The organism is Paenibacillus sp. PCH8 (assembly GCF_002968835.1).
Lineage (GTDB): Bacteria > Bacillota > Bacilli > Paenibacillales > Paenibacillaceae > Paenibacillus.
Genome location: NZ_PKQK01000007.1, coordinates 57,672 through 228,769 on the forward strand (window position 1 = coordinate 57,672; position 171,098 = coordinate 228,769).

Annotated in this window: 159 protein-coding genes, 3 tRNA genes, 1 other RNA gene, 9 pseudogenes and 1 other annotated feature (1 of these 173 only partly in view); of the genes and pseudogenes, 21 read left to right on the plus strand and 151 right to left on the minus strand. The window is 46.1% G+C overall.

Annotated elements, in window-relative coordinates; all coding sequences use genetic code 11:
- Window positions 1-278: the 5' portion of a hypothetical protein gene (locus tag C0Q44_RS27000; protein ID WP_146113521.1), read on the minus strand. The gene continues 136 nt to the left of window position 1, outside the view; 278 of the gene's 414 nt are visible here — the first part of the coding sequence; it begins with the start codon at window positions 276-278; its stop codon lies off the left edge, out of view.
- Between the two features lie 275 nt (window positions 279-553).
- Here C0Q44_RS27000 and C0Q44_RS27005 point away from each other — a divergent pair, with 275 nt between their 5' ends.
- Window positions 554-1,078 carry a type 1 glutamine amidotransferase domain-containing protein gene (locus tag C0Q44_RS27005; RefSeq protein ID WP_105410253.1) on the plus strand — a complete coding sequence of 175 codons (525 nt, stop codon included), beginning with the start codon at window positions 554-556 and terminating at the stop codon, window positions 1,076-1,078.
- Window positions 1,079-1,204: 126 nt separating this feature from the next.
- On the opposite strand, the gene ptsP is transcribed toward C0Q44_RS27005, so the two are convergent.
- The 5 genes and pseudogenes from ptsP to aroA all read right to left on the minus strand — a co-directional run bounded on the left by ptsP (window position 1,205) and on the right by aroA (window position 6,828).
- Complete coding sequence (gene ptsP / locus C0Q44_RS27010; RefSeq protein WP_105410254.1) at window positions 1,205-2,965, minus strand: phosphoenolpyruvate--protein phosphotransferase; 1,761 nt, start codon at window positions 2,963-2,965, stop codon at window positions 1,205-1,207.
- A complete protein-coding gene (locus C0Q44_RS31940; RefSeq protein ID WP_374955162.1) occupies window positions 2,962-3,933 on the minus strand; it encodes a glucose PTS transporter subunit IIA in 972 nt (323 codons plus the stop codon). Before C0Q44_RS31940 ends, ptsP begins: the two co-directional genes overlap by 4 nt.
- Window positions 3,934-3,984: 51 nt before the next feature.
- Window positions 3,985-4,841, minus strand: a pseudogene (locus C0Q44_RS31945) (PTS transporter subunit EIIC); the annotation flags it as partial.
- Between the two features lie 196 nt (window positions 4,842-5,037).
- Window positions 5,038-5,472 (minus strand): CoA-binding protein, encoded by a 435-nt coding sequence (locus C0Q44_RS27020; protein WP_105410255.1) that lies wholly within the window; start codon window positions 5,470-5,472, stop codon window positions 5,038-5,040.
- A 60-nt stretch (window positions 5,473-5,532) separates the two neighbouring features.
- Entirely contained in the window at window positions 5,533-6,828 is a 1,296-nt protein-coding gene (gene aroA, locus C0Q44_RS27025; protein ID WP_105410256.1) for a 3-phosphoshikimate 1-carboxyvinyltransferase, read from the minus strand.
- A 120-nt stretch (window positions 6,829-6,948) separates the two neighbouring features.
- On the opposite strand from aroA, the gene C0Q44_RS27030 reads away from it, so the two are divergent.
- Window positions 6,949-7,254 (plus strand): rhodanese-like domain-containing protein, encoded by a 306-nt coding sequence (locus C0Q44_RS27030; RefSeq protein WP_105410257.1) that lies wholly within the window; start codon window positions 6,949-6,951, stop codon window positions 7,252-7,254.
- 156 nt (window positions 7,255-7,410) lie between these two features.
- Here C0Q44_RS27030 and C0Q44_RS27035 read toward each other — a convergent pair whose 3' ends face one another.
- From C0Q44_RS27035 to C0Q44_RS27045, 3 genes are all read right to left on the minus strand, one after another.
- Complete coding sequence (locus tag C0Q44_RS27035) at window positions 7,411-7,920, minus strand: shikimate kinase (RefSeq protein ID WP_258166584.1); 510 nt, start codon at window positions 7,918-7,920, stop codon at window positions 7,411-7,413.
- Window positions 7,921-8,459: 539 nt separating this feature from the next.
- Window positions 8,460-9,869, minus strand: coding sequence for an NADP-dependent phosphogluconate dehydrogenase (gndA, locus tag C0Q44_RS27040; protein WP_105410258.1), 1,410 nt, complete (start codon window positions 9,867-9,869; stop codon window positions 8,460-8,462).
- Window positions 9,870-10,177: 308 nt separating this feature from the next.
- Complete coding sequence (locus tag C0Q44_RS27045) at window positions 10,178-10,777, minus strand: hypothetical protein (RefSeq protein WP_105410259.1); 600 nt, start codon at window positions 10,775-10,777, stop codon at window positions 10,178-10,180.
- A 216-nt stretch (window positions 10,778-10,993) separates the two neighbouring features.
- On the opposite strand from C0Q44_RS27045, the pseudogene C0Q44_RS27050 reads away from it, so the two are divergent.
- A pseudogene (locus tag C0Q44_RS27050) lies at window positions 10,994-11,191 on the plus strand (DUF1054 family protein); the annotation flags it as partial.
- Window positions 11,192-11,247: 56 nt separating this feature from the next.
- On the opposite strand, the gene C0Q44_RS31630 reads toward C0Q44_RS27050, so the two are convergent.
- Both C0Q44_RS31630 and C0Q44_RS31635 read right to left on the minus strand, forming a co-directional pair.
- Entirely contained in the window at window positions 11,248-11,661 is a 414-nt protein-coding gene (locus C0Q44_RS31630; RefSeq protein WP_308737474.1) for an MFS transporter, read from the minus strand.
- Window positions 11,658-12,503, minus strand: coding sequence for an MFS transporter (locus tag C0Q44_RS31635; RefSeq protein ID WP_308737475.1), 846 nt, complete (start codon window positions 12,501-12,503; stop codon window positions 11,658-11,660). Before C0Q44_RS31635 ends, C0Q44_RS31630 begins: the two co-directional genes overlap by 4 nt.
- Window positions 12,504-12,710: 207 nt before the next feature.
- Between C0Q44_RS31635 and C0Q44_RS27060 the strand changes: the two genes are divergently transcribed.
- Window positions 12,711-14,186, plus strand: a complete 1,476-nt coding sequence (locus C0Q44_RS27060; RefSeq protein ID WP_105410260.1) for an aminotransferase class I/II-fold pyridoxal phosphate-dependent enzyme — start codon at window positions 12,711-12,713, stop codon at window positions 14,184-14,186.
- A 207-nt stretch (window positions 14,187-14,393) separates the two neighbouring features.
- On the opposite strand, the gene C0Q44_RS27065 is transcribed toward C0Q44_RS27060, so the two are convergent.
- The 10 genes from C0Q44_RS27065 to C0Q44_RS27115 form a co-directional block, all read right to left on the minus strand.
- Window positions 14,394-14,711 (minus strand): DUF1292 domain-containing protein, encoded by a 318-nt coding sequence (locus C0Q44_RS27065; RefSeq protein ID WP_105410261.1) that lies wholly within the window; start codon window positions 14,709-14,711, stop codon window positions 14,394-14,396.
- 98 nt (window positions 14,712-14,809) lie between these two features.
- On the minus strand, window positions 14,810-15,364 hold the full coding sequence (locus C0Q44_RS27070; protein ID WP_105410386.1) for a stalk domain-containing protein: 555 nt from the start codon (window positions 15,362-15,364) through the stop codon (window positions 14,810-14,812).
- Window positions 15,365-15,563: 199 nt separating this feature from the next.
- Window positions 15,564-15,764, minus strand: coding sequence for a hypothetical protein (locus tag C0Q44_RS27075; protein ID WP_105410262.1), 201 nt, complete (start codon window positions 15,762-15,764; stop codon window positions 15,564-15,566).
- A gap of 74 nt (window positions 15,765-15,838) precedes the next feature.
- On the minus strand, window positions 15,839-16,018 hold the full coding sequence (locus tag C0Q44_RS27080; protein WP_105410263.1) for a hypothetical protein: 180 nt from the start codon (window positions 16,016-16,018) through the stop codon (window positions 15,839-15,841).
- Window positions 16,019-16,262: 244 nt separating this feature from the next.
- Window positions 16,263-16,682: an organic hydroperoxide resistance protein gene (locus tag C0Q44_RS27085; RefSeq protein ID WP_105410264.1), complete on the minus strand. Its 420-nt coding sequence runs from the start codon at window positions 16,680-16,682 to the stop codon at window positions 16,263-16,265.
- A gap of 319 nt (window positions 16,683-17,001) precedes the next feature.
- Window positions 17,002-17,688: a hypothetical protein gene (locus tag C0Q44_RS27090; RefSeq protein ID WP_105410265.1), complete on the minus strand. Its 687-nt coding sequence runs from the start codon at window positions 17,686-17,688 to the stop codon at window positions 17,002-17,004.
- Between the two features lie 2 nt (window positions 17,689-17,690).
- On the minus strand, window positions 17,691-17,924 hold the full coding sequence (locus C0Q44_RS27095) for a hypothetical protein (protein WP_105410266.1): 234 nt from the start codon (window positions 17,922-17,924) through the stop codon (window positions 17,691-17,693).
- Window positions 17,885-18,559, minus strand: coding sequence for a glycoside hydrolase family protein (locus C0Q44_RS27100; protein WP_146113523.1), 675 nt, complete (start codon window positions 18,557-18,559; stop codon window positions 17,885-17,887). The genes C0Q44_RS27095 and C0Q44_RS27100 overlap by 40 nt, the downstream gene beginning before the upstream one ends.
- Before the next feature lie 114 nt (window positions 18,560-18,673).
- Window positions 18,674-18,946 carry a hypothetical protein gene (locus tag C0Q44_RS27110; protein WP_105410269.1) on the minus strand — a complete coding sequence of 91 codons (273 nt, stop codon included), beginning with the start codon at window positions 18,944-18,946 and terminating at the stop codon, window positions 18,674-18,676.
- Between the two features lie 303 nt (window positions 18,947-19,249).
- A tRNA-Val gene (locus tag C0Q44_RS27115) sits at window positions 19,250-19,322 on the minus strand.
- Between the two features lie 143 nt (window positions 19,323-19,465).
- On the opposite strand from C0Q44_RS27115, the gene C0Q44_RS27120 reads away from it, so the two are divergent.
- The 3 genes from C0Q44_RS27120 (at window position 19,466) to C0Q44_RS27130 (ending at window position 20,754) form a co-directional block, all read left to right on the plus strand.
- A complete protein-coding gene (locus tag C0Q44_RS27120; protein WP_105410270.1) occupies window positions 19,466-19,723 on the plus strand; it encodes a hypothetical protein in 258 nt (85 codons plus the stop codon).
- 238 nt (window positions 19,724-19,961) lie between these two features.
- The gene (locus tag C0Q44_RS27125; protein ID WP_105410387.1) at window positions 19,962-20,405 is read left to right on the plus strand and encodes a GNAT family N-acetyltransferase; all 444 of its coding nucleotides are present in this window, start codon (window positions 19,962-19,964) and stop codon (window positions 20,403-20,405) included.
- Between the two features lie 112 nt (window positions 20,406-20,517).
- Window positions 20,518-20,754 carry a DUF3892 domain-containing protein gene (locus C0Q44_RS27130; RefSeq protein WP_105410271.1) on the plus strand — a complete coding sequence of 79 codons (237 nt, stop codon included), beginning with the start codon at window positions 20,518-20,520 and terminating at the stop codon, window positions 20,752-20,754.
- 292 nt (window positions 20,755-21,046) lie between these two features.
- On the opposite strand, the gene C0Q44_RS27135 is transcribed toward C0Q44_RS27130, so the two are convergent.
- From C0Q44_RS27135 to C0Q44_RS27150, 4 genes are all read right to left on the minus strand, one after another.
- Complete coding sequence (locus tag C0Q44_RS27135) at window positions 21,047-21,328, minus strand: helix-turn-helix domain-containing protein (RefSeq protein WP_105410272.1); 282 nt, start codon at window positions 21,326-21,328, stop codon at window positions 21,047-21,049.
- Entirely contained in the window at window positions 21,312-21,533 is a 222-nt protein-coding gene (locus C0Q44_RS27140) for a hypothetical protein (protein WP_017687387.1), read from the minus strand. The genes C0Q44_RS27135 and C0Q44_RS27140 overlap by 17 nt, the downstream gene beginning before the upstream one ends.
- A gap of 195 nt (window positions 21,534-21,728) precedes the next feature.
- Window positions 21,729-22,055 carry a DUF3889 domain-containing protein gene (locus tag C0Q44_RS27145; RefSeq protein WP_105410273.1) on the minus strand — a complete coding sequence of 109 codons (327 nt, stop codon included), beginning with the start codon at window positions 22,053-22,055 and terminating at the stop codon, window positions 21,729-21,731.
- A gap of 56 nt (window positions 22,056-22,111) precedes the next feature.
- A complete protein-coding gene (locus tag C0Q44_RS27150; RefSeq protein WP_105410274.1) occupies window positions 22,112-22,420 on the minus strand; it encodes a hypothetical protein in 309 nt (102 codons plus the stop codon).
- A gap of 201 nt (window positions 22,421-22,621) precedes the next feature.
- Between C0Q44_RS27150 and C0Q44_RS27155 the strand changes: the two genes are divergently transcribed.
- Window positions 22,622-23,524: a manganese catalase family protein gene (locus C0Q44_RS27155; protein ID WP_105410275.1), complete on the plus strand. Its 903-nt coding sequence runs from the start codon at window positions 22,622-22,624 to the stop codon at window positions 23,522-23,524.
- A gap of 192 nt (window positions 23,525-23,716) precedes the next feature.
- On the opposite strand, the gene C0Q44_RS27160 is transcribed toward C0Q44_RS27155, so the two are convergent.
- From C0Q44_RS27160 to C0Q44_RS27220, 13 genes are all read right to left on the minus strand, one after another.
- Window positions 23,717-24,475: an RCC1 domain-containing protein gene (locus tag C0Q44_RS27160; protein ID WP_105410276.1), complete on the minus strand. Its 759-nt coding sequence runs from the start codon at window positions 24,473-24,475 to the stop codon at window positions 23,717-23,719.
- Between the two features lie 85 nt (window positions 24,476-24,560).
- A complete protein-coding gene (locus C0Q44_RS27165; RefSeq protein ID WP_105410277.1) occupies window positions 24,561-25,058 on the minus strand; it encodes an RCC1 domain-containing protein in 498 nt (165 codons plus the stop codon).
- Between the two features lie 2 nt (window positions 25,059-25,060).
- On the minus strand, window positions 25,061-25,252 hold the full coding sequence (locus C0Q44_RS27170; protein WP_105410278.1) for a hypothetical protein: 192 nt from the start codon (window positions 25,250-25,252) through the stop codon (window positions 25,061-25,063).
- A 216-nt stretch (window positions 25,253-25,468) separates the two neighbouring features.
- Window positions 25,469-25,816, minus strand: a complete 348-nt coding sequence (locus C0Q44_RS27175; protein WP_105410279.1) for a DUF7674 family protein — start codon at window positions 25,814-25,816, stop codon at window positions 25,469-25,471.
- Between the two features lie 16 nt (window positions 25,817-25,832).
- Entirely contained in the window at window positions 25,833-32,255 is a 6,423-nt protein-coding gene (locus tag C0Q44_RS27180; RefSeq protein ID WP_105410280.1) for a polymorphic toxin-type HINT domain-containing protein, read from the minus strand.
- Window positions 32,256-32,345: 90 nt separating this feature from the next.
- Entirely contained in the window at window positions 32,346-33,566 is a 1,221-nt protein-coding gene (locus tag C0Q44_RS27185; protein WP_105410388.1) for a dockerin type I domain-containing protein, read from the minus strand.
- A 688-nt stretch (window positions 33,567-34,254) separates the two neighbouring features.
- Window positions 34,255-34,527, minus strand: a complete 273-nt coding sequence (locus tag C0Q44_RS27190) for a DUF5071 domain-containing protein (RefSeq protein WP_105410281.1) — start codon at window positions 34,525-34,527, stop codon at window positions 34,255-34,257.
- Between the two features lie 44 nt (window positions 34,528-34,571).
- Window positions 34,572-35,141, minus strand: coding sequence for a DUF3221 domain-containing protein (locus C0Q44_RS27195; protein WP_105410282.1), 570 nt, complete (start codon window positions 35,139-35,141; stop codon window positions 34,572-34,574).
- A 126-nt stretch (window positions 35,142-35,267) separates the two neighbouring features.
- Window positions 35,268-35,582 (minus strand): hypothetical protein, encoded by a 315-nt coding sequence (locus C0Q44_RS27200; RefSeq protein ID WP_105410283.1) that lies wholly within the window; start codon window positions 35,580-35,582, stop codon window positions 35,268-35,270.
- Between the two features lie 250 nt (window positions 35,583-35,832).
- Window positions 35,833-37,548, minus strand: coding sequence for an ABC transporter ATP-binding protein (locus C0Q44_RS27205; protein ID WP_105410284.1), 1,716 nt, complete (start codon window positions 37,546-37,548; stop codon window positions 35,833-35,835).
- 44 nt (window positions 37,549-37,592) lie between these two features.
- A complete protein-coding gene (locus C0Q44_RS27210) occupies window positions 37,593-38,624 on the minus strand; it encodes a FecCD family ABC transporter permease (protein ID WP_105410285.1) in 1,032 nt (343 codons plus the stop codon).
- A gap of 2 nt (window positions 38,625-38,626) precedes the next feature.
- Window positions 38,627-39,682 carry a FecCD family ABC transporter permease gene (locus tag C0Q44_RS27215; protein WP_105410286.1) on the minus strand — a complete coding sequence of 352 codons (1,056 nt, stop codon included), beginning with the start codon at window positions 39,680-39,682 and terminating at the stop codon, window positions 38,627-38,629.
- A gap of 262 nt (window positions 39,683-39,944) precedes the next feature.
- Window positions 39,945-40,682, minus strand: a complete 738-nt coding sequence (locus tag C0Q44_RS27220; RefSeq protein WP_105410287.1) for a glycerophosphodiester phosphodiesterase — start codon at window positions 40,680-40,682, stop codon at window positions 39,945-39,947.
- 235 nt (window positions 40,683-40,917) lie between these two features.
- On the opposite strand from C0Q44_RS27220, the gene C0Q44_RS27225 reads away from it, so the two are divergent.
- Window positions 40,918-41,184 (plus strand): hypothetical protein, encoded by a 267-nt coding sequence (locus tag C0Q44_RS27225; RefSeq protein ID WP_105410288.1) that lies wholly within the window; start codon window positions 40,918-40,920, stop codon window positions 41,182-41,184.
- 219 nt (window positions 41,185-41,403) lie between these two features.
- On the opposite strand, the gene C0Q44_RS30535 is transcribed toward C0Q44_RS27225, so the two are convergent.
- From C0Q44_RS30535 to C0Q44_RS27245, 5 genes are all read right to left on the minus strand, one after another.
- A complete protein-coding gene (locus C0Q44_RS30535; protein ID WP_219845203.1) occupies window positions 41,404-41,532 on the minus strand; it encodes a sporulation protein YjcZ in 129 nt (42 codons plus the stop codon).
- Between the two features lie 119 nt (window positions 41,533-41,651).
- Window positions 41,652-42,236 (minus strand): LOG family protein, encoded by a 585-nt coding sequence (locus C0Q44_RS27230; protein WP_105410289.1) that lies wholly within the window; start codon window positions 42,234-42,236, stop codon window positions 41,652-41,654.
- Between the two features lie 230 nt (window positions 42,237-42,466).
- A complete protein-coding gene (locus tag C0Q44_RS27235; protein ID WP_105410290.1) occupies window positions 42,467-42,886 on the minus strand; it encodes a hypothetical protein in 420 nt (139 codons plus the stop codon).
- A 20-nt stretch (window positions 42,887-42,906) separates the two neighbouring features.
- A complete protein-coding gene (gene ung / locus C0Q44_RS27240) occupies window positions 42,907-43,575 on the minus strand; it encodes a uracil-DNA glycosylase (protein WP_105410291.1) in 669 nt (222 codons plus the stop codon).
- A 236-nt stretch (window positions 43,576-43,811) separates the two neighbouring features.
- Window positions 43,812-45,038 (minus strand): MalY/PatB family protein, encoded by a 1,227-nt coding sequence (locus tag C0Q44_RS27245; protein ID WP_105410292.1) that lies wholly within the window; start codon window positions 45,036-45,038, stop codon window positions 43,812-43,814.
- Between the two features lie 252 nt (window positions 45,039-45,290).
- Between C0Q44_RS27245 and C0Q44_RS27250 the strand changes: the two genes are divergently transcribed.
- Window positions 45,291-45,998, plus strand: a complete 708-nt coding sequence (locus C0Q44_RS27250) for a helix-turn-helix domain-containing protein (RefSeq protein WP_105410293.1) — start codon at window positions 45,291-45,293, stop codon at window positions 45,996-45,998.
- A 208-nt stretch (window positions 45,999-46,206) separates the two neighbouring features.
- On the opposite strand, the gene C0Q44_RS27255 is transcribed toward C0Q44_RS27250, so the two are convergent.
- The 3 genes from C0Q44_RS27255 to C0Q44_RS27265 all read right to left on the minus strand — a co-directional run bounded on the left by C0Q44_RS27255 (window position 46,207) and on the right by C0Q44_RS27265 (window position 50,368).
- Entirely contained in the window at window positions 46,207-49,128 is a 2,922-nt protein-coding gene (locus tag C0Q44_RS27255; protein ID WP_105410294.1) for an insulinase family protein, read from the minus strand.
- Between the two features lie 278 nt (window positions 49,129-49,406).
- Window positions 49,407-49,492: transfer RNA gene (locus C0Q44_RS27260), tRNA-Leu, on the minus strand.
- Between the two features lie 426 nt (window positions 49,493-49,918).
- Window positions 49,919-50,368, minus strand: a complete 450-nt coding sequence (locus C0Q44_RS27265) for a general stress protein (RefSeq protein ID WP_105410295.1) — start codon at window positions 50,366-50,368, stop codon at window positions 49,919-49,921.
- A gap of 207 nt (window positions 50,369-50,575) precedes the next feature.
- Here C0Q44_RS27265 and C0Q44_RS27270 point away from each other — a divergent pair, with 207 nt between their 5' ends.
- Complete coding sequence (locus C0Q44_RS27270; RefSeq protein WP_105410296.1) at window positions 50,576-50,800, plus strand: hypothetical protein; 225 nt, start codon at window positions 50,576-50,578, stop codon at window positions 50,798-50,800.
- Window positions 50,801-50,914: 114 nt separating this feature from the next.
- Here C0Q44_RS27270 and C0Q44_RS27275 read toward each other — a convergent pair whose 3' ends face one another.
- The 3 genes from C0Q44_RS27275 to C0Q44_RS27280 form a co-directional block, all read right to left on the minus strand.
- Window positions 50,915-51,283 carry a NucA/NucB deoxyribonuclease domain-containing protein gene (locus C0Q44_RS27275; RefSeq protein WP_181151191.1) on the minus strand — a complete coding sequence of 123 codons (369 nt, stop codon included), beginning with the start codon at window positions 51,281-51,283 and terminating at the stop codon, window positions 50,915-50,917.
- Window positions 51,235-51,396 (minus strand): hypothetical protein, encoded by a 162-nt coding sequence (locus C0Q44_RS30420; protein WP_181151192.1) that lies wholly within the window; start codon window positions 51,394-51,396, stop codon window positions 51,235-51,237. The genes C0Q44_RS27275 and C0Q44_RS30420 overlap by 49 nt, the downstream gene beginning before the upstream one ends.
- Before the next feature lie 102 nt (window positions 51,397-51,498).
- Entirely contained in the window at window positions 51,499-52,650 is a 1,152-nt protein-coding gene (locus C0Q44_RS27280) for a sensor histidine kinase (RefSeq protein WP_105410297.1), read from the minus strand.
- Window positions 52,651-52,924: 274 nt separating this feature from the next.
- Here C0Q44_RS27280 and C0Q44_RS31950 point away from each other — a divergent pair, with 274 nt between their 5' ends.
- Window positions 52,925-53,113, plus strand: a complete 189-nt coding sequence (locus C0Q44_RS31950) for a DUF6199 family natural product biosynthesis protein (RefSeq protein ID WP_105410298.1) — start codon at window positions 52,925-52,927, stop codon at window positions 53,111-53,113.
- A gap of 142 nt (window positions 53,114-53,255) precedes the next feature.
- Entirely contained in the window at window positions 53,256-54,482 is a 1,227-nt protein-coding gene (locus C0Q44_RS27290) for an MFS transporter (RefSeq protein WP_105410299.1), read from the plus strand.
- A 110-nt stretch (window positions 54,483-54,592) separates the two neighbouring features.
- On the opposite strand, the gene C0Q44_RS27295 is transcribed toward C0Q44_RS27290, so the two are convergent.
- The 27 genes and pseudogenes from C0Q44_RS27295 to lspA all read right to left on the minus strand — a co-directional run bounded on the left by C0Q44_RS27295 (window position 54,593) and on the right by lspA (window position 83,152).
- Window positions 54,593-54,922, minus strand: a complete 330-nt coding sequence (locus tag C0Q44_RS27295; protein WP_105410300.1) for a DUF1904 family protein — start codon at window positions 54,920-54,922, stop codon at window positions 54,593-54,595.
- 158 nt (window positions 54,923-55,080) lie between these two features.
- Window positions 55,081-55,194, minus strand: coding sequence for a YjcZ family sporulation protein (locus C0Q44_RS27300; RefSeq protein ID WP_105410301.1), 114 nt, complete (start codon window positions 55,192-55,194; stop codon window positions 55,081-55,083).
- Window positions 55,195-55,456: 262 nt separating this feature from the next.
- Window positions 55,457-56,272, minus strand: a complete 816-nt coding sequence (locus tag C0Q44_RS27305; protein ID WP_181151193.1) for an alpha/beta fold hydrolase — start codon at window positions 56,270-56,272, stop codon at window positions 55,457-55,459.
- Between the two features lie 130 nt (window positions 56,273-56,402).
- Window positions 56,403-57,953 (minus strand): hypothetical protein, encoded by a 1,551-nt coding sequence (locus C0Q44_RS27310; protein ID WP_105410389.1) that lies wholly within the window; start codon window positions 57,951-57,953, stop codon window positions 56,403-56,405.
- A gap of 209 nt (window positions 57,954-58,162) precedes the next feature.
- Complete coding sequence (locus tag C0Q44_RS27315; protein WP_105410303.1) at window positions 58,163-58,588, minus strand: hypothetical protein; 426 nt, start codon at window positions 58,586-58,588, stop codon at window positions 58,163-58,165.
- A 232-nt stretch (window positions 58,589-58,820) separates the two neighbouring features.
- Window positions 58,821-58,894 (minus strand) — tRNA-Ile (locus C0Q44_RS27320).
- 198 nt (window positions 58,895-59,092) lie between these two features.
- On the minus strand, window positions 59,093-59,266 hold the full coding sequence (locus C0Q44_RS30425; RefSeq protein ID WP_181151199.1) for a hypothetical protein: 174 nt from the start codon (window positions 59,264-59,266) through the stop codon (window positions 59,093-59,095).
- A gap of 123 nt (window positions 59,267-59,389) precedes the next feature.
- Window positions 59,390-60,841, minus strand: a complete 1,452-nt coding sequence (locus C0Q44_RS27330) for an ABC transporter substrate-binding protein (protein ID WP_105410304.1) — start codon at window positions 60,839-60,841, stop codon at window positions 59,390-59,392.
- Between the two features lie 22 nt (window positions 60,842-60,863).
- Window positions 60,864-61,727, minus strand: coding sequence for an ABC transporter ATP-binding protein (locus tag C0Q44_RS27335; protein ID WP_105410305.1), 864 nt, complete (start codon window positions 61,725-61,727; stop codon window positions 60,864-60,866).
- 2 nt (window positions 61,728-61,729) lie between these two features.
- A pseudogene (locus tag C0Q44_RS27340) lies at window positions 61,730-64,644 on the minus strand (ABC transporter permease).
- Window positions 64,644-65,759, minus strand: coding sequence for an efflux RND transporter periplasmic adaptor subunit (locus C0Q44_RS27345; RefSeq protein WP_105410306.1), 1,116 nt, complete (start codon window positions 65,757-65,759; stop codon window positions 64,644-64,646). The pseudogene C0Q44_RS27340 and the gene C0Q44_RS27345 overlap by 1 nt, the downstream one beginning before the upstream one ends.
- Window positions 65,722-66,645 carry an ABC transporter ATP-binding protein gene (locus tag C0Q44_RS27350; protein ID WP_258166586.1) on the minus strand — a complete coding sequence of 308 codons (924 nt, stop codon included), beginning with the start codon at window positions 66,643-66,645 and terminating at the stop codon, window positions 65,722-65,724. Before C0Q44_RS27350 ends, C0Q44_RS27345 begins: the two co-directional genes overlap by 38 nt.
- Before the next feature lie 291 nt (window positions 66,646-66,936).
- Window positions 66,937-67,578, minus strand: a complete 642-nt coding sequence (pyrE, locus tag C0Q44_RS27355) for an orotate phosphoribosyltransferase (RefSeq protein WP_105410308.1) — start codon at window positions 67,576-67,578, stop codon at window positions 66,937-66,939.
- Entirely contained in the window at window positions 67,575-68,315 is a 741-nt protein-coding gene (gene pyrF / locus C0Q44_RS27360) for an orotidine-5'-phosphate decarboxylase (protein ID WP_105410309.1), read from the minus strand. The genes pyrE and pyrF overlap by 4 nt, the downstream gene beginning before the upstream one ends.
- A 102-nt stretch (window positions 68,316-68,417) precedes the next feature.
- Window positions 68,418-71,636 (minus strand): carbamoyl-phosphate synthase large subunit, encoded by a 3,219-nt coding sequence (gene carB / locus C0Q44_RS27365; protein WP_105410310.1) that lies wholly within the window; start codon window positions 71,634-71,636, stop codon window positions 68,418-68,420.
- 1 nt (window position 71,637) lies between these two features.
- Complete coding sequence (gene carA / locus C0Q44_RS27370; protein ID WP_105410311.1) at window positions 71,638-72,780, minus strand: glutamine-hydrolyzing carbamoyl-phosphate synthase small subunit; 1,143 nt, start codon at window positions 72,778-72,780, stop codon at window positions 71,638-71,640.
- A gap of 404 nt (window positions 72,781-73,184) precedes the next feature.
- A complete protein-coding gene (locus tag C0Q44_RS27375; RefSeq protein ID WP_105410312.1) occupies window positions 73,185-74,489 on the minus strand; it encodes a dihydroorotase in 1,305 nt (434 codons plus the stop codon).
- 125 nt (window positions 74,490-74,614) lie between these two features.
- Window positions 74,615-75,526 carry an aspartate carbamoyltransferase catalytic subunit gene (locus C0Q44_RS27380; RefSeq protein ID WP_105410390.1) on the minus strand — a complete coding sequence of 304 codons (912 nt, stop codon included), beginning with the start codon at window positions 75,524-75,526 and terminating at the stop codon, window positions 74,615-74,617.
- Window positions 75,471-76,088 carry a bifunctional pyr operon transcriptional regulator/uracil phosphoribosyltransferase PyrR gene (gene pyrR / locus C0Q44_RS27385; protein ID WP_258166587.1) on the minus strand — a complete coding sequence of 206 codons (618 nt, stop codon included), beginning with the start codon at window positions 76,086-76,088 and terminating at the stop codon, window positions 75,471-75,473. The genes C0Q44_RS27380 and pyrR overlap by 56 nt, the downstream gene beginning before the upstream one ends.
- 522 nt (window positions 76,089-76,610) lie before the next feature.
- Entirely contained in the window at window positions 76,611-77,930 is a 1,320-nt protein-coding gene (locus C0Q44_RS27390) for a DUF6080 domain-containing protein (protein ID WP_105410313.1), read from the minus strand.
- Window positions 77,931-77,961: 31 nt separating this feature from the next.
- Entirely contained in the window at window positions 77,962-78,282 is a 321-nt protein-coding gene (locus C0Q44_RS27395; RefSeq protein ID WP_258166588.1) for an EamA family transporter, read from the minus strand.
- Window positions 78,269-78,559: an EamA family transporter gene (locus C0Q44_RS27400; protein ID WP_374955163.1), complete on the minus strand. Its 291-nt coding sequence runs from the start codon at window positions 78,557-78,559 to the stop codon at window positions 78,269-78,271. The genes C0Q44_RS27395 and C0Q44_RS27400 overlap by 14 nt, the downstream gene beginning before the upstream one ends.
- A gap of 26 nt (window positions 78,560-78,585) precedes the next feature.
- A complete protein-coding gene (locus C0Q44_RS27405; protein WP_105410315.1) occupies window positions 78,586-79,218 on the minus strand; it encodes an HAD family hydrolase in 633 nt (210 codons plus the stop codon).
- A gap of 21 nt (window positions 79,219-79,239) precedes the next feature.
- Window positions 79,240-80,130, minus strand: coding sequence for a decaprenyl-phosphate phosphoribosyltransferase (locus C0Q44_RS27410; protein ID WP_105410392.1), 891 nt, complete (start codon window positions 80,128-80,130; stop codon window positions 79,240-79,242).
- Window positions 80,131-80,339: 209 nt separating this feature from the next.
- Window positions 80,340-81,593, minus strand: coding sequence for an LL-diaminopimelate aminotransferase (locus C0Q44_RS27415; protein WP_105410316.1), 1,254 nt, complete (start codon window positions 81,591-81,593; stop codon window positions 80,340-80,342).
- 109 nt (window positions 81,594-81,702) lie between these two features.
- A complete protein-coding gene (locus C0Q44_RS27420; protein WP_374955161.1) occupies window positions 81,703-82,665 on the minus strand; it encodes an RluA family pseudouridine synthase in 963 nt (320 codons plus the stop codon).
- Window positions 82,658-83,152 carry a signal peptidase II gene (gene lspA / locus C0Q44_RS27425; protein ID WP_105410393.1) on the minus strand — a complete coding sequence of 165 codons (495 nt, stop codon included), beginning with the start codon at window positions 83,150-83,152 and terminating at the stop codon, window positions 82,658-82,660. Before lspA ends, C0Q44_RS27420 begins: the two co-directional genes overlap by 8 nt.
- Window positions 83,153-83,370: 218 nt before the next feature.
- On the opposite strand from lspA, the gene C0Q44_RS27430 reads away from it, so the two are divergent.
- Window positions 83,371-84,108 (plus strand): TraR/DksA C4-type zinc finger protein, encoded by a 738-nt coding sequence (locus C0Q44_RS27430; protein WP_105410318.1) that lies wholly within the window; start codon window positions 83,371-83,373, stop codon window positions 84,106-84,108.
- Between the two features lie 39 nt (window positions 84,109-84,147).
- Here C0Q44_RS27430 and C0Q44_RS27435 read toward each other — a convergent pair whose 3' ends face one another.
- The 37 genes and pseudogenes from C0Q44_RS27435 to C0Q44_RS27615 form a co-directional block, all read right to left on the minus strand.
- Window positions 84,148-84,507 (minus strand): DUF5665 domain-containing protein, encoded by a 360-nt coding sequence (locus C0Q44_RS27435; RefSeq protein WP_105410319.1) that lies wholly within the window; start codon window positions 84,505-84,507, stop codon window positions 84,148-84,150.
- A 163-nt stretch (window positions 84,508-84,670) separates the two neighbouring features.
- Window positions 84,671-87,769 (minus strand): isoleucine--tRNA ligase, encoded by a 3,099-nt coding sequence (gene ileS, locus C0Q44_RS27440; RefSeq protein WP_105410320.1) that lies wholly within the window; start codon window positions 87,767-87,769, stop codon window positions 84,671-84,673.
- A 345-nt stretch (window positions 87,770-88,114) separates the two neighbouring features.
- Window positions 88,115-88,407, minus strand: a binding site (T-box leader).
- Window positions 88,408-88,464: 57 nt separating this feature from the next.
- A complete protein-coding gene (locus C0Q44_RS27445) occupies window positions 88,465-88,974 on the minus strand; it encodes a DivIVA domain-containing protein (protein WP_105410321.1) in 510 nt (169 codons plus the stop codon).
- A gap of 242 nt (window positions 88,975-89,216) precedes the next feature.
- Window positions 89,217-89,999: a YlmH family RNA-binding protein gene (locus tag C0Q44_RS27450; protein ID WP_105410322.1), complete on the minus strand. Its 783-nt coding sequence runs from the start codon at window positions 89,997-89,999 to the stop codon at window positions 89,217-89,219.
- 18 nt (window positions 90,000-90,017) lie between these two features.
- Window positions 90,018-90,284 (minus strand): YggT family protein, encoded by a 267-nt coding sequence (locus tag C0Q44_RS27455; RefSeq protein ID WP_105410323.1) that lies wholly within the window; start codon window positions 90,282-90,284, stop codon window positions 90,018-90,020.
- Between the two features lie 7 nt (window positions 90,285-90,291).
- Window positions 90,292-90,759: a cell division protein SepF gene (locus C0Q44_RS27460; RefSeq protein ID WP_105410324.1), complete on the minus strand. Its 468-nt coding sequence runs from the start codon at window positions 90,757-90,759 to the stop codon at window positions 90,292-90,294.
- Window positions 90,750-91,451, minus strand: coding sequence for a YggS family pyridoxal phosphate-dependent enzyme (locus tag C0Q44_RS27465; protein ID WP_105410325.1), 702 nt, complete (start codon window positions 91,449-91,451; stop codon window positions 90,750-90,752). The genes C0Q44_RS27460 and C0Q44_RS27465 overlap by 10 nt, the downstream gene beginning before the upstream one ends.
- A 6-nt stretch (window positions 91,452-91,457) precedes the next feature.
- On the minus strand, window positions 91,458-92,357 hold the full coding sequence (pgeF, locus tag C0Q44_RS27470; RefSeq protein ID WP_105410326.1) for a peptidoglycan editing factor PgeF: 900 nt from the start codon (window positions 92,355-92,357) through the stop codon (window positions 91,458-91,460).
- A gap of 51 nt (window positions 92,358-92,408) precedes the next feature.
- Entirely contained in the window at window positions 92,409-92,801 is a 393-nt protein-coding gene (locus C0Q44_RS27475; RefSeq protein ID WP_181151194.1) for a YlmC/YmxH family sporulation protein, read from the minus strand.
- Window positions 92,802-93,022: 221 nt separating this feature from the next.
- A pseudogene (gene sigG, locus C0Q44_RS27480) lies at window positions 93,023-93,804 on the minus strand (RNA polymerase sporulation sigma factor SigG).
- A gap of 111 nt (window positions 93,805-93,915) precedes the next feature.
- On the minus strand, window positions 93,916-94,638 hold the full coding sequence (gene sigE / locus C0Q44_RS27485) for an RNA polymerase sporulation sigma factor SigE (RefSeq protein WP_105410327.1): 723 nt from the start codon (window positions 94,636-94,638) through the stop codon (window positions 93,916-93,918).
- Window positions 94,639-94,649: 11 nt separating this feature from the next.
- On the minus strand, window positions 94,650-95,630 hold the full coding sequence (spoIIGA, locus tag C0Q44_RS27490) for a sigma-E processing peptidase SpoIIGA (protein ID WP_105410328.1): 981 nt from the start codon (window positions 95,628-95,630) through the stop codon (window positions 94,650-94,652).
- 252 nt (window positions 95,631-95,882) lie between these two features.
- Window positions 95,883-96,995 carry a cell division protein FtsZ gene (ftsZ, locus tag C0Q44_RS27495; RefSeq protein ID WP_105410329.1) on the minus strand — a complete coding sequence of 371 codons (1,113 nt, stop codon included), beginning with the start codon at window positions 96,993-96,995 and terminating at the stop codon, window positions 95,883-95,885.
- A gap of 150 nt (window positions 96,996-97,145) precedes the next feature.
- The gene (gene ftsA, locus C0Q44_RS27500) at window positions 97,146-98,423 is read right to left on the minus strand and encodes a cell division protein FtsA (protein ID WP_105410330.1); all 1,278 of its coding nucleotides are present in this window, start codon (window positions 98,421-98,423) and stop codon (window positions 97,146-97,148) included.
- 293 nt (window positions 98,424-98,716) lie between these two features.
- Window positions 98,717-99,484, minus strand: coding sequence for a cell division protein FtsQ/DivIB (locus C0Q44_RS27505; protein WP_105410331.1), 768 nt, complete (start codon window positions 99,482-99,484; stop codon window positions 98,717-98,719).
- Window positions 99,485-99,541: 57 nt separating this feature from the next.
- Window positions 99,542-100,825 (minus strand): UDP-N-acetylglucosamine 1-carboxyvinyltransferase, encoded by a 1,284-nt coding sequence (gene murA, locus C0Q44_RS27510; RefSeq protein ID WP_105410332.1) that lies wholly within the window; start codon window positions 100,823-100,825, stop codon window positions 99,542-99,544.
- Between the two features lie 17 nt (window positions 100,826-100,842).
- On the minus strand, window positions 100,843-101,748 hold the full coding sequence (murB, locus tag C0Q44_RS27515; RefSeq protein WP_105410333.1) for a UDP-N-acetylmuramate dehydrogenase: 906 nt from the start codon (window positions 101,746-101,748) through the stop codon (window positions 100,843-100,845).
- Window positions 101,749-101,897: 149 nt separating this feature from the next.
- A complete protein-coding gene (murG, locus tag C0Q44_RS27520) occupies window positions 101,898-103,007 on the minus strand; it encodes an undecaprenyldiphospho-muramoylpentapeptide beta-N-acetylglucosaminyltransferase (RefSeq protein WP_105410334.1) in 1,110 nt (369 codons plus the stop codon).
- A gap of 7 nt (window positions 103,008-103,014) precedes the next feature.
- Complete coding sequence (gene spoVE, locus C0Q44_RS27525; protein ID WP_105410335.1) at window positions 103,015-104,112, minus strand: stage V sporulation protein E; 1,098 nt, start codon at window positions 104,110-104,112, stop codon at window positions 103,015-103,017.
- A gap of 48 nt (window positions 104,113-104,160) precedes the next feature.
- Window positions 104,161-105,582 carry a UDP-N-acetylmuramoyl-L-alanine--D-glutamate ligase gene (gene murD / locus C0Q44_RS27530; RefSeq protein ID WP_105410336.1) on the minus strand — a complete coding sequence of 474 codons (1,422 nt, stop codon included), beginning with the start codon at window positions 105,580-105,582 and terminating at the stop codon, window positions 104,161-104,163.
- A gap of 3 nt (window positions 105,583-105,585) precedes the next feature.
- Window positions 105,586-106,554, minus strand: a complete 969-nt coding sequence (gene mraY / locus C0Q44_RS27535) for a phospho-N-acetylmuramoyl-pentapeptide-transferase (RefSeq protein WP_105410337.1) — start codon at window positions 106,552-106,554, stop codon at window positions 105,586-105,588.
- Window positions 106,555-106,566: 12 nt separating this feature from the next.
- Window positions 106,567-107,979 (minus strand): UDP-N-acetylmuramoyl-tripeptide--D-alanyl-D-alanine ligase, encoded by a 1,413-nt coding sequence (locus C0Q44_RS27540; RefSeq protein ID WP_105410395.1) that lies wholly within the window; start codon window positions 107,977-107,979, stop codon window positions 106,567-106,569.
- A complete protein-coding gene (locus C0Q44_RS27545) occupies window positions 107,979-109,466 on the minus strand; it encodes a UDP-N-acetylmuramoyl-L-alanyl-D-glutamate--2,6-diaminopimelate ligase (protein ID WP_105410396.1) in 1,488 nt (495 codons plus the stop codon). Before C0Q44_RS27545 ends, C0Q44_RS27540 begins: the two co-directional genes overlap by 1 nt.
- A 139-nt stretch (window positions 109,467-109,605) precedes the next feature.
- Window positions 109,606-111,558, minus strand: a complete 1,953-nt coding sequence (locus tag C0Q44_RS27550; RefSeq protein WP_105410338.1) for a stage V sporulation protein D — start codon at window positions 111,556-111,558, stop codon at window positions 109,606-109,608.
- 94 nt (window positions 111,559-111,652) lie between these two features.
- Window positions 111,653-113,985 (minus strand): annotated as a pseudogene (locus tag C0Q44_RS27555) (penicillin-binding transpeptidase domain-containing protein).
- A 12-nt stretch (window positions 113,986-113,997) separates the two neighbouring features.
- Window positions 113,998-114,429, minus strand: a complete 432-nt coding sequence (locus C0Q44_RS27560) for a hypothetical protein (protein ID WP_105410339.1) — start codon at window positions 114,427-114,429, stop codon at window positions 113,998-114,000.
- 8 nt (window positions 114,430-114,437) lie between these two features.
- Complete coding sequence (rsmH, locus tag C0Q44_RS27565) at window positions 114,438-115,406, minus strand: 16S rRNA (cytosine(1402)-N(4))-methyltransferase RsmH (protein ID WP_105410340.1); 969 nt, start codon at window positions 115,404-115,406, stop codon at window positions 114,438-114,440.
- A gap of 18 nt (window positions 115,407-115,424) precedes the next feature.
- Window positions 115,425-115,862, minus strand: coding sequence for a division/cell wall cluster transcriptional repressor MraZ (gene mraZ, locus C0Q44_RS27570; protein ID WP_017687291.1), 438 nt, complete (start codon window positions 115,860-115,862; stop codon window positions 115,425-115,427).
- A gap of 272 nt (window positions 115,863-116,134) precedes the next feature.
- Window positions 116,135-117,400 carry an adenosylhomocysteinase gene (locus tag C0Q44_RS27575; RefSeq protein ID WP_105410341.1) on the minus strand — a complete coding sequence of 422 codons (1,266 nt, stop codon included), beginning with the start codon at window positions 117,398-117,400 and terminating at the stop codon, window positions 116,135-116,137.
- 47 nt (window positions 117,401-117,447) lie between these two features.
- Window positions 117,448-119,079, minus strand: a complete 1,632-nt coding sequence (gene bshC, locus C0Q44_RS27580; RefSeq protein ID WP_105410342.1) for a bacillithiol biosynthesis cysteine-adding enzyme BshC — start codon at window positions 119,077-119,079, stop codon at window positions 117,448-117,450.
- Between the two features lie 157 nt (window positions 119,080-119,236).
- Complete coding sequence (locus tag C0Q44_RS31640; RefSeq protein WP_105410343.1) at window positions 119,237-121,006, minus strand: ABC transporter ATP-binding protein; 1,770 nt, start codon at window positions 121,004-121,006, stop codon at window positions 119,237-119,239.
- A 17-nt stretch (window positions 121,007-121,023) separates the two neighbouring features.
- Window positions 121,024-121,905 carry an ABC transporter permease gene (locus tag C0Q44_RS27590; protein ID WP_374955164.1) on the minus strand — a complete coding sequence of 294 codons (882 nt, stop codon included), beginning with the start codon at window positions 121,903-121,905 and terminating at the stop codon, window positions 121,024-121,026.
- Window positions 121,906-121,952: 47 nt separating this feature from the next.
- Window positions 121,953-122,885 carry an ABC transporter permease gene (locus C0Q44_RS27595; RefSeq protein WP_105410345.1) on the minus strand — a complete coding sequence of 311 codons (933 nt, stop codon included), beginning with the start codon at window positions 122,883-122,885 and terminating at the stop codon, window positions 121,953-121,955.
- Window positions 122,886-123,075: 190 nt separating this feature from the next.
- Window positions 123,076-124,773: a peptide ABC transporter substrate-binding protein gene (locus tag C0Q44_RS27600; RefSeq protein ID WP_105410346.1), complete on the minus strand. Its 1,698-nt coding sequence runs from the start codon at window positions 124,771-124,773 to the stop codon at window positions 123,076-123,078.
- A gap of 153 nt (window positions 124,774-124,926) precedes the next feature.
- Window positions 124,927-125,301, minus strand: coding sequence for a DUF3397 domain-containing protein (locus C0Q44_RS27605; RefSeq protein ID WP_105410347.1), 375 nt, complete (start codon window positions 125,299-125,301; stop codon window positions 124,927-124,929).
- Window positions 125,302-125,318: 17 nt separating this feature from the next.
- On the minus strand, window positions 125,319-126,260 hold the full coding sequence (locus tag C0Q44_RS27610) for a ketopantoate reductase family protein (protein ID WP_258166589.1): 942 nt from the start codon (window positions 126,258-126,260) through the stop codon (window positions 125,319-125,321).
- Between the two features lie 148 nt (window positions 126,261-126,408).
- A complete protein-coding gene (locus C0Q44_RS27615) occupies window positions 126,409-127,059 on the minus strand; it encodes an RsfA family transcriptional regulator (RefSeq protein WP_105410348.1) in 651 nt (216 codons plus the stop codon).
- 314 nt (window positions 127,060-127,373) lie between these two features.
- Between C0Q44_RS27615 and C0Q44_RS27620 the strand changes: the two genes are divergently transcribed.
- On the plus strand, window positions 127,374-127,610 hold the full coding sequence (locus tag C0Q44_RS27620; RefSeq protein WP_105410349.1) for a DUF2626 family protein: 237 nt from the start codon (window positions 127,374-127,376) through the stop codon (window positions 127,608-127,610).
- Window positions 127,611-127,796: 186 nt separating this feature from the next.
- On the plus strand, window positions 127,797-128,876 hold the full coding sequence (locus C0Q44_RS27625; RefSeq protein ID WP_105410350.1) for a hypothetical protein: 1,080 nt from the start codon (window positions 127,797-127,799) through the stop codon (window positions 128,874-128,876).
- Window positions 128,877-128,878: 2 nt separating this feature from the next.
- Here the strand turns inward: C0Q44_RS27625 and C0Q44_RS27630 are convergent, their stop codons facing one another.
- Window positions 128,879-130,147 carry an ABC transporter substrate-binding protein gene (locus C0Q44_RS27630; RefSeq protein ID WP_105410351.1) on the minus strand — a complete coding sequence of 423 codons (1,269 nt, stop codon included), beginning with the start codon at window positions 130,145-130,147 and terminating at the stop codon, window positions 128,879-128,881.
- Window positions 130,148-130,370: 223 nt separating this feature from the next.
- Window positions 130,371-131,705, minus strand: a complete 1,335-nt coding sequence (locus C0Q44_RS27635; protein ID WP_105410352.1) for a PhoH family protein — start codon at window positions 131,703-131,705, stop codon at window positions 130,371-130,373.
- A gap of 220 nt (window positions 131,706-131,925) precedes the next feature.
- Here C0Q44_RS27635 and C0Q44_RS27640 point away from each other — a divergent pair, with 220 nt between their 5' ends.
- Window positions 131,926-132,582, plus strand: coding sequence for a YhcN/YlaJ family sporulation lipoprotein (locus C0Q44_RS27640; RefSeq protein WP_105410353.1), 657 nt, complete (start codon window positions 131,926-131,928; stop codon window positions 132,580-132,582).
- Window positions 132,583-132,589: 7 nt separating this feature from the next.
- On the opposite strand, the gene C0Q44_RS27645 is transcribed toward C0Q44_RS27640, so the two are convergent.
- From C0Q44_RS27645 to C0Q44_RS27670, 7 genes are all read right to left on the minus strand, one after another.
- On the minus strand, window positions 132,590-133,042 hold the full coding sequence (locus tag C0Q44_RS27645) for a pyridoxamine 5'-phosphate oxidase family protein (RefSeq protein ID WP_105410354.1): 453 nt from the start codon (window positions 133,040-133,042) through the stop codon (window positions 132,590-132,592).
- A 98-nt stretch (window positions 133,043-133,140) separates the two neighbouring features.
- Window positions 133,141-134,202, minus strand: a complete 1,062-nt coding sequence (locus C0Q44_RS27650; RefSeq protein WP_105410355.1) for an LCP family protein — start codon at window positions 134,200-134,202, stop codon at window positions 133,141-133,143.
- A 91-nt stretch (window positions 134,203-134,293) separates the two neighbouring features.
- Window positions 134,294-134,590 (minus strand): YlaH-like family protein, encoded by a 297-nt coding sequence (locus C0Q44_RS27655; protein WP_047843765.1) that lies wholly within the window; start codon window positions 134,588-134,590, stop codon window positions 134,294-134,296.
- Window positions 134,591-134,892: 302 nt separating this feature from the next.
- Window positions 134,893-136,737, minus strand: coding sequence for a translational GTPase TypA (typA, locus tag C0Q44_RS27660; RefSeq protein ID WP_105410356.1), 1,845 nt, complete (start codon window positions 136,735-136,737; stop codon window positions 134,893-134,895).
- A 176-nt stretch (window positions 136,738-136,913) separates the two neighbouring features.
- Entirely contained in the window at window positions 136,914-137,156 is a 243-nt protein-coding gene (locus tag C0Q44_RS31645; RefSeq protein ID WP_308737476.1) for a hypothetical protein, read from the minus strand.
- Window positions 137,156-137,407, minus strand: coding sequence for a hypothetical protein (locus C0Q44_RS31650; RefSeq protein ID WP_308737477.1), 252 nt, complete (start codon window positions 137,405-137,407; stop codon window positions 137,156-137,158). The genes C0Q44_RS31645 and C0Q44_RS31650 overlap by 1 nt, the downstream gene beginning before the upstream one ends.
- A gap of 296 nt (window positions 137,408-137,703) precedes the next feature.
- Window positions 137,704-138,363 carry a TerC family protein gene (locus C0Q44_RS27670; protein WP_105410357.1) on the minus strand — a complete coding sequence of 220 codons (660 nt, stop codon included), beginning with the start codon at window positions 138,361-138,363 and terminating at the stop codon, window positions 137,704-137,706.
- Window positions 138,364-138,449: 86 nt separating this feature from the next.
- Between C0Q44_RS27670 and C0Q44_RS27675 the strand changes: the two genes are divergently transcribed.
- A complete protein-coding gene (locus C0Q44_RS27675) occupies window positions 138,450-139,151 on the plus strand; it encodes a TerC family protein (protein ID WP_105410358.1) in 702 nt (233 codons plus the stop codon).
- A 120-nt stretch (window positions 139,152-139,271) separates the two neighbouring features.
- On the opposite strand, the gene thiI is transcribed toward C0Q44_RS27675, so the two are convergent.
- The 5 genes from thiI to C0Q44_RS27700 form a co-directional block, all read right to left on the minus strand.
- Window positions 139,272-140,513, minus strand: coding sequence for a tRNA uracil 4-sulfurtransferase ThiI (gene thiI / locus C0Q44_RS27680; protein WP_105410359.1), 1,242 nt, complete (start codon window positions 140,511-140,513; stop codon window positions 139,272-139,274).
- 7 nt (window positions 140,514-140,520) lie between these two features.
- A complete protein-coding gene (locus tag C0Q44_RS27685; RefSeq protein ID WP_105410360.1) occupies window positions 140,521-141,669 on the minus strand; it encodes a cysteine desulfurase family protein in 1,149 nt (382 codons plus the stop codon).
- Window positions 141,670-141,839: 170 nt separating this feature from the next.
- Window positions 141,840-142,589, minus strand: a complete 750-nt coding sequence (locus tag C0Q44_RS27690; RefSeq protein WP_105410361.1) for a lytic transglycosylase domain-containing protein — start codon at window positions 142,587-142,589, stop codon at window positions 141,840-141,842.
- A 194-nt stretch (window positions 142,590-142,783) separates the two neighbouring features.
- Window positions 142,784-143,206: an MFS transporter gene (locus tag C0Q44_RS27695; protein ID WP_105410362.1), complete on the minus strand. Its 423-nt coding sequence runs from the start codon at window positions 143,204-143,206 to the stop codon at window positions 142,784-142,786.
- A gap of 35 nt (window positions 143,207-143,241) precedes the next feature.
- The gene (locus C0Q44_RS27700; RefSeq protein WP_105410363.1) at window positions 143,242-143,460 is read right to left on the minus strand and encodes a DUF1540 domain-containing protein; all 219 of its coding nucleotides are present in this window, start codon (window positions 143,458-143,460) and stop codon (window positions 143,242-143,244) included.
- On the opposite strand from C0Q44_RS27700, the gene C0Q44_RS30430 reads away from it, so the two are divergent.
- A complete protein-coding gene (locus C0Q44_RS30430) occupies window positions 143,372-143,626 on the plus strand; it encodes a hypothetical protein (RefSeq protein WP_181151200.1) in 255 nt (84 codons plus the stop codon). The genes C0Q44_RS27700 and C0Q44_RS30430 overlap by 89 nt on opposite strands.
- Here C0Q44_RS30430 and C0Q44_RS27705 read toward each other — a convergent pair whose 3' ends face one another.
- A complete protein-coding gene (locus C0Q44_RS27705; protein WP_105410364.1) occupies window positions 143,627-144,133 on the minus strand; it encodes a YpuI family protein in 507 nt (168 codons plus the stop codon).
- A 289-nt stretch (window positions 144,134-144,422) separates the two neighbouring features.
- On the opposite strand from C0Q44_RS27705, the gene C0Q44_RS27710 reads away from it, so the two are divergent.
- Complete coding sequence (locus C0Q44_RS27710; protein WP_105410365.1) at window positions 144,423-146,297, plus strand: S8 family peptidase; 1,875 nt, start codon at window positions 144,423-144,425, stop codon at window positions 146,295-146,297.
- A 93-nt stretch (window positions 146,298-146,390) separates the two neighbouring features.
- Here the strand turns inward: C0Q44_RS27710 and C0Q44_RS27715 are convergent, their stop codons facing one another.
- Window positions 146,391-146,654 carry a hypothetical protein gene (locus C0Q44_RS27715; protein ID WP_105410366.1) on the minus strand — a complete coding sequence of 88 codons (264 nt, stop codon included), beginning with the start codon at window positions 146,652-146,654 and terminating at the stop codon, window positions 146,391-146,393.
- 86 nt (window positions 146,655-146,740) lie between these two features.
- Complete coding sequence (gene pdxR, locus C0Q44_RS27720) at window positions 146,741-148,261, minus strand: MocR-like pyridoxine biosynthesis transcription factor PdxR (RefSeq protein ID WP_105410367.1); 1,521 nt, start codon at window positions 148,259-148,261, stop codon at window positions 146,741-146,743.
- 108 nt (window positions 148,262-148,369) lie between these two features.
- On the opposite strand from pdxR, the gene C0Q44_RS27725 reads away from it, so the two are divergent.
- Window positions 148,370-149,599: an aminotransferase-like domain-containing protein gene (locus tag C0Q44_RS27725; protein WP_105410368.1), complete on the plus strand. Its 1,230-nt coding sequence runs from the start codon at window positions 148,370-148,372 to the stop codon at window positions 149,597-149,599.
- 261 nt (window positions 149,600-149,860) lie between these two features.
- Here the strand turns inward: C0Q44_RS27725 and rnpB are convergent.
- From rnpB to C0Q44_RS27830, 21 genes and pseudogenes are all read right to left on the minus strand, one after another.
- An RNA gene (gene rnpB, locus C0Q44_RS27730) (RNase P RNA component class A) lies at window positions 149,861-150,270 on the minus strand.
- An 84-nt stretch (window positions 150,271-150,354) separates the two neighbouring features.
- Window positions 150,355-151,470: a Nif3-like dinuclear metal center hexameric protein gene (locus C0Q44_RS27735; protein ID WP_105410369.1), complete on the minus strand. Its 1,116-nt coding sequence runs from the start codon at window positions 151,468-151,470 to the stop codon at window positions 150,355-150,357.
- A complete protein-coding gene (locus C0Q44_RS27740; protein WP_105410370.1) occupies window positions 151,446-152,204 on the minus strand; it encodes a tRNA (adenine(22)-N(1))-methyltransferase in 759 nt (252 codons plus the stop codon). The genes C0Q44_RS27735 and C0Q44_RS27740 overlap by 25 nt, the downstream gene beginning before the upstream one ends.
- A 185-nt stretch (window positions 152,205-152,389) precedes the next feature.
- A complete protein-coding gene (gene rpoD / locus C0Q44_RS27745; protein ID WP_105410371.1) occupies window positions 152,390-153,529 on the minus strand; it encodes an RNA polymerase sigma factor RpoD in 1,140 nt (379 codons plus the stop codon).
- A gap of 43 nt (window positions 153,530-153,572) precedes the next feature.
- A pseudogene (dnaG, locus tag C0Q44_RS27750) lies at window positions 153,573-155,434 on the minus strand (DNA primase); the annotation flags it as partial.
- Between the two features lie 4 nt (window positions 155,435-155,438).
- Window positions 155,439-155,926 (minus strand): annotated as a pseudogene (locus tag C0Q44_RS27755) (YaiI/YqxD family protein).
- A gap of 208 nt (window positions 155,927-156,134) precedes the next feature.
- Complete coding sequence (glyS, locus tag C0Q44_RS27760) at window positions 156,135-158,210, minus strand: glycine--tRNA ligase subunit beta (RefSeq protein WP_105410372.1); 2,076 nt, start codon at window positions 158,208-158,210, stop codon at window positions 156,135-156,137.
- Entirely contained in the window at window positions 158,203-159,090 is an 888-nt protein-coding gene (glyQ, locus tag C0Q44_RS27765) for a glycine--tRNA ligase subunit alpha (protein ID WP_105410398.1), read from the minus strand. Before glyQ ends, glyS begins: the two co-directional genes overlap by 8 nt.
- A gap of 411 nt (window positions 159,091-159,501) precedes the next feature.
- Window positions 159,502-160,254, minus strand: coding sequence for a DNA repair protein RecO (recO, locus tag C0Q44_RS27770; RefSeq protein ID WP_105410373.1), 753 nt, complete (start codon window positions 160,252-160,254; stop codon window positions 159,502-159,504).
- A 33-nt stretch (window positions 160,255-160,287) separates the two neighbouring features.
- Window positions 160,288-160,428: a YqzL family protein gene (locus C0Q44_RS27775; RefSeq protein WP_017687249.1), complete on the minus strand. Its 141-nt coding sequence runs from the start codon at window positions 160,426-160,428 to the stop codon at window positions 160,288-160,290.
- Between the two features lie 104 nt (window positions 160,429-160,532).
- Window positions 160,533-161,432, minus strand: coding sequence for a GTPase Era (era, locus tag C0Q44_RS27780; RefSeq protein WP_105410374.1), 900 nt, complete (start codon window positions 161,430-161,432; stop codon window positions 160,533-160,535).
- A gap of 39 nt (window positions 161,433-161,471) precedes the next feature.
- Entirely contained in the window at window positions 161,472-161,885 is a 414-nt protein-coding gene (locus tag C0Q44_RS27785) for a cytidine deaminase (protein WP_105410375.1), read from the minus strand.
- A 245-nt stretch (window positions 161,886-162,130) separates the two neighbouring features.
- Window positions 162,131-162,502, minus strand: a complete 372-nt coding sequence (locus C0Q44_RS27790) for a diacylglycerol kinase family protein (RefSeq protein ID WP_105410376.1) — start codon at window positions 162,500-162,502, stop codon at window positions 162,131-162,133.
- On the minus strand, window positions 162,502-162,999 hold the full coding sequence (gene ybeY / locus C0Q44_RS27795; RefSeq protein ID WP_105410377.1) for an rRNA maturation RNase YbeY: 498 nt from the start codon (window positions 162,997-162,999) through the stop codon (window positions 162,502-162,504). Before ybeY ends, C0Q44_RS27790 begins: the two co-directional genes overlap by 1 nt.
- A 34-nt stretch (window positions 163,000-163,033) precedes the next feature.
- Complete coding sequence (locus C0Q44_RS27800; protein WP_105410378.1) at window positions 163,034-165,283, minus strand: HD family phosphohydrolase; 2,250 nt, start codon at window positions 165,281-165,283, stop codon at window positions 163,034-163,036.
- Window positions 165,284-165,299: 16 nt separating this feature from the next.
- Window positions 165,300-166,271, minus strand: coding sequence for a PhoH family protein (locus tag C0Q44_RS27805; protein WP_105410379.1), 972 nt, complete (start codon window positions 166,269-166,271; stop codon window positions 165,300-165,302).
- Between the two features lie 6 nt (window positions 166,272-166,277).
- Window positions 166,278-167,470, minus strand: a pseudogene (yqfD, locus tag C0Q44_RS27810) (sporulation protein YqfD).
- Window positions 167,467-167,760: a sporulation protein YqfC gene (gene yqfC / locus C0Q44_RS27815; protein ID WP_062835500.1), complete on the minus strand. Its 294-nt coding sequence runs from the start codon at window positions 167,758-167,760 to the stop codon at window positions 167,467-167,469. Before yqfC ends, yqfD begins: the two are co-directional and overlap by 4 nt.
- Before the next feature lie 179 nt (window positions 167,761-167,939).
- A complete protein-coding gene (locus C0Q44_RS27820) occupies window positions 167,940-168,539 on the minus strand; it encodes a hypothetical protein (protein ID WP_105410380.1) in 600 nt (199 codons plus the stop codon).
- Between the two features lie 13 nt (window positions 168,540-168,552).
- Window positions 168,553-169,563, minus strand: coding sequence for a flotillin-like protein FloA (gene floA / locus C0Q44_RS27825; protein ID WP_105410381.1), 1,011 nt, complete (start codon window positions 169,561-169,563; stop codon window positions 168,553-168,555).
- A gap of 162 nt (window positions 169,564-169,725) precedes the next feature.
- Window positions 169,726-171,086: pseudogene (locus C0Q44_RS27830) on the minus strand (NfeD family protein).
- Between the last annotated feature and the right edge of the window lie 12 nt (window positions 171,087-171,098).

A 171,098-nucleotide genomic window follows, 5' to 3' on the forward strand; every position in this document is an offset into this window, starting at 1 on the left:
TCCTCCACCGCTTGCTGCATTCGATATTCCATCTCCCGATCGGTCGCATCCGGCCAAGCCAGCAGTTGTTCATGGAGCAAGTCAGCCAATTCGTTTCGTTCACCAAATGATACATCCTGCTTCACGGGTTGCTCACCCAATGTGCTTATACATTCTGTTAAGTCCGGCTTGACCGGTTGAAGCACTTCGTATGATACACAGTCTGTACACGCAAATACAGGTACGTTTCGAATCTCAACCTTTTTGGCGTATACTACTGTTCTTAGTTCCAATTCCATTACATGTCCACATCTGCACGATTTGCGCACAACCATCACCTCTTCGCTCTATACTCTTATATAAGTACCATTCGACCTATTTCTGCTTAAATCCTGCTGCAAATAAGAGGTTGCACAAATTACCACTCCCACCAGATGAAGGCTGTCGAATGTAATCAGTTATTGAGTTGTAACCGCTTACCCGAAAGTGAACCTGCACTTCCATGAAGTCCCACTGAGAATCTGTTACAATATAAGACGCAACATCCCTAATCACCGCAAAAGGAGAGATGGATATGAGATTAACGGGTAAAAAAGTCATCGCTCTGATCGATGAAGAATTCGAGGATCTGGAACTGTGGTATCCTGTGCACCGTGTTCGTGAAGAGGGCGCCGAGGTACATCTGGCCGGAGAGAAAAAAGGAAAAATCTATATGGGTAAATATGGTGTGCCCGCTGAGGCGGAATACAGTTTCGATGAACTCGACAGTTCACAGTATGATGGTATTCTCGTGCCCGGCGGCTGGGCACCGGACAAGCTGCGTCGATATACCAAAGTGCTGGAGCTTGTGAAGGAAATGAATGCAGATCAAAAACCGATCGGACAGATCTGTCATGCAGGTTGGGTTCTGATCTCCGCCAAGATTCTGGATGGCGTAACGGTTACCTCTACACCAGGCATTCGGGATGATATGGAAAATGCAGGTGCCATCTGGAAAGATGAAGCGGTTGTTGTTGATGGTCATATCATCTCAGCGCGTCGTCCGCCCGATCTTCCCCCTTACGGCAAGGCGTTCTGTGATGCACTGGCTGCAAAATAAACAAAAAATAACCCCACTATGACGAGTAATGTTCACAGTGGGGTTATTTTTGTTGATACATTTTGTAAATAAATGTAACTAAATTGAATATATTAACTTAAAGGTATTTATTTACAGTTATACAACTCACGACGCATTTGAACCACTTTGTTCGTCCGGGCTTCCCGTGGAGTCATTAAACACTTGCAGACGATTCTCAATATCTCCGCTAGTTCGCAGGGTGAAACATTCACGAGCTTCCACTTTGGCTACCGATGCCGTCGTATTCAGCACTCTGTGTTTCACACGCAGCAGGGATTGTGGTGACATGCTCAAGTGACGGATGCCAAGCTCCAGCCATAGTGGAATGGAACGTTCGTCCCCTGCCATCTCCCCGCACACACTTACATCAATTCCGGCCGTATGAGCCGCATCCGCTGTCGCACGAAGCATCCGCAGAACAGCCGGGTGATATGGATGATACATATGGGCAATCTGTTCGTTCATTCGGTCTACAGCCAGCACATACTGAACCAGGTCATTCGTACCTATACTGAAGAAATCCGCTTCCTCAGCGAGCAGATCAGCAATCATCACTGCTGCTGGAACTTCAATCATGATTCCCACCTGAATGTGAGGGTCGTATGATAATCCCCGCTCATCCAGATCGGACATCGCCTCACGAAGAATCTCATTGGCCTGCTGAAGCTCTTCTACCGAAGAGATCATCGGATACATAATTTTGACATTGCCAGCAGCACTGGCACGTAGAATGGCTGTAAGCTGGGTTTTGAACAGATCCTTACGATCCAGACTAATCCGAATTGCACGATACCCTAGGAACGGATTGTCTTCCTCCGGTAGTTCAAAATAATCGAGCTGCTTGTCACCACCGATATCCAATGTACGAATGACAACAGACTGGCCTGATGTTTTCTCTGCCACAAGACGGTACACTTCATACTGTTCTTGCTCACCGGGGAACGTAGCCCTGTCCATATAAAGGAACTCAGTCCGGAACAAACCTACACCCATGGCTCCATGTTTCAAGGCCATATCCAATTCCTTCACGGAACTGATATTGGAAGCCAGGTGCAGGATAGCCCCGTCTTTGGTTACGGCATCCACCGTAGCAAGCACCTGCAGTTGTTCCTTCTTCTTCAGTTGCTTGCTACGAAGCATGGTGTACCGTTCAATCGTCTTGCGATCCGGATCAGTGAAGACCAGACCATGGTCACCATCTACGACTAACATATCCCCTGTCTCTACCGGCATGCCAAGACTCGCTTCCAGACCGGAAACGAGAGGAATACCCAGCGCACGAGCCATAATTGCAGAATGTGATGTCTTCCCGCCGATCAGGGTAACGATACCTAACACATGGGTGGGATTCAGATGTACCAGTTGAGATGGCGACAGTTCTTTGGCAACAAGTACATAAGGCTGGGTATCCGAAGGGAGTGTGATCTCCGGTGCTCCTAGCAGGTGCTTGAGCAGACGGTTACCTACATCCTTGATGTCAATGGCCCGCTCCTTCATATACTCGTCTTCGAGCAAGTCAAACATCGTGACAAAGTGATCAATGGCTTCTTTGACCGCCACTTCTGCCGCTTTGTACTGACGCTCAATTATGCCTCGAATTTCATTCATGAACACCGGATCTTCCAGAATCGCCAGATGTGCATCAAAGATGCTGGATTCCTCGGGACCTACCACTTCCTTGAACTCATTCTTGATATATTCGATCTCATCTTTGGATGTCCGTATGCCCTCATACAGCCGTTCGAACTCCTGGGCGAGATCTACCGAATCCATCTTCTGGTCCGGCAGATCCCATTCCCAACTGGGCAGGACAAATGCTTTGCCGATGGCGATGCCTGCAGCTGCGTTGATGCCTTGTATCTTCATTCTACCCCTCCAACGTTCCTGTCATAGAGCACCACGGACATAACGGATGCCTGACCTTTCTTGACTTGCTTGAATGGAGCAAAACTCCATGATTTCACACGATCCGGATTCGTAATGACCATCGGCGTCGTCAGTGACGCCGCTTGATCTCGAAGCACTGCCAGATCAAATTTGATCAATAACTGCCCTGGCTCCACCGTATCGCCCTCCTGAACAAAAGCTTCAAAATGGCCTTTTAACTGAGATGTATCGATACCGATATGGAGCAGCACCTCAAGTCCCTCCCGCGTGGAAATACCCAAGGCATGCATCGTCGGATACAAGTGCATAATCGTTCCATACACAGGGGATACCAACTCTCCGCGCTCCGGGACGAAAGCTACACCATCGCCCACAAGCTTGGCTGCAAAGATCTGATCCGGCACCTCTTCAATCGGCAGCATTTTACCCTGAACAGGAGCACAGAATAGAACTTGTTGCAGGTCTCTTTCCAGCAGCTTCGCGATCTCTTCCCGAATCAATTCCGAGTAGGTACCGAATACCACCTGTACGTTACCGCCACCCAGCTTGATCAGTCCGGCGGACCCCATGCTCTTCATGGCACCCGTGTCGATCAAACGGTCATCATGCACCGTCAGGCGAAGGCGCGTAATACATGCTTCAACCTGCACAATGTTGCCCTTCCCTCCCAATGCTTCCAGGATTAAAGGAGCCTGATAGGGGATGTTACCCACCCAATCTTCCAGCATGGAACCCTCTTCCCGTCCTGGTGTTGGAATCTTGAACGTACGAATCGCCCAGCGGAACAGGAAATAATAGACCAACCCATATAGTATGCCAATCGGAATGAGCTTCCAAGCATTCTCTGATAGATGAAAATTGAGTATGTAATCAATAATACCAGCAGAGTAGGAGAATCCATGTCGTATATCCAGCCAGTAACTAATCCACATGGCAATGCCCGACATCACGGCATGTACGATGAACAGATACGGTGCCGCAAACAGAAAAGCAAATTCAATCTGCTCGGATACTCCGGTCAAAAAACAAACAAGTGCAGATGTGAGAAAGGTTTTCTTGATTTTCGGCTTCAAATCTTCTCTGGCTTCCTGAATAATGGCGAAAGCTATTGCCGGAATCGCAAACATCATGATGGGAAACAATCCCGCCATAAAGAATCCAGCAGTTGGATCACCTGCAAAAAAACGAGGCAAATCTCCTTGCACAATGTTGCCATCAGGCGTTTCATACGTTCCCAACTGGAACCAGAACACATTGTTTAGCAAATGATGAAGCCCAAAAGCGACCAATACCCTGTATAGCACCCCATAGATGAACAGCCCAAACCCCCGAGACTGTATTCCCACGTGGCTATGGCATTCAATCCATGCTGTAATATCGGGGCGATCCATAGCATGAAACAGGAGAACAACGCCGAGCATAGCCCAACGATGAGCAATACAAACCTTGAACCTCCAAAAAATTGTAAAATTTCAGGAAGCTTAATGCTTTTGAACCGATTATGCATTCCCCCGGCAAGTGCGCCGAGTATAATTCCAATTAAGGAAGCAGGCTGAACGGTGCCGTCACTAAAATTGCGAGTCACCTGATCATATATCACGATACCAGCCAGTGCGGCGAGTCCCGCTTGACCGGCCTGGTTGGAGAGTCCCAGCGCTACACCGACAGCGAACAAATACGGCAAGAAATAAAAAATACCGTGTCCGGCCACGGTAGACACTTCACCGACAACTCCCAATCCCCAAGCGTTCCAGGGCAAACTGCCAACACTCAGCAAAATTGCGGCGGCGGGCAGGACCATTGTAGGCAGCATTACCGCTCGTCCGAGCTGCTGCAAGGATCCGAGCCAATTCATGGCGACCTCTCCTTTCTATCCTAGATGGTAAGCTTTACGCAACGTTTTGTCAAAGCAAAACGGTAACCCATTGGTAATTACTACAGAGAAAATGGAACAGAGAAAATCCCGTCAACTTCAAGTTAACGGGATTCACTTTGCAATTATTTAGTGGGGTCAGATCAGGTGATTATCCAAGTGCAGGTAAACGGGCCTCTCAGCCGCGCCCAGCGCCACGCAGAACGATGGAATCCTCTACCTTGATACAACGATTCGTTACCGCTGTCATGCCGTTCTCCGCAGCAATCTGGACTGCTTCATCACTATGGATGCCAAGCTGGAGCCACAGGACATTCGCTTGGATTGCAGCTGCGTCACGAGCTACGTCCGCGCAGAATTCATCCCGACGAAACACATTGACGATGTCTACGGGCTCCGGAATATCCGCGAGTGTGGCATATACCGTCTCCCCGAGAATTTCGCCCTGAACCTGTGGATTGACCGGAATGATGCGATAGCCTCTGCTCTGCATGGCTTCTGCTACCATATAGGACGTGCGATCCGATTTGTCTGATAAGCCGACGACAGCGATGTTGCCTGCATTGCGCAAAAGTTGTCCAATTTCTTCACGAGTAGGGTTGTTAAATTCCATGTTCAAGCACCATCCTTTTCTGATTAAAGTGCGTGTTCAAAAAAACCGATTTTCAGTTATTTACTCTTTTACCCATTGAACCGAGGCGCCAAGCGCCTGCAAATGATCGAAATATTGCGGATATGACTTGGCTACATGGTGTGCATCCCGAATACGAAGCGGCTCTTTGGAACGCAGGCCAACGACAGTAAGCGCCATAATTACACGATGATCGTAATGGGCATTAATCTCGACGCCACCTTCAACGCCTTCTGGACGCCCGTGTACGATAATCTCAGCCTGACGCTCTTCGACGTTGGCTCCTGCCTTGCGCAGTTCGTTCAAATAGTCGGTGATTCGGTCGCATTCCTTGTAGCGCAGGTTCTCTACATTATAGAACCGTGACGTGCCTTCCGCAAACACAGCCGCCGCTACCATAGCCAAAACCGCGTCTGTAGCAGCATCACCGTCGAATTCGATCGCTTTTAGTCTGCCATTGCCCTTAACGTGTACCACGTCGTTCTCATGGGTCAACGGCACTTCCATCATGCGCAGCACGTCAACGATGGCACGTTCTCCCTGTTTGCTCTGCTCCATCAGACGAAGAATCTTTACATCGGACTGCGTAACGGCTGCTGCTGCAAGAACTGCAGCTGATCCAGGATAATCGCCCTGTACCGTATAGGTCTGAGGTTGATAAGCTTGACCACCCGGAACACGGAAGGACATGTAATCATCACTTGCATGGATGATGATGCCGGCCTGTTCTAGCACTTCCAGTGTCTGCCCGATAACCACCTTCGATTTCAGGTCATTCAGCACTTCGATCGTGCTGTCTTCAGCAAGTAAAGGCGTAACAAACAGCAATGCGCTCAAATATTGGGAGCTGACCGAGCCGGATACACGAATATGTCCGCCTTTGGCATGGCCACCTTTGATCGTAATCGGCAGTCGCCCTTGTTCGTGCTGCACTTCAACGCCCAATTGACCAAGCGCATCAATCAGATCATCGTGTGGACGTTTGCCCAGCGAATCCGGGTACGTATTCACAAATGTAACTTCAGGACAGAGCGCAGTAACCCCCATCAGGAAACGAAGTACAGCACCCGCATTCCCTACATTCAGTTCACTTACATCACGGGGGTGACTGCCGAAACCCTTGATCACGATCTTGCTATCGTCTTCTTCCAGCACTGCACCAAGATCACGAATACATCTGCGCATCGCGTCACTGTCTTCACTATGAGCCGGGAAATGAATCGTACTTGTCCCATCTGCCAGCGCGGCAGCCAGCAGGTAGCGAGTGGTGTAGTTTTTGGAGGACAAAGCTCCGATTTCCCCATTCAGGGTAGGGGTTGGTTTAACGATAACGTCCATGGATGAAATTCTCCTTCATTGATTGTATTGTGGCGATTGCATTGTAGCCAAATTGACATTCCGTGCATCGCTTGGGTATCATTATAGGTGTTAAGTCCATACAGAAAAGAGGACCTGAATATGACACAAATAGCTGAAATTGAAACGTCTGAGCTACGCCGCCGTTTGCAGGCGGGAGAGAAGCTGCAGATGATAGACGTCCGCGAGGACGATGAAGTCGCGCAAGGCATGATCGACGGAGCCAAGCATATCCCGCTTGGACAGATTCCCGACCGTCTGTCGGAGATTGAGAAGTCAGGCGAGATCGTAATCATCTGCCGCAGCGGTTACCGCAGTGAACGTGCCTGTGAATATCTGCTGCAACTTGGATATGAAGGCTGTACGAACATGGTTGGCGGCATGCTTCAGTGGCAACAGGAAGGCTAGAACTAAAAGTACTAGAGGTAACTGGAGCAGAACACGCTTAACCTCGTGATCACAACTTTATTCCTCTTCTAGCAAGCGGGCCTTATGGCCCGTTTTTGTTACACCTGTTCCTATCTTGTTGCCTCTATCCTGCAACAAACTTCGGTGGTAACAAGCTTAGACGCGGTAATGCACTAAAATTAAACGAGTCACTTCAGCAGCGGATAACTGGGTTGTATCCACCGTATAATGCGCGAATCGATATGCGTCCTTGCGTTCTTCCATAATTGTCTGGATACGTTCCTCTGCATTGCCTGCAAGAAGCGGACGATTGTCACAGCCACTAACGCGCTCTACGATCACTGCGGGGTCTGCGGTCAAGGCAACAACCCAACCATTCTTCGACATCACCTCACAATTATCCGAACGCAGCACCACGCCACCTCCGGTCGCTATGACCTGTGACTTTTTCTCCAGCACCGAGCTCAACATACGGCTCTCGGCATCGCGGAAATACGTCTCTCCCTTGTCCGTAAACAGTTCAGGAATCGTACAGCCTTCCTCTTTTTCCACCGCGGCGTCTACATCAATCAGTCGGTAACCAAGCTCGCGTGCGAGCATGTCAGCGACGGTTGATTTGCCGGTTCCCATCATGCCGATGAGAATAATATTGTTAGGCTTGCTCAAGGTGTACACTCCTTTAATTCAAGCAATTCGTGAGCACTTTTGTCCTATCATAACACAGCCCTGCAGACTGGGAAAGTCCATCCACTTACCGACTCCTTACCGAATTCCTTTCAAGCATCCGCAACCCCTTCTAAGGCATCTCCGGTAACTTCCCGGCATCTCAAGTGACTTCAGAGCCAATCAAGTAAAATTAACACACCTCAAGTAACCCCATAATCTAACGAACTCAGATAAGCTTATTCTCGATAAATCAGCCATCTGGAGATTTTAACGAATCTCAGCACACTTATTTCAAAGAAACACCTGACTTAGATGCGTTGCGTTATCACGGGTTGCCACTCCCATCATGGAATAACTGTTCATTCAGCAGAGCGTAAAGTCTGATTTACGCGCTATCTACTCCAACATATACCGTAAAAAAAAGACCTGGAGTTTATCGGTATTAACCGACTCTCCAAGTCCCTATTCAATCGTTGGCAAGCCTTTCCAAGCTTCGCACAAAGCGTTTATCTGGCCCTTTATCTATTCGATTCGTACTACTATTCCATCCAGTTGTGGTGGAAGTTGCCTTCTTTGTCCACGCGTTTGAACGTGTGAGCTCCGAAGTAATCACGCTGTGCTTGCAGCAAGTTGGCTGGCAAGCGCTCTGTACGGTAGCTGTCATAGTAAGACAGTGCGCTGGAGAAACCAGGTACTGGAACACCTTGTTTAACAGCCGCCGCTACAACGTCACGCCAAGCATCCTGGTAGGATTCAACGATGTTTTGGAAGTAAGGATCAAGCAGCAGGTTTTTCAGAGCTGCATCTTTGTCATACGCTTCTTTAATATTTTGCAGGAACTGCGAACGGATGATGCAGCCGCCGCGGAAGATCATGGCAATGTTGCCGTATTTCAGATCCCAACCATACTCATCCGAAGCTGCACGCATCTGTGCAAATCCTTGTGCGTAGGATACAATTTTACTTGCAAAGAGGGCTTTACGCACACTCTCGATGAATGCTTTTTTGTCGCCGGAGAATGCTTCGGTTGCTGGTCCGTTCAGGATTTTGCTAGCCGCTACACGCTCATCTTTCATGGCAGACAGGAAACGCGAGAATACGGATTCCGTAATCATGGACAAGGGTACGCCGAGATCCAGCGCGCTTTGGCTTGTCCATTTGCCTGTTCCTTTTTGTCCAGCAGCATCCAGAATGACGTCAACCATTGGTTTGCCGGTTTCCGCATCATATTTGGAGAAGATATCTGCTGTAATTTCGATCAGGTAGCTGTCTAGCTCCCCTTGATTCCATTCTGTAAAGATCTCATGAAGCTCTTCAACGGAAACGTTCAATACGGATTTGAGCAAGTGGTAAGCTTCACCAATCAACTGCATATCTCCGTACTCGATACCGTTATGCACCATTTTCACATAGTGTCCGGCACCGTCAGGTCCGATATATGTACAACATGGGTCGTCACCGACTTTGGCTGAGATGGCCGTCAGAATCGGTTCAACCAGTTTATAAGCACTTTCCTGTCCACCTGGCATGATGGAAGGGCCTTTCAATGCGCCTTCTTCACCACCGGATACACCCGTACCGATGAAGCGAATGCCTTTGTCTTCCAGCTCTTTGCTGCGACGTTGCGTGTCAGGGAAGTATGCGTTCCCTCCATCAATGATGATGTCGCCCTCATCCAGATGAGGAAGCAGTTGTTCAATAGTAGAGTCGGTCGCTTTGCCGGCTTGTACCATGATCAGAATTTTGCGCGGGGATTCCAGGGATGCTACGAACTCTTCAATGGAGAATGCACCTGTCAGGTTTTTACCTTCAGCCTCTTTCAGAAGATCATTGGTTTTCTCCGGGGAACGGTTAAATACCGATACCGAGAAACCTCTGCTTTCAATATTAAAGGCCAAATTTTTGCCCATGACAGCCAGGCCAATTACGCCAATTTGTTGTTTTGTCATCTGGTCCTCCATCCTTTGCTCCAATTAATTTTATTGAAATAAATTCTCAACAATACTCCTATTTTAACGGTTTTATGTATAGAAGTGAACCCCGTGCCACAGTTACGGACGAGAAAACACCCCAATCTGCTGAGGTGTTCATCGTATTTTCATAAATACATAGTCATATGTCGGTTATATCATGTCCAGAGCACTCCGAGCTGGAATCCTGTGGTGTTATAGTAAAATCAATGAATCTGCTACATAACCACAAAGCCCTGGCAGATACCAGGGCTCTCAACTCAGACTATAATCAGAAGCTGTACCCTTCATCCTTCCAGCATTAACAGATGCCCGGACAACTGTTTTAATACTTCACGGCAGGTATTTGCTTTATCAACATTATCCAACTGAATAGCCGTGTGCAGGCGCTCCAGTTCATCGTCCACTTCCATGCGTAACAACGCGAGCCTCTCTTCGCCTTCACGCGAGAGGAACATTTCTTCCATCTCTTCCGCCGTCGGCGCAGGTTCCTTTTGAAAAATAACACGCTGTTTGAACCCGGATACTTCCACGAGTCGAATCACTTCACCGAACAAAATATTCTCCACGGTCATCTGTTGATCCTTGAACCTCTTAACAACCGCGTGTCCCCGTGTATCTCCAATCAGCTTCTCCAGCCACTCTGCAAGCCTCGCGTCCTTAATGATATAGTCCCCTGTCATCTTGTAGTCCCCACTACGTGTCTGTTGAAAACGGAGCTTTACCAGCTTTCGCCCAGTACGGACTGACAGGATAAAGAAGGATTCGTCTTCGCTCCAATATAGTGAATATCCCTCACGAATAAGGTCTTTGATCAAATTTTGGATATGCCGACGGTTGAACCGCAGCTCCAGATTGCAATATTCAACTTCATAACTCTTATTCACGGCACTCCCTCCATCTGTACCGGATCTACTCCGGCCCTCGTCTTCAATCGCTTCTAATGAATCGGCTTACCCTATTTTATACTTCATTTTATGTAAGGGTACTTGGTTATTTGACTATTTTTCACGGAATGGTCATCTAGATTGCAGCTTTCCGCAGACGCACAGGGGCAAGCCCCGATTTTAATGATATAATGGACGCAAAATCAAGGAATACAGATGACTTTCCCGGAGTTTAGCAGCAACGATTTTGATGTATTTCAGATTCCCAGCCTGGAGTCGCGCATGGAAGTTCTGATTGAACGGGTGCAAAGAAGGTTGCAAAAAAAACTGCCTCACTTTGAAGTAGGCATGTTCGATATACATCTATTGGTTATATTCGCCATCATCTATGAGAGTCCGAACAAGACTACATTTGACGTAAAATAGGGAGTTCCTCCAACCATGCCGGTTGTTGGAGCTCCCTTTCAATATCATTTGGCTGGAGCTGCACGAAACGGATTCCGCGATAGCACGAAATGCACTACGGCCAGTCCTGCCATAACAACGGCACTTGCGATAAATGGAGCCGGATGGCTCACATGATCCCACAGCAGTCCGGAAACGATAGGGCCAACGACCATGCCTGACCCTTGCAGAGTGAGGAAGAATCCCCAGATGGCCCCTCGCTCTCCTTCAGGGATCAGTGTGGCTACAAAAGCATTCCAGGCAGGCAGAATCATCGCATAACTGACACCCACCAGCATGACAATCCCAAACACAACAGGAATGGATGTGATGGAGGAAAACGCGAATAGACTCGCTGCCGCCATCAAAAAACCAACGTTCAGGAACGGTTTCGTGCCGAACCTGTCTACCATTTTACCTACAGGCAGCAACGCAATCACCGTGATCCCCCGCCCGCAATCAGCAACAAACTGTAGAGGTTCGGTGAGATATGCAGATCCGTGCGGGTGTATAGCGTAATGACCGGGCTTAGCAAGCCGATGACAAAGGACTGCATGAACAAGGCAGGATATACAAGCGGATTCACATTGAGCGTGCTGCGTACCCGTTGTAATGTGCTCTTAACGCTCTTGTGCAACCGTATGAACAGTGTGAGCAGATTGGGTTTGGCCGGTTGGTTCATGTCCGTCTTTGCATCATGGGCCTGCTCACCTTGTACAATGACACGTCCAGGAAGAATCATGGCGACTAGAATCACCAGAATGGCACATCCCATTAATACGAGAAATATGGTGCGATAGTCATGATGTGTCCGCTCAAGCAGCCAGTTCATGCCGACAGGTCCAAGTCCGGTTCCACCCAGAGCAGCCATCTCCAATGCCCCCATCGCTGTGCCGTTCTTGTTCTGTGGGCCTGACATCGCAGTCACTCCTGTCATGGCGCAGGGCCAGAGCGGTGACGTGCCGATGCCAAGGACCAGACAGGCCATTGCCAATCCAAATGCACTTTTGAGGAAAATAATCATTATGACCGCAATTAAGGTACAGATTAGCGCTGTGACCATCGTTGCGCGAAAACCGATTCGTTCTGCTGCCCAGCCAGAGGGCGCCCGGAACAAATTATCCCCCAGATATTGAAGGGCAAACGCCACACCAATGACGCCAGCGGACAGACCCAGAATATTGTCCATATACACGGGTAGAACGGCTACTAGCAGAGCCCCTTTAATAATTTCAACCAGAAAAAGTGTCAGCCACATCGCGATAAAAAATGGTGATCGCAAAAATTTGGCTGGTTTGGTGTCGGTTTGCATTCTTTTTCCCCTTTCGATGTACAATTACCCGTCCCCTATTCTTAGTGTAACCCTGGGGAATGTGCCTAAATCGAGTCAATTCAAAAATTTGTCGAGTATACTACTTGCATTCGGTTCTACATTTGCTATACTCATCTTTGTTTACCAATTTTATTAGGAAGGGTTGTGACAGCAATAATGAATCACCACCGTACGCCGCTGTTTACCGCTTTAAGAAATCATGCGGCACTCAATCCGGTACAGTTTCATATTCCGGGACATAAAAAAGGATTGGGAGCGGATACCGAATTCCGTGAATTTATTGGCGATAATGCCTTCTCCATAGATTTGATTAACATCGCACCACTGGATGACCTGCATCAGCCAACCGGTGTCATTGAGGAAGCACAGATGCTGGCAGCAGATGCCTTCGGAGCCGATTATACCTATTTTAGCGTACAAGGCACAAGCAGTGCCATCATGGCCATGATTCTATCGGTATGTAGCCCTGGAGATAAAATTATTGTACCCCGTAACGTGCATAAATCTGTTCTGACCGCCATCATTTTCTCAGGAGCCAAACCCGTATTTGTCTCTCCTTCACAGGATGCCAATCTGGGTATTGATCATGGAGTGACTACGCAGTCTATCCGTCGCGCACTTGAGCGTCATCCTGATGCCAAGGCACTGCTTGTGATTAATCCAACCTATTACGGTGTGGTTACAGATCTGAAAGAGATTGTTGAGCTGGCTCACAGCTATCAAGTTCCTGTCCTTGTTGATGAAGCACATGGCGTACTTATTCATTTCCATGAGGATCTGCCGTTGTCAGCCATGACAGCGGGTGCCGATATGGCTGCAACCAGTGTGCACAAGCTTGGTGGTTCCATGACACAGAGTTCTGTACTCAACCTGAACACGAAGAACGGGTTCGTGAATCCACAGCGTGTACAGACGATTCTAAGTCTGCTCACTTCAACATCAACTTCATACATTTTGCTCGCATCACTCGACACATCAAGACGTAATCTGGCTCTGCACGGTCGTGAGATTGCACAGAAAGCAATTGATCTGGCTGAGTTTGCCCGTCGCACCATCAACGATATGGATGGGCTGTATTGCTTCGGCAAAGAACTACTGGGTACGGAAGCAACCTTCAATTATGACCCAACCAAAGTTACAGTTCATGTCCGCCATCTGGGCATCACAGGGTATGAGACCGAGAACTGGCTGCGCGAACATTACAACATCGAGGTAGAGCTCAGTGATATGTACAATATTCTGTGCCTTGTTACGCCAGGTGATACGGATAATAGCATCGATATCTTGCTGAATGCTCTGCAGGATCTCTCCCGCACGTATTATCAGGTGAACCCGGCCCATGAGCTGGTCGTTAAAGTTCCGGATATTCCGCAACTGATGCTGACTCCACGCGATGCATTCTATGGTGATACGGAAGTGATTCCATTCAAGGAATCTGCAGGTCGTATTATTTCGGAATTCATCTACGTCTACCCGCCAGGAATTCCGATTCTGTTACCGGGCGAAGTTATTACTCAGGAGAACATCGACTATATCATCGACCATGTCGAAGTTGGATTGCCTGTCAAAGGGCCTGAAGATCGCAGCGTAACCAACGTCAAAGTAATTGTGGAAGCCGATGCCATTTTCTAAAACAACCCCTTCACGACGTGAATGTGGATGAACTTAAAGAACCAAGCCTGAGGCTTGGTTCTTTTTCTTATAGGGAACAAGCGGATTTGCATTTTTCCGTCTATTTCATGGTACAACAAGGTCAATAAAACCCTACGATACCTCTGAAAAACAAACAAAAGGCCCCCTGAAATCAGAGAGCCTTCATGCTATGTTCCAAAAGATTGACTATTCTTGCGAAGCAACGAGTTCGTTGTAAGCCGCTTCAACACGGTTCCACTCTTCTTCGTCTTCAATATTGTAGAGCACCATTTCCTCGTCTTCTTCTTCCATACGCAGGATGATGCCGTCAGCTTCAGGATTATTACGTTCCAGCAGGAGCGCATAAACATGCTTCTCCACGTCAAACGTCTCCACCAAAACCATTTCCACGTCTTGTCCGTTCTCGTCTGTTAATGTGAGAAGGACTTCTTCATGCTCGTGGTCGTGGTCGTGATCTTCGCCGCATCCGCAGCCATCGCCGTGTTCATGTGTGTGATCGCTCATTGAAATACCTCGCTTCATAATTAGAAATTGTGTAACCTTGCATATCGTAACATGTTCATAGAGCCAGGTCAATTTAAAAGGGCAGGGTTACTTTGGCTTCAATCATTCAGCGCTGTAATGATTTTCTCGGCTACCAGTACGTAGCTGCTGTTTGCATTTTCTTTAATATAAAAGCCGACCTGGTACTTGCCAGCACGACTGAAATCATACGTAAAATCATAGGTGCGGAACCAGAAGTTATCCTTCTGTGTAGTAAGTTCCTGAGACTGGATATCCTTCACCTGACCGCTTGGACTAGTAATGGTTACTTTCACGGCAGCTACATCCGATGTTAAGCTGTCCACTTGAGAAAACACATTGAATTTCAGCTTGCCCACGTTAACGTTGCCAAATACAGTGTCTCCCTTGAAGAGAAAAATATGTACATTCGGTTTGATCACCGTTACTCTCTTGTTACTGCTATCCCATTTGACTGCGCCTCCGGCTTCTCTTACAGGTACATAGGTCGTTCCATCAATTAGATAGCCCCCGTCAGCTGCTTCCTTGCCATTAATTAGAACACGAATCTTCTCGTTCACAGAGTCTGCAAACAATAAAGACCCGCCGAGCAAGGAGAATATCGTGACACAAAGCATTACTCTTTTCCATCTCATCCCGTCCATATTCCCTCCCCTGCTGCTAGCTGTTGTACATGTATACTGCTGATTCATCCACAAAGTTGCGCTGTTTCTCATCCTTTTTCATTTTTTATCCAAAATTTTATCCACCTCTTGGAATACTCAAAAAGAGGCGACCCTCATCAGAGGATGCCTCTACTCTATAATTGTTATATATACGGAATTATACGAAGAATTACGATGATGCATGGCGGGTCAGAATACAGGGAACCCCTTTACCAACAGCTCCGCCCTCTCGCATCCGTGTTGCATAATCCATTCCTCGTGTACATGGCGTCTTGCATCTCTCGCATACATCCGATGTGACGAGCTTCATGGATACACGAATTTTGTCACTCTTTAATACGGGAGCTTTCTTTCCCTTTGCTTTTGCCATCCCGGATTCCCCATTTCCCCAAATGCTTACTGATGTAATGCATCATATGGGGATTCGCCCGGTTGTGTGCCTATTTAGAAAACGTATTTAAACAATAAGAAGATGACAACGAGGATACCTCCGAGAATGAGCCAGTTGCTGATTTCCCACCAGATACTCTTTCCTCCGGACAAGTGCTTCTGTTCATTCTCCTGATGACGCTGACGGTGTGTATCGGTCTCCGAGCCATGGGGTGGTTTGCCAAAATCCATCATAAATTACATTCCCCTTTCAGCAGTTGTTTAGTATTCTCATTCCATTATAACCCATAATAGAGCATTTACTTAACTTTTATGCAAAAAGAGGACGGTTCCACTTAAAGATAAGGGAGCTCCAAGCGCTTGCGAGACTTGGCTGAATTCAATCGTGCGATAATAAACCTGAATGGAGAAGACATCAAAAAACCTCCGATTTCTCGGAGGTTTGATCTTATAACCATTGCTGCGGAGTATTTCAGTATTACGCCAATTCTACGTTAACATTCACGTTGCCTTTGATTCCTTTGGAATACGGGCAGTACTCATGGGCAAGTTTCACAAATTTATGAGCGGTTTCTTCATCCAGACCAAGAATTTTAACTTCCAAATCTACTTGAAGCTTCACGCCGTTGTCTTCAGAGTCCGTCACCAACATTACGGTTGCAGCTACGGTACTTCTTTCAATTTCAACTTTGTGTTTCTTCAATTGAAACTCCAGTGCGGAGTTAAAACAAGCACTATATCCTGCTGCAAACAGCTGCTCCGGATTGGTAGCCGTCGTTACTTTGCCTCCAAGTTCTGGGGGTGCAGCGACATCCAGCATAAACACGTTATCTGGCGATTGTACGATCCCTTGACGTCCACCTGTATTGATTACTGTCGTTTCATATAATGTTTTCATTAGTAAGGCTCCTCTTCAAATTATATTTATTGGATAAACATTATTTCTTGTTTTGTTTTGCTAACAATTTGATTGTACACAATTTAATTTTGTTTGTAAACCATTTTCCTAAAATAAAAAAGAGTCGCCTGAACAGCGACTCCTCCTCTAGCTTTTGCCGACCATATACGGATTGCACGTTGGCTAACGTACACTCTCTACCGATGGATGCTTTTCTTCAGCCCAAAGATTCAACTAAAGTTTAGTAACAACTTGTCATCTTCTGGTGGTTCTACTGAATAATGCACCATGTTCATCGGCAGATGTCTCCTCAGTCCAATCAGTTACTCCAGATATCCACTTTCATCTGTGCACATTTGAAATACTTGGCCTCTGCCGGGCTTGTTGTCAGTTTGAACAGACACTGCAGGTTTCCATGTTGGAATATACCACCACTGAGGTCAGCAGCAACACCGCCATACTGGTCATCCGCACCAAGCCATACAGATGGTCTCTCAAACCCAGCTGAGAACTGTAATCCGGTGCAGAGCAGCACAGTGAGGTTCTTACGGTTTTGCGCCTCATCTCCAGCTACGCCATGTGTAGTGAAGAACACCATGTTTTGCTTGAAATCGGTGTACGTTCCATCTGCTTTATAGGCTCGGACCATACCATACTTCTGATTGACGTTCTGAAAAAATGTGATTCCAGCCTTGCTATCCTTCGATTTGATGCCAAGCTGAACTGAAATGCCAATGTTCCCGTTCAATTGTATCGCTTCCAAAGTAACTGCAATTGCTGTGACTTTCGAGCTGTCAATCAGATGTTTCATTTTCAACTCTGCCGAGGCTCCTGCCGTTGCTGGTGTTGTAACTGTAATGGTCCCTCTGTCTGGCAAAGGCTCAAACGTAGGTGTCCCTACCACCTCAAGCCAATCTGGTAACGTTCCGTGAAGAAAATCGGCCACAAGCTGTTTGTGGACCTTACCAAAGGGGACGATCTGACCTGCTGCATCACGTATAATCATCTCTACACCCCCACCGAATAGGCTACACCGATATTATGATCGGTATTGTAATACACGAACACTACCCCGTCCATAACGGACACCATCAAGGATTGCATATTGGTCGTCTCCCAATTCAATGCCGGAAAATATATATCTGAAGGTTTGTCCAGCAGTTGACGAAAGTCTGCGCTGATCTTGGCAATGGCTGGCCGAGCTACAGTCGTAACCCCACCGGAAGCATAAGCCGATAACATGCCCAGCCACCACATGCTCCCTTTGTACATAAATACACCAGCATTGGGTCTCGAAATGTTTTCACCCGCTGATAAAGTCGCATCATTCCCCCCATCAATGGTCTCGGATCAGCTAACCAGCTGCGTCCGTCATGAGAATGCCAGATACATTTACGGCCAAAGTCGCCGCCGCCCATCACCGAGAAACCGATCCATTTGCCGCCATTTCTGAAGCATGAGAAGTATCCGGTATGCCCATCACCCGGGAACCCGGGAGGTTTGTCCAGAATCAAACCTACTCTTGTCCAGTTGATCATGTCTACCGAGGTCGCAAGTGCCGTTGATTGGTTGATCCCCAGTCCGTTTTGTTGGTAATACATGAAGAACAATTGTTCCTCATCGTTCCAGATCACGAATGGCGTTTCCGTCGAATTCCCAACCACGGTATCGAGATATACCTGTCCATGTTTGGTCCATGGTCCTGTCGGGCTGTTGGAATACGCAAGTCCAATTCCACCGATACGATTATGGTTGGTAGAATACGTAGCATAATAATCTGCTTTTGCATCAGGGATAAGCCCCTTCACTTTGATCGCCCGAAACCAATAGATCGATTGCAGACCCGCCATTGCAGCGGTATATATAGGATTGTCCATTTTTTTATCAAATTGAGGGTATACAACTGTCTGGATTCTGCATCGCAAAAGTCATAAGGCGCAATGGCCCTATTCGCCTTCATCGCTGCTTCGAGTGCTGCCTGAGCAATATTTTCAGTCATAGACATGGGAACTCAACTCCTTCGTGAGCAGGTTATTACCATTGACCGGCCGCAAAAATATAACATCCGGAGTGTCCTTTAATAGGATAGAAAAATCAACAACATTACCCTCATTCGCAGCTGACTCCTGAGTAATACGAATGATAGGGCGAATGTCGGCACTATATGAATACGCTTTCATTTCATTGATTCCTTTACTCTTCATATAGTTGTAATCAGCCACTGTCCCTTTCCTTGGTACGCCCGGATAATGTTGATCCTTCATATTATTCCCTCCTATTGTTTTCTCCAGATAAGTATATTCATGTGGGTACCTTTCTGTTAAAGCATCATGCCCATCCTGAGGCCTAATATTCCAAATTTGAGCCTCTATCCCTGTAAAATCTCTATAGGGTAGAATTGGTGAAATTTTAGAGATTCTAAAAATTTTATTGAGGGAATGTTTAATGTATAGTTTGGATTAGCTTTTGTTTAAACAGGAGGATTCCTTCTAAAATCTTTCCGTTGTCTTCATTTCTCTCTATGGCGAAAAAGAAAAGAAGCCTTACATTGTAAGGCTTCTCATGTATGATCTGTAGTGGGCTCGAACCACTGACCCCTACCCTGTCAAGATAGTGCTCTCCCAGCTGAGCTAACAGATCATGATATATATTGTTTCTCAATCAAGTAACAGTATCATATCAAGTAACCGTGTTCATTGTCAATGATTTATTTGGTTATATTTTAGCCGAAATGGTACACAATAAAGGAAAGATTACCATTTCTATAACGAGGTGATTTCCCTATGAGAAACTCAGCAAAACACCACAACCACAATAAATCTACAATTACAAAATGGTTCTTTTCCTTCGCAGGGCTTTTCGTTCTGATTACAACCGTTACCGGTTGCAGCCTGGAGCGGGATGAGCATACCGTACAATTCCAACAACTACAACAGCCCAATGAAAATCGTGAATCTCTGCCTGTCTGGCTGGACGTATACTCCAAATCTGTAATTCAAGATGTATATTCTCCCCGGGAGAGTAGCGAAGTCTTGCCATGATAATTAACAAGTGAACTACTCATCGTCATCCCACTTGCGTGAGTATGCTTTCTTGGTCACATAATACAACAGAGCAATCATTCCCGCCGACATTAGCAATGTAATCACCATGATGCTTGCCAAGCCCATCACTAGCCCCTCCTCTCCCAATATGTTCCAGACTCAACTATACAGGAAAAGCATTTTTTTGTATAATTCAGTCTGATATGTCGCGCAAGAGCAGAAAGAAGGAATGGAATTGGCAGCTGAGATTAGTTATGTAACGACAGAAGAACAATTGGAACAAGCCTTGGGAATTCGTCATCATGTTTTTGTGATTGAGCAACAAGTGCCTGCCGAGATTGAGATTGATGAATATGATGTTATCAGTCCGGATGTGCATCATGTATTGTTATATACGGATGGACAGGCTGTGGCCACAGGACGTTTGATCTATTACAGCAAGGATACGGCTAAAATGCAGCGGATCGCAGTGCTTGAGTCTCATCGTTCATTCGGTTATGGACGTGTACTTCTGTTGGCCATGGAGGAGCGAGCACGAGAACTGGGCTTATCCTATTCGGTATTGGATGCGCAATGCCAAGCACAGAAATTCTATGAGAAACTCGGGTATGAAGTCATTTCGGAAGAACCTTTTTATGATGCGGATATTCTGCATGTTCGTATGAGAAAAAGCCTGTAAAACTCGACTTTGACTGATCTTATCATCATATGGTGTATACTTCCGAAAGATTCGGACAAGCTAATCAGGGAAACCCATTTCCTATCTGGTCATATAAGGAGAGTGTGACATCATGGATCAAACAACACGCGAGAGTTTCACAGCAGTACAGAAAAATGGTGACGGTGACTTGACCGCTTTTCAGACTTCAGCAGGACGTGTACTGGATTATCAGCAAGCACTTACAGAAGTACAGGCTGGGGCTATTGCTGGCGTGAATGTATTCAAAGGCAAAGATGGAGAAATGTACATTCGTGGTGACGCCGACGGTGATCCTACCAACAACCTGGACCAACTTCCCCATTTCTAAAAATAGATGCACGTTATATGTGTGACACAGTAAGCGCCGATCCGGTGATCCGGGTTGGCGTTTTCTTATTTTCACTGTATTGCGTGTTCAAAAAGTCTGATTTTCAGTTCCGAGAAGATGGAATGAAGCTAGAAATGAAGTAGCGGAGCGTAGGAAAACTACGTGAGCAACTAAAATGTCTGAAAGGAAACAACCTTCGTAAGCTTCTGCTTATTCGGCTAAATTCCATATTCGATGCTGATGATGCCGTCAGGCATGATTCGTAATCAAAATTGGACTTTTTGAACAACCTCTAGTAGTCCGTAAAATATTTTATGGAGTCCCCGGAAGGCTGACTTTTGCGAATCGGCTGTTGAACCTGTTCCCATGCCTGCAAAATCTGTATACCTTCGAGAGTAGATTGGTTATCCCAAGAAATGTGTCCAGTGCGTTCAAGCTCCAATAATGACTCATAAATGAATGCTTTGCTTCGGCCCGTCTTGTTCTCCAGTTCATCCATACGCGGCAGCCGGCGCCGTTGTCCTGCATAGTTCACCATTATTCGCAAAATCTTGCGTTCAAAGTCGTTCAGCATACTTTACCTCCCCATTCAGATCCGTAACAGGACGCCATGCCAGAATACCTTGCTCCAGAAATGTTCTGGGTGAGCCTTCTTTTCCTGCTGATGCCCTAATCATCCCGCCACGTACACTGTTAATTCGAATCTGCCGCTGCGTAATCTGCCCTGCACGATCCATGTAGACAAGCTCCACCATCTGGCCAATATATTTCCCTAGCATAATCATCCCTCCGATAAGAACGTTTGTTTGTATTTCTTATTATATGCGAACATAAGTTCTTTATTCAATAGTAAAAAAAGGATTTTGTAAAATAAAAAAACCAGACTTTCACCTTAAAAATTAAGGCGGTCTGGTTCCTCTAATGGAGTGGCTATGATAAAAATCTGGCTAGCAGTCAGCAAGTCCTGTACCTGATCAATGTCGATCCGATTCCGAAAATTGTACTTTTCTCAATTGCTGTGTGGAAGGATTAAAATCAACATTTACATAGACTGCAAATTGCTTGCCGTCTTTTGCACGGACCCATAGCTTGAACTGTTCCCGTGATTGATCTGCTGTAAGAGATGTGCGACCGATGTGCTTGTAGTCCAAAATGTCCACATTGTACTTGGTCTGTGTTTCTTTGACCGCAATAATTCCCCACTTCGCATAATCAGGGATGGCTCCACCAGTAGCCGAGGCAGGTGTGAATCCCGCTAAACTAAGCATAACCGTAAGTATTATAACCATGAGCATTCTCATCTGTTTCACTCCTTGGGGCAATAGGTTTCTGATATATTGCCCGTCCGGGTTTTATTTTACACAAATATTCGAAATATCCAGGCTAGTGGCCGCAAGGAAAAGGGAACCACATGCACAAGTCGGTCAAACAAATCAGGAGGATCCGTACGGAAACTCATTCCCCAGTCCCCGGAGAAAAAGTGTTGTTGTGTCTGTGACTCCTCAGGCGGATCCAGATTGTAAGTTTCTTCAAGCCTTTGCCTAGTTTGTTCATCCACCTGAACCTCGTTCGTAACGACATGTGCTGTGACAGGCCCGCTGCTTATGTACATCAGAATCATTAGAAACATCAAAATCCACACCATTTTCATAAAACTTTTGTTCATCCTTCTCTCCTTCACCGATATAGGTGTCTATTGTTAGTGGAAGACTCGTTTGAATGTTCGATTATACATAAAATTCACCACATTGGAAATAACAAAAGGGAGATGATATGAGGAAAGATGAGGTATCTGCTCTGCAATGTTTTAACTTCACGATTAATGCCTTAACGATCTGAAACACCACTTTGAGGAGGTTACACCCGAATGTTCAAACGCTTGGATGAAATCCTGATTGAGATTCCCAATGTCGAGAAGCCCGATCCGAATGCAGCAGCAGCCATACAAGAATTGCTCGGTGGCAAATTCGGAGAAATGTCGACGTTAAACAACTACCTCTATCAATCGTTTAATTTTCGCTCCAAAGAAAAGTTGAAGCCCTTCTATGACCTCGTCATGAGTATCACGGCCGAAGAATTGGGTCATGTTGAGCTGGTTGCACATGGCATCAACAAATGCCTCAGAGGATCAACCGAATACAAAGAACCTGACGATACACCGCTGGGTTCCGTGAAGGATGCTCGTCTGTCCTATCATTTTCTGGCAGGTGCGCAGGGAGCGATGCCTTTCGACTCCACGGGTAATCCGTGGACTGGAACCCACGTCTTCAACAGCGGTAATCTGGTCGAGGATCTGCTGCACAACTTTTTCCTCGAATGCGGAGCGCGCACCCATAAAATGAAAGTATACGAAATGACCGATCACCCCGCAGCCCGGGAAGTTGTCGGTTACCTGCTGGTACGTGGCGGTGTGCATGTGGTTGCATATGCCAAAGCACTTGAGATTGCAACTGGCGTAAATGTAACCAAGCTGGTTCCTATTCCTTCACTGAACAACAAAGCCTTCAACGAGGCTCGTAAATATGAAGAAAAAGGTGTTCACACCAAGTTGTATACCTATAGCGATAAAGATTTCAACACCATCGGCCAGATCTGGAAAGGGACTCACCCCGAAGATGGACAACCTCTTGAAGTTATTCAAGGCATACCTGAAGGATTCCCGATTCCAGAAGCTCCGGCGGTGGAAGAAGAATTCGCCCCAGGCATTTCACAAGAAGATTTTAAGGAAATTGCTCGCCGTCTGAAGATGGCAGGGAATATTGCGGATTAAGGAAAATAGATACAAGCCCTCGAAATTTGCTACTTAGATGGCAGAATCGAGGGTTTTGTTTCGGTGTGCAATACGTATTTTGTATGATTACAAACTTTTCGATGAAGTAATGGTGTATAAGTAAATCTAATCCTTGCCCACATCAGTTTCTGGCGCAAAAAATGTCAAAGAGCTACATACTTACTAATGAGACTAAGGCTTTACTATAGTGGTTTTCTTCAAATTACCATTTTTATCATATTCATAACTAATCTTCTTGCCAGATTCAAAAAGGATGCTCATAAGTTGTTCTGAAGAATTATAAATGTAGGAATACTTTTCAATTCCTCTCTTCTTCACGATATTGCTTGCTACCGATTCATTTCCTAATATGCCTTTTGTGGTGACAAAGAAGTTATGTTCTTTTGTAAGATCGAGATTGCTAATAGTGATGGTTTTATCTTTGGTGGTACCAATAATCTGATTGTTTCGATAAACATTAAATCTATCCCAATCATTGTAACGTCCCTTAGATTGATCCCAAGACAATTGAACAGACGTTGCACTTATAAATTTAAGTTTTAGATTTTCGGGCTTCTCAATTGGCAAAAATTCACCCGGCTGGTCATCAATAAATATACGTTTTGGGCTAGTTATTGAATTAGACTGATAAAAATCTTTACCCCAAAGATATATGTCAGAGGAATAACTAACAGCACCACTCGCATTGTTCCCAGCAGTAATACTATATATATCAGTTAAGCCTAGCACTATTCCAGGAGCTAAATGTGTTATTTTTGTATCATCACCAAGTTGTCCATACGAATTATTTCCCCAAGCTAGCACAGTACCATCCTCTTTCAAGCCAAGAGCATGATTGCTTCCTAAAGCAAGTTGCTTAATCGGTCCTATATCCATATCCAGTGCAGGTTCACCCTTAGTTAGTGAAGTAATTTGGGAAGGATATCCCACACCCCACCACCATACAAAGTTATTTTCGTCAATAGCTGCACCATATATATTTTGATTTAGGCTACTATTACTCTGGTAAATATGTTTAATTTTTGTTAGAGAAAAAAGTTGGTGTTGGAATCAATGAATTTTCTCCACTTTTACCTAACTGATAACTCTGATTCCCCCGTCCCCATACTGAGCCGTCCTTTTTAAGCGCGTATACTGAGTTTGATGATGAACCACCTGCTATTTCAATAATATCTTCCAGATAAGGAACTAACGTCGGTTCAGAACGTTTATCGCTGTCACCAAGTCCTAATTGTCCTTGGGTATTACTTCCCCACGTCCAAACTCCCCCTTCGCTAGTTAGAGCTACATTATAGTAAGATCCTGTAACAAAAGTTTTAACATTCTTCAGTGAGTTAGACAACACTGAAATAGAAGATCCTCCTCTTATAGCGGGTAGCCACTTTAATATAGCTTCTTCTTGATTAAAACCGTAGCTATTTAACGAATTTGTAGAAATACCTATAACATTTTGTAATGAGGGTATTGCCTTCAAATCGTCCTTCCAGCTTGTCGTCTTCCTTCCAAGTGCCATTCCTATTCCTTGGGCACCCGCTGACCACACTGATCCATTTCTTCTAATATTAGATAATGAACATCAGCCATAGATATTTGATTAATCACTTCTTTTTTCTCATTTTCTTCCTTCGCTTCGACTCTTTCAGTGATACTCATACATAGAATTAAACTCAAAATAATTAATAAAATTGCTAATCTTCTTTTTTTCATTTTTGCTCACTCCATTCCTCTAACTTATTTGCAGAACCTTTGTAACTATCATATTGAGGAAATAACTAATTTTAAAAGAAAATATTTTTCAAGATTTTTCATGTGCGTACAGGTATGTTAGGGAATTATCATACAAAATGCTAGAGTAACTCCCCTGATTCAATTAAGAATGGGGAAAGAAAGACCTTGAGAATTGTCGCCCCAAGGTCTAACACATCAGTATCCGTATGCTTTTTGTGTTGTCTCGCAAATTTTTCTTGTTAAATCACCCATATATGACTTGGCTGTTTCAATAATCTCTCTCTCAGTTATTAAGGATTCTAGAACAGAGACAACCAATACTTCCTGAACCTTTTCTTCTGATAAAGCCATGTCTTCCAAAAAGTCATATAGATTACTAATATCTTTTTGCTCATTAGTATACTTTATTAAGAACGGAGTGACCACCATACCAAAGATGACATGTGGTAAATCCTCTTCGAGCCATTCGATTTCCTCTTCATAGTATGGTCTGATTTGTGGAACTGCTGTCAATAATCGTTCAATTAAGTTCTCGTATTTCAACCTTCTTCACCTCTTATTATTTTCCTGCTAATGCTTTTTGTAAATCGTCATAAATTGCTTGTGCTGCACCCTTATCTTGTGTATTCAAATTCCCGCTTTTTATCAATTTATTCAAAGCGTTACTATAATCTTTTCCTTTTTGGCTGTGGAATTTACCTCCAACAGGCAGACCTGTTTTTAATTCATAGCGAATAGAATCCATAGTTGTACCATTACCAATGACATTCGGCATGTTTTGACCTTTATAAAGATCCTTCACAACATTCTGTAACTTAGTATTGGAGACACTGGGCTTCACATTCAGGTCAAAGCAATTCGTGTTATGCACCCAAATTCCCAAATCTGTTACATAATACGTATGGTAATCCGCAACTGTAAAGTTATAAACCGTAACTGGCTTATCAAGTTTAACAAGATCAATCTTATCAATCCTCAGGTTGCTTCCATCCGCCTTTTGGAGCTCGTTACCCACTTGAAGTTCATCTGCAAACAACCAGCCCCTACCTTCAACCCAGAACGGATGATTGTCTGTTGTCTCAATAATCTGCTTTCCAACATGCAATTTAATGATATCATCACGTTGGTTGCGGAATAAAGCAGTGACGTCTTTGTAAGTTGTTTTTCCAATAGAGTCATTCTCATCTTTGGAAAGAACCTTATCTCCGACTTCAATGTCTTCAATTTTTTTCTCCCCTACATCTGTTTGGACCTTGGTACCCGCTGTAAAACAGTTACAACCCTTGGCTACTACTTTAGCCGTAGATGAGTTTGCTGTTTTGGTAACAACTTTACCTTCTTTATTTGCCCACTTAACAATAAGCTTTCCGCCTTTAAAGACTTTTCCTACGGGCAGGAATCCTGCGACAGCCATGCCTCGATCAAATAAAGACGACTTCGGATCTATAAACGTCTTAAGGTCATCTAAAATAAGGAAGTTGGCCGTAGCAACGCCAGCTTTCTTAACAACTTTCCAACTGTCACCTACCCATTTCCAAACATTACCACTTGGATCTACATAGATGAGCGCATTATTACCCGCATAGACATATCCATTTTGGGTCATAGGATTCTGGAGATCACCTTCAAAGGTATCTTCCGTAATAAACCTTCCTAACGAAGGATCATACCATCTCGCTCGCAAATATTGCAATTCCGTTGTATCATCCCACAGCTCGCCCGAATAACGGAATGGGTTGTGTACTTTCTCTTCTTTGGAAACAATATTCCCCCAGAGATCATACTGATACTTGTTCAACAACTCACCATTTGCATTTCTTAATTCTGTAATATCCCCATGGCCATTCGTTTGTACATATGCTTTGTTGCCATCAGGATACTCGATGGCTTCCAGCTTGGTTCCCCGGATATAATTTGCCTTCAGTTCAGGCGTCCCGTTCCGAACTTCAGCTTCCGCTATGATCTGCGCATCATCATCATAGTAATAGCGTGTACCTGCACCATTCTCCGTTCGTTCTACAAGTAAGTTATCACCATTATACTGATAACCTACCTTCTTCGCGTCTTTGGTGACCTGGGTTAGACGGTTGCGGGTATCATATTGATACTCGCTTTCACTGACATTAAGGTCTTTGTCAGACTGCATTGTCAGTCGATTTCCTTGTTTATCATAAGTGTATTGCTCATTATTCGGACTGGAAGACAGAATGCGATCCAGCTTGTCATACGTAAATGTATCCTGAGAACCTTCCTGAACACGATTAATCATATTTTTATTGTTGTCATAACTATAATTGTAGGTACTCAGTGCAGATTGATCTCGGATCTGATCCATATAGACTAGATCCAAACCATTGTAGATTTTCCGATCGTTCACACCATTTTGAGATTGAGATTCTTTAAAGAGTCCATTCAAGTAGTAACTATACTGTGCATCAGGAGTATCTTTGGTTGTTCCCACCGATAACATACGTTGCATGGAATCATATGCAAAATACACTGTGTTACCAAAAGGACCTTTCATTTCAGTACGGTTACCATTCAAATCATAACTGAATTCTGTAGAAAGACCATCCGGATAGGTCATCCGTGCTAACTGTTCCGTCGATGGATCATATTGATACGTGGTAGTCCCCGTACGATCCGTCATGCTGGTTCGTTTACCCATAGCATCCACCGTAAAGTTGATCGTCTCATCTGGACTTGTTTTACGAATCAAGATACCACGCACATCATAATCATACGTCAATGCATTGCCATTGCGATCAACGTGTTTCGTCAGGTTACCATTAGGACTGTAATAGCTTCTGGTCACATTTCCCGACTTGTCCAATGTCTGGATTCTGCGTCCCATCTGATCATAACGATTTTCTTTGATATTTCCATTAGCATCAATAGTTTTGGTCAGATTTCCCATCATATCATACACATATTTGGTCTGTTCACCATTAGCATTGATAACCATACGAAGTTGTCCCATCACATCATACGTAAATGAAGTAACATTACCATTACCATCGATTTGTTCCATTGTATTGCCACTGATGGTATCGTATTTATTTTTCTCCAGCGTTCGTAATCCCGTATCCTGCTGTGTCTTCTCTTCCGTTTTCAGCACTTTCCCCCACTTATCGTAGGTTTCAATCTGCATGTACCCTTCAGCATCTGTACTTGTCGCCGTTCGAGCCACATCATTATACTTCATCGTAGTGGAGGAACCGTCCGGACCTGTGGCCGAAATGACCCGGCTCCAGTTGTCATAGAAGTTACTAGTACGATTACCTAATGCATCTTCTGACCAAAAAGCTCGACCATATGGATCATATCCCGTTCGTTTGGATACGAGATAAGTACCGTTTGAGAAATATCCTTTCTCGATTTCCTGCCCCAACGAGTTCCACTTTGTCACCTGTTGTTGACCGCTCTCATCCGTAACCGTGATCGTATTTGTCATGTCATCATAACTGGCATTTAGAACCTTACCATCTGGTTGTACCACTTTAACCGTACGACCTAATGCATCCAGTTGGTATTTCGTTGTATGATTTTCTCCATCGGTAGAGGATAGCATATCACCAGTGACCGGATCATACTCTACGAAAGTACTGACTATCGTTTGTTTGCCGTCAACATCACTCACAACCATACTTTGCTGGGTTGGGAAAGCATTCTGATAACGACTATCATATTCCAACGTAGCGGATCTTTCCTGAGAGTCATCCGAAATACGCTGGGTCAGTAAATTTCCGTATGCATCATACGTATAGTCTGCTTGTTGAAGCAATTCACCACTTGTACTATCTTTTCGATTAATGATTTGCGTAATATTGCCTTCATTATTTCGCTTGATGAGTGTGTACTTCTTGTTTGTTGAATCTACCATGTCTGTCATACTAGCCAACCAATGTCTTGTGTCATCGTATGTGCTTGTAACAGTACGTCCTGTTTCATCTGTCATCGATGTAATATTTCCGTAATCATCCAGTTGAACTGTTGTAGTTAATACATCCTTGGCCTGATTATCGGTCTCAGAGGTGATGGTAGGCGTAGGTGCAGCGTAACCACGTCCCTTGACCGTTTTTCCATAGGTGTACGATATCGTTTGTGTTTTTCCTTCCGCACTAACGATTGCTCGATCCAGATAAAACTGTGTTGGTGTATCGACATTGATGTAATCTTTGCGATAGTTGTATTGCGTATTGGTTAATCCGTTATTAATCGCTGTTGTAAATGTTACATCCTGTCCATAAGTCTCCCCCAGATCTGAGGTGTAACTCAATGTCTGACGATTAAAATCCTCTGTCGAGCCATTTTCATAGGTTAACTGGTCTCTACGAGACAATACACGATAAGCTTCGTTAAAAGAATCCTCACCAATATATCGTTTAACGGGGCCATTTTCATACTCGTAGAACGTTTTGGCACCTGTATTATGCTGCACGGATGTGAGCAACGCATATGGATTCAATACCGCGCGTTCCGGGCTAAACCCAAGCAAGTTAAACTTGGCATCGGCCAGCTTGTAAGAGTAAGTGGTTTTTCTACCCAACGGGTCGATGACGGAATCGAGCAATTCTATACCGTTTTTCGTTTGTTTGTTGTAGGTAACCGTGCGGCTCCCCTGAACGATCGTTACGGCTGAGGCCGTATAACTGATGCGAATCGTATTGCCTATAGCATCCTTTACTTGAGTCAACAACTTGCTGTTATATATTGTGTTGTTCTCATAATAGAATTGAACATCATTTTTCTGCCCATCTGAAATCTGAAGCAGACGTCCATCCGTAGAGAAATATTGCTTTGTTAATCCATCTGCAGATATCATGACCAGTGCAGAAGTTTCACCATTTACAGTAGCAGACGTATCTGCATTCACCGTAATACCTTCCCAATCGTACCCCTTTAGTGTATTGCCGACGATCTCGTATCGACCACCATCAGCAAAAACTACTTCTTTCTTATTGTTCTTCGTCTCGATGGATGGCAGTTTCCAAGACCATCCTTTACCGAGTGGATAGGTTTTATCAAGGGGATTTGGAATGGTTTTATTATAATAGGTCACATCCGTACCATTGCCCACCTGATAAGCACGAATTTCTGCATTAGGCTTTGAAGCCATGTAGTAGTTATAGCCATCATCGACTCCATTTTGGAACGCGGCATTGGGATAGTTATTAATTTCGTTTTTGAGATCGCTCGCTTCGGACCAATAGTCTGTGCCATCCGTCGCCTGAGTTGTTGATTCTGCCTCTCCCTCGGTAATCTCAGTTTCTACCCATGGAAGCTCATTGACGTTGTACGCTTTACGTTGCTTGCCTCCTCCCCCAAGAAGCACCCAGTTATCATATCGTCTGGACGAGTAAGAACCTGGCTTGGTTACTGTGCCGACATAAGTTTGGGAGTAACTACGTGTGTCGGATGCCGGAATGGTTACAGATCCATCATATTTGGCTTCCCATGTCTTGGTACACACGTAGTTTGCCACCGATTTATTCGGTGATGGACAAGCCTTCGTATTCGTTACAGACGAACGAGTCAATGTAATCGTCTGACCCTGTACTGTAGCCGTTTTGGTTTGCGGGCAAGGGCTCTCAGATCCCGTTTGTACCCAAACCCCCTTGGCATCGTATTTACCAGGAATGGAATTCACACAGGACTGAGTAGGTGCTGTAATGGTACGTGCTGGTTTATATTCGCCTGAAACTACAGTTGGTCCGCCCTGCTTGTTCAATGTGCCACTGAAACCCCCACTGTTGTAATCCACACTTGACGGAAGGCTATTCGTGCTCGCAGCATACTTTATTGTTTGCTCTGTGCGTGATTCAGGAGCTGTGAAGTAGACTATACGCTGACTTGCGACTTGCTTGGCCTCTGCTTCTGTCGTATACGTGCCCTTCGGCACGATCTTGGTTTCCTGAATCGAGGTTTCGGTATCTACTGTACCATCCCCGTTATTGTCTAATTGGTACCACATGCTTTCACGATATTTCACGTGGTATTTAGGGATTTTCTTTTTTCTAACCGCACTATACGTGACAAAATATTTGTAAATTGGATAATCGTATGTGCTATAGCCCACATCCATATCGTAAAACTGTGCGGATGCCGAGTTATACTGTCTTTCCAAGGAAAACCCCATGCCATTGCGGCCCGGAAGCGTAGCATCCACATGCTCCAGCATCAACCCACCGCTCATGTTGGAAATAGCTTCACCGTTTTCTCCCACCGTGTAGGGTGCTTCATTAAACGAGTTTTTGTTAAACACCGGTGCTTTCTCGGTAATATGCTTCCCTGGATCTGGCACGCTGGTTGACGCAGCTAAGGGTTTAATGACGTCAGCAGCAGGTTTGCTGACTTGGTTCTGGCCATCCGATGCATCAGTATCTTCTCCCTGATCTGTAGCTCCTATTTCAGGTGCAGTAGTTGATTCGGGAAGCTCTCCATTATCCTTGCCTGTCTCTTCGGCAGAAGGTTGCTCACTCTCAGGTGTATCAATCGCTGGATCTGTTGCAGGTAGTTCAACTTCTTCGCCTTCCACGGTTTCTTTCTCTTCTGTTGGTTCTCCTTTTTCAGGCTCCCCATAAACCTCCTCAGTCACGGCAAACGTGTCATATCGTTGCATGATACTGGACTGATCCGCACCAACACTGACAATCGATATATCGTTGTTAAGCAAACCTTCTGAATATACGTCACTTGTAACGCTTTGAGATTCATTGATTTCATTTGGATAAAGTACACTTAGTGCTTCGTCAAACCCAATCTGACTCTCTCTCATTTTAAAGAAGGCTGACAGGATCTGATTCAGATTGTATCCTTGATCCAGATAGCCCTGAATAAAGCCTTCCGTCGTACCAAATTCGTCAATCAGAATCTGAATCAATTCATTGGAATTGCCCTGTTCTTCCTCCGCATATGTAGTCGCCGGAATCCAGTTTGCGAAAAGTCCTGATAATACGGCTACGATGAGTAAAATGGACATAAATTTCTTGGTTATAGAGTGCTTCAACTTGTTCTCCCCGTTCAGATAGTGTGAGTTTTAACCTGGAATTGTTTTCATCTGTTGTAGCTTCTAAGGATTTGTAATTGTTGTTTTGATCAAATTCCCGTTGGCATCATACGTATACACAATTTTTTTGCCAGAGAGAAATACAATGCTCGTCAGGCGACCGGCAGAATTATAAGTATACGTATATTTCTTCAACGCTGCTTTCTTCACCGAGTTGCTTGGCCCAGACTCATTGCCTGCCATATCTTTTGATCTTATTGTAAACGTATGTTCTTTTTCGGGATCAAGCCAAAGGGTCTCAAAGCTGGTTCTATTCGTTCCTCCATAAAAAACATCATCTTTATAAATGAGAAATACAATTGTATCATTATTTGATTCTTGCAGCGCATCCCAAGACAATTCGACTGAACCAAAATTGGATGTTTCAATTTTCAATCCTTTCGGGATTTCCAGTGGTTTACTGATAGGTGTTATTCCGAAGTGAATATTCATGATACTTTGAGAATCAGTTTGATCGATAAGCCCATTGTTGTTCATGTCAGCTATATTGATTTGCTCTGGTGTCAGAGTAAGTATACCTTCTATATGCTTTGTAACCAGCAAGGCATCTTCAGGAGTAATCACACCATCCCCATTGACATCACCTTTAGGATTCTTCTTGAATCTGATCATCGAAATACTCGGTTGAGACTCATCCCCTGCATTATTTTTCGAACGTATTGTAAATGTATAATACCTCTTCTGTGGATCAAGAGAATTGACCAAGTACCTGGTTTCATTCGTAGTTCCAATTAAAACATTGTCCTGATAGATGCTAAATCCAGTTACATCCTTATTTACTTCTTTTAGTGTATCCCAGGATAAATTAATTGAAGTATGATTGAGTATCTCCATTTTCAAACCTTTCGGGATCTCCAGTAGTTTACTAGTAGGGATTGTTATTCCCAAGAAAATATCCATGATACTTCCAGAATCAGTTTTATCGATAAGCCCATCGTTGTTCATGTCAGCTGCCTTAATTTGCTCTGGTGTCAGCGTAATTGTGCCTTTTATATGCTTTGTAACCAGCAAGGCATCTCCAGAAGAAATCACACCATCCCCATTGACATCACCTTTTAGCACCTCTTTGACAGCAAAGTCCTGCTCCACAGTGGTTACTTTTTTCGGAGTTGAGTCCGCTGCTTCAACTTCACCTGAGAGCCATATAAGAGAAGACAGTATAGTCACCGTTATACACAATCTGCTAGCAAGCTTAAAAGTTGATTTATTTTCTCTCCCATTCATCTCACGTGCTCTCCTCTTTATTGATAAATTAAGTACAAGACTTGTTTTGACACATGCAGAAAACCTAATTATCCTAATCTCCTTCTAAAATCAATGGAATACAACTACGTTCCACTCTAATACCGAGAAGCTATCCTATCATTTCACAATATGTCTACACCCCATTTTTATCGCTTATGCTAAAGAGCTATCTTATTATCGTCGATTCAAATCTATAAAGAAATAGGGTTTTTTTGTTTTAATTTGTCTTATTTTGTCGTATTAATCCCAAAAAACAGCTATAAAATTTAAATGTTATGTAAACTATCGCTTTGCTGTAATATGTAAATGTAGTATTATATTTAAGTTATAAAAACAACAAATACTATATATAGTTATATAATCTTTCCTTATATATAGATTACTTACTCATTTCACATTGCTAATCAATCCATTTTTTCGACAAGTGATTTCCAATCATACCTAGATATCTACAATGATAAAAAAACAAGAAGCATAAGGACACATTAAAAAACAAGCCAGTTGATACATCACATTAAGGGATATACCTCAGAATAAAGCCACTCCCTAAATAGTTATTCCATTCGATCCAGAAGCTCGACAATGACCTCATCCAATTCTTCAAGCATCTCACTTTTAGTTGGGTTTTCTAATATGTTTCCAAATTATCCTTCAATACAATCAAATATTACGAAGGCAATTTGCTAATCGAACCCGTCAACACAAGATATTTCCATGTTGAATCTTTTGTTTCAAAAACATTTCGAATATGAGGAATCAGATCTTCTCCAAATCTCATAAGTAAATCTTCTACGGATCTGGAAACGGGCCAATTCCCGTCTTGCAACCAATCCATCAGCTCTGGGATGATAACTTTTAATTCTACATCACTAAATTCACTTAACTTACGCACCGCCTCAAAGTCATGTTTATCGCGGGGAAGACACTCCCTAATATCCATTTAAACTTCCTAATCTCTATGTGCAAAATCATATACTCCCTCTGTTACTCTACTGGCTCTACATCCTCTACTCTGATCTCAATCTCATCTTGATTCTTCGTTGTTGACATCGCGTCTCTTATGCGAATCGCCCACGTTCCTGCATCCTGATAGAATTGTACATCTTCAATCACAGGAACACGTACTTTTTCTCCATCTGGTGAATATAGTCCACCCCGAATTGCATCCGCCTCACTTAGATGAGCACCGTCTGGAGTATTTGGACAAGATACCGCTATCTTTTCTGCTCTGGCCTGCCCAGGATAGGGTTGATTTTCCGGGCCTCCATCCGTCCAGACTTCAACGTAGGAGCCGATCTGCGGATCAGGCGCGTTAGAGAACCATTTTGCCGGATAATACCGACTTCCTCCTCCGTTCGCACTGAAATCCTCATATGCAGGATCAACCACAAGAATGGAATTGTCTTTGCGTTCAACCACATAACCAGTGAATCCATCTTCACTTGGTGCATTCGCTTGAGTCTGCACAGAGTTGCACTCGATATGTCCTGAACATCCCGTAAGGCATACGATCAGGATTGAGAGCAATATGAGGACTCGACGAAGATTGGACATATGTATATCCCCCTTTATTAACACCTCTTTCTAAATTTAACGTTCCATTTCAGGTTATTGTTGCAAATACAGCCTTTGGCTCATCCTTATCTTCCCGACGGGCCCGGCACGATTACCCCAAATAATTCACTTCTTCATATTCCGCTTGTACACGTACCTTCCCCAGATTACCAATGTTGCGCATAACAAGACAGCACAGTAAGCCCAGACAAACAGCATGGCAAGCCCCAACCCGATGTTGGCATCCAAGCGTTCATCAACGATCTCTGTGTACAGTGCAAAACCGATTGGCACAGCACCCACTAAGAAGAGTCCGATGAGCCATCCACCCCAGCGTCTAAAGCCTGCACCCCCTCCAGTACTGGAAAGCTTACGTATTCCTTGCACCAAGAGTAGTAGAATCAAAATAAAAATCAGGCAGGTTATGAGAATTTTTAGCATGTCCTTCGCCTCCTACGTCATTCATAATGATGAACATATCATATAATTGAAAATGTAAGCTTGACTATAATTACCCCGTTTGGTGCTCCATGATTCGACTGTGACAACAAGGCAGCATCTCAGAATCACACCTTAATCATGATAAAGAAAGTAAAAAAAACGCCATCATCCTGACTCCTTCCAAGTCATGAACGATGGCGTTACTTCTCATTTTTCTCACATTTACAATGTTACGTCCACATCAAATACGTTAAGCGCCAAACTGTGCATAGTGCAGACGGCTATACACGCCACCTGCGGCAAGCAGTTCCTCATGACGTCCCTGCTCCGTAATTCCTTGTTCGGCAACGACAATAATGCGGTCTGCATTTTTGATCGTAGCCAATCGGTGAGCAATGACCAGCGTCGTCCGGCCCTCGGATAACTCAGCAAGTGATTGCTGAATCGCCGCTTCCGTTTCTGTATCCAGTGCGGATGTGGCTTCGTCCAGGATCAGAATTGGTGGATTTTTCAGGAACATACGGGCAATGGACAAACGTTGCTTCTGTCCACCGGACAGCTTCACGCCGCGTTCACCAATTAATGTATCCAGCCCTTCCGGCATCGATTGAATCAAGGTTTCCATCTGTGAACGCCTTGCGGCCATCCAGATTTCTTCTTCAGATGCATCCAGCTTGCCGTAGGCAATGTTCTCCCGAATGCTTCCATCGAAGAGGAACACGTCTTGTTGAACAATACCGATATGACTACGCAAGGAGTCTAGTGTCATGTTCTGTATCTCCTGCCCATCGATCGTGATGCGACCTTCCAGCACATCATAGAACCGCGGCAGCAGACTGCATAACGTTGTTTTCCCTGCACCCGATGGACCGACAAGAGCTACGGTTTCACCTGCACGCACGTTTAGATCGATTCCTTTGAGAACAGGCTCCTGATCGGAATAACCAAAGGTTACTTGCTCATATCGAATATCTCCGCGCAGATGGGATACCGCAACAGCTCCCGGACGGTCTTCTACATCCGGTTCCATGTCGAGCAGCTCTGTATAACGTTTGAAACCCGCAATACCTTTGGGATACGTCTCGATCACCGAGTTAATCTTCTGAATCGGTGTCAGGAACACATTGGACAACATAATAAAGGCAATAAACTGACCGTACGTCATACTGCCGTTAATGACAAACCATGTTCCGCATACCAGAACAAAGAGGGATACCAGCTTCATCAGCATATAACTGACAGAAGAGTTCCAGGCCATGATTTTGTATGCGATCAGCTTGGTCTGGCGGAAACGACCATTGTTCACAGCGAATTGTGCTTTTTCATGCTCTTCATTAGCAAAAGCCTGAACGACACGGATACCTGTAATATTGTTCTCCACACGAGCGTTGAAGTCGGCAATATCACCGAACATTCGGCTGAATGCCTTGGACATTTTGCTACCAAAGTAGAGCGACAGATAAATAATCAGCGGCACGATGATAAAGGTTAACACAGCCAAATTCCCGTTAATACTCATCATGATGCTGAAAGCACCAATCAGTGTCATCACCGCAATAAATACATCCTCTGGACCATGATGGGCAATCTCGCCAATATCCATCAGATCGTTAGTCATACGGGAAACGAGATGTCCGGTTTTCGTATTGTCGAAGAAACGGAACGATAATTTCTGCACATGATTGAACAGGCTTTTACGCATGTCCGTCTCAATGTTAATACCCAGCTTATGTCCCCAGTATGTAACGATGAAGTTCAGAAATGAATTCAGGAAATAGATGCCGAGCAATCCCAGGCACGCCCATAGAATCCAATCCCAGCGCCCACCTGGCAGCAAGTCATCCACCACTCGGTTTACCGCCAGTGGAAAAGCCAACTCCAGCAGGGCGACCAGAATCGCACAGCTAAAGTCCAGAATAAAGAGCTTTTTGTAAGGCCTGTAATAGGCAAAGAAACGGCGAAGCATGGACTGAAGTCCTCCTTATGCAACCACACAATGATGATTACGTTCTATTTGGTCCTGCTTAAAAGATACAGGAAGTATGGTGCGCCAATGATGGCAACCAGGATACCGGCAGGGATCTCCGAAGGCTGCAATATGACACGTCCCAGCGTATCTGCAACGAGCACGAGCAATGAACCGACCAGTGCAGATGCGGGTAACAGAAACTGATGTTTTGGACCCACCAGACGACGTGCCAGATGTGGACCGATCAGACCCACAAAACCGATCCCCCCACTCACAGATACACATGAACCAGCTAGTCCTACGGCAGCCGCCAGCAGAATCAGCCGCTCACGCTCAACTGGAGCGCCGAGTCCACTTGCCGTCTGGTCACCCAGATTAAGTACGTTCAATACACGTGCTTTGTACAGAACCAGCGGTACAAGAATAATAAGAAATGGCAACAATGCCGTTACAAATTTCCAGTTCGAACCCCAGATGCTACCTGCCATCCAGGTAGCTACGAATTGATACTTTTCCGGACTAAGCCGTAAAGTAAGTACGATCATGATAGAGCTGATTCCCGCCGCTACCCCGATCCCCGTAAGCAGCATACGAGTAGGCATGATGCCCTCTCCTTTTTTGTAGGAAAGAATATAGATCAGGAATGCAGCAAAACCCGAACCGATCAAGGCCAGAATGGGCAACAGGAATACCGGAGCCGCTGTAGTTGTCGGGAAAAAGGAAACAAACAGCATCACGACCAGCCCGGCACCTGCATTAATTCCGAGAATACCCGGATCTGCCAGCGCATTACGCGATACCCCCTGCAAGATACAACCTGACAAGGCAAGTCCTGCACCAACCATCACCGAAATAACAATACGCGGCAGACGGAATTCAAACAGAATCAATTCCTGCTTCGCTGTCCCGCCACCAAACAGTGTACGCATCACCTCAAGGGGCGAAAGCTTGGTAAATCCTGTATTCATACTCACCACAAAAGCCCCGATAATGAGTATCGCAAGTACAATCAGCACGATCGTGCTCTTGGTTCTCTTTCTACGCTCTGCTCCAATTACGGTTGAGGATCCCATCGTTACAGTGCCCTCCTTTCTTTGCGCGCCAGATACAGGAAGAACGGTACCCCAATGAGGGCAACCAGTGCCCCAATTGGCGTCTCGTATGGCGGGTTAATCATCCGTGCAGCCAAGTCCGCGAATACGAGCAGCAGACTGCCCATTACAGCGGAACATGGAATGATCCAGCGATAATCTACCCCAACCAGCTTCCGTGTAAGGTGGGGAATAATAAGTCCAACAAAACCAACAGCACCCACGACCGATACAGCTGTACCTGCGAGAATGAGTACAACAATCAGACCTACCAGCTTAATCAGTCCTGTACGTTGGCCCAGTCCAACGGCAATATCTTCTCCGAGGCTAAGCAGAGTAATGGAACGGGAAATGATCAGACCTGCGATCAGTGCAGCCAGAACCCATGGGAACATGACCTCCAACTGTGACCACTTCGTTCCGGCTACACCGCCAGCTGTCCAGAAGGCCAGGTCTTGTCCAATTCTGAAATACAACGCAATCCCTTCACTGAGTGCAGATAACATTGCAGATACAGCCGCACCTGCAAGTACAAGCCGCAGAGGTGTCAGACCTGACCTGGAAGATGCACCGAAGCCATATACCAACAGGACCCCAAGCCCCGCTCCAATGAAGGAATACATAATGATGTACATATATGGCATGCCTGGGAAAAAGGCAAAACAGACAGCGAGCGCAAAGCCGGCCCCCGCATTCAGCCCAAGCAGACCGGAATCGGCGAGTGGATTACGGGTCATACCTTGCATGATCGCGCCAGCGACAGCGAAACATGCACCTACCATCGCTCCGCCAAGAATACGCGGCAACCGAATCTCCCATATGATCTGATGCGGAGTCAGGTCCGGATTGAAATCGAAAATAGCTTTCCAGACGACACCAAGCTTAATATCAGCAGCGCCAAAAGAAATGGACAGGGCCATACCCAGAGCGAGCAGTAGAAGGCCCCCTGTAAGAATGAGTGTGGCTGCCCATGGGCGCGTGTGTATCTTCGCTGTGGGTGAATTCGTATCCTGATGTGCTGGTGAAGCTTTGGAACTCATACGCGTCCACCCTCATTATGAATGGAGCCGCTCAAACCTATGTACATAACAATCACCTCTCTATAAATACCGAACTTAATGATATTGATTCTCATTCCCATAGATCATTGTAAGTGAATCTCTCGTCTCTGGCAATGGACAAATGGGACATATTTATTGCATATATGAAGATTTACACACCATTGGGCACGCAAAAAGACTGCACCGAGCGAAAAAGCTCCAGCGCAGCCTTATTATTTTATACATCATATCCAGAGTTCAATCACCGGGCATGTACTGCCATCAAGGAGACCAGCACATCAGGAACATCGGTAATAATACCTTGCACACCCATGTCAATCATGGTCTGCATCTCGGCAGGATCATTCACTGTGAAGGGATAGGTTACAACACCACGTGCCAATGCTGCGGCAATGTCTTCGTACGTAACTGCCAGCTTGTAGGGATGAAGGCCGGAAGCTTCAAGTTTGGCAGCATAGTCATACGGACGATACAACTTTTCCATATATAGGAGTGCAGTGCGAATCTCCGGGGCAAGACGCTTGCACCTTACAAGCGAAGCATGATTGAAGCTGGACAGAACGACATGTTGCTCCATCTTCCAGTCCCGGATCACCTGTATGATCGTCTCTTCCATCCCCTTATAACTTACACTGCCATTTTTCAATTCCAGGTTAAGCAGAATCCCTTTCCCCTGAACCAGTTTGAATAACTCCTCCAGAGCAGGAATGCGTTCCCCGGCAAAATCGGCGTGAAACCAGGACCCGGCATCTTGTGTACGCAGTTGATCGTACGTGGTATCCTTCACCCAGCCCTCTACACCCGCAGTTCGGCTTAACGTTTCGTCATGAATTAGCACCAATCGGCCATCACTTGTCATCTGCACATCGGTTTCTATGCCGGTGGCTCCAAGCTCAAGGCTTCGTTCAAAAGCAATTATCGTATTCTCGGGGCATACGGCAGATGCACCGCGATGGGCAATAATCTCCATGTTCCTCATTCCAGCACCTCCTGCAATCAACGTTAACTCTATGAACTTCACTATAAACACGGTTTGTTAGACTGGTATTAACAGAGCGTTTAATTGTATAAGCTCTTCGCTGACACATGAGCTATGGTTGGATATCCAACGGGCTGGGGATTCACTCATTTTTGCGAACTCAATCTGGAAATCAACATAATATAGTATGAACGAACGATGGAAGAACTGCACTCCGTTATAAGGAGGTTGACTATTGAATCCTTCAAAGAAAAAATCGACATCTACGCGTCCTCGCACATCCCAGTTACAGTCGGCTTCCAGGCTCTCCAGATCAACTGTCCATATCAAAAACAAATCCGGCAAGACGGATAATCAGCGCTCCTTTAACTCCAGTTCACCCCACACACTGGATCAGCTGGCTATTGTTGCAGCTATACTTTCCTTAATTGCAGCAGCGATCGGGCTATACATCGCCTGGAAATCGTTAAGTAATCCGAATCAGACTGCTGTTGTGGTATAAGCTACGACCGCTTGGTGTGCAGTTATCGACCCAGAACGCTCACTCCTGCTTCTGATCTTGTTCAGGAGCAGGTTTTTGCCTTCAATCCCTTCATTTATCTGAACATATCAAAAAACCGTTCCCCTGAAACGCCGGCATGTACCGGCGTTTCTTTGGAAAGGCATCTTCTTCATCGGATATTGCTGTTCAGCACGATCCCGTCCAGAAATGGTGACCGAATTACAGAATGAATGTGCGAGAGATGATAACCAACAGAATAAACAAGACCAGGATTGCGCCTGTTGATGTCCACGCTCCACCACCGAAGCCTCCGCCGCATCCGTATCCTGTACCTTTGAGTTCGCTCATGGGTGACACTCCCCTCTTCATGAAAGTACACTATAGACTATGTCCGATAGCGCAACTTGCTTGGGCAATTCGAAAATTTCCCACAGAAGCGATGGGTGACAGGCCCACTTTTCACATACTCATTGACCGTTCAGCTGTGACCATTTTTGAGTCAATTCTGCAGGAATATACGATGACATCCGGGCAAGCAGTTCTGCTGGTTCGGATTCCAGACTCCACAGACTGAGATGTGAGGTGTTCGAGAATCCCTCATGTACGCTATGCTCGACCATCTTCATTAACGGCCCATAATATCCGTTGACATTCAGTAAGCCGACAGGCTTGCGATGAATGCCGATCTGTGCCCAGCATAATACCTCGAATAATTCTTCAAATGTACCCATGCCTCCAGGAAGTGCAATGAATCCATCGGATAATTCAGCCATCGTCGCCTTCCTTTCATGCATGGTCCCCACTTCAATCAGTTGTGTGAGCCCTCCATGAACCACTTCTCCCCGGAACAATCCGGTAGGCATGACCCCGATCACTTCGCCCCCTTGCTCCAGAGCAGCGTCAGCGACTGCGCCCATCAAGCCCATGCAAGAGCCCCCATAGACCAGTGCATACCCGCTATTGGCAATCTGTTTGCCCAGTTGAACAGCCTTCTCAGTGTAATCGGGGTGATTTCCCGGATTGGAGCCTGCAAAAACAGCTATACGTTTCAATGGATTTCACTCCTTATTATGATTGATCTAAATAATATATATCATGAATGTTATCGGTATGTACAACAGGTTATCAGATGAATGGACAAAAAAATACCCGACCGTTTGCAGCCGGTCGGGCTCCCATGCAGTAGACATCAATTTAGAAGGGGTTGTTACTACCTAATATACAGCTCAAATATTAAATCCGTATGATCTTTACATGAAATGAATATTAAATATGAGTGTATCTAACGTATCCCACGTCTTGAACGCACGACAAACATATGCTTGTCTTTACGAAGAACCCGACCATCTGCAAGTTCAACCTGATCTTCATCATGACTCAGAATCGTGGTGGATAATGCTACAATTTTGGCCCGGCGCCAGATCATAACCTGTGATTTGAAATAGATGGCATTCTCAAACTGAATTGCCTTTTTCATCACATATCCAACTTTATGCACTTCAGAACGTGCTTTCTTTAAGGGAAGACTCTCTTCGGGAAGAGGTTTGATCATTGCGATATTGTCGAACGACACCTTGATACGTTTCGGTCCGATCCGTACACATTCCGCTTCTTCATCCCACTCTACCAGCGTTCCCTTCAGTGGCTCTCGTATGCCTGTTGCGCGATATACCGCTACTTTTCGTCCTATCCAATGTCGCAATGTCCTTCACCTCCATCTGTCTAGTTTTCCGGTATCGTCCAATCGATGGGTTCAATACCTTTGGAGGTCAGGAAGTCATTGGCTTTGGAGAAGGGGCGACTGCCGAGAAATCCACGATGCGCCGCCAGCGGACTGGGGTGTGTAGACTCCAGCACCAGGTGGTTGTCCCTGTTAATAAAAGCACCTTTCTTCTGGGCATGACTGCCCCACAGCATATATACCATCGGTTCTGAACGTTCATTCAATGCACGAATTACAGCATCCGTAAACGTCTGCCAGCCCAGTGCTTGATGAGAATTCGGCTGGCCTTCACGAACCGTCAGAACAGCATTCAAGAGCAGAACGCCTTGCTGTGCCCAATGGACCAGAGATCCATGATTCGGAATCGGCAGACCCAGATCGGCCTGAAGTTCCTTATATATATTTCGTAGAGAAGGAGGTATGCGTACCCCCGGTCGAACCGAAAAGCTTAATCCGTGAGCCTGACCCGCTCCGTGATAAGGGTCCTGACCAATAATAACAGCTTTAACCTGATGATAAGGAGTTAACTTCAGTGCGGAGAAGAGGTCTTCTTTGGGTGGAAAAACGGTATGCGTTTTGTACTCGGCGGCGAGTGTGTAACGAATCTTATTGAAATATTCGGCTTCCGTCTCTTCCTGAAGCACCTTGTCCCAATCGTTGCCAAACATATGTATAAGCTCCTTTCCCCTGATGAATGCTGATCCGTGCAGCCCAAATTAATGGGCTCTTCCTTCTGAGAGCTGCATGTCATGCGGCTCATAGACTATCCACCATTTTAACATAACCAAGGGCGGCAAGCCAGAATTGTGCATCAGGGTGTCGGATTACCTGTAAACAAATCTTTGTTTGAGCTGGATTTAGTATGTTTGATCAGGACCAGTAACGCTCACTGTTGATCGATGACTTACACTTGAACCGGAACGGGCACCTCTTCGGCTTCCTTCACAAGCACGCTTCTTATTCTCCGCAGTCCTTCCTGAAGGACAGAGTGAGGACAAGCCAGATTCAACCGAATACAACCTGCACCATTTGCTACAAACATATGACCATCTTCCAGCAACACACCCGCTTGCTCAGCGAAGAATAAAGGTAAACTTACATGTTTGGGAGCATATGCCGAGATATCCATCCAGGCCAAATATGTGGCTTCTGGAATGTGAAAGACGGCCAGCGGCAAATGTTTCTGCACAAACTCTTCTACGTAGGCAAAATTGGCATCGAGATAACCTTTTAATTGTTTCAGCCATTCATCGCCCGTTTCGTAAGCCGCTTGAGTGGCAGCGATGCTAAGCGGGTTTTTGAACCCATAATGACGTGCCTGCCAGATGTCTCGAAGTTCCTTGTTCGGAATGATGACATTGGAGAACATCAGACCCGCCATATTAAACGTTTTGCTCGGAGACATGCAGGTAATGATTCGATCCGTACCCGGAAACAGCTTCGCAAGCGGTGTATGTCTCTTGCCTGTCCGTAACAGATCACAGTGAATTTCATCCGAAATAACCCACACATCGTTGTTCAAACAGATCTCACCCACACGTTGTAACTCTTCCGTTGTCCATACGCGCCCGGAGGGATTATGCGGGTTGCAGAAAATACAGACCCTCACTTGTTCATCCTTGGCTTTGGCTTCCAAATCCTCAAAATCGATGGAATAATGTCCCTGCTCGTTAATCATATCCGAACACACCAGTTCAAGATGATTATGCTCGGCAGCCGATTTGAAAAAACCATAGGAAGGTGTCACGATCAGCACTTTCTCGTCCGGTTTGCAGATGTATTCCACCAATTCATACAATGCAGGAATAATTCCATTCGAGGTCTCCAGATGCTCCTTGGGGAAAGACCAATCGTAATACCTTTTCATCCAGTTGGAGACAGCTTCGTAGTACGTTGGATCAAACACCTGTGAGTACCCCATGATTCTGCGGTCCAGACGCTGCTTGACTGCATCCAGAATCTCGGGAGGCGTGGCGAACTCCATATCTGCAATCCACATGCGAATAAACTCTTCGTCCTTGAATGGAAAAGTCATATCATCTGATCTGTTAAAAATATATTGACGGAAACCATCCGTGTTCATGGCGTTCGTTCCTGTGCGATCGATAATTTCATCAAAGTTATATTTCATAGCTTCTGCTCCCTCTGTCTGCTCTACTTTTTTCATTGTCGGTTCATGTCGTATTGCATCTATTATTCCATGACGTCGTAATTGCATCAAATGTAATACAATCTATCCTGACGAAACAAATGAAGTTTCTTGTTTCTTCAGAATAGGTATTCCCGTGAAAAAGTGATATATTTTTCATATAGCATCATTTTTATGAATGACTTTCATCATTTTCACGTACTCTCAAGAAACATGACATAAGGAGAACCCGTTATGAACAATATCAATCAAGAAGTTGGCAAGAAAATACGAAATTTTCGGAAGTGGCGGGGACTGACGATCCAACAACTTGCAGATCAGATCTTCAAGAGCAAGGGCACCCTGTCCAAGTATGAGAGCGGCGATATTACACTCGATCTGGTCACGTTACATCATATTGCGGACACGCTCAACATTCAGGTGGAGCAACTCTTGTACCAGGAGCCAAGGCATGCTTCTCCCCTGATGAATGCGGTCCCATCCAGCTTTTTCAAGAATTCCACACGTTTCTATTCCTATTTCTATGATGGCCGTAACAACAGTCTCATTCGTTGCGTCATTGACATGATGGCACAGTCGGATGCCAACCGTTATCGCACCGTGATGTATATGAACGTGAAGGACTTTGAGAATTATCAGGAGTGCGAGAATATGTACTGGGGCCACACCGAGCATTACGATACCCTGACCACACTGATTTTGAAAAATCAGGCCACACCGCTGGAGAATCTATATATTAATATTTTGGCGTCTTTTCAGGAATCTGAGAAGAAGTGGGGACTTATGGCGGGAGTTTCATTCAGACCGTTCATGCCTATTGCGCTTAAAATGCTCTTCTCCAGAACACCGCTGCCCGAGAATCAGGAGTTATATAATGAATTGAAGATCTCCAAGGAAGATCTGCGGACACTGAAAATATACAATATGCTCGCGGTCACCTGAACAACGTGAATTCTCCTTTATGATTCATCTTGGACCAGGCAGACCACTGTATAACAAAAAGACACTTGAACAAGCTGTTCATTCCAGCTACTCCAAGTGTCTTTCGTATGTTAACGCTACCTTAGGGGAGAATCCGGGATAGCATAGGCTTCCGATGCAGCTTCCTTTCAGAAAGCTTTTGGGCGAACGCTTTGTTTATCCAGTTTACTCAGTTCTTGATCAGATCAAGGGTCTCATCGAACTGTTGCTTCTGCTCTTCGATCTTATTTTCATTTCCAATGACGCAGCGTTGTTGCTGTTCAAGAATCGCGGACACCAGTCCGGCAAAACCGTTAATATCGCTTTCTTTGGTGCTGAGCACCTCGTCACGTTCCTTTTGCAGATCCGCTTCAGTCACGTTGGACAGATAACACTCCAGAGAGAATGAACCTTCGCCATAGGGCGTTCTCGGCGTATCCAGATCTTGAATCGCACCAATGATGTATCGCGTCATCTCCCGCTCGTCTGCCCGGAAATCGTTCAGATATTGCGGCATTTCTTCATATACTTTGTACGTTTTATCAAGATTTGGATCACGGTACGATGCAAAATAACTGTCTCCGTTTCGTCTAAAACCGGACATGCATCCATAAGCTCCGCCTTTGGCACGGATATTAGTCCACAGGTAATCCAGGGACAGAATTCCCTGCAAGACCCGCAGTGATCCTGTATATGAATAACCTTTGTCGATATAATTGCCCGTTTGCACGACATATTGAACCTCAGAAGATGATCGGAATCCTTCTTTATGAGGTGCAGGTGTGAATGTGAATGCTTCTTTGGCAACCTCGTGTGTGAACAGCTTCGATTTCAGATCAGACACCTGCTGCTCCAGTCCTTCATATCCCTGTTCATCGGCAGTGTAGCTGACAAGCAGGTTCTCCGGTCTGAAAATATACCCTGTCAGCTCTTGCAAGCTGGTGGATAAATCTTCTTTTCTAGCCTCAAAGTTCGCCTGTAGCTCCTCTAGCCACTGGTAGTATGCAATGCCGCTAACCACTTCTCTGAAGTCGGCAACTGCTGAATGTTTGGACGTAGAACGGCCAATTCCCGCAGAATGTCCACTATTGATCAGGTTGCGTTGCAGATTGCCCTTCATCTGGGAGATGATCTCATATAATCGCTTCGAATTATCGAATCGGGACGTAAACACGATTTCTTTGATCATGTCGAAGGCAAATCCGAGTTTGTCATACAGCACTTTGGCGTTGAACTCATAGGAAGCCTTGAATTCATTGTTCTTATGCGCGTTGGCATACGATCCAATTCCGCTATGAATACCGCCCGAATGAATATGAATTTCATTCGACAGTTCATTGAACGAGTAAGTTTGAGTGTCGACGTAACCTAACACATTCTTCAATAGCCCTGCATACGGCAGCAGACGACGCGGTACTTCCTTAATATCGAACAGGAGCCTCAGATAACCGATTCCGTTGGTGTAGAGGTTATGATGCAAGATGGTTGTGCCATCGATCTGGTTCACCGTTTGATGCAATGTAGAGGCTTTCGGTTCAATATCTTCAATCGACAGCGTCGGAATGACCTGCTGCTGCTCTTTGGTTGATGGTGTGTTCTGATACTCGGCAAGTGCTTCTGTGCGCTTGATCAAATCCTGAGTCTCATGCTCGCTGAGTCCCGCCTGAATGGTTTTCAGACGTGCTTTTAGTGCTTCCTCCTTGCGTGAGTTCAGCCCCTTATCCGGGGTGAGCGCCACAAAGGAAGTGTGTGTGTTCTGCAATATATACTTTTCGATCAATTGCTCGAAGTAACCTTCGTTCATTTTTGTACGCAGCTCAGCAAAGACGTCATTGGCTTCCAAATGGGTGAAAGGCGCTTGTTCATCGTACAACCAGCTTTGCAGGGAGGAGAATCCGTAGATCAGGCCTTTTGGCATTCTGCCATAATCCGCTTCCCGGTGATTGAACTCATAGGAGTTAATACCTGCAAGCAGCGCTTTGGGATCAAAACCATCTTTCACCACACGCTCAAGCACTTCTTTGACCGTTCCCAGGAAGTCTTCTTTGCTCGACAGATTGCTCTTCTTCAATCCAACGGTAAATACAGGCTGATACAGACTGTCGTCATACGAACCATAGACATCCTTGGCAATGCCTTTATCCAGCAACGCCTGTTTCAGTATCGCTCCCGGAGCGTTCAGCAGTGCGTATAACAAAATCTGAAACGAGATATTCAGTTCCTTGTCCAGACTTGTGCCGATCACCGCATTATATGTTAAAAAGCTGTTATCCACTTCCGATTCCGTGCTTCCGGCAGAGTAGGTTTTGATCGTATCCACCCGCTCTGCAAAAGCGGATTGGAGTTGAATAGCTGAATCAATATCGATTCGATCATAAGCACTCAGATAGTTCTCATCCAACCACTGAAGCTTCTCTTCCATATCCATATCTCCGTACAGATAGATGTAGCTGTTGGACGGATGATAGTATCTTGTGTGGAAATCCAGCAGCCCTTGATAGGTCAGATCCAGAATAGCTTCAGGGAACCCTCCAGACTCGGAGGAGTATGTGGTATCCGGGAAAAGAGAGTTCAGCACTTCTCTACGCACCATACGTTCCGGCGATGAAAAGGCACCCTTCATCTCATTATACACAACCCCGTTATAGCTCAACTCGTCATCCGCCGAAGTCAGGTTGTAGTTCCAACCCTCTTGTAAAAATATTTTTTCATTCTCATAAATGTTCGTATTCAATACCGCATCCAGATAGATATCCATCAGATTATGAAAGTCGTGATCATTACGACTCGCGATCGGATAGATCGTCTTGTCCGGATACGTCATGGCGTTAAGGAATGTATTCAATGAACCTTTTAGCAACTCAACAAAAGAATCCTTGGCTGGAAATTTCTTGGACCCACAGAGCACGGAGTGTTCCAGGATATGGGCTACCCCTGTGTCGTCTTCGGGAGGTGTACGGAAACCAATACTGAATACTTTGTTATCGTCCTGGTTGGACAACAGTACAATTCTAGCCCCGGATTTCTGGTGTTCCAGCAGGTACGCATCGGATTTGAGTTCTTCGATTCTGCGCTCCTGTAACACTTTGTACGGTTTAAGCTGTTTCAACATAAACTTGAGTCCTCCGTCCATCAGATGGTTTTATTGTTTTGTGAACCTATATCGTTCAGCAAGGTACAGGTAATATATGCCTACGGATAGTATACACCATTGTTCCGTCTCTTCATAAAAGCCAGTTCAATGTACCTTCTGATATGTATTATGCACGGTTTATGTTTATGAACTGCAAGATAAACAAGTCAGCCATGATACGCCAATTCTATAAAAATCCACAAAAAAAGATTGCATGCAGCTTGGTTAACAAGCGTCATGCAATCTTTTCTTTAAGATGCCGAGGACCGGGATCGAACCGGTACGGTAGTCACCTACCGCAGGATTTTAAGTCCTGTGCGTCTGCCAATTCCGCCACCCCGGCATGGGTATGTATTTCTTGGCGACAAGAAATATCTTACCATGAATAGATTAACTTTGCAACACTTTTTATATAAAATAATCCAACTATATAAGTTTAACTAATGATTTACACGATAACGGAGAGGACAGAAAAACTGAAAAAGCGAAGCGTTCGCCTTTATCACCGGATTTTCCCTTGAGAAAAGGGAATCGAAAAAATCTGGGGATAACAGCGATTAGAAGGTTATTCTGTCATCGTAGTGTCAGTGTAAATAATCTTTAGTTCAACTTATATAAATGAAACAGGCACTGCAAGCATCAGCTCACAGTGCCTAGAAAGTCCGAGTTGCGGTCCCGGACTTCCGGTAAACCAATCTATATTAAGGGAGGTGTGAGATAAGAATACCTCCCCAACATTAAAGAAACCTAAAATCAGCCTTAAATTAAACTAAAAAAGTAGAATAGGTCGAACACGAGCTGCCTCTTCCTCACTGCATTCAACGATAACCAGAATATGGTCCTTTAGCAGCCAATCTTCGTAGTACCGTGCATCCTCTTCCGAGATCCCCGCTTCAGTCAGCGTAAGCACGAGATCATCGGTCTCACTCCCAATCTCGTTTCCGGCGAGCCGGCGCACTGCTTTTCCAATAGACATCGTCTGATCCATTCGCTTCCCAAGACCAGCCAGTATGCCTTTCAAGGCTCCAAAGGCACCATCCGTTCCAGCACCTTTTAATGGTTTGGGCAGCCCCGTCTTCTCGCTCACCAGCTCCAGATTGAGCTGTTCCTTCGCCACCGCTCCCAAATATTTATCCTTAATCCCTTCCTCTTTAACCTTATTCAGCATGATTATTGCCTCGTTCTCGGTACGGGCCAGCCCAATGATTAATTTCGTCATTCCGTTCCCCTCCTTTTACCCTAATATAACCCCGTAATTTCCTTTCACAAACGGAACACCTTAGCTAAGACAATTCACCTAGTACATTTATTTATTTCTCTTCTGGAAATCTATACCTAGTTCTGATAGACTAGATAAAGAAGCCAAATTAACCATTGAAAATATTGACATACGTATTTAACATCTCATAATCAGGAGCAATGACTTATGAAAAAAGAGGTAGAAATTGCCATCCGGCGCAATCAACAGATTATCGTCCGTAATACAAGCGGTCAAACGGTAACCGGCTTTCCAGAGCGTACCGCCGATAGTTCCATTCTCTCCTTACGTACCGTTCACGGAAGTCTGTGGATACCGTTCGATGAGGTTGAACAAGTTACTCGTCTGTTAAGCATCCGGTCTCATCATTTAAGTGGAATGCAACTCGTTTAGTCGAATTAACAACTATAGAAAATCACTTCTCGTATGCATACGTAAATAGTGTCTAGATATTCCAACACTTCATACAACAAAACCAGACGCATCAACGTCTGGTTTTCTCTTTTTTTACTTCACTACGAATTTTACTCGTGTTCCATCTGGATATGTACTTAACTGATTCCCTACCCATGAACCTGCACCACGATTATCTTTTGGCGTAATATACTGGATATCTGCACCCATGCCACCTTCCGCGCACATCGCCATCGGCCATTCATCCCGATCCTTACCTTTTTTGACCGGGACACCCTTGAGCGATAAATCCCGATTACCTTCAGCTCCATCACGATCAATGGTACATACATCTGAATGTCCCGTTTTAATGGCAGCTTTAATATGGTTGGCCGTTTCGGGATAGCGCTCTGATGGGAACCTAATGGTATGGTCTATACTCTTGTTAGCCCCCCGAATGGAGATGGTATCTCCTCCGGCCATTCTCCACCAGCCCAGGCATAGAGGGCTACCAGCAGCATGGCTACCAACGTTAGTACCTGCTTTTTGAATCGTTGCTTACCTCTACTCTTCCTTCTTGTGCGTCTCTTACTCATGCTGTGTCTCCCCCATTCAACACTTGCATTATAACAGAACGTCAGTTCGTAAAACAATCCAAAAAAAACAGCCGAGACTACCCGACTGTCCTGCTTTGAATATTAGCCTACGTTAGGAATGGCCTGTTGATGCAGCAGCAATGGCAATGTAACCTCAAACTGTGTGCCTTTCCCCTCGATACTCTCTACTGAAATCTGACCATTCATTAATTCCAACAGCTCTTTGCAGATGGTCAGACCAAGCCCGCTCCCACCATATCGGCGTGCATGGGAGATATCTGACTGGGTGAATGCATCAAATAATTGATCCATATGCTGTTGGGGAATACCGATTCCCGTGTCACGCACAGAGAATACGAGAATAACAGTATCCATCAATTGTTGTTTGACATCGATCTGTAATTGTACTTCACCCTGCTCCGTGAATTTAATCGCATTACTCAGCAAGTTATCCAGTACCTGCCGAAGTCTTAACGGATCACCTATAAGGACGTCAGGAACGCTTAGATCAGCGTGACAGAGTAAACGTAACTGTTTATTCTTTGCTGAAGGCTCATGCGTCTTCACAATCTGTTGAATCAGCTTCAGCGGCTGGAACTCAATATGCTCGACCCTCATTTTACCTCTGCCCAACTTTGCCATGTCCAGGCTATTGTTCACAATGTTTAACAGCGCCTCACTTGATTGACGTGCAAGATCCAGATATTCTTTCTGCTCATCCGTGGTTTCCCCCATACTGACAAGTTCAATCATCCCCATAATACCGTTAAGCGGGGTACGAAGCTCATGATTCAGCTTGCCGATGAATTCCAATTGTCCTCTGCTGTTCATCTCAGCCATGGAAGCTGCGAATTTCAACTGCTGATCGGCATATTTTCGTTCTGAAATATCGTATTGAATACCTACAAAATACAAGCACTCTCCTGATTCATTGAAGATCGGATCAATATTCAATTCATTCCAGAACTTCTGGCCATTTTTTGTATAATTTAAGATATCAATCTTAATGGACTGTTGTTTTCTTAATGCATCTCGAATTAACTCCAATGTTTCGGGGTCCGTATCTGCACCTTGTAGGAATCGACAGTTCTGTCCGACAGCCTCTTCGTACGTATATCCTGTCAGCTTGGTAAAATGTTCATTTACATACATGAGCGGAAGCTCAGGCAATGTAGCATCGACTACCGTCACGGAGGATTTCACTTTCGATATGATAAATTCCCATTGTAATGAAAGTTGTTTATATTGGCTCATGCCTTCCTCCTTTATCCTATACCATTAACTCAACCAGATGGTATGTGCTGAGATCAAACCAATATATTTTAATTGTAACACAGTTATTCAATAGATGTAGTTCATGGGTAATAGCTGTTAACTAACATTCGACAATAACCTAGGATACCAGCAGGAGGAAAACGCATGAAATTTCTGTTAATGATCATTATTATTATTTTGATTGTAGTCATCTTTACCCGACGCAGACGTTAAGCTCAAGGTCCGTTATGTAGGATAAGGAAGGAAGATGGGTATGAGAACCCTCTTTTTTATATTCATGATACTCTGCATCATCAATTTCTGTTTCCCCAAATTTGGCTGGTATCTGCGATACGGCTGGATCTCACGGGGCGAAACCGAGCCCAGCAGACCCTATATGGCTATGGTCCGAATGACCAGCCTGCTTATGTTGCTTGTCGCCTTTACACTCACAATGGCATGAACTATAGGAATCAAAGACGGCTGTCATTATTGGACAGCTGTTTTTTTGTGTTGTAATGACGGGAAAATGATAACTTTGTTTGTGGTGCGATGATGATAATGCCCGTAATATAGATATATCGTTTCGGAAAGGACACCTTGGCATGAACATCGCATTTTATCCTTACTGGGCTGCTAAAACGCTGCTCTCGCTTATTAACGTCATTTATATTATGGTCATCACTTCGTTTATTTACGGACAGACTGGGTCGGTACTCCTTGCTGCGATGTTTCCATTCATTCAGATGATCACTCGCATAACAGCAGGATTTACTATGCCGATGCTTGTGAACCGTATCGTATTCTCCAGACTGATGATCAGCATTCCCATAGCCAAAACAATAATCATGACTGGAATAGCGATTTCGTTTACCCACTTGACCTCAAATATGCCGCTTCTGTATATAAGTATTATCATTCTATCCTTTTTGGACGGATGGGAATCTCCGTTATTGAGTACGTTAACCCCACGATTGGTTCAGGGAGAAGACCTTGTGAAGGCCAATAGCCTTCTCTCATTCTCCAGTCACACCGTAATCATTGTGGGGTATGCTGTCACAGGATTCGCTGTGATGAACTGGGGAGCACCTCAAACATTCTGGGCAGCTACAAGTCTGTCCTGGGCCGTTCTAATCTTCATGATTAGCTTTGGCTCACTCACAAAAGATATTACAGAACAACCCGAGAAATCTGCCGCTACACGGAATGTATTGCGAGAAGGCTGGTGGATACTTTGGAATAACCCAACCTTACGCCTGATTACGCTTATAGACATTGCTCTGGGTCTTGCTGGCTCCATCTGGATCGGCGCGCTCACACTGGCCTTTGTGAAAGAAGCTCTGGGTCAAGGAGAAGGTTGGTGGGGACTCATGAACTCAAGTTATTCTGTTGGGAGCATTCTCGGCGGCATTCTGGCTCTTGCTTTGGTCAAACGTATTCAGAAGCACCTGATCGCCAGCATGACCATTGGTTCTCTTCTCCTCAGCCTGTTGACCATCTTTTATGGGTTGAACAGTCTACCCTGGGTCTCTTTGGTATTATGTGTACTGATCAGTCTAACTCACCAGGTTCATAATAAGGCCCAGCAGACAGCGCTTCAGAACAGTGTACCTGTCGAATCTCTGTCCAAGGTATACGCCGTACATAGCGTCCTGATCTCCACGGTCATGTGTATATCCACGGTCGTCTTTGGTCTTATTGCGGATCAACTGGATATTCGGTGGGTATATCTTATCGGTGGAGCCTTATTTATCACGTCTGCAATATGCTCTTTATCGTTAATCCGGGTTCACAGAGGGCAACAGCCTGCTAAATATACGAAAAATAAATAAAGCAAAAAGACGAGCAATATCTGCTCGTCCAAGGCTGTTTCCGAGAAAGATCGGAAGCGGCTTTTTTAACCCATACATCTGTTGAAGTCCGCTCAGACCTCCTGCCAGTCTCAATCCAATCGATAATCGGTCAGCGGCTTACCTTGTTTGTAATACAAAGCGGGGGATAATATATTGAAGAAAATATGCACTTCCGGCATGTACGCTTCTTCCAAAATAGCCTGCAACGACGATGCTATCCGGTTATGAATCTCCTGGTCACGTTGAAACATCAGAATCTCTATAGAAGCTGGAGAAGGTGTTAGCGCTTGTACATCATGACGCTCGGCCTTCATTCTCTCTTGTGGAATATGAGTAATTAGGGCCATTTGCTCTGTAATTTGGGGTACAACTTCCTCTAGCTGAGGACCTGTGAATCCTTTAAAGCGAATAAACGGCATTGCTATCCCTTCAATCTCTGTTAATAGTCTCTTACGTGATTTTAAGCACATTGTTTTCAGTTGTCAAATGTCATGGACGGCATATCATACTTCTCCAAATAGGAAAAGCCCCGCCGAAGTTTCAGCGGAGCTAGTACCTGCAAGATTCTAAGCGTGACTTACAGCCAGAAAGATTTAGTGATGATCACGAGCAGGATGAACAGCACGAGAATTGCACTTGTGGAAGTCCATCCGCCACCAACATTACAACAACCGTATCCAACTTGACTCATTTGATTGGCCTCCTTTGAATTTCAAGGTATGCCATAACATATGCGTATTCCGCGCAATTGACAGGGCGATTCGGCAAGTTCATTGTCCATTCATCCTGGATTCTTGCCTGATGAATTAAACAGATGGAATGACGGTAATCTTCACGTGGTTTTCTCGCGTCTTCTGACTTGAAGAGTCTGTAATTCCTCTGTCCAGAACAATCAGACGTGTCCGTGTATCACTTCTGGATTCGAGAACAGCCTCTCCATCAGGTACTCTACTTCAATCCCTTAGCAATGAATGGATCTCTGCTACAACAAGTTCAGCACTCTCTAAATGTACGTAATGACCAGAACCCTCAACGGTAATGTGATTGGCTTTATCGGATAGAGCAGCCAGATCTTCTTGCAGCTCAGCCCAGATCACTTCCATCTCAAGACCCATTCCGTGTTCCGTTGCCGAAATTACCGTTAATGGAATATGGCGCAATGCATCATGTGAGCGTATCTTAGCAACAAATGAAAAGCTCTTCATCACTTCCGCATAATCACCCTCTGCTGAAAACTGCGACTTGTATAAGTCAATAAACTCCGGCGGCAGTGTTGCCATAATTGCTGCTTCCTGATTTTCATGAGAAGAATCAATCAGAACAGCCCCAGCCACTTCATTATTATAACGATCAGCAAATGCTCTGACATTCAAACCTCCGATACTATGCCCCACTAATAAATAGGGACCAGGTATATTGGCTTTTCTAAGTAACTTATGCAATTCTTTCACTTGTTGTTTCGTCGTTTTATCTTTATTTGTTTCTCCACTAAGTCCAAGTCCGGCACGATCATAGGACACCGTCAATGTATGCTTCGCTATTTCAGGCTGAACTTTCGACCAGATAGATGAACTATCTCCATAACCACTAATAAAAACCACCGTGGGAAGAGAATTTGGTACTCCTTGTATTTCAGCATATAATGATACTCCATTACTTACTTCATACAAACCACTGGAACCGATCTGGCTGGGTTTTCCCTCTACTAATTCTGAAGGAATTAGAAACACGAGACAAAAAGTCAAAATCAAAACTAAATTACTCTTCATATACATATCCTCCTTAAAATATTGAAAAAGATTATATGAAAAGTATATATAAAATGGATCATTGTGTAAATTAAAGAATTATATTCATCTATTTGTGCTCATCTGATATAAATTTCGATAAAAAAAACCATCACTCGAAACTTCTCAGTAAATCCCCTGCCTCCTCATGATCAGGTTCCAGGGCAAGCACTTTATGGGTATAGGCCAATGTTTCTTCTTCCAGTTCAAGTTCATAACAGCACACGGCCAAGTCGTATAAGACCGCTGAATTATGGTTACTCGGATCTGCATCCAACGATATCTCCAGAAACCGTTTCGCATCCTCATACATATACATCTCATATAATAACTGCCCTGCCAGAAACGCCAGTCCCCCTTGCTGCTCCATCACATAGTAGGACGACCACATCGCATGAATTCCAGACTGAATATCGAGCATTTCCTCATCACTTGCATCAGGAAGAAGACTGGAAATGTGCGTAGCACTATGAATTAAGAACTCAGCATCATATCCCCCCAGACGCCAGAACGGTAAAATATGCTTCAACTCCATATGTTCAATCTGTTGATCTACCCATTGTTTCATGCTGAAAAAGTCATCCGGTCCAAAACGTTCAACAAATCGATGGTAGGCCAGCCGCGTGTTCACATAATTCATCGGTTCTTCTACCATCAACATGTACCCAACATTCAGATCTTTATAATGATGTGTTGTGAATTGAGTATGTGCTCCCTGTTGTTCCAAGACATATTGAATGGCATGGTAGTTAGCCGTTAAAGAGAAACTCCCGTGAAGGACGAATTCAGGTGGCTCTGCGAATTTCCAGTTATCCAGCCGATGATCCCCTTTATCTGCGGTAATCAACAGATAACCCGCCTGTGACAACTTGTTCAACCGTTCCAGACAGGACAAGCCAATGGCAGGGAAAAGGATGTGTGAATCCTCCAGCTCCGCCTTGTACAGTGTGATCAGTTCCGAATACGGATAGTTATCTGCACTGTATTCGGGCGCCCGACGATACTCATAACTCAGCTTCATGTTCTTCAACATCTCAGCAGGGTCAAGATCAAGACGACGATCCGGAGACTGAACAAGCAGATCACACTCATATATCTCGCCATCTCCAATATAGATTAATTCCTGCGGAATGCTGTCAAAAAAGTAATTGGCAATCAACAACAAGGGTTGTTTCAGATCACCCGGACGAATAACCGTGCCCGCTACGACCAGCTTCAACTCCGTATCCTCTACAGCGTCAAAACGTGCAAAATCCAATATACCTTGTTGAATAAAGGATTGCATAGATGGATGTTCTCTCCAACCTATCACATTCTCTGCTACTAGATCAGTCATCACATATCTGAAAGAAGGCAGCTCTATTCCAGCAAAATCCTTTATCTCAATCAATTTTACGAGGATTTGATGTGCCAAACGCCCCACGCCCGCCCCAAGTTCCAGAATCGTCACAGTCTCGGTGGTCTGTCCCTTGTTCGCGAGATCCTGAAGATATCCAAAAATCATCTCAGCATATGCCGTTGCAATCATCGGGTTATTCGTAATATATTGAGGCACCTGATTCTCTGTCCAAGCCTGTAGCCCCTTCTGTTCGTAATAAGCTCTCTGCCAATCCCAGACCGGAGCTTCACTGTAACGAAAACGTTGACTTTCATTAGATGTCATTAAAATGGAAACCTGCTTTCTATCACTAATTTCTTCGAATACCATTCAATCTCTGTAATGCATTATATCATAGAACCCTGTTTACTCGATGCACGTTCCGTTTTCCCCTTCAACAAGAAAAAAACCTGCTTTTTAGGGCAGGTGTGTGATGTGTTTGATTTTTAAGAACACTATTGATCTGGTTCATTTGGATGCAAGAGAGCTCAGTATTAGTCCGAGTACAACACTCCGTCAAAGTTCTCAGGACCTACACGGACCGTACCCAACAAGTTAGAGCTCACAAATGCAGTGTACGTCAATTGCGGGGTAATTGGCGGATTGAAGTCATCGGCAGAGAAGGTAATAATCTGAGGCGCCAGGATGCTCAAGCTAAACGTGGAAGTTGCAGAATAAATAACCGGATCTGTTGACAATGTTCCTCTGACAATTGTAATGGTTATTCCAGCAACGGCTAATGGAACTTGTACAGAAACGGTTCCTTTGAACTGTACCCGTGGGTTAGCTCCAATGCTGCCACCTGTGACCAGACCAATCTGCCCAAATAATTGTGGTGTGTTAATCACAAGGATGGGTATTGCGATCGAGTTCGCCAAGCTCGCATTCTGCGAAGTTCTTGCATCAATAAATTGACTCATGAAATCTACCTCCTATGGGTTGGAATAGGATAGTATATTCGAGATTTGGTATATGGCATGGACATACTACTAGCATTTATAAAAAGGGCTTAATAGAAAACCTAAGACTGTGTAAGCTCAGAAAGTAAACATTCTGCTAGAATTTCACATATAAGTTCAGGTTACACTTTACTCGACATATTAAATATGAAGATAGAAAAAACCCCCTTGATATACAAGGGGGTTACGAGTATGGGCCCTACAGGACTCGAACCTGTGACCAATCGGTTATGAGCCGACCGCTCTAACCAACTGAGCTAAGGGCCCTAAACATAATGTATAACGTGCAGATGATGGCTGTGAATCATCTAGGTAAAACTAAATTGCGGGGCAGGATTTGAACCTGCGGCCTTCGGGTTATGAGCCCGACGAGCTACCGGGCTGCTCCACCCGCGTCAGTAAGAAATATTAAAACAGCGACTTAATTAATATACACCATTGCTACCCTATAGTCAAGGGGTAATGTCAGGGAATAAAACGTACACCGTAACGGCCTTTGCGTGAACGATAAACTTCGACTTCTGCCGGTTCATTATGACCATAGATCCACCCATCTTGCTCCATACGTTTGGCCAGACATCCTGCCTGAAATTTGGTTACATATAACTTGCTGAAATATACCCAGTGCATACCACTCATCCTTTCCGGAGTCGTCATTTATTCCTGCTTTTTGTAGAATACCCCATTCACCTAAAAATAGCCGCCAAAGATTAAAATCTTTGGCGGCTATACTTGTAATTATACTACCTATAACATCAAATCTTATTGGAACGTGGCTTTAGGGTCTTTCTTCAATTTCTCCAGCATCTCGTTTCCTTTAGCTGCCCACTCGCCGAGCGCTTCTTTTGGTGTCTTTTTATTCTCCAGTACCTGCGTGAAATATTCCATGCCTTTTTCGTTGACTTGCCATAAGCCTGGGGACTTTTGATACATTTTATCCAGATTCGTATTCGTTGGAGGAATAGGTTTTAGTGAATAGAAAGCTTGAATGTTGTAATCCAAGCCATCTTTTGGCTTAATGAAGCTCTTCCGGGATACCATTTCATAGCTGCTACGTGCCTTGATCTTGGCCCAGTCTTCACTGTTCATATACTTGATCAGTTCCCACGCATCATCCGGGTTCTGAGCGGCACTATTGATTGCCATGAGATTGCTCAGATAGATGCTGCCACCAATCTCGGGAGCTTCCGGATGCACTGGAGGGGTGACCACATCCCAGTCAAATTTTGTAAAGTCTTTCATTTTATCCGCATTTTTATTCGCATCAATCAATTGATTAATATAGCTGTAATCGCCAATGACCATGGCTGACTTGCCACTCAGGAACAGATCACCCTGAACTGGATTATAACGTCCATTCGGGTCCTGATCCTGTGGTTCGTCGCCTTTAGGGATCACTTTGTCAATCGCAAGTTTGCTGATCGTGCTCCATACTTTCTCCCATTGAGGAGAATCCACTGTCATTTTCTCTGCTTTGTCGTCAAACGTTTTCAGCTGCAAAGAGCTGTAGTACTGTTGCATGGAGTAGTAAGGCGAACCACCTTGATATGTGGTGAAAGAGAAACCAAATACATGGTCTTTACCCTCGCCCTTCGTAAGCCGGGTACCCAGATTGAAAACATCATCCCAAGTCATATTGTCCGTTGGTGGTTCTACGCCGGCTTTCTCAAACATCCCCTTGTTATAGAACAAAGCGGAAGCGGAGAACGTTGGTGTCAGTGCATAGATGCTTTGATCTCCAAGATCCTTAATTCCTTCCAGTACGCTAGGAACAATGTCACTCGTGTCAAACTTGTCTTCCTGCATCAACGGATCCAGCTGTTTCACCAGATTCTCCTGAATTAATGATTTGACTGTGGAGGTATCGGCCACAATGACGTCAACCGGGTTATCCCCTGTCATAATCTTCTTCAGACTTTCCATCGTATCTGGAGCTTCCTGCTGCTCTTCCGTGTTGCCATAACCATACATGCTACTCTGATCAACAGCAGCTACAATCTCAATGGTTACATTGGGATGTGTCAGTTCAAAAGCATCGGTAAATTGCTGACGGAAGTAACTGTCATCCTGTCCTCCCCACATCGTAGCCACGCGCAATACACGCTGCTCCGTATTCTTTGCCTCACTTGCGGTACAACCGGCAATTAGCGGCAGCGCCAATGTTGCTGTAGCCATGACGGCCAGCACACGTTTTCCCCACAACCTGTTCTTCATTTCACAATTCCCCTCTTAAAAGTTATCTTGGTGGAGTAATGACAATACGTTCACCGTCAAATTCCAATGTTGCGCGGTTATCAATGGATAAGGCCTCCAGATACTCCTTAGGCACCTGCAGACGTCCTGCACGGTCAATAATCACAAAAGCTTCGTGGATGTCCGGCATACCCGCTTCAGACAAGCTATGCTCATCATCCAGATTCGGATTGCGCTTCACAAACTCGGTACTCGTCAAGCCGTCCCGAATTGCAACGATCCGATCTACCTTACCAGCGAGCGTCAAGTCATGGGTAACGATGACAATCGTAACCCCGAGTTCCTTGTTCATTCTGCGGAAAATTCCCATGATCGTATCACACGTCTCGGAATCGACCGAGCCTGTCGGTTCATCTGCAAGCAGAATCTTGGGACGATTGGATAATGAGATCGCGATCGCGACCCGCTGCTGCTCTCCTCCGGACAGTTGATGCAACTTGTTGTGCATCCGATCCTTGAGCCCAACCCATTCCAGCAACTGCTGCGCGTAAGCGCGATCACGCTTGCCTCCAAGAATCATGGGTGTCTCCACATTCTCCAGAGCCGTGAGATAGGGCAGCAGGTTACGGCCATTATTTTGCCAGATAAAACCTACTGTGTGCCGTTTGTACTCGACCAATTGGGCATCTGTCATTTTCAGCAGATCCCAATCTCCGACGACAGCCGTACCCGCAGTCGGACGATCCAGTCCACCCAGAATATTAAGCAGCGTGGATTTACCACTACCGCTGTTCCCGATAATCGCCATCATTTCACCTTGATTGACAGTCAGGTTGAGGCCCTGAAGGGCAACGACTTCCACATCGCTGGATTTAAAAATTTTGACAAGTCCTTCGCATTGGATCACGTTTACCTCTCCTCTCCCATTTTGACCGCCTGGTGAACTCGCAGTCTACGAATCTGCCATAGCAACATCGTTGCACCGATGACCAGCATAACCACGGTTACCCCATACAGCTGCAACATATCCTGCTGTTCAAAGACAATCCTAAACGGCGGTACCTGTGCAGACACATTATCCGTCGTTTGCAGGAATGGCAGGAACAATCGACTTGATACCTGACCGATGCCAATACCAAGCAGGATGGACAGACCCGCTGTGAATACCTGTTCCAACAGCAGCATTCCGCTGAGTTGCGCCCGGGACAGACCCATCGCACGTAATACCCCGAACTGTACCACACGTCCGGACAGGTTAAAGAACCAGTACAGAACGTATCCAATCAACGAGATGATCACGGATACCAGGAATCCAAGGCTCAGAATCCCGAAGACTCCCCCCGTGACGGATGTTTGCCCTGAGTGACCAATTCGGTGCGTACGTCACGCACCGAAGATAACTCAATCCCTTCTGCTGCCAGTTTCTCCATTAATGGAGCTACTTTGGCGTCAGGTTCCATTTTCAGCCATACCTCATAGGGAATCAACGGAACCTGATCATAGATATAGTCCAGATTGGCCACGAAGAATGGCATCTGATCCGGATACTGGGCAGGCCAGTAAGGAATGATCCCGAAGACTACAAATTCAATCGCCTGCCCCTGCACCCCCATGGAGACAAGGTCTCCGGTTTTGAGCTTAAACTTGTCAGCAAATTTGGAAGAAATCAATACCGCCCCTTCATATTTACCAAGCAAGTCGAGATACTTGTATGGGTGTGCCGGGAACAGATCATTACGGAACCATGCCACCTGTGCAAAGTCCACGTTATCGATACCAACCAGCATCCCCTGCCCGCCCGATTTACCGGAGACAATAATGTTACCCTTGGTCTGCAGTACTCTTGCTGCATGTTCAACGCCGTCTAACTTGCGGAACACTTCGAATGGCGGTTCAGAGTAAATGATTTTGGATGGCTGCGACGAACCGCCGCCTCCACCTCCACCACCATTTCCTCCGCCGGGAGCGCCGCCACCAGCAGAACCTCCGCCACCGCTGCCCCCACCTTGTTGGCCTCCACCTGATCCGCCATTCTGACCGGAACCCGTAGGCTTAACCTCAGGCGTTCCTTCCCAGACGGTCTGCATGATTACATCGGAACCATAACGATACAGGGTACGCTCGGTGGAATTCAGTTCAATGGTCCGAGCCGCTGCCGAGTTGTACACTCCAAGTCCCAGTGTCAATACAAGGAGGATCATCAACGGATAATAAGAAGATGATGATCGCGATAGCTGCGTTAATGTTAGATACAGCGGCACGGGTAGAAACTTGCGACCGATCAGCTGGATCAGCTTCAAGATCCATGGGAATAACCGCAGGAAGAACAATCCCAACGCAAAGATCGCGAGTGCGGGTACAAAGAACAGAAACGGTTGTACCTGCAATTGATCCGTTGTCATCCCGGTCTGGAAGGTCAACATCTGTCTTTCATAGAACAGGTAGTACCCATAACCGGCCAGACCCAGCAGTACAACATCCAGGAACCAGCGCTGCCATACCGGAGCACGATCTGTACGTGCTTGCCGCCGCTTGGCCGACACTATGGTCGCCCGTGCATAGGTTATCGCCGGAATCAGTGAGGCGATGATTGCAACAAGCACTGCTGCCACACCCAAAAGAATGGCTTCTTTCGAAATGCCGATCGGAATGGATTTTCGATCCACGAATGACAGAAATCCGCTTGCTGAACCGATACTTTTTGCCATAAACCAGCCGAGCAATGGTCCGATAACCAACGCAATTACGCCCAGAAATATGCCTTCAAGCAAGTAGAGGGAGAAAATCTGACGGGCTGAAGCGCCACGACTACGCAATACAGCAATATCGCTCTCCTGCTTCTGCAAAGACTGTCTCGCGTTCATCGCGATAAAATAAAAGACCATTGCAATCATCGGCGCTGCCAAAGTAAACAACATCGTCTGCAATTGCAGACTTTGACTTCGGAACTGCTTGAGCAGATCACCGAAGGTAATGTCCACTTTTGTATCTTTCAGCCGCTGATACAGATCGATATCCAGCCTTTCCAGCATGGAAGTCAGGCCTGATAGCTGGCTGGTTTGAATTTCTTTCAGGTCAAACGCATAATACCAGCGTGAATTCTGCAGCGGAATGCCTTTTTCCTTCAGCAATACATCGTTAAAGACCGATTCTTCCACATAAAGTCCATTCATCATGCCGTCAAATCCCTGTACCCAATAAGGGCTGTTCGGATCATCTGCCTTGAAGGAGCCCGTAATCTTGACACGTAGAGTAATATCTAGACCGCTATACACCGGATATTCCAGAATATCGCCGATGTGCAGATCATTACGGTACATGCCTTCTTCCAACATGACCGCCTCGATAACGTCACCCTTAACCTGGTTGCCAGGCTTTACTCCGGCAGAGTAGTTCACCTGTGCATCCAATCCGCTCATCGTGCCCATACTCATGCTGCGCACCCGACTGGCATCCACTTTGGTTGGATCTTCCGGACTCACCTCTGTGCTGCGAATGGATCTGGAATTCACATACGTATGGAATGGAAACCCGATTTCACGAGGGACATCCTCCCGAATATAACGATCCACTTCGTCCAGACCCCGAGTGTCTGTCTTCACTCCACCAGGGGCCTGATAGCTCATAAGCAATGAACCGGCTGGCAATCCTTCACTGTTATCCTGCAGGGTCTGCGCTACAACCCGTTTCAGTGCACCGTCGGCATACATTGGAATACTGACGGTGAACGCTACCGCCACAATCAATCCGATCAGTGTGCTGAAGGTCATCCAGCGCGTGTTCCACATTTTGCGGAACAGCAGCCGAAGCAATGGCAGCCCCATTAGCGCCCTACTACTTTCTGGCCTACAGTCAAGCCTTTCAGAATCTCGACATCCGTTGACGTCTGCTGTCCAACCTCCACGTCCACTTCGCGTTTGCTGCCATCACTCTCGACAACTTGCACGTACGTTCTTGAACCGATGGAGCGTAGAGCCGATACAGGAATCACAATCGCGTTCTTGGTACGCTGCGTTACGATCGAAACGGATAGAGGTGTACCCCGTTCCACGCCTTTTGGCATTTTCGCAAGTGTAACGATCACATATTTATCCAGCGTTTCTTTGGTTGGAGGTGTTCCTCCTTCTCCCGAACCTGAACCGCCGCCACTGCCGCTTTCGGAAGCTACAGCCACAGGCATTACTTTAATTTTGCCAGCGACTTTACCAGCTCCATTAATATCCACCTCTGCCTTCATACCCGCAGAGAACTTCTCCAGATCTTCCTTGGCAAAGGTAGCTGCCACAACCAGATTCGATGTATCCGCAATCGTAGCAATCGGGTCATACGCTTTCACCGCTGCACCTTTCTCTACCTGCACAGCAATAACGGTGCCACCAAACGGAGCGTTCAGCGTGGCCTTGCCCAGTTTTTCCTCCAGATCAGCCAGTTCCTGCCGCAGTTCTTCAAACGCAATCGTGGATTCTTCGAACTCCACCGGGTCCATCTCATCCTTCTTGCGAAGGGTTTCCTTCATTTGAACTTCGGACTTACGAATCTGAAGCTTTTTGCCACGAATCTCTTTCTCCACACTCTCTACATCAAGTACAGCGAGAAGTTGACCCTTTTTCACTTTATCCCCCGGTTTAACATTCAACTCTTTGACATGCATACCATCGAGCGTGAAGTATACCTTCTCTTCCCGCTGACTCATCATTTTGCCGCTACCGCTTACTTTTTTCTCCAGCGTTTCCGTCCGGACTTCATATTCCGGTTTCTTGGAAATCGTTGGCGGTGTAATGGGCGGTAACACTTCTTCCTCTGTTTCTGACGGCAGCAATGAGCACCCAGACATCGTCGCAACCATTATTGCACCAATCACAATAAGGGCCGCACGTTTCCCCCTCTTCGGAGCGGCACCTTTACTTGATAAATCTACCGTCCGCCATTTCATAAACATGGTCCGCAACCTCCAAAATCGTAGGATCGTGTGTAGTCATACATATCGTTACTTGTTCTACTTCAATAATATTGCGGAACACGGCCATGACCTGTGCGCCCATCTTGGAATCCAGTTCTGCCGTAGGTTCATCTGCCAGCAACAATCTGGGTCTATGGGCAATGGCTTTGGCTATAGCTACGCGCTGCTGCTCTCCACCGGACATCTCGAAAGGACGGTGTTTCACCCGTTTGGATAGTCCAACCAAGTCCAGACAATGACCAACCCGTTCCTTCCATTCGGCTCGTGGCACATCTGCCATACGCAGCGACAGCTCTACATTTTCCCAAGCAGACAATAAGGGCATAAGCGCATACGCCTGGAAAATAAAACCGATCTCTTTGCGCCGCAGTGCGGTCCGCCGCCGATCACCCCAATCCTGGAGAGGCTGGCCAGAGAACAAGATGTCTCCACTGGAAGGCTGGTCCAACCCGCCGAGCATATTCAGCAGCGTTGTTTTACCAGAGCCTGATCGCCCCTTGAGCATGACCAGTTGCTGCGAATTCACTTCCATATCAATACCTTTCAACACATGAATGATACGACTGCCTGTCTGGAAACTGCGATGTACATTACGAACCTCCAATACAGGTCCATCATAGGGAGGCAGCAACTCCTTCCTGGGTGTAACCTTCTTCTGGGGTTCATCAACGGCAGTGGCAACTGCCACTTCGTCCGAACTAATTAGACTATCATGCGGAGACGGCCCACTTGTTGGGAGTACAGGTTCATTCGTGTATGTATTTTCTCCCGACTCCGTTGATGCCTCCAGCTGGGTTTCTCCCGATTGATGTTCATCGCCTGACTGGCTCTTGGCAGGTCTCTTCCTCGAAAATAATTTCTTCATGCCAGCAATCACGCTCATCCTTTCTTGAAATCCCGTTCATTTCTTCAAGTTCCCTAAAACTAGAAATCTGTTCCAACCTACACTGAATTATAAACGACCGTTCACCACTAAAAGTTACAAGCTTTTTACAACGGTAGCGTGAAAAAGTTAATATTTTGATGAACAAACGAAAAAAGCACCCCAAAGTGCGGGATGCCTCTTAATATATTCAATGGTTTTGCCGCTATGGCGGCAATGATTACAATTTTGATACCGTTTAACAATGGACCCATTTCGGAACGGTCACTGATATTATTTACCAAATGAAGAAGGATCTTCACGCCACGATTTAAGCAATTCAAAATCGCTCTCCTGGATCGTTCCCTGAGCCAAAGCCACATCCATCAGAGCGGTGTAGTTAGACAAGGTTTGCAGCGGAATTCCTGCATCTTCAAACGCTTTAACACCCTTATCGAGCTGGTAGCTGAAGATAGCAAGTACGGCAAGTGGCGTTGCACCTGCTGTACGTACAGCTTCTGCCGCTTTGATGGAGCTTCCCCCTGTAGAAATCAGGTCTTCAATGACAATCACTTTCTGTCCCTCGGCAATAAGACCTTCAATCAGGTTCTCCTTGCCGTGTCCTTTCGCTTTATCCCGAATGTACGCCATTGGCAGATTCAGCTTCTGAGCTACCCAGGCTGCATGTGGGATCCCTGCGGTTGCCGTACCTGCGATGACTTCTGCATCCGGGTATTGATTACGAATAATCGTGGCAAATGCTTCAGCAATATCATTACGAATCTCGGGATAAGACATCGTTAACCGGTTATCACAGTATATCGGGGATTGGATGCCGGATGTCCAGGTAAATGGCTGCTGCGGACGCAGCGCCACAGCTTTGATTTTCAACAGTTGGGAGGCAATATGGTTCGGAATTGCGCTTAGTTCGATCATGCGTTTAACATCTCCTTCAAAATGGTTTCTACCGCTTCACGTGGACTCGGGGCGCCTGTAATCGGTCTGCCTATAACAATGTAATGGCTGCCTCTGGCAATAGCTTCACCCGGCGTCAAGACACGCGTCTGATCTCCCAGACCACTCCCAGCCGGACGAATGCCCGGTGTAACGGTGTGAAATTCACTGCCACACGCTGCCCGAATCGCAGGTACTTCCAATGGAGAAGCAACTACTCCATCCAGTCCTGCCTCCTGAGCCAGTCCTGCATAATGAACAACAGCAGCTTCCACACTGCCCGGAATGCCGATCTCGTTATTCATGGTCTCCAGACTCGTACTGGTCAGCTGCGTGACAGCAATGATCTCGGGTCTGTGTAAGGAAGGATCAACAGCCATCGCCGCATCTGCTCCCTCGCGCGCTGCACGCATCATGCTGGCTCCACCCGCTGCGTGCACATTGAACATGTCCACACCCAGACGTGTGATGCTCTCCGCCCCGCCACGAACCGTGTTGGGAATGTCATGCATTTTCACATCCAGAAAAACGGAATAGCCTTTGGATTTCAGCTCGCGAATAAATTCTGGCCCTGCGGCGTAGAACAACTGCATGCCCACTTTGAGATAACAGGGGATGCCCTCAAGAGCTTGTACCAATTCTTGAGCTTCTTCCGCTCCAGGATAATCCAGTGCCACCATCAGACGTCCAGCCATTTCATTGAAATTCGGGTGATTCATATCCCAGCGCCCCTTTCACTTCCTCAATTTTTCCGTTTTTGCCCGATATAAAGGACATCCCGCCAGCCCGCAGGCTGACTGATGTCCTTCATCAGTGTACTTTTATTTTATAAAGGCCGGCATGGCTTCAGAGGAGAAGTTGATCGTTTGCAGCATAATCAGCAGCGCACGAATCGTATCCAGGGAAGTCATACACACAATGCCGTTCTCTACCGCTTCACGACGAATACGGAATCCGTCACGCTGCGGTGTTTTGCCTTTGGTGAGTGTGTTGAAGACAAAGTTCGCTTCCCCGCTGCGAATCATATCGAGAATGTTTGGCGAACCTTCGCTTAATTTGTTCACCGTCGTTACCGGAATGTTCGCTGCTTCAAGCGCAGCTGCCGTTCCTCCAGTAGCCATAATTTTGTAACCCAGTCTGTAGAAACCTTCGAGCAAAGGTACGGCTTCATCCTTATCTTTGTCCGCTACAGTGACTACAATCGCTCCGGTTGCTGGAATCTTCATTCCAGCCCCGATGAGACCTTTGAACAACGCTTTGGCGTAATTCGGGTCACGACCCATTACCTCACCTGTGGATTTCATCTCAGGTCCGAGAGTTGGTTCAACACGACGCAGCTTCGCGAAGGAGAAGACCGGAACTTTGACGGACACATGATCCGACTCAGGCCACAGGCCATCGACATAACCCAGGTCTTTCAACTTCACACCCAGAATAGCTTGTGTAGCCAGGTTAGCCATGGGTATGTTGGTTACTTTGCTCAGGAATGGTACCGTACGGGATGAACGCGGGTTCACCTCAATGACATACACTTGGCCATCATGGATGACGAATTGAATGTTGACCAGACCGATCGTTTTCAATTCTTTTGCAATCTTGATCGTAATCTCTATAATCTTCTCTTTCAATTCCAGAGACAGGTGTTGTGGCGGATATACCGCGATGGAGTCACCGGAGTGAACGCCTGCGCGTTCGATATGTTCCATAATGCCTGGAACAAGAACCGTTTCACCATCACAGATGGCATCCACCTCAACCTCTTTACCCATCATGTAGCGGTCGATCAGTACCGGATGATCCGGGTTGATTTTAACCGCCTGTTCCATGTAAGTCAGTAGTTCCGCGTCAGAGTATACAATCTCCATGGCGCGACCGCCCAAGACGTACGAAGGACGAACCAGTACAGGATAACCGAGACCTTGTGCCGTCTCAACCGCATCATCAACGGAAGTAACCGTTTTGCCTTTTGGCTGTGCAATCTCCAGACGGGAGAGTAGACGCTCAAACTTCTTGCGATCCTCCGCCTCATCAATGCTTTCCAGATCTGTTCCAAGAATCGTTACGCCGGCATTACGCAGTGGTGCTGCCAGGTTGATTGCTGTTTGACCACCGAACTGTACGATAACCCCTACTGGCTTCTCCTGTTCGATGACGTTCATGACATCCTCGAAGAACAGAGGTTCGAAATACAGACGATCGGATGTATTAAAGTCCGTAGACACCGTCTCCGGGTTGTTGTTGATAATTACTGCCTCATAACCTGCTTTTTGAAGCGCCCATACAGCATGAACCGTGGAATAGTCGAACTCAATTCCTTGACCAATCCGGATTGGGCCGGAACCTAGTACCACGACTTTTTTCTTGTCTGAAGGGATTACTTCATTCTCTGTTTCATATGTCGAGTAGTAATATGGCGTTGTTGCTTCGAATTCAGCTGCACATGTGTCTACCATTTTGTAGACTGGACGAAGGTTCTCCTGTTCACGGCGAGTTCTGATTTCAGCTTCTGTCGTCAATGTGCCTCCAGGTTGACCTTGAGCACGCAGCTCGGCAATGGCCCGGTCGGTGAATCCGAGGCGTTTGGCTTGATACAGAATGTCGGAAGACAATTCAGATTCTTCGCGAATACGATCTTCGAATGCAATCAGACCTTCAATTTTGTCCAGGAACCACCAATCGATGTTGGTCAGATCCTGAATCTGTTGCAATGTATATCCTCTGCGGAATGCTTCGGCAATCAGGAAGATCCGCTCGTCGTCCGCTTTGATCAAACGCTCATTCAACGTAGCTTCATCCAGCGTTTCTGCATCCTTCAGGTAGAGGCGGTGTACGCCAATTTCAAGGGAACGGACCGCTTTGTGAATCGACTCCTCAAATGTCCGGCCAATGGCCATAACTTCACCTGTAGCTTTCATCTGAGTTCCCAGTTTACGGTTCGCCGAGATGAACTTGTCGAACGGCCAGCGAGGAATTTTGCTCACGATATAATCCAGTGTAGGCTCGAAGCAAGCATAAGTTTGACCCGTTACCGGATTCACGATTTCATCCAATGTGTAACCCATGGCAATTTTGGCAGCCATCTTCGCAATCGGATATCCTGTCGCTTTGGAAGCCAAAGCGGATGAACGGCTTACCCGTGGATTTACTTCGATAACATAGTATTGGAAGCTGTGCGGGTCAAGGGCGAACTGTACGTTACATCCACCCTCGATATTAAGAGCACGGATGATTTTCAGGGAAGCTGAACGCAACATTTGATACTCACGGTCTGACAGCGTTTGGCTTGGTGCTACGACAATACTGTCCCCTGTATGAACACCTACCGGGTCAAAGTTTTCCATGTTGCAGACCACGATACAGTTATCGTTCTTGTCACGCATTACCTCATACTCGACTTCTTTCATGCCCGCAATACTCTTCTCAACCAGACATTGTCCGATCGGACTGTAACGAATTCCCGCTGCAACAGTCTCGCGCAGTTCTTCTTCATTCGCACAGATTCCGCCGCCCGTTCCGCCAAGGGTATAAGCAGGACGCACGATGATTGGATAACCAATCTCATTTGCAAAAACAAGTGATTCTTCAAGTGTCGTGACGATTACACTATCAGGTACAGGTTGTTCCAGTTCGCGCATCAGATCACGGAACAGATCACGATCTTCCGCTTTCTCGATGGAAGTCAGTTGCGTACCCAGCAATTTCACGTTCTCCCGTTCCAGAACTCCGGCACGTGCCAGTTCCACAGCCATATTCAGACCTGTCTGACCACCCAGTGTTGGCAGCAAGCCATCTGGACGCTCCTGACGAATGATTTGGGTTACAAACTCCAGTGTAATTGGCTCAATGTATACTTTGTCAGCCATATTGGTATCCGTCATGATGGTCGCCGGGTTGCTGTTGATAAGTACAACTTCCACGCCTTCTTCTTTCAGTGCCTGGCAGGCTTGTGTACCGGCATAGTCGAACTCGGCCGCTTGACCGATGACGATTGGACCAGAACCAATCACCAGAATTTTTTTGAGATCTTTGTTAATCGGCATGTTATTGTGCTCCTCTCACTGCGGCTGCCAATGCGGCTTGACGCGGTTTTTGCGGGTTAGTGATTTTGTGTTCACGAATCATCTCAATGAAGCGGTCGAACAGATAGTTATTGTCGTAAGGTCCCGGAGCTGCCTCTGGGTGATATTGAACCGAGAACGCCGGGAAAGATTTATGTTTCAGACCTTCAATGGTCTTATCATTATTGTTGATATGTGTAACTTCCAGATCCGTGCTCTTCACAGACTCTTCGTTTACAGTAAATCCATGGTTCTGGGATGTAATGAAGCAACGTCCACTCTCTAGTTCTTTCACCGGGTGATTTCCTCCACGATGTCCAAACTTGAGTTTTTCGGTATCTGCTCCTGCTGCCAGTGCGAATAACTGGTGACCCAGACAGATGCCGAAGATGGGGTATTCGCCAAGCAGTTCACTGATCATGTTAACCGCATGAGGTACATCTTTTGGGTCCCCAGGGCCGTTGGACAATTGAATCCCGTCCGGGTTCAGGCGGCGAATCTCGTCTGCTGTCACATCATGTGGAACAACAACAACGTCACAGTTACGTTTGCTAAGTTCGCGCAAGATCCCTGTTTTGGCACCATAATCCACAAGGACGATACGTTCAGCCGTTCCTGGGCTGTTGTATATATGCTCCGTGGAAGTCAGTGGCACTTGGTTACGCAGTTCAGCGATCGTGGTGTCCCCCATCATCTCCAGCAGCTCTTCCACAGGCTTCGATCCTGTTGTGAGAATTCCCTTCATTGTGCCGTGGTGACGAATCCGGCGAGTCAACATGCGTGTATCAATTTCACTGATTCCTACGATACCGTATTCTTTAAGCAGATTATCCACGCTGTATTCCGCACGCCAGTTGCTTGGCGTAGGCTCATGACGACGCACAACGAAACCGTGCACGTATGGACGAATCGACTCGAAGTCATCACGTGTAATGCCGTAGTTTCCGATCAGCGGATACGTCATGGTTACAATTTGACCGCAATAAGAAGGATCCGAAAGCACCTCTTGATAGCCTGTAATTCCCGTATTAAAAACGACTTCACCTGTAGTTTCACCTTCAGCACCGAATGCTTTCCCGGTGAACAGTGTGCCGTCTTCCAACAATAATCTCGCCTGTGCCTGCATCCCATTTCACTCCTCTGTGTTTATCAATGTTGAACTCATTTGGGTTGAACATTAGCATACAGTAGCGTGGCACTCCGTGGACAGAAAACCCTTCAATCGCTGTTATCCCCGGATTACTTTGATCCATTTTCAAATGGTGTAATCCGGTGATAAAGGCGAACGCTTCACTTTTCAGGGTCCTTTCTGTCCACTTCGTAAGCTAATGTGGCGCACAAGTTCAAAATCATGACATTCAACCTTGCTTTGTTTCGTATATTGGACTCTCGGCATGATCTGCCTCGAGTTAGTTCTAAAGATGTTACGAGTGTAAAAGTTGTAAATTTAGAGCTATGAAGATTAGTTGTATGATTGATCATTCGTAACTTGATGATCTAATTGCTATATCGGTTTAGCCAATTACTGTTTTATTGTTGTACAGTGTTGCTCCATACACTCTTGCCATCCACCCATGTTTGTACGGCCCAGCCTTTCAGCTTCCAGCCTGTGAATGGAGTGTTTCTTCCTTTCGTTGCGAACGTTGCAGGATCAACTGCTTTTTCTTCGTTCAGGTCAATCATTGTAATGTCTGCTGGTGCTCCCTCTTCAAGCTTGCCTGTATCCAGTCGGAATACACGTGCCGGATCAGCAGTCATGCGTTTCACCAGGAAGTCCAGACTCCACAGTCCTGTTTCTACAAACTTCGTATACAGCAACGGGAAGGCTGTTTCGAATCCAACAATTCCGAATGGTGCGAGTTCCATGCCCTTGGCTTTCTCTTCTTCACTGTGCGGCGCATGATCCGTTACAATCATGTCTAATGTTCCGTCCAACAGACCTTCGATACAAGCCTGAACGTCGCGTGGTGAGCGAAGCGGTGGATTCATTTTCCAGTTCGCATCCATACCAGGAATATCTTCATCCGACAACACCAGATGGTGCGGACATACCTCAGCAGTCACTTTAACGCCGATAGACTTCGCCAGACGAATCAGCCGAACCGATTGCTCAGTGCTCACGTGGCACACATGATAGTGTACACCGGTTGCTTCTGCAAGCAGGATATCCCGACCCACGTGGATGGCTTCGGATTCATTCGGAATGCCTTTGATCCCGTGACGTTTCGAAAACTCACCTTCCGTCACATAACCACCTACAACCAATGAATCGTCTTCACAGTGAGCGATAACCGGCATATCCATGCTTGCCGCGAGGCTCATGGCGTCTTTCATCATCTGCGCATTTTGTACGCCTACACCGTCATCCGTGAATCCAATCGCACCTGCTTCTTTCAGTGCTGCAAAATCCGTAAGTTCACGACCAAGTTCACTCTTCGTAATGGCTGCATAAGGAAGCACTTTAACCAGATCAGCTTCTTTAGCTTTGTCCAACACGAGTTTCACGACTTCGGGAGTGTCTGTGACCGGTCTTGTGTTTGGCATGCAGGCAATCGTTGTAAAACCGCCTTGCGCTGCGGAACGTGCACCTGTCTCGATCGTCTCTTTGTGTTCGAATCCAGGTTCGCGCAGATGTACGTGCATGTCGATCAATCCGGGAATGACCAGTTTGCCTGATGCATCCGTCACAAGTTCTGCCGACTTTTCTGCATTCAATACAACTTCATCTTCCGCTCCAGCTATCTTTTTAATTTTGCCTTCATCTATAATGATGGTTTTCCGTTCTAGTTCCCCTTGTTGATTCAAGATGTTCGCGTTCTTTATAATCTGTAGCATAATTGTCCTCCGCTTCGGTTCTGTCCAGCTCATCAGGCAAGCCGGATGAATGATGTATCGTGTACTCTCTTATTGCTCTATAAGAACTGCCGTCCCGTCAGCCTATGACCCATAGCCAGACCCTGTTACAGTTTCAGCGCGCGTTCCATAACCGCCATGCGGATGGGAACGCCGTTAGCCATCTGCGGGAAGATCCGTGATGCTGCGCTCTCCACGACCACGTCATCAACTTCGACGTTACGGTTCACTGGAGCAGGGTGCATAATAATGGTGCTTGGTTTCAGGCGCGATGCCCGTTCTTCCGTCAATCCGTAGTGTTCGCGATAATCCTCAGCCGAAGTAATCAGGCCATGTTGATGACGTTCCAGTTGAACACGAAGCATCATGACTACATCTGCATCCAGCGCTTCTTCAAGACCGACATAAGGAGCATGCTCTGCGAGTTCCGGTGCCTGCATCGTTTGCGGTGCACAGAAGCGTACATCAGCACCAAACTTTTGCAGGGCCCACAGGTTGGAGCGAGCCACACGGCTGTGCAGGATGTCTCCAATGATGGAGACGCGCAAGCCCTTCAGTTCGCCAAACGCCTTACGCATGGTGTATAGATCCAGCAACGCCTGCGTAGGATGTTCATTGTTGCCGTCTCCGGCGTTCACAAGCGGAACACTCACTTTTTGAGCCAGTTGTTGCAGAACACCTGCCGGTTTTAACCGGATCACCCCTGCATCAATACCCATCGATTCAAGTGTTCTTACCGTATCATAGATGGATTCTCCCTTTTCCACGCTTGAAGCAGCTGCCGTGAAGTTCAGTACTTGTGCACCGAGGCGTTTCTCCGCCATTTCGAACGAGAAGCGAGTACGCGTGCTGTTCTCGAAGAACATGTTGGCAACAAAGCGTGACTCCAGTACGGGAACCAGTTTCTCTTTCTGTGCTTCCCAATGAGCTGCTCTGTTCAAAATCGACTCGATCTCTCCACGACTATGTTCCTTTAGTCCAAGCAAGCTCCGGTCCTTCAATGCTGGTTGTGTAATCATCATGCCTGCTCCCCCGGTTCTGTGTAATTCTGACTTCATCCTGTCCGTCCGTTTCCATGAGCGCAACTTCGATCTCCTCTGATTTGGAAGTCGGCACGTTTTTGCCGATAAAATCAGGTCGTATCGGAAGTTCCCGGTGTCCTCGGTCTGCGAGTACAGCTAGCTGAATGTTCTGCGGTCTTCCACAGTCCATCAGGGCATCCATCGCTGCGCGAATCGTCCGTCCGGTATAAAGCACATCATCGAACAAAATCACTTTTTTGTTATGAATGGAAAGTGATTCAGGTGTCATGATCAACAGTTCCTTGCGATTTACTTGATTCTCCTCCAAGCGGTCATCGCGGTAAGGGGTCACATCCAGTTCACCCCAGGGGACTTTGGCGCCTTCGATTTCTTCAATCTTTGCGGCGATCCGTTCTGCGAGGTATACCCCTCGTGTACGGATACCGATCAGCACACAATCGTCAATTCCTTTGTTTTTCTCTAATATCTCATGGGCAATCCGTGTTAAAGCGCGGCGGATCGCCGTTTCATCCATAATGACATGTGTCTCTGTGTTCATGCGTTCAGCCTCCTCAGGATTTCCCTTCAGATCATGGCCCCGTGACCAGGAGAACAAAAAAGACTCCTTGCCGTGTTTATTGGCAAGGAGTCTCCGAACTTCAGACCGCTCTGAAGAAAGTTTACTCTCGGGGATGCATCGCTTATTTGCCGCAGCAAAAACGATGTATCGTTCACGTTACCTTGCCAGTCTCACGGGACTGATTTAAAGGTGCTATTCATGTCGTTCATATTGCAGGACCTCACAGGGTTCTGTAATCAATATGTCCGTTTATCTTCATGAATTATGACAGAAAGACAACTCCCTGTCAACACCTCACCATCGCAGGCGAATATCCTCTGCTACGTTCTTCTTAGAATCAGCAGTTAGGCCGAAAAACATCCATGCACATTACATCTCATCCGTTATTCATAATTATACAACATTTCTGTATATTTATCCATAAGAAAATGAGAAATCTGATATAGCCAAAATAACCCTTTACCTGTATCCAAGAATACGGTAAAGGGTTAAGAATGTATTTTAATGGACCAAGTCCGAATCATGGAGTGTACGATCTTGCTCCAACTGTTCATAGGATTGTTTCATCGTGGATAAAGTCTCGATATGACGGTATATATTGTTCCCCGCAGTAACCAACACGGATAACATAAGTAAACCAATCAGCACCTTTTTGCCCAGTCCAGGACGAATACGGATTACAAAACCTCCACCTAACAGGAAAAACGCAAATAGATAATGTCCTGCATACAGGTACATATCGTATTGGAATACAGCCAGTCCAAAGCCCACAACAATATGAAGCAAAAAGGCAAACAGAATATATGGCACAAGAGTCCATACTTCACGTTCACGAATACCTTTAATGAAGCCCATGAGTGCCAGCAACAATATGAAGATACCTGTCATCTGCACATAGATTGGATTCGAACGGGACAGATCCGTAACAAAGGAGGCCATGCCCGGGTCCAGTAAATGCATCTTCGGTGTCAGCATCGGATTGATGGTTAGCATGTTCAATACTTTCCAGTGAACAGCAAATTGGAACGGTGTTGCATAGCTCGTTCCGCCATTCTGAATGCCGAGCAACCAGTTACTAACCCAGCTTCGTCCTCCAAATGCAACATACTGAATGCCGGTTAACACAGCAATAATCAGCACCGCCAGAGCCATGATACCGATGTATTTCTTCCAACCCGCCTTACTGCGCCAAGCTTTCATATTAAAGAAAGTTGCAGCAGCCAAGGGTACAATGTTAGTTGAGGTTAATCCAAAGTTGATGGACGCCAGCAGTGCATTCGGCACATAGCGTACGTCCTGTCGTTCGCGAGTATACTGCATGTAAATCACGGAGAGCAGGATAACGAATTGTACATAGGGATACGAATCCGGGATCAATGCGGTATACATCAGGTAGGAACTCAAACCAAACAGTAATGCGAACAGCAATGGCGTAGTTATCGTTCTATCCTTTTGGCTCAGAAATAGAAATGCCAGTACCACCGAACCCGCATTCACCATGGATTGCAGGATAAGAAAGAACCAATTACCTCCGAGCAGCTTCGCTACTGCCCCGAGTGTGACCGCAAGGAATGAAATGAGCGGATGAATAATTGAAGAGCTGTTGTCTCCATAATACATAGAAGGATCAAAGTTAAATAAATTAAGCGGAAAAATCTTCGTGCTGAATGGGGTATACGTCCCTAGCATTTCTGCATGATTTTCAATGTACAGCACATACGAGCCGTTCATTAAACCATAGAACAGAGCAAAGCCTGCAAATAGGTAAAACGCTGTCCAGTTGGCTCTTCGATTATAAAATAAGTAGTCCAAAAATTTCATGCTTTTATTTCACATCCAATTTAAATAAGTTCTAGAACACCAATAAATATAGGCCACCCATAATACAGGCCACACCGATCCAGCGTAAAGGACCCACCTTCTCCTTAAATACCATCCGCGCTAAGATGAGTGTCCAAACATACGTTAAGGCGTTGGCAGGTAGTACAACCGTTAATGGAAGAAACTTCAACAACACAATATTCAGCAATGCACCTGTTCCATAAAATCCCAGTCCCATGAGCACATGCAGACGCTTGCGAGTTGTCGCATAAGCTTTCAATCCAGCCCCGCCCATCGCGCCGCACAACGTCATAACAATTAACACGGTAACCATCCAGCTATCGATCAACACTGGTTAACGTCACCCCGATTCCAAGCAGTACGACTGCTACCAGCTTCTGCACCGTAATTTCTTCCCCAAGCAAAAAATATCCATAGATTAAGGCAAACACATAGCTGGCACACATTAAAGGATAAGCAACAGAGAGTTTCTCCAGAGCAAAAGCTTTAATCATCAGGATTGCTCCCAGGCCATAACACAGAAAGCCAACGCCCAGGTAGATCCACTCTGTTAGTCCCCATTTCCAGAACAATTGACCCGTCGCTGTTAGAAAAGCGGAGACCAACATCAGCCATTTGCCTGTATGACGCGACTTTATTTCCCCCACGATAATGCCTCCATGTCCGGAACGCGCTTGTTGATAAAGTATCGCTGTCTCACAAGTTGCATGACTGGAAGATCAGACAAGGAGTCGGAGTACGAGCATGACTGGTCATAGTCAATGACCATGTTCTTCTCGCTAAGATAAGCCTGAATTCGGCGTACCTTCTCTTCCCCCTTGCAATTACTGCCATCAATTCTGCACGTGTATCCATTCGAATGACGAACAAGATCAGTCCCGATCACATGATCCACCCAAGGAAAGTTTTTGAAGTATTTCATATAGGCATGCGGAGATGCCGTGACCAGCAAGACATGATAGCCTGCTTCCTTGCGATGCTGCATCTCAACACTTGCTTCGGCATAAATGGATGTACGCAAGCGGGTATCAAAGAAATGTTCCAGGTCTTTTTCAGCCATGCGCTCAATTTCTTGGAAATAGGACCGTTTAACTCGTTCAACGGTCATGAATCCCGCTTTGAATAACACCGTATGTAATGCAATGACAGGCAATCTCCATACCTGCCACGGGTAACGACGAACACCGTAATGCACAAATTGAAACATGGAATCACTGCGTATAATGGTTTTATCAATATCAAAGATCGCGACTTTCGTGCTTTTCACCCTGATCCCCCTCCACTTTTTTCATTCGAAAATAGAAAATATAGTAACAACACTGATCACATAGAGAATAACTGTAATTAATATGGGCTTGTCCTCAAACAGCACACGATCTGGAGAACCCCCCTGATTCTTCATGTGGATCAAGTACAGGTAACGGAACATTCCATAAATAACCAGTGGAATCGTCCACATGAGATGAATGGTACGATCTGAAGTGAATGTGAACAGGGAGTAACTGATAATCGTAGCTGTCGTCACAATCGTATTGAATTGATCCAACAATGTAATGGAGTAGTTATCCAATACTTTACGGTGTGATCCCGTGTTCCCATCAAGCAATGTGAGTTCATTTCTCCGTTTGCCAATGGCGAGAAATAACGACAACAACATGGTGCAGATCAAAAACCACGGCGTGAATGGCACATGAATCAACACACCACCTGCAATGGCACGAAGTACGAAACCTGCTGCAATGGTCATCATATCCAGAATGACGAGATGTTTGAGGACAAATGAATACGATACATTCAACAGGAAGTAGACGATACATAACACCCCAAATAGCGGGTTGATTATAAAAGCCGTTCCTACGGAAAGAATCAGCAGAATGATTCCGAACAACAAAGCATGAGCCGGATTCACCTGTCCTGAAGCCATGGGGCGAAACTTTTTCACCGGATGCTGCCGATCCCTGTCCCGGTCTACGTAATCATTCAAAATATAAACACAGCCTGCAACGAGGCTAAATAGAATAAAACCAAGCAACGTCGTAAAAATAGTTTCGGTCCGAATCTCCTCAAAGGAGAACAGTAAAGCAGCAAATAACAAGAGATTTTTGGTCCACTGTTTGGGTCTTAACAATCTGATTAATCCTGATACTGTACTGCCTGTTCCTGTAGCCGTTGAAGACACCGTACTCGTTCGTGATGATAACAATTGTAATAACTCCCTTCGAAAACAACTTCTGTATATAACAATTAACGTAAAGATCTAATCATATGTTGCTTGTATATTTTTGTAAAGGGAGTAAATGAAAAAATCTAATATGGGCATAAAAAAAAGAGACCGTTTCCGGTCTCTTCGTTAGTACGTGATTAAGCTATAGCTATAGGGTAAGGCGATTAAAATTCAAATTGCACGTCGCTCAGACGACGTTTGATCTCAGCAATCACGCGTTTCTCTTCTTCTTCACCCTTGGCTTCAAAGGTAACAGAGAAACGAACAAAGTTACCTGCGTCATCCCAAGGCACGGACGAGATCAATTTCTCACGGATCAGGAATTGGGAGAAGTCTTCACCGGATTCGAAGCGGCGTCCACCAACCACACCTTTTGGTGCTTCAACATACAGGAAGAAGGAACCTTTAGGTTTCTCAGCCTGGAAGCCCAGTTCATTCAGTGCGGCAACGAGCATGTCGTGACGACGGGAGTATTTCTCTGCAATTTTTTCTGTGATCTCAGGGTGATTCAAGCCATAAGCAGCAGCCTTCTGAATCGCGATGAACTGACCGGAATCATTGTTGTCCTTCACGTCGCTAAATGCTTTGACTACAAGCGGGTTACCCGCTACGAATCCGATTCTCCAACCCGTCATGTTGTAAGACTTAGACAGGGAGTGCAGCTCTACGCCAACATCCTTGGCACCGGGTACCGACAGGAAGCTGAACGGTTTTTTGCCATCATACGTCAAGGCTGCATATGGAGCATCATGTACAACAACTACGTTGTATTTCTTCGCCCACTCCACGACTTCGGTGAAGAATTCCACTGTCGCACTTGCACCAGTTGGGTTATTCGGATAGTTCAGGTAGAGCAACTTCGCACGTTTCGCGATGTCTTCCGGGATAGCCGCCAGATCAGGCAAGAAGTTGTTTTCCTTCGTCAATTGGATGTTAAACACTTCTCCACCTAGATACTTCGTATGTGTACCCATAACCGGGTAGCCCGGAACAGTCATAATGGTCACATCGCCCGGATTGATGAAGCATGAAGGCATCATCGCCAAAGCTGGTTTTGAACCAATGGAGTGCACGATTTCGGTATCTGCATCGATTCCTTCCACGTTGAATACGTTCTTCAGATAGGAAGCAGCAGCCGTCTTAAATTCGGGGATACCATTATCGGCATAACCACGGTTCTCAGGTCTGGAAGCTTCTTCTGCAAGTGCTGCTACAATGCCTGCATCAGCCATCTCGTCTGGTTCACCCACACCAAGGTCAATCAGTTCTACATCTGGAAAATCCTTTTTAGCCGAAGCTTTGGCTCGTTTGATTTTCTCAAATTTATAGATGTTAGTGTCTTTACCATAGTTGGAGCCGCCAATACGGTCGGAAAAATTAGTCTGAATGTAAGTTTCTTGATATTTATCAATACTCATACGTTGTTCATCTCCTCGTTTGACGCAAATTTCTACAATTTAATATGAAGCATTTGCGTGATCAAAACCATGGACAATGTATCGGAACATTTGTACTTTCTTCGAATGGTCAGCGACTGCGCAAGGAAGCAAGCACGTCTTCCATATCCTGAGGAAGCGGAGCTGTGAATTCAAGATATTCTCCTGTGGTCGGATGCACAAAACCAAGTACGGCAGCATGGAGAGCCTGTCCTTGCATTTTGATGCCTTTGTTACGTCCATAGGTTGGATCTCCCACAAGCGGATGACCGATAAATTTCATGTGTACACGAATCTGGTGGGTACGCCCTGTTTCCAGTTTCAATTCAAGCACCGTGTAGTCGTTAATACGTTCTGTAACAGTAAAATGTGTAACGGCATGTTTACTATTTCGTTCCGTGACCGTATACATTTTGCGATCACTGGTATCTCGTCCGATGGGTGCATCAATGGTTCCTTGATCATGATTAAGATGACCATGAACGAGCGCGATATAACGTCTGTTCACAGTATGATCCTTCAACTGAGCAGCCAGTGAAGCATGAGCACGATCGTTTTTGGCAGCCATGATCAGGCCGGACGTATCCTTATCAATACGATGCACAATACCCGGACGCAGCTCTCCATTGATACCCGAGAGATCTTTGCAATGATACATGAGTGCATTGACGAGCGTTCCAGATGTATGTCCTGGTGCGGGATGCACAACAAGACCACGCTGTTTGTTAATCACAATCAGGTCACTGTCCTCATAGACCACTTCCAGTGGAATATCTTGGGCAATGATCTCAACGGCAGTTGGTTCAGGGATCTGTAATTCAACCAGATCATCTTCGGATAACTTGGCATTGGCTTTGACTACAGTACCATTCACCGTAACAAGTCCGTCTCCAATCCACAACTGAACCTGGGAGCGTGATACGTTATCCACAGCTTCCGTAATATATTTGTCAATCCGTTCTTTCTTATGTTCAGCGGCAACGGTCCATTCCATACGCTCATTGCCATTCATTAGTCCTTCGTTATTGATCTGTTCCTCGTTCTGATTACTCATGATGTTCATTCCCTTCAATCTTAGCGGCTGCTTTCTCGCGCCGTCCTTCAAGCAACGTTTCCACAATGATTAGCGCTACCCCGATGCAGATTGCCGAATCGGCGATATTGAAAATGGGAAACGTGTAACTTCCAAAGTTAAGCTGAACAAAATCCACAACTTCTCCGGTCAATGCCCGGTCAAGGAAGTTACCGATTGCTCCACCAAGCACCAAGCTAAGTGCCACAGGCAGCAATTTGTGCGGCGTATCTTTTACTTTTTGCAAATACCAAATCAAGGCAACGACCACAATCAGTGTAACCACAATAAAGAACCAGCGCTGGTCCTGCAAAATGCCAAATGCCGCACCTGAGTTACGATGGGATGTGATGACAAAGAAATTGCCGATCACTGGAATTTCCTCTCTGAGTTCCATTCGGGTTGCAATCAGGAACTTGGTTCCCTGATCCAATAAAAATACGATAAAAGCGAGGATATAATACACCACGTTTGTTGTCACTCCGTTCTTGTCTTTTCCAAACGATACCAGGCTCACGCCAGACTTGTTTATTGTAGCACAGCTGTTTGGAAATCGTCCACGGCGCGCTGCATTGCAATCCATATGGCAAAAACGATAACATTTCCCTTCTGTATTCCCACTTCAAATGGCACATCCTACTATAGAGTCAAAATCCGGATTCCACACGGAACAGAAAGGGGAAAATCATGTCACATTTTACTACCGAGCAGCTGCAATCTTTACGTTCCCAGCTGATGACCGATAAGCGCGATATTGAACATAGACTGTCGGAAAACGAGCATTATGGCCTTGGAGACTCCCTGAAATTGCAGACTGGCGAATTATCACCGATTGATAACCACCCTGGTGACCTTGCCACAGAGGTGTATGAGCGCGAGAAGGATATTGCCCTACTGGAACATGATGAATTCCAACTGGAACGAATCGATTCTGCCCTGCACTCCATTGAAGAAGGACATTATGGTACATGTGCGGTCTGCCAGCAAGCTATCCCTTATGAACGCATGCAGGCTGTGCCCTACACCAAATATTGCAAAAAACATCAACCGGAAACGGTGGTCTCCGAAAATCGTCCTGTGGAGGAAGAATTCCTCACTCCCGCATTTGGTCGAACGAGTCTGGACGAGCGTGATGACCAAAATGGCTTCGATGGTGAGGATGCCTGGCAGATCGTGGAGAGCTGGGGCACATCAAACTCACCAGCCATGGCGGAAGGTCGTGATATCGACAGCTATGACGTTATGGCTATTGAAGCCACAGATGAAGTGGAAGGCTGCGTTGAAGCATACGAAAGCTTTGTGGCAACAGATATCTACGGCCATGACGTTTCCATTGTACGTAATCGTCAATATCGTCAGTACCTGGAGAACCGTGAAGGTGAAGGTCTTTTAGAACCGGATATGGAGACGGATGACCTGTATTAATTATCCTTTGATATCATTCGCTCCTATTCACTTGATCACTCAGTAGGTATTCATATCAAGCTGACGTTGTACAATGCGCACAATATCAGCAATGTAATCCCCAACAATAGGAAGATTAAGCGCCCCAAGGACCTGTAACACGTAGATGATCGTTGCTGCGAAAAAGGTAAATCCAATTGCGATCCCGACACCTCGTGCGGCTCCAGACAACAAGTTCAATCCAATCAGCTTCCAGGGTCTGTTTAGCAATTCCGTGTATTGCGCAATTCGAGAACGCTCCAGTTCATTCGCCAGGCGATTCGTTAAGGTATGTAACTCTTCGATTTTGTCATGTGAAGTCAGATCATCTGATGTTGATGGTGAAATGGATGCAGCTTGCTTCTCATCATGTTCGCTCATGTTTCGCTCAGTTCCTTTGATCAATATAGATTGACTGTACAATAGAATCATTGCCTTTTTGCCCAAAAACCAAACGAGCCCAGATTCAGGGAAAATGTCCCTGTCTCTGCGGCTCGTTAGTTTATATCTATATTCTGTCCTTGTTGATGTTATATACTCTTAATTACGCTTCGATGTAAATACCGATCGATTTGCCACCGGCTTCTATACGTTCCATGGACTCATTCGAGCCAAATGTAACTTCGGTTACCAGTACATTCTCACGCAACACATCATCGAACGCCTGAATAGCTTCCTGAAGGGATGCATCCACATCCAGCGTCAACCGCACTCTTTTCTCAATTGGCAGGTCCAGTCGTTTGCGGGTATCTTGCACGGCACGAACCACTTCACGAACCCAACCTTCTTGTTCCAAGGCTGTCGTGATTTCAGTATTGAGAGCAACCGTCAGACCGTAACCAGATGCCGAGGCAAAGCCTGATTTGGCCTGTTTATCGACCAACAATTCTTCGCTCGTCACTTGCAGCTCTTCGCCTTCCGGAGTAACGATGTTCAGCACACCTTCCGAAACCACTTTACGTGTCTCATCCGCGGACATTCCCTTGAAGAAGTTTTGCAGGAAACCTACGTTTTTGCCGTATTTTTTACCGGCGACCTTCAGGTTCAGCTTCAATGTAAAGTCAACGAATTCCGCATCATTATGCTCGGTACGAATTCCTTTCACGTTGATCTCTTCCTTGATGATCTCTTCATAACTTGCCAGATCAAAGCCCTGATCCAGGGAAACGATCAATTCGGACAGTGGCTGACGCGTCTTGATGCCAGTTTCGTTACGTACGTTACGGGCAAGTTCAACCACGCGGCGAGCTGTCTCCATATCCTGTTCCAATTCCACATCAATTAACGCTTCATTAGATACCGGATAGTCTTCCATGTGAACACTCTCACCTGTTGCAAGGTTCAAATAGATGTCTTCTGCAAGCATAGGTGTGAACGGAGCAACCAGTTTGGCAGTCGTCACCAGCACCTCGGTAAGTGTACGGTAAGCGTCCAGTTTGTCTTCTGTCAGTCCGCTGCCCCAGAACCGGTCACGGGAGCGACGGATATACCAGTTACTCAGCTCATCAACGAAAGCTTCAATCGCTCTGGATGAATTCAAGTAGTCGTTAACCAACAGCGCTTTTTCTACAACCAGAATCAGACTGTTCAGTCTCGACAGAATCCAGCGATCCAGCTTGTGTGCCGACAATTGGAACGGATGCTCCTGTGGATCAAATCCGTCAATGGTAGCGTACAGTGTCAGGAATGCATGGGTGTTAACCAGCGTATCCACCATTTTGGATTTTGCTTCGCCTACGATGCCTTTGGAGAAACGTTTGCTGTTCCATGGTGCACTGTCAGACAGCAAAGCCCAGCGGAATGCATCTGTACCGTATTCTTCAATCACTTCCCAAGGATCAACAACGTTGCCTTTGGATTTGGACATTTTATGTCCGTTCTCATCGAGAACGTGTCCTGTAGCCATAACCGCTTTGTAAGGCGCTTTGCCTGTCAAAAGGGTAGAGACAGCCAGCAAGCTGTAGAACCAGCCACGTGTCTGGTCAATCCCCTCACAGATCATATCTGCAGGATACTGCTGTTCAAATACTTCTTTATTTTCAAATGGATAGTGCTGCTGGGCAAACGGCATCGAGCCGCTGTCGAACCAGACATCGATCACTTCCGGTGTACGTTTCATTTCATACTTGCCACAAGAGCTCATGACTTTGACATCATCTACATAAGGTTTATGCAATTCCAGATTCTCAGGCACATCTCCTACCGCACGAGCACGCAATTCAGCAATGCTGTGTGGAGCAAATTGTTCGCCAGTCTCCTCGCACATCCAGATATTCAGCGGGGTACCCCAGTAACGGTCACGACTGATATTCCAATCCACCAGATCTTCAAGGAATTTACCAAAGCGGCCTTCACGAACATGACCAGGGTACCAATCCACTTCACTGTTATTCGCAATCAGCTGATCCTTGATGGCCGTGGTTTGGATAAACCAACTGTCCATTGCATAGTACAGAAGTGGCGTGTCACAACGCCAGCAGAATGGATAGCTGTGCTCGTATTTCTCTTTGCTGAACAGACGTCCTTTCTCGGACAGATATCTCACGATATCAATATCACAATCCTTCACGAAACGTCCGGCAAAATCAGTAACCTCAGCAACAAATTTACCTTCCAGGTCTACCATGTTTACAAAGCTGATACCATTCTCACGGCATACACGATAGTCATCTTCACCATGGGCAGGTGCCATGTGTACGATACCCGTACCACTCGCATCCGTTACAAAACCTGCGCCCAGGATAATATTTGCTTTTTCGGCCTGGATGTAGTTAAACGGAGGATCATACGTTTTGCCAACCAGGTCAGCACCTTTCAATGCGCCAATGATTTCGTACTCACCCTTGGCATCTTTCATGACTTTCTCAACCAGATTGGTTGCCATGATGTACACTTCATTATCTTGGCGAACACGAGAGTAGTCCATATTCGGATTCACCGCAAGTGCCACGTGTGAAGGCAACGTCCAAGGAGTCGTCGTCCAGGCAAGCACGAATTCTCCGCTGTCATTCAGCTTGAATTTCGCGGTAGCGCTCAGATCTTTGACGTCCTTATAGCCTTGTGCAACTTCATGGGAACTCAGTGTAGTCTGACAAGATGGACAATACGGGCTTACGCGGTGACCACGATACAGCAACCCCTTCTCGTGAATCGTCGCCAAGATATTCCATACACTCTCGATGTAGTTGTTATCCAATGTGATGTATGGGTTATCCATATCTGTCCAGTATCCAATGCCTTCAGTCAGATCGCGCCATTGTTGTTCGTACTCGAATACGCTCGCTTTACATTCGTTAATGAATTTCTCCACGCCGTAATCTTCGATTTCCCACTTGTGGGAGATGCCCAGCTTCTTCTGTACACCTAGCTCTACAGGCAGACCATGTGTATCCCAGCCCGCTTTACGAACGACACGGTAACCCTTCATCGTGTTATAACGTCCAATGAAGTCCTTGATTACCCGTCCTAGCACGTGACCGATATGCGGTTTGCCGTTAGCCGTAGGCGGCCCTTCATAGAATACAAAGTTCGGCTTGCCCTCACGGTTTTCGATGGATCTTTTGAACGTATTCTCCGTTTTCCATTTATCTAATACGCGTAATTCCCTGGCACGTGCTTTCTCTTTGACGTCAACTCGTTGCATGCTGATCAACTTCCTTTCCGTTTGTGTTAAGTTGTGGACCGTCCACAAAAAGCGTTTCAATCCCCCTAAATCCCCCTTGCCAAGGGGGACCCCATAGGCGCTCCGCCCTCTGGACACCCGGGAAGGGTTGTCGTTGGTGGATCAGTGGCGCTTATGGGCGAGGGTTTTATGTGCGTAGTGGTGGCCATTCTGCGGCTGTTCCCTGCGCGAACGCCGCCTGGCCTTTACTGCGAGGCCGGTATTGCCGGGCGCTTTGCTTCCCCGGCGAGTGGGCTCTCTCCTTGAGGTCCCTTCGGGCCTCATGGGCGTTCGCCTTTTTTTGGACACAAAAAAACCTCGTCCCTGGAAAGGGACGAGGTTGTGCTCGCGTTACCACCCTAATTCTGTTCATCACAAACCACATCCAGGCGAGCCTGAGTATGCTCTTTCATCAACAGCGCTTATGCCCCGCTACACTACTGCAGGGTGCCGTTATAACGTACGGCTTACGGTTCGGCTTACACACGGCAATCAATTTCACCGCTTCAGCGTTACTTCTCCGGGGAGATATTCGGCTATAACTCATCCATTGGTTTGCACCAACCACCAACTCTCTGAGGGATGAGATCATAACGTACTGAACCCGTCATGGAATCACTATTCATTATGAATATAGTTATAGCCTCTTTGCAGGCAAAAGTCAACCGGGCAGCAGACTAATAAATCTCTTTCATCTCCCGCTCACGATCACGAACTTCCTGCTCCCGGCTCTCCAGCACTTCCCAACCATCCTGGGTCAACAGTTCAAGCTGTGCTTCAACAAGCGTGCGGAAACGGGCACGATAAATCGATGCCTGCTTTTTCAGTTCTTCCACTTCCATAGCAATCTTACGCGATTTCCCCAACGATTCGTTGATGATTCGGTCCGCATTTTTCTCTGCTTCCTTCACGATCAACTGAGCTTCTTTCTTCGCATTACTCTTCACATCATCAGCAGCTTCCTGCGCAATGATGATCGTTTTGCTTAGCGTCTCTTCAATCGTTGCAAAATGATCAAGCTTTTCCTGAACGGACAGCAACTGATTGCTCAGCTCTTTGTTCTCGCGAATGACGCCTTCGTAATCTTTGATGACTTGGTCCAGGAATTCGTTGACTTCATCCTCGTCATACCCGCGCAAACGTCGGGAAAATTCCTTGTTGTGTATGTCCAGCGGCGTTAATGGCATGCTGTCCACCTCCTGTAAAAGTTCCTTCCCGTTCAGAGAAGGTTTGCAGCATATGGGTTCCACCCAAAAGGCCGTACGTTTGATGCCCAACACTGGCAACTTATACGGAATGCAGGATCAGAATCGCATCCTTTAGACGTTCATTTTAGAACTTTAACTTTAATGTATATCGGAAACACCGCGTATTTTCTACACCTTTACGTAAATATTTCGACAGAAAAGCCAATTTTCCTGCAACAGAGTTAAGCAAATTTGCCGATTTTCACTCGGCAGCGCCCTTTTTTTGTCATTCCATCCTGTTCGATGATCTTGAATCGACCCAGTCCCTGAATGGATACGACATCCCCCGCTTTTAATGACTTCGATGGATCTTCCTCAACCTTCCAGTTCACACGACACCGTCCGGCTTTGATTGGCACAAGCACTTTGCTTCGACTCAGCCGGTGCACATCTGCACAGATGCTATCCAAACGAAGAGAAGCAACTGTAATATCCATTGTCTCCAGTTTGTTCTCTGACCACTTCATCTGATCCAATGAAAGCAACTCTGTAAATACATGTAACCGATGTACCTGATTCAGTTGAAGCGATAAAAAAGCGCCGGTTTCAGCCGCCACCACTGTATGGCAACCGTCCTCCAGCACTTGGATATCCCCGATCTTTCCCCGTTTCATCCCCAGTCCGAGCAGAGAACCCATATAGTCCCCATGCTCCAGTTCCGAGATTTTCTGATCGTCAGACGTGATACTCAGCACCTGCATACCCATATCCTCATCATCCAGATACCGATAATCCGGCGCAACCAGTGCACGCTTCCGCTCAGCAGCTTCGTAACCGCCATCCAGACGAATCTGAACGTCGTCGCGACGATTCGCAAGGGTTTGCAAAATAAAAACCTGTCTTGGGTCAAGAAAGTCAGTTAGCTTCACGTCGTGAAACTGACCTGCGCGCTCAACCCAATCCGAAGCCTTATCTACGAAATCCCGCTCATCGTGACTAAAATGTTCGTAAATTTCACCGCTCATCTATGTCACCCTACCCTGTTATGCAAAATACTGAAGTATAGAGATCAACCCGTTAAGCGCGAGTTGCAGAACAATCAACGCCACGATCGGGGAAATATCCAGTACACCGAACAAAGGCGGAATAAATTTACGGAAAGGTCTTAGATAGGGTTCCACTAATTTGCCTAACCATTCACCGATGAAGCTTTCCCGTGCGTTGGGAAGCCATGACATCAATATGTAGACAATGACCATGTAAAAGTAAATCTGATATGCAAAACCCAAAATATTAGCTATCAACTCCAAAAGTGGCTCACCTCATTCTGTTATAATCTTGCTCGCTGTCAGCCAGTATTTCCGTAATAGACCCCTGAATTTCAACCGTATCTGGCGTACAGAGAAAAATGTTTCCGCCAATTTTGGAAATACCGCCACCCAATGCATACACCGTGCCACTCAAGAAATCGATAACGCGCAGCGCCTGATCCTGACGTATTCGTTGCAAGTTCACGACAACGGTACGATGCGAACGCAGATGGTCGGCAATCTCCTGAGCCTCGTCATAAGAACGCGGTTCATACAGGACAACTTTAACATTTTTCTGGGAATGAATGCTCACCACATTATTACCCCTTTGATTTCTACGTTTATCGAGACTGGAGGTTTCATTTTCTTGTTGTTCAGACTCATTATCCTCTTGCGCAGCCAACCGTTCACGTTCCACAATCTCTTCCTCTTCCTGAAGTCCGAGGAAATTCATAAATTTATTCATTACGCCCATCGTGAACCCTCCTCTTTTCCTACAAGAATCGATCCTAGCCGTACCCAGGTTGCCCCTTCTTCAATGGCCACTTCAAAATCATTGGACATCCCCATCGACAACTCGGTCAATGGTTCTGCTGTTAGAGCTTGTCCATTCAATTGATCTCTTAACTCACGCAAACCTCGAAACACGGGACGCGTTAGCTCCGGATTTTCCTCATGAGGTGCCATAGTCATCAGGCCGACGACCTTGAGGTTGGTGAACGAACGGATATCACGTAAAAATGAACTTGCTTGTTCAGGCTGTAAGCCATACTTGCTCTCTTCACCCGAAATATTCACCTGCAAAAACGTTTCCACTTGTATGCCAAGCGAAGCCGCCTTCTTATCCAGCTCCTTGGCTAAGGACAAACGATCCAGTGAGTGTATGTAACGAAACTTGCCGATGACGTCTTTCACCTTATTCGTCTGCAAATGACCGATAAAATGCCAGGTACCTTGCTGACCAAAAGCTTCCCATTTGGCCTGTGCATCCTGCCATCGGTTTTCTCCAATATGCTCAAGACCATGATCCAGAACAGCTCCCGTTGTCTCCAGCGAGACATATTTCGTGACCGCAATCACATTCACATCATCACGATGACGGTTACTGCGCTGACATGCATCCTCGATCTTCTGATTTACCTGTTGTATACGCGCCTCCAATGACACAGAGGGTCACCTCTCTTCCAGCCCAATAAAGCTTGCCATTCTCCCTGTTACTCCATTTTCCTTCCGATAGGAGAAAAAAAGTTCGGGATGACAACTTGTACACCATGTTGTACATTCGATATGATCCGGCAATATTCCTGCTTTCATCATAATGTGTCGATTGCATTCTTTCAAGTTTAACATCGTTTTACCGTTTGCAACGGGTTGATACACTTGTTTAGAAGCAGAATTCTCGTATTCATCATTACCCGGGGAATCCTCAAACCAAACCCGCACATGCTGCATAACCGCCTCATCCACTTCATAACAGCAATCCCCAATAGATGGACCAATGGCAGCCCGAATATCCTGTCTGCGGCTTCCATATTCTCGTTCCATCGTCTCCACCATCGATACTGCAATACCAGCAACGGTACCTTTCCAGCCAGCATGAGCAAGACCAACCGCCTGTCGTACAGGATCATAGAAATACAAGGGAACACAGTCTGCATAAAAAGAAGTCAGCAGTACCCCAGGCACATTGGTGACGAGTCCATCGGTATCTTGCAATGCTGACTGACGATCAAGTAGCCCTCTGCCCCGATCTTCAGCGGTGATTACAGTTACGTCTTTGCCATGCACTTGCTCTCCACAGGTCCATGCTTCCGCTGCAAAGCCAAGCTTCTCGGTTACAAGCCTGCGGTTATTAAGTACAACTTCAGGATCATCCCCCACATGATAAGCACAATTGAGCGTAGCATAGGGAACATTTCCGATACCACCATGTCTTGTCGTAAACCCGACCGTTAACTTCTCGAAGTGCTGTCTCCAAGGCTCAACATATAATAATAACGGGTCAGAGCCGAAATCTGAATTTGGGCTCTCTGTCCGTTCAAGTAATTCCTTATTCAATACAAATGGTTCCATTCTCTCACCTCACCACTTCCAGTGTACCAAATGAGCCACATTCTGTCTCATTTATATCGTCCGCCGCTGATTACGATCCACACGTTCAATGCGCTCCACTCGTTCCGTGCGATTATGCTGCTGTTCATCGTACAGACGTGCTTCACGATCACGCTCATCATACGTACTTTCCTTGACCTCATCCATTTTCACCAAAATCACATCCGATCCAATCTTCACAATATTTCTCCAGGGGATGACCAGATCTGTCCCTCCTCCAAAGAAGCCCATAAACCGGCTGTATCCCGGCACCACTATCGCTTCAATTCGTCCCTGCTTCAAATCCAGTTCCAAGTCACTGATCTGACCCAGACGTTTACCATCCGTGATGTTAATAACATCCTTTGTCTGAAAGTCGGAGATTTTCATGCCTCGTGCTGCTGACTCGCTCGTATTCACTTTCATCTAGTTCCGCCCCCTGTCATTCCTCTTCTGCCCGATCTTCCGCTCGCTCTATACAATATATGTTTCAAGGGCGAAAAATGTCCTGTTTTTCAGCTCTGAACTGAAATAGCGATGAGAAATTAACGGTCTCGTCCCATACGAAAAGTGGAAACAACCCATACAAAAAGACGACCAACGGTGTACACTGCCCCGATTGATCGCCCTCCTGACCCTACATCTTGTTACGACTTCACATGTTTTTGCATCTGTTGTATCGCTGATTTCTCCAGACGTGATACCTGAGCCTGGGATATCCCAATTTCATCAGCCACTTCCATCTGGGTTTTCCCTTCAAAAAAACGCATGGACAGAATCATTTTCTCTCGCTGACCAAGACGATGCATAGCTTCACGAAGTGCAATTTCCTCGATCCACGATACATCCTTGTTTCTATCATCACTGATCTGATCCATGACATAGATCGGATCTCCACCATCATGATAGATCGGTTCGAACAGCGAAACCGGGTCCTGAATGGCGTCCAATGCAAATACAACATCTTCCTTAGGCACATTCAGTACTTCCGCAATTTCGAATATCGTCGGTTCCCGGGAATTTTTATTCGTCAGGCTGTCACGGACCTGAAGTGCTTTGTAAGCAATGTCCCTCAAGGAGCGAGATACCCGAATCGGGTTATTATCACGCAGGTACCTGCGAATTTCACCGATAATCATCGGCACCGCGTAGGTTGAGAATTTGACATTCTGGGATAAATCAAAATTATCAATGGCTTTCATCAGGCCGATGCAACCAACCTGGAACAGATCATCGACAAACTCCCCCGATTGTTAAAACGCTGAATGACACTGAGTACCAGACGCAGGTTGCCATTCACTAATTTCTCTCTTGCTGAGCGATCATGGTGTTGCTGAAGGGAATGAAACAATTCCCTCATTTCAGTGTTGGTGAGGACAGGCAATTTTGCGGTGTCCACGCCACAAATCTCGACTTTGTTTCGGGTCATCGTGATTTACCTCCCAAGGAGAAACATTAATGTACATTATCTCCGGGGGAGGCTTTTTTATTCGTACTTGGCACCCTTGCCAGTAATAACCATTCTGGTCAGCGATGCATTTCAGACCATTTTATTGAACTCCTTACGGAGTCTTTTAATGATTCTTTTTTCGAGACGAGAGATGTAGGATTGGGAGATTCCAAGCAGGTCGGCCACATCTTTTTGTGTCTTTTCTTCCCCATCCGTCAAGCCAAAACGAAGCTCCATAATCATTCGCTCACGTTCCGTTAATTTTTCCAGCGCCTTGTGCAAAAGTTTCCGGTCTACCTGTTCTTCAATATTCCGATAGATTGTATCGTTCTCCGTGCCCATTACATCGGATAATAATAGTTCATTTCCGTCCCAATCAATGTTGAGCGGTTCATCAAAAGAAACTTCAGTTCGGATCTTACTGTTGCGTCGCAAGTACATCAGAATTTCATTTTCGATACAGCGTGAAGCATAGGTGGCCAGCTTGATTTTCTTTTCCGGGTCAAAAGTATTCACTGCTTTAATCAGTCCGATAGCTCCAATGGAAACCAGATCCTCGATGTTGATGCCTGTATTCTCAAATTTGCGGGCGATGTATACAACCAGACGCAGATTGCGCTCAATCAGCATTGCGCGAATGGCGGAATCTCCAGATGATAATTTTTGTAGCAAAAATTCTTCTTCTTCCCTTGTCAATGGCGGTGGGAGTGCCTCACTTCCCCCAATATAATAGATCTCTTCACTTTTGAGTCCCAACAGAAATAACAGACGGTAATATTGCAGCTGCGCCACCAGTTTCCATTTCACAAGCATGTACGTTCCTCCTATACCACATTCAGCGGCTTTTCTGTTGCTCCCGCAGAGAGAACCGTAGACTGCGCAGAAGCAGCGTCTTGCACAAGTTCAGGATGTATCACGGCCTGGTATTTCCCATCCGACGACAAAACACCCCCGTCTAACCCAATTAATACTCTTGTCGTCTCATAACATTTTTCTTCCATCGTGACTCTTACCCGGTCCGGTTTCATCGCCAGCATAAACGCAGTACCTTTGTTAATGCCTCGATAGGGTACAAGCCGCAGTCGATCCTGCCACTGAAAGCTCTCCTGATCAAGCTCCATAATAAGGTTGTCCGGCGCCTCATCCTTGAGCCTGCCCTTCCATGAAGCAGGCAACCTGTCTTGCCATAACGAAACTTCCATCACCATCACTGGCATGCGCGATAAGGGATCTGTGAGCTGATTACCCGTATCCAGAAGGCCTGTACAAGAAATAACGACCTCATCGATGTAGACCTCAACTTTACCCAAATAGGTGGTCATACGATCTGTTTTCCGTTTGGAGCTTTGCACCGTTTTGAACAGGAGCAGGACTGCAAAGAATACAATAAAGGTAAACCAGAAGGCAATCTTCAGATCAAATGACATACCGCCAGATGCCGTAAACCAGATACCGTTGAACAACTCTCCTGAGCTCTGAAGCATGTAGTGCACACCGAGAATACCTCCAGCAGCGACAAAATTGATCACATAAAAGGTACCCAATGTTCTCGCAAAAGCCTGTAGACCTTTAAAACCAAAAGCAATGCTCAGCATAATCAGAGAAAACCCGAACTTGATCAGAAAGGTGAACATAAAATCAAACTCCGGCACAAACATCATGACGACGTATAACGCGCCCACGATGGCTGACAGCAACCATCTCCACCAGACCAGCTTAGTCTTGCGCATCCAGGCAGTCAGTCCGATGAGTGCACCGTCAATACACAGGTTTGTCAAAAAAATTAGATCCACGTACACAACCAAGCTCTTCACCTACCTGCAACCAACATACCGAAATCACGTTATTCGATATTCATGAGCATATTCACAAGTATACGGAGCCCTCTTTTCAAAGTCTGTCTAATCATGGGGGCATCGTTCCAACTTTTTTTGTCGGAATTACTCAAACTTGTTGTTCAGAATTTGTTCAATGATGTATGCTACGATATAAAAAAAACAAAAAAAACCCGCTCGCTCCATAAGGAGCGTCGGGTTTTCAATACATTAAATTGAGTATTAATCGTTGTTATTATTGCGTGAACGATTGCGTAAAAATGTCGGAATGTCCAGCTGATCATTGCTCGGCTGATTTCCGAATGGACGCAGATTCGGCGAACGTGTATCTGCCGTCTCCGTTGCTGGAACGGGCTTACGTCCTGGTGGTGGTGAAGCTGGCTTGTCTTCAAAGCCGGTTGCGATAACCGTAACCTTGATTTCTTCTTTCAGGTCTTCATCAATGATGGCACCAAAGATCATGTTCACATCCGGATCGGAAGCAGATGTAACAATTTCTGCAGCTTCATTCACTTCATATAGGGACAGGTTAACGCCACCCGTAATGTTCATGATTACGCCGCGAGCACCTTCAATGGATGTCTCAAGCAGAGGACTCATAATAGCTTTGCGTGCTGCTTCTGCCGCACGATTCTCACCTGTTGATTCACCAATACCCATAAGGGCAGATCCACGTTCATGCATAATCGTTTTTACATCAGCAAAGTCAAGGTTGATTAGACCCGGTACAGCGATCAGATCAGAGATACCTTGTACCGCTTGACGAAGTACATTATCCGCTTGACGGAATGCTTCAAGCATTGGTGTCTTTTTGTCTACGATTTCGAGCAAACGATCATTAGGGATCACAATCAGTGTATCCACTTTTTCCTTGAGAGCTTCAATGCCTTGCTCTGCATGACTGGAACGCTTACGTCCTTCAAATGTAAACGGACGAGTTACGACACCCACTGTGAGTGCACCACACTCTTTAGCGATTTCGGCAATAACCGGAGCCGCACCTGTACCTGTACCGCCGCCCATACCCGCGGTAACAAATACCATGTCTGCACCTTTCAACGTGTTCATGATCAGATCGCGGGATTCTTCCGCTGCTTTTTTACCTACATCCGGGTTTGCGCCAGCACCAAGACCACGAGTCAATTTATCACCGATTTGCAATTTGTGCTCGGATTTCGCAAGATGTAACGCCTGCGCATCCGTATTCACTGTAATAAATTCCACACCTTGTACACCATTTTCAATCATACGGTTGACTGCATTGCTTCCGCCGCCGCCTACACCAATGACTTTAATCTGAGCCAAGCTCTCCATCTCGAAATCAAATTCCAACATATTATTCCATCTCCCCCTCAATGTGCATGGATGGCCCGTCCAATTTTTGATTTGAACCGAATCAATTTCATATATCGACGAACGAAAGCGTTTATTTTAGAACCAGCGCATTCACACGGCTTCAAGAATGTATGAAATGGATCCAACCTGTTATATAAATTCACTGAACATATTCTTCAGTCGTTCGAATAGACCGGGTTTTTGTTCCGAATCCTGCGCCATATTCGGCTTAGGACGGTTGGTCGGTTTCTTGTTGTTATTGTTGTTATTTCCACCGCCGTTATTAATCGCAGGACGAATGCGCAGACTACGAATTACACTGTGCAGTATGCCGACTCCGCTTGTGAATCCTGGGTCGCGTACACCAATATAATCCGGAACTGCAACCCGTACCGAAGCAGCAAGCTCATGCTGAGCTACCTGCAGAACACCCGGCATAGAAACCGTACCTCCCGTTAATATATAACCTCCAGGAAGGTCGTTGTAACCAAGACGCTTCACTTCTTGAGCAATCATCTGGAATATCTCCTGAACTCTAGGTTCAATAATAGCCGCCAGATCCTCTTGTGAGAACTCCTTGTCTACATTGCTACCAATTCGGGTTACTTTAAACATAACATCCGCAGCAGCATCATCCAACCAGGCGCAACCATACTTCAGTTTCACCTTCTCTGCCTGATCCGTTAATGTGCGTAAACCATAAGCGATATCATTTGTAACAAACTCCCCGCCAATAGGCAACGTTGATGTTGCGACAAGACTGTCTTCTTCAAAAATGGCGATAGTTGTTGCACCTGCCCCAATATCAACAAGTACGGAACCCATCGTTTTTTCATCCTTGGATAAAGCCAGTTGACCCGCTCCAAGCGACATGAGAACCAGATCGCTTACTTTCAGACCCGCTTTTTCCACGCAGCGCAAAAGATTATGTATCGCGGTTTTTGCACCGGTAATGATCGTCGCTTCAACTTCCAGACGAACACCAATCATACCACGGGGGTCCTGAATGCCCTCCAAGCCATCCACAACATATTGCTTGGCGACAACATCAATAATTTCCCGTTCCGGTGGAACTGCAATCACTTCGGCTGCTTTCAGCACTCGCTCCATGTCTTCTTCTCCGATTTCACGATCCTCATTAGACACTGCCACTACGCCGTGACTGCTCATCAGTCCGATATGATTTCCCGAGATTCCAACATATACTTCGGATATTTGAATACCTACCATACGCTCTGCATGATCCACTGCGTTGCGAATCGATTGCACCGTCTGATCGATATCTACGATTACACCTTTGCGAATTCCCTCCGAGTCGGCAGATCCAACTCCTATAATATTAAAGGTTCCATTATTCATTTCCCCAATAATAGCGCGAATTTTGGATGTACCGATGTCCAAACTAACAATGATGTCATTGTTACTCAAGTCTGTGGCACCTCCTGACTCCAATAGTAAAATACGTTCGAATTTAAATACTCATACAACATATTCAACACACTTCAGGCTTTCCCTCTTTTTTCTACAATTTTTTTGGGTGCCGAGTTCTGGTTGCGAGACATAAAACCTTGAAGAAAAAAGAAGGAGGCAACTCATGTGCCATAAGTTAAAGTGTATCATTTTTTCTTCATCTCAGAAAGAACAAGTTTCATTGCTCTAACGGGGGCAACCCCTGACATGCCTAGGCTTTCATATTCAGTCCAGCCTCAGGCTAGCAAAGATCAGGGGCTTGCTCCCGGTTCAGCATCATCTTCCGGGTCATCTGGAATGAAAGGAACATAGGTATCTGCCTCAAGCATGGTGATTTTCCCAGGCCGTTCGGTCTCAATCACCTGATTCAGATACTCCACTTTATCCGATAACTGTGAGACTGTTGTAATCACTTCAAACTGAGATTTGGTATACATCCGAATCTGATCCGGAAATGAAGGCGTAGGGTTCGGAATAATCTCCGAAATATCCGTTGTCAATTCATTCGGAATTTTAGCCAGCGTCTCACTCAATTTGGCTTTGAGCGGATCATCAGCCTTCCACTGGGTCAATATCGGCTTCTCTACAGCAACACCAATCGTTGCGGGGACCGTCAAGCTTGTCCCACTCGCCAATATCGCTTTGAGCGTACCGTCAGAATCAAGTTCGTACGCCACCGTTGGATATTCCTGAACCTTAATATGAATAATGCCCGGAAATTGCTTATCCACGGTAACCGTTGAAACAGCCTTGATCATCTTGAGACGCTCAATGACCTCGGCAGCGCTTGTCCCAAAAAATTGATCGCCCTCTTTCAAACCGCTTTTCTCCAGCAGTTCTGAGGTTGCTGTGTATACATTACCCGTAATTTCAACTGCCGAGATTCGGCTCATAGAAGAACGAAAGAATAAAACAGAGAGTAATACAATAAAAAGTAATAACAGAATAATTACAATTTTACGGCTTGTATTTCCTTTTGGCCGATTCTTCTTCAGAACCGGAATTTGACTTTTAGGCATAAGTAGCGCTCCACAAGGCCTCAGGTCCCCTCCCTTCAGAAGGGGACTCCAAGGACGTTAATTGGCAAAATCCAACTCTTTCGAAACGGGCGACTGTCGTTCAACCGATGCTCCAAGACTCTGGAATAACTTCTCGATCTGATCATACCCCCGGTCAATATGATGCACTTGCTCCACAACCGTTTTGCCCTGAGCAGCCAGCCCTGCAATAACCAAAGCTGCACCTGCACGAAGATCGGTCGCTTCTACTGTAGCCCCGTAGAGACGGGGAACACCACGGATAAATGCCGCATTCAGATCAACTGAAATATCAGCTCCCATCACATTCAGTTCATCCACATGTTTGAACCGGCCTTCGAATACCGTTTCCTTCATTACACTGAATCCGTCTGCCAGACTAAGCAGCACCATGAATTGCGATTGCAGATCTGTTGGAAATGAAGGATACGGAGAAGTCACAATGCGGTCCACTGATTTGGGACGGCTCATACAGCTCACCGTCATTATATCATTGCATACTGTGATTTGAACACCAGTGCGCTTCAACACATGTATAAGTGAAGTAAGATGAGCAGGATTGCAATGGGTAAGCGTAACATTACCTCGCGTTGCAGCGGCCGCGATCATCACGGTACCCGCAACGATTCGATCCGGTATAATCTCATACGAACAAGGCTTGAGTTTCTCAACACCATTAATCGTAATCGTATCCGTTCCTGCACCAATAATGCTCGCACCCATGGCATTCAGGAAATGTTGCAAATCCTGTATTTCAGGTTCTCTTGCCGCATTACAAATGGTTGTGGTTCCTTCAGCCATAACGGCTGCCATCATGATATTCTCGGTCGCTCCCACGCTCGGGAAATCCAAATGAATGTCTGTACCCACCAGATTGTGCCCTCGACAGATGATCTGCTGGTCTTGCTCTTCAATCAAAGCTCCGAGCGCTTCCAGGCCCCGGAGGTGAAGATCAATTTTACGTTCTCCAATGGCGCAGCCACCTGGCTGGTATACTGACACTTGCCCAAACTTCGCCAGCAATGGTCCCATCAAGAAAATGGAAGAACGCATCTGCTTCATTAGATCTTCTGGCACATCATATGACCGGATAGACGACGTATTAATCGTCACTGTTCCCTGTTCATGCCGACACGTGCATCCAAGCCGTTCCAGGATATACAGCATCACTTCAATGTCCAGCAAGTGAGGAACGTTATGCAGCGTAACTTCTCCATCTGCCAACAAACTTGCGGCCATAATCGGTAAAGCAGCATTTTTTGCTCCATGGATGCGTATGGATCCTGATAGGGGTTTCCCGCCTTCAATCACCAATTTGTCCAATGTATCACCTCCGGGGTTTACCGCTCACCCACTACGAAGACTTCCGGTACCAGGTTAATACCGTTTTGAGATGATATAGTGCTCTGAATCTGCTGCATTAGGGTGATAACGTCCTCTGCTGTTGCTTGGCCTGTATTGACAATGAAATTGGCATGCATGGTGGATACCTGTGCGCCTCCCTGAGTCAATCCCTTCAGCCCTGCTGCTTCAATCAGACGGGCTGCATGATCACCCGGGGGATTACGGAACACGCTGCCTGCACATGCCATCTGCAGTGGCTGTGTGCGGCGTCGGCGATCTTTGTATGCCGCCATGGCTTCCGAAATGACTTTGCGCTCTCCCTGCTGAAGTTCAAATGCAGCTTCCAGCACGATGCCTCTCCGATCATGCAGAACAGAGTGGCGGTAGGCAAAATCCATGTCCTCCTTGCTGTAACGTACCAATTCCCCTGTCTCCAGTACAATCTCAGCGAATTTGAATATCCGTGACACATCCGATCCATGGGCACCCGCATTCATGTACACGGCTCCGCCGACAGTGCCGGGGATACCGCTGCCGAATTCCAGACCAGTCCATTCCTTTTTGGCAGCAATCACACTGAGTTTAACAAAAGAATGCGCCGCTCCGGCAGTTACGCCGCCTTCGTGAAATTCGGCATAATCAAAGCCTTCGCCTGGTTTCACAACAACACCACGTATTCCTTTGTCTGACACCAGCATGTTTGAACCCCGTCCAAGTTGCATCCACGGAATCTGATGCTTGTGAAGCAATTGAACAAGATGGATCATCTGCTCTTTATTCTCCGGAATGACCAGTGCATCCACAGGACCGCCGATCTTCCATGTGGTGTATTTGGCTAGCGATTCGTTTTCAAGAATTCTGCCAACATTATTCTGGGATAATACCGATATCCACTGCTGCATGTTTGCTTCCTCCTTTGCTTCAAAACCGGTGAACACGGCATGTTCTGCTGCTACAGACCGTGCTCTGGCGCCATGGAACGATGGTCACGATTTATACGGTATCTTATGTCAGCCCCGTCTTGTGTGTGACAATCGCCCACAAACACACGTTACCGGCGTGCAGCAAGACGCTGAATTTCACTCACGAGCACTTCGGCTGCATCCGGTTTCCCAAGTTTCCGGGAGGCTTCAGCCATTACTTTACGGCCCGCTTCATCATTCATAATCCTTGCAATGGCTTCATACAGTACTTTGCCTGTAAGATCCTTCTCCAGCATCGTGAGCGACGCACCTCCACGTTCAAGCATACGTGCATTAGCTTCCTGATGATTATTGGTCACGTTCGGTGACGGAATCAGGATAGAAGGGATACCTAATGATGTAATCTCCGCAAGGAATGATGCGCCTGCGCGGTTTACAATCAATGATGTGCAGGCAAGTACTTCGGGCATGTTATGCACATAGGGCAGGACATGCAGGTGGTTGGACATCGTTCCCAATGAACTGCGAATGGCTTCATGCGTTTCATCGAAATAGGTATCCCCTGTCACGTATACCACATGTACATCATCTAGTTGTTCCATCATTGGAGCCATGTCCACCATAGCTTGATTGATTGCTTTTGCTCCGCGACTGCCACCAACCACAAGAACCACCCGGCTGTTCATCGGTACACCTAGCGTGGCAAAACCACGATCGCGGCTGGCCTGGGCTACCGTAGTCGCTCGCGGATTACCGGTGTAAATCACCTTTTTCGCGCCAGCAAACGATTGTTCAGAACCTTCAAAGCTAACAGCAACGGTATCCACATAACGCTTCAGAAATTTGTTGGTCAGACCAGGAATAGCGTTCTGTTCATGAATTATACTCGGAATCCCCAGTTTTGTTGCTGCATACACCACAGGTCCGCATACATAACCGCCCGTACCAATCACGACATCCGGTTTGAATTCCTTCAGCATTTTTTTGGACTCACGTACACCTTGAACGAATCGCATGACCGTTTTCAGGTTTTCCATGGATAATTTACGTCGAAAACCGGTGATGTCAATGGATTTAAAAGGAATATTCTCCTGAGGTACCAGTTTGCTTTCCAGCCCTCTGGTTCCTCCAATATATAGAAATGTCGAGTCCGGGTTCTCCGCCTCGCATTGTCTTGCTATGGCGACGGCCGGATAGATATGTCCACCCGTACCGCCACCGCTTAGAACGACTCGCATCGCATAGTCACCTCGCATAACGGGATAAGTTCACTAAAATGCCCAGTGCTGTGAGCATGAGGGTCAATGATGATCCGCCGTAACTGATCAGAGGCAATGTAATACCCGTAACAGGCATAAGTCCAATGACAACACCAATATTAATAATCACCTGTACGGCTACCATACCTACGATCCCAACACCAAGCAGACTGCCGAAGGCATCCGGGAGGGTCATCGCTATACGCATTCCTCGCCACACCAGCACCAAAAACAACAGTAATACAATCATTCCACCTATAAAGCCGAGTTCTTCGGCCAAAATGCTAAAAATAAAATCCGTTTGCGGTTCGGGTACATAACTGTACTTCTGCCGGCTCATACCCAATCCCAATCCCGCAAGTCCCCCAGGACCAATCGCATATAACGATTGAATAATCTGATAACCGGCACCGAGCGGATCGGACCACGGGTCCAAAAACGCCGTTATACGTTGCAAGCGATAGGGAGCCGCGGCGATTAGCGCTGCAAAACCAACTACACCACCGAGAGCAAGCATAGAGAGATGTTTCATTCGTGCTCCGGCTGTGAAAATAATAAGCATTGATGCGCCCATCATCACGGTGCCTGTCCCCAAATCAGGTTGCAGCATAATAATACCAAAAGCCAAACCTATCAATCCCAGCGGTGGCATAAGCCCTGTTGTGAATGTCTTGATTTTGCCCGGTTCCTTGCTCAGCCAGTGAGCGAGAAACAGGATCATTCCCAACTTCATGAACTCAGAGGGCTGGATACCGAACGAACCAATGCCTAGCCAACTTCGTGCGCCGCCGCGAACGACTCCGATTCCAGGAATCAGCACCGCAATGAGCATAATAAAACAGGCAATCAATATTGGTTTGGCGTATTTCCTCCAGACCCGGTAGTCTACATTCGCGGTTACGGACATGGACACAAGCCCCAGCACCGCAAACAGAATCTGTCTTTTTACAAAATAAAACGAATCGCCATAATCATGAAAAGCAAGCACCGAGCCTGCACTATATACCATTATGATGCCGATGGCAAGCAATGCCAAAATACAAATCAGCAACCAAATATCTGGTGCCGGTCGCGTCTGTTTCATCAGGAGGCCACCCCTTGCATGGAAGTAGGGGCTTTTCCACCCCCCTACTTACAAGTTATGCGCCGCCTCTTTAAAAATGCGTCCCCGCTCTTCATAGGAAGCAAACATGTCCCAACTTGCACATGCCGGGGATAACAAAACGATATCACCGGCAGTCGCAAGCTTCGATGCTTCCTGCACAGCAACGGTCAACGTCCGGGCAGCGTCCTCCTCATTATCGACGACCTTAATTTGCTTTAATCCGGCGAGTTCAGCAACTTTTGCGATTTTGGCTCGATTCTCCCCAAGCACCACAACAGCTTTAACCCGCTCCTGGAACAGAGGCAGTAGTTCCATCATGTCCGAACCGCGATCCAGCCCCCCGGCAATTAACACGACTGGTTCCTTAAACGAATTCAACGCCATAACCGTTGCCTTCGAATTGGTGGCTTTGGAATTGTTGTAGTACGCTGAACCGTTATGTTGCAGAACATATTCAAGTCGGTGCTCAACTCCCTTGAAGTCCGCAAGCGGTGCAGCCAGCAACGCAGGATCAGCCCCTGCAGCTACAGCAATGGCTACAGCAGCCAGTGCATTTCCCACATTGAATTGTCCAGGAATAGCAATGTTCTCAATGTCAATGATGACGTAACGGCCTCCGCGGCCATCCGCATAGATGATCTGACGTTGTACATCATCCTCTTCTCCATCCACATAAGGAGGGTCCGCATACACACCAGCATCCAATTTCTCAGTCATCGAGAATGGTAGCAACCTGCCTTTGATGTAAGGAACAAGTTCGCGACATACCGCATCATCCCAATTCAGGATGGCTACGTCATCCGGTTGCTGATTGGCAAACAGTTTCGCTTTGGAGGCCACATAATCTTCCATGCCACCGTGATAGTCCAGATGTGTCTCTGTTACGTTAAGCAAGCTCGCAATACGTGGACGGAAATCAACCGTTCCTTTCAGTTGAAAACTACTAAGCTCTACAACCATCCAGTCATCTGGAGAAGCCAGCTCTGCCGCTTCACAGAGAGGTGTTCCAATATTGCCGGCAACGATCGGCTTGAGGCCGGCATGTTCCAACATTTCACCCACCCAAGTTGTCGTTGTTGTTTTGCCATTGGAACCCGTAATACCGATCATGGGTGCAGCACATAGATGATAAGCGACCTCTACCTCTGTCACCACCTCAATGCCCAATGCTAGGGCTTGCTGCACAGGAGGCGCATGATAAGGGATACCCGGGTTTTTGACGACCAGCTTCACATCACTGTGAATCAGATCATCCGGATGTCCACCGCATACAACAGAAATTCCCAAAGCCTCCAACTCGGAAGCTTCGGGACACTGTTCTCTCTCTTTTTTATCATTCACTGTAACTTTCGCTCCGGCACGATCCAAGACCTTGGCGACTTGCACGCCGCTTTTGGCCAATCCGAGCACGACCACTTGTTGTCCGCGATATGATTCAGGATGGTTCATGATTTACAACCCCTTGTTGAGATAAAGTCCAAGAGCGGCCAAAATTGCGCCTACCGCCCAAAAGGTAATGACAACCCGCCATTCCGACCAACCACTTAATTCAAAGTGATGGTGAATGGGGCTCATTTTGAATACACGCTTGCCTCGAGTCTTGAAAGACACCACCTGGATAACAACCGACAAGATCTCGATGACAAAAATACCACCAATAATGACAAAAAGAAGCTCGGTTTTCGTTACAATGGCTACTGCACCAATCGCACCGCCAATACCCAGAGAACCTGTATCTCCCATGAACACTTTGGCTGGATGTGCGTTATATACCAGAAAACCAAGCACAGCCCCAATCATCGCTGCTGCACACACCGCTGCCGGCATCGAAGTAGCTTGCATTGCCACAATGGCAAACGCACCAAAGGCAATCGCACTTACCCCGGACAGCAAACCATCGAGACCATCGGTAAAATTAACCGCATTCGTAATGGCAAGCATCATGAATACGACAAACGGATAATAGAACCAACCCGTCCAGTCGAACGAGAACGATGTTCCCGGGACGGAGATCGCTGTGCTGTGTCCATTCTGGATCAGCAAGTAACACATGACTGCACTGAAGAACAACTGCCCAAGCATTTTTTGTCTGGCCGTCAGTCCCAGCGAACGTTTGAACACAATTTTGATGTAGTCATCGAGGAAGCCAATCAGCCCGAATCCCAGCGTAGCCACGAGCAAGACATAGAAGTCTGTATTCTTGACTGCTGAGAATTTCAAAAAGGCCAACGTGAACGCTACTAAAATGACAACTCCACCCATTGTAGGTGTTCCGCTTTTTTTCAAATGGCTCTGAGGTCCATCTTCCCGAACCTGCTGTCCGAATTTCATTCGTCGTAAGAGCGGAATTAGGAGCGGTGCGGCAATCACCGCCAGAATAAATGAAACGCCGATTGTTAACAGTAATACCTGAAAATCCATGGGTTCACCCCTCTAGTCTACTCGATTCTGTAATGGTGCTATTTGTAACGCTTCGACCACGTCTTCCAGCTTCATGCCTCTTGAGGCTTTAAACAAGACAACGTCTCTGGGATGAAGTTTTTCCAGCAGGTAACGGGTCATTTCTTCTTTATTTATAAAAACATGAACAGCCTCAGCTGGCATATTATTTCTTGCGCCTTCAGCAATCTTAGCTGATAACGGACCATATACCAGCACCATATCCATTTTTGCAGATGTAATATACTCCCCGATCCCAAAATGAAGATTCTGCTCCTGAGGACCGAGTTCAAGCATATCCCCGAGCACAGCCACTTTCATACGGTATCCTTTCAGACCCTCTAATACATCGATCGCAGCCTTCATAGACGTTGGACTTGCATTGTACGCATCATTCAGCATAGTTAGACCACTAACACCTTGAGTAACCTCAATCCGCATACCTGTCAGTTTCAAGCGGGACAAACCCGCGGCAACCTGTTCTGTCGTCACTCCAAAATGACGGGCTACAGCGAGGGCAGCCAGACAGTTCACGACATTATGCGTTCCTAATAACGGGAGCGTAATTGCAAGGTCTCCACACTGTTTGGTGGTGAAAACGACCCCGTTCTGCGCATTCATGAGTCCGGTAGGATAATCATCATTATCGGCTTGCAGACCGAACGTAAACCGCTGCAATCCCTCCGGTTGTTTCGTTGCGGATTCTTCAAGGACTTGGGCAATCAAAGGCTCGTCTCCGTTGTAGATCAGTAACCCGCCCGGCTTCAATCCCGCTGCAATCTCGGCTTTGGCTCTCGCAATCTCCAATCTGGAACCGAGCTGAAGCAGATGCGATTCACCAATATTGGTGATGATCGCTAGATCAGGCTGAGCAATGATTGACAAGTCTTTGATCTCCCCGCGGCCACTCATTCCCATCTCCAAAATAATGATTTCCGCATCCGGACTCATGCTTAATACGGTCAGTGGCAACCCGATATGATTGTTAAAGTTACCATGTGTTTTGTGTACTTTGAACGTGGTCGAGAGAATGGCATCCACGATGTCCTTTGTAGTCGTCTTGCCATTGCTGCCTGTAATGCCAACAACAGAAGCTTTATTCTCTTTCAGATAAGCAGATGCGAGTGTTTGCAGTGCAATAAGAGTGTCATCAACAATAATGATAGCTCCTTGTGGCGGCACACCATGATCCTTTTGCCACATTGCCCCTGCCGCACCCTGCTCTACACAGGCTTGCACAAATTCGTGTCCGTCAAACCTTTCACCCACTAGCGGGATAAACAAACTGCCTTCCAAAGGTTTACGCGAATCGGTAAACACCCCTTCGACCATTACTTTGCCATGAGCAGTAACGTCGCTTAATGTTCCTCCACACATCTCGGCCAATTGTGCCATTGTTCTTTTTATCAATTGGATTTGCCCCTTATCGCTTCTTTGGCTATGATCCGGTCATCAAAATCGGTTTTGGTTGTGCCGATAATCTGATAGGTCTCGTGACCCTTACCCGCAATCAATACTACATCGGCAGGGCTTGCCATTTCAATAGCTTCATGGATTGCTTGGCGCCGATCCACAATCATCGTATAACGCTCAGCAGGAACGGATTCTTCAATCAGGCCCTGTTCAATGTCTTTGAGGATCAGATCCGGGTCTTCTGTCCGTGGATTATCGGAAGTAACCAGCACAAAATCGCTATACTTTGCAGCAATTTTACCCATAAGTGGTCGTTTAGTACGGTCCCTGTCACCACCACAGCCAAATACGCAGATCACACGTCCTTCAGCAAATTCCTTCACTGTTCGCAGTACGTTCTCCAGTCCATCCGGTGTATGGGCATAATCGACAATAACAGCAAATGGCTGTCCTTCGTCCACCCCTTCAACACGTCCATCCACGCCTGGAACCGTCTCCAGACTGCACTTGATCTCTTCCAGCGGAATACCTTCAACCAGAGCGGCAGAGATCGCTGCCATGGCATTGTATACATTAAACTTGCCTACCATGCGCAAGCGAATATCGGTGCTACCTGCAAATGTATCCACATGGAAGGAAGTACCCTGAGATGTGATTGAGATTTGAGATGCGTGTACATCCGCATCGTCCTCCATGCCATATGTAATGACTTCAGCCGCAGTCACAGAAATGAAATAAGCTGCAGCAGGGTCATCTGCATTGATTACAGCGAATTTGCGCTTTGAGACATCCTCCGAATATCCGTTACCCAATCGTGCAAAGAACAATCCTTTGGCACCGCGATATTCCTCCATGGTATGGTGGTAATCCAGATGATCCTGGGACAGGTTCGTGAACACCGCAGTACGGAAATCTGTTCCCTTAACACGACCTTGTTCCAGAGCGTGCGAAGAAACTTCCATAACACAGCAGTCTGTACCCTTTTGGACCATGTCATGCAGACTGCGCTGCAGATCAAGCGCCTCTGGTGTTGTTCCCGACATCGGGTAGGTGCGACCATCGTACCTCATTTGAATAGTACCGATTAATCCCGTCTTACGTCCATAATCGCTCATGATTTTTTCAATCAAATACGTAGTCGTGGTTTTACCGTTCGTTCCTGTTACACCAATCATATTCATCTTCTGGCTTGGGGATTCAAAGAAGAAATCGGCCAGTACAGCCATTGCAAACCGGCTGTCTTTCACCAGCAATTGTGGTACAGGTAGGTCCAGCTGCCGTTCAACAACCAGTGCAACTGCACCGGAACTTACAGCCTTCTCTGCATAGTCATGACCATCTACCGTATGTCCCGGAAGACAGATAAACAGATCACCCGGTTTTACCTGCCGGGAATCTGTCTGAAGGTTGTGGCATTCTGTATTTGATTCGCCCACGAGGTGGGCGGTGGTCAGCATCGATGCAAATTGTTTTAAAAGCACATGAATAACCTCACTTTTCCATTTATACTTCTGTTTAAGCATATGTCTGTATTTATTAATATCGTAAATACAACCAAATAATGAAACGCACTCAGATGAATTTTGTTTCGCTAAAGGTCGAAACTACTTTACAACCCATTTACTCATCCTTCGCATGATTATGTGCATCGTTCAGTACGTCTCCCATGTAAATACGTATGGTTGAACCCTGATCGACCCTTGCCCCAGGCTTTGGAGCCTGATTAATCACATATTTTCCACTACCAGACTTCGCCAGCATAAAATTCATGTTCAGGTCCTCGTATAGATCTGCGATTGTAGCTCCTGTCAGATCTGGAACCGTCACGATTTTGGTCTCACCATACTTGTACTCTTTGGAGACCTGATCCTTCCGAACAGGGACATTCATGTAGTGAAGCGCATCTTCAAGGATATTCTGTACAATCGGAGCGGCAACCACACCTCCGAACTGAATTCCTTTGGGATTATCCACTGCGGTGTAGACCACAATCTGAGGATCATCTGCTGGTGCAAATCCAATGAAAGATACGATATGCTCCGTTGATGAATAACGTCCGTTAATGACCTTCTGGGCTGTACCTGTTTTGCCACCGACCCGGTATCCATCAATGAATGCCGGACGCCCGGTGCCTTTGGCTACAACACTTTCGAGTGCTTCCCGTACTTGCTTGGACGTATTCTCCGAGATTACCTGTCGCACCAGTTCAGGCTTGGCTTCTTCCAGGACTTCTCCAGTTACCGGATGGACCCACGCTTTCGTAACATAGGGCTTGTAAAGTTTACCCCCATTAATAGCCGCTGACACAGCTGCTACTTGCTGAATGGGCGTTACCGATACACCCTGACCAAAAGCGGTCGTTGCAAGTTCAACAGGTCCTACTCTGGACAGTTTGAACAGAATTCCACTGGCTTCCCCGCTGAGGTCGATCCCCGTTTTGGTGCCGAAGCCAAAGTCTTTGATATAGGAGAACAGCGATTCTTTTCCCAGCCTCTGCCCCAGAGCCACAAATCCAGGGTTGCATGAGTTCTCCACAACCTGCAAGAAGGTCTGACTTCCGTGGCCGCCCTTTTTCCAGCATCGCAGACGGGCTCCACCCACTTCAACATATCCGGGATCAAAGAATTGATCCTGCTGCAGATTGACCTTTTTCTCTTCAAGCGCTGCCGCTAAGGTAATGATCTTGAACGTAGAGCCCGGCTCGTATGTCATCCAGATTGGTAAGTTCCGATTATATATCTCTGCCGGATATTGTTGATAATCGGCTGGCTCGTATCCCGGCCTGCTAGACATGCCCAATATTTCGCCCGTTTTGGGGTTCATGGCAATGGCAAGCGCAGAATTCGCCTGGAACTTAACCATGGCCTGATCCAGTTCTCTCTCCATGATGGACTGAATAGATTTATCAATGGTCAGCTTGAGGTTAAGGCCGTCCTTCGGTTCCACATACTTCTCGGATGAGCCCGGCATAAGCCTTCCGGCCGCATCGGACAAGTAGGACACACTGCCATTCAAACCATTCAGCTTATCATCATATTTCTTCTCGACTCCCGTTAAGCCCTGATTATCAATGCCCGTAAAACCAAGGATGTGGGCTGCCAAATCATCATAGGGGTAGAAGCGTTTGTTATCCTCAGCAACAACGATACCCGGAAGCTTCAAATCACGGATGCGCTGAGCTTTCTCCATCGTAATTTTGCGGCCGCCGGGTTGTAGTCTTACAATCAGTTCTCGTTTCTTTATGGTTGCCAGCACTTTCTCTTCCGTCATCCCCAGTATAGGAGCCAACGCTTTGGCTGCTATTTCAGCTTCCTTGACTTGAGCCGGGATCGCCATAATAGTCGGTGTTGTTACATTATAGGCCAGAGAGGTTCCGTTTCGATCCAGGATTTCTCCTCGTTTGGCTGAGTACGGAATATTACGACGCCAGGACTCCTCTGCTTTTGCTGACAATTCAGGGCCTTGCCCGAGCTGTACATAAGCAAGCCTGATCACCAGGGCCGAAAATAGCAAAACTAAAATTAGTAAACTCCATAGCAGCCTGCGCCGCAGATTTACGCTTGATCCCTTCACGAAAAGATCCCCCACTCGTCCCAAATTCATGACCTTTGTTTCATTCATGAATATTCAGGACAACCGGGGTTAGAACAAGCTGTCTGTGATCCTTCTAAGGGAGAGAAGATTCTTTCGTTGCTGGATCGTCTGACGATTCCGTTTGGGTAGTCGAAGTCTGCGAGTTATCACTTTGTTCAGTTCCGTCCGTTTTACCTTCCTCGTCAGAAGCCTTCTGCCCCTTCCCTTTATCTTCCAAATCTGGATCAGAAGAATCTGGTGCTTCGTCCGTTATACCCGTAACTGCGGCTTTGGCAGTCTGCAGCGCCAGCTGTACGATTCTCTGCTCACCTGAGACCTGCTCTGTCTGTTTCACGACATATCCTTCACCCTTGACCGTAACTCCCACTTTCATGAGAGAAAGCACTTCAAGAGCATCCCGGAGAGATTCACCCGTTAGATCGGGAATCTTCATCTTGCTGCTTTCTTCCGTAAGCAGATAGATTCGTTGTCCTGGATTCATGGATGCCCCAGCGACCGGATACTGCCGAATGACATTGTCCCCCTGACCAAGCGTCACATAAGCAATGCCTGCACTCAAGAGTTGGCTTCTAGCCTGTTTGGCTGTCTTGCCACTCAGATCCGGTGCTTTAGCTTGCACGACAGGGACTTCTTTTGACTTTTTATCAGAGGTTTTGGCTGTATCTTTCGGAATTCCCATATATTGAAGCGTTTGGCTAACAATTTTCTTAAATACCGGAGCAGCTGCAGTTCCTCCCCCAATATTCGTTCCATCCGGTTGGTCAATGACTACAAGAATAGCAATCTTCGGATTATTCACGGGTGCAAATCCAATAAACGATACAACGTCTTTCGACTTACTGTATTGCCCGTTAACGACCTTTCTTGCTGTACCCGTCTTACCAGCTACGCGGTAACCTTCGATATAAGCGTTACGCCCGGTACCAATGGTTTGGTCTGCAACCACTTGCTCCAGATAACCGCTCACCAGTTTCGAAGATTCCTTCGAAATCACCTGACGAACGACTTTGGGTTTGACCACTTCCGTTGTTCCGTCATTCGGGTTCTTGATCTCCTTCACCAGATGCGGTACAAGCAATTTGCCACCATTGGCAATCGCAGAGATCGCTGCAACCTGCTGAATTGGAGTTACCTGTACAAGACCGTGACCATAAGCTGCGGTAGCAATCTCGGATTTGTAGACCAGTGGCTTGATCGGTGAAGCTGCCTCACTTGGCAGATCAATACCTGTCTTTTTGCCAAAACCGAATTCGTCTATGTAATGACGCAGACGTTCACCACCAAGCATGCTGTAACCCAAGTTAACAAACGCAATGTTACTTGACCGTTTGACACCTTCGAGATAAGAGATCCAACCATAAGCATGACCATTATCGCTAATCGGGAAACCACCGATATACATGCGTTTCGATTCAAAGCTGGCATTGGGATCGAAGAGTTTTTCTTCCACTGCCCCTGCGAGCGTAACAATCTTGAATGTCGAACCAGGCTCATAGATGGATTGTGTTGCATGGTTGATAAAATTCTTCTGATCGGGCGTTGCCCCGTACGTATTAGGGTTAAAGGTTGGCCAGTTCGCCATCCCCAAGATGTCCATCGTGTTCGGGTCCGCCGCAATGACCGTCATGCTCAGCGGATTATACTTGGCGACGGCTTCTTTCATCGCATCCTCGATGTAAAACTGGATTGTATCATCAATAGTCAACGTAAGGTTTTTCCCGTTCTGAGGAGGAAGATAGTTATCCTGTGAATCAGGAAGTTTAATACCTTTGGCATCCTTCTGATAATTCAGATATCCATTCGTACCCGTCAGTGCTTCATCATATGAGACTTCAAGTCCATTGACAGCTTTCCCGTCACGGCTCATATATCCCAAGACGTGAGAAGCAAGGCTTTCTTCAGGGTAAAAACGCTTGGATTCCTGAGCCATCACGATGGCATTACGTGCCTTGTATTCGTCTTGCAATTCCTCACGCAATTCGTTAACTCTTGCAGCAAGTTCAGGACTAATCTTGTATCCCTCACTCCGCACCTCACGTTGCTGATAGAATATGCCTTTTTCATTTTTGGCTGTTACCAGAGCACGTACCTCACTCTCATTCTTGCCAAGAAGGGCCGATAGCTTGCTCGTGACGACATCTTGTATGCCCAGTTCATTAATTAACAGCGGATTCACCGAAACCGTGTACGCGGGGGAATCGGTAGCCAGAATGTTTCCATTGCGATCCGTGATTGTTCCACGTGCAGCCTTAATCGTCTGCTCTCGTTCTACCAGTACTGCCGCCCGTTCCTGCCATACACCGCCATTTACAACCTGAATGAAGAAGATTCGGGTTATGAGTACAAGAAAAAAGAGGGTAATACATCCCCTATAAGCAACGTGCGCATCTTTATTCTTTTTATCATCGGAACACCTCTTTACTTACTGCTTGCTGTACCCGAAGACGCTTCAGTACCTGTCGTGTTGGTTGTGCTTGTTGAACGAGGCACAAAAATGACATCCTTGTCGGACGATTCAACATAACCGAGTTCTCTTGCATTCTCGATGACCAGGTTGTTCAATTTCTCTCGTTCCACTTGCAGATCTGCAATAATTTTCTCATATTTCCCTACTTCAGTAATTGTCGATTGTGCCTGCTTGTTCAGATCGTAGATTTGTGCATAACGAGACATCAAGGCTCCGCCAACTACGATAACTGCAACCAGGGTAATCAGATACAAAAACTTCTCTCGTCCCGGAAGACCGGTACGCCGGGTCACCACTTTGGTGGTTTCTTTGTACCGTTGCTGGGTCACTCGTTCCTGGGACGCTTTTTCTTTTACAGCGAGATTACCACGTGTGTATGCCATACAAAGACTCATCCTCCACTCTTATTCTCCAATTTTTCCGCTACACGCAGCTTGGCTGAACGAGCACGGGAGTTTTCGGTCAGTTCACTTTCCGAAGGCATCAGCGGTTTTCTGTTAACTAAACGCAGAATACCCTTACTGCCGCATACACACAACGGAAAATCGGGTGGACATGTACATTTCTCCAGATAACTGCTGAAAATCTGCTTGCATATCCGGTCCTCAAGGGAATGGAAGGTAATTACAGATACACGTCCTCCTGGTGCAAGACAACGAACAGCCTGATGCAGCCCTTCTTCAAACGCACCCAATTCATCATTGACTGCAATCCGTAATGCCTGGAAGCTACGTTTGGCAGGATGTCCACCGGTTCGACGAGCTGCCGCCGGAATGCCTTCCTTGATCAGTTCCACTAGTTCACCAGTCGTCTCGATGGTAGTCTGGGCACGTTTTCCGACAATAACACGAGCAATTCTTCTCGAAAACTTCTCTTCACCATAGCGATACAAAATTCGGGCAATCTCCTCTTCTGGCCATTCGTTTACAATCTCTTTGGCCGTCAGCATCGCATCCTGGTCCATTCGCATGTCGAGTGGAGCATCGTGATTATAGCTGAATCCACGTTCTCCTTCATCGAATTGCGGAGATGACACACCCAAGTCGTACAAAATGCCATCGACCTGCGGTAAACCATCCTTCATTGGTACATTAAGATCCTTGAGTACCTGCTCCAGATCTCGAAAATTGGTTTTCACTAATGTCACACGTTCTTCATAGGCAGCTAGCTTCTCGCGAGCATTATCCAAAGCCCAATCATCCTGATCAAGTGCAATCAGACGTCCCCCTGGACCCAGCTTAGAAGCAATCACGGAACTATGCCCGCCCCCACCTAAAGTGCAGTCCACGTATATACCGTCCTGCTTGATGTTTAATCCCTCTGTTGCCTCTTCTTTGAGTACGGTTATGTGGTGAAACAACCTGCACCCCTCCTGACTTTATAAATCAAAATTAAAATCGACCAGCTTTTCGGCAATGTCGTTGAATGCTTCTTCGGATTGATTGAAATAACTCTCCCATATGCCTTTGCTCCAAATCTCCACTCGGTTCGACACACCAAGGACAACACAATCCTTGTCCAGCTTGGCATACTCTCTTAAATTGCCCGGCAGATTTACCCTGCCCTGTTTGTCCAGTTCACATTCGGTTGCACCCGAGAAAAAAAACCGGGTAAACGCACGTGCATCTGATTTCATCAATGGCAGTGCTTTGAGCTTCTGTTCCATGACCCCCCACTCCTCCATGGGGTACACGAAAAGACACTGGTCCAAACCCCGTGTGACAACGAAAGATGGTCCCAGAGATTCGCGGAATTTGGCCGGAATAATAACCCGACCCTTATCATCAATGCTATGTTGGAACTCCCCCATAAACATTGTCCACTCACTCCTCACCCGTTTCTCCCACTTTGCCCCACTTTCCACCACCTAAGCATAATAGATTCGCACAAAAAAATCAAAACCCTTCTTGCATTGTTGATTTTTTAATTTTATAACATCAAAAAACGTCTTAGATCCTGTCACTCAGGATCTAAGACGTTTTCCCGGATACGGGCAATCGTATGTCTACCCGCACATGAGCCATATCATCAATAAACTATTCTAAACGCTTTGAATCTGTTTATCAGCTTGTAATTATTGGATATTGCTTAGAACTTCCAGCTATCCAGGTATTTCACTTGTTCAGTGGACAAAGCATCTATTGCAATATTCAAGCTTTCCAACTTATAACTAGCAACCTGCTGGTCAATCTCATAAGGTACATTAACCACGTTTTTCCCCAAGTTTTCATAGTTCTCGCTCACATATCGCAGACCAAGAGCCTGCAGAGCAAACGTTGTATCCATAATTTCGGCAGGGTGACCATCTGCTGCACCAAGGTTCACAAGGCGTCCCTCGGCAAGAAGATACATTTTACGTCCATCTTTGAAGCGATACTCCTCAATGTTGCGGCGAACGGTGCGAATGGATTCCGAACGCTTGGCTAGTTCAGGTTTGTTAACCTCAACATCAAAGTGCCCTGCATTACTCAGGATCGCTCCGTCCTTCATCACATCATAATGTTCACCTGTAATTACATCCTTATTACCTGTAACCGTAATAAAGAAATCACCCAATTTGGCAGCTTCCACCATCGTCATCACCCGGAATCCGTCCATGTGTGCTTCTACGGCCTTAATCGGGTCAATTTCAGTTACGATAACATTCGCTCCAAGACCTTTGGCACGCATAGCTACACCTTTACCACACCAACCATATCCGGCTACAACAACATTCTTCCCAGCTATCACCAGATTCGTTGTACGGATAATACCGTCAAAAGCAGACTGACCTGTACCATAACGATTATCAAAGAGGTATTTGCACAAAGCGTCATTAACTGCAACCATTGGAAATTTCAATTGACCTTCTTTCGCCAATGCTTTCAGACGAATAATACCTGTTGTCGTTTCTTCTGCTCCTCCGCGAATCGTTGCTGCGAGGTCAGGACGCTCGGATGCAATAATGGTAGCGAAGTCTCCACCATCATCAATAATTAGATCCGGTTTAACCTCAAGCGCACGAAGTTGCAGTGCTTTGAATTCGGCAGGTTCCGGATTGTACTTCGCATATACCGTAACTCCGTCCTCTACCAATGCTGCACAGACATCATCTTGTGTAGACAGTGGATTGCTGTGCGTAATCGTTACGTCTGCACCACCAGCTTGAATGACTTTCGCAAGGTATGCCGTTTTCGCCTCCAGATGAAGACAAATGGCAACCTTCAGACCTTTGAAAGGCAGTTCTTGTTCAAACTGACCACGAATGCGATTCAATACCGGCATATGAGCTTCTACCCAATCAATTTTCAGATGACCCTCAGAAGCGAGCCCCATATCTTTAACAATACTGTTTTGCAATGCGGGTGTAGTCATTCCATGTCCTCCTTGTATATATGTTTATTCTATTATTATAAAGGTCTCTACAATGCAATAACCTGGTGCTGTCCGCGGAATTCACCTGAAGCCTTAATCAATTCTTCAATCCACTCGGTGCCATAACGATTCAGGTAGAAGAGAGCATTATGTACTCGTTCCTGCGGTTTGCCCGTCGGGAATAGAGCGTTCTGAATGCCGTTCCAGTGCCTTAGACTTACATTATGTTTATCTTCGATGGCTTTGTGGGTCTGCTGCTTCAGATATTGCATCTGCTCGCTGATTTTGCCCGAATTGGTATCTCCTATCCGTTCCAGCCCTGGATGGATCTCTGCGATCTGATCTAGCAATGGACGATAAAGATCGAGAAACGATTCCTGAACTTTACCAAATTGCTCATCTACCTGAAACGTCTCCTGCTGTGCGAGCCATTGTTCCTTCTTGTCTTCCATATGATATTGAACATCTTGAAAGGAAAGTCCATATTGCTTCATATGTTTTTGATGAGTATCTTCCATGATGGTAAAGGACAACCGAGGTAGTAAAATCGGCATTTGCAATCCAAACTGACGAAAGGCTTCGCGAGTCAAACCCCAATATGCAATTTCGCCTTGCCCCAGAATAACAGCGGCTACAGGCAGAACCGAGTCCTGCATTAATGGCCGAGTTAATACGTTGTTACTGAAGCGCTCGGGATGTTCGTCCAGTTCCTGAAGCAAACGCTCCTCTGTAAAAGAAACCAGGCCTTTACGGTCGGCGTACAAGCCATCCTTTAATATCAGAAGCAAACGGGCTCCTTCATGAATGTAGAACAGATTAGCTCCATCCTCCGCTACTTCAGCAGGCATGGCATAACCAGCTTGTTCTACCCGTGAAGATCCTTGTGTATAAGCGTTGCGCAATACGTCATTACTGCGGATCAGGCGTTCAAAAACGGGCTGTTCCAATCTGCGTAAGTCTGGGTCTGATGCATCCATTAATACAAGTCCACTACTCGCAAACAGAGCAGATATCATGCGAGCAAATGCATCACTCAGATTCGAACTGGATTGGTGGATATCTTTGATCCATTTCATCAATCCTGGTTTATGTATCGTATCAGGTAACAGATGCTCTACCTGTTCGAGTACATTCATCCACTGCTGCGTATCCACATGAACATTACTCACCGAATCTCTTCCTGCGAATCGCCCTTGCAACTTGATTTTCTTCATATCTCCCTGGTGATCAGGTAGATACGTATGGTTAACCTCATCCCAGTCATGGTCTTCACCCGCGATCCAGAATACCGGAACTACCGGGCGCTGGAGCCTTTCTTCGGCCTCACGCGCTGCTGCCACTACACTGACGGCTTTGTATATGACGAACAGTGGTCCGGTGAGCAGACCACTCTGCTGTCCTCCTGTAACCACCAATGCACCTTGTTCTGCAATACGTGTGATGGACGCATGAACTTCTCCATGATCGTTCACCCGTTTATTATATATACGTAAATACTCTGCCAGATCACGACGATCAATACGTGTGTTTTCCGATTGGTCCAGCCACTCGGCACGTTTATGGAGTCCTGATTCCCAGCGAATGTCATACTCGTAAAGGCCACGCGCAGCATCTCTTGAACAGATATAATCTTCTGCAAGTCTTGATCCACTGCGGAGTGCCTCGGTAATACCGTTCATGAGGTCTGCCTCCTATTCTGCTTCAAAGAGCCTTTCTTGATTGTACCGAATTCAGGGCCGCTTCGTCAAAAGAAAGGTTCTAAAAAAAAGAAAAAACCGCCGAATAAGTCGGCGGTACATCATACATAAATAATAGCATATTGCTTTAATATTTCAGTTATACGTAAGGTTCTGCAACCCAGTGACCTTTGGAGACCTCAATTAATTGAGAGTTTTCCAGGTTGTACGGGTCATTCGCAGGACCACCAGATCCATTCTGAATCGGACTCATATGCTCTTCCGGCAGCAAGATGCGACGCTTGTTCGCTTCGACTTCCGGATCAGGCACAGGGATCGCCGAGAGCAATGTTTTGGTATATGGGTGAACAGGGTTCGCATACAGTTCTTCACTTTCCGCCAGTTCAACCACTTTACCCATGTACATTACTGCTACACGGTCACTAATATGTTTAACCATGGACAAGTCATGCGCAATAAACAGATACGTCAAGCCGAGACGTTGCTGAAGTTCTTCAAGCAAATTAACGACTTGGGCCTGAATGGATACATCCAGTGCAGACAATGGTTCATCACAGATGATGAATTTAGGATCTACAGCAAGTGCACGCGCAATACCGATCCGTTGTCTTTGACCACCTGAGAATTCATGTGGATACCGTAGTGCATGGCTTGGATTCAAACCTACCAGATCAAGCAACTCTTCCACTCGTCTCTTGCGCTCTTTGGAGCTCGAAGCCAAACCATGAATATCCAGGGACTCCCCGATAATATCCATAACGTTGAAACGCGGATTAAGCGATGCATATGGATCTTGGAAGATCATTTGCATATCTTTACGCATTTCTTTCATTTTGCGCGGGGACAACTTGTAGATATCCGTTCCGTTAAAGTTAACATTTCCGCCAGTTGGCTCATAAAGACGCAAAATAGTACGACCTGTTGTGGACTTACCACAGCCGGACTCACCTACAACGCCAAGTGTTTCACCTTCAAAGATATCAAAGCTTACGTCATTGACCGCTTTGAGAATGTTACCTTTACCCAGATTAAAGTATTGTTTCAAGTTTTTCACTTGTACCAGAGGCTTGTTGCTACCTTTGATAATACCAGCTGGAGTTGGTTTTTCCTTTTTCGGCTCGTCCAGACGAGGCAGAGCATTCAGCAATTTAATGGTATATGGATGTTGAGGATTACTGAAGATCTCGGCAGTTGTTCCTGTTTCAACAACTTCGCCTTCCTTCATAACAACAACACGGTCACACATACCCGCTACTACACCAAGGTCATGCGTGATCAGCATGATCGACGTACCAAGCTTTTGCTGCATATCTTTCATTACATCCAGAATTTGAGCCTGGATTGTAACGTCTAGTGCAGTTGTCGGCTCATCCGCAATCAGAAGGGATGGACGACAAGCAAGAGCAATCGCAATCATAGCACGCTGACGCATACCACCAGAGAATTGATGAGGGTAATGATTCATGCGGATAGCCGCATTCTTGATACCTACAAGCTCCAGCATTTCCAAAGCCGCTTTATTCGCTGCTTGTTTAGACATGTTCTGATGCTTGCGCAGTACTTCCGTAATTTGTTTACCAATTTTAATGGTAGGATTCAAAGAAGTCATTGGATCTTGGAAGATCATACCGATATCTTTACCACGAATCGCTTCCATTTGCTTGTCCGTCTTATTCAGCAGGTCTTGCCCGTGAAAAGTAATTTCTCCGCTTTTGACCTTCGAAGGCGGGGAGGGAATCAATTTCATGATGGTTTGGGCGGTAACACTCTTACCACTACCCGATTCACCTACGATCCCCAGCGTCTCTCCTTTGCCAAGTTCAAAACTCACATGTTTAACGGCATCAAATTCACCAGAGCGCGTTGAGAACGACACACTCAGGTCTTTGACTGTTAAAATCGGCTCCATAATCCCACCTCCTATTTCTATTTACGTAATTTCGGATCGAGTGCGTCGCGCAGACCGTCTCCGAGCAAGTTAAATGCAAGCATTGTCAGAACCATCAGACCTGCTGGGAACCACATCCGCCAAGGGAATAATGTCCAGCCAGTAAGTGCATCGTTGATCATGGAACCTAGTGAAGATCTCGGTGCAGATACACCCAACCCAAGGAAGCTCAGGAACGCTTCGGCAAAGATTGCATTCGGAATGGACAACGTCAATGTTACGAGAATCGGTCCTATTGCATTTGGCAGCAAGTGGCGGAACAATTGACGCCCTGTGCTTGCACCCATGGACCGTGCAGCAAGAATAAAGTCTCTGTTTTTGAGTTGCATAATCTCACCGCGCACAATCCATGACATGCTGATCCAGCCTGTTATAGTAAGGGCAATGATAATCGTTGTCAGACTTGGTTCCAATACAACCAGCAACAAAATTACAACCAGCATGTAAGGCAAGGAATAGAGGATCTCGGAGAACTTATTCATAATTCCATCTACACGTCCACCGTAGAAACCCATGATCGCTCCATAAACAACCCCGATAACAAGGTCAATCAAGGCTGCGGCTAAGCCTACAGTAAGGGATACACGTGCCCCTACCCAAGTTCTTACCCATACATCACGGCCAAGCTCGTCCGTACCGAACCAGTGCTCCGCACTCGGAGCTGCGTTGGAATTCATCAAATCATTGGAATAATAATTATAACTAGTAAACAAAGAAGTTGGACCAATCAAAGAGAAAATCACGACAAGAACCAATACACCTAGACTAATCATTGCAGCCTTATTGGTTGCAAGTCTGTACATAGCATCTTTAAAAAGGGATACACTTTCTTGCGGTTTAACCGCTGCCTGACTAGTCAGGTCAGTGTTCGCCGTTTCATTGTTTTTATTATTCGTGCCAGACAACGTTATGCCCCCTTCCGGCTTTCCAGCTTAATTCTAGGATCAATCAGCACGTAAGCGATATCTGTAAAGAAACGCGCCAACATCAGGAGGATACCATAGAAAATCGTAATCCCCATGATCATGGTGTAATCACGGTTTGTGATACTCTCTACAAACACTTTACCTATGCCACCGATGTTAAAGATCTGTTCAATTACAACGGAACCTGTGATGATATTCGCTGTCATTGGACCAACATAAGTTACTACTGGTAGAATACCGTTTCTTACAACGTGTTTAAACATAATTGCAGGCCATTTCAGGCCTTTGGCTTTTGCTGTTTTGATGTAATCGGCGTGTAAGACTTCGAGCATACTCGAACGCGTCAACCGAGCGATAAAGGCAATCGGAGATGCAGACAGCGCTGCAACCGGAAGAACGTAGTCCAATGGACCGTCAAAGCCCATAACGTTAAACCAGCCCAATTTAGTAGCAAAAAGATACTGTAATAGGGACGCAAGCAAGAAGCTCGGAACAGCTATACCTATGACAGCTAGAATCATCGTGACATCATCAATGAGTTTACGATGGTAAACTGCAGCAATAAGTCCCAGTAAAACACCCACAACAATGGAGATAACAATTGCAAACACTCCAAGCTTCAACGAAGCGGTGAAAGTTTCACCGATCATTCCGGCTACATCGCGATTCAAATATTTCATTGAAACCCCGAAATCCCCTTTTACAATTCCACCCATATACTTCAGGTATTGTTCATACATCGGCTTGTCCAATCCATACTTTGTTTCCAAGAGTGCACGGATTTCAGGTGATACTTTTTTCTCAGATGTAAAAGGGTCACCAGGAATGGCCTTCATCAGGAAGAAAGTCATCGATGCGAGTATGAAAAGCGATAGCAGCATAAATAGTAGTTTTTTCAAAACGTACTTAACCAACCCTTGCACACCTCCACAAACAATATTTTGTATACAAATCGATTGTAGAATTAGACAGAAATAAAGTCCAATCCATTTATCGGAAATTTCAAGAATTATAAGGAAAATCGGTGCACAAACAAAAAAATCGGGATATATATGGAATTCCACATATATATCCCGAAGTAATCATATTAGACTTCAGAACAACTTATTTCTCTTCCAGATATGCACGAGTGTAGTCAATTGCTCCACTGAAATCAAGTTGTACACCTTTAAGGTAAGGCTTAGTCAAAGATACGTTAGTGTAGTAATAGATTGGCATAACGCCCATTTCATCTTGAATCAGAATTTTCTCAGCGTCAGCAAATGCAGCCATACGTGCAGCTGGATCAGCAGATTTTACAGTGTCTTTAACATCTTTGTCATACTGTTCGTTGCTGAATTTAGAATCATTGTTTGTGTTTCCAGTAGTCCACATTTCCAAGAAGTTGTACGGATCGTTATAGTCGGCAGACCAGCCTGCACGAGCGACTTGGAAGTTTTGATTTTGACGATTCTCAAGGAATACGCCCCACTCTTGGTTTTCGGATTTCACGTCAACACCAAGATTTTGTTTCCACATATCAGCAACCGCCAAAGCAATTTTCGCGTGACCATCACTAGTGTTGTAGATCAAAGTAACAGCAGGCAACGTTGTGTAGCCTTCTTCTTTCATACCTTCAGCAAGTAATGCTTTAGCTTCTTCTACATTTTCAGTGAAGTAGTCGTCTTTATGCTCATCACGGAACTCGCCGTTTTCACCACGAATACCAGGAGGCACGAAACCGAAAGCTGGAATTTGTCCACCTTGTGTTACTTTGTCAACAATCAACTGACGATTGATTGCCATTGCAAATGCTTTACGGATTTTAACGTTGTTAAATGGTGCTTCGTTTACGTTGAACTGGTAGTAGTACGTACTTGCAATACCAGTAGCTTTGAACTCGTCCGGCAATTCCGCTTTTACAGAAGGAATTTGGTCGGAAGGAATTTCACCGTTAGGAGCACCAGTGTAATCCAATTGTCCTGATTTGTAAGCTTGCAGTTCGGAAGCACTGCTGTTTGTCAGGGACATATCGATTTGAGCCAATTTAATATCGGATGCTGCATGATAACCATCGTTTTTCTTCACGACAATTTTTTGACCTTTAGCGTATTGATCCATTACAAATGGTCCGTTAACGATCATGTTTTTGTAATCTGTGAAGAATTTATCATTGGTGTCAGCAGACTTGTGTACTGGGTAGTACGTGTAGAACGCTGTCAGACCCAAGAAGTAAGGAGTTGGGTTTTCCAACGTTACTTCCAGTGTGTTCACATCAGTAGCTTTAACACCTACTTGAGAGAAGTCTGTGACTTTAGTACCTTTGTAAGTTTCGTCTTTGCTGAGGTTGTAACCTTCAGCGCCTTTGATGTAGTACAATTGGTATGCATATGGAGAAGCTGTTTCCGGTTTCAAAGCACGTTCCCAAGAACGAACAAAGTCTTCGGCAGTGATTGCATCACCATTGCTCCATTTTGCTTCCGGGTTCAGGTTGAAAACATATTTCAAACCATCTTCGGAGATTGTCCAGTCTTTAGCAACACCTGGAGCTTCTTTACCATCAGGATCGATGCGTACAAGTCCTTCATACAAGAACTTCAGAACCGTGTTGGTTTGGCTGTCTTTTGCTTGAGCCGGGTCCAGCGTAGGAGGTTCAGCGGAAAGGTTGATCTTTAGGATTTGATCTTTAGCAAGACCATTTCCTTCGCTTGCAGAACCAGTATCGGTGTTACCTGTGCCTTCGTTTTTCGATCCGCACGCTGCAAGTACGGTACCGAACGCCAAAATCAGCGTCAAAAGGACTAATAGACTTTTCCTTTTCATCTAACACGTTCCCCCTAAATTGATATGGTTTATATGTTTATAGATTATACAACCACCGGTCAAAAAAATCTACATTACTTTTTCAGAAAGTAATGTTTTTTTCAGTATTCGACAAAATCGACACATTTTTTAGCCCTTTTGCGTTATGTATCCTCACATCTGTTTCATGAAGTATCTAAATAATCCAAATAAAGTAAACAAAACATACCCAAAACTCATGATAATAAAAGCCATGCGCCATACGGCCCGGAACATTCTACCCCCATTGAACTTGCCTTTTAGTCTATTTTGCGCTCCTCCGATGAATCCAAGCGCTATTAGTATGAGTATTAATGTCAGATAAAAACCAAAATTTGAATCAAATGTTAAGTTGAATAACGCCGATACTGAAAACACAAGAAAAAATGTTGTTACATCCATTGCCATCCGCAATGCTGTAGGCTTGTCTTTTTTCCATACATACATGCCCCAATATACAAGAAAGAACGGAAAAAAGGGTAGTATGCTCAACACAATAAAAAGTCCCATTAATTCACTCCTTCCGCTTACATTCCTTCAATCAGATGAAGCAGTATTTCATGTGTCGGTGCAGATCGGCCTGATTTCTGTGCCATCTTTACAATCTGTCCGTTGATCGATCCCACTTCTGTACCGTGTCCCTGTAGAACATCTGCGAGCATAGAGGAAGTATTCGAGGCAGTGGAACGACAGACTGTCATCAGTTGTTCCCACATATCCTCATCTAACCTTATGCCATTCGCTGAGTAGACAACCAAGGCTTCCTCATATAACTGGCGCATCAACCTCACACGATCTTCTTGGATGATCAATTCACCGTTGGGAATTCGCCATAAAGCTGTAAGTGGGTTAATAACCGCATTGATCAACAGCTTCCTGTATATCAGCTTATCGATTTCATTCGACACTGTACAGTCAAATCCTGCCTGCTGCAAAAGTCCTGATAGATTAAATATTTCCTTACTCTCTATTGAGATAGAAGCTTCGGTGTGTATTGTATGTGCGCCTAGCCTGGTTTCGCCCGCACCCGCACGGTGGACATGATTTAGAACCCGCTTCGCACCCTCCGTTGTTATCGCACTACATATGAGCGAATGCGGCAAAGCAGCTTGCAGTTTCTCCAGATGACCCATCCCATTTTGAAAACACGCAATATTGAGCATACGATCTTTCCATTGACTAATTTCACGAATGAAATCATCAATACTTGTCTGCTTAACCATTAGCAGTAACCATTCTCCGGGCATTCGCTCCCATGTGTCAGTTAGCTCGTTAACGGATCTCGCCTGTATCTGGTCCGGTAGAATATGTATCTCCTCGTCTCTTTCAACGATGGTTACCCCATCCTGGCTCAAGAGTTGTGCCTGAGTGGATGTTCTGGTCCAAAATCGGACATGATTACCTGCCGCCTGCAGCTTCCCGCCATACATAAGGCCCAGTGATCCTGCGCCTATGATATCAATGATCATGTGCTACCCCCTCTCCGCTTCAGTAGTAGCTCGTATCTATCTATAATAGAACAAAAACAGCAAACTAAAAACCCGTCATACCTGCCGTTACGTAACGGAGGTGTGGCGGGTCCATATCTGACTTTTGCAAATCAAACGCCTGTTCTTACTATTCAATTCGTTCCAGATTCCCGTTGGCATCCATCTTGAAACGTGTTTTGAGTTCCTCTTCTTCTTCGGACAAAAATGCGAGTCTGCGAGCACGATCCATAATCTGAATCAAAGCTTTGTAATCGTCATTCACCACACGGTAATCCGTCTGTACTTCATTCACTTCCTTGGAGAGACGATCATTCTCGCAGCGCAGTTCGAGTAATTCATCTTCCTTCTCCCGAAGCTCCTTCTCCAGCATTTTGAGCTGACGACTGCTCTCCTGCACCGTTCCTTTCCATTGTCGCAGGAAGCGGATTACTGCATCCATGGATAATGAATCTTCCGAAATACCATCTGCTTTGTACAAATGCTCTTCGGTATCCAGTGTAGACAATGCTGCAACCTGTGGTCCAAGCATAGCCGGCTGCTTTCTGAGATAGCTTCGTTTTTGCCGTTGTGCCTTGGCGTTGCTGATCGCAGACTCATACTTTTTACGCACACAACTGTTCCAGCGAAAACCGCATGCGGCAGAAGTTCTGCCTATTTTTTCGCCGACCTCTTCAAAAGCAGCGAGCTGGGTGCTTCCTTCCCTAATGTGACGCAAAGTAACTTCCGCCAAAATCAAATCGTCCTCTGTGCTCCAAGCATCCTGTCTCACTGCAGTCATGCTATAATACCCTCCTAACAACATCCTAAAATAACCGTCCGCATTACCGGGAACCCGGTATGTGAATTAGGTATAAAAGCTGCTTCATTCATTCTTATGCCTCTCATAGAGTTCATAGAATTGATTTCATACTAAAATGTATTTCCACATTTAGGCTTGCTCATACGTGACATATGTAAAACAACTCCCTTTTCTATTGCTTTAGAGAAAAAAAGAATTCGCTTTCATATCCAAATTTGTTTACACGTTTTTCCTTTCCCGGTATAATGTTGTTTAGACAATCTATGATCGTACATAGGAGAGGAGGATTTACCGTGGCACGCATGTTTCGGGTACTCGGGTTCTTCACGCTTGCGATTGGCCTGATGGCTTTTGCGGGAGATCTGGTCGAAATGGCTTTTCTTTTTTTCCTGCAGACTGCGTTTTTTGTCATTTTGGGATACTTGAAATTCACCGAACGAACGTACATATTGCTCTTCTGGGGTTATATGATCGTGACATTCTCGGGGTTCAGTTACTGGACCGTATTCCAGATGGATTTGCCGCTCTAATCCACCTGCAGCAGCAAAGTGATCCGGCAACAGTCGGGTTGCTTTTTTGTTGTTTTCAGATTGCATGATCGGTGTTCGTGGTGTTATGTAACCACTAAGGATATTTCACGTATTTGTTTCATATATTGTCTGGAAGACAACAAGCCTGTACGATTGTCATTTAGGAAGTGGAAAGGAGAATGATCGGTGAAACGTCAATATGGCATTGCCGTCTTTTTATTATGCATCGTTTTATTCATCCAGCTACCCTCAACCTATGCCTATGTAGAGTCTTCCCCTGAGGGTACACGTGAAATATTGCAAAAAAGTCTATCCATCGTCGAAATTGATCATGAGATCGAGCGCATTGCGGATAGGCAGAAGCAGCTGGCTCAACAACACCAGACATTATCCATACAACTTATGGAACAGGAAGAGCAGATACATACTCAGCAAGACCGGGCTGGAGCAGTGGTGAGGTCCTACTACACTGGGGAACGTGACAGTCTTCTGATGACGGTTCTGGGAGCAAGGTCATGGAAAGACCTGTTCGTACTATATGATTATTATCAGATCATCATCGGCAGGGATCAGGCTGTACTGGACAAGTATCAAGACCATTACCACAGTCTGCAACAGACTTCTACTCAGATTCGCCAAACTACAGCAGAATTATCGGAAATGAAAACGAATCTTCAAAACCAGCGGGAGCGTGTAGTGGGATTGCAAAAAGAAATGGATGAGCAAGTAGCCACCAGCGGAGATGCGGCAGCGATTCAAAAACTGATGGATGAATTGACCCTTTACTGGGAGAATATCGGCATCTATGAAGTGAAGCGATATTTCAAAGCATTGGCGTCTGCTATGCAGAACCTGCCCGATTTTATTCAAAAGCAAAACGGAGGGATATCCACTACCGGAACGACATATACCATTCGAATTGGACAGGATGAACTTAACGCGTTTCTACGGTCGCAAAATTCCATTTTTGAAGACTTTGCCTTTCAATTCAACGAGGATAAGATTACTGCTTCGGGTCAACGTGATCAGTTGCAATTAAGCATTGAAGGACATTATACGGTTGAGAATGAACCTCAAAATTCCATTCGTTTTCATGTAGACAAACTCGTATTTAATCAGCTTGAATTACCAGACACGACCCGTCGAATGTTGGAACGAGAGTTTGACCTCGGGTTCTATCCACAGAAAATTCTGTCCTTCGTCAAAGCAACCGATGTTTCTACTAGTGAAGGGGTACTGGAAGTACAGTTGGCTATATCATTTTAGTGTTAGTTCATCGTTCTAATGCTATCTACGTATTGATTAGCTGTAATTTCTCCCGTTATGAATTGTTGCACTATCTTATGAAAATAAGTGATAACGGCGTGACTTTCGGCAGCTACGGCCTGAACATATTCGGATGAAAACCAGGATTCTCCCTTGTTCATATGATAATGTCCCGCGAGCTTCTGAGACTCCAGATCCAGTTCCTGTTGCTTTGCGGGCATATGGTTAGCCTGCTGGTACCATTTTACCTGTATTGCAGCGGACGTCATGCCTTCAATCCATCTGCTGGCCTCTTCTGCTTCAACCGAACCGGCAGTAATGACAAAACTTCTGGAGTTGACGGATTCCAAGGTTTCGAAAGAGATCTGCTCAAATGGATCTTTATCATCTATACGGTCTCGATTAGCACCTAACAGCTGAGATAACAAGGACACAACCATCGGTGTTCCCTTCTGGTCTACAATAGGAGAGAATACGGGATGGCTAGACTGAACCATGATATGCGGTTGAATCTGATCCATTAACTGAATCCCCTGTTGAAGTCCTGCCGTTTGCGAAGAAACCTGCGATCTCTTTACTTCATCCGGTCCCATTCTCGGCTCAAACTGATTCAACCACGCGCTCGCTGCGTATACATCATTGATGTTCATTGCGATTAGAGGGATTCCATCCGCGATGGCTTGTTGAGTTAGTTCGGTCCACTGCTCCTTACTGTGAGGTAACGTCTCCAGACCAACTTTCTTCAAAAATGAAGACTGTCCAGCCAGAATATATGGGTCAAAATCAAAAGGCATACCCCATTGATATCCATTCCACTCTGTCATTCCACGGAGCCCGGCAACCGTCTCTCCCAGCGACTTTGATAAAGTCGTACCGTTCAACGGATATAAATTCCCCTTTTTAGCATAATATTGGACTTCCTCACTATCTAGCAGAACAACATCGCCGTTCTCTCCTAGTGAAAATTCAAGATCGAGCACACCCTTATATGTATCTGGCTTCACATTCCGAAGATTAATCTCAACCATCTTTGAGGCTGCAACTTCTTTGGCTATCTTTTGAAAAACTTGAAACTCTTCATCCGTCAATGCAACTACAATCTCCAGCGGAGCTTGAGCATCTTCATTACGGGAAGATGCACCTGGGAACGTATCCTTTTCCTGGTCGCGTTCCTGATTAAGCTGTGAACCTCTGAAGTCAAAACTCGGAGACAGGATCGTTAAAGAAAGCAGCAGTACCGCGAACAACACAACCTGATGTCTACGCTTCATTAACGTCCCTCCTCGCCCACTTCGTTTTTTCCTGCAACAATTATTGTAACAAATAAGTAGTGCTCTTGTCCTACCCTGCCAAAAAACACTTTTCCAGCTTTTTGCATACCCAAAGCATATCGAGTTCTGTGTTATAACACGTTATTCATTTTTCAGCAAAAAAGCTGGCTCCAGGAGCCAGCTTAGAATAGAACATTTTCCGGGAAATATATCCATAATGAGGTTATAGCAAATCAGCAGCAAGTTGGGCCAGCTTGGAGCGTTCTCCTTTTTCAAGCATAATGTGTCCACTAATCCCCTCTTGCTTAAATCGTTCCACAATATACGTCAGTCCGTTACTCGCTGAGTCGAGATAAGGATGATCAATCTGCTCAGGGTCCCCCATTAAAATAATTTTACTTCCTTCGCCGACCCTTGATACGATCGTCTTCACTTCATGACGTGACAAGTTCTGAGCTTCATCAATAATGATAAACTGTCCGGGTATCGATCTTCCACGGATATACGTTAGTGCTTCAACCTGGATACTACCGAGGCCCATCAATATTTTATCAATGTCTCCAGATTTCTTGGTGTCAAACAAGAACTCCAGATTATCATAGATCGGCTGCATCCATGGACGGAGCTTTTCTTCCTTCTCACCAGGCAAGTACCCGATATCTTTGCCCATTGGAACGACAGGACGAGCAATCAGCAATTTCTTATATTTATGATCATCTTCTACTTTGAGGAGGCCAGCTGCCAGCGCCAGTAACGTTTTCCCTGTTCCGGCTTTACCAGTAATGGTAACTAACGGAATGTCATCATTCAATAGCAGTTCCAGTGCCATACGCTGTTGCGCGTTGCGTGCGCTAATCCCCCATACATTATCATTACTGAGAAAAAGCGGCTCCAGCTTCGTTCCCTCAGTGTTTACTTTAAGCAAGGCAGATTTATTGGTGCCCATCTCATCTTTAAGGATAACAAATTCATTCGGATACAACGAATAGGACAACTGTAACGGTTTGATCGGTAAAAAGCGATATGTGTAAAACTCATCAATTACGGATGGATGAACCTTTAAGGCTGTATAGCCAGGATATAATTCACTGAGTCCTGCCGTCCGATCGGATAAGTAATCCTGTGTGAACAGACCAAGTACGTCCGCTTTAATACGAACAAGTACATCTTTACTGACCAGAACCACCTGACGTTCAACAACCTCTTTCTCATTTTCCTCATTCTGATAATTCAGCGCGACAGCCAGAATTCGATTATCATTGGACACTTCACCAAACATTTCCTGAACTTTCACAAAACTTCGATGATTTAACTCCACCTTCAGATTGCCTCCATTGGCTAGAGGTACACCACTGTGCAGGTGACCCAGTTCACGCAATCCATCCAGCAGTCTGGATACATTGCGGGCATTACGCCCAATTTCATCAGCATTTCTTTTTTTGGAGTCGATCTCCTCCAGTACAACCGCGGGAATGATTACCTCATGTTCTTCAAAGGCAAATATGGCATTGGGGTCATGCAGAAGCACGTTGGTATCCAATACAAAAATCTTTTTCATTCAATCCCCTCCAAAGCGGCGTCGTTAAAGGCATGGGCTGGTACGTGAACTCGGGAATGTCGGATTAAAACAGTCCGCTTCCCTTCATTCCCGAGTTCATCTTGATCGTGTGATCTTTCAGCAGCGGCATGGACAATCATGCTCCCATACATAAATGTATTCGACTAGGACAAAATAATTGTCAACCATTCTGAAAAACTCCAAGAAAGGATGAACATTTATGAAAATAAGGGTGTGTACGCTGCTTCTGATCTGTATACTTACAGGCTGTAACACTTCTTCACGGAACGCTTCACCGAATCCGGGGACTCACGCGAAAGGATACGGAGGAAATGTAACAACTCAGCAAGATCGGAGGAACCCTTCACGTCTGGATCAATTCAACGAAAACACCGGTGAGGTCCATGACTTGAATATCGCAGATGATACAGAGAATGGCCGGATGCCTAATGAGAAACGTATCAACCACCTTAAAGCCCTTGCCAAGCAAGTAGAAGGTGTCAAGGATGCCAACTGCGTTATTCTTGGTAATACTGCCGTTGTTGGTATTGATGTAGATGGCGAGCTTGAACGAGCCCGGGTAGGTACGATTAAGTACTCTGTTGCTGAAGCTCTTCGCAAAGATCCCGAAGGTTTGGATTCCATTGTAACTGCTGACGCTGATGTTACCGAGCGAATTAAAGAAATTGGTGAACACATTCGCCAGGGACACCCGATATCGGGTTTTGCTTCTGAACTCGCTGACATGGTTGGAAGAATTATTCCCCAACTACCCAAGGACGTCAAAGTCCGTCAAAATCCCGATGAACATGTTCAGCAGAAACAACAAATGCAGCAACCGCATTCGTCTGACAAAAGACAACAAAAAGCCCAGTGATTTCTCACTAGGCTTTTTTCATGGCAGCAAATACCTGCTCATCTAATTTCTCAGCAGCACGCTGATCATATATTTTGACATATTGAGGCACAGAGGACAGTTGAGCGCCGTAAAACAGGGCATTCCTCACCGCTTCAATCGTGATGTCGAAACAGCACATATTAAATGGAACATCCTGTAGCGGATCTTGTCGTACCGAAGCACGTCCGTTTACCGCATACACCATCTCTTCTCCAAAGACAGTCACCGTAATGAGCGGATTAGTGATCATATTGTTCACTAGACGCGAACGATGATCAATCGCCACACGAAAAGTAGAAGCATTCTCCGCATAGATCCAGGAGATTGCTGTGGACGTCGGACCTCCGGATTCCACATCCACTGTGCTTAGCAGCACAAAGGTCTCATTCTTGAATTGCTGAAGAAGAGATTCAGTTAATTGTGTGACGGCTTCGGACATTCAACCAGCCCCTAACCTTCTTTATGCAATTCTTTAAACTTGGTTTATGTTATTATAGCATACCGATTGGCGTGCTTCCAATCCCAAAAGAATGGATGTTATTCGCCTGATGTTGAAGTTGTTACTTTACCTGACAATGTATCTTGCAAAGCCTGCTTCGCATTGGCCAGCTCCGTCTCATTAATATACACATATGGACTTCTCCACTCTCCGGTAACCGGAGTATAGTGCACATCCGAGGTGGAAATGTTCCAATATGTCGAAATAAAGTTTTTCATTTGCTCCGATTCCACATCTGTCGTCATGTTATCGTCAACTGCACCAATCACTTTGCTGATCTTCGTAATACCCCCAAGAGACTTCATCTGATCCAGCATGGAGTTCAACACTTGGTTTTGACGTTTGTTACGATCAAAGTCATTGGATTCAGCTGTCTTCGGGTCACAATTCGATTTGCGGTATCGAACAAAATCCAGTGCCTTTTTACCATCCAGATGTTGCGCGCCTGCAACCAGATTGATATCGGTACCGTCAGCTGTATCTCTATAACACATATTTTTATCCACAGTCACATCCACGCCACCTACGGCATTGACTGCATCACGGAATGCTTGGAAATTCAGGACGGTTGTATAATTAATATCCACACCCAAATACTTGCCCATCATTTCTCTCATCTGATCCTCTGCATTTTTGCCAGAGGTCTTTTCCTGTGCTTTGAATCTTGGATAATAGGAATTCAGCTTGTTGGCTTTGTACCCATCCAGCTGAATACGCGTGTCTCGTGGCAAAGATACAATGGTTGCCGTCTTGGTCACCGGATTCAACGAAGCAACCATGACTACATCCGAGAGATACGTGCCTGTTTCAGGACGGTTATCTGTACCAAGCAACAGCATCGTTATCGGTTTGGTTGTGGCTGACATGCCCGGAGGTACCGGTTTGTCGATGCCTGTATCTACGACCTGATTATATACCCAATACGCATATCCGCCGCCCACCACAATGGCAATAACCAATAGACTTAGAAGAATTCTGCCAAAAGCATTCATTCTCTTTTTCTTCTTAGGTTGCTTGCCCTTACCATTCTTTGATCCAGAAGCTCCGGATTGCGTCGGTGCCTGTCTCCGTGGAGGAAGTCCGTTCGAATTCGAGTTCATATCTTCAACACCTTTATCACATCTGTTTTTGTCTGAATAAAAGACAACCGCTTTCCCTAAGGAAAACGGATGGTCTGTACAAGACAGGATTTTATGAGTTTCGAGCGGCAGCTTCCGCTTTTTTCTTTTGACGACCTTCAATAAAATAACGCACTCTCACTAACAACATCAAACCAACCGCCACCAACAAACATTGAATGATGGGAAGCTTGTCGATCTGAAAAATAAGAAGCATGAATGTGCCCATCGCCATCAATATATAGAGAACGATCTCCTTACCAAGCGGTAATTTCTGACGTACCCGAAACACCTTGTTATACACGTAAGTAATCAATACAAAGATGACGATGTAGGCTACGATCGGGTTTGATGCGAACCATGCTTGCATGCAGTGGCAGCTCCTTTCGTGTTCATGCTTGGATATAAGTCAATTGTTGATGGAGCACACCAACAACATTAATTACAAAGCTCTGCATGTGACCGTTTCGGATTCGGATCGTTCTTTCGGTCGCTGTTATCCCCAGATTTTTTTGATCCATTTCTCAATGGTAAAATCCGGGGATAAAGGCGAACGCTTCGCTCCTACAGAATCGATTCCGTATCCTCCACTACTTTAGTGGGTTGTAATTAACGCCAATGGTGCATACGTGTTCCATCAAACGTTAACTTATATATTTTATTTTGTTGTAATTAGGCTTTAGAAGCCATTTTGCGTTGTTTCTCTGAACGTTCACGCTCGGATTTGTTCAAGATCTTCTTACGAAGACGAATAGATTTCGGAGTAATCTCACAATATTCATCTTCATTCAGATATTCAAGCGCCTGTTCCAACGAGAAGATGATCGGAGTTTTGATTTTAACCGTATCATCTTTACCAGAAGAACGAACGTTAGTCAATTGTTTTTCTTTGCAGATGTTAACAACGATATCATTGTCACGTGTATGTTCACCAACAATCATACCTTCGTAGATTTCAGTTCCCGGCTCCAAGAAGAGCGTACCGCGATCCTCAACACCCATCATTCCATAGAACGTAGATATACCCGTTTCAGTTGAGATCAGTACACCTTGGTGACGTCCACCCACTTGACCGGATACTACTGGAGCGTAGCTGTCAAATGCATGGTTCATAACACCGTAACCACGAGTCAATGTCAGGAAGTTTGTGCTATATCCGATCAAACCACGTGCTGGAATCAAGAACTCCAGACGAACTTGACCACTACCTGTGTTGACCATGTTAACCATCTCTGCTTTACGTGCGCCCAGGCTCTCCATGACGGAACCCATGCTTTCTTCAGGGATGTCAATCAACAAGCGCTCAACCGGCTCCATTTTCTTACCGTCGATTTCTCTTACGATAACTTCTGGTTTGGATACTTGAAGCTCGTATCCTTCACGACGCATATTTTCAATCAGGATACCCAAGTGAAGCTCACCACGTCCGGAAACGACAAATGCATCTGGGCTATCTGTTTCATCAACACGAAGAGATACGTCTGTTTCCAATTCTTTGAACAAACGCTCGCGCAGTTTACGGGAAGTTACCCATTTACCTTCACGACCTGCAAATGGACTGTTGTTCACGAGGAACGTCATTTGCAAAGTTGGCTCATCAATTTTCAGAACCGGCAATGCTTCTGGGTTATTCGGATCAGCGATGGTTTCACCAATGTTGATGTCCTTGATCCCTGCAATCGCAACGATGTCGCCTGCTCCTGCTTCTTCTGTCTCAACACGTTTGAGACCTTGGAAACCAAACAGTTTTTCGATACGTGCAGTTTTGCTTTTACCATCACGCATGATAACCGTTACCGATTGTCCTTGACGGATCACACCGCGGTTAACACGACCAATGGCAATACGGCCAAGGTATTCATTGTAGTCCATCAAAGTGACGAGGAATTGTAGTGGCTCTTCAACTTTCTCAGTTGGGTGAGGGATATGACTAACGATGGTATCGTAGATTGCCATCATGTTATCATCTTGTTTAGCAGGATCATTCTCCATGCTGGATGTTCCGTTCAATGCGGAAGCATATACAACAGGGAATTCAAGTTGTTGATCGTTGGCACCCAGTTCAATGAACAGGTCCAATACTTCATCAATAACCTCAGTCGGACGTGCCGCTGGACGGTCAATTTTGTTAACAACAACGATTGGTGTCAGGTTGTGCTCCAGTGCTTTACGAAGTACGAACTTCGTTTGTGGCATACAGCCCTCATAAGCATCAACAACGAGCAATACGCCGTCAACCATTTTCATGATACGTTCAACTTCACCACCGAAATCGGCGTGTCCTGGTGTATCCACAATGTTGATCAGGTAATCTTTATAAGTTATAGCCGTGTTTTTGGCCAAAATCGTAATACCGCGTTCACGCTCCAAATCGTTGGAGTCCATTGCGCGCTCCTGTACCGTTTCGTGATCACGGAAAGTACCGGATTGCTGGAGCAACTTGTCGACTAGCGTTGTTTTTCCGTGGTCGACGTGGGCAATAATCGCAATATTGCGAATGTGTTCTCTTGAATGCATGGTTTGTATCCATATCCTTTCCAATTTCAATTCTTATCTACTAAACTTCCCGCAAATTCGCAGGTTACTCACAAAATAAGCGTCGGCGATATCCCGACGCATGTCTATATCCCTTATATTATAGTTGATCATAGGTAAAAATCAAGATATTTCGCTTGAAAAAGCTACTGGGAATGTTACCAGCCTCTCCCTTGACGTCCTCGTCCAAGCAATAACCAGATTCCGCCCAAGATCAAAACAACCGCAAGAACATAGATTATTCCTGTATGTAGCAAGGTGAATCCGAATAAAATGATGGATACAGCACCTAGAATCAAAGCTGCTGGTAACACATACTCCGGTCTTCGCCTCTCTGCCATTCCATACGACAATAACCCCACGGCGATCCCCAACAAGAAGGCAGGCCACAATCTGCTCATTAGACCTGCCCCCAAACATTCGTTATCCCAAACAATACGCCATACACGGTTAGTGTGCCTGCAGGCACAAGTGACCACGATGGTGCAATTCGCGCATAATACAAAGCGAGAAGGGCAATGCCTGGTAGCAAAATTAACAAAGGCCAGAAGTTACGACCAATAAATCCAAACACACCAAACTTGCCAAGCAGAATAATAATTCCCGCAGCTACAATACATATTCCAATCGCTTTTTCATTCCTCATCTTCATCTGCAATCACCTCTTATACCATTGGCTATGTATTTTAACCCTTATAACTATAAGCATTCCACGATGACTGGGCTTTTCCAATCCTGCAATCCTGCTTCTAGTGTATCCGATGTTTCTGCAAAAAACTATACTTTATGTCGCGATTTGCTTACGCTCTTTACCTGTATTACCCTAAAATCTGCAAGTTATGACTAGTCCAGTGAGCGTTGTTTAGAAAAGAGTATTTCCCTCATCACAAAACCGCCCAAACCGGACGGTTCAGACGGCCATATATCTAAGCTATTATTGAGATCCAGCTATGCATTTCGACGGACAAATTTATGCGCTCCTCCAACCGCAACCACAAGACAAGCCATTGCTGCAGGTAGCAGTGTATGCACTTCGGATGCCATTCCTCCCAGCCATTCTCCTAACTTGGGATCTTTCATCACCATCTCACCAGCCGTGAAGGCCAGAATGCCCGAACCAACAAAGACCAGAATCGGATATCGCTTCAACAACCCAACAATTAACCCGCTCCCCCACACGACGATGGGGATACTGATTGCAATCCCAACGACGATCAAAGCTAAATCTCCATCAGCCAATGCTGCTATGGCCAAGACATTATCCAGACTCATCACAAAATCGGCAATCAGAATGGTTTGAATGGCTCTCCAGGTCGTAGAAGCTTCTCGAATATGTACTTCATCATCATTCTGAAGCAGCAGCTTCACAGCAATCCAGAGCAGCAGCAGCCCACCTGCCGCTTGTATAAACGGAATACCCAGCAATAATACGGCTACGAAGGTTAATACGCAGCGTAACAGTACCGCACCAAAAGCCCCCCACCATACCGCCTTTTTGCGTTTCGCAGGTGGCAGATCCTTGCTTGCAAGTGCAATCACAACCGCATTATCTCCGCTCAACACTAAATTGATCATTAAAATCTCGGTTAACAGCCAAAGTGTGTCCATGTCCTCATCCCCCACACTAACTTGTATGTTAGAGTTGTCCATGCTATTCTTAACGATTGAACATTATATAAGGAGTGACATATCTCATGGAGCTATTTAGTCCCACATTTTGGCTGGCTTTGTTGAACGTTGTCTTTATTGATCTGATTCTGGCTGGGGATAACGCGATCGTCATTGGTCTCGCAGCTCGAAATTTGCACCCTTCTGTGCAGAAAAAGGCGATTCTATACGGAACGGGTGGCGCTCTGCTGATTCGGATTTTGGCAACGGTTGTTGTATTGTGGTTGCTTAAAGTGCCCTGGCTCTTACTTGTGGGAGGCATACTGCTGATCTGGATTGCCTATAAATTACTGGCGGATCAGGGAGATGAACACAATGATATCCAGGGAGGAACTTCCTTGTGGACTGCTATTCGCACCATTGTGATCGCGGATGCAGCCATGGGACTTGATAACGTGATTGCCGTGGCCGGAGCTGCACAGCAGCATCTGGTGCTTGTCATCCTCGGACTCTTGATCAGTGTACCAATTATCGTCTGGGGCAGCACCCTGTTTATCAAACTAATCAATCATTTCCCCTGGATCATCTATATCGGAGCCATCGTTCTTGGGTATACAGCCTCCAATATGATCACAGAGGAGCAGCGGCTTTTGCCCTTTTTCACTGAACATCCGGCGTTGCGAATTCTCTTCATCGTTGTCGTTATTGCAGGTGTAGTATTTGCAGGTTATCGCAAACGCTCCAGTAGCCATGGAACTGGCGGCGAGCAACAGCGTTCATACTCTTAAATACAATTTCAGCTGAAATTCTTCAGGAACGCACAAAGGACTGACCGATAATACATCGGACAGTCCTTTTTTACAGTTAACATATTCCTTATTATGTCAGAATTAATTCTTTTACATCGTTTAGAACCAATCCTCTTTTATGCTATTATCACCTGTCTGATTCGATACCACAGAAGTTTCGCCGGCATGCAGTGTAATCGTTTCTGTCTGCTCTACAGCCTGGTCTACCCATTCTGGCAACAGGGGTAATATCGATTCAATTTTATCCACAATCCGAAGGTTTGGATTCGTTGACGGCGACTTTGGAACAAAGAGAGTGCAGCAATCCTCATATGGCAAAATAGATATGTCATACGTTCCAATCTGTTTGGAGAGGGTGATGATCTCCTGTTTATCCATCATAACCAGTGGTCGCAACAGTGGTAGCTCCGTAGCACGACCAATGACGTTCATACTTGGAAGAGTCTGACTCGCTACCTGCCCCAGGCTGTCGCCCGTAATCAGTGCAAGCGCACGTTCACGTTCTGCAAGCTTGGTTGCAATTCGCAACATGGAACGCCGCATCAGGGTGATAATCAAGTTATCCTGACCCAGTTGGGTGAATGCCGTTTGGATCTCTGTAAATGGAACCAGATGTAGCTTAATCGTTCCTGCATGATCAGCAAGGGCACGCGCCAAATCAATGACTTTTTCTTTGGCCCGCTGGCTCGTGAACGGGTAACTGTAGAAATGTACACATTCCACTTCCAGTCCACGACGCATGGAAGACCATGCTGCAACTGGACTGTCTATGCCACCGGAGAGCAGCACCATTGCTTTTCCATTCGTACCCAACGGGAATCCGCCTACTGCGGGAATGGTTTCATTGAAAATATACGTACCCTGATCACGAATTTCCACTCGCAGTTCAATATCAGGTTCGCGAACATCCACACTTAACTGTTGGAACTTCCGAAGAATCGGGGAACCCACCAGATGATTCATTTCATGCGAAGAGTTCGGGAATTCCTTCCACACACGACGTGCATTCACCTTAAATGTAGTGCCTTCCTTGAACTCACCCTCTCTTTCGTCCATAAAAGCAACGGCCGTTTTCACAATCTCATCCAGCTCGGATGGTGTGACTTTGACCGGACTAATCGACATGACTCCGAACACCCGCTTCAGCACCGCAATCATTTGGGTATGGGATTCACCGCCAAGATCCACATATACACGGCCATATTCTTTGCGTAAGCTCGCTCCTGGATAAGGTTTCAACAGAGCTTTCACCTGCGTAATGATTGTTTTTTCGAATCGGGCACGATTCTTCCCCTTTAACATAAACTCTCCGAAACGGAGAAGTAACATATCATATTTCATAACTAATTCACATCCGCCTTTCCAACGGTCGCAACTGCGCCACCATCTGATGCAGTGCCTGCTCAAGCAAGACTACATCTTCTTCTGTGTGCTCATCCCCAAGACTAATACGTAACCCGCCAGCAGCACAAGCTGCATCTCTACCCATCGCAAGTAGAACACGACTCGGTTCCGCCGAACGTGAAGAACAGGCCGATTGGGTCGATAGGGTCACGCCAAGTTGCTCCAAAGTGTGTAGTGCCACTTCTGCCTTCATCCCGGGGTAAGAGAAGTGCACAATATGAGGCGCGCCCTCTTTCCGACTGTTCACTACGAACTCAGGAATTTCACGTATGAACTCCATGATTCGATCACGCAGCATCGTTGTACGCCGGGCAAAATCGACCTGATCTTCTGCTGCCAGTCGCATGGCCTTTGCCATGCCTACCAGTAAGGCAACGTTCTCCGTGCCAGCCCTGAGACCCTGTTCCTGTGACCCTCCTGACAATAGAGGAGTAAGCTCCAATCCGCTTCGAACATAAAGGAGACCTGCTCCCTTCGGTCCCCGGAACTTGTGAGCAGACAGGCTATAGAGATCTGCCCCCCAAGCCGCAGGTGAAGATTTTATTTTTCCAAAGCCCTGAACACCATCCACATGGAAAAGCACTCTCGGCGCTTTCTTTTTCAATTGTTTGCCAATCTCCGCAATCGGATGGATAGCTCCCGTTTCATTGTTAACATGCATCAGACTCACTAGCACCGTATCTGGTCTAATCGCGTCTACAACCTGCTGCGCGTTCACCACACCAACGGAATTCACAGGAAGCCATGTCACTTCCCAACCCCACTGCTGCAATTGCATAAAACTTTCATATACCGAGGCATGCTCGGTAGCCGTTGTTATGATGTGTCTGCCTCGTGACTGATAACGTAATGCTGCGCCTTTGATCGCGAGATTATTGCTCTCAGTTGCACCAGAAGTAAACACAATCTCTTCCGTCTTAACGCCTATTGCCACAGCACAGGCTGATCGAGCACGACGCAACAATTGATGAGCACGCTCTCCGTATCCATGAATGGAGGAGGGATTTCCGAATTGTGTTTCCATAATTTCGGTCATGGTCCGAATCACATCCGTGTGAGGCGGCGTAGTTGCAGCATAATCGAAATATTTCAAATGAGGTTAACCTCCCTTATCTCTTCGTTCATGGAATCTACAGTGAGCATTGTAACACGATACCCATACAACACAAAAAGACCAATCAGGGACAGATTGCCTTAGGCTCTGCTGTTCCCGCGTTTGATCTCTTCCGCATATGCTGAGTATCGCAAATACATTCTTTCTGTCTAGATCATATATTTCGACTGAGCCTTCTCCACTTTGGAGATATAATTCTGAGTTTCTGTAGGCAGACGATTAAGTACACTCATCAGTTCGCTATCACTGGACACGCCCAGACGCGAAACACGCCCCGGCCCCGCATTATAAGCAGCAAGTGCCATCTTCACCTCGCCACCAAAACGTTGAAGTTGAAGAGATAGATATTTAGTGCCTGCATCAATGTTCTGAGCAGGATCAAATGCATTACTCACACCCAAACCTGTAGCTGTGCCATCCATCAATTGCATAAGTCCCTTCGCACCAGCAGAAGACACTACATTCGGATTAAAATTGGATTCTGTGTCAATGACGGCTTTGATCAATGATTCAGGAACACCATATTTAGCACTTGCCTGCGCAATCAAAGATTCAAAATCCGTAGGTACAGATGCACCAGAATCCGATTTCCCGGTATTCAATAAAGCGGATAAAGACCCCACGGTGTCACTCGATGAAGAGGTAGATCCTGTATTTATATCTGGATTGTACATGCTTCCAAGTTGCAGCCACAACAGACCATCACTTGATCTTTTGGAGACTGTAGCAACGGCTTCCGAATTGCTCGTCGTATTCGCACTTGTGTCTAACAGCCCGTCCATCATACTGGCGAAATCCACTGTTGAACCAGCAGCTGCGCCTGATCCATTGGTTTGATTATTAACATTGGACAATTGTAGTTCCAACAACTGCCGCGACCCGCGTGGATCAATCTGCATGCGTTATACTCACTCCCGTATAATTAAGCTTATTATGACCTTATTCTACATCGTTTTACAGCAAGGTTCCATTGTTTTCATAAAAAATAGTTGAATCAGAGCAACTCGCTTGCGCAATTACGAAAAAAACCCTCTGCAATCACCATATATGCGTGAGAGCAGAAGGTAGTAGGTCTTCTTAAAATTTTGACCCCTTATCGTGCGAAGGGAATCATGAAAAAATAACTCAATGTGGCTACAATACCCAGTCCGATGGACCAGGCTCCCGCCGTTTTACGACCATTTACATAAGCGTAGTAACCTAGTACCGCTGCTGCAGGTCCAAGTACAATAGACCACATGAACAAGGACGCGATCCCGAAGGCAAGACCCATGTAGCCTGCAACTTTGCCTGTAGATTCCATGACTCGGTCTGCCTCATGTTTCTCAGGCACTTCTGTTGACCGCTCCACACTACGCTCAGTTCGTACAGCAGTTGGAGGGGCAACCTCCGCACCGTATTCTTCTCGATATGCTTTTCTTGGATAATCGACACGATTGCGCTGTTTTTCACTGTCACTGCTGAAATTGGCCTTAGGACGATCCGTAAAATTATACTTATTATCGTCATTTTTCACTTGAAAGCACCTCCAGTATGAATAGGGATGACTGCTTACTTGGGTTTGAACGTGTGACAGCATGTGGCAGAGGATGTACGTGCATGATCATGATGGTCAGAATCAAATGTCTCTCCGGCAAATTCCTCATGCAGACGACGAGTGGCATGTTGGTCAATGTCAATCATGATGGCATCAGCTTGGCAGAAATTATTTTCTCCCCAAAAGTTGCAGTTGGAGACACTGCATTTGACAACGGGTTTGTCATGGCTCATTTTTTATCACCTCGACTACTATTGTCTCCCCGCCACAAACCCGATATTCTCCGCCAAAATGTCAGATGATGTCATGATGGAAGTAGAACCGCCACTTGTATTTGGACATAAAAAAAACCGCCACAAGGGCGGTTTTGTCCGATTTCAGATCATGGATCAATGTTAGTTAAGCGTGATTACGCTGATTTTGCATGCGCCGTTGAGTTAAGTAGTCACTCTCATAATATGCCAGATCATCGCGCAATTCTTCGTACGTTTTGGAAACCTCAAGAATGACATCCCGTACCGAACGGATTGGCTTGTCACGGAAACGTATGGCATCTTGTCCTGTGTACGCATATCTTCCGTCTTCGGAATAACATTCATTTTTGGGATAGAAAAAGCTGTTTACGCATTGGTGATACGTATTATAAAGAGCCTTTTCGGCAAAATCGACATCAAAGTTGGCACGACGCAGCACAACGCCAAGTTTTTCGTAAGAAACTTCAGAAAAAACAAGCAGATGACGAAGATCCGAAAGAAATCCTTTGTAGAAAACGGTTGATTCTTCCGTCTGATTCTGATCCAGTTCAGGCAAAGCATTTTCATTCAAAAATTTTTCGATCCGATCGATAGCCGGTTTTAACTTTTCCCTAGTTGACTCACATGTTTTCTGTACATTGGCTGCTGACATAAAGGTAGCTCCCCCTTAAATAAGTCCTTACATATAGGTCGGCCAACGGTGGTTTTCCCCTGACCTTTGAATTCTCAGCTATAATCCTACCATAAAAAGATGACGAGCGGTATCCCTTAATCATGCTTTCCGTTTATGCAATGGAACATGCCTATTATACGCAGTTTAACTGAAAGTCTCCTGCATAAAATGATCGGCTTTTCCTAACGATAGATACAACCAGTGACAATGTTGCGTTATAGGCACTGTATGATGATTGTCCAAATGAACGAAGGAGGTTCCATCCCCTATGTCCAGACCGAAATGGGTCAATTGGGCTCTTGCAGCTGGTGCAGGAGCACTGGCCCTGAGCTTGTTGCTTCCCACATCCAATCGTCCCGAACCCAAGCCAAGCGCCATGCCTGATTCTGCTCAGGAGGAACATACGAATAAACACCGTTTAAAAGTACAGGATGTGAAAGCGACAGATCTACTCACCCGTATGGATGCCAAGCAACATCTGAGTATCCTGCTGGAGAAAACCTCCACCATGAATGATCAACAGTTAACCCGATACATGAATGATCTTCAAAGCTCACATGGACATATCAGATCCATTCATCTGATGAACAAGGATGGCTCATTGGGTAAGCATTTCGATCATGCACCCAAACAAGGAAGCAAGCAGGAGCAGCAGAAGCTTGAACATGCTTTAAAGCTCGCCCAAAAAGCAGTGAACAAACGTCAAAGCTTTGAATCCTCCTCTTTCCCACTGGGGAAAGAAAAGTATTTTGTCATGGGACAGCCATCCAAAGATGGAAAAAGAGCTGTAATTGCCTTGTTCAGCCAGAACATACTGAATTCTGTTGAACAACATCAGCGCAAAAATCTGCGTATGATTCCATATCCGCGTGAGGGTAAATTCAAGATTGAATCCGTACATCCAGATACCTTGAACGAAATCACGGTAAAAACAGGACATGATAATGCCAATGCTAGCCATTTTTACGAAAATGAAATCGTCATCCGCTTTCGACAGGACCCCGGTGAACGAGATATGCGCATCATCAAATCCGATTTAAGAACGCAATCTGCGCGCAAGCTGGGATACACGTATGTTTTTCGATCAGAACATATGAATTACAAGCAACTGCATGCCTATTTCGAAAGCAAATGGAATCCTCTGTACCTGGAGCCACATTACATGTATTTAACCAATGACACCGTAACTGAACAAACAGATGTAACGATCCCTAACGATATTTTGTTCTCCGATTATCAGTGGAACCTGCCTGCGATTGAGACTAACCGCGGCTGGAATATTACCAAGGGGGACAAGGATGTTATCGTGGCGGTGGTTGACACGGGTGTTGATATGAATCACCCAGACCTGAAGGGTAAGCTCCTTGAGGGCTATAATGTGGTTGAGCCGGGAAGCAAGCCGATGGATGATGTGGGACATGGCACACACGTCGCAGGCATTATCGGCGCTATCGTCAACAATAATGAAGGCGTGGCTGGTATGAGCTGGTATAACAAAGTACTTCCAGTCAAAGTACTGGATAACTCGGGTTCAGGGACCACATACGCTGTTGCCGAGGGCATCATCTGGGCAGCCGATCATGGAGCCAAGGTCATTAATATGAGTCTGGGCAATTATGCCGACGCACAATTTCTGCATGATGCCATTAAATACGCTTTTGACCGGGATATCGTATTGATTGCAGCCACAGGGAACGATAATACCGAGCGTCCTGGTTACCCGGCAGCTTATCCAGAAGTGTTTGCCGTGTCAGCTACGGACCCGGACATGAACAAAGCGTCGTATTCCAATTACGGGGATTATGTGGATGTGATGGCCCCAGGGTCCAGTATCGCCAGTACCTATCCAGATAATCAGTATGCAGCTTTGTCTGGAACATCCATGGCTAGCCCCCATGTAGCAGCACTTGCAGGTTTGATTCGTTCGCTGAACCCGGATTTGACCAATACGGAAGTGATGGATCTGATGCGCCAAAGTGTCATTGACCTCGGTGATCCGGGTCATGATAAGTATTACGGTTATGGGCAGATCGATGTCTATAAAGCACTGCAGGCAGCATCAGGCAACAGCGCTCCCCTACAGTTCTGGCCCCAGCATGTCAGACAACAGATGGATAACACAATGAAAAAGTATACCCCGTAATGACCGTTTCTCTGTAAAAACACAAAAGCAGCTGCGCCCCGGGGCGTCGCTGCTCTTTGGTATATATCCAATTCCCCGGGGCACCCGCTGCGATTAGCGTTTGCGAGAAGTTGTGCGGGCTTTGCCTGATTTTTTCACGGGTTTTTTCTTCGCATTGTGATTGGAAACATAGCATGGGTCTTCTTCTTCCTCTTTGACAACAACCGGGTACATGTGATGATGAATCGGAACACAGTGATGTTTTTTGATAACTTCAATCGGGTGGATGACAGGCACGATTTGTGGGATATAGTAATCCTCAACAACCTGGATCGGGTCACAGACAATCGGGCAAAGCGGTGGACAGTAATGGTTCATTTCAAAACCAACTCCCTTTCTGGTGATACTATAACCTATTGCATTAGGTAGAAAGTGGATTGGATGTATGTCCATACTCTGGAAAATTATATGAGCGGTAGCCTGTCCGCTACTGCCCCACCCTGTTGCGGTGTGACTCTCTCAATGACTCCGCACAGTACACGAAGCCCCTCCCGCAGAAGCTCGGCGTCTGTCACGGTGAAGCAGATGCGCAGACTGGATGTATCTGTCTCTCCCACATAACAGGCGGAACCGGGAAGAAATGAAACTCCGGCAGCAAGTGACTGACGGTGAAGTTCACGCATGTCCAGATTATGCTGCAGTTGAAGCCACAGATTGAGTCCACCCTCTGGCAAACGCCAGTGCATGCCGGTAGTAGCATACCTTTCCAATACTTCGGATGCTACACACAAGCGAGAATACAATTCATCCCTTAACCGGGATACATAGTCACCATACTGATTCTGAATAAAAGATTGCAAGGCTTTCTGGGTAAGTAGTGGACTACCCAAGTCCGCCGTAGATTTCGCAGCCACAAGTCGGGTTAATACACTTCCGTCTGCGATAGCGCAGGCTACACGACAACCAGGGGATAACACCTTGCTAAAGCTTTTGATGTATACCACATGACCTGTCCCATCCATCGATTTGATGGAAGCCGGCGGAGGGTCACGAAAATAAAGATCAGCAAACGGGTCATCCTCCAGAATGAGACAGTGGTAACTTTGTGCGAGATTAAGGAGCTGAGCTCGCCTTCTTGCACTCATCGTAATGCCCGTTGGATTGTGATAAGTCGGAATCGTATAGATCAGCTTGGGCGGATAGGTATCACACAGACGAGTTAACAGATCAATACGCATGCCTTCATCATCCATGGGCACCGTAATGATCTTGGCCCCTCTGCTCGTAAATACATCAATGGCACCCGTATAGGTTGGTGCCTCCATGTACACCACATCACCAGGACCGACAAAAGTCCGTGCAACAAGATCAATTCCCTGTTGAGCCCCGCTTGTGATCAGCATTCGTTCAGGTGTCGCCTGTAGTCCACGCTCGGCAAAATGCGTAGCAAAGGTCTGCCTGAGTTCCCGATCTCCCTGAAACGATCCGTACGCTGCCATACGCTCTGCATGATCAGAAGTTAAGCGGTAGGCACTGTCGATAATCTCGCGTGTAGGCAGCAGTTCAGGCTGAATAGAAGACATATGAAATTCATACTCTACCTGAGGTGACGTATCAAAATGTCTCCAGAGCTGTGCTCGCGGCAAATAATCCACCAGTGCCATCTGCCAATTCCATGGCGTACTGGATTCGTTATTTCCATTGATTCGCGGAGTAAAATCCATATCTTCCATCTGATCCGGTTGTACCGCACCTCTTACATAACAACCTTTGCCTTGGGAGCAGGTGATCAATTGAATCGCTTCGAGTTCAGCATATGCTTTGGATACGGTGACCAGGCTGACACCCAGATCAGTGGTCATTTTACGAATGGAAGGAAGCCTTGTTCCGGGCTCAATGAGACCTGATCTGATGCGATCTGCAATCGTTAACGCAATCTGCACGTACAATTTGGTACTGCTTCCCCGCTTTAACTCAATATGCATGCGTGCTCCTCCCAACTGTTATGATCTTCATTTTACTGTTATAGTGCACTCCGTCTAATATAGTTTATAATATCAGTATAACAGTGAATAACAGGAGATGAGAATAACATGAGTATCCCATGGTCCAAAATGGCACAAAACACCCCGTCCTCTGTCGTTCGCGACATGCTCCAGGCCGCTCAGGCACCTGGAATGATCTCCCTAGCCGGAGGGTTACCAGCCCAGACTTCATTCCCGCTGGAAGCCATTCGCGTTGCATATGAAAAGGTATTTATGGGCGGAGCAGCCGCTCTTCAATATGCGGAGACTGAAGGTTACCGTCCTCTCCGCGCTCAAATTGCCAAACGTCTTGAATCCAAGGGTATTCCCGCTTCACCCGACCATATGCTCCTGACTACAGGCTCACAACAATCCATTGATTTGGTTTGCCGAATTCTTCTCAATCCAGGCGACAGCGTATTGGTTGAATCTCCAACCTATCTCGCTGCCCTGCAGGTTATTCATTCCTACCAGGCCGAGTCTCACGGCGTAGCCTGTGATGATGACGGAATGCTGCCGGAATCGCTGGAAGAACAGCTCCAGTTGCATCGTCCAAAACTCGTCTATATTAACCCAACGTTCTCCAATCCCACAGGTAAAGTGTGGTCACGTGCAAGAAGACAGCAAGCCGTGGATCTGTGCCGCAAGTATGGCGTGCTCATTCTGGAAGATGATCCCTATGGTGAAATTCGGTTCAATCCGGAGCAGTTGGATGTCCCTGCACTCGCCGAACTGGATGCAGCATCCTATGATGGACCTTCCAATGTCATCTACACCAGTACATTCTCCAAAACGGTAGCACCAGGACTTCGTACCGGCTGGATTTTGGCTGCTCCCGATATTGTCAAAATAGCTGCCCGGGCCAAACAGGGTGCGGACTTGCATTCCAGTAGCATCGACCAGAGAGCTCTTCATGCACTGCTTGAATCTTTTGATCTGGATGTGCATATCCGCCATATTTCACAGGATTATGAACAACGAATGATAACACTCACCACACTCATGGCAGCCAAATCATGGGAAGGCATCTCATGGAATTCACCACAAGGTGGCATGTTCTTGTGGTTGCAACTGCCGGAAGGTATGCTGGCAAGCAATCTGTTCACTTACGGCATTCAGGAGAAAGTATGCATTGTCCCAGGTGATTCCTTCTACGCGGGTACACCAGAGTTAAACCGCATGCGTGTCAATTTCACTCACACCGATCCCGAACTTCTCCCTGAAGCCGTGGAACGAATGGATCGTGCCATTCAACGCTGGCATGCTTCGTTAACATCGGACAGTGTCGTTACACTGTAATGAACTGTCATGAACGGTTCGCGATATATTAGCGTATGAGGTTGACTAACTTGATATGAGAAACAAAAAAAGGCGGCAGGCCCGAGAATCTCGGAACTGCCGCCTTTTTCTATAGAACCTGTTATCAACAGGAATTATGTTTTTACAGATGTTCATGGGTCCTTCTGATCAGTCAGGCCATCGGATGATTCATACGAGTTGTCCTCGACTGATAGGTGGACTACATTGTGTTGCTAGTTGCTATGGTTTTGTTGTTGCAGTTAGGAAAGCTTACCGTAAGCCGGGTTCTGTGCTCTTCGTGGTTCATACGGGAACTACCCTCCCACCAGAAGCGACAATCATCTATCTAGGCCATACATTGCTGCACAGCTCAAGCGACCAACCTAGACACACCTCGGGCTAAGGCTGCCTTCTCCGAAGAGACGACTGTGTCCCATTAGGTCTTGCTCCAGATGGGGTTTACCAGGAACGAAGTCACCAGCGTTCCTCGGGGTCTCTTACACCTCGGTTCCATCCTTGCCTGTGCCGGAAGATCCGGCCATCGGCGGTCCATTTCTGTGGCACTATCCTTCAACTCGCGCTGACTGGACGTTATCCAGCATCCTGCCCTGTGGAGCCCGGACTTTCCTCTCGTGGCAACAAAGGCCACCAGCGATTGTCTGTCAAGCTTTCCGAACAACATTACATAGTATACAGGCATTTGGGTTCCCAGACAAGCTTAATATTAATGGGAACCACGCAGGCCCTTCTCTTTTTTAAAGAAACTGGAATACTTCCGTATTTACCTCAGAGGCAGTAACTTGTGTATCATATCGTTTATCTTGCAAACGGGAACGAAGCCAATCGGCTGTTTTCGGTTTCATTATCTTCTCCGAATTATGTCCGGGATCAATGATACACATGCCTGCCATCAACGCATCATGGGCTGTGTGATAGTCAATGTCCCCGGTCACAATAACATCTGCACCTTTGAAACGGGCTGTGAGAGCGTATCGGCTGCCAGAACCGCCAAGAACCGCTGCCTTTTTGATCTGCTTGGTCAGATCTCCTACAACACGAACATGAGACACATTGAATTGGGTCTTTACGACCTCCACCAGCTCACCTAATGTCTTAGGCTCCCTAAGGGGCCCCAAGCGTCCCAGACCGAGCGTACGGCCTTTTAAATCCATGGCATAGAGATCATAGGCCACTTCTTCATACGGGTGAGCTTTAAGCATCGCTTGAACGACCTTACTGCGCAGACTTTGAGGTACAATCGTCTCAATCCGCATTTCTTCCACACGTTCCATCTGTCCCTGGGTACCGATAAACGGCTGTGTTCCTTCGCCTGGTACAAACGTTCCTGTACCTTCGGTGTTAAAGCTGCACTTGTTGTATTGACCGATACTTCCGGCTCCGGCTTCCAGAATGGCCTGAAGGACCTGTTCATGATGCGTACGAGGTACGAATACTGCCAGCTTGTACAGATGATCAGTATGTACATCCTCCAGTGATTCCTTGCTCTCGATGCCGAGTGCTTCAGCCATCCAGTCATTCATGCCACCTTCAGCTACATCCAGATTCGTATGGCTAATATAGACTGCAATATCATGCTTGATCAGCTTCTCATACAACTTCCCCATAGGTGTATCCGTACTCAGTGACTTGACCGGTCGGAAGATGATGGCATGATGAGCGATAATCAGATTAGCACCCACGCGAATCGCTTCGTCAACCACTTCATTCGTCACATCCAAAGCGACAAGCACGTGACTGATTTCCTTTTGCAAACTGCCGAGCTGAAGACCAATGCGGTCATCGGGTACAGCCAGATGTTTTGGAGCGAGTTGCTCCATCAGTTGAATTACAGTTTGACCTTTGGCAAACATGCCAAAACCTCCTTCAAGTTTGCGATAAGACGTTCCACCTCAGCTGCCTTGTCCCGGGAAGAATCTTGATCAGATTTGGAGATAGAGTGCACAACACCTTGCAATTTGACGATCTCACTTTCCCATTTGACAAAGAACACGTCCGTTGGACGATCCGTCAAATACGGTCCCATACGCAGCAGTAAATCTTCAGTCAATTCTGCCCCGCCTTGAAGCGGACGCGCACGGTATACCTCCACATTGGCAATTGGACTTACGGATTGTGGCATCGCGGTTATAATCTCATAGATCTTACCATCTTCTTCAAGCAACTGCTCTGCTACAACCACCCAGTGATGTTCCAGCAACCAACGTCTAAGGATATCCTCTCCCACATTCGGTTGCAGAATAAGCAACTGTACCCCTGCCAGTTTGGATAAACCCCGGTCCAAAATGGAGGCAATCAGGGCCCCCCCCATACCTGCAATGGTGATGACATCCACCTCTCCCGCAGAGATCACATCCAGCCCGTCTCCGCGGCGTACCGTAATTTTTTCTTTTAGGCCAGCATCGCTGACTTGTTTGCATGCAGCATCATAGGGACCAGGATTAACTTCCCCAGCTACTGCATTTGCAGCTTTCCCACTACGTACTGCAGCTACTGGCAACAATGCGTGGTCTGAACCGATATCAGCCATGCGGCTGCCCTCGGGAATTTGATCATGTATTCGTTGTAATCGATTCGAAAGTTTCATGGAACACCTACACCATTCATTTAATTTATTGATTTGCATTGAGCAAGGAAAAGCGATAAAATGAAATCCAATCAAACATTTCAAGGATGAATTTCCAAAAGAAAGAAATCAAGACGTTCAAATTAAACATAAAGGAGACCCCGCCGCCGCTAAAGCGTCATGCGGAAAGTCTCCCATAGTTCGATTTATTCGAGGAAATCCTTGAGTCGTTTACTGCGACTCGGGTGGCGCAATTTCCGAAGAGCTTTGGCTTCGATCTGACGAATACGCTCACGCGTAACACCAAATACCTTACCCACTTCTTCCAGCGTTCTTGTCCGTCCATCGTCGAGACCGAAACGTAGACGAAGAACATTCTCTTCACGCTCAGTCAATGTATCCAGTACATCTTCGAGCTGTTCTTTCAGTAACTCATATGCAGCAGCATCCGCTGGAGCCAGTGCTTCCTGATCCTCAATGAAGTCACCCAGATGAGAATCGTCCTCTTCACCAATTGGTGTTTCCAGAGAAACCGGTTCCTGTGCAATCTTCGTAATTTCACGAACTTTCTCCACACTCAGATCCATCTCCGCAGCGATTTCTTCTGGAGTTGGTTCACGCCCAAGTTCCTGCAACAGCTGACGGGATACCCGGATCAGCTTATTAATCGTCTCGACCATGTGCACGGGAATACGAATGGTACGTGCTTGGTCAGCAATCGCACGAGTGATCGCCTGACGAATCCACCATGTCGCATACGTACTGAACTTGTATCCTTTTTTGTGGTCGAACTTCTCAACCGCTTTGATTAGACCCATATTACCTTCCTGAATCAAATCAAGGAACAACATTCCACGTCCAACATAACGCTTGGCGATACTGACAACGAGCCGAAGGTTCGCTTCAGCCAGACGGCGTTTGGCTTCTTCATCCCCGTTTTCAATCCGTTTAGCCAGTTGTACTTCATCATCTGCTGACAACAAGGGTACACGACCAATTTCTTTGAGATACATACGAACAGGGTCATTGATTTTGATTCCAGGAGGCAAGCTCAGATCATCATCAAAGCGGAACTCTTCGTCTCCCTCTCTGGTGTTGTTCTCGGAATCTTCACTAGGACGAAGTGTAACCTCTTCATCATTTTCATTCACAACATCAATACCCAGATCGCTCAGTTGCTCGTAGAACTCATCCATTTGCTCTGCATCCTGCTCAAACGGAGAGAGTTTCTCTATAATTTCTTTGTAATTCAGCGAAGCTCTTTTCTTACCTGCTTCAATCAATTGATCTTTAACCTGATCCAGTGTCAATTCTGTTTCTAGTTCAGTATGCTGATCATTCGCCATAATTCGACTCCCTCCTCCCTAGAAACATCCAATAATAAGACGTTCACTGTCTCTCTAGGGCAATCATTTCAGTTGCAATCTGTGCCGCGCGTACAGAATCACCTGCCCGCTCTGCAGCAATCATTTCTTCTTTTTTCATTTCGTACTGTTTCTTACGCGGATACTTCAGCACTTCTCTGATGCAATCGTCGAGCATTTGAATACTCCATTCACCTGGACCATCCATCATCGAGATTGAACTGACCGTCTTTTCCAGGCGATCGTCATGCAGTGAAGACATAAAACGACTTGTATCCGACGGTTTGCCTTGCGCATAGTAGGCATATAGATAAGCAGCAATAGCTGCATGATCATCCAAGTTAAAAGCTTCACCAAGATGCTGATTCACGTACTGGGCAGCCTCATCATCCTGTAACATCCAGGCGATCAGTTTACGTTCAGCAGCGTGGTAAGCTGGCAACAGATTCGGTGTAGGCACCTGCCTATTTTGTTGCCTACCATTATTCCACCTTCTCGGGTTATTATCCCCATACTGGAGGTTATTTTTCATCGCCTCCCGTTCTTCATTGCACTCCTGCTTCAATGTTTCGTAAGATACGTCCACTTCTGCAGCTAGTTCACGAAGATACACTTCCCGTTCTGTCGGAGAAGGTAAGGGGGCAATCAATTTCACTGCTTCCTTTGAATAGGCGATTTGTCCGCCACCCTCTAGCAGTATATGGTTTTTTTTTAGGTTTATAAGTTTAAATTTTGTAGTTGTCACGGCACCATCCACAATCTGGTTTTGGAACCGTTCACCACCATGCTTTCGGATAAAATCATCCGGGTCAAGTCCCTCAGGAATGAGAGCAACTTTGACCTGTAACCCGGCTTCCTCAAGAATGGGAAAGTTTTTGAGTGCTGCAGCCTGTCCTGCTCGGTCGCCATCATAGCATAATATGACTTCGTCACACATCCCTTTGAGCATCAGTGCCTGATTCTCGGTTAGGGCAGTACCCATTGCAGCTACACCATTCTGGATATCCTGATCCCATGCGGAGATGACATCACCATATCCCTCGAACAAAATGGCTTGTCTTTGTTTGCGAATTGCATTTTTGGCATGATGCAGATTATAGAGAACACGGCTTTTGTTAAATAACCGGGTTTCCGGTGAATTTAGATACTTAGGTTGCCCGTCTCCCAATATACGTCCTGCAAATGCAATGGGCTTACCACTCCTGCCATTAATCGGGAACATAATCCTGTCACGGAATCGGTCCACATATCCCTGGCCCTCATTTCGGGGTGACAGAAGCCCACCCTTTTCCATCTCTTCGAGCGGATAGTTACGTTTCTCAAGAAATTGCACTAATGTGTCCCAACGATTTGGTGCAAACCCGATCTGAAACTGATCGATCAGCTTGTCGCCAAAACCTCGTGAGCGTAAATATTCCATGGCTGACTTGCCATGCTCTGTATTTTTCAACAAAAAATGATACAGCTTCGCGGTAAGCTCATAGGCCTCCAACAGACGTTCCGTCTCCGGATTCACATGAGCAGATTCACGACCTTGCCAGTCACCCATAGAGATATGACTTTCTTCCGCCATTGTCTTAACAGCCTCGGGAAAGGATAACCCTTCGATTTCCATCCTGAATTTGATGGCATTTCCACCCGTGCCGCAACCGTAGCAGTAGAAAATTTGTTTCTCAGGTGTAACGGTGAACGAAGGCGTCTTCTCGGAATGAAAAGGACAGAGACCCTTCATATACTTCCCTGTTTGGTCAGATGCACAAATCTGCTCACCGTATCGACGATATCATGCTGCTGTAATACCGATTCAATAATACTTTCGGGTATACCGCCTTGTCCGCTACTCATCTTGTGCCACCTTCATCTCTTAACACGTAAATATAATTCGATAAACTTACACATTCTCCTGCAAATCTTTTAAAAGTTTTGTCAGTTTATGTTGAAAAAATTCACGATCCTGCTCTGTGAAAGGCTTTGGGCCTTTCCCGTAATGGCCTCTTTTTCGTGCTTTGGCTGCAGTATGACGAGAATCCAACATGAAATCAATGTCACGATCGTTATACTCACGACCACGAAAGGATAAAACATAACAACGTTTGCCGAGCGCAAGTGCCGCAAGTCCATAGTCCTGAGTGATAACCACATCGTATGGCTTAATATGATTGGCAATATACAAGTCTGCGCTCTGATCACTGCGATCCACTTGCACGGTACGCACCCCTTCTCCCCTTGAAGCAAATGATCAAATGAAGAGACTAAAAGTACAGGGATGTTGAAAAGGCGAGCGGTTTGCGCAATCTCGGTTTTGACCGGGCAAGCATCACCATCCACCACAATATGGCATATATTTAACTCACTCAAACCCAGACCACCCGGTTTCATAAAATAGCTGCATACTGTAATATACGACCCCGGCCAGGCAAAATCCTTCTGCCCAGACAATGGAAATCAAAGGCTAATATACGGAGCGGTTGTTAAAAATACATTTCACAACCCGTTCCGTATATTTATACCCTCATATATCCTTCTTTAATACTGAATTTCAGCTTTGCCTCAAGTCTGTGGAACAGGACTCATGAAATACTCCCCATTACCAAACCAACTTGGAAAAATCAGCAAATGCTTTCAAGTCACGATCAATGGCTGCAAGCAAGGCAAGACGGTTGGCACGAACAGCTTCATCTTCAGCCATAACCATGACCGAATCGAAGAATGAGGTAACATCGTCCCTCCATGCAGATGCAATAGCCAACGCTTCAGCAGCATCGTGCTGAGTCAATGCCTGACGATACTCTGCATTCGTTCTGCTCCATGACTCGTGTAACTGGCGTTCTCCATCTTCTGTGAACAGTTCCGGATGCACGGAAGCATTGGATGCTTTAGCAGCCAAATTACCCACACGGTTGAATGATTCAACCGTCGTTTTGAATGCATCCCCTGTCAGAACAGCCGCCATTAACGCTTCACCTTTTGGAACAACAGCGCTGATATCATCGAATCCGGAAGAAATCACTGCATCTACTACGTCATAGCGCACCGTCTCGGACAACAATTTCTTCACACGAAGACCGAAGAAGTCCTGCAGATCTTTACGAACCTCTTCATCTGCACGTTTCAACAGGTTCATCTGTGCATGCACTCGTAGAGCCACTCCGAACACGTCTGACAAAGTCAGCGGAAGCTTATGATCCAGCAAAATCTGTACAATACCTGCAGCCTGGCGGCGCAGAGCATACGGATCTTGAGAACCCGTTGGAATGATGTTAATGGAGAAGCATCCCACGATCGTATCCATTTTGTCCGCAGCACTTACAATGGCACCGATCAGAGAAGCTGGAGATTGATCCCCGGCGAAACGCGGCTGATAGTGTTCAAATACGGCTTTGGCCACTTCTTCTTTTTCGCCAGCTTTACGAGCGTAATCCTCACCCATCACACCTTGCAGTTCAGGGAATTCCCCCACCATAAGCGTCACCAGATCGAATTTGCAGATATCTGCCGAACGACTAACCGACTCAGCAACATCCGTGGAAACATGTAGCTTAGCGGCCAATCCATCGACGATCTTGCGAATACGACGCACTTTATCTCCAACCGTACCCAGCTCTTCCTGGAAGACGATGCTTTCCAGCTTCGACAATGCGTCCTTAATCTGCAACTTCTGGTCTTCCTCGTAGAAGAACTTGGCATCGGACAGACGTGCACGCAGTACTTTTTCATTCCCTTTTGCGATGACATCCAGAGAATCACGTCCTCCATTACGCACCGTCACGAAGTATGGCAACAACTGCCCTTCACTGTCCAATACAGGGAAATAACGCTGATGCTCACGCATGGAAGTAATCAATACTTCTTGTGGGATATTCAAAAATGAAGAATCGAACGTTCCGAACAATACCGTGGGTGTTTCCACCAGGAACAAAACTTCTTCAAGCAAATCTTCCTTAATCGCGATATCCCAATTTTTCTCTGCAGCCAGTGCCTGAATCTGGGATACAATCATGTGTTCACGTTCTTCGATATTTACAATAACATGTTCGGAGCGCAGCACTTCCACATAAGAAACCGGATTGGAAATTACAGCCTCATTTCCGAGAAAACGATGTCCGCGAGTCACATTACCAGATTTCACGCCTGTCACTTCAAGCTCGATGACATCACTGCCAAGCATAGCCACGATCCAGCGGATAGGACGTACAAACTTGAAATCATAGGAAGCCCAACGCATGAATTTCGGGAATGTCATGGCATGAAGCACAGACAGAAGTCCTTCACCGATTACAGATGCGGTTTCCACACCTTTACTGCTCTTCGAAGCATAGATGTACTCGACACCATTCAGTTCCTTGAACGTAAACTGGTCCGGTTCAACGCCTTGACTGCGGGCAAACCCCAGTGCAGCTTTGCTCCAATTCCCACTGTCGTCCTGTGCAATTTTACGTGAAGGACCTTTCACTTCTTCCTCAATATCTTCTTGTTTGTCAGCAACATTCTGAATCACAACAGCCAGTCGGCGAGGTGTGGCATACGCATTCACTTCCCCATAAGCAATACGAGATGCATCAAGCCATTTCACGACACGTTCTTGCAGTTGCGCAATCGCTGCACGCATGAAGCGCGCAGGTACTTCTTCCAGCCCAATTTCAAACAACAGATCCTTAGACATGCTCGGTTCCCCCTTTCTTGATCAGCGGGAAGCCTAGCTTCTCACGCTCTTCCATATATGTTGCAGCGACTTGGCGAGCCAGATTACGAACACGCGTGATGTAGCCGGTACGTTCCGTTACACTGATAGCTCCGCGAGCATCCAGCAGGTTGAACGTATGGGAACATTTGAGTACATAGTCATATGCCGGGAATACCAAATGCTGTGCCATTGCTTTGTTCGCTTCTTCTTCATGCATGTTGAAGAGAGTGAATAGCATTTTAACATCGGATACTTCAAACGTATATTTTGAGTGTTCAAATTCCGGCTGACGGAACACATCACCATAAGTGATACCTTCCACCCACTCCAAATCAAACACATTCTCTTTTTCCTGGATGTAAGAAGCAAGACGCTCCATACCATACGTAATCTCAACAGCTACCGGATTCGTTTCGATCCCACCAACCTGTTGGAAATACGTAAATTGTGTGATTTCCATTCCGTCCAACCATACTTCCCAACCTAGACCTGCACAGCCAAGGGAAGGATTTTCCCAGTTGTCCTCAACAAACCGAATGTCATGTTTGAGCGGATCAATGCCCAGACGTTCCAGACTTTCCAAGTAGATCTCCTGAATATTGTCCGGAGAAGGTTTGATAATAACCTGGAACTGATGATGCTGGTACAGCCGGTTTGGGTTCTCCCCATAACGTCCGTCTGAAGGTCGACGGGAAGGCTCAACATAGGCCACTTTCCAAGGTTCTGGTCCAAGCGAACGTAAAAAGGTCATCGGGTTCATCGTACCTGCCCCTTTTTCCGTATCGTATGGCTGGACAATTATACAGTTATGCTCAGCCCAGAATTGTTGCAGCGTCAGAATCATCTGCTGAAAATTCATAATCATGCTCCTTTTCAATGGTTTGTTAGCAAGCTTAGAACGGGTGAAGACAACAATAAATAGCCCCCGTCCTACGCCTGTTGTACAGACGTAGGGACGAGAGCTATTCCCGCGGTTCCACCCTACTTGGCTTGAATCAAACAGGCTACCCTGTCTGTTCAGGCCCACTTTTCCGTGTCCATTCATGCTCCCGAGTGCCGTTTCAAAGACCGATTCAGCCAGGCTCCCACCATCCCCGGCTCGCTCATTCATAATGAACAACCATCGTACAAAGGATTGTTCTCCATAAATGCAATAAATTCAGTCTTTTACTTTCTCGTTCAATGCATGTCTCCTAAAGAGAAATTATATTTCATATTATATAAAAACCAGTATGAAGTCAAGATATATTTCACTCACACATATAACGCCTTAAATCCCGTACTTCTCCATCTGATCGATGAAAGAACGGGATTTAAGATTCAGACCCAGTTGATGATCCATAAAGGCTCGCATCACCTTTTTGATCTCATCACGGGTAAACTCACTCACGGATATATTCCCCAAGCGTTGCAGGTCCAACTGCGTAAACAAACGCAATAACTTCAGAGCCTTTGGACTGACTGACATCGCTGGAGGATCATAATGTTTGCATGCACGACACAGGACGCCACCTAGTCTGGGACTAATAAACAATTGCTCATCCGGTCGCTCGTGGTTACAGGAGATGCACTCATCCAACTGCGGACCATAACCGGATGCCTGTAAAATTTTCATCTCGTACAGACTCGTAATGACAACGGGGTCTTTCTCTTCCTTCAACGCCTGCAAACACGCCTTTAGCTGTTTGAACCAAAATGTACCTGTCTCTTCATCCTGAAGCACTCGATCCAATAGTTCACACGCATATGAGGCATAAGAGGCCTTGACCAGATCTTCACGCAACTCATGATATGATTCAACAATTTCTCCAGCATTAAGTGTGCCCAGACCCGTATTGCGAAAATAAACATATTGACCAAACGTAAACGGCTGCACCAGTGCAGCATGTCGGCTCTTGGGCTTTTTGGCACCGCGGACGAGTACCCCTACTTTCCCGCCACTTTCGGTGCAAAGCGTAATGATTTTGTTCCCTTCGCCGTAGTCCATGCTGCGGATGACAATCCCTTCCACCCTGTATAGCATGCCTCGTCACCTAACCATTCCCGAATCAGCCACTTATCCTTCGACTTCTTCATCTTCAATCACTTCGCTTGCATTATCCGACTCCTGTCCTAACGAGTTACACGCCTCGGTATATAACAAATAGGACTCCACATCCCCCGTCATCGCAAAAACCTTCCACGAAAAATCTCGCATCGGAATTTCATCCTCTCTTCGGAAATGACGTCTGCATCTACCAAATAGGATGGAGTCTTGCAAGGTAAACTATGTGTTGCAATTACTGGATACAGCTTCGATTATTAGTCACGACCAAAGCCAAGATCGCGCAGAACCCGGTCCTGATTTCTCCAGTCTTTTTTCACTTTAACCCACAGATCCATGAAGATTTTGGAGCCGAGCAGGTTTTGAATGTCGTGTCGGGCGCGTTTACCCACTTCTTTGAGAAGGGCACCCTGCTTCCCGATAATAATCCCTTTTTGCGAATCCCGTTCCACAAAGATGACGGCTGAGATATACACGACACCGTTATCCTGTACTTTCATATCCTCAATGGTTACGGCAATAGAGTGTGGCACTTCTTCACGAGTCATCTGCAGAATTTTCTCACGGATCAACTCTGCACATACAAACTGCTCTGGGTGGTCAGTAATTTGGTCATCAGGATAGTACTGTGGGCCTTCCGGCAGATACTTACCGAGCTGTTCCAGTAATGTGCTGACATTACTGCCATGCTTGGCAGACACAGGGACAATTTCAGCGAAATCGTGCAATTTGCGATACTCTTCAATAAGTGGTAATAGAGCTTCAGGCTCAATTTTGTCAATTTTGTTCATGACGAGAATGACAGGCGTACGGATATTTTTCAGCTGTTCCGCAATATAGCGGTCACCACCGCCCATACCTTCGGAAGCATCAATCAAGAATAAGGCTGCCTCCACTTCACTCAGTGTATTCAAAGCGGTCTGGTTCATATAATCGCCTAATTTGGACTGACGTTTATGAATCCCTGGTGTATCCAGAAAAACGATCTGTTGATTGTCCGATGTATATACACCGTGAATTTTATTACGGGTTGTTTGCGGCTTGTCCGACATAATTGCAATTTTCTGTCCAATGACTTGATTCATCAGAGTGGATTTACCAACGTTTGGACGTCCGATAATGGCTACAAAACCGGATTTGAATTTTTGTTTTTTCATATGTTCCTCCTCAGGCGCCTAGGCCTGGAATGTATTGGTTTATTTTTTGGCGGAATTCAGATCAGAAGGTCCAAATGCCCATGGTAAAAGTTCGGCAACAGTAGTCTCTTGCAGATCACCTTTCATGTTCCCCAAGATGACTTTCATATCGGGTTCACACAGTTCGTACATGACTTGACGACATACACCACACGGGGCAATCGGACCATCCGTATCTCCTACAATGGCAATGGCCTTGAAACTGCGAGGCTGCTGTCCTCCTGCAATAGCACTGAACATGGCTGTACGCTCAGCACAGTTGCCTGGTGTATACGCAGCATTCTCGATGTTACAACCATGATGCACATGTCCTTCACTGTCAAGCAAAGCTGCACCTACACCAAAATGGGAATACGGCGTGTACGCTTTCGTACGTGCCTTAATCGCTTCCTGCATCAACAAACTATTATCCATCATTATTCTCTCCCTTAGGGTGCAATATAAAATCAAACTAGTGCATTAACACTGGACACTCCGCTGTCAGAACAACCTTCCGAGCGCTGTTATCCCCAGATTTTTTTGATCCCTTTATTAAGGGGAAATCCGGGGATAAAGGCGCACACTCCGTTTCTTCAAGTTTCTTCTGACCTCTCCGTTATCGTGTTTGCATCAAGTCACTTTATATTAGTGTGTAGTATTAAAATCAAAACAAAACAAAATCAGTACAAACCTAGCAAGCTCATCACCGGCTTAATAAATACAATACAGCCGATGATGACAGCGAATACCGCAGCCAGCAGAACTGCTCCGGCCGCGGTGTCCTTCGCCGCTTTTGCCAGCGGATGGATGTGGGGATGTGCCAAATCAACGGCAGCTTCTACAGCGGTGTTCATCATTTCGGTCACGAGAACCATAAAGACAGCTGTCAGCACAAACATCCAGTCTGTTCTTGTAATTCTGAAAAAAAAGCCAGCTGCACACATCAAAACGGCAACTCCCGTGTGAACTCTCACATTACGCTGAGTCCGCAACCCATATGCGATACCTTCCGCAGCATTGCGGAATACCAGACCCCAGGAGCGCCTTTTCATTATCGTGTCAACCCGGCCTGGGCCAATACCGCTTCTTGTTTGCCCATCATCTCGGCTTCACTGGCTTCATCCTGATGGTCATACCCGAGCAGATGCAAGAAACCATGAACAAACAAAAAACCAAGCTCACGTTCAAAGGAGTGACCATATTCCTCACTTTGCAGGATGGTTCGGGGCACGGAAATAATGATGTCTCCGAGAACATCCGGCATTTCTTCCATTTCTTCATCTTCGTCAAGCTCATAGATAATATCGAGTTCTTCATCCACCGTCTCGTTCATCGCAAAAGATAATACATCCGTTGGACGGTCAATGCCCCGATAATCACGGTTCAACTCATGAATCTGCTCATCGTTCACAAAAGTCAGAGCAACTTCCCCGTCTGCAACCCCTTCTGATTCTCCGGCCAGTTCTAGCAACTGTTCCAGCATTGCAATCATCGGTTCTGTAATTTCTTTATCCTGTTGTTCATTATTCCATGCCAGGTTAAGACTCATTCTTCCATAACTCCTGTCTGCTCATATTATTTAATCAACCCGCCTCGGGCGACGTTGGCTTCGGTCTCTTGATCTCCTCCGGATATTCAATCCTGGAATGGAAGATCCCCATCACCGTTTCCTTCAGCGTTCTGGAGACGATATCCAGTTCACGCATGGTGAGATCACAATCGTTGAACTGATGATCATCCAGACGCCCTTTAATAATTTTCTCGATCATTGACTCTACTTGTTCCACCGTAGGTTTACGCAAAGATCGAACCGCAGCTTCTACACTGTCTGCAATCCCAACAATAGCAGATTCCTTGGACTGAGCTTTGGGACCAGGGTAACGGAAATCATTTTCCGTGAAGTCTGGTTCCACTCCTGCCTCTTCTGCCTGACGTAGTGCCTTGTGATAGAAGAAGTGCAGGAATGTGGTGCCGTGGTGCTGCTCCGCGATATCCCGAATAGGTCTGGGTAGCTTATAGTCTTTTTGCATCTCCACACCATCCCGTGCATGGGCAACAATAATGGACTTGCTCAGTTTAGGATCTATTGAATCATGCGGATTTTCCATATTGTTCTGATTCTCAATAAAATAGATCGGTCGTTTGGTCTTGCCGATATCATGATAGTAAGACCCGACTCGGCACAGCAATCCGTTCGCTCCAATGGCCTCAGCCGCAGCTTCAGACAGATTCCCCACCATAACGCTGTGATGATAGGTACCTGGTGTCTCTGTCAGCAACTTGCGCAGAAGAGGATGGTTAGGATTAGACAATTCCACCAGTTTGAGCGCTGAAAGAATACCAAATGCAGTTTCAAAAAATGGCATCAGCCCAATGACAAATATGGCAGTCAACACGCCCCCGGCAAATGCAAATCCAACGCCATAAAGCGTCGTGGTTCGGTTCCAGTCTCCCGAGTCAATCAAAGCCAGGGTGAATACAGCCATGGACCCGAACATGCAGACCATAATGGCCCCTTTCAGAATCGTCGATCGCTGGCTTGCCCGATGTGTCGCAAAGATGGCAACAAACGAAACTACCACAGCGAAGAAACCCAGTTCAAAGTCAAAAAGCTGTCCCTGATGTGTGTTCAAAATAACGCTGGACAACATCCCAATCAGAATCGAACATACAAAGGCAAGCGACGTATCCAGCAATAGTGCAATTAACATTGCTCCTACTGCAACAGGCGCAAGGAAGCCCACATAAGACCTCTCATTCGTCTGGATAATAGCCGTTACATGCATAACCACAATAGTAATAATAAAAATGAGAACAAGCATTAACAGCTGCGCATTATTGTATTTAAAATGCGTTCCGCTGCACTGCTGAATATACATCAGAATTGCTGCCGACAACAGGCAGGAAAACATAAGAAGTCCAAGCTGTGGCCAGTAGTTCACTTCATTTTTCAGCAAATCATTCTCATCCAGCAGCGTATACATCTCCGGGGTGATCATCTCACCTTTGGCAACTAACGTGTCCCCTTGCTTAATAAATACAGTTTGTGTGTTCTCACGCGCCTGAACCTTCGCTTCCTTGGTTCCCTCTTCATCGTAAAAGCGGTTAGAGGTCACCACCAGGCGAGCGAGTTCTTGCACAACCTCACGTTGCGTACGCTTACTAAGAGAACTGACACTCACCATCTCAGCTACTTTGGCACGCGCAGTGGTTGCATCGCTGATCTGATCCGTCATTAATCGGGCAACAATGTCTCTGGCAACAGGCTTCATCTCTTGAATATCATCTGAAGTCAATCGCGAGATCTTGATGTATGTCTCTTCGGGAATACGGTAGCTCTGTTCCTGTACCACATTTCTGATCTCTTCCAAAAGAGTCTCGGAGTATGTACCGGATTTCCGATTATTATTAATATAATTAGACACAAAATCCTTATGGCGCTGCGGAATTTCATCCCGATAAATATCAATCTTGTCCTGACTTGAGATCTGATCATCCTGATTCAGTCGATCTACACGATCAAGCAGGGTTGTCATCAAATTTTCGTTTCGCATCTGTACGATCTGATATATCGGCTGTACCCGTTCAGCTGCTTCTTCCTGTGCTTTGAGTGTGGCCTTGTTATTCGGAATCTGCATGGGCGCAGCAATATCCACTTCACTCCGAGTACCTTCCTGAATATCATACCGCTCGGGGAGCAACTTGGAAGCCAGACTCACGTAGAAAAGGATCACCAGAAACAAAAACAGAAGATAGCGCGCCCACACGCTATACTTCCATCCTGTAGCTTTATTCTGAAAAGATTTGCCTTTTGACGGTTCCTTCGAGGTCACTTTAGACAATCCCTTTCTATGCTTGATTTTCTGCGGCGTGGTTGTAAGCAACGATAATTTTCTGGACGAGGGAATGCCGCACAACATCTTGCTCGGCAAAATACACAAATCCAATCTCTTTAACTTCGTTCAAGATCGCATTCGCTTCCACAAGTCCGGATTTCTTACCACGCGGTAAATCAATCTGGGTCACGTCTCCGGTGATGACCATTTTGGAGCCAAAACCAAGACGGGTCAGAAACATCTTCATCTGTTCCGGTGTTGTGTTCTGTGCTTCATCGAGAATGATGAACGAGTCATCCAGCGTACGGCCCCGCATATAGGCCAGTGGTGCAATCTCGATTAACCCACGCTCCAGAGCCTTCGCTGTCTGTTCCTGTCCCATAACGTCATACAGGGCATCGTAGAGCGGTCTCAAATACGGGTCTACCTTCTCCTGAAGATCACCTGGCAAGAACCCCAGACTCTCTCCTGCTTCCACAGCAGGCCGTGTGAGTACTATACGTTTGACGCTACCTTCTTTAATTGCGGCAACAGCCAGTACAACAGCAAGGTACGTTTTACCCGTACCAGCAGGACCAATGCCAAATACAATATCACGTTTTTTAATTGTAGTTACATAGTGTTTCTGTCCAATGGTTTTAACACGGATTGGTTTTCCTCGGTATGTCGTGGTAATCTCGCCTCTGAACAGATCCAGTAGTTGGTCTGCGCGCAATTCCTTCGCAAGTTCAATAGCATACTTGACATCCCTTTCGGTTAACACATATCCATTGCGTATCAATTGCAGTAACACATCAAATAATTGTTCAAGCGATTCCACCTGTTGTGCATTGCCAAAAATCACAATCTCCGCTTCACGGGATGCAATCTGGGCAGGAATCTCGGATTCAATCAGTTTCAGAAAAGTATCTTGGGGTCCAAAAAGAGATTGGCCCTCTCCCGCACTCTGGAGGGAGATTTGTATGCTGCGTGTTTGCTCTGACAAATATCCTCATTCTCCTTGACTATGGACTAGCGGAAGTTCTTCCGCAATGCTTTCTTCTACTTCAAATAAGACTTTCATATAAACTTTACCATTCTCTTTCTTCTCATGCAAAATTTTTTCACTTATAATTTTCGTTCCTTTGCCGTTTTTGGCGATAATATCATTTCTTGCTCCTTCCATTCCTTTCGTTCTGGCCCATTCTATCGTCTGTTGTTCCTCATGTTTGCGGGTTTCCAAATCTTTCTCTGTCAACCAGCCCATGGGAAGTGTGAAGGATCGCCAGGTCAGTGGCTTATGATTGCTCTCGGTATCAAAAGAACTAAACGGTGTATCTCCATATCCCCAGAGTTGAATCGCCCATTTACCCAACACCATGTAAAATCGTTCTTTGCTCTCGCCCGTCATTGTATTATGTTTTTGCACAAGTGGAACCTGTACCTGATACTCGCGCCATACCAGACCACGTACTTCCCCTTTGGCAACAATAGTTTTGGTGTTCTCTTCATCCCCAAGAATGCCGGAGATCAATACCTGACCCTTCTTGACACGCATATCCTTTTGAACAACAGGACGGCCCTGCTCCGCATAGATTTGAGTAACGACAGCATCTGATTTGCTGACTAGATGTCTGGGGTTCAGTAACGGTTCGCGCTTCGGTTGCGCCGACTCCACGACTTGAATGGTAATAGTTGTCCCCTCTTTGCTTACCCCAATCCAGGTTACATCCGGCAGAGCGAGTGCAAGCTGTCTGGAGAGCTTGTCCTGGCTTTGCAAGCGGAACCCCCATTGGAATGGGTACACCCCCTCTTTCTTGGCCGCAGCGAGCACCTCATCCGTAGGAATAGTCACGTTGCCCTTGACCTCCACATTCCACACCATAGACGATAACGCAAACAGAGCTGCCACAAAAAACAGCATACCGCCAAGGAAGAATTTCCTACGTAACAGTCGTGCTGCAAAAAAAGGGAAACCGCTGCGATGGTTTACTTTCACTCTGCAGCCTGTCCGTTTCAACATAGGACGCAGCCTGAAAAAATGCGGCAGCAGAATGTTCATCTCTGCCTTGCGTCCATCCTGCGCTCGCAGGTTCCACACTTCCAGTCCCTGCTCTGCCACCATGTTAATCAATGCTTCAATATCTCCCCAGTGACCGTGATTCGGACTGCTCCCCGCAGTTTGTACAGACTGGGCTGTTTCATCGGTTCCCCTCCACTCCATTCATGTGAATATCCAGAATCGTTCCTTCCACAGCTACTTCATCCGGCAAAATGTTGCGTATCACCAAGGCGGTTCCTTTGATCTCCAGCTGGCCTTGTGACAGAGCGAGCACGATGCGATCCGGCGTGAAATGGATGACACCGCGATGATTCTCTATATATAGTTGTTTACTGCCAATCAGGGTTAACCGTGGCATATCATAAAGCACATCCTGCGGCAGATCCAGCACTTCACTGGTCCATCTGCGCAGCTTGCGGCTGATCCGGGTCATTCGAAGGTCTTCCCCTTCCTCTACAGTTCAACTTATGCACAGATTCATGAATTTATGAAAATTCTGGGGCGGGTTAGGGTACGAATATTGAGAAAAAAGTGGAGAACACAGAAAAAGCCGTCTCCGGCGGCTTTTTGCTCACCAGAGACGACTCTATTCGTGTCTAATTGCTAGACTTGTTACAGTTTCCCTCTTGTACCAAACGGTTGCTTGGACCGGGGAGAGCCCAATACTTCTGCCCATAATACACCTTTGCGAACATCTTCCGAACGAAGTGGAGACGCTACCGATTCACCTGTGGTAGGCTCATCCCAACTGGAATCAGACACAGCTGGCTGATTCGAAGAAGAGATGCGATTCAAGCGTTCTTCAATCAGTCGCTGTTGTTGTTCCATGCCTCTCATCTGTTCCTCAAGCGAATTTTCCATGGCACTCATAGAGCCCTCACTTCTGTAATCACTTGCGGGGCGAGAAGATGCTGCTGGCTCTGAATACGGCTGGTCATACTGATTTTCGTATTGCTCATCATCATACCGATCGTCATACTGTTCATCATAACGGGGATCTGCTGGACCGGAAGACTGCTGCGGAGATGAATTGCCTCTCGTACGTTCTTCCCGGTCTGAATCACCGCTGCCTCCAAACGTAGGCATCCCGTTGCCAGGACGCTTTTTCTTCGGATCAGCCGATTTGGCAGCTTTCCCCAAGAAGGAGAAGAGTGCAAAACCAATGACAGCTACAATATACAGATTATCAAAAATCCATTCAAATAGGCCCATATGCACTCACCGCCTATCTTCCGTTTTTGGAATCACCCTGATCGTTGGAATTCGAACCTTCACCAGGTTTTCCCAATGTGTTGCGCATTTGAGTATCAGCTTCAATGTTCTTCAGATTCATGTAATCCATAACACCAATCTTGCCATTACGAAGTGCTTCAGCCATCGCCAAAGGTACTTGGGATTCGGATTCAACTACACGCGCTCTCATTTCCACTACGCGTGCTTTCATCTCTTGCTCTTGGGCTACGGCCATCGCACGACGCTCTTCTGCTTTGGCCTGAGCGATTCGTTTGTCAGCTTCTGCCTGCTCCGTTTGCAAGAAGGCACCAATGTTCTTACCTACATCAACGTCCGCAATATCAATGGACAGGATTTCAAAAGCAGTCCCTGCATCCAGACCTTTGGACAATACGGTACGGGAGATCAGATCCGGGTTTTCCAGAACGTCTTTGTGAGAATTCGAGGAACCGTTCGTACTTACGATACCTTCACCGACACGTGCGATGATGGTCTCTTCACCAGCACCACCGACGAGGCGGTCAATATTGGCACGCACTGTAACCCGTGCTCTAACCTTAACTTCAATACCGTCTTTGGCTACCGCAGATACAATTGGTGTCTCAATGACACGCGGGTTAACACTCATCTGTACAGCCTGCAATACGTCACGACCTGCGAGGTCAATCGCAGCGGCACGTTCAAATTCCAGTGGAATGTTTGCACGTTGAGCAGCGATCAGAGCGTTTACAACGCGGTCCACGTTACCACCGGCCAGGAAGTGACTCTCCAGTTGATTCATTGTCAATTGAAGTCCCGCTTTAGTTGCTTTAATTAACGGGTTTACGATCCGGCTAGGTGTTACACGTCTGAGTCTCATCGCGACCAGCGTAATAATGCTGACACGTACACCGGATGCAATAGCCGAGACCCAGAGCATAACCGGGAAAAAGCTGAAGAATACGCTCAATACGATAATACCTACTACCGCAATGAGCAAAATCGTAATCATAGATGTGTCCATAGTAAAATTTCCTCCATTTGCAATTTAAATTTGATAAATACTTCAGAACAGTCATTCATGAATCCGCTGCTAAAATAAAAGAGTGCACCACCTCGCTGGCAGCTTCAGCTAAGTGGTTATGTACATTGCCGAAGCAGGGATGCACTTCGACAATAGAGCGGGCTACACCGGCAAAGCTTGCTGAACCACAATCCGGGTACCTTCCGCTTTAATCACAATAATCGGTGTATCAATGGGAATAAAGTCTCCATCCGTCACAACATCGATTCGTTCCCCTCAAACATGGCTGTTCCGGAAGGACGAAGTGGTGTCAGACTAATTCCTTGCAGACCAATCAGTTCTTTGCGTTCCATGGCTGATGAATAACCACGATCCGCGGACATGCTGTCACTCAAAATGAACCGATTCCATATCCCTCGATCCTTAAACAGGACTGCGATAATCGCAATAACGACCAGCGCTGCTCCAAAAGCAATACCCAGAGACACAAATGCATCACTTGTATCATAGGCAGCCCTCACAACACCTGCGACAAGCGCAATCGATCCCAGAATACCCAGAATACCGAAACTTGGGATGAACATCTCTAGAATCATCATGATGAGCCCGACTGTAAACAGTACCCATGTCTCTGCACCAGCAAATCCTGCAATATAATTACCTGAGAAATACAGGACGAAACACACAATACCCACAATACCAGGCACTCCAAAACCAGGAACAATCAACTCAATGATCACACCTGCGATTCCGAGAAACAACAACACGGTCATGACAATAGGATTAGTAAGAAAAGATGAAATATTCTCTGCTGTCGTTCGTTCTACCTTGAAAACATCATCCTGACTGTAACCAAGCCAAGTCGCCGCTTCTTCCGGTGTGTTGCTGATGTGGTCCGCATATCCAACTTTCAGCGCTTCTTCAGCCGAGAGAGCAATAATTTCACCTTTTTGCTTGGTCTTATTAATCTCAGGCATCTCGACAACCATGTTGACATCCGTCATTCCGGCTGCAATATTGCCATCACGACCGCTTTTCTCAGCCGCTCCCTGCATCTTGCTTTTCCAGAATGCAACCAGCTTCGGATCATCCACATGTTTACCCGTACTGTCCACCATTGCTGCGGCACCAATCATGCTGCCTGGTGACATTACGATCTTATCTGCATTCAGAGCCAGAAAACTTCCAGCTGAGGCAGCATCCCCACGGACAAATGCAACGGTTTCAATTGGGCTGTCCTTAATCAGGGTACCCAATACTTCTGCAGTATCGACACGGCCTCCCGGCGTATTGATATCAAGAACGATCAGGCCAGCATTCATTTCTTCTGCTTCCTTGAACCCACGTTCCATAAACTTGCCAAGTCCCTGCTCAATTGGTTTGTCAACCGGAATAATATATACGGCACCACTTTTCTCAGCTGCATGCGCTGACGGTGATCCAATCAAGACAGGAAGCAACAGCGTCAGCAGCATTAAGAGCAACAATGGCCCCGCAAGCTTCTTCCGGCGCTTTCCCTTCACAATAGTCCCCCT

Excerpts from the sequence above, each read along its gene's own strand:
- C0Q44_RS27005 (WP_105410253.1), top strand. The coding sequence starts at position 554 with ATGAGATTAACGGGTAAAAAAGTCATCGCTCTGATCGATGAAGAATTC.
- ptsP (WP_105410254.1), bottom strand. The coding sequence starts at position 2,965 with ATGAAGATACAAGGCATCAACGCAGCTGCAGGCATCGCCATCGGCAAA.
- C0Q44_RS31940 (WP_374955162.1), bottom strand. The coding sequence starts at position 3,933 with ATGTCGGGCATTGCCATGTGGATTAGTTACTGGCTGGATATACGACAT.
- C0Q44_RS27020 (WP_105410255.1), bottom strand. The coding sequence starts at position 5,472 with ATGGAATTTAACAACCCTACTCGTGAAGAAATTGGACAACTTTTGCGC.
- aroA (WP_105410256.1), bottom strand. The coding sequence starts at position 6,828 with ATGGACGTTATCGTTAAACCAACCCCTACCCTGAATGGGGAAATCGGA.
- C0Q44_RS27030 (WP_105410257.1), top strand. The coding sequence starts at position 6,949 with ATGACACAAATAGCTGAAATTGAAACGTCTGAGCTACGCCGCCGTTTG.
- gndA (WP_105410258.1), bottom strand. The coding sequence starts at position 9,869 with ATGACAAAACAACAAATTGGCGTAATTGGCCTGGCTGTCATGGGCAAA.
- C0Q44_RS27060 (WP_105410260.1), top strand. The coding sequence starts at position 12,711 with ATGAATCACCACCGTACGCCGCTGTTTACCGCTTTAAGAAATCATGCG.
- C0Q44_RS27065 (WP_105410261.1), bottom strand. The coding sequence starts at position 14,711 with ATGAGCGATCACACACATGAACACGGCGATGGCTGCGGATGCGGCGAA.
- C0Q44_RS27070 (WP_105410386.1), bottom strand. The coding sequence starts at position 15,364 with ATGAGATGGAAAAGAGTAATGCTTTGTGTCACGATATTCTCCTTGCTC.
- C0Q44_RS27075 (WP_105410262.1), bottom strand. The coding sequence starts at position 15,764 with ATGGCAAAAGCAAAGGGAAAGAAAGCTCCCGTATTAAAGAGTGACAAA.
- C0Q44_RS27080 (WP_105410263.1), bottom strand. The coding sequence starts at position 16,018 with ATGATGGATTTTGGCAAACCACCCCATGGCTCGGAGACCGATACACAC.
- C0Q44_RS27085 (WP_105410264.1), bottom strand. The coding sequence starts at position 16,682 with ATGAAAACATTATATGAAACGACAGTAATCAATACAGGTGGACGTCAA.
- C0Q44_RS27090 (WP_105410265.1), bottom strand. The coding sequence starts at position 17,688 with ATGATTATACGTGATGCAGCAGGTCAGATCGTCCCCTTTGGTAAGGTC.
- C0Q44_RS27095 (WP_105410266.1), bottom strand. The coding sequence starts at position 17,924 with ATGTTATCGGCTTATGCTTCCGGTGGGGTTACGACTGTAGCTCGGCCA.
- C0Q44_RS27100 (WP_146113523.1), bottom strand. The coding sequence starts at position 18,559 with ATGGACAATCCTATATATACCGCTGCAATGGCGGGTCTGCAATCGATC.
- C0Q44_RS27110 (WP_105410269.1), bottom strand. The coding sequence starts at position 18,946 with ATGAAGGATCAACATTATCCGGGCGTACCAAGGAAAGGGACAGTGGCT.
- C0Q44_RS27120 (WP_105410270.1), top strand. The coding sequence starts at position 19,466 with ATGAGAAACTCAGCAAAACACCACAACCACAATAAATCTACAATTACA.
- C0Q44_RS27130 (WP_105410271.1), top strand. The coding sequence starts at position 20,518 with ATGGATCAAACAACACGCGAGAGTTTCACAGCAGTACAGAAAAATGGT.
- C0Q44_RS27135 (WP_105410272.1), bottom strand. The coding sequence starts at position 21,328 with ATGCTGAACGACTTTGAACGCAAGATTTTGCGAATAATGGTGAACTAT.
- C0Q44_RS27140 (WP_017687387.1), bottom strand. The coding sequence starts at position 21,533 with ATGCTAGGGAAATATATTGGCCAGATGGTGGAGCTTGTCTACATGGAT.
- C0Q44_RS27145 (WP_105410273.1), bottom strand. The coding sequence starts at position 22,055 with ATGAGAATGCTCATGGTTATAATACTTACGGTTATGCTTAGTTTAGCG.
- C0Q44_RS27150 (WP_105410274.1), bottom strand. The coding sequence starts at position 22,420 with ATGAACAAAAGTTTTATGAAAATGGTGTGGATTTTGATGTTTCTAATG.
- C0Q44_RS27155 (WP_105410275.1), top strand. The coding sequence starts at position 22,622 with ATGTTCAAACGCTTGGATGAAATCCTGATTGAGATTCCCAATGTCGAG.
- C0Q44_RS27165 (WP_105410277.1), bottom strand. The coding sequence starts at position 25,058 with ATGGCACTTGGAAGGAAGACGACAAGCTGGAAGGACGATTTGAAGGCA.
- C0Q44_RS27170 (WP_105410278.1), bottom strand. The coding sequence starts at position 25,252 with ATGAAAAAAAGAAGATTAGCAATTTTATTAATTATTTTGAGTTTAATT.
- C0Q44_RS27180 (WP_105410280.1), bottom strand. The coding sequence starts at position 32,255 with ATGTCCATTTTACTCATCGTAGCCGTATTATCAGGACTTTTCGCAAAC.
- C0Q44_RS27185 (WP_105410388.1), bottom strand. The coding sequence starts at position 33,566 with ATGAATGGGAGAGAAAATAAATCAACTTTTAAGCTTGCTAGCAGATTG.
- C0Q44_RS27190 (WP_105410281.1), bottom strand. The coding sequence starts at position 34,527 with ATGGATATTAGGGAGTGTCTTCCCCGCGATAAACATGACTTTGAGGCG.
- C0Q44_RS27195 (WP_105410282.1), bottom strand. The coding sequence starts at position 35,141 with ATGTCCAATCTTCGTCGAGTCCTCATATTGCTCTCAATCCTGATCGTA.
- C0Q44_RS27200 (WP_105410283.1), bottom strand. The coding sequence starts at position 35,582 with ATGCTAAAAATTCTCATAACCTGCCTGATTTTTATTTTGATTCTACTA.
- C0Q44_RS27205 (WP_105410284.1), bottom strand. The coding sequence starts at position 37,548 with ATGCTTCGCCGTTTCTTTGCCTATTACAGGCCTTACAAAAAGCTCTTT.
- C0Q44_RS27210 (WP_105410285.1), bottom strand. The coding sequence starts at position 38,624 with ATGGGATCCTCAACCGTAATTGGAGCAGAGCGTAGAAAGAGAACCAAG.
- C0Q44_RS27215 (WP_105410286.1), bottom strand. The coding sequence starts at position 39,682 with ATGAGTTCCAAAGCTTCACCAGCACATCAGGATACGAATTCACCCACA.
- C0Q44_RS27220 (WP_105410287.1), bottom strand. The coding sequence starts at position 40,682 with ATGAGGAACATGGAGATTATTGCCCATCGCGGTGCATCTGCCGTATGC.
- C0Q44_RS30535 (WP_219845203.1), bottom strand. The coding sequence starts at position 41,532 with ATGAGCGAACTCAAAGGTACAGGATACGGATGCGGCGGAGGCTTCGGT.
- ung (WP_105410291.1), bottom strand. The coding sequence starts at position 43,575 with ATGTTTGGCAACGATTGGGACAAGGTGCTTCAGGAAGAGACGGAAGCC.
- C0Q44_RS27245 (WP_105410292.1), bottom strand. The coding sequence starts at position 45,038 with ATGAAATATAACTTTGATGAAATTATCGATCGCACAGGAACGAACGCC.
- C0Q44_RS27250 (WP_105410293.1), top strand. The coding sequence starts at position 45,291 with ATGAACAATATCAATCAAGAAGTTGGCAAGAAAATACGAAATTTTCGG.
- C0Q44_RS27255 (WP_105410294.1), bottom strand. The coding sequence starts at position 49,128 with ATGTTGAAACAGCTTAAACCGTACAAAGTGTTACAGGAGCGCAGAATC.
- C0Q44_RS27265 (WP_105410295.1), bottom strand. The coding sequence starts at position 50,368 with ATGACGAAATTAATCATTGGGCTGGCCCGTACCGAGAACGAGGCAATA.
- C0Q44_RS27270 (WP_105410296.1), top strand. The coding sequence starts at position 50,576 with ATGAAAAAAGAGGTAGAAATTGCCATCCGGCGCAATCAACAGATTATC.
- C0Q44_RS27275 (WP_181151191.1), bottom strand. The coding sequence starts at position 51,283 with ATGGCCGGAGGAGATACCATCTCCATTCGGGGGGCTAACAAGAGTATA.
- C0Q44_RS30420 (WP_181151192.1), bottom strand. The coding sequence starts at position 51,396 with ATGAGTAAGAGACGCACAAGAAGGAAGAGTAGAGGTAAGCAACGATTC.
- C0Q44_RS27280 (WP_105410297.1), bottom strand. The coding sequence starts at position 52,650 with ATGAGCCAATATAAACAACTTTCATTACAATGGGAATTTATCATATCG.
- C0Q44_RS31950 (WP_105410298.1), top strand. The coding sequence starts at position 52,925 with ATGAGAACCCTCTTTTTTATATTCATGATACTCTGCATCATCAATTTC.
- C0Q44_RS27290 (WP_105410299.1), top strand. The coding sequence starts at position 53,256 with ATGAACATCGCATTTTATCCTTACTGGGCTGCTAAAACGCTGCTCTCG.
- C0Q44_RS27295 (WP_105410300.1), bottom strand. The coding sequence starts at position 54,922 with ATGCCGTTTATTCGCTTTAAAGGATTCACAGGTCCTCAGCTAGAGGAA.
- C0Q44_RS27300 (WP_105410301.1), bottom strand. The coding sequence starts at position 55,194 with ATGAGTCAAGTTGGATACGGTTGTTGTAATGTTGGTGGCGGATGGACT.
- C0Q44_RS27305 (WP_181151193.1), bottom strand. The coding sequence starts at position 56,272 with ATGAAGAGTAATTTAGTTTTGATTTTGACTTTTTGTCTCGTGTTTCTA.
- C0Q44_RS27310 (WP_105410389.1), bottom strand. The coding sequence starts at position 57,953 with ATGACATCTAATGAAAGTCAACGTTTTCGTTACAGTGAAGCTCCGGTC.
- C0Q44_RS27315 (WP_105410303.1), bottom strand. The coding sequence starts at position 58,588 with ATGAGTCAATTTATTGATGCAAGAACTTCGCAGAATGCGAGCTTGGCG.
- C0Q44_RS30425 (WP_181151199.1), bottom strand. The coding sequence starts at position 59,266 with ATGAGTGGTATGCACTGGGTATATTTCAGCAAGTTATATGTAACCAAA.
- C0Q44_RS27330 (WP_105410304.1), bottom strand. The coding sequence starts at position 60,841 with ATGAAGAACAGGTTGTGGGGAAAACGTGTGCTGGCCGTCATGGCTACA.
- C0Q44_RS27345 (WP_105410306.1), bottom strand. The coding sequence starts at position 65,759 with ATGTTTATGAAATGGCGGACGGTAGATTTATCAAGTAAAGGTGCCGCT.
- C0Q44_RS27350 (WP_258166586.1), bottom strand. The coding sequence starts at position 66,645 with ATGAAGAAATTATTTTCGAGGAAGAGACCTGCCAAGAGCCAGTCAGGC.
- pyrE (WP_105410308.1), bottom strand. The coding sequence starts at position 67,578 with ATGATCGAACTAAGCGCAATTCCGAACCATATTGCCTCCCAACTGTTG.
- pyrF (WP_105410309.1), bottom strand. The coding sequence starts at position 68,315 with ATGAATCACCCGAATTTCAATGAAATGGCTGGACGTCTGATGGTGGCA.
- carB (WP_105410310.1), bottom strand. The coding sequence starts at position 71,636 with ATGCCGATTAACAAAGATCTCAAAAAAATTCTGGTGATTGGTTCTGGT.
- carA (WP_105410311.1), bottom strand. The coding sequence starts at position 72,780 with ATGCAGGCACAGGCGAGATTATTGTTGGAAGACGGCACACTGTTCACC.
- C0Q44_RS27375 (WP_105410312.1), bottom strand. The coding sequence starts at position 74,489 with ATGCTACAGATTATAAAGAACGCGAACATCTTGAATCAACAAGGGGAA.
- C0Q44_RS27380 (WP_105410390.1), bottom strand. The coding sequence starts at position 75,526 with ATGATTACACAACCAGCATTGAAGGACCGGAGCTTGCTTGGACTAAAG.
- pyrR (WP_258166587.1), bottom strand. The coding sequence starts at position 76,088 with ATGAACACAGAGACACATGTCATTATGGATGAAACGGCGATCCGCCGC.
- C0Q44_RS27390 (WP_105410313.1), bottom strand. The coding sequence starts at position 77,930 with ATGAAATTTTTGGACTACTTATTTTATAATCGAAGAGCCAACTGGACA.
- C0Q44_RS27400 (WP_374955163.1), bottom strand. The coding sequence starts at position 78,559 with ATGTTGGTCTCCGCTTTTCTAACAGCGACGGGTCAATTGTTCTGGAAA.
- C0Q44_RS27415 (WP_105410316.1), bottom strand. The coding sequence starts at position 81,593 with ATGAGTATTGATAAATATCAAGAAACTTACATTCAGACTAATTTTTCC.
- C0Q44_RS27420 (WP_374955161.1), bottom strand. The coding sequence starts at position 82,665 with ATGAGTAATCAGAACGAGGAACAGATCAATAACGAAGGACTAATGAAT.
- C0Q44_RS27430 (WP_105410318.1), top strand. The coding sequence starts at position 83,371 with ATGTCACATTTTACTACCGAGCAGCTGCAATCTTTACGTTCCCAGCTG.
- C0Q44_RS27435 (WP_105410319.1), bottom strand. The coding sequence starts at position 84,507 with ATGAGCGAACATGATGAGAAGCAAGCTGCATCCATTTCACCATCAACA.
- ileS (WP_105410320.1), bottom strand. The coding sequence starts at position 87,769 with ATGCAACGAGTTGACGTCAAAGAGAAAGCACGTGCCAGGGAATTACGC.
- C0Q44_RS27445 (WP_105410321.1), bottom strand. The coding sequence starts at position 88,974 with ATGCCATTAACGCCGCTGGACATACACAACAAGGAATTTTCCCGACGT.
- C0Q44_RS27450 (WP_105410322.1), bottom strand. The coding sequence starts at position 89,999 with ATGAGCGGTGAAATTTACGAACATTTTAGTCACGATGAGCGGGATTTC.
- C0Q44_RS27460 (WP_105410324.1), bottom strand. The coding sequence starts at position 90,759 with ATGGGCGTAATGAATAAATTTATGAATTTCCTCGGACTTCAGGAAGAG.
- pgeF (WP_105410326.1), bottom strand. The coding sequence starts at position 92,357 with ATGGAACCATTTGTATTGAATAAGGAATTACTTGAACGGACAGAGAGC.
- C0Q44_RS27475 (WP_181151194.1), bottom strand. The coding sequence starts at position 92,801 with ATGAAAGTGAATACGAGCGAGTCAGCAGCACGAGGCATGAAAATCTCC.
- sigE (WP_105410327.1), bottom strand. The coding sequence starts at position 94,638 with ATGCTTGTGAAATGGAAACTGGTGGCGCAGCTGCAATATTACCGTCTG.
- ftsZ (WP_105410329.1), bottom strand. The coding sequence starts at position 96,995 with ATGTTGGAATTTGATTTCGAGATGGAGAGCTTGGCTCAGATTAAAGTC.
- C0Q44_RS27505 (WP_105410331.1), bottom strand. The coding sequence starts at position 99,484 with ATGCCTAAAAGTCAAATTCCGGTTCTGAAGAAGAATCGGCCAAAAGGA.
- murB (WP_105410333.1), bottom strand. The coding sequence starts at position 101,748 with ATGCAGCAGTGGATATCGGTATTATCCCAGAATAATGTTGGCAGAATT.
- murG (WP_105410334.1), bottom strand. The coding sequence starts at position 103,007 with ATGCGAGTCGTTCTAAGCGGTGGCGGTACGGGTGGACATATCTATCCG.
- spoVE (WP_105410335.1), bottom strand. The coding sequence starts at position 104,112 with ATGAAACAGACGCGACCGGCACCAGATATTTGGTTGCTGATTTGTATT.
- murD (WP_105410336.1), bottom strand. The coding sequence starts at position 105,582 with ATGAACCATCCTGAATCATATCGCGGACAACAAGTGGTCGTGCTCGGA.
- mraY (WP_105410337.1), bottom strand. The coding sequence starts at position 106,554 with ATGGATTTTCAGGTATTACTGTTAACAATCGGCGTTTCATTTATTCTG.
- C0Q44_RS27560 (WP_105410339.1), bottom strand. The coding sequence starts at position 114,429 with ATGGCATACACACGTGGTAATCTCGCTGTAAAAGAAAAAGCGTCCCAG.
- mraZ (WP_017687291.1), bottom strand. The coding sequence starts at position 115,862 with ATGTTTATGGGGGAGTTCCAACATAGCATTGATGATAAGGGTCGGGTT.
- C0Q44_RS27575 (WP_105410341.1), bottom strand. The coding sequence starts at position 117,400 with ATGACTACACCCGCATTGCAAAACAGTATTGTTAAAGATATGGGGCTC.
- bshC (WP_105410342.1), bottom strand. The coding sequence starts at position 119,079 with ATGAACGGTATTACCGAGGCACTCCGCAGTGGATCAAGACTTGCAGAA.
- C0Q44_RS31640 (WP_105410343.1), bottom strand. The coding sequence starts at position 121,006 with ATGGAGCCGATTTTAACAGTCAAAGACCTGAGTGTGTCGTTCTCAACG.
- C0Q44_RS27600 (WP_105410346.1), bottom strand. The coding sequence starts at position 124,773 with ATGAAAAGGAAAAGTCTATTAGTCCTTTTGACGCTGATTTTGGCGTTC.
- C0Q44_RS27605 (WP_105410347.1), bottom strand. The coding sequence starts at position 125,301 with ATGGGACTTTTTATTGTGTTGAGCATACTACCCTTTTTTCCGTTCTTT.
- C0Q44_RS27610 (WP_258166589.1), bottom strand. The coding sequence starts at position 126,260 with ATGATCATTGATATCATAGGCGCAGGATCACTGGGCCTTATGTATGGC.
- C0Q44_RS27615 (WP_105410348.1), bottom strand. The coding sequence starts at position 127,059 with ATGACTGCAGTGAGACAGGATGCTTGGAGCACAGAGGACGATTTGATT.
- C0Q44_RS27630 (WP_105410351.1), bottom strand. The coding sequence starts at position 130,147 with ATGAAGCGTAGACATCAGGTTGTGTTGTTCGCGGTACTGCTGCTTTCT.
- C0Q44_RS27635 (WP_105410352.1), bottom strand. The coding sequence starts at position 131,705 with ATGAAAAAGATTTTTGTATTGGATACCAACGTGCTTCTGCATGACCCC.
- C0Q44_RS27640 (WP_105410353.1), top strand. The coding sequence starts at position 131,926 with ATGAAAATAAGGGTGTGTACGCTGCTTCTGATCTGTATACTTACAGGC.
- C0Q44_RS27645 (WP_105410354.1), bottom strand. The coding sequence starts at position 133,042 with ATGTCCGAAGCCGTCACACAATTAACTGAATCTCTTCTTCAGCAATTC.
- C0Q44_RS27650 (WP_105410355.1), bottom strand. The coding sequence starts at position 134,202 with ATGAACTCGAATTCGAACGGACTTCCTCCACGGAGACAGGCACCGACG.
- C0Q44_RS27655 (WP_047843765.1), bottom strand. The coding sequence starts at position 134,590 with ATGCAAGCATGGTTCGCATCAAACCCGATCGTAGCCTACATCGTCATC.
- typA (WP_105410356.1), bottom strand. The coding sequence starts at position 136,737 with ATGCATTCAAGAGAACACATTCGCAATATTGCGATTATTGCCCACGTC.
- C0Q44_RS31645 (WP_308737476.1), bottom strand. The coding sequence starts at position 137,156 with ATGAGCAGATTGTGGCCTGCCTTCTTGTTGGGGATCGCCGTGGGGTTA.
- C0Q44_RS31650 (WP_308737477.1), bottom strand. The coding sequence starts at position 137,407 with ATGAAGATGAGGAATGAAAAAGCGATTGGAATATGTATTGTAGCTGCG.
- C0Q44_RS27670 (WP_105410357.1), bottom strand. The coding sequence starts at position 138,363 with ATGGACACACTTTGGCTGTTAACCGAGATTTTAATGATCAATTTAGTG.
- C0Q44_RS27675 (WP_105410358.1), top strand. The coding sequence starts at position 138,450 with ATGGAGCTATTTAGTCCCACATTTTGGCTGGCTTTGTTGAACGTTGTC.
- thiI (WP_105410359.1), bottom strand. The coding sequence starts at position 140,513 with ATGAAATATGATATGTTACTTCTCCGTTTCGGAGAGTTTATGTTAAAG.
- C0Q44_RS27690 (WP_105410361.1), bottom strand. The coding sequence starts at position 142,589 with ATGCAGATTGATCCACGCGGGTCGCGGCAGTTGTTGGAACTACAATTG.
- C0Q44_RS30430 (WP_181151200.1), top strand. The coding sequence starts at position 143,372 with ATGATGGCATCAGCTTGGCAGAAATTATTTTCTCCCCAAAAGTTGCAG.
- C0Q44_RS27700 (WP_105410363.1), bottom strand. The coding sequence starts at position 143,460 with ATGAGCCATGACAAACCCGTTGTCAAATGCAGTGTCTCCAACTGCAAC.
- C0Q44_RS27705 (WP_105410364.1), bottom strand. The coding sequence starts at position 144,133 with ATGTCAGCAGCCAATGTACAGAAAACATGTGAGTCAACTAGGGAAAAG.
- C0Q44_RS27710 (WP_105410365.1), top strand. The coding sequence starts at position 144,423 with ATGTCCAGACCGAAATGGGTCAATTGGGCTCTTGCAGCTGGTGCAGGA.
- C0Q44_RS27715 (WP_105410366.1), bottom strand. The coding sequence starts at position 146,654 with ATGAACCATTACTGTCCACCGCTTTGCCCGATTGTCTGTGACCCGATC.
- pdxR (WP_105410367.1), bottom strand. The coding sequence starts at position 148,261 with ATGCATATTGAGTTAAAGCGGGGAAGCAGTACCAAATTGTACGTGCAG.
- C0Q44_RS27725 (WP_105410368.1), top strand. The coding sequence starts at position 148,370 with ATGAGTATCCCATGGTCCAAAATGGCACAAAACACCCCGTCCTCTGTC.
- C0Q44_RS27735 (WP_105410369.1), bottom strand. The coding sequence starts at position 151,470 with ATGTTTGCCAAAGGTCAAACTGTAATTCAACTGATGGAGCAACTCGCT.
- C0Q44_RS27740 (WP_105410370.1), bottom strand. The coding sequence starts at position 152,204 with ATGAAACTTTCGAATCGATTACAACGAATACATGATCAAATTCCCGAG.
- rpoD (WP_105410371.1), bottom strand. The coding sequence starts at position 153,529 with ATGGCGAATGATCAGCATACTGAACTAGAAACAGAATTGACACTGGAT.
- glyS (WP_105410372.1), bottom strand. The coding sequence starts at position 158,210 with ATGTCTAAGGATCTGTTGTTTGAAATTGGGCTGGAAGAAGTACCTGCG.
- glyQ (WP_105410398.1), bottom strand. The coding sequence starts at position 159,090 with ATGAATTTTCAGCAGATGATTCTGACGCTGCAACAATTCTGGGCTGAG.
- recO (WP_105410373.1), bottom strand. The coding sequence starts at position 160,254 with ATGCTATACAGGGTGGAAGGGATTGTCATCCGCAGCATGGACTACGGC.
- C0Q44_RS27775 (WP_017687249.1), bottom strand. The coding sequence starts at position 160,428 with ATGCGAGATTTTTCGTGGAAGGTTTTTGCGATGACGGGGGATGTGGAG.
- era (WP_105410374.1), bottom strand. The coding sequence starts at position 161,432 with ATGAAAAAACAAAAATTCAAATCCGGTTTTGTAGCCATTATCGGACGT.
- C0Q44_RS27785 (WP_105410375.1), bottom strand. The coding sequence starts at position 161,885 with ATGGATAATAGTTTGTTGATGCAGGAAGCGATTAAGGCACGTACGAAA.
- C0Q44_RS27790 (WP_105410376.1), bottom strand. The coding sequence starts at position 162,502 with ATGAAAAGGCGCTCCTGGGGTCTGGTATTCCGCAATGCTGCGGAAGGT.
- ybeY (WP_105410377.1), bottom strand. The coding sequence starts at position 162,999 with ATGAGTCTTAACCTGGCATGGAATAATGAACAACAGGATAAAGAAATT.
- yqfC (WP_062835500.1), bottom strand. The coding sequence starts at position 167,760 with ATGACCCGGATCAGCCGCAAGCTGCGCAGATGGACCAGTGAAGTGCTG.
- C0Q44_RS27820 (WP_105410380.1), bottom strand. The coding sequence starts at position 168,539 with ATGGGCCTATTTGAATGGATTTTTGATAATCTGTATATTGTAGCTGTC.
- floA (WP_105410381.1), bottom strand. The coding sequence starts at position 169,563 with ATGGACACATCTATGATTACGATTTTGCTCATTGCGGTAGTAGGTATT.